This is a genomic window from Pedobacter sp. PACM 27299, from assembly GCF_001412655.1.
GTDB lineage: Bacteria > Bacteroidota > Bacteroidia > Sphingobacteriales > Sphingobacteriaceae > Pedobacter.
Genome location: NZ_CP012996.1, coordinates 2,076,175 through 2,306,860 on the forward strand (window position 1 = coordinate 2,076,175; position 230,686 = coordinate 2,306,860).

The 230,686-nt window shown below is 39.3% G+C and carries 193 protein-coding genes, 2 tRNA genes, 2 pseudogenes and 1 riboswitch (2 of these 198 running past the window's edge); of the genes and pseudogenes, 116 read left to right on the forward strand and 81 right to left on the reverse strand.

Translation table 11 applies throughout. The features are described 5' to 3' along the window. A protein-coding gene (locus AQ505_RS08670) for a DUF6603 domain-containing protein (RefSeq protein ID WP_062547811.1) crosses the window boundary here: on the reverse strand, positions 1-3,615 show its 5' portion. Its footprint begins 1,038 nt before the window's first position; 3,615 of the gene's 4,653 nt are visible here — the first part of the coding sequence; its start codon is at positions 3,613-3,615; its stop codon lies off the left edge, out of view. Positions 3,616-3,620: 5 nt separating this feature from the next. After that, entirely contained in the window at positions 3,621-4,928 is a 1,308-nt protein-coding gene (locus tag AQ505_RS08675; RefSeq protein ID WP_062547812.1) for a hypothetical protein, read from the reverse strand. 480 nt (positions 4,929-5,408) lie between these two features. Here AQ505_RS08675 and AQ505_RS08680 point away from each other — a divergent pair, with 480 nt between their 5' ends. The 7 genes from AQ505_RS08680 to AQ505_RS08710 all read left to right on the forward strand — a co-directional run bounded on the left by AQ505_RS08680 (position 5,409) and on the right by AQ505_RS08710 (position 17,474). Next, positions 5,409-6,038 (forward strand): hypothetical protein, encoded by a 630-nt coding sequence (locus tag AQ505_RS08680; RefSeq protein ID WP_062547813.1) that lies wholly within the window; start codon positions 5,409-5,411, stop codon positions 6,036-6,038. 11 nt (positions 6,039-6,049) lie between these two features. Beyond that, positions 6,050-6,700: a hypothetical protein gene (locus AQ505_RS08685; RefSeq protein ID WP_062547814.1), complete on the forward strand. Its 651-nt coding sequence runs from the start codon at positions 6,050-6,052 to the stop codon at positions 6,698-6,700. 61 nt (positions 6,701-6,761) lie between these two features. Continuing rightward, the gene (locus AQ505_RS27160) at positions 6,762-7,544 is read left to right on the forward strand and encodes a hypothetical protein (protein WP_062547815.1); all 783 of its coding nucleotides are present in this window, start codon (positions 6,762-6,764) and stop codon (positions 7,542-7,544) included. 23 nt (positions 7,545-7,567) lie between these two features. Next, the gene (locus tag AQ505_RS08695) at positions 7,568-14,599 is read left to right on the forward strand and encodes a type I polyketide synthase (RefSeq protein WP_062547816.1); all 7,032 of its coding nucleotides are present in this window, start codon (positions 7,568-7,570) and stop codon (positions 14,597-14,599) included. Continuing rightward, on the forward strand, positions 14,596-15,369 hold the full coding sequence (locus AQ505_RS08700) for an aspartyl/asparaginyl beta-hydroxylase domain-containing protein (RefSeq protein ID WP_062547817.1): 774 nt from the start codon (positions 14,596-14,598) through the stop codon (positions 15,367-15,369). The genes AQ505_RS08695 and AQ505_RS08700 overlap by 4 nt, the downstream gene beginning before the upstream one ends. 314 nt (positions 15,370-15,683) lie before the next feature. Next, on the forward strand, positions 15,684-16,730 hold the full coding sequence (locus AQ505_RS08705; protein ID WP_157262265.1) for a hypothetical protein: 1,047 nt from the start codon (positions 15,684-15,686) through the stop codon (positions 16,728-16,730). 126 nt (positions 16,731-16,856) lie between these two features. Continuing rightward, positions 16,857-17,474, forward strand: coding sequence for a class I SAM-dependent methyltransferase (locus tag AQ505_RS08710; protein ID WP_062547819.1), 618 nt, complete (start codon positions 16,857-16,859; stop codon positions 17,472-17,474). Positions 17,475-17,482: 8 nt separating this feature from the next. On the opposite strand, the gene AQ505_RS08715 is transcribed toward AQ505_RS08710, so the two are convergent. Further along, entirely contained in the window at positions 17,483-18,682 is a 1,200-nt protein-coding gene (locus AQ505_RS08715) for a peroxiredoxin family protein (RefSeq protein WP_062547820.1), read from the reverse strand. Positions 18,683-18,895: 213 nt separating this feature from the next. On the opposite strand from AQ505_RS08715, the gene AQ505_RS08720 reads away from it, so the two are divergent. The 4 genes from AQ505_RS08720 to AQ505_RS08735 all read left to right on the forward strand — a co-directional run bounded on the left by AQ505_RS08720 (position 18,896) and on the right by AQ505_RS08735 (position 22,660). Next, positions 18,896-19,294, forward strand: a complete 399-nt coding sequence (locus AQ505_RS08720; protein WP_082461778.1) for a MarR family winged helix-turn-helix transcriptional regulator — start codon at positions 18,896-18,898, stop codon at positions 19,292-19,294. Positions 19,295-19,306: 12 nt separating this feature from the next. Next, positions 19,307-20,329, forward strand: a complete 1,023-nt coding sequence (locus AQ505_RS08725; protein ID WP_062547822.1) for a phosphotransferase — start codon at positions 19,307-19,309, stop codon at positions 20,327-20,329. 1,106 nt (positions 20,330-21,435) lie between these two features. Then, a complete protein-coding gene (locus AQ505_RS08730) occupies positions 21,436-21,948 on the forward strand; it encodes a hypothetical protein (protein WP_062547823.1) in 513 nt (170 codons plus the stop codon). Between the two features lie 55 nt (positions 21,949-22,003). After that, positions 22,004-22,660: a DUF3885 domain-containing protein gene (locus AQ505_RS08735; RefSeq protein ID WP_062547824.1), complete on the forward strand. Its 657-nt coding sequence runs from the start codon at positions 22,004-22,006 to the stop codon at positions 22,658-22,660. Positions 22,661-22,687: 27 nt separating this feature from the next. Here the strand turns inward: AQ505_RS08735 and AQ505_RS08740 are convergent. The 7 genes and pseudogenes from AQ505_RS08740 to AQ505_RS08780 all read right to left on the reverse strand — a co-directional run bounded on the left by AQ505_RS08740 (position 22,688) and on the right by AQ505_RS08780 (position 30,405). Continuing rightward, a pseudogene (locus tag AQ505_RS08740) lies at positions 22,688-23,251 on the reverse strand (DUF4272 domain-containing protein). 1,420 nt (positions 23,252-24,671) lie between these two features. After that, positions 24,672-25,655: an ISAon1 family transposase gene (locus AQ505_RS08755; protein WP_062546817.1), complete on the reverse strand. Its 984-nt coding sequence runs from the start codon at positions 25,653-25,655 to the stop codon at positions 24,672-24,674. Next, on the reverse strand, positions 25,636-26,001 hold the full coding sequence (locus tag AQ505_RS08760) for an ISAon1 family transposase N-terminal region protein (protein ID WP_062546818.1): 366 nt from the start codon (positions 25,999-26,001) through the stop codon (positions 25,636-25,638). The genes AQ505_RS08755 and AQ505_RS08760 overlap by 20 nt, the downstream gene beginning before the upstream one ends. Before the next feature lie 371 nt (positions 26,002-26,372). Next, a complete protein-coding gene (locus AQ505_RS08765; protein WP_062550935.1) occupies positions 26,373-26,795 on the reverse strand; it encodes a VOC family protein in 423 nt (140 codons plus the stop codon). A gap of 85 nt (positions 26,796-26,880) precedes the next feature. After that, positions 26,881-27,453 carry a Crp/Fnr family transcriptional regulator gene (locus tag AQ505_RS08770; protein ID WP_062547828.1) on the reverse strand — a complete coding sequence of 191 codons (573 nt, stop codon included), beginning with the start codon at positions 27,451-27,453 and terminating at the stop codon, positions 26,881-26,883. Positions 27,454-28,412: 959 nt separating this feature from the next. After that, positions 28,413-29,468 (reverse strand): hypothetical protein, encoded by a 1,056-nt coding sequence (locus AQ505_RS08775; RefSeq protein WP_062547829.1) that lies wholly within the window; start codon positions 29,466-29,468, stop codon positions 28,413-28,415. Between the two features lie 25 nt (positions 29,469-29,493). Next, the gene (locus AQ505_RS08780) at positions 29,494-30,405 is read right to left on the reverse strand and encodes a hypothetical protein (protein ID WP_062547830.1); all 912 of its coding nucleotides are present in this window, start codon (positions 30,403-30,405) and stop codon (positions 29,494-29,496) included. A 904-nt stretch (positions 30,406-31,309) separates the two neighbouring features. Here AQ505_RS08780 and AQ505_RS08785 point away from each other — a divergent pair. Together AQ505_RS08785 and AQ505_RS08790 are read left to right on the forward strand one after the other, a co-directional pair. Next, positions 31,310-31,777 carry a Panacea domain-containing protein gene (locus AQ505_RS08785; RefSeq protein WP_062547831.1) on the forward strand — a complete coding sequence of 156 codons (468 nt, stop codon included), beginning with the start codon at positions 31,310-31,312 and terminating at the stop codon, positions 31,775-31,777. Positions 31,778-31,785: 8 nt separating this feature from the next. After that, positions 31,786-32,547 (forward strand): hypothetical protein, encoded by a 762-nt coding sequence (locus AQ505_RS08790; protein ID WP_062547832.1) that lies wholly within the window; start codon positions 31,786-31,788, stop codon positions 32,545-32,547. A gap of 790 nt (positions 32,548-33,337) precedes the next feature. Here the strand turns inward: AQ505_RS08790 and AQ505_RS08800 are convergent. Further along, complete coding sequence (locus AQ505_RS08800) at positions 33,338-34,924, reverse strand: hypothetical protein (protein WP_062547834.1); 1,587 nt, start codon at positions 34,922-34,924, stop codon at positions 33,338-33,340. A gap of 325 nt (positions 34,925-35,249) precedes the next feature. Here AQ505_RS08800 and AQ505_RS08805 point away from each other — a divergent pair, with 325 nt between their 5' ends. The 3 genes from AQ505_RS08805 to AQ505_RS08815 all read left to right on the forward strand — a co-directional run bounded on the left by AQ505_RS08805 (position 35,250) and on the right by AQ505_RS08815 (position 37,043). After that, the gene (locus AQ505_RS08805) at positions 35,250-35,696 is read left to right on the forward strand and encodes a hypothetical protein (protein ID WP_062547835.1); all 447 of its coding nucleotides are present in this window, start codon (positions 35,250-35,252) and stop codon (positions 35,694-35,696) included. 338 nt (positions 35,697-36,034) lie between these two features. Then, a complete protein-coding gene (locus AQ505_RS08810; protein ID WP_062547836.1) occupies positions 36,035-36,253 on the forward strand; it encodes a hypothetical protein in 219 nt (72 codons plus the stop codon). Between the two features lie 70 nt (positions 36,254-36,323). Beyond that, entirely contained in the window at positions 36,324-37,043 is a 720-nt protein-coding gene (locus AQ505_RS08815) for a GNAT family N-acetyltransferase (RefSeq protein WP_062547837.1), read from the forward strand. Between the two features lie 31 nt (positions 37,044-37,074). Here the strand turns inward: AQ505_RS08815 and AQ505_RS08820 are convergent, their stop codons facing one another. After that, complete coding sequence (locus AQ505_RS08820; RefSeq protein WP_157262267.1) at positions 37,075-41,379, reverse strand: hypothetical protein; 4,305 nt, start codon at positions 41,377-41,379, stop codon at positions 37,075-37,077. A 609-nt stretch (positions 41,380-41,988) separates the two neighbouring features. On the opposite strand from AQ505_RS08820, the gene AQ505_RS08825 reads away from it, so the two are divergent. The 7 genes from AQ505_RS08825 to mobC all read left to right on the forward strand — a co-directional run bounded on the left by AQ505_RS08825 (position 41,989) and on the right by mobC (position 53,445). Next, positions 41,989-42,951, forward strand: a complete 963-nt coding sequence (locus AQ505_RS08825; protein ID WP_062547839.1) for a hypothetical protein — start codon at positions 41,989-41,991, stop codon at positions 42,949-42,951. Positions 42,952-43,268: 317 nt separating this feature from the next. Next, a complete protein-coding gene (locus AQ505_RS08830) occupies positions 43,269-47,933 on the forward strand; it encodes a sacsin N-terminal ATP-binding-like domain-containing protein (RefSeq protein ID WP_157262269.1) in 4,665 nt (1,554 codons plus the stop codon). 516 nt (positions 47,934-48,449) lie between these two features. Next, complete coding sequence (locus AQ505_RS08835; protein WP_157262271.1) at positions 48,450-49,082, forward strand: hypothetical protein; 633 nt, start codon at positions 48,450-48,452, stop codon at positions 49,080-49,082. Between the two features lie 102 nt (positions 49,083-49,184). Then, positions 49,185-49,451: a helix-turn-helix domain-containing protein gene (locus AQ505_RS08840; RefSeq protein ID WP_062550936.1), complete on the forward strand. Its 267-nt coding sequence runs from the start codon at positions 49,185-49,187 to the stop codon at positions 49,449-49,451. A gap of 498 nt (positions 49,452-49,949) precedes the next feature. Beyond that, positions 49,950-50,501: a BfmA/BtgA family mobilization protein gene (locus AQ505_RS08850; RefSeq protein WP_062547843.1), complete on the forward strand. Its 552-nt coding sequence runs from the start codon at positions 49,950-49,952 to the stop codon at positions 50,499-50,501. 4 nt (positions 50,502-50,505) lie between these two features. After that, a complete protein-coding gene (locus AQ505_RS08855) occupies positions 50,506-51,435 on the forward strand; it encodes a DUF5712 family protein (RefSeq protein ID WP_062547844.1) in 930 nt (309 codons plus the stop codon). A gap of 21 nt (positions 51,436-51,456) precedes the next feature. Continuing rightward, complete coding sequence (mobC, locus tag AQ505_RS08860; protein ID WP_062547845.1) at positions 51,457-53,445, forward strand: conjugal transfer protein MobC; 1,989 nt, start codon at positions 51,457-51,459, stop codon at positions 53,443-53,445. Positions 53,446-53,546: 101 nt separating this feature from the next. Here mobC and AQ505_RS08865 read toward each other — a convergent pair whose 3' ends face one another. Continuing rightward, a complete protein-coding gene (locus tag AQ505_RS08865; protein WP_062547846.1) occupies positions 53,547-53,855 on the reverse strand; it encodes a hypothetical protein in 309 nt (102 codons plus the stop codon). A 468-nt stretch (positions 53,856-54,323) separates the two neighbouring features. Here AQ505_RS08865 and AQ505_RS08875 point away from each other — a divergent pair, with 468 nt between their 5' ends. The 4 genes from AQ505_RS08875 (at position 54,324) to AQ505_RS08895 (ending at position 59,087) form a co-directional block, all read left to right on the forward strand. Further along, positions 54,324-54,797, forward strand: a complete 474-nt coding sequence (locus AQ505_RS08875) for a JAB domain-containing protein (protein WP_062547848.1) — start codon at positions 54,324-54,326, stop codon at positions 54,795-54,797. 552 nt (positions 54,798-55,349) lie between these two features. Beyond that, a complete protein-coding gene (locus AQ505_RS08885; RefSeq protein WP_062547850.1) occupies positions 55,350-57,083 on the forward strand; it encodes an SIR2 family protein in 1,734 nt (577 codons plus the stop codon). 4 nt (positions 57,084-57,087) lie between these two features. After that, complete coding sequence (locus tag AQ505_RS08890) at positions 57,088-58,488, forward strand: argonaute/piwi family protein (protein ID WP_062547851.1); 1,401 nt, start codon at positions 57,088-57,090, stop codon at positions 58,486-58,488. Beyond that, positions 58,488-59,087: an HNH endonuclease gene (locus AQ505_RS08895; RefSeq protein WP_062547852.1), complete on the forward strand. Its 600-nt coding sequence runs from the start codon at positions 58,488-58,490 to the stop codon at positions 59,085-59,087. The genes AQ505_RS08890 and AQ505_RS08895 overlap by 1 nt, the downstream gene beginning before the upstream one ends. Before the next feature lie 615 nt (positions 59,088-59,702). Here the strand turns inward: AQ505_RS08895 and AQ505_RS08905 are convergent. Then, positions 59,703-60,461 carry a histidine kinase gene (locus AQ505_RS08905; RefSeq protein ID WP_062547854.1) on the reverse strand — a complete coding sequence of 253 codons (759 nt, stop codon included), beginning with the start codon at positions 60,459-60,461 and terminating at the stop codon, positions 59,703-59,705. 44 nt (positions 60,462-60,505) lie between these two features. On the opposite strand from AQ505_RS08905, the gene AQ505_RS26330 reads away from it, so the two are divergent. Continuing rightward, positions 60,506-60,670 carry a hypothetical protein gene (locus AQ505_RS26330; RefSeq protein WP_157262273.1) on the forward strand — a complete coding sequence of 55 codons (165 nt, stop codon included), beginning with the start codon at positions 60,506-60,508 and terminating at the stop codon, positions 60,668-60,670. 5 nt (positions 60,671-60,675) lie between these two features. On the opposite strand, the gene AQ505_RS08910 is transcribed toward AQ505_RS26330, so the two are convergent. Together AQ505_RS08910 and AQ505_RS08915 are read right to left on the reverse strand one after the other, a co-directional pair. Further along, a complete protein-coding gene (locus AQ505_RS08910; protein ID WP_062547855.1) occupies positions 60,676-61,416 on the reverse strand; it encodes a LytR/AlgR family response regulator transcription factor in 741 nt (246 codons plus the stop codon). A gap of 60 nt (positions 61,417-61,476) precedes the next feature. After that, complete coding sequence (locus AQ505_RS08915; protein ID WP_062547856.1) at positions 61,477-64,275, reverse strand: lantibiotic dehydratase; 2,799 nt, start codon at positions 64,273-64,275, stop codon at positions 61,477-61,479. Positions 64,276-64,653: 378 nt separating this feature from the next. On the opposite strand from AQ505_RS08915, the gene AQ505_RS08920 reads away from it, so the two are divergent. From AQ505_RS08920 to AQ505_RS08930, 3 genes are all read left to right on the forward strand, one after another. Further along, positions 64,654-65,235, forward strand: a complete 582-nt coding sequence (locus AQ505_RS08920) for a Crp/Fnr family transcriptional regulator (RefSeq protein ID WP_062547857.1) — start codon at positions 64,654-64,656, stop codon at positions 65,233-65,235. A 93-nt stretch (positions 65,236-65,328) separates the two neighbouring features. Then, a complete protein-coding gene (locus AQ505_RS08925) occupies positions 65,329-65,790 on the forward strand; it encodes a MauE/DoxX family redox-associated membrane protein (protein ID WP_062547858.1) in 462 nt (153 codons plus the stop codon). 41 nt (positions 65,791-65,831) lie between these two features. Further along, on the forward strand, positions 65,832-66,080 hold the full coding sequence (locus tag AQ505_RS08930) for a DUF6520 family protein (protein ID WP_157262275.1): 249 nt from the start codon (positions 65,832-65,834) through the stop codon (positions 66,078-66,080). Positions 66,081-66,110: 30 nt separating this feature from the next. Here the strand turns inward: AQ505_RS08930 and AQ505_RS08935 are convergent, their stop codons facing one another. From AQ505_RS08935 to AQ505_RS08945, 3 genes are read right to left on the reverse strand one after another with little or no spacing between them, the layout of a single operon-like run. Continuing rightward, on the reverse strand, positions 66,111-67,472 hold the full coding sequence (locus AQ505_RS08935) for a TlpA family protein disulfide reductase (RefSeq protein ID WP_062547860.1): 1,362 nt from the start codon (positions 67,470-67,472) through the stop codon (positions 66,111-66,113). Beyond that, positions 67,459-68,826: a RagB/SusD family nutrient uptake outer membrane protein gene (locus AQ505_RS08940; RefSeq protein ID WP_062547861.1), complete on the reverse strand. Its 1,368-nt coding sequence runs from the start codon at positions 68,824-68,826 to the stop codon at positions 67,459-67,461. Before AQ505_RS08940 ends, AQ505_RS08935 begins: the two co-directional genes overlap by 14 nt. An 11-nt stretch (positions 68,827-68,837) precedes the next feature. Further along, complete coding sequence (locus tag AQ505_RS08945) at positions 68,838-71,789, reverse strand: SusC/RagA family TonB-linked outer membrane protein (protein ID WP_062547862.1); 2,952 nt, start codon at positions 71,787-71,789, stop codon at positions 68,838-68,840. 519 nt (positions 71,790-72,308) lie between these two features. Here AQ505_RS08945 and AQ505_RS08950 point away from each other — a divergent pair. Beyond that, the gene (locus tag AQ505_RS08950; RefSeq protein WP_197286336.1) at positions 72,309-72,590 is read left to right on the forward strand and encodes a helix-turn-helix domain-containing protein; all 282 of its coding nucleotides are present in this window, start codon (positions 72,309-72,311) and stop codon (positions 72,588-72,590) included. A 1-nt stretch (position 72,591) separates the two neighbouring features. Further along, positions 72,592-73,089, forward strand: a complete 498-nt coding sequence (locus tag AQ505_RS08955; protein ID WP_062547864.1) for a hypothetical protein — start codon at positions 72,592-72,594, stop codon at positions 73,087-73,089. Positions 73,090-73,145: 56 nt separating this feature from the next. Here AQ505_RS08955 and AQ505_RS08960 read toward each other — a convergent pair whose 3' ends face one another. Next, positions 73,146-73,781, reverse strand: coding sequence for a Crp/Fnr family transcriptional regulator (locus AQ505_RS08960; RefSeq protein WP_157262277.1), 636 nt, complete (start codon positions 73,779-73,781; stop codon positions 73,146-73,148). A 222-nt stretch (positions 73,782-74,003) separates the two neighbouring features. On the opposite strand from AQ505_RS08960, the gene AQ505_RS08965 reads away from it, so the two are divergent. The 22 genes from AQ505_RS08965 (at position 74,004) to AQ505_RS09070 (ending at position 96,733) form a co-directional block, all read left to right on the forward strand. Further along, entirely contained in the window at positions 74,004-74,882 is an 879-nt protein-coding gene (locus tag AQ505_RS08965) for an RteC domain-containing protein (RefSeq protein ID WP_062547866.1), read from the forward strand. 119 nt (positions 74,883-75,001) lie between these two features. Next, the gene (locus tag AQ505_RS08970) at positions 75,002-75,514 is read left to right on the forward strand and encodes a hypothetical protein (RefSeq protein ID WP_157262279.1); all 513 of its coding nucleotides are present in this window, start codon (positions 75,002-75,004) and stop codon (positions 75,512-75,514) included. A gap of 39 nt (positions 75,515-75,553) precedes the next feature. Continuing rightward, a complete protein-coding gene (locus tag AQ505_RS08975; RefSeq protein WP_082461470.1) occupies positions 75,554-75,898 on the forward strand; it encodes a DUF4134 domain-containing protein in 345 nt (114 codons plus the stop codon). 1 nt (position 75,899) lies between these two features. Further along, a complete protein-coding gene (locus AQ505_RS08980) occupies positions 75,900-76,229 on the forward strand; it encodes a DUF4133 domain-containing protein (protein WP_062547868.1) in 330 nt (109 codons plus the stop codon). Next, positions 76,223-78,703 (forward strand): TraG family conjugative transposon ATPase, encoded by a 2,481-nt coding sequence (locus AQ505_RS08985; RefSeq protein ID WP_062547869.1) that lies wholly within the window; start codon positions 76,223-76,225, stop codon positions 78,701-78,703. Before AQ505_RS08980 ends, AQ505_RS08985 begins: the two co-directional genes overlap by 7 nt. A 114-nt stretch (positions 78,704-78,817) precedes the next feature. Beyond that, on the forward strand, positions 78,818-79,501 hold the full coding sequence (locus AQ505_RS08990; protein WP_231635051.1) for a conjugal transfer protein TraI: 684 nt from the start codon (positions 78,818-78,820) through the stop codon (positions 79,499-79,501). Next, positions 79,485-80,114 (forward strand): hypothetical protein, encoded by a 630-nt coding sequence (locus AQ505_RS08995; RefSeq protein WP_157262281.1) that lies wholly within the window; start codon positions 79,485-79,487, stop codon positions 80,112-80,114. Before AQ505_RS08990 ends, AQ505_RS08995 begins: the two co-directional genes overlap by 17 nt. Further along, positions 80,101-80,742 (forward strand): hypothetical protein, encoded by a 642-nt coding sequence (locus AQ505_RS09000; RefSeq protein ID WP_062547872.1) that lies wholly within the window; start codon positions 80,101-80,103, stop codon positions 80,740-80,742. The genes AQ505_RS08995 and AQ505_RS09000 overlap by 14 nt, the downstream gene beginning before the upstream one ends. A 31-nt stretch (positions 80,743-80,773) precedes the next feature. Beyond that, positions 80,774-81,940 carry a conjugative transposon protein TraJ gene (gene traJ / locus AQ505_RS09005; protein ID WP_231635052.1) on the forward strand — a complete coding sequence of 389 codons (1,167 nt, stop codon included), beginning with the start codon at positions 80,774-80,776 and terminating at the stop codon, positions 81,938-81,940. 3 nt (positions 81,941-81,943) lie between these two features. Then, positions 81,944-82,555 (forward strand): conjugative transposon protein TraK, encoded by a 612-nt coding sequence (gene traK, locus AQ505_RS09010; RefSeq protein WP_062547874.1) that lies wholly within the window; start codon positions 81,944-81,946, stop codon positions 82,553-82,555. A 1-nt stretch (position 82,556) separates the two neighbouring features. Next, positions 82,557-82,778 carry a hypothetical protein gene (locus AQ505_RS09015; RefSeq protein ID WP_062547875.1) on the forward strand — a complete coding sequence of 74 codons (222 nt, stop codon included), beginning with the start codon at positions 82,557-82,559 and terminating at the stop codon, positions 82,776-82,778. 73 nt (positions 82,779-82,851) lie between these two features. Continuing rightward, positions 82,852-83,913 carry a conjugative transposon protein TraM gene (gene traM, locus AQ505_RS09020; protein WP_062547876.1) on the forward strand — a complete coding sequence of 354 codons (1,062 nt, stop codon included), beginning with the start codon at positions 82,852-82,854 and terminating at the stop codon, positions 83,911-83,913. A gap of 111 nt (positions 83,914-84,024) precedes the next feature. Continuing rightward, a complete protein-coding gene (locus tag AQ505_RS09025) occupies positions 84,025-85,005 on the forward strand; it encodes a hypothetical protein (RefSeq protein WP_062547877.1) in 981 nt (326 codons plus the stop codon). Between the two features lie 189 nt (positions 85,006-85,194). Then, positions 85,195-86,199 carry a helix-turn-helix transcriptional regulator gene (locus AQ505_RS09030; RefSeq protein WP_062547878.1) on the forward strand — a complete coding sequence of 335 codons (1,005 nt, stop codon included), beginning with the start codon at positions 85,195-85,197 and terminating at the stop codon, positions 86,197-86,199. A 148-nt stretch (positions 86,200-86,347) separates the two neighbouring features. Continuing rightward, complete coding sequence (hsdR, locus tag AQ505_RS09035) at positions 86,348-89,593, forward strand: type I restriction-modification system endonuclease (protein ID WP_082461471.1); 3,246 nt, start codon at positions 86,348-86,350, stop codon at positions 89,591-89,593. A 3-nt stretch (positions 89,594-89,596) separates the two neighbouring features. Then, a complete protein-coding gene (locus AQ505_RS09040; RefSeq protein WP_062547879.1) occupies positions 89,597-91,063 on the forward strand; it encodes a class I SAM-dependent DNA methyltransferase in 1,467 nt (488 codons plus the stop codon). Next, positions 91,063-92,358: a restriction endonuclease subunit S gene (locus AQ505_RS09045; RefSeq protein WP_062547880.1), complete on the forward strand. Its 1,296-nt coding sequence runs from the start codon at positions 91,063-91,065 to the stop codon at positions 92,356-92,358. Before AQ505_RS09040 ends, AQ505_RS09045 begins: the two co-directional genes overlap by 1 nt. Then, positions 92,355-93,956, forward strand: a complete 1,602-nt coding sequence (locus AQ505_RS09050; RefSeq protein WP_062547881.1) for an AAA family ATPase — start codon at positions 92,355-92,357, stop codon at positions 93,954-93,956. The genes AQ505_RS09045 and AQ505_RS09050 overlap by 4 nt, the downstream gene beginning before the upstream one ends. Beyond that, complete coding sequence (locus AQ505_RS09055; RefSeq protein WP_062547882.1) at positions 93,943-94,731, forward strand: hypothetical protein; 789 nt, start codon at positions 93,943-93,945, stop codon at positions 94,729-94,731. The genes AQ505_RS09050 and AQ505_RS09055 overlap by 14 nt, the downstream gene beginning before the upstream one ends. A gap of 147 nt (positions 94,732-94,878) precedes the next feature. Then, positions 94,879-95,529: a DUF4468 domain-containing protein gene (locus AQ505_RS09060; RefSeq protein WP_062547883.1), complete on the forward strand. Its 651-nt coding sequence runs from the start codon at positions 94,879-94,881 to the stop codon at positions 95,527-95,529. A gap of 473 nt (positions 95,530-96,002) precedes the next feature. Continuing rightward, the gene (locus AQ505_RS09065; protein ID WP_197286337.1) at positions 96,003-96,290 is read left to right on the forward strand and encodes a hypothetical protein; all 288 of its coding nucleotides are present in this window, start codon (positions 96,003-96,005) and stop codon (positions 96,288-96,290) included. Positions 96,291-96,292: 2 nt separating this feature from the next. Beyond that, positions 96,293-96,733, forward strand: coding sequence for a hypothetical protein (locus AQ505_RS09070; protein WP_062547884.1), 441 nt, complete (start codon positions 96,293-96,295; stop codon positions 96,731-96,733). A 324-nt stretch (positions 96,734-97,057) separates the two neighbouring features. Here the strand turns inward: AQ505_RS09070 and AQ505_RS09075 are convergent, their stop codons facing one another. Continuing rightward, entirely contained in the window at positions 97,058-98,275 is a 1,218-nt protein-coding gene (locus AQ505_RS09075) for a site-specific integrase (RefSeq protein WP_062550940.1), read from the reverse strand. 312 nt (positions 98,276-98,587) lie between these two features. Continuing rightward, positions 98,588-98,674, reverse strand: a tRNA-Ser gene (locus AQ505_RS09080). A gap of 831 nt (positions 98,675-99,505) precedes the next feature. On the opposite strand from AQ505_RS09080, the gene AQ505_RS26850 reads away from it, so the two are divergent. Beyond that, the gene (locus tag AQ505_RS26850; protein WP_062547885.1) at positions 99,506-99,697 is read left to right on the forward strand and encodes a sigma factor-like helix-turn-helix DNA-binding protein; all 192 of its coding nucleotides are present in this window, start codon (positions 99,506-99,508) and stop codon (positions 99,695-99,697) included. A 308-nt stretch (positions 99,698-100,005) separates the two neighbouring features. Here AQ505_RS26850 and AQ505_RS09090 read toward each other — a convergent pair whose 3' ends face one another. The 4 genes from AQ505_RS09090 to AQ505_RS09105 are packed head-to-tail and all read right to left on the reverse strand — an operon-like array spanning position 100,006 to position 103,244. Next, entirely contained in the window at positions 100,006-100,983 is a 978-nt protein-coding gene (locus AQ505_RS09090) for a YihY/virulence factor BrkB family protein (RefSeq protein WP_062547886.1), read from the reverse strand. 9 nt (positions 100,984-100,992) lie between these two features. Continuing rightward, positions 100,993-101,400 (reverse strand): acyl-CoA thioesterase, encoded by a 408-nt coding sequence (locus AQ505_RS09095; protein ID WP_062547887.1) that lies wholly within the window; start codon positions 101,398-101,400, stop codon positions 100,993-100,995. A 1-nt stretch (position 101,401) separates the two neighbouring features. Continuing rightward, entirely contained in the window at positions 101,402-102,457 is a 1,056-nt protein-coding gene (gene mltG / locus AQ505_RS09100; RefSeq protein WP_062547888.1) for an endolytic transglycosylase MltG, read from the reverse strand. 16 nt (positions 102,458-102,473) lie between these two features. After that, positions 102,474-103,244 carry a PASTA domain-containing protein gene (locus AQ505_RS09105; protein WP_062547889.1) on the reverse strand — a complete coding sequence of 257 codons (771 nt, stop codon included), beginning with the start codon at positions 103,242-103,244 and terminating at the stop codon, positions 102,474-102,476. A 146-nt stretch (positions 103,245-103,390) separates the two neighbouring features. Here AQ505_RS09105 and AQ505_RS09110 point away from each other — a divergent pair, with 146 nt between their 5' ends. Then, positions 103,391-104,377 (forward strand): D-alanine--D-alanine ligase, encoded by a 987-nt coding sequence (locus tag AQ505_RS09110; protein ID WP_062547890.1) that lies wholly within the window; start codon positions 103,391-103,393, stop codon positions 104,375-104,377. 93 nt (positions 104,378-104,470) lie between these two features. Here AQ505_RS09110 and AQ505_RS09115 read toward each other — a convergent pair whose 3' ends face one another. Then, positions 104,471-105,268, reverse strand: a complete 798-nt coding sequence (locus AQ505_RS09115; protein WP_062547891.1) for a DUF3575 domain-containing protein — start codon at positions 105,266-105,268, stop codon at positions 104,471-104,473. Between the two features lie 44 nt (positions 105,269-105,312). Further along, positions 105,313-106,740: an MATE family efflux transporter gene (locus AQ505_RS09120; RefSeq protein ID WP_062547892.1), complete on the reverse strand. Its 1,428-nt coding sequence runs from the start codon at positions 106,738-106,740 to the stop codon at positions 105,313-105,315. Positions 106,741-107,948: 1,208 nt separating this feature from the next. Here AQ505_RS09120 and AQ505_RS09125 point away from each other — a divergent pair. Then, positions 107,949-108,389 (forward strand): Hsp20/alpha crystallin family protein, encoded by a 441-nt coding sequence (locus AQ505_RS09125; RefSeq protein WP_062550941.1) that lies wholly within the window; start codon positions 107,949-107,951, stop codon positions 108,387-108,389. Between the two features lie 85 nt (positions 108,390-108,474). Here AQ505_RS09125 and AQ505_RS09130 read toward each other — a convergent pair whose 3' ends face one another. Continuing rightward, on the reverse strand, positions 108,475-108,894 hold the full coding sequence (locus tag AQ505_RS09130; RefSeq protein WP_062547893.1) for an acyl-CoA thioesterase: 420 nt from the start codon (positions 108,892-108,894) through the stop codon (positions 108,475-108,477). 166 nt (positions 108,895-109,060) lie between these two features. On the opposite strand from AQ505_RS09130, the gene rpsO reads away from it, so the two are divergent. The 6 genes from rpsO (at position 109,061) to AQ505_RS09160 (ending at position 115,961) form a co-directional block, all read left to right on the forward strand. Then, positions 109,061-109,366, forward strand: a complete 306-nt coding sequence (gene rpsO, locus AQ505_RS09135; RefSeq protein WP_062547894.1) for a 30S ribosomal protein S15 — start codon at positions 109,061-109,063, stop codon at positions 109,364-109,366. A gap of 116 nt (positions 109,367-109,482) precedes the next feature. Continuing rightward, positions 109,483-111,630 (forward strand): polyribonucleotide nucleotidyltransferase, encoded by a 2,148-nt coding sequence (gene pnp / locus AQ505_RS09140; RefSeq protein ID WP_062547895.1) that lies wholly within the window; start codon positions 109,483-109,485, stop codon positions 111,628-111,630. A 94-nt stretch (positions 111,631-111,724) separates the two neighbouring features. Next, positions 111,725-112,393, forward strand: coding sequence for a ribulose-phosphate 3-epimerase (rpe, locus tag AQ505_RS09145; RefSeq protein ID WP_062547896.1), 669 nt, complete (start codon positions 111,725-111,727; stop codon positions 112,391-112,393). Between the two features lie 244 nt (positions 112,394-112,637). Beyond that, positions 112,638-113,702 carry a 3-phosphoserine/phosphohydroxythreonine transaminase gene (gene serC, locus AQ505_RS09150; protein WP_062547897.1) on the forward strand — a complete coding sequence of 355 codons (1,065 nt, stop codon included), beginning with the start codon at positions 112,638-112,640 and terminating at the stop codon, positions 113,700-113,702. A gap of 13 nt (positions 113,703-113,715) precedes the next feature. Then, positions 113,716-114,666 (forward strand): D-2-hydroxyacid dehydrogenase, encoded by a 951-nt coding sequence (locus AQ505_RS09155; RefSeq protein ID WP_197286338.1) that lies wholly within the window; start codon positions 113,716-113,718, stop codon positions 114,664-114,666. Positions 114,667-114,716: 50 nt separating this feature from the next. Continuing rightward, complete coding sequence (locus tag AQ505_RS09160; protein WP_062547898.1) at positions 114,717-115,961, forward strand: DUF1015 domain-containing protein; 1,245 nt, start codon at positions 114,717-114,719, stop codon at positions 115,959-115,961. 27 nt (positions 115,962-115,988) lie between these two features. Here the strand turns inward: AQ505_RS09160 and AQ505_RS09165 are convergent, their stop codons facing one another. From AQ505_RS09165 to AQ505_RS09175, 3 genes are read right to left on the reverse strand one after another with little or no spacing between them, the layout of a single operon-like run. Further along, positions 115,989-116,528, reverse strand: a complete 540-nt coding sequence (locus AQ505_RS09165) for a hypothetical protein (protein WP_062547899.1) — start codon at positions 116,526-116,528, stop codon at positions 115,989-115,991. 16 nt (positions 116,529-116,544) lie between these two features. Continuing rightward, positions 116,545-116,829 (reverse strand): putative quinol monooxygenase, encoded by a 285-nt coding sequence (locus AQ505_RS09170; RefSeq protein ID WP_062547900.1) that lies wholly within the window; start codon positions 116,827-116,829, stop codon positions 116,545-116,547. Positions 116,830-116,839: 10 nt separating this feature from the next. Beyond that, positions 116,840-117,619 (reverse strand): SAM hydrolase/SAM-dependent halogenase family protein, encoded by a 780-nt coding sequence (locus AQ505_RS09175; protein ID WP_062547901.1) that lies wholly within the window; start codon positions 117,617-117,619, stop codon positions 116,840-116,842. A gap of 102 nt (positions 117,620-117,721) precedes the next feature. Between AQ505_RS09175 and AQ505_RS09180 the strand changes: the two genes are divergently transcribed. The 4 genes from AQ505_RS09180 to AQ505_RS09195 all read left to right on the forward strand — a co-directional run bounded on the left by AQ505_RS09180 (position 117,722) and on the right by AQ505_RS09195 (position 121,172). Next, positions 117,722-118,693 carry a PhoH family protein gene (locus AQ505_RS09180; protein WP_062550943.1) on the forward strand — a complete coding sequence of 324 codons (972 nt, stop codon included), beginning with the start codon at positions 117,722-117,724 and terminating at the stop codon, positions 118,691-118,693. Between the two features lie 38 nt (positions 118,694-118,731). Then, positions 118,732-119,685: a phosphoribosylaminoimidazolesuccinocarboxamide synthase gene (locus tag AQ505_RS09185; protein WP_062547902.1), complete on the forward strand. Its 954-nt coding sequence runs from the start codon at positions 118,732-118,734 to the stop codon at positions 119,683-119,685. 189 nt (positions 119,686-119,874) lie between these two features. Continuing rightward, positions 119,875-120,261, forward strand: a complete 387-nt coding sequence (locus AQ505_RS09190; RefSeq protein ID WP_062547903.1) for an STAS domain-containing protein — start codon at positions 119,875-119,877, stop codon at positions 120,259-120,261. Next, positions 120,261-121,172 carry a ribonuclease Z gene (locus AQ505_RS09195; RefSeq protein ID WP_062547904.1) on the forward strand — a complete coding sequence of 304 codons (912 nt, stop codon included), beginning with the start codon at positions 120,261-120,263 and terminating at the stop codon, positions 121,170-121,172. The genes AQ505_RS09190 and AQ505_RS09195 overlap by 1 nt, the downstream gene beginning before the upstream one ends. Before the next feature lie 134 nt (positions 121,173-121,306). On the opposite strand, the gene AQ505_RS09200 is transcribed toward AQ505_RS09195, so the two are convergent. The 3 genes from AQ505_RS09200 to AQ505_RS09210 are packed head-to-tail and all read right to left on the reverse strand — an operon-like array spanning position 121,307 to position 124,058. Beyond that, a complete protein-coding gene (locus AQ505_RS09200) occupies positions 121,307-122,260 on the reverse strand; it encodes an MlaD family protein (protein WP_062547905.1) in 954 nt (317 codons plus the stop codon). Between the two features lie 14 nt (positions 122,261-122,274). Then, the gene (locus tag AQ505_RS09205; RefSeq protein WP_062547906.1) at positions 122,275-123,120 is read right to left on the reverse strand and encodes an N-acetylmuramoyl-L-alanine amidase family protein; all 846 of its coding nucleotides are present in this window, start codon (positions 123,118-123,120) and stop codon (positions 122,275-122,277) included. A 32-nt stretch (positions 123,121-123,152) separates the two neighbouring features. Further along, positions 123,153-124,058, reverse strand: coding sequence for an N-acetylmuramoyl-L-alanine amidase family protein (locus AQ505_RS09210; RefSeq protein ID WP_062547907.1), 906 nt, complete (start codon positions 124,056-124,058; stop codon positions 123,153-123,155). Positions 124,059-124,087: 29 nt separating this feature from the next. Between AQ505_RS09210 and AQ505_RS09215 the strand changes: the two genes are divergently transcribed. Genes AQ505_RS09215 through AQ505_RS09225 form a run of 3 tightly spaced genes read left to right on the forward strand, consistent with a single transcriptional unit; the run spans position 124,088 to position 129,448 of the window. Continuing rightward, complete coding sequence (locus tag AQ505_RS09215; protein ID WP_062547908.1) at positions 124,088-126,802, forward strand: putative LPS assembly protein LptD; 2,715 nt, start codon at positions 124,088-124,090, stop codon at positions 126,800-126,802. Positions 126,803-126,812: 10 nt separating this feature from the next. Then, entirely contained in the window at positions 126,813-128,060 is a 1,248-nt protein-coding gene (locus AQ505_RS09220) for a competence/damage-inducible protein A (protein WP_062547909.1), read from the forward strand. 50 nt (positions 128,061-128,110) lie between these two features. Further along, positions 128,111-129,448, forward strand: a complete 1,338-nt coding sequence (locus AQ505_RS09225) for a dihydrolipoamide acetyltransferase family protein (protein WP_062547910.1) — start codon at positions 128,111-128,113, stop codon at positions 129,446-129,448. 113 nt (positions 129,449-129,561) lie between these two features. Here AQ505_RS09225 and AQ505_RS09230 read toward each other — a convergent pair whose 3' ends face one another. The 4 genes from AQ505_RS09230 to AQ505_RS09245 all read right to left on the reverse strand — a co-directional run bounded on the left by AQ505_RS09230 (position 129,562) and on the right by AQ505_RS09245 (position 134,833). Next, entirely contained in the window at positions 129,562-130,803 is a 1,242-nt protein-coding gene (locus AQ505_RS09230; RefSeq protein ID WP_062547911.1) for a homoserine dehydrogenase, read from the reverse strand. A 7-nt stretch (positions 130,804-130,810) separates the two neighbouring features. Further along, complete coding sequence (locus AQ505_RS09235) at positions 130,811-131,869, reverse strand: homoserine O-acetyltransferase family protein (protein WP_062547912.1); 1,059 nt, start codon at positions 131,867-131,869, stop codon at positions 130,811-130,813. 24 nt (positions 131,870-131,893) lie between these two features. Beyond that, complete coding sequence (locus AQ505_RS09240; protein ID WP_062547913.1) at positions 131,894-133,201, reverse strand: O-acetylhomoserine aminocarboxypropyltransferase/cysteine synthase family protein; 1,308 nt, start codon at positions 133,199-133,201, stop codon at positions 131,894-131,896. Positions 133,202-133,431: 230 nt separating this feature from the next. Beyond that, positions 133,432-133,545, reverse strand: a riboswitch (SAM riboswitch). 172 nt (positions 133,546-133,717) lie between these two features. Further along, positions 133,718-134,833, reverse strand: coding sequence for a trans-sulfuration enzyme family protein (locus tag AQ505_RS09245; RefSeq protein WP_062547914.1), 1,116 nt, complete (start codon positions 134,831-134,833; stop codon positions 133,718-133,720). Positions 134,834-135,021: 188 nt separating this feature from the next. Between AQ505_RS09245 and AQ505_RS09250 the strand changes: the two genes are divergently transcribed. From AQ505_RS09250 to AQ505_RS09260, 3 genes are all read left to right on the forward strand, one after another. Continuing rightward, complete coding sequence (locus tag AQ505_RS09250; RefSeq protein ID WP_062547915.1) at positions 135,022-135,513, forward strand: lipocalin family protein; 492 nt, start codon at positions 135,022-135,024, stop codon at positions 135,511-135,513. A gap of 95 nt (positions 135,514-135,608) precedes the next feature. Further along, on the forward strand, positions 135,609-136,376 hold the full coding sequence (locus AQ505_RS09255) for a sulfite exporter TauE/SafE family protein (RefSeq protein ID WP_062547916.1): 768 nt from the start codon (positions 135,609-135,611) through the stop codon (positions 136,374-136,376). Between the two features lie 54 nt (positions 136,377-136,430). Next, positions 136,431-137,375, forward strand: coding sequence for a cytochrome-c peroxidase (locus AQ505_RS09260; protein WP_062547917.1), 945 nt, complete (start codon positions 136,431-136,433; stop codon positions 137,373-137,375). Positions 137,376-137,519: 144 nt separating this feature from the next. On the opposite strand, the gene AQ505_RS09265 is transcribed toward AQ505_RS09260, so the two are convergent. The 9 genes from AQ505_RS09265 to AQ505_RS26865 all read right to left on the reverse strand — a co-directional run bounded on the left by AQ505_RS09265 (position 137,520) and on the right by AQ505_RS26865 (position 148,040). Next, a complete protein-coding gene (locus AQ505_RS09265; protein ID WP_082461781.1) occupies positions 137,520-140,045 on the reverse strand; it encodes a zinc-dependent metalloprotease in 2,526 nt (841 codons plus the stop codon). 40 nt (positions 140,046-140,085) lie between these two features. Continuing rightward, positions 140,086-141,723, reverse strand: a complete 1,638-nt coding sequence (locus AQ505_RS09270) for a RagB/SusD family nutrient uptake outer membrane protein (RefSeq protein ID WP_062547918.1) — start codon at positions 141,721-141,723, stop codon at positions 140,086-140,088. A 26-nt stretch (positions 141,724-141,749) separates the two neighbouring features. Further along, the gene (locus AQ505_RS09275) at positions 141,750-145,151 is read right to left on the reverse strand and encodes a TonB-dependent receptor (protein WP_062547919.1); all 3,402 of its coding nucleotides are present in this window, start codon (positions 145,149-145,151) and stop codon (positions 141,750-141,752) included. Positions 145,152-145,345: 194 nt separating this feature from the next. Beyond that, the gene (locus tag AQ505_RS09280; RefSeq protein ID WP_062547920.1) at positions 145,346-146,125 is read right to left on the reverse strand and encodes a FecR family protein; all 780 of its coding nucleotides are present in this window, start codon (positions 146,123-146,125) and stop codon (positions 145,346-145,348) included. A gap of 20 nt (positions 146,126-146,145) precedes the next feature. Next, positions 146,146-146,553, reverse strand: a complete 408-nt coding sequence (locus tag AQ505_RS09285) for a hypothetical protein (protein WP_062547921.1) — start codon at positions 146,551-146,553, stop codon at positions 146,146-146,148. Between the two features lie 171 nt (positions 146,554-146,724). Then, the gene (locus AQ505_RS09290) at positions 146,725-147,303 is read right to left on the reverse strand and encodes an RNA polymerase sigma-70 factor (RefSeq protein WP_062547922.1); all 579 of its coding nucleotides are present in this window, start codon (positions 147,301-147,303) and stop codon (positions 146,725-146,727) included. Between the two features lie 127 nt (positions 147,304-147,430). Next, the gene (locus AQ505_RS27220; RefSeq protein ID WP_335338003.1) at positions 147,431-147,709 is read right to left on the reverse strand and encodes a YdeI/OmpD-associated family protein; all 279 of its coding nucleotides are present in this window, start codon (positions 147,707-147,709) and stop codon (positions 147,431-147,433) included. Continuing rightward, a complete protein-coding gene (locus AQ505_RS26860; RefSeq protein WP_335337997.1) occupies positions 147,688-147,915 on the reverse strand; it encodes a DUF1801 domain-containing protein in 228 nt (75 codons plus the stop codon). Before AQ505_RS26860 ends, AQ505_RS27220 begins: the two co-directional genes overlap by 22 nt. Beyond that, the gene (locus AQ505_RS26865; RefSeq protein WP_231635113.1) at positions 147,819-148,040 is read right to left on the reverse strand and encodes a hypothetical protein; all 222 of its coding nucleotides are present in this window, start codon (positions 148,038-148,040) and stop codon (positions 147,819-147,821) included. Before AQ505_RS26865 ends, AQ505_RS26860 begins: the two co-directional genes overlap by 97 nt. Before the next feature lie 217 nt (positions 148,041-148,257). Here AQ505_RS26865 and mqnE point away from each other — a divergent pair, with 217 nt between their 5' ends. The 6 genes from mqnE to AQ505_RS09325 all read left to right on the forward strand — a co-directional run bounded on the left by mqnE (position 148,258) and on the right by AQ505_RS09325 (position 155,936). Next, positions 148,258-149,451, forward strand: coding sequence for an aminofutalosine synthase MqnE (gene mqnE, locus AQ505_RS09300; protein ID WP_062547923.1), 1,194 nt, complete (start codon positions 148,258-148,260; stop codon positions 149,449-149,451). Beyond that, a complete protein-coding gene (locus AQ505_RS09305) occupies positions 149,451-150,077 on the forward strand; it encodes a histidine phosphatase family protein (protein ID WP_062547924.1) in 627 nt (208 codons plus the stop codon). Before mqnE ends, AQ505_RS09305 begins: the two co-directional genes overlap by 1 nt. Beyond that, positions 150,070-150,795: a menaquinone biosynthetic enzyme MqnA/MqnD family protein gene (locus AQ505_RS09310; protein WP_062547925.1), complete on the forward strand. Its 726-nt coding sequence runs from the start codon at positions 150,070-150,072 to the stop codon at positions 150,793-150,795. Before AQ505_RS09305 ends, AQ505_RS09310 begins: the two co-directional genes overlap by 8 nt. A gap of 76 nt (positions 150,796-150,871) precedes the next feature. Beyond that, positions 150,872-153,481 carry a DNA mismatch repair protein MutS gene (mutS, locus tag AQ505_RS09315; RefSeq protein WP_062547926.1) on the forward strand — a complete coding sequence of 870 codons (2,610 nt, stop codon included), beginning with the start codon at positions 150,872-150,874 and terminating at the stop codon, positions 153,479-153,481. Between the two features lie 6 nt (positions 153,482-153,487). Continuing rightward, positions 153,488-154,003: a C40 family peptidase gene (locus tag AQ505_RS09320; protein ID WP_062547927.1), complete on the forward strand. Its 516-nt coding sequence runs from the start codon at positions 153,488-153,490 to the stop codon at positions 154,001-154,003. A gap of 148 nt (positions 154,004-154,151) precedes the next feature. After that, positions 154,152-155,936: a glycoside hydrolase family 15 protein gene (locus tag AQ505_RS09325; RefSeq protein WP_062547928.1), complete on the forward strand. Its 1,785-nt coding sequence runs from the start codon at positions 154,152-154,154 to the stop codon at positions 155,934-155,936. A 50-nt stretch (positions 155,937-155,986) separates the two neighbouring features. Here the strand turns inward: AQ505_RS09325 and AQ505_RS09330 are convergent, their stop codons facing one another. Continuing rightward, positions 155,987-158,167 carry a bifunctional alpha,alpha-trehalose-phosphate synthase (UDP-forming)/trehalose-phosphatase gene (locus AQ505_RS09330; RefSeq protein WP_062547929.1) on the reverse strand — a complete coding sequence of 727 codons (2,181 nt, stop codon included), beginning with the start codon at positions 158,165-158,167 and terminating at the stop codon, positions 155,987-155,989. A gap of 202 nt (positions 158,168-158,369) precedes the next feature. Here AQ505_RS09330 and AQ505_RS09335 point away from each other — a divergent pair, with 202 nt between their 5' ends. Further along, positions 158,370-158,879: a hypothetical protein gene (locus AQ505_RS09335; protein ID WP_062547930.1), complete on the forward strand. Its 510-nt coding sequence runs from the start codon at positions 158,370-158,372 to the stop codon at positions 158,877-158,879. A 190-nt stretch (positions 158,880-159,069) separates the two neighbouring features. Here the strand turns inward: AQ505_RS09335 and AQ505_RS09340 are convergent, their stop codons facing one another. Then, complete coding sequence (locus AQ505_RS09340; RefSeq protein WP_062547931.1) at positions 159,070-160,968, reverse strand: DUF3857 domain-containing protein; 1,899 nt, start codon at positions 160,966-160,968, stop codon at positions 159,070-159,072. Further along, on the reverse strand, positions 160,968-162,941 hold the full coding sequence (locus AQ505_RS09345; protein ID WP_062547932.1) for a DUF3857 domain-containing protein: 1,974 nt from the start codon (positions 162,939-162,941) through the stop codon (positions 160,968-160,970). The genes AQ505_RS09340 and AQ505_RS09345 overlap by 1 nt, the downstream gene beginning before the upstream one ends. Before the next feature lie 240 nt (positions 162,942-163,181). On the opposite strand from AQ505_RS09345, the gene AQ505_RS09350 reads away from it, so the two are divergent. Then, the gene (locus AQ505_RS09350) at positions 163,182-164,171 is read left to right on the forward strand and encodes a 3'-5' exonuclease (protein WP_062547933.1); all 990 of its coding nucleotides are present in this window, start codon (positions 163,182-163,184) and stop codon (positions 164,169-164,171) included. Between the two features lie 84 nt (positions 164,172-164,255). Continuing rightward, positions 164,256-166,124 (forward strand): M1 family metallopeptidase, encoded by a 1,869-nt coding sequence (locus tag AQ505_RS09355; protein WP_062547934.1) that lies wholly within the window; start codon positions 164,256-164,258, stop codon positions 166,122-166,124. 90 nt (positions 166,125-166,214) lie between these two features. Here AQ505_RS09355 and AQ505_RS09360 read toward each other — a convergent pair whose 3' ends face one another. Together AQ505_RS09360 and queG are read right to left on the reverse strand one after the other, a co-directional pair. Beyond that, entirely contained in the window at positions 166,215-166,436 is a 222-nt protein-coding gene (locus AQ505_RS09360; RefSeq protein WP_062547935.1) for a YdeI/OmpD-associated family protein, read from the reverse strand. Between the two features lies 1 nt (position 166,437). Beyond that, positions 166,438-167,376, reverse strand: a complete 939-nt coding sequence (queG, locus tag AQ505_RS09365; RefSeq protein ID WP_062547936.1) for a tRNA epoxyqueuosine(34) reductase QueG — start codon at positions 167,374-167,376, stop codon at positions 166,438-166,440. Between the two features lie 79 nt (positions 167,377-167,455). On the opposite strand from queG, the gene AQ505_RS09370 reads away from it, so the two are divergent. Then, positions 167,456-167,662: a hypothetical protein gene (locus AQ505_RS09370; RefSeq protein ID WP_062550945.1), complete on the forward strand. Its 207-nt coding sequence runs from the start codon at positions 167,456-167,458 to the stop codon at positions 167,660-167,662. Positions 167,663-167,744: 82 nt separating this feature from the next. Here the strand turns inward: AQ505_RS09370 and AQ505_RS09375 are convergent, their stop codons facing one another. Genes AQ505_RS09375 through pdxH form a run of 4 tightly spaced genes read right to left on the reverse strand, consistent with a single transcriptional unit; the run spans position 167,745 to position 171,929 of the window. After that, positions 167,745-169,253, reverse strand: coding sequence for a carbon-nitrogen hydrolase family protein (locus AQ505_RS09375; protein ID WP_062547937.1), 1,509 nt, complete (start codon positions 169,251-169,253; stop codon positions 167,745-167,747). Between the two features lie 53 nt (positions 169,254-169,306). Further along, positions 169,307-170,329 carry a Holliday junction branch migration DNA helicase RuvB gene (ruvB, locus tag AQ505_RS09380; RefSeq protein WP_062547938.1) on the reverse strand — a complete coding sequence of 341 codons (1,023 nt, stop codon included), beginning with the start codon at positions 170,327-170,329 and terminating at the stop codon, positions 169,307-169,309. Between the two features lie 35 nt (positions 170,330-170,364). After that, positions 170,365-171,255, reverse strand: a complete 891-nt coding sequence (locus AQ505_RS09385) for a 3-hydroxybutyryl-CoA dehydrogenase (RefSeq protein WP_062547939.1) — start codon at positions 171,253-171,255, stop codon at positions 170,365-170,367. Between the two features lie 23 nt (positions 171,256-171,278). Then, positions 171,279-171,929, reverse strand: a complete 651-nt coding sequence (pdxH, locus tag AQ505_RS09390) for a pyridoxamine 5'-phosphate oxidase (RefSeq protein ID WP_062547940.1) — start codon at positions 171,927-171,929, stop codon at positions 171,279-171,281. 49 nt (positions 171,930-171,978) lie between these two features. On the opposite strand from pdxH, the gene AQ505_RS09395 reads away from it, so the two are divergent. Continuing rightward, positions 171,979-172,542, forward strand: coding sequence for a YqgE/AlgH family protein (locus AQ505_RS09395; RefSeq protein ID WP_062547941.1), 564 nt, complete (start codon positions 171,979-171,981; stop codon positions 172,540-172,542). A 37-nt stretch (positions 172,543-172,579) separates the two neighbouring features. Here the strand turns inward: AQ505_RS09395 and purE are convergent, their stop codons facing one another. Continuing rightward, positions 172,580-173,074 (reverse strand): 5-(carboxyamino)imidazole ribonucleotide mutase, encoded by a 495-nt coding sequence (gene purE, locus AQ505_RS09400; protein WP_062547942.1) that lies wholly within the window; start codon positions 173,072-173,074, stop codon positions 172,580-172,582. Next, complete coding sequence (locus AQ505_RS09405; protein ID WP_062547943.1) at positions 173,074-174,213, reverse strand: 5-(carboxyamino)imidazole ribonucleotide synthase; 1,140 nt, start codon at positions 174,211-174,213, stop codon at positions 173,074-173,076. Before AQ505_RS09405 ends, purE begins: the two co-directional genes overlap by 1 nt. Before the next feature lie 17 nt (positions 174,214-174,230). Here AQ505_RS09405 and AQ505_RS09410 point away from each other — a divergent pair, with 17 nt between their 5' ends. Continuing rightward, positions 174,231-175,460, forward strand: a complete 1,230-nt coding sequence (locus tag AQ505_RS09410) for an NAD(P)/FAD-dependent oxidoreductase (protein WP_231635053.1) — start codon at positions 174,231-174,233, stop codon at positions 175,458-175,460. Between the two features lie 151 nt (positions 175,461-175,611). Here AQ505_RS09410 and AQ505_RS09415 read toward each other — a convergent pair whose 3' ends face one another. After that, positions 175,612-176,466: a cupin-like domain-containing protein gene (locus AQ505_RS09415; protein WP_062547944.1), complete on the reverse strand. Its 855-nt coding sequence runs from the start codon at positions 176,464-176,466 to the stop codon at positions 175,612-175,614. 153 nt (positions 176,467-176,619) lie between these two features. Here AQ505_RS09415 and AQ505_RS09420 point away from each other — a divergent pair. After that, positions 176,620-176,699 (forward strand) — tRNA-Leu (locus AQ505_RS09420). A gap of 773 nt (positions 176,700-177,472) precedes the next feature. On the opposite strand, the pseudogene AQ505_RS27350 reads toward AQ505_RS09420, so the two are convergent. The 5 genes and pseudogenes from AQ505_RS27350 to AQ505_RS26870 form a co-directional block, all read right to left on the reverse strand. Then, positions 177,473-178,201 (reverse strand): annotated as a pseudogene (locus AQ505_RS27350) (recombinase family protein); the annotation flags it as partial. Continuing rightward, positions 178,198-178,503, reverse strand: a complete 306-nt coding sequence (locus tag AQ505_RS09425) for a hypothetical protein (protein ID WP_062547945.1) — start codon at positions 178,501-178,503, stop codon at positions 178,198-178,200. The pseudogene AQ505_RS27350 and the gene AQ505_RS09425, both read right to left, overlap by 4 nt. Before the next feature lie 560 nt (positions 178,504-179,063). Beyond that, complete coding sequence (locus AQ505_RS09430) at positions 179,064-180,161, reverse strand: hypothetical protein (protein WP_062547946.1); 1,098 nt, start codon at positions 180,159-180,161, stop codon at positions 179,064-179,066. Positions 180,162-180,165: 4 nt separating this feature from the next. Next, positions 180,166-180,564: a sigma factor-like helix-turn-helix DNA-binding protein gene (locus tag AQ505_RS27355; RefSeq protein WP_157262283.1), complete on the reverse strand. Its 399-nt coding sequence runs from the start codon at positions 180,562-180,564 to the stop codon at positions 180,166-180,168. After that, a complete protein-coding gene (locus AQ505_RS26870; protein WP_062547947.1) occupies positions 180,470-180,952 on the reverse strand; it encodes a sigma-70 family RNA polymerase sigma factor in 483 nt (160 codons plus the stop codon). Before AQ505_RS26870 ends, AQ505_RS27355 begins: the two co-directional genes overlap by 95 nt. 348 nt (positions 180,953-181,300) lie before the next feature. Between AQ505_RS26870 and AQ505_RS09440 the strand changes: the two genes are divergently transcribed. The 3 genes from AQ505_RS09440 to AQ505_RS27075 all read left to right on the forward strand — a co-directional run bounded on the left by AQ505_RS09440 (position 181,301) and on the right by AQ505_RS27075 (position 183,158). After that, entirely contained in the window at positions 181,301-181,822 is a 522-nt protein-coding gene (locus tag AQ505_RS09440; RefSeq protein WP_062547948.1) for a transcriptional regulator, read from the forward strand. Positions 181,823-182,467: 645 nt separating this feature from the next. Continuing rightward, positions 182,468-182,884 carry a transposase gene (locus AQ505_RS27070; protein ID WP_250636626.1) on the forward strand — a complete coding sequence of 139 codons (417 nt, stop codon included), beginning with the start codon at positions 182,468-182,470 and terminating at the stop codon, positions 182,882-182,884. Continuing rightward, entirely contained in the window at positions 182,817-183,158 is a 342-nt protein-coding gene (locus AQ505_RS27075; RefSeq protein ID WP_250636627.1) for a transposase, read from the forward strand. The genes AQ505_RS27070 and AQ505_RS27075 overlap by 68 nt, the downstream gene beginning before the upstream one ends. Here the strand turns inward: AQ505_RS27075 and AQ505_RS27360 are convergent. Beyond that, positions 183,155-183,433: a recombinase family protein gene (locus tag AQ505_RS27360; protein WP_082461474.1), complete on the reverse strand. Its 279-nt coding sequence runs from the start codon at positions 183,431-183,433 to the stop codon at positions 183,155-183,157. The genes AQ505_RS27075 and AQ505_RS27360 overlap by 4 nt on opposite strands. A gap of 130 nt (positions 183,434-183,563) precedes the next feature. Between AQ505_RS27360 and AQ505_RS26875 the strand changes: the two genes are divergently transcribed. The 14 genes from AQ505_RS26875 (at position 183,564) to AQ505_RS09510 (ending at position 196,327) form a co-directional block, all read left to right on the forward strand. Continuing rightward, a complete protein-coding gene (locus AQ505_RS26875) occupies positions 183,564-183,704 on the forward strand; it encodes a hypothetical protein (protein WP_231635054.1) in 141 nt (46 codons plus the stop codon). A gap of 130 nt (positions 183,705-183,834) precedes the next feature. Next, complete coding sequence (locus AQ505_RS26880) at positions 183,835-183,930, forward strand: relaxase/mobilization nuclease domain-containing protein (RefSeq protein WP_231635100.1); 96 nt, start codon at positions 183,835-183,837, stop codon at positions 183,928-183,930. A 141-nt stretch (positions 183,931-184,071) separates the two neighbouring features. Continuing rightward, on the forward strand, positions 184,072-184,281 hold the full coding sequence (locus tag AQ505_RS26885) for a hypothetical protein (RefSeq protein WP_231635055.1): 210 nt from the start codon (positions 184,072-184,074) through the stop codon (positions 184,279-184,281). 172 nt (positions 184,282-184,453) lie between these two features. Next, entirely contained in the window at positions 184,454-184,765 is a 312-nt protein-coding gene (locus tag AQ505_RS26890) for a hypothetical protein (protein WP_062547951.1), read from the forward strand. A gap of 69 nt (positions 184,766-184,834) precedes the next feature. After that, positions 184,835-185,095 (forward strand): YWFCY domain-containing protein, encoded by a 261-nt coding sequence (locus tag AQ505_RS09465; protein ID WP_062547952.1) that lies wholly within the window; start codon positions 184,835-184,837, stop codon positions 185,093-185,095. Positions 185,096-185,220: 125 nt separating this feature from the next. Beyond that, entirely contained in the window at positions 185,221-185,808 is a 588-nt protein-coding gene (locus AQ505_RS09470; protein WP_062547953.1) for an RNA polymerase sigma-70 factor, read from the forward strand. 49 nt (positions 185,809-185,857) lie between these two features. Then, on the forward strand, positions 185,858-187,027 hold the full coding sequence (locus AQ505_RS09475; protein WP_062547954.1) for a FecR family protein: 1,170 nt from the start codon (positions 185,858-185,860) through the stop codon (positions 187,025-187,027). A 296-nt stretch (positions 187,028-187,323) separates the two neighbouring features. Then, on the forward strand, positions 187,324-190,623 hold the full coding sequence (locus AQ505_RS09480) for a SusC/RagA family TonB-linked outer membrane protein (protein WP_062547955.1): 3,300 nt from the start codon (positions 187,324-187,326) through the stop codon (positions 190,621-190,623). Positions 190,624-190,633: 10 nt separating this feature from the next. Next, positions 190,634-192,310, forward strand: coding sequence for a RagB/SusD family nutrient uptake outer membrane protein (locus AQ505_RS09485; protein ID WP_062547956.1), 1,677 nt, complete (start codon positions 190,634-190,636; stop codon positions 192,308-192,310). Positions 192,311-192,329: 19 nt separating this feature from the next. Further along, on the forward strand, positions 192,330-192,692 hold the full coding sequence (locus tag AQ505_RS09490; RefSeq protein WP_062547957.1) for a DUF5018-related domain-containing protein: 363 nt from the start codon (positions 192,330-192,332) through the stop codon (positions 192,690-192,692). A gap of 18 nt (positions 192,693-192,710) precedes the next feature. After that, on the forward strand, positions 192,711-193,553 hold the full coding sequence (locus AQ505_RS09495) for a glycoside hydrolase family 16 protein (protein WP_062547958.1): 843 nt from the start codon (positions 192,711-192,713) through the stop codon (positions 193,551-193,553). 4 nt (positions 193,554-193,557) lie between these two features. Continuing rightward, positions 193,558-194,835 carry an MBL fold metallo-hydrolase gene (locus AQ505_RS09500; RefSeq protein WP_062547959.1) on the forward strand — a complete coding sequence of 426 codons (1,278 nt, stop codon included), beginning with the start codon at positions 193,558-193,560 and terminating at the stop codon, positions 194,833-194,835. Positions 194,836-195,027: 192 nt separating this feature from the next. Next, positions 195,028-195,321, forward strand: coding sequence for an ArsR/SmtB family transcription factor (locus tag AQ505_RS09505; protein ID WP_231635101.1), 294 nt, complete (start codon positions 195,028-195,030; stop codon positions 195,319-195,321). 100 nt (positions 195,322-195,421) lie between these two features. Continuing rightward, positions 195,422-196,327 carry a zinc-binding dehydrogenase gene (locus tag AQ505_RS09510; protein ID WP_231635056.1) on the forward strand — a complete coding sequence of 302 codons (906 nt, stop codon included), beginning with the start codon at positions 195,422-195,424 and terminating at the stop codon, positions 196,325-196,327. A gap of 354 nt (positions 196,328-196,681) precedes the next feature. Here the strand turns inward: AQ505_RS09510 and AQ505_RS09515 are convergent, their stop codons facing one another. Then, positions 196,682-196,870 (reverse strand): hypothetical protein, encoded by a 189-nt coding sequence (locus AQ505_RS09515; RefSeq protein WP_062547962.1) that lies wholly within the window; start codon positions 196,868-196,870, stop codon positions 196,682-196,684. Between the two features lie 372 nt (positions 196,871-197,242). Here AQ505_RS09515 and istA point away from each other — a divergent pair, with 372 nt between their 5' ends. Both istA and istB read left to right on the forward strand, forming a co-directional pair. Beyond that, entirely contained in the window at positions 197,243-198,766 is a 1,524-nt protein-coding gene (gene istA, locus AQ505_RS09525) for an IS21 family transposase (RefSeq protein ID WP_062550947.1), read from the forward strand. A 47-nt stretch (positions 198,767-198,813) separates the two neighbouring features. Further along, positions 198,814-199,536, forward strand: coding sequence for an IS21-like element helper ATPase IstB (gene istB / locus AQ505_RS09530; protein WP_231635057.1), 723 nt, complete (start codon positions 198,814-198,816; stop codon positions 199,534-199,536). Positions 199,537-200,135: 599 nt separating this feature from the next. Here istB and AQ505_RS09535 read toward each other — a convergent pair. The 10 genes from AQ505_RS09535 to AQ505_RS09580 form a co-directional block, all read right to left on the reverse strand. Continuing rightward, the gene (locus AQ505_RS09535) at positions 200,136-201,386 is read right to left on the reverse strand and encodes a M56 family metallopeptidase (RefSeq protein WP_062547965.1); all 1,251 of its coding nucleotides are present in this window, start codon (positions 201,384-201,386) and stop codon (positions 200,136-200,138) included. Next, on the reverse strand, positions 201,383-201,751 hold the full coding sequence (locus AQ505_RS09540) for a BlaI/MecI/CopY family transcriptional regulator (RefSeq protein ID WP_062547966.1): 369 nt from the start codon (positions 201,749-201,751) through the stop codon (positions 201,383-201,385). The genes AQ505_RS09535 and AQ505_RS09540 overlap by 4 nt, the downstream gene beginning before the upstream one ends. A 609-nt stretch (positions 201,752-202,360) precedes the next feature. After that, positions 202,361-203,665, reverse strand: coding sequence for an HlyD family secretion protein (locus tag AQ505_RS09545; protein ID WP_062547967.1), 1,305 nt, complete (start codon positions 203,663-203,665; stop codon positions 202,361-202,363). After that, positions 203,655-205,847 carry a peptidase domain-containing ABC transporter gene (locus tag AQ505_RS09550; protein ID WP_062547968.1) on the reverse strand — a complete coding sequence of 731 codons (2,193 nt, stop codon included), beginning with the start codon at positions 205,845-205,847 and terminating at the stop codon, positions 203,655-203,657. The genes AQ505_RS09545 and AQ505_RS09550 overlap by 11 nt, the downstream gene beginning before the upstream one ends. Before the next feature lies 1 nt (position 205,848). Further along, complete coding sequence (locus tag AQ505_RS09555; protein WP_062547969.1) at positions 205,849-206,928, reverse strand: hypothetical protein; 1,080 nt, start codon at positions 206,926-206,928, stop codon at positions 205,849-205,851. 185 nt (positions 206,929-207,113) lie between these two features. Further along, positions 207,114-207,398, reverse strand: coding sequence for a hypothetical protein (locus AQ505_RS09560; RefSeq protein ID WP_062547970.1), 285 nt, complete (start codon positions 207,396-207,398; stop codon positions 207,114-207,116). 17 nt (positions 207,399-207,415) lie between these two features. Then, positions 207,416-208,192, reverse strand: a complete 777-nt coding sequence (locus AQ505_RS09565; protein WP_157262285.1) for a hypothetical protein — start codon at positions 208,190-208,192, stop codon at positions 207,416-207,418. 27 nt (positions 208,193-208,219) lie between these two features. Beyond that, a complete protein-coding gene (locus tag AQ505_RS09570; RefSeq protein WP_062547972.1) occupies positions 208,220-208,417 on the reverse strand; it encodes a hypothetical protein in 198 nt (65 codons plus the stop codon). Between the two features lie 33 nt (positions 208,418-208,450). Next, complete coding sequence (locus AQ505_RS09575) at positions 208,451-208,726, reverse strand: hypothetical protein (protein WP_062547973.1); 276 nt, start codon at positions 208,724-208,726, stop codon at positions 208,451-208,453. 50 nt (positions 208,727-208,776) lie between these two features. Continuing rightward, positions 208,777-208,968, reverse strand: a complete 192-nt coding sequence (locus tag AQ505_RS09580; protein WP_062547974.1) for a hypothetical protein — start codon at positions 208,966-208,968, stop codon at positions 208,777-208,779. Between the two features lie 555 nt (positions 208,969-209,523). Between AQ505_RS09580 and AQ505_RS09585 the strand changes: the two genes are divergently transcribed. Both AQ505_RS09585 and AQ505_RS09590 read left to right on the forward strand, forming a co-directional pair. After that, a complete protein-coding gene (locus AQ505_RS09585) occupies positions 209,524-211,449 on the forward strand; it encodes a sensor histidine kinase (RefSeq protein WP_062547975.1) in 1,926 nt (641 codons plus the stop codon). Further along, on the forward strand, positions 211,442-212,206 hold the full coding sequence (locus AQ505_RS09590) for a LytR/AlgR family response regulator transcription factor (RefSeq protein WP_231635058.1): 765 nt from the start codon (positions 211,442-211,444) through the stop codon (positions 212,204-212,206). Before AQ505_RS09585 ends, AQ505_RS09590 begins: the two co-directional genes overlap by 8 nt. A 123-nt stretch (positions 212,207-212,329) precedes the next feature. Here the strand turns inward: AQ505_RS09590 and AQ505_RS09595 are convergent, their stop codons facing one another. Together AQ505_RS09595 and AQ505_RS09600 are read right to left on the reverse strand one after the other, a co-directional pair. Then, the gene (locus AQ505_RS09595; RefSeq protein ID WP_062547976.1) at positions 212,330-214,735 is read right to left on the reverse strand and encodes a serine hydrolase; all 2,406 of its coding nucleotides are present in this window, start codon (positions 214,733-214,735) and stop codon (positions 212,330-212,332) included. Between the two features lie 114 nt (positions 214,736-214,849). Then, positions 214,850-215,242, reverse strand: coding sequence for a winged helix-turn-helix transcriptional regulator (locus AQ505_RS09600; RefSeq protein ID WP_062547977.1), 393 nt, complete (start codon positions 215,240-215,242; stop codon positions 214,850-214,852). Positions 215,243-215,350: 108 nt separating this feature from the next. Between AQ505_RS09600 and AQ505_RS09605 the strand changes: the two genes are divergently transcribed. Then, complete coding sequence (locus AQ505_RS09605) at positions 215,351-216,226, forward strand: SDR family oxidoreductase (protein ID WP_062547978.1); 876 nt, start codon at positions 215,351-215,353, stop codon at positions 216,224-216,226. Positions 216,227-216,289: 63 nt separating this feature from the next. Here the strand turns inward: AQ505_RS09605 and AQ505_RS09610 are convergent, their stop codons facing one another. Together AQ505_RS09610 and AQ505_RS09615 are read right to left on the reverse strand one after the other, a co-directional pair. Then, positions 216,290-217,612: a serine hydrolase domain-containing protein gene (locus AQ505_RS09610; RefSeq protein WP_062547979.1), complete on the reverse strand. Its 1,323-nt coding sequence runs from the start codon at positions 217,610-217,612 to the stop codon at positions 216,290-216,292. Positions 217,613-217,670: 58 nt separating this feature from the next. Next, positions 217,671-218,726 (reverse strand): serine hydrolase domain-containing protein, encoded by a 1,056-nt coding sequence (locus AQ505_RS09615; protein WP_062547980.1) that lies wholly within the window; start codon positions 218,724-218,726, stop codon positions 217,671-217,673. A 135-nt stretch (positions 218,727-218,861) separates the two neighbouring features. Between AQ505_RS09615 and AQ505_RS09620 the strand changes: the two genes are divergently transcribed. The 7 genes from AQ505_RS09620 to AQ505_RS09650 form a co-directional block, all read left to right on the forward strand. After that, positions 218,862-220,496: an ABC-F family ATP-binding cassette domain-containing protein gene (locus tag AQ505_RS09620; RefSeq protein ID WP_062550949.1), complete on the forward strand. Its 1,635-nt coding sequence runs from the start codon at positions 218,862-218,864 to the stop codon at positions 220,494-220,496. A 254-nt stretch (positions 220,497-220,750) separates the two neighbouring features. After that, complete coding sequence (locus AQ505_RS09625; protein WP_062547981.1) at positions 220,751-221,329, forward strand: RNA polymerase sigma factor; 579 nt, start codon at positions 220,751-220,753, stop codon at positions 221,327-221,329. A gap of 94 nt (positions 221,330-221,423) precedes the next feature. Next, a complete protein-coding gene (locus AQ505_RS09630; RefSeq protein ID WP_062547982.1) occupies positions 221,424-222,581 on the forward strand; it encodes a FecR family protein in 1,158 nt (385 codons plus the stop codon). A 354-nt stretch (positions 222,582-222,935) separates the two neighbouring features. Next, positions 222,936-226,253 (forward strand): SusC/RagA family TonB-linked outer membrane protein, encoded by a 3,318-nt coding sequence (locus tag AQ505_RS09635; protein ID WP_197286340.1) that lies wholly within the window; start codon positions 222,936-222,938, stop codon positions 226,251-226,253. 18 nt (positions 226,254-226,271) lie between these two features. Continuing rightward, positions 226,272-227,717, forward strand: a complete 1,446-nt coding sequence (locus AQ505_RS09640) for a RagB/SusD family nutrient uptake outer membrane protein (protein WP_062547984.1) — start codon at positions 226,272-226,274, stop codon at positions 227,715-227,717. Between the two features lie 130 nt (positions 227,718-227,847). After that, the gene (locus AQ505_RS09645; RefSeq protein WP_062547985.1) at positions 227,848-228,771 is read left to right on the forward strand and encodes an ABC transporter ATP-binding protein; all 924 of its coding nucleotides are present in this window, start codon (positions 227,848-227,850) and stop codon (positions 228,769-228,771) included. Positions 228,772-228,774: 3 nt separating this feature from the next. Next, positions 228,775-230,686 carry the 5' portion of a Gldg family protein gene (locus tag AQ505_RS09650; RefSeq protein WP_062547986.1) on the forward strand. Its footprint extends 359 nt past the window's final position, so 1,912 of the gene's 2,271 nt are visible here — the first part of the coding sequence; its start codon is at positions 228,775-228,777; its stop codon lies beyond the right edge, outside the window.

Here is a 230,686-nt window from a genome sequence, read left to right on the forward strand (position 1 = left end):
TCCCCATACATATAGGAATACGCCAACATGGATGGTGATTCTGGCTTTAACAAAGCCCAGGTCTATGGTAAATGAAGCCCCAATTTCTACACTGCCGGCGATCTCGTAATGGAAAGGTTTCCAGGCGAGGATAAAGTCCAGCGAAGCGCTGAACCATGCAGAAATTGGACCGAGATCCACGGTGGCCTTGATGTCCATCCCTGCCATCATCATTCCTGGAACCAGAGCAAAATAAGCTCTTCCCACCATGTTTACCGGGCCGATACCTGCGCGCATTTCTATTCTTGGAACAGAAGGGTAGTTGTCGGGCTTTGGGTAATGGGAATTGTAACCGCCAACAGTAAGCACAAAGTCTCCGTTGTGCGGTCCGGCAAACCAAACCTGGAAGGCAAAGCCGCCAGAAAGGTGTACCAGGCCGGAATAAATGAATGAGGAAGGGGTAATCACACCCATCACCACCAGCATATTTGAGGAGGTAGAATAAGCCACCTCGAAATTGATCTGTATAAATGCAATAGGTTCAGGTACCTTAACTGGAATTGTCATGCTGGCGCTGCCTACAACAGCAATCTGCAGATTAACGCCGAAGGCCACGGAAAGAATCGCAGATACCTTGATCATTTCAAAAGAACTGACATCCAGACCTGCTGCAAGCCAGTATTGACCTTCCTCTACCGGGAAATAACTGGCAAGGCTAACCAGTGCATTGGTCATTTCCTTTAGCTTGTCTTCCGGAGATTTGCCAGCCAGCGCCGTTCCCTCAGGAATGGCCGGACTGGAAGGTAAAAGCGGGTAAGTGGAGAGCTGATCAAAATCAGGCAGTTTGAAGTCTCGATTTACACCAAAGCCCCCGGAGATGCCATTGATAAAGAAAAACGGCGGACCGCCCATTGGCGCATTGATGTGTAAAAATATAAAGAGTGAAGGGCTGCTCAGCTGATTGGAATAACCACCATAAGCCTGCAGTCCGAAATTGCCAAACTGTACAATGAACTCACCAATCATGTTGACGGATGCGCCTGGAAGGTTCAGAAAGCCACCCGCAATATGAAAAGATGCGGTTTTATATTCCAGGAACATCCCAGCCAGATGGAAGTCGATTTCAGAGAGTGGGTTGAGGCCGCTTCCCGGTTTAGGTATTGGAAAGGTAACGCCAAGCTGATCCAGAACCATGGAAAGTCCGCCAACAGAGAAGGCTCCGGTTAAGTATAAGCCAACAATACCGATCGCTTTTTCCTGATTTTTACCAGGCTTCTCATAACTCAATCCTACTTTGATCAGGTTAACAGGGCCAAAGGTCTTATTGATATCGAGCCATGAAATCGGATCTTTTGGAAGACTTTGTGTTTTCTGAAATGGAGGTTGGTCGGGTACTTTTGAGCCAGTATTGACTGGCAGTGGCAATGCATTTGGTTTAGAATTTTCATTCTTATTTCCAAACATGGCCATTAATGAAAACTCAGGCTGAGCCAGGAAAGCAGTATCCGGACTAGGCGAAAGCGGGGTGGTGGTTCCTAAAGAGGCCACAGTAAAAATCAGCTTTTTGAGTTTTGCAGAGAAAACAGCATCCGTATAATAGAAGCCCAATTTCTTTATCGTCAGATCGGAAACACCTGGTATTTTTCCTACCAGAGGTAATTTTTCCAGGCCAATGTCGCCGCTCAATGCAACACCCAAAACATATACCGGGCTGCCATCTGCCGCAAGAGCACGTTTGGAAGCGCCCTCAGTTTCGAAGTAGGCATTGTTGGTATAGGATAGGTAGATGTCCCAGGCCAGATCTTCAACGGTGATTTTGAAAAGACCAGCAGTATCAATGCGTAAAGGATTATCCCCATCTTTAACGATCATAAGGGTCAATGCATCCATTTCTGCGTCGATATCCAAACCACCCGGGAAAGGAGCAGACATACCCATGGTGTCGGCCATGAGCTCAAGGAAATCAGAAAGTTTTGGTGGGTTCTTAGCTGCATATTTCAGCTCAACCGTATAAACACTGCCAGATTTGGCCGCTTTTTTCTGTTCAAGTCTGAATGAAAAATCCATATCAAACCGTCCGGTATATTTGGCGGTTCCTATAGCAGAGAAGCTGCTGCCAGCATCCTTAGAGTTTGCCAGTTGTAGGTTTAGGGTATAAGCGACATTGCCGATGCCAAACTGCGTATTCAGTTGGAATTTAGTCTGACTAGCGGTTTTGTTGAGGATAAGGGCAAAACTGGCAACGAAATTTTGGTCCATAGCATGGATTCCAACTTCACCCATACAGGCAAGCATAAACTGCTGTTCGCCGGGTTTGGCACTTGCCACGAAATTGGTGAAACTCACCTCTTTTAAAAAGTCGGGGATTACCGAATTTGGCGAGATTTCCAGTAGAATATCAGCCATGGTAATTCGTCCGGCGTAATCGGCATAGATCGAATCAATTTCCCATCCCTTTTTAGTGCCTGAAGCAGAAATCCTAAAGTTGAAATCTTCTTTAAAAATGTTGATCGGAACCTTACCCGATGCTTTAAAGCTGACCATCGTAAGGGCATTTTGGCTACCCGGCCTTATCCAGCTGGCCTCAAATGTAAAGCCGGTCAGCTTAAAAAGACCAAGGTCTATAGTGACACCGCTAGCCTGACCTATGGAAAAAGAAATGGAAGTAATTTTCCGCGGCTCTGAAAGTGACATCAGCGCCGAAAATCCCTTAAAAGCTATGGCATTTGTAAAAACACCAGCAATAGGATCCGGGACTAATGAAGAAAAATCTACAGCCGGAAGTACTGCAATTGACAATTCTGTGGTGGCAAGGTTAGCTAGTGTCGCGTTAAACCCAGGTTGTGGCCCACCTATAAAAGAGATGGAACCGCCGCCATCCAGGATGATCAGGTCGAACAGTAAATTTTTTGTTTCTGCCCTGATGCCAAAATTGATTCCCTGTTCATTGTTCTTGTCGGGAACGGTAACTTCCAGGAGAAGCTTTAAGGCATTCAGCTCTAAACCAGGTACAATAGTGAATTTTGGTATCCCTAAATCAGCGTTTAGCTTCATGACAGGGTATGGATTCTTTGGATCTTTGGACAGTAAGCCCGAGATATTCAATAACCGGGCTGGGAATTGGCTGCCCAGCAATGAAGCAATAAGCTCAAAGCCTTTTAGGGTAACCAGTCCGTTGAGGTTCAGTCCAATCGATAGTTGAATTGCAGTTTTTTTTCCTGGAAGCACCCAGTCTGCTTTCTTAATCGTACTATAAGTAAATGAAGTCTCTGATAGCGCTAATAAATTAAATGGAAACAGCGTAAGCGTGGGGAAGCTGTCGTTAATTTTCCAGCCTGAAGGCATAGGGATATAGAAAATCAGATTGGTATCCGCGCCGCCAATAATGCTGAGCTGAATATTACCCAATCCCTTTTGAGCAAATATGTCTACGGTCCCCGTGCTGATGGTGACTGAATCTCCTACTGAATCCGGCACGGTATTAACGCCGTTAATAACAATGAAGTCTTTAGGGCCCAGGCCAAAAGAACTGCGGATGGCATTGAGTTGAACGGAACTCAGTAAGGTTTCATCAAGCGCTATCTTCGCGTTTTTTACCTGTGCCCGTAGGTTGGTGATAATAGCTGAAATATCCATTTAACTTATGATTTAGGCATTAGTTTCGAAGCGATCCACAGTCCTGGAGGTTTGAATAGCCTTTCAGGTAATGCGATATTTTTTGCCAATGCCATAGATAGTATTTGCTCGACTGCTTTGGAATAGGTTTGCTGGAGATTTTCTTCATCTGCAACGTTGACTATCTTTGGCGGAGAGGTCGCTGCATCGCGTGCCTCAGTAATTACAGTGGAGAGTGTTTTGGCTTGGGGAACAACAGCACAACTGAAGGGGACATCATATTTTGACTGGTAACAGCAGTTAAGCAGTATGTTTTTAGTTTCCTGAAGCACTTCTACTCCTATACTTTGGTCAGGGTATGTTTCGCCTTTGAGAATTTTGCAGCCACTGTAGTACTTGCAATTTTTAAGCCCTAGAAATTTGGTTAGACTAGTGTCTTCAGCTGAAGTAATAAAATATGGACTGAAAGAAAGATCGGCTTTAAGAAATTGTGCAACATTCCATAATACCGCTTGCTGGAGGATTGGGGCTTCAGAATGTAAATTAGCCGCGACTGGCGTAGGGGCTGGTAACTTAGCCATTTCTATAAACTTACTTTCGGCTATAACCTGTGTTCCTCCGTTAAAACCTAAGCCAAATAGCGTTCCCAATTGGCCTTCTACTGCTGCCAGACCTGGAAAATTGCGAATGTACGAGACATTGTCGTCTAACATCCAAATGCTGCTGCATACTTTATATTTACTGAGAAGAAGCTTGAAAAATTCTAGCGCTGCATAACGGCTCCCACCAAAACCTGTGAGTCGTAATGTACCCTCAGTTCTCCAGCCAATCACAGTAATATTGGTGTCTTTAAATGCCTTGTAATAGGTATAATACTCATCATTAGCTACAAAAAGGTAAACATTTCTTGTGCTTGCCTCTTCTGGAGTCATCCTTATTGGAAGGTAAAAAGGAACCGGACCCTCTTTAAATACCCTGGGATCTGTTACTGTTTTGAAACTTGGTTCGGAAGGAAATATTGATTCCAAAATACGATTAGCCTTGTCATATCCGTTTTTTATCCAGCCCGAACGATTGCTGGAAACGACCACCATTGGTGGATTTTTTCCAACTTCTAACTCGGCGTAGTGCTCAAGCGATTCGATAGCGAGATAAGTTAGTCGGTCTACTTTTACGTCCATATCGGCGAAAACTTTTATCCGGTTTTGGACGATCTCCTGAATGAGTTTTGTGTCAGATTTTTCAAGCTTGATTTCGAGAAGAGGAGTGTACTTTTCAGTAACAAGTGCAGAGCTTGGCCTGTAGGAACTATTTAATTCAGAGGAGAGCGCCATAAGAATATATTTTATAGAGTGATTAATTTAAAGTTATTGATATTATTTAAATTATTTTAATAATTAATATTATTTTTTTGTTAAAAGTATTTGAAAACACTAATACGCTCTTTAAATGAACCTTTTTTTCTAAATTTTTGATATTATATTTTTATGAATTATAACAATTACAGAATTTTTTCACGAAAAATAAGTAAGTAGAACTCCTGTTTTTGTAGGTTTATTTTTATCGTAATATGTTGATTTTATGTGTTTTGTTTATAAGTTGTGGCTTAGAAAATAGTATCATTTTAATTACAATTGCCTTTCTGAATCTCGCTAATTAAACTGACAGAGAATTAAAAAATGCGATTGAGGTGCTTGTATAGCTCTTTTTGGAATATTTATAAAAATATTATTGGAATTACGAATTAATTGTTTCTAACTTTAATATGTTTTCGCTATCATCAAAATAATGCTCACTATAATCACTCAATTGTTATGAATCTAAAAGCAAACCTCAGTACGCTTAGTCCTGAGCAAAGGGCAGCCTTTGCTAAAATTAATGCCCTTCTCGGCCTGGGCCCCGACGAATGTACTTACCGTATTCAGGAAGGTGCTCAGCCCCAAAAACTCATTTTGTCCTCAGAGCCAGAACACTCTAATGTGCCTCCTTATTTTGTTCCAATTGGCTCCATAGCGGAGCTGAGGAAAGTGGCTGGATATGAAGATATTCATCCAAAAACGGGATACCGTGAAGCCGATGAGATTCATTACCCAGAGTCATTAAGCGAATCGCATAAAGCCCTGCTGGATAGTCAGCCGAATGGCATGAAGCCAATTGTTAGTCCTGAATTGAAGCATATGATCGAAAAAGCAGCAATAGCTTTTGTGATGCTCGATCCGGAAAGAGTAAGGGAATATGAGACCCTGATCAATGCAGTGATGTTTCCAGGTAAAGTAGCGGCCTTTGTTGCAGAAGATCTTGAAGTACAAACCGGGCAAACGGTTGAACTTACAGGAAACAGCGGTACAGTTTTTAACTATGGGACTGTGACGGTCCATCCCGGAGGATCGATCATCGTAGCGGTAGACTGCACTTTCAATTGTCAAATATTCACCCAGTTATAATCCAATGTATTATGAAAATAGAAAATGAGGTTAAGCCTACCTGGAATTTTGCAGCAAAACCCTGGGAATCACCGGCCGCTCAAACCGGACAAGGTGGAGTAGGAGATAAAGGTAAAAAGGGAGATGAAGGCAAGAATCATTGGGATAGCGGCAGTACTCAGAGTGTTTGTGATACCGCACCTAAAAACGGTGGTCAGGGTGGAGACGGAAAGACGCCTGATACTGCACCAAAAGCACAGGATGGTCGTCCAGCGGCAATTATTACCCAGAATCTTGGGTTATGCAGAGGAGAGATTATTATTCATTATGGAGCTGGCGACGGACAAAAAGGAAGCAAAGGCGGCACAGGTGGTGATGGTGGAGCTGGCGGAGATCCGGGAACTTGTCCTTCGGGCTGCACTGCGGCTAAAACTGGAGATCAAGGGGTTGGCGGAAAAGGTGGCAACGGTGGTGAGGGTGGTAACGGAGGGGTAACTGGGCTCATTACCATTTTTTATGCAGATGGTGGTGCAACTTTCACTGTAACGCAGGTTGGCTGTGGCGGGGGTGACGGCGGGGATCCTGGAGATCCTGGCAAGGGCACTGGAACCAGAGGCGGAGGTTCAACAGGAAAACCTGGAACTGCTTCAAAGCCGCCAGTAATTAATATTAACAAAAGATAGCGTTAGATAGGTTTTAAAAAAGGAAAACCTGGTAACGCTTTTATTTTTTAAAGATAATTTTATGGAAAACTCAAGTCAGCTGAGCACCATCCTTGTACAAAGTACAGATGGAGCCATCGGAGGTATTGGCAAAAAAGGGAAGGACGGAGAAAATAGTAAACAGGCCGGTACCGGGCAAAATGGTTCAGATGGTTCTTATAGCATAATATTTGGTTGTACGGCCGCAACCAATGGCACAGCAGGTGCTTCCGCTGCGGTAACAGGAGATGGAAAACCTACTGATGGTGGGATAGGAGGGGATGGCCATGCTCCCTATCAATTTACCATGCGTGTAGATACTTTTATTTTTCCGAATGAAACTGATATGTACATCCTAAGCCAGGGTGGCGCCGGTGGAAGAGGTGGAATAGGAGGTGATGGCGGTATAGGGGCAGCTGGAGGAAATGCAGGGAATACTTCAGCAGATGATTATGCTAAGTATGATAAGAAATGCATTGCGACTGGCAAATGTCCGCCAGCAACTGGTGGATATGGAGGAGATGGCGCTCCCAGCGGCAAGGGAGGTAAAGGAGGAAGCGGCGGCGCCGGTGGGCTGGTCATCATCAATTACAAAAATTCAAAAGACATTAACCGGGTCATTGTAAGTGTTGCTGGTGGTGATGCCGGGAAACCAGGTGCGAGTGGAAAAGGAGGTAAAGCCGGAGCTGGTGGGAAGAATGAAATCTGGCCTGTGGGCAGTGCTCAGACTTTTGCTCCTAATGGAAATGATGGAAATGATTCCGGTGACAATGGAGGAGGCCTTCCTGGAATATCCGGCACTTTCCAGTTGAATAAATATACCTAGGAATTACCTAATCCACATTATTGATGTTAGCATGTAATACGATCGCCGATCTGATTGATCAGTATACGGCAGAACAAAAAGACGAGCTGGTACTTACCTTTCTTGATGATTCAGGAGAGGAAAAGGCCAGCTTTACTTTTGAAAGTTTAAAAAATAGCTGCGTTACTGCAGCAAGGAACCTTCGTCTCGAATCAAGAAAGCAATTGCCAGTACTGATTATGGTAGAAGATCAGGCAGATTTTGTACTGAGCTTTTTCGGCTGTGTACTGGCCGGATTTATTCCCGCTACACTTCCCCCATTGAGGAGCAGACACGATCAGCAAGGCCTTGGGAGAGTATTGAATATCCTGAAGCAAGGGGTTTTAAAGGCAATCATTGTATCCGAAAAGGAGGCTGTACTGATGAAGAGCTTTCTACTCGATAATGAGCTCGAAGCGTTGAAAGTCTGGACGATTGAATCCTTGAAAAACCCGCTCAGTGCAGCGGTAGATTTACCTGAAATAAAACCTGACGACCTGGCTTACATTCAGTTTAGTTCAGGTTCAACAGCGACACCTTCAGGGGTATTGCTGAAGCATCAGCATGTCATCGCACAAATGGCGATGATGCATGAAGTTTTTAACAGAAAAACAAAACCAAGGGTAGCCGGATGGATTCCTTTTCATCATGATATGGGCTTGGTAGGGCATTTGTTTACGGTCTTATATGAATCCGGATTTGGTGTGTTTTTTCCTGCTCCGGCTTTTCTCGCCAGACCAGAGCTGTGGCTCGATGTACTGCATAAATATCGCGCAACAGCCGCTGCCGCACCTACATTTGCTTTTGAATTGTGCAGCCGTCGAATCACTATAAATCCGGAATGGGATCTTTCTTGCTGGGAGCAGGCTTATGTAGGTTCGGAAACGGTCAGCTATAAAATATTAAATGATTTCGCTGAGAAATTTGCCGCTGTCGGATTCTCAAAAAGCACTTTCAGGCCTGTTTTCGGATTGGCCGAAGCAACCTTGCTTGCTGCTGGAGGATCGCTCAATCTGGAACAGCTGGAGGCTGATATTCTAGTCAGGAAAGTTGGAGAAAAGGACATTCGACAGCTCATTCCCTATACACTGGAGCAAGGATGCGAGATCCGGATCAAAGATTCTTTTTCGGCAGCAGTGCTGGAAGAGGGGACGGAAGGAGAAATCTGGATTTCTGGTGCTCCCGTGCCGGCCGCTTATTTAGCTGCTTCCACTGATCAGCGCCTGGAAGATGGAGGCGTTCGCACCGGTGATCTTGGAATGATCATAGGTAAAAATCTTTACATCACTGGCCGGAAAAAGGAAGTAGTGGTGATCAGGGGTGTAAATTATAGTGCTGAAGATCTGGAAGCAAGTATAAGAAGAGAAGATTCTCTCATTCGCGCCCACGATCGAACCGCATGTGTATCACATATTAGAGACGAATCCGAGCAGCTATGGGTGTTTCAGGAAGTTCAGCGACACCTTTCTGAACAGGAAATGAAAGAACTTTTCATGCAAATCCAGCGCAGTCTCTCGGAAGACTTTGGTGTCATCGCCGGAAAAGTCATCTTTTTAGCCCAGGGCCTGATGCCTAAAACTGCCAATCATAAAATTTCCCGGCTGCAGTGCGAACAGCTGTTCAGCTCCGGTAAACTGAAAGCATTGGCGGTATTCCCTAAAGTAGCTGTCGATAATAATACACCTTTGGAGGGCTCTAAAGACAGGGTGGTTGTGGTGGGGATGGCTTGCCGTTTCCCTGGTGGAGCAGATAGCCCGGAGCAATTCTGGGAGCTGCTGGCTTCGGGGGGAGATGCCATAACGGAAGTGCCGCCTGAACGCTGGGACAATGAATTGTTTTACGATCAGAACGCTTCTGTACCGGGTAAAGTGAGTACCAAATGGGCAGGGTTTTTAGACCATATCGCCGATTTTGATCCTGCATTATTCGGTGTATCTTCATTTGAAGCCTCCGAAATTGATCCTCAGCAGCGCCTTTTAATGGAAACTTCCTGGCGACTGCTGGAGCAGGTTGGAATAAAAAAAGAAGCGATTGCGGGAAGTGCTACCGGTGTTTTTGTAGGGATTTCTACAAATGATTACCTGTATATGAAGATCAAATTAATGCCTGGAATGGAGAGCTTTAATGCGTACTCCGGTCTGGGGAATGCCAATAGTATCGCCGCAAACCGGCTTTCTTATTTTTATGACCTTAAAGGGCCAAGTATGGCGGTAGATACGGCCTGTTCTTCTTCACTTACTGCTTTTCATCTTGGTGTAAAAGCTATTTTAAACGGTGATTGTACCCAGAGTATGGTGGCTGGGGTGAATGCAATCTTATCACCTGGACCCTCTATCACTTTATCTCAATTTGGAATGCTGTCGGCAGACGGACGCTGTAAAGCCTTTGATGCAGAGGCGAATGGTTACGTACGCTCAGAAGGATGCGGGATGGTGATGCTTAAACTGGAGTCTGCGGCAATTGCCGATGGAGATAAGATCTGGGCAATTGTGGATTCAACGACGCTCGGACAAGATGGTACCAGTGCCGGTATGACTTTCCCAAATGGATCGGCTCAGCATAAATTATTGCAGAATAGTTTGGAGGCCGCCGGATTGAAGGGCGCTGATATCTCCTATATTGAAGCACATGGTACTGGAACACGTGCTGGGGACCCTGTAGAAATGGAACAGCTGCGCGCTATATTTGGCGAATCAGCAGGTAACGCCTGTCATGTGGGATCGGTTAAAGCCAATGTCGGACATCTGGAGGCTGCCGCTGGAATTGCCAGTGTGATGAAGACCATACTGATGCTGGATAAAAAGCAGATACCTCCGCAAATTCACCTGAAAACACTTAATCCTCAGATAAATATTTCCCATTCCCGTTTAAATATTAGCACATCGCTAAGCAATTGGGAGTCCCCAGGACAGGCCCGGCGTGCCGCGATCAATTCCTTTGGTTTTGGTGGTGCACTCGCAAATGTAATCCTTCAGGAACCAGAGCAAGCGGAGCATCGTACAAATCGTAAAGGTCTGGGTAAAACAGGCTTTTTTCAACTGCCTTTTGTCGTGTCGGGGCATTCAGCGGAAGCACTGCGGGCGCAGATCAGTTACCTGCAGGACTGGCTCGCTACCGATCCGGAAATTTCATGGAGCGATCTCTGTTACACGTATGCAGTTGGGCGCTCAGCGCTGAGTTATAAAACTTATTTTCTCGCCTATTCCTTGAAAAATCTTAGAGATAAACTGGCATCCTGGTTGGATTTATCACCGGTCATTGCAAGGGATGAACCCGCAGGTATTTGCTTTTTATTTACCGGACAGGGAGAGCATTTTCTTCGGATGGGGAATGAGTTGTACAGCCAGTGTCCCGCATTTAAGGAGGCTTTCGATCGCTGTGCAGCAGCTATTGATGTGCCAGGGCAGCCTGCTTTAACTGAACTTGCTTTTAAAAGAACAGAAACTTCCCATTGGAGAGATGAAATTATGCAGCCCATTCATTTTGCGCTGCAATACAGCCTGGGTATTTTGTGGATGGAATGCGGGATTTCTCCGCAAGTCTTGCTGGGACATAGCTTAGGCGAATACGCAGCAGCCTGTCTGGCGGGTTGTTTTGAGCCTGAAGAGGGGATGAAAATCTTACGCCTCAGAGGTGAACTGGTGAAATCTGTTCCTGAAAAAGGCTTTATGGCAACGCTGTTTATGAACCATGAAGAGGTGCAGTCGCTGATCAACCCTGCATTGGCGTCGATTGCCGCAATCAATAGTCCTGTGAAAACCGTAATTTCCGGTCACCCGGAAGAAGTAAATAGATTGTTAGAGATCTGCAAATCAAGAGGAATTGAAACCTATTTCCTGAAAGCAGAACAAGCTTTTCATAGTGCGATTCTGGATCCAATGCTGGAGGAGTTTCGCAAAGAGCTATCTGCTTTTTCATTTCATCCACCAAGGAAAAGATGGATTTCCTCCCTTACTGGAGAGCTGATGACCGAAGCTCCAGATGCAGATTATTGGGTGAATCACCTGCGTTTTACGGTGCAATTTGCCAAGGCTGTAGATCAGCTGGCTGTCGAAAATGAGCTGCACTTTATAGAAATTGGTCCAGGAGCAAGCACGCTGGCTGCGCTGCGGGAATGTACCGGAAGCACGAAGTCGATGCTGCTGCGGTCTTTAACCTTCAAAAAGGGTGATCGTACAGAAAGTTTCTATTTTCTGGATTCGATAGGCAAGTTATATGCTGCTGGTTTTCCCATCAATTGGGAGCAGCTATTGGCTGGAGCGTTCAGGCCTGAACTCGTTCCCGGGCAGTTATTTATGCATCAGCCTTATTGGCTGGCAGGGATGGACCTTAGTAAGTTTGCAAGTCATGCTTCAGGATCTGCCGACAAAAAATCTTTCGCTGTACCCACCAGCGGTTTACAATATAAATTGCTATGGAATGAAGCAGGACCTCTATCCGAATTACCTACGCTGGAAACTGGGCATCAACCAGGCAACTGGATTGTAGTTGGAGAAAGAACCGAAATGCTTGAATCCATCATTTCAGCCCTACAGGAAGCAAAATATCCTACTTTCTGGATGGCTACCGGATCAGGCGAGGGCCGAAAAATTAAACCAACAGTAGTATTGCCCGATCAAGCCGGTAAGGAAGAATGGCATTCGGCTTTGGCGAGAATAAAGGACCGTGAATCACGGGCTGATGCAGTAGAATGGAAGATTTTATTCTTGGATCCTGTAGATAAAGAACAGCTGTTTTCCAGGAATAACCGGGGATTAGAACAGCTCATTCCACTCACACAGGCCATTCATAGCACGGCCATGCTGACCTCCCTTTGGGTAGTTAGCCATGATGCCCATTTAGTCGCAGCCGATCAATCTTCCTCAATAAATATGGCTTCAGCTTTTACCTGGGGTTTCGCCAAGACCTTGTTTCTGGAACATCCAGAACTGCGTGGCGGCCTTATTGATCTTTCTGAATCGGATGAATTAAATTCGCGGACGGCCGATCTGATTAAAAAGATATTGACACCTGAATTTGAAAGAGCGGTAGTGATACGGTCGGGTAGACCATATATTCAGCAGCTGGTCAGCGCTCCACTTGACGCGGCAAAACCGAAATCCTTTAGAGGAGATGGTGTGTTCATCATTACAGGCGGACTCGGCGGACTCGGTTTAAAATGTGCAGAATGGGCATGCAGCAAAGGGGCACGAAAGCTTATTTTATTGAGCAGGAGGAGATTGCCTGATCGATCGGAATGGGCTGAAATCAAGTCTGATGAGGCATGTTTTGCTATTGTTCAGCAATTGATGAAGCTTGAAGATAAAGGCGTAGCCCTGGAAGTACTCAGTCTTGATGTCTCTTCGCCGGAGGCACTCAGCGCCCTTTTTGACCGTCTGGATAGGGATAAAGTACCCGTGCGTGGTGTGCTGCATGCTGCCGGGTTAAACTGGTTTTCGAAAATATTAGACCTGGATCAACAGCGTTTCTTTAATACCTTAAAGATCAAAGGAGCTGCTTCATGGGAACTGCATAAAAATACTACTAACCGAGATTTAGACTGTTTCCTGCTGTTTTCTTCTGTGTCGGCAGTTTGGGGCTCAGTAGATCTCAGCCACTACACTGCTGCCAACCAATTTATGGATGCGCTCAGCATTTACCGCGGCCAGCTTGGCTTACCAAGTTTAAGTATAGACTGGGGGCCTTGGGCGGAAGTGGGGATGAGCTCACAGTCGGCAGAAAAGACGCTGCTGGAAAAATTAGGATTTGCGCTGATGGCTCCGGAGACTGCGCTAAAAGCCATGGACGAAGCACTATCTACCTCCGAAAACGTTCGACTGATCGCTGATGTAAAATGGAATAATTTTAGACCGTTTATCGATTTTTGTCTGCAACCTTCACTATTTGCAAATGTGCCCCTTCTTCCTGAAATAAACCGCAAAACTGAGGAGCGGAAAATACACGCCAGATTAAAAGAAAGCTCCCCGGAAGAAGCTATGGTCCTGATTGAACAAATTATAAGGGCAGAATTGAGAACGGTGACACTGATTGAGTCAACAGATTCGATTGATGCAGATCAGCGTTTCAATTTCATGGGACTGGATTCGCTGATGGCGATATCCTACGTAGCGAAATTAGAAAACTATTTCCAGCTTAAACTCCCCTCAACACTGACTTACAACTATCCTACCATTCGTTTGCTTCGGGAGCATTTGTTTGAATTGTTATACAAACCGCTTGACAATCTTGAGGTTAGTGTGCTGCAGGCAGAACTATTAATGGCTGTCGAAGAAGCACCTATTCTGGAAGATCAATGGTTTGTGCCGCTCAACCAGAATTCAAGCACTGGACAGCGCCTTTATTGTTTTCCATTTGCAGGTTCCGGAGCTTCGGCATTTGCTTCCTGGAGTCCTTTGCTGAAGGGGGAACTGGAACTGATCGGCATACAAAGTCCTGGTAGGGAAGAGCGGTCGGAAGAAAGTCCATTTACAGAAATGACGGTCTTTATTAAAGAACTGCTGAGCGTTTTTCCTGAGCAAAATGAACCTTATTACTTATTCGGACATAGTCTCGGCGCTTTGATGGCTTATGAGTTTGCTATTGCGCTGCAGGATGCCGGTAGAAAGCTGCCATCCGGAATCATCATCTCTGGCTGTAATGCTCCGCTCCGGCCATCGGATGGAAAGATTCATTTGATGGATACCAACGAATTTATTGAGGCTGTGGTTTCCAGATTCGAAACACATCAGTCAGCTGAAGACCGTCTATTCGCGCTGCGTGAAAACCATGCCGCATTGAAGGCCGATATCGAATTGCTCGAAACTTATGTGCCGGCCAATAGAACGCTTTTTATTCCATTGAGGGTGATCTGTGGAACAGCAGATCCTTTGGTCGAGCCCGAACGAATGAAGGAATGGATCAATCTTACGAAGAGCGATTTTGTAATTTCTTTTGTGGAAGGAAATCACCAGCTGGTACATCAAAACGCTTCAGAATTGGTTCAGCTCATCCGACAGTCCATGCATCTTCATCCACATCTTAAACTGCAATCACTATGAAACAAGCGTCGTTAAATTATAAAAAACCCTGGTATAATGTTTCCGGAGGCCGATACAATGGCAATGAGCCTGCTTTCTATGATGCTCAGCAATTGCCTTGGGTAGCGGTGCTGGAGAGCAACTGGGAAATCATGCGGAATGAACTGCTCGCCTTGATGGAAGTAAAACCCCAGCGACTGCAGCCTTATTTTATCAATAAAGAGATGTCTTTTCCACCCCAGCAATGGAAAACTATGGGACTTTATTTCTGGAAGTTTGCCATGCATAAAAATTGTAAGAGATGCCCGCAGACTGTAGCTATCCTAAAAACAATTCCCGGACTGACTTCCTTCTCGTTAAGTGTACTTGAAGCGGGCTCGAATATTAATCCTCATCAGGGAGATACAGACGCCATTTACCGATGCCATGTAGGGATTTCGATACCAGAAGGCTTACCGAATTGCGGGTTTCAAGTAGGGAAGGAGATTCGGCCCTGGGAAGAAGGGAAGGCCTTGCCTTTCTGTGATGCACAAACGCATACCGCCTGGAATCATTCAAATGAACGGCGCATTGTGCTCATTCTGGATGTGATGAGACCCGAGTATATTGATCGTCAAAACAGTGTTTGTGCACATGTGCTTGCCTCTTCTTTTTTACAAATGCTTTATCAGCGATTTAAGGTGCTGGGGAGTCGTTCCGGTTACTTGAAAAGCACACTGTATCATGTTTCAAGGATTACTATTTTAGGCGTTTTGCCTATTCAGAGAGGGCTGAGGTTGATTACCTTTTAAATGTTTTTAATGCCAGTGACCAGATATGGAATCGATGGTTCATTTGGCTTTGGTTGAATTATTAAAAGACCCTGGAAATTTTAAGATTTCCAGGGTCTTTTGTTTTAACGCTGTCTTCTATAGACTCTTTCAGGATTGAACGCCCTATAATCGTCATCAAAGCAATCAATAAGCGCATAAATTGTGGCAAGCAAATATCCAGTTGGTGTCGAATCTACAGTATGGTAATTTAAATTGTATTTTAGCCACTGAAACCAGAGCTAAATCCAGGGACTACACATTTTAATTGACATACAACTATTCAATAACAAGACATGATAAGAAATGCTATTTTATGTATAGTGATGATTACAAGCTTTTTGGCTTGCTCTCAAAAAAAGGAAATAATAATAAATCAGAACCCTGATATTAACGCTGATAATATTGTAGCAGAAATAACTAAAGCGCTTAAAAGTTACCCATCTGAGAAAATTTATGGCCTTGGTTATAGTAATAGCTGGTGCCGTTTTGATGTTTTTGTGAATGGAATTAAAATTCCTAAAAACTTTGGCGATGATATGGGGAGTACCGGGGTAGAAATTAATGAAGGCCTATTTAAAAGTGGTAAACAAGTGATTACCTACAAAATGTATCCGCTAGGCAAATATGAAGAAGATGGTACCTTTTACAAAGCGTTCATTAATGAAACTGACTTAGAATTTGATGTTAATTCTTATGATTTGAAAAATGAAAAAGCAAGTAACATTGAATATATGGAATACAAGGTTCCTAAAATTGAAGTAGACACTGTCGAAAAGAAACATGTTGAAGGGGAATCAGTAAATATGGAATCTGCAACTCGTTATAAGGATAAACGTTTTGTAGCTGCAGGAAAAACCTATTATGAAGGTAGTTTTGAGGTAAACCTTGAGGTACCTTACCATATCCAGCCACCATTTCAAAGTGCCCAGGATTTACGGAAAATGGACCCTAAATTATTGGAAGAAAAACTTCTGAAAAAATATGCTGAAATCGTAACAAGGTATGATGATGAAGATGCTGACTATTTTGCTAAAATATTATTTGATAGGCTAAAAACATATTATGTCACCCACTACAAGCAAAAGAAAGATTTGCAGGAAGAATGGCTTCAAGTTGTTAAAGCTTTAAAAAACCATTGGGATATACAGCCGATTGATCATTATGAAATCGCATTTTTTGCAGATGGAAAGCTGGCTAAACTTGTTAAAAAAATAACCAGTAAAGAACCGCGTAGGAAAGATGCGTTTTGGGCAAAATCTGAAAAGAATAAGGATAAAGAAAAAGAACTGGAGTATTTATTCTATATCTCACAAGGTGAAACAGAATTAAAGGTGTACTAGGTAACTGACGTTTTTTACCTTAAAAACCAAACAGCATGCTCGAAACATGCAAGTTGTTAATTGGTATCTAAACAGCGTACCCTTCATTTCCAACTTTGATTCCTTGTGTATATCTTTACCACAGAGATGAAAAGCAAATATATTAAGGAAGCCTTCGGAAATATTGATATTTATTTATTCGACCAATTGGCTAAAGGGACCTATGATGAGTGTAATGTCATTTTGGATGCCGGTTGTGGAACAGGCAGGAATTTGCTTTACTTTTTAAATAGTGGTGCAAAGGTTTTCGGTGTAGATCAAAATCCGGAAGCTATCTTGCAACTCAGGAATCTTGCCAGTCAATTTCCTCAGATTAATCCAGAAGAAAACTTCAAAGTGACAGCAGTTGAACAGCTATCCTTTGAACCAGAAAGCTTCGACCTGGTGATTAGCAGTGCCGTACTCCACTTTGCTGAAAACCTCAATCACTTTGAAGCCATGCTGAATTCCATGTGGCGCGTTTTAAAGCCAGGAGGTTATTTTTTCTGCCGGCTAGCGTCAGATATAGGAATAGAGTCGTTAGTCAGGTTTATCGGGAACGGCAGGTACATACTTCCAGATGGATCAGAACGCTTTCTAGTCAATCAGGAGATGTTGCTCAGACTCACCAAAAATCTTGGCGGAGAACTTCATGAACCCATAAAAACCACTAATGTCCAGAGCCTGAGAAGTATGACTACATGGTGTGTGCGCAAAACAAGGTAATCGCTAACTTATAAAAGCCTTTCAATTTCGTTATTTACATCTTTAATCAAAGTATCTGAATATCCATCCAGTGTAAATGCAATTTCTCCGTTTTGATTTATTATAAATAATGCTGGAGAAGCATATACATGGTATAGTTTTTCTATCAGGTTTCCTTTATAAACGCAGGTCATGGTTAAGGCTCTATTCTTCAGAAATAAGGCTAGCTTATCCTTAATAGGATCATCCTTTGTATTTACACTGACAAAAACCACTTTATTCTTGTCAAATTTATCATGGAGTTTTTGTAAGTCTATCATCTGCTTTTGGCAAGGTGCACAGGCTTTATACCAGAAGTCGAGGATTACAATTTTGTTTTTAAGATCGCTTAGTTTTAAGGTTCCGCCGCTTAACAGTGGCAATTCCCAATCAGGTGATATATTACCCTTTTTGAGGAGTTCATCGTTTTTAAGTTTAACAGTCTCATCAATTGTGATTTCCCTATCATAACCTGACAAGGATTCCTTATTGAATTGTTTGTCCTTAATAATTGTATTAGGTTTAAAGTCCGAAATCCAAATTTCAAAAGTCTGGATTTCTTTTGCGCTAGCGATAGTATTCTCAATAATATTCTCCTGGCCAATAGGTATAAAACTATTGACAGAGATATAATAGTTTGCAAAAGACCTGTTGTTTTGACCAATATATGGTGGGGTGCTTATCTTATAGCAAGATTGCCCTTTATAGCTGACCTTATTTTGGGATAAAGTCCATTTCCCTAGATTTTGATATTGAACAGCACGCTGAAAAGTAGAATTGATTGATTTAATAAGTGGAACAGTTAGAGTGCCTTGTTTTAAATCTTTAATTTTCTGTGGATTCTTCACTACCGGGGCTATTTCGAGCATCTTATCCCAGGATGTTAATACTAGTAATTCGCTGCCGTTATAAAGCTGCTGAAGGCCTGAACTGCCTAACGATGAGATCTTATAGCCAATTATAGTATCTAAAGGATTTGACTTAAAATAATAATCGTAGGATTTGAATCTCTGACTACTATCTTCTCCCACCGACACTTTTGTATAATTGTCATTTAGTTTGAATTGACCACTTGTTATTTGTCGGGTAGCAAAATCAACTTTCTTAAATAATGTCGGCAAATCAATTGTTTGTGATTTTGCATAGAGACAAATCACTTGGAATAGAATGGTAAGGATTAGATTTTTCATTAAAAGAGCGCTTGATATAAGATTTGAGAGGTGTATGATTGGAAGGCTTAATATACCTCTTTTTTTAATGTTGATTAATAAGTAATTGGAAATAAGGAGTAATCAGCTTGAAATAAATATTCTTTGCTCCTATTTAATAAAATAGTATTATTATTGCATAATCATTGATTAGTCAAGTATATGTCTGTTGTAAATCCCGCTCTAAAAATACTAATGAACCTAGCGAAAGCACAGGCTGTGATTTCCCGCAGGTTCGATCGCTTAAATGTTCACGGCATAGGTTTTAATGACCTTATGATCCTTTATGTCTTGCGTCAGTCTACAGATGGAAAAATGAGAAGGATAGATCTCGCAGACCAAATTGGCCTCACAGCTTCTGGCATAACTCGAATGTTGTTACCGATGGAGAAAATAGGGCTGGTAACCCGGGAAGCAAATGAACGCGATGCTAGAGTGAGTTATGTCGTACTCACCTCAGCTGGAAAGCAGTTGTTTGAAGACGCTGAAAAGACAGCCAGTACACTAGCCAGTGAAATTGTTCCAGCTTTAAAACCAAAAGACTTCAACCTTTTAGCAGATTTGTTATCCAGTCTTGGTGGCAAGATTGCCTAATTAGTTTATCAAATGAAAACTATACATTCCCTTATACCAGCGTCAAGATCAGCCGCAGTTGAAAACGCATTGATACAGACTTTTAATACGACAGCATTACAAGAAATAATTTTATTGACTGATGGGCTATCCGCTGCCAAAGTGTATAAAATTGTTGTTAAGGATCAGCATTATGTTTTGAAATTAGCTGACCTGGCTGAGGCTATCCATGACCATTCTTGTATGGAATTGGCTGCCAACGCTGGCGTTGCTCCTCCAGTTTATTATATAAATAAAACTACAGGTATAACGATTACAGGCTATATTCAGCATATTCCATTGCATACTGCTTTCAAATCTCCCAACATCTTATTAATGGAGCTTACAAAAACTATCCGAAGTATCCATGAACTGCCACTTTTTTCGAAGGAAAGCAGTTTACTGGATACCGTTGATGGACTTGTTACTGAGTTCAAAGCATCACAAATGTTAACAGGTTCTACTTTTGATTCATGCTTTGCTTACTATGAGGTGATTAAAGCATGTTATCCCTGGCATGATAGCGATAAGGTTTCGAGTCATAATGATCTTAATCCAAATAATATGATCTTTGATGGAGAGAAAATATGGATTATTGACTGGGAGGCTGCTTTTAAAAATGACCGTTATGCTGACCTCGCTATCACAGCAAACTTCTTTACAGCGGCAGATCAGGAAGAACATATTATGTTGGAGACCTATTTTGGGGATGATTTAAAGGAGTATAACAGGGCAAGGTTCTTTGTCATGCGTCAAATCTGTCGTATAGTTTACGCGATGCTGATGTTCAGATTAGCAAATGCTTCAGCCAGGAATGGGGCAATTCATGATCCCGATATGGAGGGAGTGACTATGACAGTAATAAGAAAACAGTTAGCTCATGAGCAGTTAAATCTTGCTGAATATCAGGGGCAGTTGTTATTTGGTAAAGCTATGTTGAATGAGGCTATGAATAATATGCGTTCTGCTAGATTTGATACGTCTATTGAAGAATTGTCGCGTTCTAAAGTAAGTTGATCTAAAAACTTCATTAGTTCTATTAAGGGAAATCTAATGACTCTTCATTACAGGATGTTAACCATGATCGCTGAAATTAGCGAGTCATTGATGGTTCGAGCTTATTATGCCCGCAAGCCTTCCAGTCAACATTTACTTTGTTTGGATTATAATAGCTATTAATGATTAAGGATTCAAGTCGGCTGACAAATCATTGATTAAATGCAAAGCAGATAGGAAATGGTTCGAGAAGCGAAACGGTTGTAAACTTTCCCCTGAATATACAGCTTACGCACTGCCATGAACCATAAAGAGAGAACAATCCCTGATCTGTAAATTTATCAGTATGCTGAAATAATTATTACCACCGTCCTTTACCATAAGTTCTTCCTTTTTCCAAGTAATATCATTGCCTGTAGAACTTTTTGTAAAACAATTAAAATATATAACCTTTTCACCTTTTTTATTGTAAAAGCCAATATACTGTCTCTAATAATTCAGAGGTGATTTGATCATTTTTTTATCTACTACGATTCCATTTGAATCTTTTTTACCTATTGCTAAGCATTTTTCAAAAATCTTTTCCGCATTGAATATTTCGTCTATAGTAGGGGTGAATCTTCTTTATTCTCCATTGTATTTTTTATTGTTAGCAGAAAATATAATACCGGAGAATTTTTCGGTCTCTATGTATAAATTTTGACTATCCTCTACCTTTTTGATATTATAACTATGGTCATCAACAGATTTATTAGATAAATCAGAAACATGCTAAAAAGAATGAAGTAAAAATCATCATTCCAATCCTATAGTGCAGAGTTTTGCTCCTTAAACTTAAAGCATAATTTTTAGTCACAATTCTAATGTAACAATAAATCCTTGTATACTGGAATTTACACAAATTATGCATCTTATGCAAGTTATTTGATCTAATAATGTACCTACTCCTTATTATTGCAATTGTATCTATATTGCAACAAGATTTTGTTTTAATATTAATACAATTATGTGGCGAAAATTATTTTAATTGGGCTCTTCGAAAAGAATAAAACTATCGCCAAACTACTTTTTCTATCGCTATTATTATTATTATGCTCGTCAAAATTTCAAGACAAGACTGTTTAAAGATGTATCCGAAGCTTCCTACAAAGGTCTATGATGCTGACAAAGACAATGACATTTATTTCTACCCTGAAGCCTACTCTTATGAAATATTAACTGTTGCCCGCAATACTTTTAGAGGACGTATCACAATGTTGGGCGTTGAAATTTCAAAGATTGTCAAAAAGACCGGTTGTAATAATCTAATATTCCTTGGCGATGACAGCATCCCATGGCTTTATCGAGACAGTGATTATAAACCTGCAAAACTAGCATTAGATTATTTATTGGAAAACAAAGTAGGCAAGAAATTTAATGGTGCCTTACGGGTTGATGGGTTAGAAATACCTGCTTTTGTTAGACATTTGGCTTGGCTAACCAGATGTAATACTTTATTGCCTTATGTGTATTTTACAGATCCTGAACATAATATTATTGGTAGTATTTGTCAGTATGGTAATTTACACATAAGTATTCTAAATATAAAACTGCACAGATTCTTCAGCCCTATTTTGAAAATAGTAAATTGGAGCAATTGAACGCTGAACATTGTACTTAACTCTTCTATCAAATTTAAATAATCAATTATAATTAATGCAACCACTAAAAAAAGAAGTTAATGACTTTATGAGTGCTCATTTTAATAAATCAGAGATCAGAGCGCCATTATTTTTTAATTCTAGATATGGCTTGAGGTTTGATTTGCAGTGTGGAGAGACTGACACTGAAGAATATTTTCATGCAGCAGTATTAAGAGCACAGCAGCTATTCGAGGAAACTTTTAGTAAAAATGACAGCGTAATGTTCTATCTGGTTGATTTTAAGTGGAAAAGAAGAAAACTGAGATTCTCAAATTACTGTTTTAAACAAATAGAGGGACTGACTGAAGATGAAACTGAGTATCATGTAGTAAGAGGGTTATATGAATCAGAGAATAGTTTAGATATTAGAAACGTCGCATTGATCAAAGTTTTGAGAAATAGGATCAACCATATTGGTATCTTCACAGCAATAGCAAACAAAGACTTTTCTAGGCAACCTGGACTCGATAAATATGGGTTTTTAGGTAGTAAGGAAGTTTATTTTATTAATCTTGATAAGCAAATTATCTTTCATATGTATGATGATAGGGGCTTAGATATTATAGCTAGTAAAATTGAAGTTTTAAAATCGGTGTATTTTAAGTTTAATCATTTGCTGCTTGAAGTTAATCGCAATGAAATTGACAAAAATTTCAGTTCAATAATCTGATAAACAGTGTGTAGTGTGATTATGTCCTTAGGCGTCAGTTGTAATGACATCCCAATTTAAAGATGAATTTGTTACCCAATTAATTGCATGCTGGCGTTCGAGTACTATGCTGGGATCTAAATCTAAAGGAGTAAGATTATTCAATTCTACATTTCTTAAAGCCCAATGTATTCTGTAGGTTAAATCCCATATACCTAATATTTCAGAGGCTGGTCTAATCATAGCTGATTGAATAAACTCCTTCGTTCCTGTCATAAAATCAGGAATCTTGTTAAAGATGGAGTCCATTTCAATTTCTTGTTGAGGAAGCTCTAATTTTTCAATCTTATTGATGGTAAATAATAGTAGCCAAATGCCTTCAGAGCGCCACGATAAGTTGATCCTTTCTTTTTCTGTTAATTTATCCTTCAAAAATAGTTTCTGCTCAGCTTCTGTTACGCTACCCCAGAGATTTTATGTTTTTAGAAATTCTATTATTTCAAATTTGTCCTCCTCAACGTTGGATATATAACACAAATAGGTCAGAATTAGTATTCGTTTAGCAATGTCTTGCGGTGATCTAATTTCAGATTCCTGCTCTTTTTCAATCAAAGGGACATGTTCAAAAAAAGGAATACCTAGAGATGTTAATAATATTTCAGTTTGATTTTAATGTACTCATAAATTAGTTGTAGGATTATGTCTTACTCTTTAATTTCTTAACGCCAAAAATTGTCGTGTAGCAAATAAAACCCCAAAAAGATCCATTAAGTATGAATATCACAATAGGCCACTTGCCGTTATTCCACAAAGGGTTTAATGGGAAATAAATAATTAAGCCCACTATTTGACCGTATACCTTTTCTCCAGTAGTTAAGTCCCCATACTTAAATAAGATAAGAGCAGATATTAACATTAAAATAGCGTATAGCAACAAGAATATAGATATGAATATTAAGATCTGCTTAATTTTAAACGCCCACATTTTTCTTTAGTTTGATTTACCTTTCATGAATTTTACCCTTTTCTGTAACTAGATGACAAAGATTAAATACCTTAACTTGTTGATTCTAAAAGAGGATTTTGTACTTTGTTTCCTCGGCATCAGCAGATTCGACTGACAAGTGAACCAGGCATAAGTTAATGATTCTTCAATTCAATTTTCGGTTCGTGTAGAGAAATGATATGCACTACATGATTTGCCGCAAAAAGTCCGTAATGCTTTAATTCTGTTGGATAGATATCGTTTGCAAATGTTTCCTTCAAGATGAAATCCATATAATTTGACTTTTGGAAAATACAAAAAGTCCCATAATCGCCAGAAACGTATTCACCAATGGGATTTGAATTAGCGTAACTTTCATTTATTACAGTGTATTGAAGCATAGTCATTAAACAGGATTGTAAAAAATGTTCCAGTTCCGTCTATGGCGATTTCCTTGCAACCAGATAGGTATTTGTCACCTATTTGCACGTTAACTTCAAAGTCAGATGTCGTTGAGTTTTTTACTTCAAGCAAGAGTTTATTATCTTCAGGTTCATGTAAATTGTTTAAGAAAACACTTCCATGTTTATTGTTCGTTTCAAAATTTTCTATTTATAAAAATACCAAAATCATTTATAATTCTCAACAATATATTGGTATTACGTTGATTATCTATTTTATGAATATAACGCGGTTGAAATAGCCTTTGCGCTGAAGCAGGAAGAGACAGGTACCCGTGCAGAAGAGATTTGCAGAATAAAGTGAGAGTTACAGGTTAGCAATTAGACTATCAAGGACAAAATGTAAAATGTTTCAAGCAACAAATTCTTGTAACATTGTTGGTGATGACAATAATTTAGTATGGGAGATAATGATTATAGGACGAAAAAAAGTCGTTTTTGCTCTCAACTAAAGACCGGGTGAAAATTGACAAATACATTAAAGAATTTGAAAGACAAAAAAATGAACTTGCATAATCAAACAGCCACAACTAAGATTTTGCGGATCAATGCCAAAAGTTGTGGAGCAGTGGTTTGAATTTCGCTGTTAAGCATACAATTGTGTAAGTCTGAAAAGGAAGAATTCAATATTTTTGACGCCTCTAAACTGAGCTCTAAAAGCTTTGATTTTGGCGTTGAAAGATTCGGCAGAAGCGTTTGTAGATCTGCGATCAAAGTAGTTTAATATGGTCTGATAATGATTCTGTATCGATCTTGCAATGGTGTTGAAAGCCTTGAAGCCAGTTTGCCTGACTCTTTCGTGCCATTTAGCCAGCTTGGCCAGTGCAAAGACCTTATTCTTTGTGTTTTCAAATAGCTGACTAAGCCCCATACTCAGCCCATATGCTGTTTTAAGATCAGGAAATCTTTCAAATAGAAGCTCAGCACGATCCTTTTGGCTTTGGGTCCAATCGGCAGGCTTTTTATACAATACGTATCTTCCCCTGGCGAGTAATTGCTTGACCGTATCCCCGTTATGGAGTACTTCCGGATGAAAAGGGTGGCCTGTTTTCTTTGATTGCTCAATGGCTTCATTTTCGATATCCATCGCTTCCCATCTATGTTTAATCCGCATTTCCTGTAGCGCTTCGGTAGCCAGTTTCTGCACATGGAAACGGTCAGTGACTCTGATAGCTCCTGGAAAACAACGTTTGCAGATTAGTTCCATATTACCTGCCATATCCAGGGTAATCTCGGTCACCTTTTTTCTCAGCCGTTCAGGAATTTGTTGCAATACAGAAATCACCGTTTCGGCTTTAGTTCCCGCTACAATAGCCACGATAGCCCCTTTTTTACCTTTAGCAGCTTTATTGGTGATAATAGTATAAAGTTCACCATGGGACAGACTGGTTTCATCAATGGAGAGCTGTTCACCAAGATTCTCCGGGTATAATAGCCATTGTTTTGCATGTGCTTTTTGATCCCAGCTTTTAAAGTCGCTGAGGTAATCACGGTACTGACGAAGCAGGTTTTTGACCTTTACACCATAAAATGAACTGATCGTATCAACGCTACTCGGGGCTGTATCGATTGATTTCTTTTAAAAAAGCCGCGAAATCTCCTGTCATTCGCGTTCCTTTCTCAACTAAAGTCCAATCCCGGTAGATCACTTTGCCGCTTTCCAAATTGATCCAGCGCCGGCGTTTGATATGATAGAAGACCTTATGTCCACGAATGGGGAAATCCTGAACCACGATCTGCGGGAAAAAACCTTTTGACTGCACCTTGAGCGAGCCCCATTCTGTAGGCAGTTGATTGAGTTCTTCCAACTGAATATGAAAAGTGTCAGGGTCTTCAATGGCATTGGTAAATTCAAAATTCTCTATGATAAATTCCGGTAAAAACAGACGAAGTAAAGTGGTGCTCGCAGAAGGCATAAATAAAATGGGATATAGATAGACAAAGCTATAATTTTATCTCTTGCTCCACAACTTTTGGCATTGATCCGATTTTGCATGATTTTGATATGGTTTGTAAATAAAAAAAACCTGCTAATCTTTCGATTTGCAGGTTTTTAGTAGGTTTTGATACCTTAGCGGAGAGTGGGGGATCGACCGAAACCGATCCTAAATACTCTTTAGCCTATATTTTATATCTTTTTTGTTCTTAGGGCACCTAATTGGGGCACCATCAAAACAACACAAAATCGCTATTCCTTGTTCATCTACAATTTACGCAAATAATTGTAAGTAAGCAATTAAAAGCACATTTTAATGTATTGTGTTTATAGCCTCGTTTTTATGTTTAGTTATTTTTCAGCGTGTAATCCAATTCTGTTTCGTTCGGTGTCCATAATTATGGCAATAAATCCTGGCGGAATTTGCATTTTAGGTGCAATAATCTTTCCTCCTGCCTGCTCTACTTTGTCAAGAACTGTTTGTATACTTGGGCTTGCATTGATATAAATTAATGTGCCTTGTAATGACGGGCTATTTCCTTCTGATTTCGACAATACACCAGTAACCCTCCCTGAGGTTGCTTGGATTACATTTGGATTATACGGAAAGAAAACACTTTCATCATTTCCATCTGTTTTCTTAATCATTTCAATATCTAAAATGGTTTCGTAGAAAATTTTTGCCCTTTCAATGTCGGATACAGGAATTTCAAACCATGTCAGTACGTTGGTTTCTTCGTCAATTTTTTTTAATAGTTGTTTGCTTGTCTCCATGTTTTTTAACATTTGCTTATTTATTTGTGTTCTTTGCGAAGGTCAAAAATATGTATGATCTAATCCTGTGACGATCGTCACAAAATTATACAAGAGTTCTTCGTTTTCGTATCCTGCTTAATGTTTCCCTTGCTACGCCAAGAAATGATGCCAATTGTGAAAGTGAAACTCTTTGTAAGATGTCAGGATGGTTGACTTCTAAGTACTTTAAACGTTCCTGAGCTGAATAAAGTTTGAATAAGGTTGAAAATTCTTCTTGTTTCGATGCGAATAGACGTATGCAATTGCGTCCTAAAGCTTCTATTTCATTTGTTTGTTTGGCAGCTTTAAATAATTTCTGTTTGTCAAAAATTACGACTGTTAATGGTTCGCAAGCGATGATGTTAAATTCTGATTTTTCTCCGCTACCAAAGCTGTTGATGTTTGTTGCGATGTCATTTTCAAAGAAGAACGCTGTGTTTTTTTTTGCTCCGTCAATTTCATAATAACTCTTACAGTAGCCTAAGTCAATATAAAATAAAGAATTGCAAATCTGTCCTTCATGTAGTAAAAAATCATTCTTCTTAAACTGTTTTTTTGATAACGCAGGTTGTAGCAATTCCCAACTTTCCTCAGAAAATTCAGTTATTGAGTGAATATATTTTAAAAGATTGTTCATTTATAATAGGTGGGGGTGAAAGAGCCGTACTTAATAAGTACGCACAGCTGTAGTGCATTTTTAATATTTGTGATGTAATTTATTGATTCTTTACAAGAATATAAAACTATCCTAAATATCATTTTTAATCCTTTCTGAAAATTGGACTGTATAAACCCCTTTCTCTGTTTTGAGGTGTTAAAGGGGAGAGGATTAAATAAATTCCAGTTTGTTGAAAGTGATTTGTGCTTTTGGGATCATCAATAACTTAAAAGGGCTTGCGGGTGAGCGATAGAATAGGGCACCTCATAGGACACAAGATATTGCGAAATTTTGTGTGATTTTGATAGGGTCTACAAAATAAAAATGCCTTAAACATAAGTTTAAAGCATTTTTGTGTGGTTTTGATACCTTGGCGGAGAGTGGGGGAATTGTACCCACGGTTAAAATCCCGCTTTATTATGGTGTCTGGATGGTTTGTAATTGTCGACTCACCGAATCACTCACCGCCATCTCTGTTTTTATAACTGCAAATGCTATACTGTAAAATTATTCATAATTTCCAGTATATCAAATAGTTGATTTCGTTTTTTTTAGGTTCTGGAGTTTTTTTTATGGTTCTGGAGCCAAAGGGATTGTGTTTTTGTCTTTAACTGGTTGTTTGTGAGGTTCTTGTTGGTTTTTTTTCTGCTTTGACTCACTCAACTTGAAAATGCTACCCCTTTGTTAAGAGTTCTATTCTAGTCGGGACCACTTATTTAGCCAGTATTTATACATAACTACTGGCTTTTTTATGCCATGGTGCGAGAAAAAGGGCGAGTAGATTTGACGATGATCGGTCTTCAAATGATTCAATTTGAGCTTTTGGGTTGATTTTTTAACTTCATCAAATTGCATTCCTTAGAGTTCAAGAAATCAAAATCCATGTATAAATAAAAATTATTTTAAAATACTTTTTTGGCAGATTTCTTTGTTTTATATTATTCAACTCCTATAATTCGAAACTCCGGTAAGTAAATTTTGGCTTGTTCAATCACACCAGAAGAAACGTGTCTGCAAATTAGAGTTACAGTTTTTCCCTTAGTATCAAAGCCTTTCACTGCCATCTCCACCAATGCAATGTCACTGTAAACTAAGTATAAGGGAATTATAACGTAAATATCTTCACAAGTTTCTGTTACTTTAATCTTGAATTCACCTTTATAAAGCTCTGTTCGGTTTACCTCAATGCTGCATGGGGTAATATTTTCAAAGTGAAAGTTTTTACCTATGTAGGTCATTCTTGAAATGTTCTGCCCAAATTCATGATAATAAACCCAAATAATTTTATCACCTTCCAATTTTCGCATTGCGGCAGCAGCCCAGGTACCTCCAGTACCGTGTGTTAGGCTTAGCTTCGGATTAAACTTTGCACCATTATCAATTAGAGTTATATTATCATCAGCTATGAGTATTTTTACTTCTGTCGCCTTGCCATGAGATAAAGCATTACGTGTCAGTTCTATTATCAAATCTCTTAATATATGTGCATTTTCTTTACCCCAGGATAACTCTACTCCGCAATCCTTTAATAGATCTCCGATTGTTTGAGAATCGGTATCCATACTACCAACGTTAATTGTTTCAGCGATTAACTCCCGGAACGCAAAATGTTTAGATGCTGCGTCATAATTACAACCCTTCTCGACCATAATTCTGGCTGTTGTTTCTGCAATTTGTTTCCAGTCCTTGAGCATTTTGATTGAAAAGCGAGTTTCATCTGTATCAATGAGCTTGCCATGAGTATAACAGCACCAAATCCCATTCGCGGCACTTTTTCGATCGGCACTTTCCATATCAGGATCATATCGTCTTGCTGAGCCACCACCCGAAGCTGCGGTAATATGACAAGCCATCCCCGTTTCGCTTGTCGCTTCATCATTTTCATCACTCGGTCCAGCGGTTAGATTTCCACATCCTAAAAAGGAACAATGGTAACCAACCCGTTTTGCTAATACTCTTTTGGTCTCTAAATTGAAATTATCTGTCCTTGGCATATTTTAAGAATAAGTGTCGTATCTGTTAAGGAAGCCTTAAATGGTGGTGTGTTAATTTTTCATAGATGTATTCAAGGGTATCATTTTCCAGCAGCTTTGCTAATGCTAAATCAACTATCTTCCCTTTAACCACTTGTCCAAATGTTTTCTTGTTTAAGGTCTTGTGTAGCTCCTTTAGTTCTTCTATTTCGTTAAAAATAATTTCCTGTCCATAGCCGAGCTTGGTTAACTTATCCAGAATTTCATCAATATTCGCATTAATCACTGCTGCATTGTCATCTATTGAGCTGTAATCTTCAATGTAAGTTCTACGCTTTTCCTCTACAAAAATTCTTCCATTGAGTGTAATAGACGCAGAGACACGCCGGATATGCATTGCATTAACCAGCCCATTATCTTCAAGCATTTTCACATATTCCCTTTCTTCACCATATTGAATAGCTATTCCATTAGACTCTAATATAAATGCGACATCGTAATATCGGCCATCCCTTAGTTCATAAAGCTTTTCAAGTATAAGTTCCAACCTTTCGTGGGTATCTAATTTTGCCCGTTTAACCAGATCAATTTTGTCAGGGCGCACAATTGCATCGGCGATACTGTAGATTCTAATCAAATTAGATAAGAAATTATTTTTTGTCTTAAAATCTTCAAGTGCCTCTTTTTTTAGTTGATCAAAAAGCTTCTTGGCATTTGGAATATTGAAACGTTGATGGCCACTATGAAAGAATTCTCTCCCCTCAATCTGGTTTGCAGGTATAAACGAATTTTCAATAATTTCTTTAACACCAGTTGCCCACTCTTTCGTTTTATCCAATAAAACGTTTAAATCAGTTTCGTTTTTTACAACTGGAAACTGTTTTTCCAAGTCCTCGTGTTGAATTAATGATTTCTCTATTTTTGAAGTAAAATCTTCCCAAGTAATATTTAGCGTCATTGAATTTATCTTTATACAAAGTTAAGTAATAGTGTAGACTTCTTTAATTGGAAAGGGGGACTTGCTATCTGAACCTGGAATTGTATAGAATACTTTCTGATTAATGACATGGCATCCCTCATCAAAACTATTAAAAATTTAAGTGTCTGATTCCAATGAAATGAATTTTAGGTTAAGGTAGGGGGTAAAAAAACTCTTGTTTGTTCAAATCGAGCCATATTTGATCAAACAAGAGTTTTTTTATGCCATAAAAAACAGCGTTCTTTCTTCCGTCGAAGCCACAACGCTTTGCCAGCGGTTATGCACAAACCCAGGCGTTTTTGTATCAAGGGGTTAATCTATTTTCTCTTCCCGATATTATTCATCGACCTCGGTTCCAAAGTCGTGGTAAACAGAGGTGTTCGGGAATAAGTCACTAAGAAGATCACTCTCTAACTCTTTAATTTCGTAATAAAGGTTGGAGACCTCGTTCAAATTCGTTACTTCATCCTTTTTGTCATCTTTTAAATCCTCAATACTTGAAGAAAGGATTAAATATTTATTAGGAGTGTTCTTTATTCTTTCTACAAATGCTGTAATTTGATTTTCCGTTTTGTTGATATTTGGGCATGGACGTCAAGGTAAATTGATAACAACAAACAAATTCACAAGATCTAAGACTTGTTTCATCAAATGGATAAGATTCAAAGCTGATGAAGCTTATTTGGGTGGGGTTGTGTTGCTGCCGATTAGCAGTAATAAAAAAGGTCTTTCAAAAACTTGTGACCGTCAATAATCGTTGTATAATAAATTTAATAAAGTCTTTGTAACAGTTATGATATAAATTGTTAGTTTAATACAAAATATACTTTACATTTGTAATCCTATTTTTTTTAGTATTTCCTCTCAAAACATATAAGCTCCTATGATACAAATTAACCAAGCCTGTGATTATATTATTTTTAGATTGAAAGTCGAGGGTGAAAGTCAATTGAATCACCTCAAGCTTCAGAAGCTACTTTATTATGTCCAATCGTGGCATTTGGCATTTTATGGTGAACCATTTTTTAATGGCAAATTTCAAGCTTGGGTTCATGGACCAGTAAATAGAGCCATCTACAACAGGTTTAAAGACAGTAAATACATGTATACAACGATCAATACATCGGATCTTATGGAGCCTGAGATTGTTAAAACACTTGATGGGGATTCAAAAGAGCATATTGATAGTGTTTTAGAAGTATACGCTGGTTATTCAGATACAGAACTTGAGGCTAAGACCCATGCTGAAACTCCTTGGATTGATGCACGAAAAGGTTATGAACCTTTTCAAAGATGTGAAGTTGAGTTGGATGAAAGTACTATTACAAGATATTATAAAGCTCGTTTATAGTACTCCTTATGGGAAAGAACAGAAAACCTATTGATGAAGTCTCTAAAAAGCGCCTAGTACCAAAGGATAATAAGGCTAAATCGAGTCATGATAGGCTACAGCCTAAAGACACTTCCTCTGTAAAAAAAGTATTCTGGACATTTGGTTTTAAGTATTACACTCAAATAGATTTGTTTGGTTTGAGTAATGTCGATGTACCTTGGTTTGTTGCACTTCTTGATAGGTTAAGAGATACTTCTAAAATGGAATATACGGGCATGACTCAAGTTCTTGAGGAAGGATATCGCTATCACGAAATCAATTGGAGCCAAAAAAATATTCCACTTCAAAGAGAGGAATTTAAGTGGGTATTGTCTGATTACCTAAATAATGAGTTGGAATACCCTTTTTGTCAGTTCCATATTTCAAAGGGAACGGGTAGGATTGTTGGTTTTTGGGATGAAAGCAATATATTCCAGATCATTTTGCTTGATCCTCTTCACAATCTTCAACCATCGAAGTTTAATGATTACGAATTAAGGGAATGTTATCCTGCTAAAAGTCAATTTGATTCATTACAATTTGAAATAGATGAAATCTTGAGGTCTAATTGTTCCGTAACATCTTGCTCGGTATTTGAAAAACTTCGCACTCTGCCAACTGGCAGAAGTAATATCAATGTAGTAGTTGCGCATCTTGACAACGACTTTCACAAATCATTAGGCGAAGTTCTGAAGCATAAAACACTAAGTGAAATAATTGAGGCTGGCGTGCTTAGCTTGACTGATTAAATCTATTGATATCTTTTGCAGTAAGAACTAATAGGTTGTTCAACAAATAATTCTCAATTAGAACAATGAGTAATTTTGTGTTGAAGAAACAAGATCCCGATAAATGAACTCTTTCTATCTCAAAGGTAAGATGAATAAGTGGTGTTTGGTGTTGGCCAATAGAGTTCCTCTTAGAAGAATAGTGCTTCAACAAATCATTTATGTACCTACAAAAACTATCCTAGGTTTAAATAAATCATGTAAATTGCTCAAAAGAATTTATGAGCAAAATCAAGCCGTTCTTATTTTCGATACCAAATCTTTAAATAGCACATTAAGTCTTAAGGGGTAAAAAAAAGGGTAAATTAATATGACCAGATCTGATTAAATGTGACCTGTTTTGATGCTTTTTGACCTACAGAAACCACTGTTTTTTCTATCGGGACCACATTTAGCCCTTTCAGTTTTTTAATTGAGAGGTTTTTTTATTATGTGGTTGTTGGATTGGTTGTCGCTTTTATGATGCTTTTAAGTACAAACAAGGATGGGATCAGCTCTCTTGATGGCCTAATATTAGTATTTAACAAGCTCTACACTTATATACTTAAACCTTTATTCGTTAATATGAACTAAAGCTAGGTGTCAAATCTATGTTTTTAAAGGTATACATAGTATCAGGTTTCCTCTGAAATTAGATTTTTTTGTCTTTTTCATAAGTTTCATGCCACTTAGCATCAGATTCTCCTGAACTATACTAATTGTGTCTGGATTGGATTATACTATACTTTTCATAAGTGAGATAAACTGGAACTCAAAATGGAAGATCATCTTCAGCCCGAATTTCTGATGTTTTTGGTGTAGTATTATCCTGTAAAGGCATAAGTTCATAAGGTAGCTCGATCTTGTTAAACTGTCCCGTTTTATGGTGACAATAACTTATCACACTACAGTTAAGACATTTTTTTGGCTGGGATAGCTTTTCGCCGTCTACCATCATAATTGCATCCTTACTAAATACCTTTAATTTCTCTATTGTTGAGTTAAGGGATATAATCCGTTTTGGATCAAGTTTAACCTTTATCAACCTATAATGGCTGATTACCATTTCTTTCTCTCCTTCCTTCCCGTCCTCCACATCTTGAAAGGTATAATACCAAGTTAAAAAGAGACCGAAGTGTATATGGTAGTTGGTGAACTCCTGTAAGAAAGCATAATGCTTAATAAGATCACTTTCAAAAGGATTATTGTAGTCCGACGAGCTGTAATGACTGAACTTTTCAGTAAGCACAAATCTATTACCTTTTGGGTGCAAGAAAATGTAATCAGGTGCTCCTTTCATATTTTTAGAATGACTTGTCATGATTCGAGGCTCCTTCGTCGTGACATTATTGAGTTCAATCTTGGAATCAAAAATAGCTTGGAATTTTTCCTTAAAATTCTGAGTCACTTCTAACTTGGTGTCCTTGAATACGTCCTCAAATTTTTTTGATTCATAAAATTTTCTGTACCTATCACCAAGGTATAATTTCTCTCTTTTCCATTCGTCTTTTTCCCAGTTTTCTGAAGAATAAACCTTATAGGTTCTATTGATGGCATAACTGACTGGGCAAAATAGGTAACGGGAAAGATCACTGACAGAAAGCGTCTTATTCTGTATGTATGCCTTCTCTACATTCTTTTTTTGCCGTAGGTGGATCTCTTCTGAGAGATTTTTTAATACCCTTGCGAGTTTGACTTTCGAAACACCCTTTTTTCCCTCCCAATTCAAGTAGGTGAATTCTTCTATCATTTTTTCCAAAAACTCGGCTCGCTTATTTCCCGTGAAGTTGAGCTTTGACATTTGTTCAGTAATATAATGTTTGTGGGTGCCAAGATTGATCAAGGCATCAGCATATTCTAGAAAGTAACGCTTCCTGTCAGCGGGATATGCTATATCATTGAATCTAAAAACATTATTGTCTAGAATAGACTGATCGAGTTTTTCGAGCCATTCAAGTTTTTCAGAGAAGGAATAGGATGATAATCTAATTGCAACAGCTAGAACTGTTTTTATAAATATCTTGTTTGTTTCGGGATTATACTTGTCTGTCTGGCTCAGGATCAGATCTGCATCCTTTCTGAAATCTGGATTGTCATAATTCTTGACCCTATCTTTATAATTAAGCCATAAAAGCTCAGACTTTATTTGAGGGAAATTTGGAAATAGCAGCCCGAATTTTATATGAAATTCTCTGCATTCTACTAACTGGTCTGTCTGTCGTAGGCAAAGGGCAATAAAGTATCCAGTCCAAGCATCTTTCTCGTTTTCCCAAAGGTTAAGGTAAACCAAAAGTGCCTCCTCGTATTTTTTTTCTTTTCGTAATTTTTTGGCTTGTTGTTTTAATTCTAATTGTGACATTTTTGAGAGTGTTAATGAATTAGTAGCGACTTAGCTATATTAAATACAGATCAAGTGATTGCTATCCGATGATGTATGTACATCGTTAATTAATTACATCAATGTAGGGAATTAATTTGAATAGCATAATGGAACTCGTTGGTATTCTCTTTTTACTGCTAGCGGTTTAATTTTTTTTTCAAAATAATGTTTGTGCATTAATTATTCGGGAACACCTCACCCTCGACAGCCCCTGCCGGATTTTGGCAAGTAAGCCCCCGCCATCGAATGGTGGAATTACCTTCCAAAACTAAAAAGAACGTCACACAACTAATTACAAAACATTATGAACAATGAAATTAAAGTCCTGAACAAGGCAGACAGAATGAACCGGGTCAAAGCATTAGAAAGCGCAGGGTTTCCTTCATTAAGAAGTGGTCTTGGAGTTGATGATGGTATGTGCCAATTCTTTACACCAGATGACGAGAACATTTACGCTACCAAAGCAATAACCATCGCTAAAGACAATTTCGGTTTGACCTTAGTTGCTGGAATACTTAAAGGAGCAGAGCCACACAACAGGGATGTAAATAATTCGTATGGGCTAACGGCTACAAACAAGCAGTTTGTAATTACCTGTGATCATTTTATGATTATTGAACCTAACCAAAGTTATGAAGTTGGGGTATTGAATGGTAGAGCTAAATTCACTTTGGCTGAAGCTGATGACATCATTGATACGTCTGAAGTTATTACACGATCTAAAAAACAGAAAGTAGCTGTGGAAAAGTAATAAAACCTTAGGAGACTTCGGTCTCCTTTTTTATTAACGATATACCGGACATCAGCGTTGGTATTTCTGTTCTTTAATCATGCAATTGAAATTATATGAATTTACGTAAAGCCGAAAGGCAACAAGCACGTATTAAAATAGGCTTACAGGTCTTCAGGTTCGGTAAAAACTATAGTGTTGGCTACACATTCGTCCTAGGAGTTCGATGTTGCTCTCCGTCAAAGTCGAGTTTTGCGGGGAAAAGTGAACTCACTATGTGTTTTTGTCTGGGACTGCTCTAGGCCCTCTTTTTTTCGTATTGGAATTTTGCCTATCTTGTGATTATCAAAATAGTAGATATGTTTAATAAATCCTACAAACAGGTGTCAGCAGAATGCGCCATCCTAAATGGTAAACTCCGCCGCCATAATAGCGGCAAGCTGAATAGCTCTGCTCCTGTAGTTCAGCTGCATGCGGACAGTCCAGTTAAGGAGCATTTAGTATCCTGGAACTCTTTAATGATTGCAGCAGCGATCATTGCTTTTTTTCTCTTGATCAAGGGCCTATTCACTAGGTAAGCTGATTAGCTTTATTTTAACTTAATTTTTTTTGCGGGCCTTTAAGGCCTGCTTTTTTTAACACATAGTCATGAATGATTTAAAGACGGTCCTTAATCCAACTCGAAATGATATAGATGAGATTGAAGAATGGTTAGAAGCAGAATACAAAGTAACCAGAACAGGATTCTTTACAGGTAGGGGTGTTCTTGACCAGAGTTTTAGGGAAAATACTTTGATCATCCTTAAATGGGAGAAAAAGGTGGTTTCATTTATAGCATGGAAGCATTATACCACTAACACAGCGAGAATCTCTATTGCTGAAACACACCCGGATTTCCGCAGAAAAGGTTTTCTCACGACTCTACTTGATGCACTTATTGACAATTTTCAAAAGAACGACGTTCAGGTAATCGACCTTCAATCCACTTCAGTCGAGTCAGAAACTACATGGAAACAGCTCGGTTTTAAGGAGTTTCCTGAAGATAAAAAAAATAGAAGACTTGACGAAAAGGAACTGTTTAAGGTAATAATTCCGATTAAAGAAATGTCCGCCCTGGCTGCTGAGGAGACGCTGGAATTGTGGCATATGGACACCTACGCGATATCCGGCCTCGCTCCAAATGCTGCCTGGAACCTGTCTTTTATAGATGGTACCAGAATTTTGCAGCAACCAATTGTCTATCCTGCACATTACGACTGGCATGTGTGTTGGAAAAAGAATAATACAGTAGTTCATGAAGGCAGGGTGAAAAGATTTCCAACTGATATCTCCTTCGGCCGTTTTATGATAGTTACTCAAATACCTTAAAGCGTAATAGCATAGGGGAACACAAATTCGCTTACTTATATTCGATGATTTTCTGAAACACAAAATAGTCTTCTATTTTGTCCCCTTCCTCAAAATCACCAGCACGTCGGTAACCCAATGATGGCTCTCTTTCACCCCATATAGCCCAAAAGAACTTTAGCTTGTTTTTTTCAAGATATTTGTTCAAGAGGTCTTTACGCAGGTAGGTCATATAGTGCGTATTGTCGGAGTCCTCATAATAATTTATGTTTTTGCATGCCAGATTCCCTTCGGTGTCAAATAAATCGAAGGTCTGCGCCAGCTCAACCAGTCCCAAATCCATTGCAATTTCTTTGGCTAACATTGTAGTTGAGCTGGCCTTGTTTATTTCTTTATTATCTGATGGACCATGATAGTTCATCACGGGCATCAAAACTTCGAATTCCTTTATGTTCCGAACAGTAATCGTTTTGGATTTGGGGTAGGTTTTGCCAAAAACAAGGCCGCCATCTTTTGACTTTTTCATTTTATGATCCGGAAAATAACCTATCTCCCCACGTTTTACCGTTTTTTCAATACTTGAAATTATAAATTCAACAGTGGTTTCATTACTGTAAGTTGCATCTTCAAAAAGGTAAATTTCACCTGCATAAGCATCCGTGTTTTCATGTTTTTCAGGGAGCCATCGATCTTTCAAGGACTGCTTTGTAATCCTAGCCAACAGATCGCCATATTCATCCTCATTGACCATCAAGCTCCTGATAAATGTAAAACGCTCCCGTAAGCATTGCTCATCATTTTGCCTGATGTATCCGTCCACACAAACAAACTGATGGGCATCAATAAGATTTGGTTCAAGATATTCCTCAATCAATGGGAAATCCTCCGTTTTTAGCCAGTCCATTAGGGATATCGACTTGTCACCAAGCAGGTCGCCATCAAAGAATTTTTCGGTTTTCGTAGGCTCAGGAAAGCTCGGATCAAGGTCTGCGCTTGAAATCCTGAATTGTTTAGTGTCCTTTGGAATCAGCCCCAAATTCTCACGATAACCCGCAATTTCGAAAAATGCTGATCGTGAATACTTTTTACCGTACCGTTCCACAGCAGGACGCTCATGTCTGTTATAGGGATCGCGCGCAAAACTTTCATCTATCGATTTGAAACGGTCTTCGTTCCACCCAAATTGTTCAATTCTATGCAGGATTTGTCTTCTGACCTTTTGTTTTTCGGGAGGATTGCTATATGAATGCCCATCTTCTACAATATAACCAATGGTATAATTGCTGAAATCCATCCCCAAAGGTGGTCTGAAAGTTGTATTTTCCTGATCTTCAACCATTGGAGGCTCTGGCTTATCCGAGGGATAGGGGCGCGTAATTCTACCAATTTGCAAATCCGTCAGAAGGTTCTTATTATGTATCAAAGCAATCCTGATACATCTGATTGCATAATCCCGGGCTAGCGCGTGAGTCGTGTAGTATGGAGCCTGTTCTGTGAACAGTTGCTCATAAAGAGAATTTGCTATTCTAGGAAGACAGTTCTGCTGAAAATCGTCGTTGTGGTGTGTTGCCATACAGACTCCATACAAAGCAGCGAGTGTTCTCTCCCAAAGATAGGGGTCATTACAACCTAGGGAGCGTATGGTCATATCAGTAAATTGCTGATAATATCTCCTTCCGTAATAATAAAGTGCTCTGGTCGTATTGTCCCTTAAGTGCCTGTTCGTTGAAACCAGAAACAATTGTATATATTCAGCTGCAAGGTGTAGCTTATCAGTACTAATTTTCGAATCTAACAATCCATCTTTACACTGCTGTTCAAATTGATTAACATAGGGCGTAAGACTTCCGGCAGATCTTCGCACATATTCAGTCCAGGAAAGGTCACGTTCCCAGACATCCAGCTTTAAAAGCTCTCCAGATAAAAAATGAACGTTGAGTGGATGTGTGGTGCTGGTAATTGTGTCGGTACACATAGCAATGATATGCGGCCTGCTTTTCGGCTTTTCCCTGAAATATCTTCGAACAATTTCAACATCCTTTTCGCCGATATATTGGCTCTGTAGTTTCCAAAGCGCATTTATCGATGCAGAATGAATTTCCTTATCCTCTGATAAACTATAAAGTTCATGTAGCATTTTTAGTTTATGTTTTGGAAATAGCAAAGCCAGTTCCCCAATGATATTTTCATACAAAGGGTGGCGCTCACTTTTGGTACTGACCTTTTTATGAAAATCCTTTTGCGGCTGAAAGTCTTTCTCGCTTAGATTATCAATGAGGTACCTTGCGATAAGGTAACCCGACATCAATTCATAAGTGATGCTGATGAACTCTTTTTCACTGCGAAGATCACGGGTGATAATCAGCCCTTCTTTGATCAGAATATCTGCTTTAGAGGTCTCTTCACTATAATCTCCTGGGCCATCTATCAATGTATAATAGTCTGCGATTGATATTTCCCTGGCATTGTTTTCCCACAGATATCGCGCAATCTTAGCAAGGCCGTTTTGGATAAACGGATCATTTTTGCGGATCATGTGGTATTTAAGTGTGACCGACGTGTTAATCTGTTTAAAATAGGTTTCAAAAAGACTGTCTGATGAATCGTCATCAATAAATACTTCAACCTCATTTCCCGACTGCCAGTTTGGGTTTTTGATTTCACAGAATAGCCTCAGAAAGATTGGTTTTTTAAATCCGTTTAAGTTGGAAAAATTTAGATCAGACTTAATGTGGTATTTGCTGAAGTATTTTTCAATCGCCTCCTTTGTAGTCTGGTAATTATTAAATCCGCTTAGATATTCAAATGATTTAGGATTATAGTTCACCCATACTTCGTCCTTATAAGATCGTCTACATGTAGTGATAATGACGAGATTTGGAAATCTTTTAATTTTTGCGGATAGTGAAGGAAGATGTGTCCGCCAAATCGTAGAAAATAATTTATTGTGTACAGTTTCGTTTAAGCCATCGATTATGAACGGTATCCTGACCTTTGCTAAGGAACCATAAATATTTATTGCCGTTAATAGGTCTTCAAAGTTGTAATTTGTCGGAATGTCTAGCAGCTTTAAAATGCTTTGTTCCAGGTTTGTTTCATGATTGAATTTGTCTCCAGTTAAAAAAACCGCAGGCAAGTCTTTCTGGATTCGTTTGTAGGCGATGTCGCAGCTGGTATGCGTTTTGCCCTCAGCAGGACTTGCAATAAAATGGATCTCATTATCAAGTGCATGTATGTAGTTTTTTAGAAAACTTTCCAATTCCTCAAAAAATCTACTAATGCTGAAATAGGTTATTTTGGCTGACCCCTGAATCGTTTCCCTACCGGAATTTGTGTATTCGCTTAACCTGTCTAAGTATTCTTGAAATATGGCCTGTTGGTCATCAAAGTTCAGGTTTTCTAATGCCTGGATATCATAGTTTAATATGCACTTTTCGATTCCCTTTAGGATTTCAAAAGCCGTTTGTTTATGCTGATCGAACTCCACAAATAGAGTCAGTCCCTGTTCTTTTATCTCTTTTTCTTCTATACTATGCGTAGACTGATTCCTGAAAATTTTAAGCTCTTCAAGGACGTCGATATCCTTTCCTTTCAACTTTTCCACAGTTGATCCCAAAAGGATATTGTACTCAGGATTTATAAGTTTGAAGTCAATGATGGATTGGATATATTCATCCATTGTATGAAGCTCAGGTTCATATTTGTCTTTTACCTGTTCAAAACTCTCATTGAATCTGTTGGCGAACCATTGTTGATCGACTTCCAGCTCACCAAAAAAGAAATTCCGTATCCCTATATTTTTGGCATTGCCTATTAGGTTAATGATATCATCCTCACCAATAAAATCAATCTGGATATTTCTGTCGGTAGGGATTTTTAAGGGTAATGTTTGCTCAAACCATTCCCGTTCACCTTTTTTTTGCTTGTCTGTTTTTGTGACCATGCTAACGGTTAGGTTGGTTCTGAGGCATAAAAACCACCTGGTGAGGTTTGCATGGTTTTTACAACTTGTTTCTAGTGAACTTTCAATGGATGTGTATCTACTACTTTGGCTTAAACGTCCATTGTCATCAAACCATTTGCATTGCCAGCCCCATCGCTCACCACTAGGCAGATCCAGGTAGAACTCGACTCCTGAATCTCCACCTTCGCCTGCAATCGGGGTAAATTTACCCAATTCGCCGTATTCCTTTTTCATTAGGCTATAGATGAGCTGCTCAAAGGATTGGGTAGTTTTTCCGGAGTAACTTTTTAATTTATTTAGTTCAACCTTGTCAATAGTCATTTTATAAGCGCTTTTTGTAAAGTTATATAATCCGCCAGCTATCGGATTGTGTATGAATACGAAAGTATTCATAGTGGCAGTAAAAGTCTACTTGCTGTCTGGAAACTTGTTTCTCATCAGATTTGGAAAATGGTCTGCTTCTTTATCCAGAATCCAGTTCAAAATTAACATTGATCTCTACAACCTGTAGGTATACCTCTACTTTACCTTCGAGTTGTTAAGAAAAAGGAGTTTTTAAATAGGTACGCCAAGATGTAGGTTCAGTTTATACTGGTCATCTTGGTACTGATCAAGATGAAAAGATACCCATTTTAAATGAAAAGTATGGTGGGCCAAGTATCTTAAATCTACTATCTTTGCAGTAGATCATTGAAAAAAGAGCAGATACTTCATAAAAATTAGATAATTATTTATTAACAATAATTACGAGAAGAGTAATGGGATCTATGTTATTGCTGATTTTATTATGGAAGAAATTCCATTTTGAAATAAGCTTCAGAAGTTTTAGACTGAAAATTAAATTTTAGTTGACGAGATGATTAAGTATTTTTTAGATACTGGGAGATGTGCAAGCGCATCTCCTTTTTTATTGCCGATGATTTCGGGGACCATCAAAAGGAGATCATCATAATTAGAAATTTGTTTATGAAAAGATTTATTGATAAAGAAGGTAATTTTTAGGTGAAAGTACCTGTGACTTGGAAATATCACCTTAATGATAGTAATGTTCATACATTTCAAGAATATGAGAAATGGAAATTTGATATTTTCCAATTATCAATTCGCGAACTAACTTCAACCGAGCAAAAGGACCAATTTAACACCCTAATAGAGAAATCTGAAGAGATAGAGCTAGGTGGAAAGAAATTTTATAGGCTTGATGACAGCGTAGGGGATGACCTTACTGTGAGAGCATGGACAGGAAAGTATGGGGATACGAAGGTTCTGTTTACGCTTACTCATGCTAATGAGCCGGATAAAGATTTAGATGCAAAACCCATACAGGAGAAGGTCGATGTTGTACATGAAATATTATCTGGTTTTCAGCTAGTTGATGTTGATAAAAGACAAGAGCACATAAATTCATATCTATTTGATATGTTCATACAGGGGGTAGGCGCAACAGCACTAATTTTAAGTAAGGCAGTTGAGAATAAGGCGTTTTTTGAAGCAACTTGTATATTGGGTAATCAGATTGACGCTCTGTTAAGAATAGGAATTGTTCTCAAGTTACAGATTGTTAATTCCGACATGAAGATTGAACGAGAATGGATTCATCAAGGCTTAACAGATAGAAAGAAATCTGAAAAAGATGTGTATAAAAAAGCGCTAGAACTTGGGGTGATAGACCAAGATAAACTTGACGAATTGTATGAGCTTTATGATGACAGGAATAGAGTTATTCATAGATTCATTATCTCTGATATTACACTGGCTGAAGTTGAAGAAATAGCATTTGCTTATTATCAGATACAAACCTCAATTAATAAGATTGTCTATGATATTGAAGCTGAACAGATACATTTAGGAATTGGGATGACAATTGCATCGGATGGTGAACAAGAAGAGCAAAATAACTTGGATTACATTAAGGGCAAAATAGGAAAGCTTGATTATTTTGATGAGCCCAAGAACACTGAGTAATTCTCAGTTAAGTTTTATTAAAATCAAAAAAAGCCAGGTGGTTTTTTGCCAAACCCGGCTTCTCAAATTCTCTCTTAATATGGGCAATACTCTAATGTAATGCCCTTCAGCATTATGGGAGTTATTGGATTTAGTAACAAATATTGAAAAGTCCGTAGTGTATCGGCAGTTGGTTAATGAATAAGAACTAAGGTTTTTAGACGTTGAAATTAATCCGGAATCCCTAAAGCAAACGCCTTTGAAATAATTTTACGTGCTGTTATTACATGTAGTTCGACAATTGAGGTTTGGTTTCGGCAGTAAATTTTGAAGGATTATTGAAATCATTTGTATCTTCAAACTTTCCTCATCGCTTCATGGATCTTCAACAAAAAGTCACAACGCTTTATAAATTATCATTAACAACACCCAGCACTGGTTTTTCGACTATCGCTGAGGCAGAACTTTATTTACAGCAAGCTTACGAGGGGCGGTTTCTTTTCGAACTGATCCAAAATGTCCGAGATGCCAACAAGGCTGTTGATAAAGACGGAGAAGTACTTATCCTGCTTGAAAACGACCTTCTGACGATAGCGAATACTGGTGCAGAATTTAATGAACAGGGGATCGAGGCGATCACGACTATCGGGCGAAGCGGTAAGCAAAGTCAAGATCTAATTGGTTTCAAGGGGATCGGCTTTAAGTCTGTCCAGGCTATCAGCGAGGTTCCCAAGATCACTACGAGGTTTGGCTCGGTACTTTTCGACCGTTCGCGAACCGCAAAGGATTACCCGGGGATCGACGAAGAAGACCTTCCCCTTTTTTATTGCCCGCACTTTGACACCGAAACGCTTAGCGAGGCCGAATTGGCCAGTGGTATCGTTACCAAGGTCGCGCTTAAACTCAAACGGGGTATTTCGGAAGAAGATATCGTGAAGTCTTTTGAACGGATACAGGTCAAGGAACTGGTCATGCTCGGTAATATCAACAACGTCGAGTTCCGTTCACCCAAAAAGCAGATCACCTATCTCATAGACAAAAAAGCGGGTTCACCGCTCATGACCGTTACAAAGGATGGCACTCCCTATCGTTTCAAAATTTACAGCCCGCCGGAACGCATCCAGCTACCGCAGGAAGCGATCGGAACGCTGAGTAAGAAGGAGCGCAAGTTATTTCAAGATGATCCGTCTGTTGAATTGAAAATAGTGATGGAACTGAACGAAAAGAAACAAGTCAAGCTGATGGATAATACCAAGCTCTACCTGTTTTACCCGCTGGAGATCGTTTCCGGCTTTCGTTTTATTATCCATAGTTATTTCATTGTCGACCCGGAACGCAAATCCCTGCGGGCTTCATCTGTCAACGAGCATATTCTTAAAGCGATCGGTGGCTACCTGGCTGGGGATTTGCTCAAAGCAATCAGCACTACGAAAACAAATATCACCCGGATCCTGACATTCAAGAGGCAGCCGGATGAGCAGTTGCAGGTATTGTACGACCATTTTGTGGAAAACCTAAAGAATAAAAAATTCATTTACGACGAGGTAACGAAAACTTATTATACCCTTGAGCAGGTGATCATTGCAGATGGCTTTGACAGGGACCTGTTCCCCGATGGTAAGCTCAATGGCAGGCAGCTCGTCTACATAGAAGACCAGGTAACCCTGAAATGGCTGTTGGACGAATTTGATGCATATTACCTAGAGTTTTCAAAAATAGCCAAAGAGATCGAGGGGGAATGTAAAAAGCAGGCGAAAGCCAGGAACGCAAGCTTTTTCCAGAACCTCTACAATTATGTGACGGCACATGAAGAATTGAACCTCACGGGCAAAAAGGTTTTGCTGACGGATCAGTGGAAGCTAGTAAGCAGTGAAGAAGACGTGCTGTACGGCGGTAATAAAAAGTCCATTAAACTTTCGCCGGAAATTAAAAGGAAAATCCATTTTATACACCCAGATATCAATATCACCGATTTCCGAGAAGGCCGGAGCCGCACGGGGATTGTTGAATACAGTACCTATCAACTGACGCGTCGTTTATTAAAACTGATGGCTCCGGATGGCGCACTGAATGCGGCTATCCTCAACGATTTGAGCAGACTGGAACTTGACAACAAATCCTGGGTAGAGATCCAGGAGAAGATCGTGCTACCCGTCAAGGATAGAGAAAAATGGCTTTCTCCGATCTATCACCCAGTCTATTTGGAATCGGCCGACTTGCGCCATCTCTACCCGGACGGAAAATTTGTCGATGAAACCGTTTTCAAGGATTACACGGCACAGCCTGACCAAGTTTTTGATTTTTTAAAACTTTGTGGCGCGTGGAATATCCCGGCGGTCTATGTTTCTTCCAAGGGTATCTATACGAGCCGAAACGATGAACGCGAAAAAAAACTGGTACAGTTGTCCGGCTTATCGACTACGCCTTTTACTCTCAATAATGACCGCCTGCTTGATATCCCTGTAAAACTGAATGATTGGTTTACGGCTGCGATCTTCAACAACTGGGGCCGGTACCAGGAATTTATTGGCGCCGACTATTTGTCGCGGATCCAGTTCTCCAATTCAAGCTCTTATTGGCGTAATGTACCCAAAGAGCTCACATTGGTTTATTCCGGATTTTTGAAATACCTTAAAAGCGCTGCTTGGATAAGTTTCAAAGGCGAGGAAGAATTTTACCGGCCGACTGACATAACTGGTATCGATCAGAAAGATTTCTTTAAGCCGCAAAACCAGGTGATCAAACGTTACCTCAAGGTTTTTCCAGTTGCTTTTGCCCATAAGAAAGTTATGCTGGACTTGCTGGGTATGCGGCATTTGGACGGGGATACGCTGGAAAATTACACGGGCCTTCTTAAAGCCGTATATGATCGCTATCGCGATAAGGACACGGACAACAAAGAGTTCGCGGATTTTTATAACCGGCTGCTTAATAAACTTTTTGACTTTTATTACTTTTCGAAAGGAGAAGCGGTAGACACGGCCCTGCTCGCCAAACAATGGTTTCTGGCCGTGGATGAGGTGAAAAATACGACTTACTGGAAGCGGGGCTCGGAGATCTTTTATATTGATGACCGTCCCAACTATGATATCTTACCGTTCAGCATCAAACAGGTTGTACAGCCCCAGTTCACCTTGAGCAACAAGCAAACTTTCGGTAAGATTGCAGCCAAGATAGGCACTAAGTTTTCGGATTCGATCACACGGCAATTGCTACATACAGATGCTTCCACAACCAGTAACTTACTCGACTACTTCGAGGAATTGCCGCAAAGTATCGCCATCCTGGAATATATGATTGACAAGGTACTGGACAAGGAACTAGAACTGATCAAAAATACCATCGTTAAAGAACGCGCCAGCATCCGTATCAATGTTTCTGTGGCTATTTCGCCGCCCATTCCGATTGAAACTGATTACTTTGTGGATCGCCAGGCTAACTATGAACTCCATATAAAAAGCGACCTCTTTACAAGCAGGAATAAGGTAATGGCGGAAGCCATCAACGCACTTTTTGTGGAGGTCACGAGTAGAGAACCACGTCGCTATCGCCTTGAATTATACCGGTTTTTAAATTCAAAACATCGCTCGGAATACCTGCATGAGTGCGAGATTACCGAGGAGCGGCTGCAGGAGATCCGGGAAAAATTAAGTTCCTCGACCTTGACCGGCCGACAAAAATTCTGGGACGCTGTTCTATCGGCCAAATCTATCAATGACCGAGAGGCTATATTTAACCAGACAAAGATCGACCTGCCTAGACTCGCCCTGCTATTGGAAACCAATACCGATACCATCAGTGAATTTTCCTCAGCTTTCCAGTTCAGGGAGACAAGTAAAGCAGATAACCTTGGCCCATTGAAAAAGTTACTGCATGCCATTCGCCTTAGTTTGCCTCAACTCAATGCCCATATTTATCCTAAACTGGATTTTCGGTATCTCTTTGATGCCGAACTCAGCCGTCTGAAAAACAAGTTCGAGAACGGGTTTAACGCAAATATTCATCGATATTTAAAGGATAAAAAACGGTCGGAGCAGCAAACTTATCTGGCCAAACTGGATGAATACCCCTCACAGTTAAAGGTAAACTGCCTAGTTGACCTACTCATCGATGACCCAGAAGAGCATTTTTTACAATTACTTCATACCCATTACGATTACCTGCCACTCAGCCGGAAAGATATCCGGGCCAGTTATGCGAGGTTTAATTTAAACCCGCTGTATCTACGGCAGCTCAACCAATTCAAATTGGAATTGAAAGCCGCGAAAATACCATGTACTGAAGAACAGGTAAATACATTCAAGGACACCCTAAAATGGGGTAGCCTCTTTTACTTTGAACAAACCACCTACCTTGTTCAGACTTTTAAGGTCTGGCTGGCCGGCCAGCAGACTAAGCCGGAACCGCGGCCAGATGCGGCGACAGATGATTTATTAGCCGAGTTGGATATCCGGGAAGACGAAATAATAGAGGACGTCACCACAGAAAGCGTCCCGCTGCCTGAAGGACACGGCGGCAGCGGCAAAGGAACCGGTTCCCACTATGACGGTGCGGCAAATGACGCCCAAAAGCAGAAGATTGGACTGGCGGCGGAACTAGTTGCATACCAACTATTGGCTAAGGCAAACACCGGGCTAAAATGGGTTTCCAAAAACGCCAGTAGGGCGCCGAAGAATCACCCAGGTTATAACCCGCAGGGCGATGACAAGTATGGCTATGATATCGAATATCTCGATTCGGATGGCAATAAATATTTTGTGGAGGTTAAAGGGCGTGGAGCCCATAACGATTCCTTTGAAATAACAAAGTATGAAGTGCAGAAGGCTTACGAGGTTAAGGACCTTTACCAAGTGATCCTTATAACTCATACGCAGGATAGTCAAAAACGCAGGATCAGGAACCTCGGCAACCTATTTATTCTGGATAAAGGAAAAGACTTTTTTGCTAATGATAAATTTACGGCCATTTATAAAAGTTTTGAGATTCGGTTTAATCAGGTTTGATACCGCTAATGTTTGCACCTATTTAGGGGTGTCCTGAATAAAGAGTAGATCTTTTTCAGTTAACTGGTATTTCAAACATTTGTCAGTATCTTCTGCCGAATAATTTTGCAGCAATACTGCTTTTAAAGCGGCCGTTCTTTACGTAACTGGCTTTTGATACCTATCTTAAATATTGGTGCTACCCACGCCCCAAGGGTGAAAAGGGGTTTGAAATTAATCGGTTCGTATTGCCTTTGCAAATCAGAATCAAAGTTTTTGAATTAAATTTAGGTCCTGATGAGTGGTCTCCTCGTAGTCTTCTATCATAAGAGGTAAGTTTTTCTATTGTACTCCTGTTTGATAAAATTTCTTCGAAAAAACTTAACTTAGTTTATCCTGGAATAATAATCTATGTGTGCAAGCTATTTCAAACCCCACAAGCCTTTTTCTTTTTCTGCCCATCCGTATGACTTAGGAACATTCATAGGTTTATGGCATAGCCATGATGATAACCACTTCCTACTGAAAATTTACAAAATGGATGGAAAGGAGTTTTCTAATTATTACAGTTATCACCTTAATTATGCCCTAGAAAATAACTTGGCTAGTGAAGAAGGCTTTTTCCGCCATGTCTGGCAGACCATACAAGCTAGGATCAAACACTTCGAGGTGCAGGATCCTTTTTCCAGGAGCCATGCTATGCACAGACAGAACCTTGAAAGGCTCCAACAGTTCCAAAAATATCTGACGAGCATAGATGAATGGAATGCCAGACCGTCCCATATTGTTATCGCCGAAAAAGATGAGTTGATCCATAACCAAAAGCAAGAGATCGAAAAGCTGAGGATGAAACTTAGCGAGCTAACTGAATACGAAGTTGCAGTGAAGATTCTTATCGACGACGGGCACTTGTCAACATTCATTGACATTATCCAACAAATGCGGGAACTGGAATTGCCATCGGGAAGAAAACTGCTAAAGAGTGACCACAAAATTCCGTTCGCAAAAATGATCGCCAAATATTTCTCGCACGGTGGAAAGAATATTCCCATCGAAACGGCACGAAATTACTTTGTGGACAAAAGGGGCGATGTAGCGATAAAAGGTACATCGATCCAACCGGAACATCGACTTTTCAGTGTCATACCGACAAATTTTACAAAAAAATAGCAACGGGTTCAGCCTTTTCATATGACCAGATCGATCTAGTGGTCATTGTTTCTTCCGTTTCTTGCCACAAATTTGCTTCTTAAACTTAAAACGGAGGCAAATATGCAGATCGAACTTCTTACCAAAGAGGAACTGTTAAAGTTCAAGTCCGAACTTATTCAAGAAATTAAGCAAGCCATCAAATCAGTTGATGCACAACCTAAACAATGGCTTCGTAGTTCAGAAGTCAGGGCGCTGTTAAAGATATCATCCGGTACGCTTCAAAACTTACGGATTAAAGGTATCCTGCCTTATGAAAAAATAGGAGGTATTTTTTATTATGCCTATGAGGATATAATTCAATTGCTGGGCGAAATCGGTAACTCATGATGGATACAGGAAAACAACTTACCAGCTTTTTGAAAGTTGCCAGTAAGAACAAGCGCTTCCATCAATCACATTTTAGCCTTTATTCTGCTATCCTGATGTGCTATACCAATGGCTTATGTCAAAACCCATTTCGTGTATCAAGGCGGGAGCTAATGAAACATTCGGCTATCCATTCATTTGCTACCTATCACAGGTGCATGAAAGACTTGGTAAATGAGGATTACATTGAATATCACCCGTCATACCATCCGCATTTTGCCAGTCAAATCACTTTGTTAAATAAAAATAATGTAGGTTAAGAGGGTAAGCTCTAAGCAGGTCAAGTCCTTTTCCTCTTCAAAGAAAAGGAGCAAGCGGAAGTTGGGCAGAGCCTCACTTTTACCTCCTATTGCTTTGCAAATGAGGTGTTAAGTATACTCCGGGTATACTTTGGTTCTTTTAAATAGTATTTATCCACGAAGATGGTATACCCTAAGGCATACCCAGTTCTAAAAAGTCATGAAAGAAGAAAAGGTGAAGTCGATACGTTTTACAGTAGGTACTGATGAGAAAATTGAGAAGCTCTGTTTGAAATTAGGTAGGAATAAGCTTCAGTTGTTTAACCAGATGGTGGATTACTTCCTCCGTTCTGGTAAAGATCCCGCAGATAACAGCGATGAGCTATTGAAGAAAGCGCTCTCCAGAAATCATGATACCTATACCAGTTTCATTAAAGCTCAGGAAAAGCTCTTGCTGATTCCCATCAGACAGGATGTGAGCCGGATGATTAACAGTCAAGAGCAGATTGTTAAATATTTCAACGAGCAGATTTTAAAAGTGAATAAAGAACTATTAGGCAATCAGCAAGGGATCATTAAGCATTTAACCGAAACAGCTGTGCTGATGAAGAATTTAAGGGAAGAGCAGCAAGGCCGAAGCGATCTAAAAATGAAATTCCTCTATATTTTGAACAGTTATATTAAGGCCAGAGATAGTTTCGGCTTTACCACTTCGGCAAAAGAAAAGGAAGAATTGATCCTGGATACCCAAAAACTCATTACTAAACTCTAAACCCATGCACATCAATATCACAGATAGTGAAAAAGGGAACAATAAAGGGAGCAGCGCACAGCTAGTACATTACCTGGATAAGGAGAATAGGGTGAATGAGGATGCGAAGCTTGAGTTCTGGTTTAATGGCAGCAGGGCAGACGTACCATCTTATGAGGTGAAAATGAATCTGGATGGCAATATTGCTAAGTTATGTAGGGATGATGCTAAGTTCTTTTTGATCAACATTAGCCCTAGTCAAAAAGAGATTGCCCATTTGAAAACTTTATATTCTGAACAGCAGCTAGAACGGAAGTTAAAGGCATATGCAATTAAGGTGATGGATGAATACGCCCGGAATTTTAAGCGACCTGGAATTGAAAGCCATCGGGATTTGCTTTGGTATGGGAAATTGGAGCACTACCGTTATTATGGTTTTAATGATCCCGAGGTCATTCAAGGCTTAAAAGAATTGGGGAAAGTAAAGCCTGGAGATCAATTGCACCTACAGATTATAGTCAGCCGCAAAAATATCAGCAATAAAATTAAACTCAGTCCGATGAATAAATCCAGGGGAAGGAATTTGGAGCATTCTAAAAAGGTTGGGGAGTTCGATCGTTCTGCGTTTAAGAATTCCGGAGAAAGGGTGTTTGATCAGGCTTTTGATTTTAAACGTGGCCTGGCCGAGACTTTTGAATATGTAAATGCCCAAAAGAACGGGAGTCTGGAGATTAGACTAGCGATGGAGGGTAAATTAAGAGCTGTGGATCAACAGAAAGAGTATGGTCGGGATATGATTCAGCCAATTAAATCTTTCTTGCCTGCACCTAAGCAGCACAGTTTTTTGGATATGCTGCTGGCTAAATCAGAATACGATCCGATTTCAATGAAACCAGGAAAGAAAAAAAGAAAACTGAGAAAAGGACAGCAGCCGGAGCATGGGCAGGGCTTATAGTAATAATTTAAATGTCAAGACATGAATACTGGAGAAGATTTGCAGTCACTACGAAAGATCATTGATTTTACCAGGCTGATCAGTCTGTTTATTTTGTCCATCCATTTTTACCTCTGCTGTTATTTGGTATTCCGACATTGGGGTTGGACGGCGGAGATCAGTGATCGTATCATTTCCGCTATCGCTAAAACCGGTTTATTTAGTAGTATATTAAAGCCAAAATTGGTCAGTTTATTATTACTTGTGGTTTCTTTGTTCGGGATCAAAGGGAAAAAGCAGGAGAAGATCCAGATAGCTGCAATTGTGGTTTATCTATTGGCAGGTGGAGTCTTTTATTTTAGCAGTATACTTTGCTTTTATTTAAATATTGGTGCAGAGCTGGTCACAGTATTATATATTAGTTTAACCACTGGTGGTTATTTGCTGATCCTTGCCGGTGGAGCCAAGCTCAGTAGGGTCATTAAGGATAAGTTGCGTCCAGATATTTTCAACCTGGAAAATGAAACTTTTCCTCAAGAAGAACGGCTTCTGGAGAATGAGTATTCAGTTAACCTTCCTGCAAAATACCGTTTGAGAGCCAAAATCAGAGACAGCTGGATTAATGTGATCAATCCTTTTAGGGGACTGCTGGTATCGGGTAGTCCTGGTGCGGGTAAGTCTTACTTTGTAATCCGTCACGTTATCGATCAGCATTTGAAAAAGGCTTTTTCTATGTTTATATACGATTTCAAGTTTGATGATCTCTCCAAGATTGCTTACAACAAGCTATTAAAGTATCAGCATCATTATAAAATAAAACCCAAATTTTATGTGATTAATTTTGATGATTTGAACCGTAGTCATCGTTGCAATCCCTTAGATCCTGAGGCGATGGAAGATATTACGGATGCTACTGAGGCGAGTAGGACTATTATGATGGGGCTAAACCGGGAATGGATTAAAAAACAGGGTGATTTTTTTGTCGAGAGTCCAATTAATTTTTTAACGGCAATCATTTGGTATTTGCGTAAATATGAAAATGGCAAGTATTGTACCTTGCCGCATGTGATTGAGCTGATGCAGGTGGATTATGATCGGCTTTTTGCGGTGTTGTTGCAGCAAGAGGAAATCAAGGTACTGGTGAATCCTTTTATTTCTGCCTGGCAGAATAAGGCGATGGCGCAACTAGAGGGGCAGATTGCTTCTGCTAAAATAGGCGTGGCTAGATTGTGCTCACCCCAATTGTATTATGTGCTCAGTGGGAATGATTTTACCTTGGATGTAAATAATCCGGATGAGCCTAAGGTGATTTGTATGGGTAATAATCCACAAAAGCTGCAAATTTATGGAGCGGTGCTTTCGCTTTATGTTTCCAGAATGATCAAACTGGTGAACCGTAAGGGTCAACTTAAAAGTAGTTTGGTGTTTGATGAGTTTCCGACAATTTATTTCAACAACATGGATAGTTTGATTGCTACCGCTAGAAGTAATCAAGTGGCGACCACTTTGGCGGTACAAGATTTTAGTCAATTGAGAAAGGATTATGGAGCTGAACAGGCTGATGTAATTGTGGGGATTGTAGGTAATATCATCAGTGGACAGGTAACTGGTGATACGGCGAAACAACTGAGCGAATCCTTTGGGAAGATCATGCAGGATAGAGAGAGTAGGAGCATCAACAGTGCGGATGTTTCGATCTCCAGGTCTACTCAATTGGATTTTGCGGTACCGGCAGCGAAGATCTCATCTCTTTCATCAGGTGAGTTTGTGGGGATGGTGGCTGATAATCCAGATCAGAAGATTAAGCTGAAGATGTTTCATGCGGAAATTCAGAATGATCATAGTGGGATTGCCGGCGAGGAGGCGTCTTATAGACCAATTCCAATTGTAGAAATGGTTAGTGCTTTGGATATCAAAGAGAATTATGAAAAGATCAAAAGGGATATTGAGGAGCTAGTTGCAGATCGGTTGGTGGGGTTGGAGCCTGGAGGTGATACTATGGGAGAACAGGAGCAATCTGCTTCGTTATAAATTATGAACTGGCTTTGTTGGCAGATTCAGTATTTGATATTCATTGTAAATAAAACGGTTCGCTATCTCTAGCAGGTTTTTTGAAAAAGCCGAAGAATGATCTAGGATAGGTAAACACTTTTTATGATCTCGATTTCTAGTTTTTTAAATGCAGGTTCCATATTTATAGGAATTCCTGTAAACATGAAATAAGTTAATAGCATTGCAGTTGCTTGATTTATTGCTTTTCTATTGAGCAATGATGGGTTCTTATCTCCATATTTTGCAAATAAATCACTATAGGAATCACATACTTTTTTGTGAAGCTCTTTTGAAATATATCCCATTATATTTCTATAATTATATGCATTTGATAATGCAGTAATAAACTCCCCATAATCTTTCAATAAATCTAAATCTTGCGTCTTCATAAATTAAGGCATAATTTCTATTCTAGGTTTTCGATATCTCTATGGTCTTTGGTGAATTCCTTGGTCATTTAAATGATATTTTTTTTTGTTAGTGCAATTTACTGAAAATAAGTTAATTATATTCTTTTTTTTGATATGCTTATTAATGGTTTGTGCTGCTTTACTTATTGATTTGGACTGGTTATGAACCGGTATAGAGAGGGAATCATGCGTTATTATAATCTGTATGTTTTTGTGAAATGACGAACCACTTTGTGCAACCGCATAATTTCTATTGGTTAAAAAATCAATTAACGGCACGAAGGTCGCCTGACGATAGTCATCTGGGGTTGCTTCGCCAAAGTTGTATCCAAAAAATGGGTATCCCCTTGGGAGCCTCCGCATTTTTTGGATCTCCACTTTGCCCTTGATGTCTACGTCAGACGAATGAGGCACCATAATTATTTTTTTAATTAACAATTAGAAATTATGGAAACCCTGCAAATTCAAAATGACTTACTAAACATTTCCGAAATCAAAATCAGTTACCAGCCAAAATTCAAAGCGAGTGAAAGACCTCAGATCAGTTGTTCTAAGCAGGGATATGAAATCATGAAAGCATATTGGAATGTTGATACTATTGCTTTTCAAGAAGAATTTAAGATTTTATTATTAAACCGGAATAACCGCCTGTTAGGTGTTTATCATGTTGGGACAGGAGGGATGTCAGGGGTTGTTGTTGATGCAAAGCTAGTTTTTTGTGCGGCTTTGAAGGCGGCTGCAAGCTCTATTATGTTGTTTCATAACCATCCGTCAGGGAATTTAAAACCAAGTACAGCTGACATTCAGATCACAAATCGGTTAGTTCAGATTGGAAAATTTATGGATATGCCTATTTTGGATCATATTATTATAACTCCTGATGATGGTTATTATTCCTTTGCAGATGAGGGGTTGATTTAAGTATGTATTGTGGATTTTGAAATGTAAAATACCATTTTATAGATGATTATGTTTTTCCTTAAAGAGCTTCTTGTACAAGAATTTTATCATGCAATTTTAATGGTTCGATTTCGGCGCCGACACAGTATGATAGTAAAAGGCTGTTATATAACTTTGTCGGATACTCTATTCATTATTGGCCTTTCGAGAGCAATAATGAGGGAAAACAAGAGGTTCGTTGAATGATGTTGGCATATACAAATCGTTTTTTGTGTCCGTCAACGCATCTGTAATAAATACCTGCTATGCCCTTACAGAAGGTATAATCCTGAACATCCGTGGTAAAAATGATTTGACCCGATAACTGGTTGAAGTTTAGGTTTTTTTAAAAATATAAAAGTGAATGAACATGCCAGATTTTACTTAATTATTTATATAATGGCATATTTTATATAAAATCTATAAACTTAAATAATTGAATGTGGAAAAGTTAACGTCATTAAATGAGGCTTTTGAATAATTCTAAATTATCTTGTATTATAGTTCCTTTTTTTAACCTCTTATTTTTTATCATTGGCAATATCATTATCTGAATTCGTTAAATTTTACCCCTTAAGAGCAAGTAGGCTGATATGGTTGTTTGGAGCTGGTAGTTCGGTGTCAGCGGGAGTTCCCTCGGCATACGATCTCACATGGGATTTTAAAAGAAGAATATATTGTGCTGAGCAGGCATATCCTTTGAATTTGTTTAGTAATCTTACCGATTCCGGGATCAGGGAACAAATACAAAATTTTTTCGATGCACAGGGAAACTGTCCTCCTTTTGATAGTTCGGAAGAATATTCTTACTATTTTGAACGAGCATTTTCATCAGCAAGAGATCGAAGTGAGTATATCGCAAAGCAAACTTCTGGCATGCAATTAACTTATGGGCATAAGGTGATGGGTATATTAATGAAACATGGGCATCTCAATTTAGTCTTCACTACAAATTTTGATAAGGCTTTTGAGAATATTGCAAGTTCTCAGTTTCAAAAACTTGAAAGTTGGTACGCCGCAGATTTAGATAGTGGTGACAACGGTATGAAGTTTTTTCAGACTGGTAAGCGACCATTGATTGTTAAACTTCATGGCGATTATTTTTCAGATAAAATAAAAAACACTACAGACGAACTTCAAAACCAAGATAAGAAGTTAAGAGATATACTATCTATTTCATTAGACACAAATGGACTTTGTCTAATGGGTTATAGCGGGAGAGATAAATCAATAATGGACGTACTACATGAGTCTGTTAAAAAATCCAATTCATTTTCAAACGGATTATTTTGGTTTACAAGATCAGGAAGTACGCCATTACAAGAGGTTGTGGACTTAATTGAAGCAGCAAAAACAAATGGGAAGCAAGCTGAAATTGTAGAAATAGAAACTTTTGACACTGCATGGGCTGATCTTATAAAAGGTTTTGATAATATACCCCAGAATGATTTTGAAAATCTAAATAAACATTACCATAGAATAAGCAACCAACCTTTGCCAGATGTAGGGAGAAAATATCCACTATTAAGATTAAATGCAATTCCAATTTTAAAATATCCTGCAACTGCACGGTTATATAAATGCGACGGAGGTAACACTAAAGATATTAAGGAGCATATTACTAAAAGTGGTACTCAAATTTTGGCAATAAGAAAACAACCTGGAATTGTTGGATTTGGACCTGATGAAGATTTCAAAAAAGCTTTCGAGGACTATGGTGATTACCGCACTGATATATTTCAGATAACTGAAAAGGATCTCATGTATGAAGATTCTGCAATGAAAGGATTGATTACAGCATCACTACTGAGGGCTCTTGTTGACGGTAAACCTTTAAGGTCGTCTAAGAGAAGAGAAAGGCACCTTCTATTTCCTGACCCAAAAAAGTTATCAGACCCAATCTTCAATTCCCTCAAAAGAGTCCTAACAACCATTTCGGGCGTGGTGCCAAGAACACGGTTAACATGGGTTGTTGCTCTTGAAATAAACATCCAATATGTTTTATCAAAACCTCTACTGGTATTAACCCCGACAATAATCGCATCAAAAGCATCAGATAGAGCTGAAAGTAAACTCGTATCCCCATTTATTAAGGAGTTTACGGCACGATGGTATAACCAGAAATATGACGCAATACTGAATAGCTGGTTAGATGTTCTGTTCGATTCTAATAAAGAAATTATAGTAACTGCATATCAACGACCCATTGGAGGAATTAATGCATCTTTTACACTTTCACGAACCACAGCATTTACCAAGACAAATTAAATAAATGGAATTCCCAGCATATCAAGTCATACCTGAACCTAAGCTTACATTTGAGGCTTTATCGAATGCCCAAGACATTCATCCTTTGAGGGGATTAAAAGCTTTTAATCCATATTCAAGCAAACTAAATCCAATAGAAAAGATAAGAATTGCTGCCATTTATCCCCAAGGCTCTTACCAAATACTTGAAAATCTTGTGCGTGAACTTCACTCAGTACACGTTCCAAAAGAAAGGGCTAACTATTTAGAGGAATTTACTGGTATCGAAAATATATTCAAGACAAAGGTTGAATTAGTTCAGGAAAATCTTTCAATATCTTTGCAAACCGAAAATCTTTTCAAAGATGGTATTGAACCGTATATTACATTAAGTGAAGCTATAAGTGGTGCCATTAGAGAGATGGCTAAACGAGTTTTAGATTATGATGTCTTAATGGTTTATCTGCCAGACTACTGGTCTCCCGGATTTGAAGACCTCAATACAGGTTTTGATTTACACGACTTCATAAAAGCCACAACGGCCATGCAGAATATTGCCAGTCAGGTTTTAAGAGAAAGTAGCGCAATCAAATATAAATGCAGATGCAGTGTCATGTGGAGATTGTCGATAGCATTATATGTTAAAGCTGGCGGTATTCCTTGGAAATTATCTTCATTAGATCAAAATTCTGCGTTTATCGGATTAAGTTATGCAACGAGACTAAACACAAATACGAATCAATTTGATTTTACAACATGTTGTAGTCAAGTATTTGACGCCGATGGAACCGGTTTGGAGTTTGTAGCATATGATGCATCCGAAATTGAGACTAGAATTGGAGATAATCCATTTTTATCAAGGGCAGAAATGAGAAAGCTAATGTCCAGAAGTTTAGAGCTTTACCAGCGCAAACATGCAGGTAGAAGACCTGAAAGGCTTATTGTACATAAAACAACCCATTTTACAAAAAGTGAAATCGATGGAGCCTTTGATGCAATTCCTGGCAATATAAATCTCGAACTTCTACAGATTGTTCAAAATAGTAATTGGAGAGGAGTTAATTATATTGATAAAGCTGGAACTAAAGGAGCGGATAACTTCCCATTAAATCGTGGATCATACTTTCAAATTGGCCCCCAAGAAGTCTTATTATGGACTCAGGGTAATGTTGTTCTAAACAATAAGAATTTCTTTAAAGAAGGTAAAAATATTCCAGCACCAATTTTGATTAGGCGATTCGCAGGTGACGGTGGTTGGGACCGAAACTGTCAAGCAATACTTGGGCTGACAAAAATGAATTGGAATCATGATGCATTGTATGACCGTTTGCCAGTAACGCTTGGGTACGCTCAATCTTTAGCGACTACGATTAAAAGAATGAATAAATTAATAAACAAACCATACGAGTTTAGATATTTTATGTAATGGGTTACAACTGCAATAAATGCGGGAGCGGTAAATTAAAAATTGATGGAACATATCCCTATCATGATATTTATGAATGTCTGGATTGTAATTATTTGGGGCACACTCGTATAGAAGATTGTTGTCGTAGGCCATTTCTTGTTGTCGCCATTGTCCATTATGACCACGACAGATATGCGCTGTATCATCAATGTTTAAATTGTGGTGGTGCCGAAAAAACAAAGCATTTAAAAACAAAAGAATACGGGAGTCAAATTCGGGGCGATTTCAATCAAGACAGGTTTGAAGAATGGAAAGTGGGAAAAAGTGAAGAAAGTAATATGATCTATGGAAGTCTTAGACATGCTAATTATCAAAATTCCAATTCCTATAAATACCACACCTATCTTCTATCCGAGGAATGGAAGGCAAAGAGAGCTTTAGTGCTTAGCCGAGATCATAATTTGTGCAAATTATGCAATACTGAACCGGCATTGGATATACATCATCTGACCTACGATAATCTTTACAATGAACCTTTGGAGGATTTGCAGTCCCTTTGCAGAGCATGTCATGTAAATTTGCACCGGACTGAATTTTTGAAAAAACATTCAAGATAGGCAAAGTCTCATTAGACCTGGAAAATTTAATCTATTAAAAAGGTATTTTTATAACTTGTCTCTGCTCAAAAATATGCAACAGAAATAAATAGAACTTTTACCGTGTTTTGTGATGTCTATTGAATTGTAAAAAGTACTTTTTTTCTATCGCCCGAATAACTAATCAGGCTAATAGTACAGCATGTAAATTTGGGTAGAGTTGAAAGGAGTAATATCCTCTCATATCAGTTTTGCTATTCTGCTTTAGAAAGGTACTCCAATTCATCAATTAACAAATACCGTGACAGTCACCTTAAAATAATTATCTGGTTCCTTTTCATATTTCAATTCCGCTCTATCCCCATAAGTATGCAATAATCGCAACCGTATATTTTCCAGGCCAGAGTTAAATCCAGGTGGCTTCAGTCCGGTATTGATGAAGTTACGGGTGTTAATTATCAATGTGTCTTTTTGGAAACTAATTGTAATCTGGGCTGGGGCTAAAGGTTCAGTGAGGTCCCCATGCTTATATATGTTTTCTGTTAAGGTTAATAGGACCAAAGGAATGAATAGTACTGTTTCGCAACTCTCGTCATATTCTAATTTGATGTTTAGTACTTGTTTTTTTCGGATTTGCTATAAATCTATCAGGTGCCTTACTTGCTCGAGCTCTTTTTCTAAAGGGATCATTGCGACACCCTGGTCGGTTTGAATGGCGTAGCGCATAATATTAGTCAGTAATATAATCGCTTTTGCTGCTGCCGGTTGAGTTTTATGCGTCTGACTATAAATAAAATTTAAGGTATTGAATAGGAAATGGGGGTTGATCTGGGCCTGTAAATAAGCATTTTTTGCATTAGAGAGCTCTATGGCAGTTTCTTTCTCTTTTAAAACTTGTTCCATGGCTTGCTTTTCAAGTTGAGCTTTTGCAGTTCGTTCCTTTAAGTAATTGTTCAGGAAATAATAACCAGAGGCAAATCCGATAAAGTAAATACCTCTCCAAAGGCTGCCAAAGACGAACCAGTTGTTGATTTTTAGGTCTTCAATTTCGATTGCGGTTGTGAAATGTGCTAAGAAATAGTCTATTTGGTAGCTTGCGAATATATAAAGTAAGATCTCTATGGCTGTTAAAACGGGGGCTCTCCATATGAATTGCTTCGGTTTTCTAAACGCGAGAGGTAAAATTAATAAGGCATGGATGTAGAAAATCCCAATGTTAAGGGCATAATGGAGCGCGTAACTAAGTACATGTCCTTTTATTCCAGTGGCCAGCCAAACGGCAAATGATTCATAAAAGATAAAAATACTCCAAGCAATTAAATGGACTTTGTAGTTAATTTGAGGACGCTTATTTGAAGTAAGTAGTTGTTTGATGTAAGTCAGGGAACCATTCATGTAATAAATTGTCTAAAGATTTTTAGAGTGGCTAATTTTCGGATATGAAGAAATTAAGCCAAATTAAATCGAAAAGAAAAACGGCATTTGTTTTTAGGTCAGCCATCAAGGATGATATCTTGGTTACCGATCCAACAATTAGTAGTTTAACTATTGTATCTGGAGGATCAAGGATCTTTAAAAGCTCAGATGGTATGGCAAAGCCATAGCCGAATTAAATTCTTTTGGAGATCAGAGTTTTTTGATCAATGTAGCTCAGGAAATCACCTTTATATGGATTGGTCATTAGTGCCTGGTACTTACCTAATTCTATGGTGTTGCCCCGAATTTGACTGATGTAATCTGTATTAATGATATAGGATTTATGCACCCTGAAGAATCGGTCATCATCTTTTAAAACTTCTTCCATTTCCTTCATCGTCATATAGATAGTATACCGCTTGTCCTTTGTTTGAAGATCTACATAATTCATCGCAGCCTGGATATAGATAATCTCATTTTTATCTACTCTGGTTAGTTTACCTCTTTCTCCGGTTCTTAGGTAGTAGGATTCATTGTCGCTCATTTTTGATTCCCTGGGCTGGAAATCATCGGAAATGATTTCTCTGATGGCTTCTAGGAATTTGGAAAGCTCAATAGGTTTAAGCAAGTAATGTTTGGCTCTAAGGTCAAAAGCCTTTATCGCATAGTCCGAAAAAGCTGTGGTGAAAATGATGTTTTTCACCTTTTTTCGGACATTTTCAGCTAAATCTATTCCGGATAATTTAGGCATATCAACATCTAAAAATAAAATGTCTATAGGCTCCTGGTGTTGCAGTATAGTAGTGAGTGCCAAAATTGGATCTGTAAAAGTGGCTTGAATTTCCAGCTCTGATATTTCCTGAATATGGTCTATTAAAATATCGATGGCGAATTGATCATCATCGATGATAACACATTTGATGGTAGATTTCATAAGCAAATAGTTTTCTGTAATTTAATAAAAAAATATTTGCCGTATGATTCAATCACTTGTTCAATAGTCGTTTTGGGTTGCTTTATATGAATTTTTTTGAAGGTCTTTGGATAAATAATAATAAAAAACCATCTCTTTCATCCTTTGATTTGTTGAAAATAATCTATTCAGTTGCATATGAATTAAATCGGTCAGTAGTTGAATTCGATCGATTGGTCTGTAAAACGTTAAAATTGAAATAAAAGAACCTTTAAGGATGTTAAATTCATTCAGTTGTAAGCCTGTAAGTTTGGGCATATCGACAGAGGAGTAGGTTTTATTATTTTTATTTAAGGTTCCAAACTCTTTCCCGCTGAGCTGATGTTCGGCGGCAAGACTGTTTGAATTACCCAATATGAGTGTTTTTAAGTCCTGTTCATTGAGGAGATTTGATTCTTTGATGGTGTATATGAATGCTGAACAGAGCTTGTACTTCTCGAATGCAGTTAAATTCAGTTTTAAAATAGAAAGTGCAAATTGACTATCCTTAAAAAAGTGATGCTCCACCTTTCTAATGTGCTTTTCTCCATATCTGCTGGTTTCTTTTTTATACGTTCTTAAACGAATATCAGATACTGTTCCGGTCTTTAGGTCCTCTTTTAATGCAAGTGATAATGCAGAAATTAAGTCATAGGCGTGTTTTTTGTTTTTGAGGTGGAGTCTTAACCTGAGATGATGCCCATTTTCTGTATACCGTATGAAAAACCACTTCTTTATTTTTCTATAATGCTTTTTTAAAAAAGTTGGGATTAGGTACTGAAGTAGGATGTCACTCCGTTGCGGATGGCAATATATTTCAAAATAAATCCATTTTCCTCCGGGAGAAATCAAAGCTGTTTTTTTTGAATGGAAATTGTAATGGGGTTTTAGATTTTGATAGAGTTCCTGGGGATGGGTGAGCGATAATTGAATTTGCCCCTGGAAATTTTTTTGTAGGCTATCCTGGAGGAAATTCTTTTTGGGTGCGAATGCTTCTTCGATATATAGGGTTTTGTGTTTCTTGAGCAATTGTTGAAAGATCCTAAGATCAGTTTGTTGCTGAATATCAAAAACGAGCGTTTGGTCAGCCTGTGCGTATCTAAAATAGTGAGGTATTAATCTTTCTTTGAAATGGAGTAGAAGAAGATCAATGGGGAGCATTGGATCTCCAATTTTGTCAAGTTCAATTTTCCATTTGGCGGGACTGAGTACAATGTTCCGGTATTGAACTCTAGGGTAACTGGAACAATCCGGAATGATTCCTTGCAGGTCCAAATTTAGATCTGATTGTACACCCTGATGTTGCAGGTCACATAACAGACGGAAAATAGGAAGGTCTGACCGGTTATAATTATAAGCACTGGATATTCTAGGGATTAATCTTCTATTAAGTTTTTTGGAACGTAGAATAAGCTCATCTTGATGCACAGACAAATAAAGATCGCTGAGTTCTAATGGGCATTGGGAAGTGTCATAATTTAGAATGCTGAGCTGGTGATGATAGATTCTTTTTCTACGATTGATATTATCTATCTGTTTTTCAGCTGTATATGCTACATCAAAAAAAAGCACGTTGGGATTAGCTTGCTCTTCGATTTTGGCTATTGATTTACAAGTTTTTTTTATTTGTTTACCTAGGAGTGTAAAACGGCCTAGCAAGGCGTTAGCCGTACAGCCGCCTATGGATTCAACATGTAGTAAATCTTCAGATACGGTCATTATCGCACTGAGTGAATTGGGGACGGGAAGTAAATCTTTACTTTCTGGTAATTTGAACTGTTCAAGCTGAATGATAGTTGGCTTATTAGTATTGGAATTGGCATACTGCCATAAGGTTTTCTTTAGGAACACTTCTGAAGAGAAGTTTTTACCCTTAAATACCGATAGCAAGCTTGAGTCAGTTTCTTCAAGTGTCTGTTCTAAATTATGGTAGCCAATCCCGATTTCGGGATCTAATGCTTCCATAATTGGAATTTCTGCGTATTCAAATTTATGATAGAATTTATGAATGAAAGAGGCTAAAGCTGGACTTTTGGGATTGTTGACCAAATGTCTTAGATAGTGTATCGCTTTTGGTAATTCTTTAAAAAGCTGAATGTCTGGCCCACCTTGCCGTACCTTTCGTCCAGCTAAAACATATTTTTTTGTGCTTTTTTCTGGGTGACTTTGAATACGTTTGAAATAGTCCTGACCAATGATATTGGAATGATTGCTGGTGAAAAGTAAACCAAGAGAGATTAACTCCAGAAGGTTTTCTTTCAGGTGGTTGGGTTTGTATCCCTGTGACTTGAGCTTGTGAATTAATGCAGGAAGTTTTATGGGCTGCTTGCATGCACGAAGTAAAGCCATTAAAGTAGAATTTCTTTTTACCTCTTTGAGACTATACATCCCATCGTTAAAGCAAAGATATCGGATTTCGCTACCTATAGCATAGGTACTGGAATTACTGACAAAAAGCAGTTGATCCCAGCCAGTGTCGTTTATTGGTATAGAAACTTGAATTGAATAAGCCCAATCTGTAAACTCATGAAGTTTTTGTTGCGGCGCTAAAATAATGGGGCCATTTTGGTTTTGTTGGAAATTAAATGTTCCCACAGCGCCAAAGCTCCCATATGGTGTTCCTCTGTACTTTGACCTATTGAAATACTTCCAAATGCTGCAATAAAGATTAAATGGAATTTGATCCAGGTCTATGGATTGCAAATCTTTTATCTGCTGATAAAAGCTAGGTGAAGCATGTTTAATGGCCGCTTTTAATGGTGCCCAGTGATCCGCTAATTCAGCTTCCAAGGAGAATTTTGGTGTTCTAAAAAGGCCTTGTTTATGAATGGTTAGCTTCATTTGCTATTTTGTTTAAGGGAAACTAGCAGTAGTTTTTACTGACCAAAAACTAATTACATGAAAAGGAGCAAGGCTTACATAAGATGCAACTTGACTTATAGTAGGAGAAAGATGGAACGCTGTTGCTTGCACTGGTGTAAGTCAAAACTGCTTACATCACGGTCTTTATTTACCCGGTGTAATAAGGAAGGTGTTGTCTGGCAAGTGGGATATATTGGACTTGAGAAATTATTGATTTATTAACCGATCATTTCAATCCGCGTTCTTTATTCCAATTCTGGATCGATACAAAAAAGGAAGTGATTGAGCTTCCTTTTTTAGTTTTGCTAGAAGAGAGGGCCTGGGATTAAATGGTCCATCAATGGAAAGGAGATTGCTATGATTTCTAATTCAGTTTTTACGTTATTGTTGGAGCGCTTAGCCTCTTTTTATCCATTAAGTGCAGGACTTGTAAATGCATTAAGGCCATTTTTGAAAGAACATGATGGCCTTAAAGGGGAAATCTTATTACAGAAGGGTAAAAAAGGAGATCAAGTTTGGTTTATTTGTGAGGGGCATGCACGCGAAATTGGGGTTGATCTGGAAAATGGTAACGAAATGACCAGTTGGTTCTGGTTTAAAGAAGATTTTATTTTCGCATATCCAGGTTTCTTTAGCCAACAGCCCGCTGAATCAGCGGTGGAACTTATAGAAGAGTGTCGGCTAATTGAAATGGATTATGAGGATTTTATCTTACTCCGTGATACCTTTCCAGAGGTATGGCCTTTGGTGGAGTCCATTAGGCACTATTATGATCATTTGCGCTTAACACATTTGAAGGATTTGCAATCACTTTCAGCTAAGGTAAAATATCTGAAGTTTTATCATGAACATAAATCACTGTTTAATATTGCTCGGCATAAAGACATTGCAAATTTTCTAGGAATCAAGGATGATGGCTTTAATAGATATAATTCATAATCGGTGGAAATTCATTAGGGCGGTGATCTGCCAACAATTGTGGGGCTTTCTGGCTGGAATGGTGCTGAAATTAGATGAAGTAAATCATCTGCTATGAAATCAAAAACATTCACCGAAATCTGTGCTGCATTAATAATACTGTTATTTGCCTATACAGCAGTTAGCAAGCTGTTAGAGTATGATAAATTTATATTCCAAATGAAGCTGTCTCCTTTAAGTCTGATGGGGATTCTTGCACCTTTTTTAGCCTGGATTGTCCCATTGTTGGAGATCATTTTAGTTGGATTCTTACTTTTTCCTAAAGTAAGAAAAGCAGGATTTATAGGATCAATTATTTTACTTACGGTATTTGAAGTATATATTTTAGGCATGCTCGTTTCGGGCCTTCATTTACCATGTACCTGCGGTGGAATTGTCAGTATGTTGAGTTGGAAAGGTCATTTGTTTTTCAATGCGTTTTTTATTGCGGTAGCCTATTTGGGATTAAGATTAGCACCCAAAAAGAAAATGGAACAACCATCAAAAATCGAATATTCAGCGCGTCCGGAAGCGTGAGTAGATCATAAAAGTCAATTATTCATTAAATGTTAAACGTTATGAAAAGTTTAAAGTCAACTTTCCTTGCACTGGCAATAGTTGCTGGTGTTGGAGGAGCCTTCGCTACAAAAGCGGCAAACACTTCAAGCACTCTGGATCCAATGTACAGTTGGACAGGAAGTAATTCGTTTACCGGGACCATCCCGCAGGCTCAACTTCATTATGGCTGTTCAGGCAGTAAGGCTGTTTGTGCTACAGGAACGAATGTGGACGACCCACTAGATGTTCAAACTATCAGATTTAATTAGTGAAAAGCCCCGGAATTCCGGGGCTTTCTCTTATAGGTCTATGATCTGTATAATGGGGTATTTTGCGTTTATAAGCTTAAATTTTAGTCCGAGTTGTTTACTTAAACAATTTTCAATGTGTTGCTGTTGGGTATAAAGGGAGGGATCATCTCCAAGATCAATTTCTGCTTTAATAGGATAATTTATTTTGGTTTTGTTAAGGTATGGCTCTTTCCTTGGAATTCTAAATGTGGCGCTAACGATCCAGTTCAGGAGATAGTCTAAAGGTACATTTGAAATGAGAAGTTTGTTGTCTATTATACCCATCTGATAGGGAGCATTTTTATCTGCTTTTTTGATTTTGTTGGATTTAATGTCATATGTGACTACCCAACAATTGCGCTTTTTTAACACTTTCCTTGTGTGAATACCAAGGTTTAGTTCCAGGTCATTGATTACGTGTTTACTGAAGATTGAATCGGTCAATCGGTTTGCAGTTCTAAGCTCATAAGTGTACCGATTGTTCTTTTGCCATTTAGCTAAAGATTCCCCCTTATAAGTCTGAATATTCTTTTTTTCTCCCGGCCAAAAGTACTTAGAAGAATCAGTGGTTATTATTTCCATTAGATAGTCATTTGATATTAGGCCTGGCATTTGGTAGGCATTATAAATCATGTCTTTAATGAGTGAGTTGAATTCGAAAAAGCGTTTCATATTTGGCCTTCCAAGTTTTCCAGGGCTAATTACTGTTCCACTCATTTCAACACCTTCTAATTTTTTTACAAAGATGGATCTGAATCCAAGTAAGGAGTCTGGAATTTGTAATGGTTTCAACTGATCAAAAGGGAGTTCTTTTTTGAAGTCCATTACTTTTATTTTATCATTCAAAAAAGAAATTAGGTTAGCCTCTGTGATACTTTCACCACCTGTTATAGCCTTAACAATGCCCTGTCTATTGATCCATACATTATGAGGTAAGGCCTGGTGGAAGAATAGCTGTGAAAATAGCTTATCATCAGTTACGATTTTTAGAGAAGAACCTGCGATATTCTTATGGTTATCTAAAAATTTTTGTACTGTTGTTTTATCTTCATAGCTGATGGACAGGATACTAAGGCTATCCTTGTGTTTATTGGCCTGTGTGGCCAAAAATTCTAATTCCTTCACGCATGGTTTACACCATGTTGCCCAAAAATTTATAATGAGGCCTCCCTTTTTAATTAGCATTGCTGTTGTTAAGGGGCTCTGGTCTGGTTGAATCAGGAATTGTATGGGTATATCTGGAAGGGTATCATTCAATTGGACTTCGGGATCAGATTGTGCTCTTATAGAAAAAGATAAGCTACAAATTGCAGCCAGTAAAAAGATCTTTTCCATGATCATGGTCCTTGATATAAATTTAATAACCATCATTTTGTATGAGATTAGCATTGTAAGTGATTTCTTTAATTGGAATAGGCAATAGAGCACCGGAGCTTATCCATGTAGGTTTTAGGGATGTCATTATATGCTGTAAATTTCCGGTGCGTTTTAGGTCTAAAAATCGATCTCCGTTTTCAAAGAACATTTCATGTCTGCGTTCCATATAGATTGCCCGTAGGGTCTCATCTAATCTGATTGGGTTGATTTCTGAAAGTCCGGCTCGTTTCCTTAGGATGTTAATATCATCTTTAGCACTATTTTGACCACTGATTTTATTTTGCCGGGCTCTTGCTTCTGCCCGTATGAGATATTGTTCAGCAATACGGAGAACGATTAGATTTTCTGGATTGCTGATATTTACGGTGGTGTTTTGATATTTATAGGGATAGCCGTATACAATGGTCGAGTTGCTATTTGTGACTGTATTTGCCTTTGTCCAGTTGATTTTTCTTAAATCTCCAGTTTCAAAAGAATTATAAAAATTATCAGTAAAAAATAGGCCGGGTATTTCGGTTGAATTAGACGGGATTATCCCCTCAATAGCTGTGACATAACCCTTTTGGGTAGATAGTTGCAATATACTTTCTTTACTATTTGCCTTGAATACATTTACAGGACTTTCAAGCGGGGTGTAAATGTTACTATTAATTAACTCGTTCGCAAGGCTTTCAGCCATCGTCCAATTGCTCTGATATAGATATACCCTGGCAAGAAGTGCTGTGGCACAAGCCTTGTTTGCTCTGAATTTTCCTGTGCCCTGATAGCTTGCAGGAAGTTGTTCTCTGGCTTGAACTAAGTCATTAATAACTTGGGTATAAATGACACCAGAGTCTTGCTGAGGTGCTTTTCTGTTCTCATCTAAAGACGTTGTTAATAGCAATGGAACTTTCCCGTACAAATTGACCAGAAAAAAGTAAGTATAAGCTCTTAAAAACCGGGCTTCACCTTGTATTTTAGTTTTGAATTCCCCAGTAAGTTGAGAGCTGATTGTGGTTTGTTCCAGAATCATATTACATTGATAAATGACAGAGTATAAGTATGTCCAGTTGTTCTGATTAAATCCATCGTATGCCGAAATCCTGCTTTGGTTCCAATTCTGGTTGTTTAGACTTACAGATTCATCAGCATAAATAGACAGGAACTGGTTGCAGACTGGATCTTGAAGATTTTCAAGTTTTACATAAATGTTAAATAAAGCGGCCTTTACACCATTCGTGTCAGCAAAGACTTTATCTGTGGTCAGCTGGTTTTTAGGGGATTCCACATCGGTTAGCTTTGAACAGGAAAAAAAAATCAATATGGTGATGCCGATTAGGGTTTGATGGATGATAAGTTTAAGGTTCATGATTTTGTAATTTAAAATGTAAGGTTAAAACCGATGACAAGGGATTTTATAGGAGGGATGTTCCTTTGGGTTGCTGATAGTGCTCCGGATTCTGGATCCATCAGGGGATTATTATTGTTCCAGAACGTAACTAGGTTTTGCCCCCTTAAAAATAGGTTGAGCGTTTGTAACTTCATTTTTGATGTCAGCTCGGTCGGCAACCTGTAACTAATGGCTACATTTTTTAATCTTAGGTATGAAGAATCAAAATAATTTGCAGACGAGTTGGCGTAATATGAATCAAAAATGGTACTTGCCTTAGGTACATTGGTGATGTCACCAGGTTGTTGCCACCTTTCTTTTATAAAAGCATAATTATTGATTAAAAGACCAGGAGAGGACCGGAGTCCACCAGATAACATTTGCTTTGCAAACTGGAAAAACAAGTCTATTGAAAAATTGTGGTAAGTTATGGTATTGCCAAAACCACCGTAGAAATCTGGAGTGCGTTTACCTATGGTATTAAAATAATAAGGTGATTGACTAGAGAGGCCATTCTGATCACCATAACTGGCGTTGCCTTTTTGAGGATTTATACCTAAGAATTGATATCCATAAATTCTGGTAATGTCATAGCCAACAACCAAAGTTTGTGCATAGCCTGAGTCCTCAATGTTTTGGAAACTAACTAATTTGTTTTTGGGTATAGTGAGATTAAAGGTGCTACTCCATTTGATGTTGTGGTTTTGGAGATTAACTGTTGTAAGTTCTAGTTCCCATCCTGTATTTTGAACTATTGCTGGAAGGTTAGCCTGGTAGGATGCAAAACCAGTGATTACTGGTAGGTTATATTGTACCAATTGGTCTTTACTGCGGTTTCTGTAGTAGTTGAGGTTGAATAAGATTCTATTTTTCAAAAAACCTGTTTCTAGAGCAAATTCTAACTTTCTCGTGGTTTCCCAATGAAAATTTGCATTATGGATACGAGATGGATTCAAAGTAGAGATGCCTTCATAGGCATAACCTTGGCTGGAATAGGTTGATAAGTATTGGTAGTCTGCAATTTGGTCGTTTCCTGTAGTTCCATAACTTGACCTCAATTTTCCGAAACTTAAGAAGTCAAGATGGTCTTTTAGGAATTGTTCTTCTCCAAACAGCCATGCTGCGCCGATAGCACCAAAGTTTCCAAAGCGGTTTCCGTCCCCAAATTTAGATGAGCCATCACGTCTAAAAGTGAGGTTTAAAATATATTTACTGTTGAGGTTATAGGTCGCCCGTCCAAATATAGAGAGGTATTTATAATTGGTATTATTGTTTGATCTAATTTCAACTGTTGCAGCGGATGCAATGTCTTCCATCAACTCTTCATTACTATAATCACTGCTTCTTAAAAACAAATCCCTACCTAATTTTTCCTGATATGTTCCTCCCAAAAGCACACTTAGTTGGCTATTGTTAATTTTCTTTTGATAGTTAATCTGAGGTTCTACAAGGTATGCTTGGTTTGAATTTTGTCCATACTGGGTATAGTTTGTCGATCCAGGAGAAAGAGATCGCATCGGAAAAAGCTGTACCTGATTGGTGTTGATTTTACTATATCCGGTACTCAGTTTAAAGTTCAGATTATTAAATAATTCATAACTAAGGTTAATATTGGTAATGATGTTGTCCGTTTTAGCTGTAGTAGTAGCATTCATTTCTGCTAAGGGATTAGTGCCGCGCCATTGATAATTTCCTGATGTATTTATTAAAGGGAAATTGGGAGGTAATAGTAAGCCAGAACTAGCCCCCTGAAGATTTGGACTTCTATTATTGTCAAGTATAATTGAGTTGGTGAGTTGCAGTTGGAATTTTTGATCAGCTGAACGATGGTTAAGGTTAAAATGCAATCCACCTCGAGTGTATCTTGCTAAATCAGAAATTACATTACTTTCTTGATGATAATTTACTGAAGTATTAAAAGTAGTATGCCCAGAGCCGCCTGTTAAACTTGCCTGTAAATCTGTGTTTTCCGCGTTGTTTCCGAATAAATAATCCGGCCAGTTGATGTCTTGGTTTTGATCCCATAGCAAAAGGTCAGGTGCATTGGTTATCGTAGGAGTTTGATTGGTATTGGTAAAGGCTTCTCTTCTGATTTGAAGATAGTCTTGAAGGTTTAATAGTTTAGCAAGGTTCGTAGACTGGTTTATGCCTCTACTTAGGCTTATACTGGTTTTCGTTATTTCTCCACTACCTCTTTTTGTGGTAATTAAAACTACTCCATTAGTGCCCCTACTTCCATAAATTGCCGTTGCATCAGCATCTTTAAGTACATTAATACTTTCAATATCTGCAGGATTAATACTGTTTAACGGGTTAATTGCTCCTGACATATTTCCAGTTCCAATTAATGAGCTAGGATCAATTATTGAAGATTCAAAAGGAACACCATCTACTATATATAAAGGGTTTGTGCCTGCGGCAATGGAACCAGTTCCTCTAATTTGTATATTGATGTTTCCACCAGGGAGCCCATTGGTGGTTTGGACAAATACGCCAGGCATTCGTCCAGATAATGCGGAAAGAATATTGGTAACAGGCTGTTCCTCTATTTGTTTAGCCGTAATAGTAGAAACACTGCCTGTATTCAATCGTTTGGTCGTTGTACCATAACCAATGACCTGAATTTCATTTAGTGAATTTTGATCTGGTTTTAATTGTATTTCAAGGGAGATAGAGGCCTTTGTAAGTGTTAGATCTTTAGGCTGATAACCGAGAAAACTTATTTGTAAGGTTACCTTTGTTGAAGGAGTAGAAATAGTAAATTTTCCATTTTTGTCCGATGATGCCTTTATGCTAGTTTCCTTTATTTTGATAGTAGCACCAGGAAGAGGTAGGCCATTTTCATCCTTAATTATTCCCGATAGGTGATAGATGGTTTGCGCTTTTGTGCAAAAAAATGTGCAAAGCGTGGCCACTACGATTAATAGTATCGTTTTTTTCATGTTAAATGATTTAGATGGTTAGTTAGATTTTAAAAGAATACCAGGGCGGGCAATTTGAGAAATTACTGATATCGTTTAACCGACAGGAGTATTGCCCGCCTGGAATAAGGTAGGTTTATACCGGTGCCTTTATAATCAACATCTGAATGTTGCGATTGGGGAATGGATTAGTTTTCATATCTCATTTAAATTAGTTTGTTTTTAAATGAGTCTTAAAAAAGCAATACAACTGCCTTATTAAAAAAATAAGGTTGGACTTCACTGCTTTTGCACAAGGTACCGCCAGGAACCCCTTTAACCCTTCACGAGTGTCAAAGTTGACCACAAAAGACTTAAGTGAAGCCCAACCTTAAATATATAAGATACCTCAAAGATAAAAAATATACCTTCAGGTTTGGGCAAATTCACTTGTCCTCTCGCGGTCTAAACTGGCGGTTTTTGTGCGAGACTCCTAAATATTTATACAGAAAAACGTATAAACATCTGATAACAAATATAATAAAAAAAACTAAATGACGTATGTTCGTACGTCATTTAGTTTTTCTATTAGTCGGAAATTCCGCAATGGAATGGAAAGAAGAGGTGAAAATTAAATTTGGAGAACACCTATTGAGTTTATTAGAAGAGCACGGTCTTAAGCATGACTGTAAACCATCTTTAAGACAATTGGCCATAAGATCTGATCTTGAGTATAGTAATGTCCAAAGAATATCAAAGGGGCAGGTGGATTTGGCACTTACAACTATTTTTTCATTGGCGAAAGGATTGGATATTAAGCCAATGATACTCTTAGATTTTTAGTATGGATTTTATTACCGAAATTATAGGTGGAATAAAGGACTTTCCTGAAAATGATGATAAGAAAAAAGCATTGGCGATTAAAATTTTTCTGTTTATTATTAGGTTAGATGTGAAACTCTTCAAGTTTACTATTAAAGAGCTGGCAGATTTTGCTTCAGTTAATCATAATGTTTTAAATCAACCTTATGATACTTTTAATAATTCTCCTGGTTATGATGAAGCCCTAATAGTATTAACGTGCTTAAATGCAGATAACATCATTGACGAGAATAAGATTTTGTCATTGTTAGAATCTACATTGATCATGATGATGAAGTATAATTTAATTTTTTCAAGGTCATTTATTCAAAATACAGGTGGTTCAAGTATTGGTATCAAAGCATATCCTATTGTATCAAGTATAACTCCTTTTATCAAACAAGATGATTTTTTCGCAACCACTTTTGAGGTTACTTTATCAGATGAGTTCTGGTTAGATTTTAAATCTAGATCGCTTTGATCGATTTTTAAGCATTTTTTGAGTTTTAGCAGTAATCTAAATACTGGTTTGATATTTTAAATAGAGTTTTTTTGATTTATATCACACCTTAACTTTTTTCCTTTTAGTCTGCAAAGTGTTTCTCTGCTGATGCCAAGGTAGGAGGCGATATTGGTCTGGGTGGTTTTTTGTTCTATTCCAGGGTAGTGGTCTAGCAGAAGTTTGTAGCGTTCTGTGGGATTGGAGTCCCGATGTAAAATAAATCTTTCTTCGCTTTGTATTTGGTAACGTTCACTCATTACTCTTCCAATATGATTGCCTTCCCTGGTATCTGCATAGATCGCTTGAATCTGTAACCAGCTGATAGATTGCAAGATGCAATCTTCCAATATTTCTATGTTTTCGTAAGCGGGTTTCTGGGTATAGAAACTATGTACTGAAATCATGAAATCACCCTCATTAAAAAACCATGTAGTGCATTCTTTCCCTTGTTTGTCAAGAAAATAGCACCTGGCGAAGCCCTCCTTTATAAAATAAATGCGCCTGCAGATTTCTCCCTGGCGGAGTAAAATGGTTCTTTTTCTTACGGTCTCTTGTTGAATTTGTGCGGTAAAACGTTCTTGCAATTGCTGAGATAATGGGGTAATAAATCCCAGAGTAGTTAGCATGAAATCAATATCCATAGGAGTTACTTTCTGTAGGATCGAAATCAAACAAGCTAAACTTTAAACCAAAAATATAGACAGACGATACAATATATATAACAGATAAACAATCAATATGTTGTGCTCGTATTCGTTTTGATTTTCTCTAGGTGGCATTTTGTACAAGACACTTTTTTAAGACGGATATTTTTTTGTTGTTTTTGTGATTTGGATCAACGTCTTGGCTTACCGAAGCTTCTAATATTGATTTAGAAACTTAAATAATATGCTATGGAAAAATTGATCGAAAAAATGTATCAGCAAATGATGGATGATTTGAAGTCCAATGAGCAATCGCAAAGTCCTGGAAGGGAATTGTTTATTTCTAATCTTGATGCGGTGGTAAGGCACCTTTCCGGTTTAAAACATTGGAGCCTTTCCCAGGAGTTTAGCCCTGCACAGGAGATTTGGTTTTTTAAAACTCAAAAGCCAAGGTTCTACCGCTGGAAAATATTTTATGTTGAGTTGATTGCCATTGATAGTACAAGCCCTGTTGCAGCCAATGAGGAACTGAAGGAATATTATATGAGCCAGCTTCGCTTTATTGAGCGCTTCTTTCGTTTGCATGAATTTCATTACCAGTATTATAAGTTTAAGGCCAAGGAACTGGATCAGTTTTATTTCATTCGTGGGGCAAGTTTGGAGGGCTTGCTTAGTGCGGAACTTCCTGAGGTAGATTCCAGTTTTGGGACCAGTCAGGATTATTTGGTGTCTAAGTTTATGGCCTATGAACTGCTTCAGCAGCATTTGGTGGAACTGGTACAATCACCTGAGAGCGTGGTTTCTGGGACTGGACTCAAGAGTCGTAAAGGAATCATTACCCGTTGGACCGGGGATAGCTGTAATTTGATTGAGTTGATTTATGGGATTCATGATACCGCCCAGGTGAATAATGGAGAGGTAGATCTCTCAGATTTAATGGATGTGTTTGAGCAATGTTTTCAGGTTAACCTCAGTCGATATTTCAGGCGTTTTACTGAGATTAAACGACGTAAAAGCATGAGTAAAACCCGGTTTTTAGATCAAATGCGTGAGGCGATTAATAAACGAATTGATGACGGGGATGCTTATCATCCTCCGCTAAGAAAACAAGATTCTCAGCAGGATTAAGCCAAGGGCAATAACAATCGTTAGTGCTTGCTTTAGGGATTGTCAATGAAAAATTTGACGCATTTGAACCTTTGTATCAGTTCCCGGTGCAATGCAGCCCCGGGATAAATTAAACTGATATGTTAGAACAATTTTCTTGGCGAGATTTTATTCTTGTGATGGGAGTACTGACCGCGATCTGGTACTTAGGGGTAATTCTGATTTTTTACCGGGAGCATTTTTGTGCTTTTTTAGTGGGTAAGCGATTTCCAGCTGGTGTTGCTCTGGGGTCTGTTCTTCAGCAGCAAAGTAAAGGCTCAGCTGGTCATGCAGATGATTTGATGGGAAAATCAAAGCTTCCAGAAGGAGTTCATGAAATGGGGATCGCTGAGCTCAGTTTTGCCGGAGCTGAAAGTGATATGCTGGATCAGGTAGGTTTGGTTCCCGATCTATTGGAAGAACTGAAGGAGATTTTTAAGTGGATTGAGACCTCAGATGGAAACAAGCAAGATTTCTTTAAGCGGATGTCTGAGCTAAGGATCAGCTTTCCAAGGATCTCCTCAAATCCGAATCTCGATACCATCAATACCTGGATTACCCAGCACGCGCCTTTTCATCTCTCAAATGATGAATTGGAATCCCTATGGGATTAAATGTCTTTGCGCTAAATTTTTCACCTCAATTTATTTCTCATGAATTCATCTAAACTTACTTGCCACAAAAAGGCTTTTGGCAAAGCTTTACTTTTCGCTTTAGTAATTTGCTGTTGCCATCTTTTGTTTTCCTTAAATCTATTCGCTCAGGATGGAGAGGCTGGGATACGGGAAGCGACCAATAAAGTTAAAGGGTATTTTGATACAGGTTGCGACCTGATGTATGCCATTGGTGCAGTCATCGGTATCATCGGGGCGGTGAAAGTATTCAATAAGTGGAATGCTGGAGAGCCGGATACAAATAAGGTGGCTGCGGCCTGGTTTGGCAGTTGTATATTCTTGGTTGTGGTAGCTACTGTGTTGAAGTCCTTTTTTGGAATATAGTATGGGCAGCGTATATACGATTAACAGAGGGGTTTCCAAGCCTATTGTATTTAAAGGGCTAAAGGCGCAGTACATCGCTTATTTAGCGATTGGGCTGGTGCTACTGCTCATTTTATTTGCCATACTGTATATCTGCGGAGTTGGTTTGATGCTGGTTTTGCCCTTAATTCTGGGCCTCGGAGCTGGGTTGTTTTTTATGGTGTTCCGCTTGAGTCATCGGTTTGGGGAACATGGGCTTAAAAAATATTGGGCAAGGCGGAGTGTACCTCGCACTTTGAAGTTTAGAAATAGGGGACTGTTTATTCGATTGAAAGGAGGAGCAAGATGGTAGAGGCTTCGAATATATTGCCTCTTTCTAAGGTAGAAAAGGGCTGCATCGTTTCTATGCAAGGAGATATCACGATTGGTTATCGGCTAGGACTTCCAGAGATTTTTACACTTTCAGATCAGGAATATGAGGTTTATCACCAAAGCTGGGTAAAGGCCATTAAACTGCTACCACAGTATAGTATTTTTCATAAGCAGGATTGGTTTACCAAGGGAAGTTTTAAAGCGAATTTCAACAATTCTGGGACAGGTTTTCTCTCGCGGTCCAGTGAACGGTTTTTTAATGAAAGGGAATGTCTGGACCATAGCTGTTACCTCTTTTTAACCAAGAAACCTCATGGGCGCAAACTTTCTTCTTCGGTGTATAGCAATGTGCTGCGTAAATCTATTGTTCCTGCTCAGACCATTAATCCGATATTGTTGAAGGATTTTCTAGACAGTGCTGGCCAACTGGAACGTATTCTTATCGACAGTGGTTTTGTATCCTTGGCTCGCTTAAGCGATGACGAGTTAGCTGGAACGGCGAATAAGGCTGGAATCATCGAAAAATATTGCTTTTTACTCGGAGATGATCAGCGGAGTATGCTTACCGATATTCAGTTGAAGCAAGGGATTCGGGTCGGTGAAAAAAGCTGCGAATTGTACACCTTGGCTGAGGCAACAGCATTGCCACCACTTTGTGGAAGCCGAATGAATTATGAGCAGTATAGTACCGATAGAACAAAATTCAGTATTGGCTTTGCGAGTCCTTTAGGAAGTCTTTTGAACTGTAACCATATTTTGAATCAATATGTATTTATTGAGGATAGCGAGAAGACCATCACTCGTTTGGAAGCAAAGAAACTGCGTTTGCAGTCTTTGTCTGGCTATTCCAGGGAAAATGCGGTGAGTAGGGATGCGGTTAATGACTTTTTAAATGAGGCGGTGATTCATGGCAGATTGCCAGTGAAAGCCCATTTCAATGTGTTGGCCTGGTCTGAAAGCAAGACCGAGGTAGAAAAATTGAAAAACAAAGTAGGCTCGGCAATGGCTCAAATGAGCGCGGTTTGTAAGCAGGAGACCGATGGGGCAGCACAAATCTGGTTTTCGGGGCTTCCTGGGAATCAGGCGGACTTTCCGATGAACGACACCTTCGATACGTTTTTGGAACAAGCGACTTGCTTTTTTAATCTGGAAAGCAGTTATCGCAGTAGCGTCAGTCCTTTTGGAATCCGCCTGGGGGATCGTTTAACCGGGAGGCCTGTACATGTAGATATTTCTGATGAGCCCTGGGAAAAAGGCTGGATTACCAATCGGTCTAAGTTTATCTGCGGGCCCAGTGGGTCAGGAAAATCTTTTTTAACCAATCACCTGATTAGGTCATATTACGAGCAGGGAACTGACGTAGTGATCGTGGATATTGGCCATAGCTATAAAGGCCTTTGTGATTTGGTTGGTGGCTATTATTTCACCTATACGGAAAGTGACCCCATTAAATTCAATCCTTTTTATTTGCCTGATGGGGATGTACTGGATACCGAAAAAAAGGAGAGCATCAAAACCTTGTTGCTGGCGCTTTGGAAAAAGGATGATGAACCCTACCGCAGGTCTGAATATGTAGCCATTTCCATGGCTTTGACACTGTATTTTGAGCATTTGGATCAGCAGCCTGACGTCTTTCCTTGTTTCAATAGCTTCTATGATTTTTTGAAGTCGGAATACCTTGTGGTGCTGGAAAATGGTCGGGTGAAGGAGCAAGATTTTGATATCGGGAATTTTCTGTATGTGTTAAATCCTTATTATCGAGGTGGTGAATTTGATTATCTGCTGAATGCGAGGGCGAATTTGGATTTGCTGCACAGGCGGTTCATTGTCTTTGAAATTGATGTGCTGAAGGATCATCCAATTTTATTTCCGGTAGTCACTTTGATTATTATGGAATTAGTCATCAGTAAGATGCGCAAGCTAAAGGGGATTCGGAAGATTTTGCTATTAGAGGAAGTCTGGAAGTCCATTGCCAAGCCAGGGATGGCAGAGCACATTAAGTACCTGTTTAAAACCATGCGCAAGTTTTTTGGGGAACCCATTGTAGTGACCCAGGAGATTGATGACATTATCAGCTCCCCGATTGTAAAAAATGCGATCATCAATAACAGCGATTGTAAGATCCTGCTGGACCAAAGTAAGTATCAAAACAAGTTCGACCAGATTCAGGAGCTCTTGGGGTTGACCGAGAAAGACAAGTCATTGATTCTTTCGATGAACAAAGCCAATGACCCCAATCGCAAGTATAAGGAAGTCTTTATTTCTCTTGGTGGTCACAGCAAGGTATACCGGACCGAAGTTTCCTTGGAGGAATACTTAGCCTATACCACTGAGGAAAGGGAGAAGGTTCGGGTTCAGGCTTATGCCAATAAATATGGAAGCATACAAAAGGGGATTTCTGCCCTAGCGGAAGAAATCAGAAGTAAGGAACCAAAAACGGGCAGCTCATCATAAATCAGGCTATACCTCATTTATTTCAAACAAATTTCTAATCAGATGAAATTGTGGAATCCATTTAAAGGCCCATTGGGGCGAATGAAAAGTGTTAAAAATCTAATACATAAGACGATGAAAAAATACATGGTGGTTTTGCCGATCAGTACCATGATGCTGTTTGTCGCTTTGCCTTTAGGGGCGAGTGCACAGATAGCAGTTTTGGAAGTGATCAAGGCGGGAGTAAAAAAGGTCATTAAGGCGGTAGACTTAAAGATCCAACGCTTACAGAATGAAACGATTTGGTTGCAAAATGCCCAAAAGGTATTGGAGAACCAGCTGTCTAAGCTAAAGTTAGGAGAGATCGCAGATTGGACTTCACGACAAAAGGATTTATATAGTAATTATTATCAGGAATTATGGGAGATCAAATCTGCTATCACTTATTATAAACGGATTAAAGAACTAACGACAAAACAAATAGCCATTGTGGACGAGTACAGATGGGCTTGGAAGCTATTCCAGCAGGATCAGCATTTTTCCCCTGAAGAGTTGAGTTATATGGAAAAGGTATATGCAGGAATTTTGGATGAGAGCATTAAAAACTTGGATCAGCTTCTTTTGGTGGTGAATTCTTTTAAGACCCAAATGAGTGATGCGGCAAGGTTGGAGATAATTAATACTGCTGCGGATCAAATGGACATTAATTTTTCGGACCTGAAAAAATTCAATACCGGGAATATCCAGATGAGTTTGAGCAGGTCTAAATCCCTGGATGAGGTCGCCACTTTAAAAGAGATTTATGGTGTTGTGCAATAAAGGATACTCGATGCTGGTGCTGGGAGTACTGGTGTTCTCTTTTTCGGCGGAGGGGCAAACCTTTGCTGAGTTTTTTAAACAGAAAAAAACGCAAAAGCTTTATCTGCTTCAACAGATCACTGCTTTACAGTTATACGCGGGCTATGCTAAAAAGGGTTATGAAATTGTGGGATCTGGACTTGGAGTAGTACAAAGCTTTACAGGTGGCGAATTCAGCTTACATAGGGCTCATATTTCTTCATTAAAGCAGATAAGCCCTTCAGTTAGGGCTCATGTTAAGACAGAGGAGTTGACGGCTTTGCTACGTTCCATGGATCAGGCTTTTGATGGGATTCCTCTGGGTGATTTGAGGGTGTATGTCCTTGGGGTAAAGGTTCAGGTAATGGACCAGTGCCGATCGGATTTGGACGAACTACTAACGATTATGATTTCTGGAAAGTTGGAAATGAGTGATGATGAGCGGATTTTTAGAGTCCAGAGGATTCGTCAATCTTTGGGAGAGAAATATGTATTTGTCCTGGATTTCAGTAAACAGGTCTGGTTGGTAATCCAGGGAAATAAGGAAGAACAAGAATCTATTCACCATTTAAGAAAGAGCTATGGACTCAATTAAAATCTTAATTTTTGGTACTACTTTTCAAATACTGTTTTTATTTTCCGGTTTAGTGAAAGCACAGTCTACTGAAGTGCAACAATTGCTGCTGAATGTAGAAAAACTAAGTCAGCTTAAGAATATCCTCACAGATATGAAAAAAGGTTTTTCAGTCATATCGGGTGGTTACGATGCCATTAAAAACATTTCGAAGGGTAATTTCTCTTTGCATGAAGTCTTTTTGGATGGTTTGATGCTGGTCAGCCCTGAGGTTAAAAAGTATAGACGTGTTGCAGATATCATTACTTATCAAAAGAAAATGGTAACGGAGTACAAGTTGGCTTATGACCGGTTTCGATCGGCCGGGAATTTTAACCTTTCTGAACTGGATTATTTGGCTAAAGTATACCAGCAGCTCTTTGACCAGAATTTAAATAACCTGGACGCACTGATCATGGTGACGACTTCTTCAACCTTAAGAATGAGTGATGAGCAGCGGTTGCAAGCTATTGACCGGATTTTTGCAGATACAGAAGACAAACTGATGTTCTTGCGATCTTTTAATGCACAGGCTAATTTGCTCAGTGTCTATCGCGATAAGGAAAAACAGCAGATCCGCGATTCCAAGACCTTTTACAACCTTAATTAATTCCTTATAAGTTATGAAATGTAAATTTTTAATGTCCACATTAATAGTGGTTACGATCATTTTTATGCCCTGTATTTCTCAGGCACAGGGGCTAGCAGGGCAGATTGGGGGTTTGCAGTCGGTGCTGGAAATGGTGTATGCAGAAATGCTACCGCTTTGTTCTGGGCTGATTGCCGCAGGCCGTGCAATCGCCGGGTTTGGGGCGCTATGGTACATTGCCAGCAGGGTATGGCGTCAGATGGCTGCTGCGGAAGCTATCGATTTTTATCCTTTATTACGGCCCTTTGCTCTTGGACTGGCCATCGTGCTTTTCCCTGTAGTAATAGCAGTTTTTAATGGAGTGCTTGGGTTAAGTGTTTCGGCGACGGCAGGTATGGTTAAAGATTCAGATCAGGCGATCAAAGTGCTCTTGGATCAAAAGGAACTGGAGCTGAAAAAGTCGGTAAAGTATAAGCTGTATGTTGGAGAGGATGGGAGCGGAAACCGAGAGCAGTGGTATAAATATACCCATCCAAAGAATGCACCTGAGGATGAGGGATGGTTGGATGGGATAGGAAATGATATCAGGTTTTGGGCGGACCGTCAGGATTATAAGATGAGACATTCTTTTAAACAGTTTATGTCGGAAGTTTTACAAGTAGTCTATCAGTCTGCTGCTTTGTGCATCAATACCTTAAGGACATTTTTCTTGATTGTACTGGCTATCCTGGGGCCGCTGGTATTGGGTTTTTCGGTCTATGATGGGTTGCAACATACGCTAACCGTTTGGATTGCACGGTACATCAACATCTTTTTATGGCTCCCGATTGCCAATATCTTCGGTACGATCCTGGGCAAGATTCAGCAACAAATGATCCGCCTGGATATTTCTGAGGTGGCCCAGCAGGGAGATACTTTTTTCAGTAGTACTGATATCGCTTATTTAATTTTTATGATTATTGGAATAGTGGGTTACTTCTGTGTACCTACAGTGGCCAATTATGTAGTGCATGCCGGTGGAGGAAATTCGATCTTAAGCAAGGTCAATACGATGGTCATTGGTGGTACTGGCGCTGTTGCAGGAGCGGCCTCAGGGGCAGGTACGGGGATGATGCAGGATGCTTTGGGGGACAAAAAATCTTCCACTTCTCAGGGGATGGCGACAGCTACGGGCAACGATTATTTCAAAGACAAATTATCTGGCAATTCTAAAACTTAAAGGATGTTTACACAATTTAAAAACATTGATACGGCTTTTAGCCATATCAAAAGGTTCAGCATTTTTTTGATGCTGTTTTGCGCAGGGCTTTCTGGATTTGCGATTTATAAAAGCTATGAAGGGATCAAAGCAGCGCAGGCCAGGATTTATATTCTGGCCAATGGAAAAGCAATAGAGGTTTTTGCGGCAGAACGTAAAGACAACATAGGGGTAGAAATCCGGGATCATGTAAAAATGTTCCACCATTATTTTTTCACCCTGGATCCAGATGAAAAGGTGATCCAGCGAAATATTGCTGGGGCTTTGAATCTGGCTGATCAGAGTGCCAAAAAGGCTTATGATAACCTGAAAGAGCAGGGATTTTACAGCAATTTAATGGCCGGTAATATTTCTCAGGAAATCCATATAGACAGCACACAGCTGGACTTAAACCAGTATCCTTTTTACTTCCGATGTTATGCCACACAGAAATTGGTTCGTTCGAGCTTTACAGTACTTCGAAAGCTCGTCACCCAGGGTTATTTGCGTAATGTATCCCGTTCAGACAATAATCCCCATGGCTTCTTGATCTTGAAATGGGAAACGATTTCAAACCAGGACCTAATTAAACCTTAAGATGAAACGAGCTTTTAAAAATAGGACTTCTGGCGGCTTAGCTAACCCGCTGGTTCACCGAATCGCCCTGTGGGTGCTTCGCCGGCAAAGACGCTTGGCCGATTGGTTGAATGAAAAAGCGGAAAATTTAGAGATAAGAACTAAGCGATTACTGTTGGTGCTGTTTTGTGGTGTTTTTGGTAGTTACCTGCTGGATTTGCTGTTTTCTGCCTTTCTAAATTAATAGACCGTCGCTTCGCTCTTGCTGGGAGAAACAATTTAAATGAAATATAATAATGACCTGATAAGATAAAACTATGATGACTAAAAGATCAAAAGACAAAAGAAAAGTATTGTTGTTACTTCCGCTATTGGTACTGCCTTTTTTAGCCTTGGCATTTTATGCGATGGGTGGAGGAGGTAGAAATCATAAGGAGAAAGACCAGCAGCTGGCTGCAAAAGGAATCAATACGAATTTGCCGGATGCAAGATTTAAAAAAACTGAACCGGTAAATAAAATGGGGTATTATGCGCAGTTAGATCGGGACAGTTCTCTAAGTGGCGGCAATAGGTTGGGAGTGATGACTCATCGCTTAGGATTTGGGGAGGTTAAACAGGAGGACCCTGCCGAGCAAATCAATTTAAAATTGGAGGCTTTGAATCGGGAACTGGAAAAACCAGAGAAATTACCCGCTGAACAGGTTAAATCTGTTCAGCAATCCAGCCAAACTACTTCCATCAAAAATGATGTAGATCGGCTGGAAGGGCTGATGAAGACCATGCAGGAAAATAAAGCCGAAGATCCGGAGATGAGACAACTCAATGGGATGTTGCAAAGCATTTTGGATATTCAGCACCCTGAACTGGTGCAGCAGCGATATAAAGAAAAGCTTGTTTCCAGTCCTGATAGTTTGTTTAGGGCAATTCCTGCGGAAATTGTAGATCAGCAAAAGGTGGTTCAGGGGGCGACGATTAAACTTCGGATTTTAGATTCCATTACCTTAAATCATCAAAATATAGCCAAAGGCCATTTTATTTTTGGCACTTGCCGGATTATCAATCAACGGCTCCTGCTGGATATCAAAAATATACGTGTAGGGACTTCTATTATCCCAGTGGATTTGTCTGTCTATGCATTGGATGGAATGCCAGGAATGTATGCTCCCGAGGCCATGATTACCGAGAGCTTGAACGGAGGGATAGACAATGCCGCTCGAGGTATGGGCTTGTCTGGCTTTGATCAGAGTTTAACTACACAGGTGGCTGGAGCTGGGCTGGATGCGGCTAAATCATTGCTGAGTAAGAAAGTCAGACGGATTAAGGTGAAACTGAAGGCAGGTCAACGCGTACTACTAAAAAATAATAAACCAGAAAAATGATTGCCTGTAGCGTATGTGAGTTTTCTAGGGCTTACTCCAAAAGGCCAGACTCATAACAACTCCTAGAGAAGGACATAAATTCAATAAGATCAACTTTTTAAAACAGGAAAAATGAATTTAAATAATTTAGAAGCTCTTAAACTGGAAATGAAAGCTTTGGGCTTTGGGGATAAAATCATCACGTTGATGGAAGAACAAATGAGGAATAATATTCCAAATTTCACGCTGGATGAGCGGTTCCTTGGTGGAAAAGGGCAAGTGGATTTGACTTTGTATTTTAAACAGTCTAGTAATAGTGAATACTATTACATGAACCGATTTGAGGCTTACCTTCATAAGGGGACTCCTTTGGAACAAGGGCAAAAGTATCTATTGATTACTAAAGATGCTGATGGAAGAAATCAGTTTAAAAAGTTGGAAAATGTAGCAGAGGCCATTACTTTGTTTAAAAATAATACGGGCAATTGTGAACTGGCTATCGGCAAGGATATAGGGCATAAAATACCCCTGGTGATAATGGAAGAGGGTAAGGTGAATTATCTGACTAAAGATTTTCAACAGACTTTTTATGCGCCACCAATCCCTCAGACGTTTTGGGTAGATCATGGAAAGGGTTATACCGCTGAACAGGCGGTGAATTTGATGCAGGGGAGAGCAGTTTACCGGGATGACTTGCTGAGCAGGGATGGTCATCAGTATAAAGCCTGGATGGTATTAGATGTAGATAAACCAAGGGATAGGTACAATAACTTTACGATGCGGCAGTTCATGGATCCGAATTATGGGTTTGATTTGAAGAGATCTTTAAATGAGTTTAAGATTAAAGATTTAGAGGACCCCAAAAAGGCGGAGAATTTAGAGCTGTCGTTAAGGAATGGGAATCGCCCGATTGTTACTGTAGAAAAAGGCGGCGAGCAGACGAAGGTATTTGTGGAAACGGCAGTGCGTTATGGCAAAATCAATTTCTTTGATTTGGATGGTAAGTCAGTAAAACGAGAGGAGCTGCTAAAGGTGCCAGCATTAAATCAGGGGTTGGTTAAAGAAAAAAGGATTGGAAAGGGAGTTGAAGAAGGAGTGGGGATCGAGAGGTAAAGAGTTGGTTGGAAGCTAGGACCTACGACATTTAAGAGGTTGTATCATCGGTAAAAAGATGATCAACCTCTTTTGTTTTTACTTAGATTAGTAGGAGCTATTAGATGAAATTTGATAAGCGAAGAGGCTAAACAGCTAATTAGCATTTCTCGGTATTGATGTTTAGATTTAGGCCGTTTAAACACTTTTATGGCAACAAACAAACATGCACAGATTCGTTATATCGCTTTAGATAAATGCTTCAGTAATTTCGGGCGTAAATGTTATATAGAGGATTTGATCATCGCTTGTAATGAAGCTATTTATGATTTTACGGGAAAGCATGAAGGGGTGAAAAAACGCCAAATATATGAGGATATCAAATATATGGAAAGTGCTCAGGGCTGGCATATTGAACTTGAACGACTAAAAGAAGGAAGAAAAACATATCATCGTTACGCAGATAAAAGTTATTCCATTAATAAAAGTCCATTAAGTACAATAGAGGTGAATCAGATTAATGAGGTTTTATTAACGCTGTCACGATTTAAAGGAATGCCTCAATTTGAATGGATTGATGACATTGCCAGCCGTTTGGAAAGCATAAGTAAAATTGATGAAAATAAAATTATTGACTTTGAGCAGAATCAGTTTTTAAAAGGTTTAGAATTCATCACCCCACTGTTTAATGCGATTTATTATAAAAGAGTGCTCAGGGTTCAATATCAGTCTTTTAAAGATGAAAAAATAGTTAGTCATATTATCCATCCTTACTATTTAAAACAATATAATTTACGCTGGTTCCTATTCGGTTTCAATTCTGAGAGTAAGTATGTAAACAATTTAGCCCTAGACAGGATAGTTAGTTTAACAGAAATTCCTGAAATATATGAGCAGAACAAGACTATAGATTTTAATGAATATTTTGATGATGTAATTGGTGTAACGATATCCAATGATAAAACTATTGAAACTATTCAGATTTTGGTTCTTCATAATCTTTGGCCTTATATTAAAACAAAACCGATACACGGATCACAGAAAAAAGTTGGAGAGAATGATCAAGGGGTATACATTGAGCTTCAGGTGATTCCAAACTATGAGCTTATTGCTTCATTGTTAGCCTATGGCGAAAATATAATCATTGTATCTCCTGAAAGCTTTAGACTCAACTTTCTTAGAAAAATCAGGGCAATGGAAAAAAATTATGGTTAACTGTGCATAATTACTGCACATTAGTTACCCACATTTGCTAAATCTTACAGTTTTTTGTCGTTATTTAGGGTTGTTTGTATAGTTAAAAATGTTTTAGCTCATTAGAGCAGTTTCTTTTAATCAAAAATAGTAAAACGCTTTCCGTTAAATGATAACATCTAATTTTAATTTTCTCGAAGAAGAATTTCCATTATTATTCAATTTGGGGCAATCAGCAGAATATAATCTGCATACTGATCCAGGAACCGCACTTATGAAGCTGCGTCAGTTTGCTGAGCATTTAACTGAATTAATATATGAAGCTATTGGGATGGAATTTCCAGATGACAATAGATTTCAAGCTCGTATTCAAAAATTAAGCTACGAAAAAGTATTGCCCGAAAACGTAAAAGATTTTTTCTACAATGTTCGTGTAAAGGGAAATGCTGCTAACCATACCTTTGTTGGTACTTTTGAAGATGCTAAACATGCTTTGTTTTCTTCTTTTAAGTTGGGCAAGTGGTTTTATGAAGCTTATTCGGTAAAGAACCACAAGATTGATGATGTGAAATTCCATGTCCCCGATAATTTAGATGCGAGGCATGCATTAAATGAATTAGAAAAACAACATATCGCATTACAAGCTCAATTTGAAGAGCTGAAAGCAACTATAAAAGAAGTTCCTCAGGAAAAGAAAGTGCTTTTTGCTAAACGTTCAGAACAGGCAGCTAAGAAATTAAATATGTCTGAGGGTGAAACCAGGGCAGTAATTGATGAGCAGCTAAGACAGGCTGGTTGGGAAGCCAATACCGCATTAATAAATTATAAAACGCAAAAGACATTACCTCAAAAGGGTAAAAATATGGCTATAGCAGAATGGCCTTGTGGTAACTTGTGGGCAGATTACGCGCTGTTTATTGGAACTGAGTTATATGGTTTGATTGAAGCAAAAAAATACGGACTTGATATATCCACTAATCTTCAGCAATCAAAGGTTTACGCAGCTGAATTACAGGAACTGCAGGGGACTAAGCTATTGGGGCAATGGGGTAATTTCAAAGCACCATTTCTTTTCTCCACAAATGGAAGAACTTATTTAAAGCAAATAGAAACAAAAAGTGGTGTTTGGTTTTTAGATACGAGAAATAGCTTTAATAATGCAAGACCCCTACAAGGCTGGTATCAACCAGAAGGCTTAAAGAAATTATACGAAGCAGACTTACAGGAGGCTAACACTAAGCTTCAGTCTTCTACTTTAGATTTTCTGCAAAGTTCCGCAGGATTAGGTTTAAGGGATTATCAAATTCAGGCGATTAAAGCTGTAGAAGATACTCTGGTTAATCATCCTGATCAAAAAAGAGCCTTATTAGCCATGGCTACCGGTACCGGTAAAACCCGTACAATTATTGGCTTATGTTATCATTTAATTAAAAACAATCGTTTTAAACGTATTTTGTTTTTAGTAGATCGAAGTCTTCTGGCTAATCAGGCGGCTGATTCATTTAAAGACAATAGAGTAGAGGATCTGCTTACCTTTTCGGATAATTACGAGGTTAAGCATTTAAAAGACTTATTTCCTGAAAAGGATACCAGACTGCATTTTGCGACCGTGCAGGGAATGGTGAAACGATTATTTTATCGTGATTCTGAAAAGGATGGTTTACCCATTTCTGTTGATGCCTATGATTGTATTATTGTAGATGAAGCGCATAGGGGATACCTTTTAGATAAGGAGATAGGGGAAGAGGATTTAGAATTTAAAGACCAAAATGATTATGTAAGTAAATATAGGCAGGTATTGGATTATTTTGATGCTTTCGGCGTTGGATTAACGGCAACACCAGCCTTGCATACCAATGAGATTTTTGGAAAGCCTGTCCATTTTTATACTTACCGTGAAGCAGTTATAGATGGATTTTTAATTGACCATGAACCACCCTATATCATAAAGACCCAATTGGGAGAAGATGGTATTGTTTGGCAGGCAGGCGAAAAACCTAAAATCTACGATAGGGAAGAAAATGCCATCAAAGAACTGGATGAATTAGAGGATGAACTGCAAATTGAAATAACAGGTTTTAATAAAAGAGTAATTACAGAGTCTTTTAATCGCACCGTAGTTCAACAATTGGTTAAAGAGCTGGATCCGGATGGTTTGGAGAAAACCTTAGTGTTTGCTGCAACTGACGAACATGCGGATCTGATTGTTAAACTTTTTAAGGAAGAATTTGAAGCCATTGGGGCAATCGTGCCAGATCATGCAATTGAAAAGATCACAGGGAAATCTTATGATCCTGAAGGGCAGGTTAAACGTTTTAAAAACGAGAAGTATCCAAACATTGTGGTAACTGTTGATTTGTTAACGACCGGCATTGATGTGCCAACAATCAGTAACCTTGTTTTCTTGCGTCGGGTAAAATCACGTATTTTATATGAACAAATGTTGGGTAGGGCTACCCGTTTATGCCCAGATATTCAAAAACAAACCTTCAAAATTTTCGATGCAGTTGGTATTTATGAGGCATTGGAAGATTATACGCAAATGAAGCCGGTCGTGGTCAATCCAACGACTAACTTTAATCAGCTGGTTGCTGAATTCCCGTTAATAACTTCTACAGAACGTACGCAAATTCAAATAGAACAGATTATCGCCAAATTGCAGCGCAAAAAAAGTCAAGGTAATTTTAATGCTGATGCATTTAGTTTTAATGCAGATGGTAGAGACATAAATGTGCTTATTGATGAGTTAAAGCATAATGACACACATACTTCTGTAAAGCTGATTCATCAACTACCCGAACTATGGAAGTACTTAGATGAATTTAAAGTAGCTCCAGCGCATCAATTATATTCGGATCATGTCGATACTTTTAATGAAATGCAAAGGGGATATGGGAAAGCAAAAAAGCCTGAAGATTACCTGGAAAGCTTTAGTGCTTACTTAAAAAACAATGTAAATGAAATTGCTGCCTTAAAATTAATCTGTAGGGCACCAAAAGAATTAAGTCGAAAGGAATTAAAAGAGTTGCTGTTACAGCTTGATCAGCAGGGCTATAATGTGAATACGCTAAATGCGGCATGGTCGGCGGCTAAACATCAGGATGTAGCTGCGGATATCATTTCCTATATTCGCACTTTAATGATTGGAAATACTTTAATTAGTAAAGACGATCGGATAAAAAATGCCATGCAAAAGATTCGCCAGATGAAAAATTGGAATAAAACCCAATTGAATTGGTTAGAGCGGATTGAAAAACAAATGTTTGCCGAAACGATTGTCCGTAAAGAAGATTTTGATAAAGAACCCTTTACGGAGGCCGGCGGATTTAATCGCTTAGATAAGATTTTTGAAAATCAACTGGGTGATGTTTTAGATAAAATGAACGAATATTTATACGAAAACCAAATAGCATAAAAGATGAGTGCCGAAGTGATTGCCCAAAAATTGTGGGGTCTGTGTAATGTGTTACGTGATGATGGGGTGACTTATCATCAATATTTAAATGAATTAACTTTTATTCTTTTTTTGCGCCTGTCGCAAATTAAGCAATTTGAAGAAGATATACCAGAGGAATACCGTTGGGATAAGCTTAAAGGTATAAGTGATAATAAAGAACTTTTTGATACATATCGTGAGCTTTTAGCGACTATTAGTGCTAAAAGCCCGAATGCAATGGTAACGGAAATTTATGCGAATGCAAGCACAACTTTGCGTAAGCCTGTTAACCTACGTACTTTAATTACTAGTATAGATGATATTGATTGGTATGAGGAACGTGAAAAAGATAAAATTGCTACCATTTATGAAGAGCTTTTAGAGAAAAATGCAGGTGAGAAAAAAAGTGGAGCGGGACAGTATTTTACGCCAAGACCATTAATTAACATCATGGTTGAACTAATGGTGCCTAAATTGGGTGAACGTTGGAACGACCCCGCTGCTGGTACTTTTGGTTTTATGATTGCAGCAGATGAATATCTGCGAAATAAGCATGATCATTACTATGGACTGGATGCTGCTAAAAGAGATTTTCAGGTTAGGGAAGCATTTACTGGTTGCGAATTGGTGCCAGATGCACATCGTTTGGCTTTAATGAATGCCAAGTTGCATGGTATCGAAAGCAAAATAGTTTTGGGTGATACTTTAAGCGAGCAAGGTAAGGGTTTTAAAAACTTTGATGGTGTGTTGGCGAATCCACCTTTTGGAACTAAAAAGGGAGGAGAGCGACCAAGTCGTGATGATTTAACTTTTCTAAGTAGCAATAAACAGTTAAATTTTTTGCAGCATATTTATCGCTCTTTAAAGGCTGATGGTAAAGCCAGAGCTGCTGTTGTCTTGCCTGATAATGTTTTATTTGAAGATGGCGACGGTTTAAAAATACGTCGCGATTTAATGGAGAAATGTGATCTACATACCATTTTAAGATTACCAACGGGAATATTTTATGCTGCAGGTGTAAAAACCAATGTGTTGTTTTTTACCAGGGGTAAGAAGGAAGTAGATAATACTAAAAACGTGTGGGTTTATGACATGCGGACCAATGCACCTAGTTATGGTAAACGTACTCCGTTTACACGCAATGCTTTTGACGATTTTATAAAAGCATATACTGGGGGTATTGCGGAAACTGAACTAAAAACTAGTTGGTTAGGTGAAATAAGTGAAGCTAAGCGTTCAGAAGTTACCGGAACTGATAAACGCTGGCAATGTTTTAGTCGGGAACAGATTGCTGCTAAAAATGATAGTTTGGATATTGGTTTAATCGCTGATGATACTTTGAATGATGGTGCTGATTTAGGTGAGCCGGTTGATATAGCCAGACATGCTTTGGCTGAATTGAAAAGTATAACTGATGAATTGAATAAAATTATGAAAGAGCTAGGGTAATGGGTGAGAAGGAATTACCAGTGGGGTGGATAAGTACATCTTTAAAAAATGTAGTAATCACTAAAAAAGGCAAAAAACCTAAAATGTTAAGTGATATCGAATTTGAAAATTCTGTTCCTTATCTTGATATAAAAGCATTAGAGAAAAATGAAATTAGACAATATGCTGATGTTGAAAGTTCTAATTTACTAGAGGCTCGTGATATTGCTATTCTTTGGGATGGTGCACGCAGCGGTTGGGTCTCAAAAGGTAAAGCAGGAGCAATAGGCTCCACTTTGGTTGCATTAAAGCCAATACTGGTTAATACGAATTATATTTTCTACTTTTTAAAGTCTAAATTTGATTTATTAAATACAAACACAAGAGGAAGTGGAATTCCCCATGTTGACCCAGCAGTACTTTGGAATCTCGAATTTTTATTACCACCCCTCGCTGAACAAAACCGTATTGTAGAAAAACTAGATAAGCTTTTTGCAAGTATAGAAATTGTAAAAGCAAAATTGGATATTATACCTCAATTGGTTAAGAACTTTAGACAAGCGGTATTAAGTCAAGCGGTAAAAGGAAATTTAACTGAGAAGTGGAGAGAAGGACGATGTGAACTTGACGATTGGAAACAATATAACTTCAATGATTTAGTTTTAAATAAAGCTAGAAATGGATTTTCACCTAAGGCCGTAGACTACATAACTGAGGTGAAAAGTTTAACATTAGCAGCAACTACTTCTGGAAAGTTTAACCCAAAATATGTTAAATATTTGGATATAAAAAAGCCAGATAAAAATTCTCATCTATGGCTTAAAAAAGGAGATATATTGATTCAACGAGCAAATTCATTAGAATATGTTGGTACTGCAGTAATATATAATGGAGAGGATGATGATTTCATATACCCAGATTTAATGATGAAAATTCAAGTTAATGAATTGATACTTAATGAATTTCTTTTGTATAATTTGTCATCACCTTCAATAAAGCAGTATTTTAAAGATGTTGCATCAGGAACATCTGGAAATATGCCTAAAATTAATCAAGGGACTATAAGTGCTATTCAAATTAATTTACCCTCGCTAGATGAACAGTTCGAAATTATATCACGAGTAAATAGTTTATTGGCTAAAGTAGATGTGATTGAAGAGAAATATCAAATTTTGAAAGTCCAATTAGGTAGTTTACCGCAAGTTATTTTAGGTAAGGCATTCAGAGGAGAGTTGGTGAAGCAGGATTTTAATGATGGTCTTGCGGAAAATTTATTGAGAGAAATAGAAAGACTTAAACAATCTGTAAAAAAATGAAAGTAAAAAAGCTTTGGATATCCAAGTATAAAAATGTTGAAGATATCAGATTGAGCTTTAATACGGAGCTAACCAGCTTGTTAGTGGGTAAAAATGGATTAGGTAAGTCTAATCTTATTGAAGCTTTAACTATCATTTTTTCAAATTTAGATCTAATTGAAAATGTAGATGAAATTAAGTTGTTCTCATCCAGGTATTTTGATTTTGACGTCGAATACACATGCTATGACAATTTGATGAGAATAAGGATAAATGATGGCCATTTATCAATAGGATTAAAAAATAAATGTATGAAGGATGCCGATCCTTTTGAACGGATCGAGTTTAATGATTTTAAGAAAAATAGGAATAATAAGTATTTACCTAAATATATAATTGGGTATTATTCTGGAGAGAATAAGCGGCTTAAGGACATTAATTCGCAGCATGAAAATATACAGAAGAATGCATTAAGAAATTGGCATAGAGGTAAAGAAAAGGAACAAGTCGATGATCTAAGGAAATTGTTTTTTACCGAAAACCACCATGGACAATTGTTGCTTTTAACATTGGCGATATATAGATATCATGAGGATTTTTCTGTGCATATAGGGAAGTTATTTAATGAATATCTAGAAATTGATCATTTAATTGACTTCGAAATAGTCTTTAATAATCCAGATTGGAAGTATAATAATATTGATGGGATTGATAAAAGTGCTGAATATTTACTCGCAAATATTGGGGCTAAGAAGCCTGTCCACTATCCTTTTTGGAATCTAAAAGGTAAAATTGATTTACTCTTAACAACATTCTATAATTATCAAATAGATCATGGGTCTGAGCCACTAATTTACCCGAGTGAAGGTGTCTCAAAAAAATATATTAAAGAATATATTGAATTTTCTAGAATAGAATTAGAACCATTTAGCAATATTGTTTTTGAGAATTTTAAGCATCCAATTGATTTCTTTAATGCGCTAGAATCTACTGAGGTTGTTGGAATTTTTAATAGAATAGGAGTTAATGTAAAGAAAGTAAACTTAGATTTTGCAATAGGATTTGAACAGTTAAGTGAAGGTGAGCAGCAATTAATAACAGTTTTGGGCTTATTACTTATAACAGGAAAAGATGATTGTCTGTTTTTGCTAGATGAACCTGATACTCACTTAAATCCTAATTGGCAGAGAAATTATATCCGTCTATTGGAAGAATTTAATTTAAACGACGATAACTCTCATGTTTTTGTGGCTACACATAGTCCATTGCTTGTTCAAGCCGTAGAGGGTAAATATGATATTTTACTCTACCACTTGAATGAAAATGGCAAAATTCAAATTGATAATGACCCCAATATTATTAAAAATTGGAGAATTGATCAAGTTTTAGCAAGTAAGTATTTTGACTTGGTAAGTACTAGACCCCTTGTGTTAGATGATTTAATGAAAAAACGACTGGATATGATAAGAAGCGGCATAATAAGTGAAGAAGATAAGTTTCTCTTGAATAAATATAAAAATGAAATTGGTTACCTGCCTACAGGAGAAACTATTGAAGAACTAGAGTCAATGATTTATATTAAAAAAATGGCTGACACCCTTAAGAATGATAAAAATTAGTAAAGCTGGTTTTGAAATTCCAAAAGTTCTAGTAGAGGATGGTTTACTTTTGAGAGATGAATATGTATTAATGTATACCAATTCTCCAGGGGGATTTCATCTTGATGATGATAAAATTAGAACAAAGTTTTCTTTTTGCTCTAAAATATATGGCCATGAAGATGTAAAGGATTTGTTAAAGCATGTTCAAAATGATAAGTGCTGCTTTTGTGAGGCAAAAATCTCACACATTGCTTATGGTGATGTTGAACATTTTCGACCAAAGGCTGCATATAAGAACGGTGAAAACTCTGATTATGTGTATCCTGGGTATTATTGGCTTTGCTATGACTGGGGAAATCTTTATTTTTCATGTCAAATTTGTAATCAGAGATTTAAGGGGAATTATTTTCCTATCTCAGATTCTGGTATTAGAGCATGTTCAATTGTTCGTGATATTTCCTTTGAAGACCCATTATTTTTAGATCCAGGTGGTACAGATGATCCAGAACATCATATTTATTTTGATGGTGCAATTCCGGGATCAAATACAGTAAAAGGGAAAACAACAATTAAATATCTTGGGTTGGATCGAGAAGAGCTCAACGAAGATAGATTAACATCATTGGAAAGATTACGATGCTTAGAGCGTATTGTGTGGCTTACTGCAGATTCTATGAATGCTGTAGTAGCAAGAAGAGCATTTTTAGACCAATTGGAAACTTGTGTTTCTAATTGGTCAGAATACAGCAGTATGTTTAAGAGTAATTTCTCAAAGTACTTAAAGGAAATTTAAATGTAGGATCTTTAGATTTTAAATCAGAGTCTCTTTTAATATGTTTATTTGATTAACGACAGGATTAGTCAAATCGAAACAAAGCAATATGTTTGCAGCTATACTGCACAGGTTGGTTTTAATATTGTATCATAAACAATATTAAATATGAAAACATCAAAATTACTTCTTCTATTAATTTTAGTAGGTTTACTCTCAAGCCTAAATGCTCTTGCTCAGGATGCCATTACCTGGAGCACTCAACGTAATGGGGCCAAAGTTGCCGATACGGTGGCATTGGAAGATTATCTACCAGTAAAAGATAATGCAGTTTATGTAGAAGCAGTTTTAGACTTACCAGGTACAACAAAGCAGGAGCTATTCTCCAGGGCGAAGCTGGCTATTCAGAAAACCTTTACTAGTAATAAAATAGGTACTTCAAATTACGATGCTGAATCTGGAATCTGCAGTGTTAATAATTTCTACGATATTTCTGATATGACGGATTTTAGTGCTTTAGCAACTTCAAATCCGGTTAGAGATAAATACTATTTTAATGCATTGCTCTCTGTAATTGTAAAAGATGGCAACTATAAAATTAAAATGGAGATACCTCAATATGCTTATGGAAAGGAAAGTAGGTATAAATCTTATAATGATTTCCAGTCGCAAAGTTTGCCCATATCAAATATTGCAAATAAACGTCAAAATGGTAAACGCCAGCGTATGCGAGTTCTTAAAACCTTAAATGATAAAATGGTAGTGACTTTCAATTTTGTAAAAACGGAAATGGAAAAGAAACTGGATAACGATTTTTAGTTTTCATTTAAACTTTGTTCGTAATATTAATGAATGTTGAAAACTTGCAAATGAACCTGAATAAAAACTAAGTGTTTTAGTAATAATAAAAAGCCAAGTCACTCAGTTGAGAAAATGGTGACTTGACTCTAAATCAGAAAGTTAAATTACTTCCCGAATTCGCACTTCAAAAGTAATTATTCCTTCATGATTTCCAAATTTTCTCGGAGGGTTAATGTGTTCCTGCCCTGTTCCAACCAGGAGAACTAACTTATATGTATAATATGAGACAACCAATTGGTACAACTGCAAGTACAGGACAATCATGCCCTGAAAGTGGTGTATGGAGAGTTGTAGGTTCACCTACAACTACCGCACCAATTGCCAAAGGAAATACAATGCCCCCTTATGGTGGCAAGGGTGTTACTTGGCGATTAGAAGTTTACGCTTAAATTAACGGGGGAGTGGAGCGAGAGCGCGCTCTCCCTTATTAAATGGAACAATTAAAGAAAATTGATATGAAGGATAATTATAGTATGAATGTAAGCTTGCAGTGTGTTACTTGTGGAAACACCGGAGCGTTTGATTTTAATGAGGATAAAACTTACGTAAGGTGTACAGCTTGTAATCGTGAATATTTAAATGGTTACGCTGAACTTGTAGAATTAAATCAGGAAAACATTAATAATGTATTGGAGGAAAAAAAGAGTGAGATTGCTCAGGATTTAAAAAATGACATCCTTAAAGCCTTTAAAGGGAATAAATATATTAAAATCAAATAAAAATGGACTGGAGTTTAATTATTTCTATTGCAGCTTTATGTTTTTCAGCAATTACTTATGTTGTTCATGATCGGAGAATAAAAAAACAGGAAGGTTTAATTAATGCTTATCAATTAGAAAAAATTGATGCTGAAAAGATAGACCAAAAGAAGGCCTTTGTAAAGGCAAATTTGATTAAGGGAGATAAAGGGAATAGAATAATCAAGATATTTAATTCAGGTAAATCTGCTGCAAGAAATATTAGTTTTGAAATTCTATCTGAAAATCAGAATTTTTGGATTTTAAATCAAGATGTTCTCCCATTTGAGCTTTTAAACCCTCAAGAAGGTACTGAATTAATAATAAGCACTTCTGTTGGATCGCCAGATAAAGTGAAAATTCAGTTTATTTGGGAGGATGATAGTAGTTTGAGTAATAAATATGAGCAAGTGCTTACGCTGTGATTTTACTGGAGCTCCATTGAGGAGGATATGAACCTTTCTCTTGATATGAAAAACACCCTTGATCTTATCCAGATCTTTCAGAATTCTACACACCCTGTGAATTCCAGCCTAATTAGGTTTTAATGAGGTCAGTTGTTGATAGTAAATGGTGTTTTTACCATGTAATGTTGTGAAACGTAGAGCGTAGATATGTTCATTTCAGAATATTTATGGTCAAATGCTAAATAAGGAAGCGGGAAGGATCTCCGACCATTCCCGCTTCAAAATTAACGCTCTCATAATAAAAGACGTTAATTAGGTCTAGATATTGTGTTACTCGATAAATTAAGTTGCTGTATACTTCTTTTTAAGGGTAGCCATATCAGTACCAACTTTAATGTCAAGTATTTTGGCGTAATGTTGCGTAGTTTGGATATTGGTGTGTCCCAGCATTTTTGAAACGCTTTCTATTGGAATCCCATTCAGTAATGTAATTGTTGTGGCAAATGTATGCCTGGCAATATGAAAAGTGATCAGTTTTTGTATGCCACAGAGGTTGGCAATCTCCTTTAAATAAGTGTTCATCTTCTGGTTACTTGATACAGGCAGTAGTATTCCTTTATTTAAGCACATCCGATTATTCTGATACTGGTTTAATAGGGAAGCAGCAGCAGGTAATAAAGGAATTCGGGAAGGCACATTAGTTTTTTGCCTTTTAATAGAGATCCATTTTTCACCATCAATGCCAGTTACAATATCGCCAGGTTTTAAATTCTTAACATCCACATAGGCAAGGCCGGTATAACAACAGAATAAAAACACATCCCTTACTTGCACTAATCTTTCAGAGGCCAGTTGCTTAATGGCTATTTGATTTATTTCTTCTTCATTAAGGTAAACCCGATCAACCTTTTTAATCTTGTTTTTGTAGTTTTGAAATGGATTGGTAGCTAGCAATCCGTTAGAAAGACAAATACGAATGATCTTCCCGAAGTTTTTCAAGTATTTTACTACAGAATTATTTGCGCATTTTCGGACAGATCGTAAGTAAAAATCGTATTCAGTTATGAAACTGTGATTTACCTTTCTAATGTCTATATCACTGATGTTGTATTTCCATTGTAAAAATGCTACAGTATGATTTAAAGAGGTTCTGTAACGCTCTGCTGTGCCTTTAGAGAACTCGGAGCCCACCAAGGCCTCCATTTTGTGGTTATGATCTTTAAATACGTCGATTAAGGTACGTTGCTTTTCTGCTTTTCCCTGAAATTGATCTCGTAGTTGTTTGGCAGTGATGAGATCATTCTTCTCGGTTAATTGTCGATGCGCTTCAAATACTTTGTTTTGCAAGTTGTCCAGATAAGCGTTAAAGGATTTCATTTCTTCCTTTTTTCCATTGCCTCGTCCAGAAATTGCGTTCCATTGCGATGGTTCACAACTACGGCCAGTGGTAACTTCTGAGCGACTACCATTCACAGTAATGCGAAGATAAATAGGAGCGACTCCATTTTGATAATTTTTTGGTTTCTTCATGTAGAAGAGCAAGCTGAAATTGGTTTTCATAATGATAAACATTAAAATAAACAACCCGAGTCCGATTTTCGGACAAGAGCTGCATCGCAGAGAAAATTAATAAGAATCAACGATGCAAATTTAGCCTTGCAGCGATTGGAAATCAAGATGTTTAGTGTAGCAACCTGTTTAATGTCAGGTTTTTATATGCTATTCGGTGAGTCATTTCAATTTTCCAAATGACTCACCGAATCACTCACCTATAGGGTGTGAATCGGTGCATATTTTGGAATACCAATAAAAACAAAAAAGCCTGCTATCGTATGATTTGCAGGCTTTTTGTTGGTTTTGATACCATTTCAGCGGAGAGTGGGGGATTCGAACCCGCGGACCCTTTGACAAGTCAACAGTTTTCAAGACTGCCGCAATCGACCACTCTGCCAACTCTCCGGCACAAAAGTACGAACTCGATTCAATTCTACAAACTATGATGGCTATTATTTAATGGGATTTATCTAATCCGCTAATCCTGAGTCTTTTTGTTTTTTGTTTTGATGTGATTTAATTCAACACATCGTGTATTTATTCGTTTTAGTAGGCGTAAACGGTGCATAATTCCTTATTTCGATAAGTTTAATTATTTATGCTTCGTATATATATAAGTTATCGGAAATGAGCTGATTCTCGCTTGTTGATAACTGTCTTTCGGATATAGATTTTAGTTATAAAAATATCCAATTTGTTTTATTACAGCGGTATTTTTTAATTTATAGGGAAATAATTTTTTAATAAAAATCTTGGCATGGATTTTTCTGTTTTTTATCAGTATAAATAAAAATTAGTAAGAAAAATATTACATTATTTCTGGGGGATAATATGATGTCATTGCTTATTCTGACCCAGAATTGGTCACTTTATTAAGGTTGGGTAACAGAGCCGCATACACTGAGATTTATAAAAGGTATTCTGGAATTTTGTACAGTCATGCCTATTCCAAACTTCAGAATCGTGAGGAAGCGAGGGATAGCATTCAGGAGTTGTTTAACTGTATTTTGGCATAAAAGAGAAAGTATTGCTATTGAAAACAACTTGTCTGGATATTTATATTGTGCTTTGATAAACAGCATTCTTAATGCTATTTATCATAAGTAGGTGGAATCTACCTGTTTTCTGGCCAACTAGGGCAATGTAGAAAGATTCGAATCTCCTACTGATCATCGTTTGTGGGAAAATGTGCTGACCATCCTTATAGAAAAATAAGTTTCTTGTTTGCCGGAAAAGATGAGAGAAGTATTTGAACTCAGTAGGAAGCATAATTTATCCAGGAAAGAAATCGCTTCCCAACTTAACCTCTCTGAGAAAATTGTTAAGAATCAGATTAATAATGTAAAGATTTCAAAATCCAGTGATGGTCAGGTAATTTATTCTTCAGTTCCAGCTGGAAATATGCCAAAAAACCTAAAATTACCTTAACTCAATAGCATAGAAACTCCTAGAGGAGACAAATTTCAAATCTTACTACCCGATGATATCAGGGTATGGCTGGATGCTGCATCTTCTCTAAAATATCCGATAGAATTAACTGGACAGGCTTATTTTGAGGTCGACAAAAACGTTGGCGATGCAGTGGCCTGGAAAAGCGGGTTCTTTGCATTCGATAGAGATGATGTTCCTACTGTGGAATTGAAGATCAAAGGAATAAAACACAGATAACCCCAATAAATAACCTCTATAATTACAATGAAAAGCCTGTGGTTAATTCCGCAGGCTTTAGTTGTTTTCTATCTTTCCGTCCGATCAGGCGCAGTACCGTGTTTCTTGAACAAATTGTAGCTTGGACGCAGGATTTTTACACTTCTTTTCGACAAGTCTACACTTGCATTCAGCTCAAAACCCACCAAAAGAATCAAGGAATTCAGATAAAGCCAAATCATCAATACGATTAAAGTACTAATGGAGCCATAGATTTTATTGTAAGAACTAAAATTGTCTATGTAAAAGGAAAATCCCCAAATGGTCAGAAAGGCAAGTATAGTGGCTAAACAAGAACCTGGACTAAAGAACTTCCATTTCTTAACATGAGAAGGTCCGTATTTGTAAAGAATGGAAATGGTCACAAAATAGAGGATCCCTAACAGGGCCCATCTGCTGAGCTGGATCAAATACACCATAAAGCTCCCATGAATGTTCAGTTTCTTTAAGAGGAGCACCCCGATCGTCATGGCAACGATGCAAATAATCACGGATAGGGCAATGGTAATTGTTAACAATACGGCGATCAAACGCTGTTTTAACCAGCTCCGGCTTTCGATGATTAAGGACGACTTATTAAAGGCCATCATCAAGCTGTGTACGCCATTTGTCGCAAAAAACAAGGATAGAAAGAATCCAAAGGACAGCAAGCCCCCGTTCTGCTTGTTGACAATCTCATTTAAGGTCGCTTCAAAGGCTTTGTAGGCATCTGCAGGTAAAATCAATACAATCAGTTCCATCAGTTGTTTCTGGAAGCCTATGCGCTTTGGTATAAAGGGAATCAGGGTAAATAAAAAGATGATCGCAGGAAATAAGGCCAGCATAAAATTATATGCCAGGGAAGAAGCCTTATTCACCAAAGAATCCTTCCCGATCTCGGTGAAGAAAAAACTGGCAACAGTGTAGAGGGGCAGCGGACTGAAACCAGGAAGTATACATACTTTGGTCCAATCTATAAACAAAGCGTAAATCCTGATTTTTAGTAGTTGCTTATGTACCCACTCCATCTATCAAATTTAATTAAAAAATACCTTTAACTTCTCCATGAAATCCTCAGGAGGGGAGCAAGGTTTGTTTTTTGCCATATCGACAAACACCAGGGTAGTTTTGCCAATATTGATCAGCTCAGCTGCCTCATTATATAGTTCGTATACAAAATAGATACGGACTCCTGGAAGTTCATGTATGGTGGTTTTAATGGTGATTTCCTGGTCATACAGTGCAGGTTTGATGTACTTGCAGTTCAGCTCTAAAACAGGCATCATTACGCCGCTGCTTTCCATACTGGCGTAATCCATGCCTAAGCTTCTCAACATTTCCACCCTTGCTACTTCATAATATTCCGCATAATTGCCGTAATATACGTAGCCCATCTGGTCTGTCTCACCGTATCTTACCCTTACTTTCGTGCTGTGTGTAAACATCCTATTTGTAAATATTACGTTTGTTCAAAGCTTCTCTATATTTTTTCGCATTGATCTCATGTTCCTGAACCGTCACTGCAAAATTATGGTAACCAGAGAAGTCTTCCTTGGCACACATATAGATGTAATTGTTGTCGTCTTTGTTCAATACAGCATCGATAGCATTGATACTAGGCATCATGATTGGCCCTGGAGGTAAACCAGCATATTTGTAAGTATTGTATTTAGAAGGAACCTGTAATAGTTTATTGGTTACCCTTTTTACCGTGAAATCATCGTTTGCAAAGATTACCGTTGGATCTGCCTGAAGCAAAATTCCCTTTTTTAACCTGTTCAAATATAATCCAGCGATGATTGGCATCTCTTTGTCGTATAAAGCCTCCGCATCTACGATAGAAGCCAATACAGAAACCTGAATAGGGCTTAGGTTTAATGCCGCAGCTTTACGCTTACGCTCATCATTCCAGAACTTCGCATATTCTTTTTGCATTTTCTCGAAAAACTCAATCGGCGCAATGTTCCAGTACATTTCGTAAGTATTTGGAATAAACATCGTATAAATGTTTTCTTTATTGAATCCGTACTTCTCAATTAACGCTGCAGAATCCAGTACGTTGATGAAAGCTAAGGAGTCAGCTTCCAGATTTTTTGCCAGATAACCAGCAAAATCTTCTTTCTTCCTGATGTTCTGGAACTTTAATTTCACAGGGTCCTGGTTACCAGCTTTCAGCATGTTCACCAAAGTTCGGTTGTTCATTCCCTTGCTCACTTTATAGCGACCAGGTTTCAAGTTTTGTGCAAGATCCATCTTTGCAGATGCCTGACTAAAAGATCCGATATCTGTTAATATATCTTTCTTGCGGATTTCCTCAAATAGGTCATCTAAATGGCTTCCCGTTCTTACATACACGTATTTTTCCTTACCAGTGATGTTAGGCGCAAAAAACACTTTGTAGAATTTCAGGCCAAAATAACCACCAACTACCAATGCAACCAGCAAGCTGGCCAATATTACTTTAGTACTTTTCTTAAAGCTTTTCTCGTTTTCGTTTGACATATAATGAGGCTAATAATTACTTTTTATTGGACAAGGTAATGTTTACTGGGGTACCGATTTTAACTTTCGTTACGGAATCCGTTAAAAAAGGATCCTGTTTTACGATCACTGCATTTGCTGTATCCGTAATTTCGCCTTCATAATACACGTTTCCTAAACTCAGCATCGCGCCATTCTTTAAGGCAAATCTCGCTTCATCCATCGTTAATCCAATTAATGAAGGGATATCCACTTCTTCGTTTCCTCTTCCATCACCTAAAACTAAATCAATCCTGGATCCTTTAGGCATGGATTCTCCAGCTTTAATCGGCTGTCCGCCAAATAAAGCTTCCAATACTACGTCTCTGGCCTGATCGGATTTATAAGTAGTATCTCCCAGTTTTAGTCCGAAACTCTCAATCAAAGCTTGTGCCTGTCTCAAAGGTTTAAACTCTATATCCGGAAATTTAACATTCGGAGCCATAGCTACATTTACAGTTAAATAAATAGTACGGTTGTCTTTTACAAAAGTGCTGGCTTCAGGATCCTGGTCGATTACAATACCTGGAGGCGAATCCATTACAAATACGGAATCTACTTCGTAACGAAGTCCCAGTGCTTCTAACTTGCTCACTGCCTGCGTGAAAGATAGTCCTTTGACTGCCGGAACATTTAAGCCCTGACCATGTTTGGTGTAATATCTTAAACTAAAGAAAGCCGCCAGGATAATGATCACTACCGTAACTATCGCAGCAATGATGTTGGTTCTAAAGGATTTAGTCTTTAGGTAAGATATAAATTTGCTCATAGGGATTTTCTCTTCAATATGGTATATCGCCCAAATTTAGGCTAAAAAAATATTTTATTGGAATTAAAATGACATCTGGGCCAACTAATTTATATTTGTGCTTACAATTGACTTATTACTTTGAATAGGTTTTAACACGCTTAAAAATGAAGAAAACATTAGCATTACTAACCGGTGGGACCACAGGTGAATGGGTCATCTCGGTTAAAAGTGCCGCCACTATCGCCCAAAATCTAGATGCCGATAAGTTTGATGTTTATAAAATCATGCTCAGTCAGCAAGGTTGGTTTTATGAGCCGGCAGACTCAGTGAAAATTGAAGTAGACAGAAATGACTTCTCCTTAAACATTAAAGGTCGAAAAGTTACTTTTGATGGGGTTTTTATTGCCATTCATGGCTCCCCAGGTGAAGATGGTAAATTACAAGGCTATTTCGACATGCTAAACCTTCCTTATACCGCTTGTGATGCGCTAACTTCTGCAATCACAATGAATAAAGGATATACCAAAGCAATTGTTCAGGGCATAGAAAATCTACATGTAGCAAAGTCTGTGCAAATTTTCAAGAATGTTGCTTACAATGTAGAGCAAATCAAAAGAGATCTTAAAATTCCTTATTTCGTTAAGCCAAATAATGGCGGAAGCAGCATAGGGATGAGCAAAGTAAAACATGGTGCTGATCTGGAAAAAGCAATTGAAAAAGCTTTTAAAGAAGACGATCAGCTGCTGATTGAAGAGTTTATTTCCGGTAGGGAATTTACAGTAGGGGTAGTGAAATTGGATGGCAAACTAGTTGTGCTTCCAGCAACAGAAGTGGAAACTGCAAAAGAGTTTTTTGATTTTGAAGCCAAATACACTCCTGGAGTAGCTAAAGAAACTACGCCGGCTCCAATCAGACCAGAAACGAAAGCCAGAGTAGAGCAAATTGCCAAAGATGTGTATATGAAGCTAAACTGCAGTGGCGTGGTGCGTATAGATTTTATCCTAACGGAAGATGAAGGTGATTTTTACTTCATTGAGGTCAATACCATCCCAGGACAAACCGCTACCAGCTTTATTCCTCAGCAAGTAGCCGCAGCGGGAATGAAACTAAATGATTTTTATACCAAACTCCTGAAAGAAACGATAGGTTAATCCCAATGCAAAAGATACAAGACTATAAAAAAGGGGCGCTGCGGAATATTCCGCAGCGCCCCTTTTTTATAGTCACAGCAGTCGTTTAATGTCTTAGAAACGGTAGCCGATACTCAAGCCAGATCTTACTCCTGCCCATGGACCACTAAAATCAATTTTAGCACCATTGCCGTCTACCGTAGATTTTGTGTGCACTAGAGGAAGATCATCCAGATCCGTCAAGGCCTCTCTTAATGCTTTTTGTTCATCATCACTCAATGCTTTCTTACCAGAAATACTGCCAGAAGCAGATCCGTAATTAGGACCTAAAATCCACCAATCCAGATAAATTGCTTTACTCAGTTTCCATTGCGCACCAAAAAGCACTCCTGCTGTCAGGGTACTGATACTGCCGTCCATGTCAATTCTATCCTTAATTGTTGTACTGCTTGTGCCATTACTGAAAGTAGCTTCGTAATGGTATGGAACAGCCACATTGTACCTTGAATACCTTGCAAATGGTGCCACGTAAAAGCCACGGAATACATTCTGACCTACATAATACCTAAACTCTGGCGTGATCGCGAAGTTGCCGGTTTTGAAATCCTTAATGCTTTCCCAGGTTTTATCGTCATCAATCAGACTTTTGAAAGTAGAACTGAAGGGAACATGAGATTTTGGCATCATCCTGAATCCTAAGGAAACAGACATTTTCTTGCCCACAGCACGTTCATACTGGAAGGAATAAGTCTTTAAAGCTACAGCCGCCACATTCCATTTTACCAGGTTTTTAGATTCCGTGTTTTCCTCGTCCTGACTTGTATTGGTCTGCTGGGCGAAACTATTGGTCGCTGAAAAGCTAAGTGCCGCCACACCGCAGATGAACATGGTTTTAGTAAAGGTTTTTTTCATATTAATATTAGTTTTGAGTGGACTAAATTATATATTTTATGGAGTTAAACCTGAATAGTTTTCCACCTTCCCTTTTTAAATAGGATATATCCCACAATGGCGATGCCTACCTCTGCAACAGGGATCGCAATGAATACCCCGGTAGGGCCCATCTCAAAGTGTTTTGCCAATAAAAATGCCAATGGAATCTGAAATAACCAGAACCCGAAAAAGTTAACCCAGGTAGGTGTCCAGGTATCGCCAGCCCCGTTAAACGTGCTAACCAGCACCATTCCGATGCCATAAAAGATATAACCCAGGCTCATAATCTGGAGCGCATGAAGTGCAACCTCTTGTACCAATTGATCATTAGTGAAAAAAGAGATGAAATAATAACCGCCAATGAAAGTAAAGGCCATCACCAGTACCATATAGACTACAATGTATTTTGCAGTTTTCATCACCGAATCTATCGCGCGCTGCAAGTGTTTTGCCCCTAGATTCTGACCTACCAAAGTTGCCGCCGCATTACTCATCCCCCAGGCAGGGAGCATGAAAAACATCATCAGCCTTAAAGCAGTTTGATAGCCGGCAGAGCCATGATCACCACCTGTAGTGGCTACCAACTGTGCTAAGAAGATCCAGCTGCAGGAAGCAATAATGAATTGGAATATACCAGGCGTAGCAATCTTTAATAAGGCCTTCATTTGCTCAAAATGTGGCTTTAAGTAGGATAAGTGCACCTTTAAAAGTCCTTTGCCGCTTACCAGATGCCAGATTTGATACCCTACACCCATACTTCTTCCTATAGTGGTGGCAATGGCTGCACCAGTTAAACCAAAAGCAGGGATAGGACCCAATCCGTTGATCAGAATAGGACATAGAATGATGTTGGCAATATTTGCGATCCATAGACTTTTCATGGCTATAGCCGCATTTCCTGCGCCTCTGAAAATTCCATTGATCAGGAAGAGCAATACAATGATCACACTTCCACCCATCATGATCTGAGTAAAATGTGTTCCATGAGCGGCGGTTTCTGCAGAAGCACCCATCAGCATCAGGATGTCAGCAGCGTAAATTACCCCTAAGACGCTAATGATGAGGTTAAAGAAGACGGCGATCAGGATCGCCTGAACACCTGCTTTTGTTGCCGCCTCCGGGTTTTTCTCCCCGATTCTTCTCGCTACTACCGCAGTTGCAGCCATACTCATTCCGATAGCTAGAGAGTAAATAATGGTCAATACCGATTCTGTTAATCCTACAGTCTGTATCGCGTGACTGCTATTGGGCAGGTGTCCTACAAAATATAAGTCTACCAGTGCAAATACAGATTCCATTGCCATTTCCAACATCATCGGAATGGCCAATAAAAGCACCCCTTTACGGATACTTCCCTGCGTAAAATCAAGGTCTTCGCCTTTTAAAGCTTGTTTTAAAAGTGATATAATCCTAGATAGCTTGCTCCTTGAAGCTGCTTGTGGTGCTGACATATAAAAAGAAAAAAAATTAAGAAATAAACCTATATCAGCATTGAAATGCTGATGTTTTATCGTTAGTAAGGAAGGGAGTCCTTGGTTTTTAGAACCTAAAACGGACGTGAAATACTATCATCGTATTGCGGTTTTGTAAATTCAAATATAGTTTTTTTATTATTAAATCCTTAAATATTTTATATGCTGCAATCGAATTCGCTTTGGGAAATTTTCATTAATCTTACGCCCATTATAATTCAACTAGGTAACACGTTATTGAAATGAAAATTACCGATGTAAAAGTTTGGCTGGTAAAAGGCTTTAAAGACCAATTGGCCGGGAAGCCCAATCGTCTATAGCTCGGCAAAATATGTGGGCGAGCGCATCATTGGTCTGGATCCCATGCGGCCAGATTTTATCTGGATCTGAACTGGATGGGGTCTTTCGGCGCAAGTATTTGTGCTATTAGTGGCATCGACATGGCCTTACTTGATCTGAAAGGAAAAGTATTGAAACGCTATAGGAAATGTTGTTGTGGATCATTTCATGATGGTAACTGGTTTCCAGTTTATTTAAAACACATCTTTATATGGTCGACTCAAAGAATATAAGGGTAGCAAAAAGAATCTATTGATACTTTTGAGGAGTATTTGAGCAAACTTGATATTGGTAAAATAGAAGTGTTGAAGCTAGAATTAGCGTAGCAGAATATAACCATTGGGCAAAGTGACTTCTTAATTCAGTACCTTTATACCTTAAAACAATTGCAAATAAGTTTTCTAAAATTCTGTTAAATTTAATATCCTGAACAAAGGAACATTTACTTATGCTTTAGTACAATAGCGCCATTCCCAAGTATTGGGGGAGGGATTGGATGTTGGGCTAGTAGTTTTTTTCTTGATCGCAATAAAATAGAATTCATTTATCCTGAAAGATTGATTTGTTTGAAATTCGCCTATCCTGATGTTCCTTAGAAGACGATAAAATTTTATAACACTGTAACTTGACTCAAGATTTAGATATAGAATAGGTGGCTGAAAATCAGCTGACTTTTTTTCTTTAAATCTGTCAATTTTTCCCTCAAAAACTGAAAAATTTTCAGAAAAAACTTTTTCAATGCATTCACAAACCCTGTTTTTAGAATTTGGCACAGCAGTTGAAATATGCCAGGTGTATTTAATTTTTTAATTGATAGATCACAGTCTAAAAATAAAGGAGGATTATATATGTCACTAGTAAAATTTAATAATGGAGCAAAAAACACTGAATTAATGAACGATTTCAATGATGTTCTCGGTTCAATATTTACCGATGCTTTATTGCCAAATCACCTGATTACTAAAATGCCTGCTGTGAACATTAGTGAGACTAATGATCAGTACCACATTGAAATGGCGGTTCCAGGTTTGAAAAAAGAAGATTTTAAAGTGAACCTGGAAGGAGATGTATTGACCATCTCTGCAGAAGTTAAAAAAGAAGAGAAAAAAGAAGATAAGCAATATAAGAAACAAGAATTCAGCTATACTTCTTTCTTACGTTCTTTCACCTTGCCTGATTCAGTAGATGTTGCAAGTATTAATGCAACCTATAATGATGGTGTATTGGTGATTGAAGTTGCTAAAAAAGAAGAAGCTAAAAACGCAGTTCGTCAGATTGAAATTAAATAATTTGTTTTGAAAAGATTATCTAATAATTAATAGCTCATCTGGCTTATTCAATCCAGCCTTCATCCCTAATAGGGTGAAGGCTTTTTTATATACTGTAAGCCTGAATCATCTCTTCTGTTACTTTACAGCCTTTTCCAGTTTTCGTGTCGATCATCACATAATCAAACCAGCCATCAGCAGCAATCTTTTTGGTACGTTTGTTTTCCATTTCGAACTGTACCCTGCAGCCTTTTTCATTGATCGTTAAGATTCCGGTGCGGATCAGAATTACATCCCCTAAAATCAGCGGGCGTTTAAAGTCTACATGCGCAGTACGTACTACCCAGCCATAACCACTTTCCAGGAAAGACTCCATAGACATCTTGTAAAATTCTTCCATCTGGTCGTAACGTGCAGAGAGTACATAGTCGAAATACTTACTATTGTGCACATGCTGGAACATATCTATATCATCTGGGCGTACTTTTAATTCAGTTTGAAATATGCTGTATTCGTTCTTTTCCATGTTTTCTACGTTCTGCGTCAAAAATAAGGTTTAGATTTTGATATATATTGGTCTCCTGTGCTAAATTGAACCGATATGACAATTGTTTTTTTTGCGATTCACTAAAACTTAAACTATCTTTGCACACAATTAATTAATCCATACACACTTTAGTATCATTCAAGAAATGTATTTAAGTAAAGAAAAGAAAGCCGAAATCTTCAAAACACACGGCGAAGTAGAAACCAACACTGGTTCTGCTGAAGGTCAAGTAGCATTGTTTACTTACCGTATTGCACATTTAACTGAGCACTTAAAGAAAAATCGTAAAGATTTCTCTACTCAGTTATCTCTACAAAAATTAGTAGGTAAACGCCGTGGTATTTTGGCATATCTATTTAAAAAAGATATCAATCGTTACCGTGCTGTTATCAAAGCTTTAGGCTTAAGGGACATTATCAAACCTTTAGGTTCAACTAGAGACAGCAAATAAGCGTTATAATATCAGGAAAAGCCATTCTTAGGGATGGCTTTTTTAATTGAATAATAAAATTAACATATATAAATCAGGTGTGTAGAAAGAGGAAAACACACCACAACACTCTTTAAATGAATGTAATAAAAAAATCGTTCGACCTGGGCGACGGAAGAATTATCGAAATTGAAACAGGAAAATTAGCAAAACAAGCTGATGGTTCTGTAGTTGTTAAAATGGGAGACACCATGTTATTAGCTACTGTAGTATCTTCAGTAGGTGCTAAAGCGGGTGTAGATTTCTTACCATTATCAGTAGATTATCAAGAGAAATATGCTGCCGCTGGCCGTATTCCTGGAGGTTTCTTACGTCGTGAAGCAAGATTGTCAGACTATGAAGTTTTAATTTCTCGTTTGGTTGACCGTGCTTTACGTCCAATGTTCCCTGAAGATTACCACTCTGATACTCAGGTGATGATCTCTTTGATCTCTTCTGACAAAAATATTATGCCAGACTGTTTAGCTGGATTAGCTGCTTCAGCTGCACTTGCAGTTTCAGATATCCCTTTCAACGGGCCGATCTCTGAAGTACGTGTTGCTAAAATTGACGGTAAATTTATCATCAACCCTTATGTAAGTGATTTAGAACGCGCAACTATGGAATTCCTTGTTGCCGGTACTGAAAGCGATATCGTGATGGTAGAAGGTGAAGCTGATGAAATCTCAGAAGCTGACATGGTGGAAGCAATTGAGTTCGCTCATAAAGCCATCGTGATTCAGGTTCAAGCTCAAAAAGAATTAGCTGAATTAGTAGGTAAGACGGTTAAACGTACTTATTCTCATGAAAACAGTAATCCTGAGTTGAGAGCATCAGTATTCGCAGCTACTTACGATAAAGTATATGCAGTTGCAAAAAGCAATACAAGTAAAGGTGAGCGTACTGACGCTTTCTCTGCTATCCTTGCTGAATTTGTAGCTACTTTAGGTGAAGACATCGATGATGTAACTTCATTCTTAGCTAAAAAATATTTCCATGATGTACAGTATGATGCAATTCGTAACCTGGTATTAGATGAAGGAATTCGTTTAGACGGTCGTGATGTGCGTACCGTACGTCCAATCTGGTCTGAAGTAAGTTACCTTCCTTCTGCTCACGGTTCTGCAGTTTTCACTCGTGGTGAAACTCAAGCATTAACTACAGTTACTTTAGGTTCTAAAGACGACGAGCAAATGATTGATGGAGCATTCATCAATGGGTATAACAAATTCTTACTACACTATAACTTCCCTGGATTCTCTACTGGCGAGGTTCGCCCGAACAGAGGTGCTGGTCGTCGTGAAATTGGTCATGGTAACTTAGCCATGCGTTCATTGAAGAAAGTATTACCAGGATTAGAAGAAAACCCATACACGATTCGTATCGTTTCTGATATCTTAGAATCTAATGGTTCTTCCTCTATGGCAACTGTTTGTGCTGGTACATTAGCATTAATGGATGCAGGTATTAAAATCAAAGCACCAGTATCTGGTATCGCTATGGGATTAATCACTGATGAGAAAACTGGTAAATATGCGATCCTTTCAGATATCTTAGGTGATGAAGATCATTTAGGTGATATGGACTTTAAAGTAACTGGTACTGAAAAAGGTATCGTTGCTTGTCAGATGGACTTAAAAATCAATGGTTTGAAATGGGAAGTTTTAACTAACGCCCTTAACCAAGCTAAAGATGCTCGTTTACACATCTTAAACGAAATGAAGAAAACGATTTCTGCACCACGTGAAGACTACAAAGATCACGCGCCACGTATCGTTTCTCTAACAATTGATAAAGAATTTATTGGTGCTGTAATCGGCCCAGGCGGTAAAATTATCCAGGAAATGCAACGCGAAACCGGAGCATCTATCTCTATCGAAGAAGTAGGTAACAAAGGTATCGTTGAAATCTTTGCTGATAATAAAGCGGCTATTGATGCTGCAGTAGGTCGTATCAATGCGATTGCTGCTAAACCAGACATAGGTGCTACTTATGATGGTAAAGTGAAATCTATCATGCCATTCGGTGCATTCGTAGAAATCATGCCAGGAAAAGACGGATTATTACACATCTCTGAGATCGACTGGACTCGTTTAGAAACGATGGACGGTGTGTTCAAAGAAGGTGATAGAATTCAAGTGAAACTTTTGGATATTGACAAACAAGGAAAAATGAAACTTTCTAGAAAAGCTTTATTGCCTCGTCCAGCTAAACCAGAAGGAACTGCAGAAAACACTCCTGCATAATTTCACAAAACAATGCTCAAAACCCCGCAATCTGCGGGGTTTTTGGTTTAAAAGGCTTTATTTCTTTATATTTACCTAAGAATAAAACGATCCTATGAAACACCTCATCGCCCCATCTGTACTTTCTGCTGACTTTGCAAACCTTCAAAGAGATATTGAAATGATCAACTCCAGTGCCGCAGATTGGTTCCATGTGGATGTGATGGATGGCGTTTTTGTGCCGAATATCTCTTTCGGATTTCCAGTCATGGAAGCGATTAAGAAATATGCAACCAAACCATTGGATGTACATTTGATGATCGTTAACCCTGATCAGTATATTGAGCGTTTCGCGGAAGCAGGTGCCGCAGTGATCACCGTGCACTACGAAGCCTGTGTACACCTTCACCGTACCGTACAAGCGATTCATGCGGCAGGATGTAAGGCTGGCGTAGCGATTAACCCGCATACGCCTGTGGCCCTGTTAAAGGATATCCTTGCAGATTTAGACCTGGTCCTGGTGATGTCGGTAAACCCTGGTTTTGGCGGACAAAAGTTCATTCCCAATACGCTCAACAAGCTGAGAGAATTGAAAGCAATGGCCTTGCGATTGAACCCGGATCTGATCATCGAAGTAGATGGTGGGGTAGGGATTCATAACCTCGGAGATTTAATCGAAGCAGGTGCTGCGGCATTTGTTGCCGGTAATGCCATCTTCGGCGCCTCAAACCCAATGGAAATGATTGCCGATATGAAAAATCTGAAAACTTTGCCTAGCGCCTAAAAGCACCAATATACCCTGCTTTTTTAATATTACTATTATAGGTTTAAACTCGCCTCCAGGACGACTAACCGCTGTTTTCTGCACAGCGAGCCGTTCAGGTATTTCAATTTTTATTCGAACTTCCCCTCCGCTAATTCTTTAACTGGCAGGTGTTTTAACGCCTAAATCTTTATTAAGTTCAAAAATTAGAATCATTAAATCATATAAAATATTACATTTACAATCAATAAAAATAAACATAAAAATGAGACATAATTTCGGCGCTGGACCCTGTATCCTACCACAGGAAGTTTTCAAGCAAGCATCACAAGCAGTACTTGATTTTAAAGACGGCTTGTCTATTCTGGAGATCTCACACCGCACACCTGAATTCGAAGGTGTTGTGGAAGAGGCCGGAAAGTTGGTTAAAGAATTGTTAAATGTTCCTGCCGGTTATTCCGTTCTCTTTTTACAAGGTGGTGCGAGTTTGCAATTTGCAATGGTTCCTATGAACTTATTGCCTGAAGGCCAAACCGCCAGTTATCTGGAGACAGGAGTATGGGCAAATAAAGCGATCAAAGAGGTCGTTAATTTTGGAACTGCAAATATTGTAGCTTCTTCAAAATCATCAAACTATACTTTCGTTCCTAAGGGGTATAACATTCCTGAAGATAGTGCTTATTTTCATTGTACTTCCAACAACACCATTTATGGAACGGAAATGTTCGAATTGCCGGAAACAAAAGTTCCTGTAGTTTGCGACATGTCTTCTGACATTATGAGCAGAGTGATCGACGTAGCTCAATACGATCTGATCTATGCGGGTGCACAGAAAAATATCGGCCCTGCCGGCTTAACTGTAGTCATCGTGAAAGACGAGATCTTAGGTAAATCAGGTAGAAAGATCCCTTCTATGTTAGACTATAAAGTGCATATCGAAGGTGGTTCTATGTACAATACGCCTCCTGTATTTTCTATCTATGTAGCGATGTTAAACCTTCGCTGGTTGAAATCTAAAGGCGGTGTTGCAGAGATCGAAAAAGAAAACATTGCTAAAGCAAGAGCTTTGTATGCAGAGATCGATAGAAACCCATTGTTTAAAGGTACCTGTGCAGTAGAAGACCGTTCAAAAATGAATGTTTGTTTTGTGATGGAGAATCCGGAATTAGAGAAACCATTCTTGAAATTTGCTGAAGAAAACGGTATAGAAGGTATCAAAGGCCATAGAAGCGTAGGTGGTTTCAGAGCCTCTATGTACAACGCATTGCCGATTACCAGCGTACATACTTTAATTGAATTAATGCAGATTTTTGCAGAGAAAAACCAATAAAAATATATAATTGATGATCAAGATACTTGCCAACGATGGGATTGATCCTATCGGAAAAGCCTTATTGGAGCAAGCGGGTTTTGTAGTAGATACAGAAACCGTAGCCCAAGATAAATTAGCTGAAGCTTTACAGAATTACGATGCAATTACGGTACGCAGTGCCACAAAAGTTCGTCAGGAACTGATAGACCAATGTCCTAACCTTAAACTGATTGGTAGAGGTGGAGTTGGTATGGATAATATTGATGTGGATTACGCAAGAAGTAAAGGCTTAGCAGTCATCAATACCCCAGCAGCATCTTCGTTATCAGTTGCAGAATTGGTATTCGCACATTTGTTCACAGGTGTTCGTTTCCTGCAGGATTCCAATAGAAAAATGCCGGTAGAAGGTGATACTAAATTCAATGCCCTTAAAAAAGCATACGCTAAAGGTGTAGAATTGAGAGGTAAAACCATCGGTATTATTGGATTCGGTAGAATTGGAAGAGAAACTGCTACAGTAGCTTTAGGCTTAGGTATGAATGTACTGGCTTATGATCTTTTCCCTTTCGAAGGAAACCTAACTTTGAACCTTCAAGGTGGTATCAAAGTAGATATTCCAGTGAAAACAGTTTCTTTAGAAGAAGTGATCAGCAACAGTGATTTCATCAGTTTACATACGCCATTCGCAGACAAACCTATCTTAGGTGCAGCAGAGTTTGAGCAAATGAAACCAGGTGTTGGTGTGGTGAACTGCTCAAGAGGTGGTACCATCGATGAAGCAGCCTTAATTGCAGCTTTAGACAGTGGTAAGGTATCTTTCGCAGGTTTAGATGTATTCGACAACGAACCAACGCCAGCAGCAGCTATTCTTCAACATGCTAAAGTTTCTTTAACGCCACATATTGGTGCGGCAACTAATGAAGCACAGGAACGTATCGGTGTGGAATTAGCCAATCTGATGATTGAGCATTTTAATAAATAGCTTTTAATGAAGTGCCCTATGTGTTGGGCACTTCATTTCCATTTCCTTCTATGCCAAATATAAAGCCTTTTTGCGGACTAAAACCTGCAACACACCTGCAATCAAAGGTGGTCACCCGCCCATTGGAAAACTATGGGTCAGGGGAAGCACGATTGATCGCTTCTGAGAACAGCTGTAGCTTTTTACACCTGATCAATCCCGAACTGGACAATCCTTACCTCAGAGGAACCAGACAAGAACTGATTTTCAAGAAAATTGCAGAGAACTTCGAAGGGTTTTTGGAGCACCATTACCTGGAACGAGAAAAAGTACCAGTGATTTATGTGTATCAGGTAGTACATGACGGGCTTTGTCAGACAGGAATATGGACGCTCACACATATCAATGATTACCTGGAAGGCCGCATCAAAAAACATGAATCTACGGTAGAACGCAGAGAGAAATTATTGGCGGATTATTTGCAGCAAACTGGTTTGGATGCCAATCCAGTCTTAATTACCTACCATCCTGATCCCACCATAAATCGGCTGATTAAGAAGTACATCGCATTAAAACCTGCACTTGATTTTGTATTTGCTGATCAAACCGAACATCGGATCTGGGCCATTGATGATCCTCAGGACTTGGCCGAAATGGTGAGGGCTTTTGGAGCGATTCCTGCGGTTTATATTGCTGATGGTCACCATCGCGCCGCCTCCATGGCTAAAATGGGACTGCAAAAGCAAGCATTAAATGCCGATAAACATACTGGAACAGAACTCTATAACTATTTTACGACGGTATATATGAATACGGAAGAAGTAAAGGTTTTAGAATTCAACAGATTGATCAGGGACATGGGAAGGTTGAGCAAAGCTGATTTTATGAAGGCTTTAGCCGAATGTTTTGAAGTACTTCCTGTAACAGCAGCCATAAAGCCTGCTTGCCTGCATCAGATAGGAATGTATTTTGACGGACAATGGTATCTGCTCCAGCCAAAACCGGAGATTTACGACAGCAATAATCCGGTAGGGGTACTGGATGTCAGTATCTTACAGAATTTTATCTTAGCGCCAATATTAGGGATAAAAGATCCAAGAACGGACGCGCGGATTAACTTTGAAGGAGGACGGACTGCCGTACTTGAGTTGCAGGAAAAGGTGGATAATGGCCTGTTTGCCATCGCATTTACTTTATTCCCAACTTCAGTCGCCCAGGTGATTGCAGTGGCAGAAGCAGATGGAGTGATGCCACCGAAATCAACATGGGTAGAGCCGAAGTTTTTAGTCGGACTGCTCACTAATTATTTCAACTAGCGCATCAAATCAGGTCATTTATACAATTTAATGTGCTGTTTTGTTAGTCTTTAGCAACTCATTAAACAGCCCTTTTTTATAGCCAAAAAATACCATTCCAGCAATCAATAAACCTAAAAATGAAATAACATAGTAGTAAAAGGTCTTTCCCTTTTCTATGGTCGATATTTCCTGCTTTAAATGCTCATTCTGGTCTTGTAATTTCTTGATAGACAGCATGTAACTTTGAATCCTGCCGTTGGTGTTATTGGACGTGATGATCACATTTTTCACCTCCTGGTCTTTATAGTCCATCAGTACCTTTAGTTCCTTAAAAATGTTGTTATCATTCAGGACAATTTGTCTGAGTATCTCATTTGAGTTTTTAATATCTCTCTTGGTTTGGAAGCCAAATATTCCTGTCCTGGCATCCAGACTTTGGTCATATTGTCCGAACCTCGCACTTCGTTCTGCCAGTAAGGCATTGATTTTCAGTCTTTGCAGTTGATAAGCGCTGGTATCTACCCGAATGGCCGCCGCGTTGAAACTAAATCCAACGAAAAGCAGCAATAAGAAGTTTTTAATCATTTGTGTGTGTTTCTTTCTATGGTGCAAGCAAACTCCATGCCTCAGGTTTAGCTGCAAAGTGTGGTCTGATGCTGGTCCAGGTTTCCCTGAATAGGTTGGAGCGCCTGTAATCCTCCAGATGATCCTCATCTTCCCAGAGACTGATCGTAAAGAAAATGTTTATTTCATGCTGGTCTTGCAGCAGCTGAACCCCCTTGCAGCCTTTAAATGCAGCGATTTTAGGCTGTACAGCTTTAAAAGTCTCCTGAAACTCAGTCAGAAACTCCTCGTTAAATTGCATTTTGACCAGACGGGTAAGCATTATTGCAGGGTTATGGATGAAACTCTATTCGGATGATATCGTTGAGGTGCAAGCCCAATAATCCGCTCGCTTTTCCTTTATTAATAGCGATTTCCAAGTGGTTACTAATGCCAAAAAGGCATAGTTTTTCCCCCTCAGGAACCTCGTTATAATGCCAGCTGAGTTGAGTAATGGTTTCACTTTTTCTGAAGTATAAAGTGAAGTCCCTGTTGCGCTGTATTCTGGTGAATAATTCCTTGGTAATATTGGTGATGACGTTAGAAAAAGTGTCAATGTAAATGACACTTCCACGGATGATATCACGCTCAATAACAGGGTTTAGCAGCATGCGTTCCTCTATGCTGTCGGTAGGCATACCAATGTCTTTTAGCTTGCCTCCTTTAGCCAGGTGAATGGCTGCTTTTACAAAGATATCCACCAATGGGAAATGCAGGTATTTGAGGTCCTGCATAATGTTCAATTCCACAATTTCTTCCGGAATGTCTTCAAACAATAAAGAAAAAATCCCATTGTCGGCACCTACAAAAAAGTGATCCCTGTACTTTAAAGCAATATATCGGGTATTTTCACTAAAAACAGAATCGATGCCAATTAAATGCACTGTGCCTTTAGGGAAATAAGGGTATACATTTTTTAAAACGAATGCCGCATAAGAAATGTTGAAGGATGGAACTTCATGGGTCACATCAACAATATTGGCTGTAGGTAAGATGCTCAGGATACTGCCTTTCAGTGCAGCCTGATAAAAATCTTTTGAACCTAAATCTGTTGTTAATGTAATTATGGCCATTAAAAATTGAATATTTATTCTTATTCTTGCGTAAGCGGCAAATCGCCTACAAATATTCAATTTTTATATCAAAATATACACCTCTTACTAAAAAACAATATTTTGAACGAACTTAAATTAACATTAGAATCGGTAGATCCGGTACAGTTTTGGGGAGCTAATAATGAGCATTACGAGCTGATTAAGAACGCGTTTCCGAAACTTAAAATGGTGGCAAGAGGGATTGAACTGAAAGTGTTGGGCGATGAAAAAGAACTTAAAGTTTTTGAGCAGAAGTATATTCTTTTGTTGACCCAGTTGGAGAAATACCTCGCTTTGAGTTTAAATGATGTAGAATCTATCCTAGGTTCCAGCCTGAAGAGTACGACTCCTTCGGACAAAGAAACAGAGAAACCCGCAAACACAGGCGGCGGTGGTGAGGTCATCGTATTTGGGACGAATGGTTTAATGGTGAAAGCCAGGACCGCGAACCAGCGACGTATGGTAGACAGCATGGCGAAAAACGATGTTTTATTCGCGATTGGCCCCGCAGGAACCGGAAAAACGTATACCGCAGTCGCACTAGCCGTGCGGGCACTGAAAAATAAAGAAATCAAAAGGATCATTTTAACTAGACCTGCAGTTGAAGCAGGGGAGAGCCTGGGCTTCCTGCCCGGCGATCTGAAGGAAAAAGTAGACCCTTACCTTAGACCACTATATGATGCCCTGGATGATATGATTCCAGCAGAAAAACTGAAACAATATATTGAGAATAGAACCATAGAAATTGCCCCTTTGGCATTTATGCGTGGTAGAACACTCGATAATTGCTATGTGATTCTGGATGAGGCGCAGAACTCAACTGACCTTCAGCTGAAAATGTTCCTCACCCGGATGGGTCCTTCTGCTAAGTTTATTGTAACAGGAGATGTGACGCAGATCGACTTGCCGAAAAAGCAGATGTCCGGCCTGTTTAACGCCCTGCGTATCTTAGACGATATTCCTGGTATTGAAATTGTTTACCTGACGGGGGAAGATGTAGTGCGGCACAAACTGGTAAAAAGAATTTTACAAGCCTACGGCGATATCCAATAATTAAGAACAAATAACACAACAGCTCTTTGGCAAATACCATGACAGCAATTAAAGAAACCAATTTCAGCTTTCCAAAGCAAAGCAATTTTTACAAGGGAAAAGTGCGCGACGTATACACCATCAACAACCAGTTTATGGCGATGGTGGTGACCGATAGAATATCTGCATTCGATGTAGTTTTACCCGAAGCCGTTCCTTTCAAAGGACAGGTGCTCAATCAGATTGCCGCTAAATTTTTAAATGCGACCAAAGACATCGTACAAAACTGGGTAATCGATGTGCCAGATGAAATGGTGACCATTGGCCGTATCTGTGAGCCTTTCAAAGTAGAAATGGTAGTGCGTGGATACCTTGCAGGTCATGCCTGGAGAGAGTACAGCGCCGGTAAACGCAGTGTTTGCGGAGTAGCTTTACCAGAAGGACTGAAAGAAAATGATCAATTACCACAGCCTATTATTACCCCAACTACAAAAGCTGCAGTAGGTCATGATGAAGAAATATCAAGAGCAGATATTCTCGCTAAAGGGATTGTTTCTGTAGAAGATTATACAAAATTAGAAGCTTATACTTTAGCCCTTTATGCACGTGGAACAGAGATGGCAGCAGAACGCGGCCTGATCCTGGTAGATACGAAGTATGAATTTGGTAAAGTAGGTACAGAGATCTTCCTGATCGATGAAATCCATACCCCGGATTCTTCCCGTTATTTCTATGCGGAAGGTTATGCGGCACGTCAGGATGCAAACGAGCCTCAAAAACAATTGTCAAAAGAATTCGTACGTAAATGGTTAATCGAAAATGGTTTCCAGGGTAAAGACGGACAAGCAGTTCCAGTGATGACTCTAGAAATTGTAAACTCTATTTCTGAGCGTTATATTGAGCTTTATGAGCAGATTACGGGCGATACTTTTGTGAAAAACGAAGCCTCAAACGTAATTCAGCGAATCGAAGCGAATGTGACTAAATCCTTGAACCAGTTGCTGGGAAATTAATTTCCAGATATTAAAGGCTTTAAGGTCGAAGACAGCCAGCGGTTATGCCCATTTTTTTTGGCACCGCTGGCTGTCTTTTTTTGTTCAAATCGCCATATCTATACATTTGTGTATGATTTATTAACACGATTGACGGTAATACCAGATAAAATTAATTACTTTAGCAATAGAAACTAATAAATCAATATCATGAAATTTTCAGTTGACAAGCATGAAAAGTATGTGGTTTTAAAGCTTAGAGAGTCTAAGTTTACAAATGACAATACCCCTAAGTTAAAATCTGAGTTCATTTTATTGAACGCAGAAGGATACCATAATATCGTATTGGATTTATCCGCAGTAAAAGAATGTAATGATTCACAGGATTTAAGCAGCCTGTTAGTGGGCGATCGCTTATGTAAAAAAGCAAACGGACTATTTATCATCACCGGAATAAACCCTGTTCTCGCTAAAATATTAGAAATGTCCAACCTGGATCAATCCCTGGTTATTGTGTCTAAATTAGATGAGGCGACCGACCTGATCTTTATGGAAGAGATTGAGAAGGAATTGTTGGGGAGTGTAGATAAAGGTTAATGAAATTTGAGGTTACCATTTTGGGCAGCAGCTCTGCTACCCCAGTATACAATAGAAATCCCAGCGCACAGCTTTTAAACTGTAATGAGAAATTTTACCTGATTGATTGCGGGGAAGGAACCCAGCAGCAATTGATTCGTTTTGGCTTCAAAGCCAGTAAAATCGATGTGGTATTCATTAGCCATTTACATGGAGATCATTATTTTGGATTGATTGGCTTACTGTCTACGATGCACTTGAACGGAAGGATCAAACCCATCCGCATCTATGGGCCGCCAGCTTTAATGGAAATTCTGGAACTCCAGTTTAAACATTCTGAAACAATCATCAGGTATCCTATAGAATTTACGCCAATTACCGCAGACGTACCCAAGCTGATTTTCGAAAACTCAGATCTGCTCGTTTCCACCATTGTGCTCAACCATAGAATCCCATGTACTGGATTTACCTTTACAGAGAAGAAAAGATTGCGCAAAGTTGTACTCGAAAAACTAGAGGCTGAAAATGTTCCACTGGAATATTATCCTTTGTTAAAAAGAGGGGTAGACCTGACTTTACCTGATGGTAGAGTGCTGCTCAACAAAGATTATACGGTAGATTCCGACAAGCCAAGGAAATACGCCTATTGCTCAGATACACTTTGCGATGGCAGTTACTTTGAAGAGATCAAAAATTGTGATACGCTGTATCATGAGGCAACTTTCTTGCATGAGTTGTTGGAAAGAGCCAATCAAACACACCATACTACTGCATTACAAGCCGCTGAGACGGCCCTAAACACCGGAGCGACTAAATTACTCATTGGGCATTTCTCGTCCAGGTACAAGACGCTGCTGCCATTGCTGGAAGAAGCCCTGCCTGTTTTTGAAAATACGCAGCTGGCCACAGAAGGCAGTACTTTCTCTATTTAATCTTTTAGAAAGGGATTGCGATTTAGATTCAGCGCTATGGCTTTCAGCTGGCAGCAGCGGGAACAAACATTATTTAAACCAAAAAAGCCTTTCAGTTCATACTGAAAGGCTTTTTAAGATCTGGTAAATAAAGATTATTTGTCTTTTTTACCACCTCCACCGAAAACGGAGAAGTGTACATAACGTTTCGGGTTTTCTTTTAAGTCGATAATCAACTTGTCTAAATTACCAGAAGCACTGTTCAAGTTGTCGTACATTTTAGTATCATTAATCAGTAAGCCTAAGGTACCTTTACCTTCATTGATTTTTCCTACAATACTTTGTAAGTCGGCCATAGATTTGTTGGCATTGTCAATGGTTTGCTTGAAGTTCGCTGCAGCTACCTGATCAGTCACCGTGCTGATGTTGTTCAGGATCCCATTGATCTTCTCATTGTTATTTTTAAGGTTGTTAGAAATCGCTTCTACATTAGCTAGGATAGAGGATATTCTGGAACCTTCAGAACCTACCAGGTGATCTACTTTCTTAGAAGTCGCTTCTAAGGAAGCAAGGGTAGCAGCAATGCTGTTAAAGCTTTTATCTACGTTTTTCTGGAAGTTAGGGTTTAGAATTGAATTCACACTGGTTAAGATAGAATCCATTTTAGCGATGATCACTTCCGCTTTCTTTTGAACTGGCTGAACCGTTTCCAATAGGCCTTTAGCCACATTGGCATTCAGGGTATCACCATCTTTAGCAAATACATTTCCTGTTCCTAAAGCCATTACAATCGCTTTACCACCTAAAAGGTCTACACTTTCTAATCTGGCAATACTGTTGTTAGGAATTTCATATTTTCCTTTAATCTTTAGAGTCGCAATAATGGTTCCATCAGGTTGAAGGGTCAGCTGGTCTACACGACCAATCTGATAACCATTGATCAATACAGGTTTAGAAACACCCAGACCATCTACATGAGAATATCTGGCATACAATACGGTTTCGCTGGAAAAGATGGCGTTTCCTTTTAAAAAATTGTAGCCTATGATTAATAGGGCTATTGAAAAGGCTGCTAATATGCCTACTTTGGTTTCGTTTGCTATTTTCACGTATGTGTATTTACTTAATTTACTTCTGTTTGTTGTTTATATTTCTTAACGGCATCAAAAATCGCATTTACAATTTCCGCCTGACCGCTTGCGGAGTTCATATAATTTTCCTCTGCGGGATTAGAGATGAATCCTATCTCTGTCAGCACAGCCGGCATTCCAACCCTTTGCAGGATTAAGATTCCTTGCTCTTTTACGCCCCTGTTGACCCTTTTATTTTCGTTGGTATAATTGTCCTGAATCAATCGCGCAAGCTTTAGGCTCTTATCCCTAAATGTATTTTTAAACAAAGATAGTATAATAAATGTTTCAGGATCATTGGGATCGTAACCATCATAATTTTGCTTGTAGTTTTTCTCCAGCTTAATGTCGGCATTCTCTCTAATCGCAACATCCTGTTCATTAAGGCGATGTGTTCCTGCAACGAAGGTTTCCGTGCCGCTGGTTCCGGTGTTTTTTACATAAGCATAATTAGGGATTTTCCTCCCGTTTTTACCTTTGCTGTAACCTGAAACCACCCTGCGGTCAGGCATGGAGTTACAGTGAATAGAAATGAAAATATCTGCTTTTGCATCATTTGCAATTTCAGCTCTTTTATAGAAGTCTACATCCACATCTGTTTTTCTGGTGTATAGAATTTTGATATGTGGAAGCTCTTCTTCAAACTTCTTACCCAATTTAAGGGCTACTTGAAGGGCTACGTTTTTTTCAACGGAGTAAGCTCCTGCAGCACCGGGTTTTCCACCCCCGTGACCAGCATCTATGACTATGGTTTTAACTTTGTATCCTTGGGAAAAAGCAAACTCTGAACTTATAAATAATAAAACGGCAAATAAGAATACACTTCTTTTCAATCTCATCGGGCTTAACTCTTAATTTTTACTTGTAATAATTATCCTTCTATCCTATGCTGATAGCTCTGTATGGCCTTTAAAAGGCAGTTTGTAATTTCTATTTGTCCAGCTTCCGAGTTCATATAGTCCTCTTCATCCGGATTGCTGATAAATCCTATCTCTGTTAATATTGCGGGCATCCCTGCTCTTGCCAATACGGCCAGACTTTTCTCCTGAACACCACGGTTTACTCTGCCTACATTTACATATTCATCCTGTACCAGTTTCGCTAATTTTAAGCTTTGCGTACGGAAGGTGTTCTTCATCAAAGATAAGATAATATAATTCTCCGCATTATTCGGGTCAAATCCCTCATAGTTCTCTTTGTAGTTTTCCTCTAAAAAGATCGCTGCATTTTCTCTTTTGATCACCTCGTCCTGCTCAGAAATCCTGCCCATACCGGAGACAAAGGTTTCTACTCCACGTGTAGAAGTACTTTTTCTATAAACGGTTTCTGTAATCGGAATCCGCTTTCCATTTTTTCCTTTGCGGGAGCCGGTCACTACGCTGGAGCGGATCATCGGCATATCATTGCAATGGATGGAGATAAAAAGATCCGCTTTTGCATTATTAGCAATGGCGATCCGCTCATAAAGTGGTACAAAAACATCGGTTGAGCGGGTATAAATTACTTTTACATCTTTCATATTCGCTTCAATAGCAGCGCCAAGGCGTAAAGCAGTCTTTAAAGCGACATCTTTTTCAGTAGAATAAGCCCCTCTGGTAGAGCCGTCTTTCCCCCCGTGACCAGCGTCTAATACGATGGTTTTTATTTTATATTCTTGCGTAAATCCCTGATAACTAGTAGTTATAGCTAGTGATATGGAAATAAATACGATCAAAATTGCATTTGGTCTAAGCAATGGCATATTTTTCATTAATTTTGAACGTTTTGGATTAAACATTAATGCAAAAATAACATTCACACACGAATTTGAAACTTTTAAGCCACATCATTTTTTATATACGCCCTGTTTTATTGACAATTGTCGGTATTCTGGTATTTGTATCTTCTGTTTTTTCCAGTCCACAGCAAACGATACCGAAGCTGGGTTCGCCTATACAGCCGCCTGCAAACAATAGCCCCGCAGTAAAAAGTACGACACAAACACACCAGGATTCAGTGAGCACGAGCGATAAACTCGAATACTCTGCAAAAGACTCTACCAAGGTGAATAAAAAGGATGGTACCGTTTACCTGTATGGCAGAGCGAGGGTACTTTATCAAGGTCTGGAATTGGATGCAGACTATATTACTTATAACGACAAAACTAAAAACATATTTGCCAGTGGTGTAAAAAACTCAAAAGGAAAGTATGTGGGCAGACCGATTTTTAAGATGCCCGGACAAGGGAATTCTATTGCAGATTCCTTAAGATATAACATTGAAACTGGTGCAGGAAAAATCTTCGGAGTTTTTACAGAGCAGGAAGGAGGATTCTTCTCCGGAGGGATCGCCAAAAAACAACCAGATGATGAAATCCATAGTAAAGGACAGATTTACAGTACCTGTAATTTGCCGCATCCTCACTTTGGAATCCACATTACTAAAGGTATTGTCACCGAAAAACAAATCATTACCGGCCCTGTATACCTGGAAATCGAAGATATTCCATTACCATTGGGATTACCTTTTGCCTTTTTCCCAAAACCCAATAAAAAATCATCAGGTTTTATATTGCCTTCACCCGGAGAGGATTATACCCGGGGATTCTTCTTAAGAGAGGGTGGATACTATATCGGCTTAAATGATTATTGGGATGCAAAGCTATTAGGGACCATTTATACCAGGGGTTCTTATGAGGCCAATCTGACCTCTAACTATACTAAAAGGTATAAATACAACGGTAACCTGTATTTATCTTACGGAAGTAACCGATACGGAATCGAAGGGACACCAGGCTATACTCCTGTAAAGGATTATAGCATTAAGTGGACTCATAGTCAAAATGCCAATGCAAATCCAGGGAGCACATTTTCAGCACAAGTAAACATCACCAGTCAGGGATACAATAAGAATACTGCAGCTGGTGGGTATTATGATGCCGGACAGATTTCTGCCAATAACTTATACTCTTCCATCAGTTATTCCAAAATGCTGGCGAATGGTCTATTTAATTTAACGACTGCCGCATCCGTGAATCAGGACATCTCCAAAGGTACGGTAAGTTTGATCTTGCCAGATATCAACCTAGGTATGACCAGGAACATTTATCCCTTCGCTTCGAAGTATAGCACCGGTGATCAAAAGTGGTATGAGAAGATTTCTATTGGCTATACCATGCAATCACAAAACTCGGTAAATGCAAAAGGAGATGAACTATTTAAAAAGCAAACCCTGAGTAAATTTAGCAATGGGGTGCAGCATAACATTCCTATTGCCATGAACTTTAATGTGTTGCAGCATTTTAATTTTGGTACCAGTGTCAATTATACTGAGAAATGGTATTTCCAGTCCATCAGAAAAACTTATATGAAGCAGACTGCTGGTAAAGATGATCTCATTAGAATAGATACTGTTCCAGGCTTTAACCGTTTTGGAGAATATACAGTCGGGGGTAGTTTAACGACTAAAATTTACTCCACTGCACAGTTTAAAAATCTGGGTAAGCTGAAGGCCATCAGACATGTGATGACGCCTAATATTGGCTTTGGTTATACACCTAATTTCTCAGATCCTAAACTAGGAAATTATTTGCCCGCCTATTATGAAGATGGTAAAACTCTTGTGTATACTACGGATGCTGCAGGGAATAAAGTACAATTGTATTATCCTAAACAAGAAGGTGGAAGATACGGTGTGCCGAGCAGCAGAAGTCAGGCTAATATCAACTTTGGTATCCAGAATATTGTAGAAGCAAAAGTTTTGGTGCCTAATGATACTACCGGAAAAGGAGAGAAGAAAGTGCCAATCATCAGTAATCTAAGCATTACCAGTTCTTATGACTTATTGAGACCTAGTTTTAAGTTAGCTGATTTTAGTGTAAATGGAAGTACTCCATTTTCCGATAAATTCCAGGTCAACTATAACGCGGTATTAAACCCTTATCAGGTCGGAAATGTGATTGATAGTGTAACAAAACAAGTTATAGGAAAAAAAGTGATTGATCGTTATACCTGGCAAAAAGGGCAATTGCCGCGTGTCACCAGTTTTGGTTTCTCTTTTGATTATAGCTTAAATCCAGAAGCATTAAAGCGGAAAAATGCAAATGAGCAGAACATCAGAAATGAAGCGATTCAGAAAGCAATGACTCCAGAACAAGCCGAAGCATTGGCGAAAGTTAGTAGAGACCCAAATGCATTTGTTGATTTTAACATTCCATGGAACTTTGCTTTCAGGTATAGTTTCAACTACTTGACTGATCCAAACGGTTTAAATAGTCGAATTTCCAATAGTTTAACCTTTAATGGGGATGCCAATATCACGCCAAAATGGAAAGTAACTTTTGATTCAGGATGGAACTTTGAAACCAATAGTTTCTCCATTACCAGGTTTGGAATTTACCGCGATTTACATTGCTGGGACATGAGCTTCAGCTGGATTCCTTTCGGAACACAGCAGATGTATTCCGTAGACATTAAGGTAAAAGCTTCGGTATTACAGGATCTGAAGCTGAGTAAAAGAAAGAACTACTACACGAGATACTAAAACAAATTTTATGCTGGCAGAAATTATTACCATAGGCGATGAAATCCTTATCGGACAAATCGTGGATACGAATTCCGCCTGGATGGCCAAACGGTTGAACCAGATTGGGATGAAAGTGAAACAGATCACTTCCGTTTCCGATGATGCCGATCATATTATGGAGGCACTCCGATTGGCAGAAAGCAGGGCTGATGTGATCTTAATGACGGGCGGATTAGGTCCAACAAAAGACGACATCACCAAGGTAACCCTGGCTAAATATTTCAATATGGGCTTCCGCAGAGATGAAGAAACCCTAAACCATGTCACCGAAATTTTTGCAGGTTTAAACCGTCCGATGATCGACCTCAACAGAACGCAGGCTGATGTTCCGGAAGGTTGTACGGTGATCAAGAATAAAAACGGAACTGCACCTTGTATGTGGTTCGAACAGCATGGAAAGATAATTGTATCGATGCCAGGCGTTCCTTTTGAAATGATGTACCTGATGGATGATGAGATCATCCCAAGGATTAAGGCTGCATTTAAATTGCCGGTCATTTACCATAAAACCATACTCACTTCCAATATCGGGGAATCCTTCCTCGCTATGGAAATCGAAGACATAGAAAACAGTTTGCCACCAAGTATCAAACTTGCCTACCTGCCAAAACTCGGACAGGTGCGTTTGCGCTTAAGTACCATAGGTGAAGAAGAAGCGCCACTGAAAGCAGCCGTGGATTTTTATGCCCAGCAGATCATCGCCAGGATAAAGCAACATGTGGTGGCTGAAGAAGATATTGCTTTAGAAAAGGCGATTCTGAACTTTATGGAGCAAAGAAATCTAAGCCTTTCTACTGCCGAAAGTTGTACCGGAGGATATATCGCACACCTGATTACCCAGCATCCAGGCTGCTCTTCTGTCTACGAAGGCGGAGCGGTGACTTATTCTTATGACCTCAAAATGTCTCTTTTGGGTGTTAAAGCAGAGACATTGGCTAAATACGGTGCGGTAAGCGAAGAAACTGTAAAAGAGATGGCAATAGGTGCCCTTCAAAATTTTAAAACAGACTATGCGGTCGCCGTTAGCGGGATCGCCGGACCAGATGGAGGAATGCCGGATAAACCGGTGGGAACTGTCTGGATTGCAGTCGCTCATGCCAAAGGTGTAGTGTCTAAAGTTTTTAGCTTTGGCAACAAAAGAACACAGAATATTGAGCGATCCGCGGCCGCAGCTTTATCAATGATTTTGAATGAACTCAGGCAACATGAGGATTAAGTGTCCGAAATACTTTACTTTTGTACCTGTTACCAATTAGAAAATAAAAAATGGCTCAATACGAATTATTGTTACCTAAAATGGGGGAGAGCGTTGCGGAAGCAACCATTATCAAATGGCTTAAACAACCAGGAGATATGATAGAATTGGACGATACAATTTTGGAAATAGCTACAGATAAGGTGGATTCTGAAGTTCCATCACCAATCGCCGGTAAGTTAGTTAAGCAGTTATTTAAAGAAGATGAGGTAGTTCAGGTAGGTGCAGTTATTGCAATTATCGAAACAGATGCTGATGCAGCGGTTACACCAGCTGTAGAAAATGCAGTAGAAACTGTGGTGCCGCAGGAACAGGCTGAAGCAGTTTTACCAGGAATTCCAGGTACCGAGCAGTTGTTGTCAAATGATAACACTGAGGGAGCTTCTAAGCAGGGCTCAGATCGTTTTTATTCACCATTGGTGAAGAACATCGCCGCTCAGGAAAATATTGAATTGTCGGAGCTTGACAGCATCTCAGGAACTGGAGCAGAAGGACGATTAACAAAAGACGATCTTTTAAACTATATACAGCAAAAGACAGGTGGCACACAGAAAGCAGAATCAGCACCTGTAACCACAGCAGCAGCGAGTCAGCCGGCAATAAGCAGTCTAAAAGCAGCACCGGCAGTTAGTGTGAGTGGTGGTGATGAAATCATTGAAATGGACAGGATGCGCAGGCTGATTGCCGATCACATGGTGATGTCTGTTCAGAATGCACCTCACGTGACCTCTTTCGTAGAAGCTGATGTGACCAATATGGTGATGTGGCGCGAAAAGGTGAAACGTAACTTTGAGAAACGTGAAAACGAAAAGATCACTTTTACACCGATCTTTATTGAAGCGGTAACCAAAGCCATTAAAGATTTCCCAATGATCAATGTTTCTGTAAATGGAACACAGATCATCAAGAAAAGAGACATCAATATTGGTATGGCAGCAGCATTGCCTAGTGGCAACCTGATTGTACCGGTGATTAAAAACGCAGACCAGATGAACCTTTTAGGTTTAACAAAATCTGTCAATGACCTGGCGGTACGTGCACGTAATTCGAAATTAAAACCAGACGAAACTCAAGGTGGTACCTTCACCCTGACCAACGTAGGGTCTTTTGGAAATGTGATGGGAACGCCAATTATCAATCAGCCACAGGTCGCAATTTTAGCGGTAGGTGCCATTAAAAAGAAACCAGCAGTATTGGAAACAGAATATGGTGATGTGATTGCGATCCGTCACATGATGTTCCTTTCTCTTTCTTACGACCATAGGGTGGTAGATGGTTCATTAGGTGGATCATTTGTACGCCGCGTGGCAGATTACCTGGAAAACTGGGACGTCAACAGAGAAATTTAAGGCAGTCGCAGGATATAGATCCTAATGATTTTTACCCTGCTGATTCAAAATATGATCAACTAAAAAGGCCCCGGAATTTCCGGGGCCTTTTTACGATCAAAACAAAAAAACTATTAGTTAAAAAACACTTCCTCTTCGGTCACAGTTTGAATCTGTTGTTCCGTATAGGTATACCTTCCGGTATGGGCAATAAATACATCCTTTTGCTCCAATAAACTGCGGTTTTCCAATAAGGTTTTCAAGCTGATGCTGCCGATTACATATTTGTAATCCTGACGCGAAAAGCGTTCTACGATATTTTCTACCTGTAATTGAGCTAGCGTATCCTCATTTGAATAACGCAGATATACTTCGATGTTAACGCTATCAGTATGGATCAAACCATTTTGCTGATGGTACTTTTTATACTCATAACGGTAATCATATCTTAAGGCAGCAATGTCGGAAAGTACGGCAGCACCTGTTGGGTGGCCACCTGCGCCTTTACCGAAAAAGAACTGCTTATCAGCAAAAGCTGCCTGAACAGTAACGCCATTGTATTCATTTTCTACGTTGAAAAGGAAATCGTCAGATTTCACAAACTTAGGGAGTACATAGGTCACCACTTGTTTGCTGCTGATCTTTCGTGCCGTAGGAACCAGTTTAATCTTGAAGTTTTTCTCTTTTGCATACCTGATGTCATCATCATTCAGGTTTTGAATGCCGATGTTCAGAATGTCTGCCGGATCTACAAACAAACCATAAGCATGCGCGGTAGCAATGGCCAGTTTGAATTTCGGATCGTAACCACCCACATCCATAATCGGATCAGTCTCGGCAAAACCAAGGTCTTGTGCCTGCTTTAAGGCCACACCATATTCCATGTTTTCATTGAAAATCTTAGAAAGAATATAGTTCGAAGAGCCATTAAAGATACCGCTGATGCCATGCAGTAATTCGTTGTTATAGTACTCTTCCAGGTTTCTGATGATGGGAATACTGCCGCATACTGCACCTTCATATAATAAAGATACGCCATGTTTTTCCTGCAGTTCCACCAGCTCAGCAAGGTGATTGGCAATCATTTTTTTATTGGCGGAAACTACATTTTTACCACTAATCAATGCGCGTTTGGTAATGTTATAAGCGGCATCTGCATCATCAATCAATTCTACAATGGTATTGATTTCTTTGTTATTTAGGATTTCGTCGTGATCGGTAGTGAAAAGGTATGCGTCTAAGCTGCGTTTCTTTTCTGGATTTTTGATGGCGATTTTAATGATTTCCAGGTTGAGGTCCTGACCACGGATAATATCGTGTAATCCCTGACCTACCACTCCAAATCCAAATAATCCAATTTTAAGTTTCTTGCTCATCTAAGTACTATGCTGTTTTATGTAATTTAATTATTTTCTTGTTTGTGCTTTCTTTTAGGAAATTCCCGATCACATTGGTGAGTACATCTGTCTCAATCAGGAATCCATCATGACCATAGGCAGAGTTGACACTGAAAAATTCTGCATCAGGAATGTGTTTGCTCAGGAACTGCTGTTCAGATATTGGGAACAGTACATCGTTTTCTATACCGATCACCAGGGAATTGGCTTTAATAGATGCCAGCGCATCGATAATGCTGCATCTGTTTCTACCTACATTATGACTGTCCATCGCTTTGCTCAGGTACCAGTAACTATAAGCGTTGAAGCGTTTGCACAGCTTTTCGCCCTGGTAGTTTTGGTAAGAAGAAGCGCGGAAGGATCCTGTTTTTTCATTCACACTTTCGAGTTGAGTGGCGGTATAGGCATCATAGCTTCGGTAAGATAATAAAGCGATGCTGCGTGCGGTTTTTAAACCTTTTAATCCACCATCTGGTTGGTTGGCGTAGAAAGACCTGTCGGAGCTAATGGCTAAACGCTGACTTTCATTGAAAGCGATTCCCCATGGGGAATGAACCGCGTTAGTGGCTACCAGAATTAGGTTTTGTATCGCTGTAGGATCTTCAATTGCCCATTCTACGGCTTGCTGACCACCTAATGATCCGCCAATCAGTACTTTAATCTCTTCTACACCCAGGTGTGCAGCCAATAAACGGTGTGCAGCCACCATATCACGGATGGTCACTTCCGGGAAGGCTAGGTAATAAGGCAATCCTGTAGTTGGATTTACACTTAATGGATTGGTGCTGCCATAATGGGAGCCCAATACATTGGCACATACGATAAAATGTTCTTCAGGATTGAACAGGTCATTATTGCCAAACAGTCCTTTCCACCAGTCCAGCACGTCTGCATTGGCTGTCAAAGCGTGACAGGCCCAGATCACATTGTCTTTCTTGGTATTTAATTTTCCATACGTTTGGTAAGCAAGCTCGATTTTGCGCAATTTCTTGCCATTTTCAAGTTTGAAAACTTTGGTGTGGGTATAGGTAGAGGTCGTACTCATGGTGATGTTTTGGTAGTAAGGTTATTATTTAGCGGAGATGCTGGCAATTGCCTGCTCAAAATCCGCTTTGATGTCGTCAATATGCTCGATGCCAACAGAAACCCGTAATAGGTTTGGTGTCACCCCTGCAGAAATCTGCTCTGATTCGCTCAGTTGCTGGTGTGTAGTGGCAGATGGCTGAATGATCAGTGTTTTTGCATCACCTACATTCGCTACATGGCTTACTAATTTCAAGGAATCTACCAATGCAGTAGCCTGGCTTTTCTCTCCATGAAGTTCAAAAGAAAGCACGGCGCCGAAACCATTTTGCAGGTATTTCTTTGCATTCGCATGGTAAGGGCTGCTTTCCAAACCTGGGTAGTTCACTTTTTTCACGGCTTCATGGTTTTCTAACCAGGTGGCTAATGCCAAAGCATTGTCTACATGACGCTGTACACGAAGCGAAAGTGTTTCTAATCCCTGTATCAATTGGAAAGAGTTGAAAGGGGAAAGGGCAGGGCCGAAATCTCTAAGGCCTTCTACACGGGCACGGATAGCGAACTGTATGTTGCCGAATGGGCCGCCGATGCCAAACACATCATTAAATACCAATCCATTGTATCCTTCTGAAGGCTCAGTGAATTGCTTGAATTTACCATTGCCCCAGTTGTAATTTCCACCGTCAACGATCACACCACCAATGCTGGTTCCATGTCCGCCAATCCATTTTGTAGCCGATTGAACCACCACATGCGCACCATGTTCCAATGGACGGAACAAATAACCTGCGGCACCAAAGGTATTGTCTACAATTAATGGAAGACCATGTTTGTTGGCAATGGCGGAGATTTTTTCAAAGTCAGCAATACTGAAAGATGGATTCCCAATGCTTTCTAAATAGATCGCTTTGGTATTTGCATCAATCTTCGTTTCGAAATCTGAAGCATCATCGCCATTGGCAAATTTCACTTCAATCCCTAAGCGTTTGAAAGCTACTTTAAACTGGTTGTAAGAACCACCATATAAATGTGAAGAAGAAACGAAGTTATCACCAGCTTCCAGAATATTGTTTAACGCGATAAATTGTGCTGCCATTCCCGAACCTACAGCCACTGCTGCTACACCGCCTTCTAATGCGGCCACACGTTTTTCAAAAACATCTGTGGTTGGGTTCATGATTCGGGTATATATGTTACCAAATTCTTTTAAGGCAAATAGGTTTGCACCATGTTCAGAATTCTTGAATCCATAAGAAGTAGTCTGGTATATAGGTACAGCTCTTGAACCTGTTGTAGGATCAACTTCCTGACCTGCGTGTATCTGAAGAGTTTCGAATTTATGGTTGGTTGACATATTTTATCGTTTAAAAGGTTGAAATTTAGTTTTAGGTTTTCCAATTCCTTAGGTTGAATCAAGATTGGATATAGGCGTATAGCGTACCTCAATGGAGGCCTTCCGGATGGATCAAGAATGCAAAAGGAAGTTTTTTAAATTTATCGCATGCAACAGCACATACAAACTGTACGCTGTTTACTACAATAATTAAAAGAATCTGATGTAATTTTAACTGTTTTCATTGTCTTAATTTATCTCTCCAGAAAGCACCATGCGAACCGGTCAGGAATTGGCACCTTCTCCATTTTGGGAGGGTTGCCAGTGGGTCAAAGAGCCTGTCTCTCGCCACTTCTTTATAAATCAAAACCCAGTTTTAAGAGGGTGATGACTTGAATAGCTTTCGCTAAGAATATTTCAAATGTAAAGATAATTGCAAAATAACCAAAATATAATTTTGATTATTTTGCAATTATCTGATATATAGCGGTATAAAATAAGTGTATGTTGCTTCTGGTTGTGGTTTTAATGGGGTTTTTAACCTAAAGCTTGTTTAAAATCTGCGATTAGGTCATCTATATGTTCCAGTCCAACGGAGATCCGAATTAAATTCTGTGGTGTCTTGGTGTCCGGACCTTCCACAGATGCGCGGTGTTCGATCAGGCTTTCTACACCACCCAAACTAGTGGCCTGTGCAAATAAATGTACGGTATTGACTACTCTGCGTGCCTCCTGGGCACCACCATGAACCAAAATTGACAGCATTCCTCCAAAACCGCTCATTTGTTGTTTTGCGATTTCATGCTGAGGATGTGCAGGTAATCCAGGATAAAATACGGCCTCCACCTTTGGATGTTTTTCCAGATATAGCGCCAATGCCATTCCGTTTTCGCAATGACCACGCATGCGGTAAGCAAGGGTTTTTAGGCTTCTTAATAGTAAGAAGGAATCGAAAGGGGAAGGTACAGCGCCACCAATCTGCTGGATGTTTCTTATTTTTCCCCAGAATGGCGTTATTTTGGCGGTGATTAAAGCACCACCCAATACGTCACTATGCCCACCAATATATTTGGTAGAAGAATGCATCACGATATCCGCACCCAGTTCAATCGGCTTTTGTAAACATGGCGAAGCAAATGTGCTGTCGCAAGCCAATAACAGGTCATGCTTTTTTGCGATTTCGGAAATCGCCGCCAAATCAGTTATTTTTAACAGGGGGTTAGAAGGTGTTTCCACCCAGATCATCACCGTGTTTTCTTTAATGTAAGCAGCAATCCCTGCAAGATCGGTCAGGTCTATGAAATCTATGGTTAAGGTGTCTGCAAAAATAGATTGCAGCTGTTTTTTGAATCCCCAATACATATCGTCAGGGGCAATGATATGGCTTCCAGGGGCCAAGGCCTGAAAAAGAGACATCCCTGCAGTATTTCCTGAAGAAAACGCGCAGGCATCTGCACCATTTTCTAAATCTCTCAATACTTTCTCTAAAGCAGAGCGGTTCGGGTTGCTGACACGGCTATAGATGTGTCCGCCAGAATAGCCACCATCTTCATCTCTGAAAAACGTTGTGGACAAATTAATAGGCGGTGTGACATCGCCAGTAGCGGATTTATACAAATTTCCGGAATGTATAGCTAAAGTTTCTGGTTTCATTTTCAGGTGGATAAATAGTTAATCTGGGAGCTGAACCCCACAATGCTAAAGGTAAAAATTATTCTGTTGAAGTTTTGGCAAGATTTATGTAATTGAAACAGCATTGTGACTTAATATGGTAAAAAGTACATTTTTGTCAGCAGGCTCACAAACAAAGAAAAATTAAACAAATAAAAAAACAGATTGATATGAAAAGAATATTCCTGATCGCAGCCATTTTATGCAGTTCATTAATGGTATTGCAAAGTTGTTCTCCAAAAGGTGGCTCAGGTACCGAAGTGGTGAAGAGAGGTGATGTAACTGGTACTTGGGTATTAAATGACATCACTTATGAAGGTATTCCTCAGGCATCTGTAAAATCATTATTTGGTGAAGCAGCTCCAAATTGCTTTGTTGGTGGTACCTGGAGATTAACGAACAGCGGTAACGGCAGCTATAGCTTACCAGGCGGCGGCAATTGTGCAGCAAGAACACAGTCTATTTATTGGTCGGCAAGTGTACCAGATCAGACTTTTCAGTTTAAGAAAATATATGAAGGCGATAAAGCTAAAAACGTAACTGAAGGTTACCGTTTGGTGATGTCTACTTCTTCAAAGGAATCATTGGTGATCAAATCACCAGTAGAATATGGCAATGCCACAGCTTATATCGTTTTACATTTCGCGAAAGCTGCAAAATAATTTTTGGTTAAATTTGGTTTAGGTGAAGGGACTCGTGGTTGGGTCCCTTTTTTTGTGCTTAAAAAAGCCTAATTTTGCGGCATTAAGGGAATACTATGATGTCAGACCTGATTATACTTTGTATAGTCTCTTTTTTTGCCGGTTTTATTGATGCAATTGTTGGGGGTGGTGGATTACTGCAAACTCCGGCAATTATGATTGTGTTGCCCCAGTATTCGGTGGCCACACTTTTTGGAACCACCAAAATCCCTTCGCTGTCCGGAACTGCTTTTGCCGCCTGGAAGTATTCACAAAATGTAAAACTGAATTGGCCGCTGCTGATTTACATTGCAGTCGCCGCATTTATCGGAGCAGTATTGGGTGCTCATAGCATCACCCTGATCGACAATACGGTGATCAAACCCATCGTTTTTGCCATTCTTATCCTTGTTGCCGTTTATACTTGTTTCAATAAAAAATTTGGTGTCCATCAGGAAAAGGAACATACAGTGCTTCAGCAGGTCCTGATCGGCTTGCTTTTTGGTTTTACCATCGGTTTTTATGATGGCTTAATCGGTCCGGGAACAGGCACATTTTTCATTTTGGCCTTCATCGCCTTAATGGGCTATGATTTCCTGCATGCGAGTGCGAGTGCAAAGCTGATCAATATGGCTACCAATATTGCAGCGATCTGTTATTTCGGCAGCACCGGACACATCCTTTATGAATTTGCCATTCCGATGGCTTTCTGCAATGTAGGCGGTTCTTTTCTGGGTACTAAACTCGCCCTGTTAAAAGGCAATAAATTTATACGCATCTTTTTTTTACTAGTAGTGTTCGGGACGATCCTGAGGTTTGCTTATGATATTTTTATCAAAGCATAATTGTTGTTTTATGGCGCTGAGGAAGGTTTTCTTTTCCCGCCCAATTGATATTTAATGAAGAAGAATAAAGTTTTTGTGTTTGGGATTTTGATTTTTGGCTTGTTAATCGCTGTTTTCGCCTTTGGCTTGTCGACCATCAAAACTGATGTGGCAGTGAGAAGACCGGTTAATTTCCCGGCAATTGTGCAGCAAGGGCCTGCGTTGACAGTAGAAGGGGTAACCCTCGGACAAAAGTTATTTGATGATGCCTTGCTTTCTAAGAATGGCAAGGTAGCCTGTGCTTCCTGTCATAATCAAACAGACGGTTATGCGAGTAAAGGGATAAAAATCAATCCTGGGGTCAATGAAAATATCCATGGCACAAAGAATACGCCTGCTTTAATGAACCTGCAGTGGAAGGTTTCCTTTTTCAGGGATGGAAGGGAATCGCATCTGCGCAATACCGCAATTAATGCTTTAACCAGTCCGGCAGAAATGGGGGAAACCATGCTGAATGTGGTGGCTAAACTGAACGCTTCACCGATCTATAAGCATTACTTTAAATCGGTTTTAGGAGTAGATACCATAAAGGAAAAAGATGTTACGGGAGTGATTGAACAGTACCTGCTTTCATTGGTATCTGCAAATTCCCGCTATGATAAACTGGTGGTAAAACAGGAAAACACCTTTACAGCAGCAGAGCAGGAAGGGCTAAAGATTTTCAAAGAGAAGTGTGCGACCTGTCATGCCGGCGACCTGTTTACCGACGAGTCTTCCCGAAATATCGGAACCAGTACCACCAATGATTCGGTAAAAAAGTTTAAAGTACCTTCATTAAGAAATATAGAAGTCACGGCACCTTATTTTCATGATGGGCGTTTTACTACTTTAGAAGAAGTGATGGTGCATTATGCGACCGGTGTACCTCAGGAAAAAGGTTTAGATCCTTTGATGCAGACGAATGGAAAAGCAGGGATTCCACTAACAGATCAGGAGCAGAAAAAGGTGGTTGCCTTTTGAAAACCCTGACTGATGAGGCTTTTATCAATAAAATGACACTTCAATAGGCATAAGTCAAACTTAAAAAAAACCATTCCTGTATATCAGGAATGGTTTTTTTGCACAATAACCAGGAAGAATAACCTGGATAGGAATTTCCGGAAATTAAACTTTAGGGTTTAACATCTTGTAAATGCGATCGGCAAGGTCTTCATAATGACTTTTGATCAATGGATTAGTTGCGCTTGCCTGCGAAGCTTTTACACTAGCTTGTAGTTTTTTCAATTCTGAACGAACCATCAGCCTCATGTCCGAAATATTTGGATTGTAAGGCGTGATCCCCATAATTGCATAACCCGATTCTACTACCGGTTTATCTAACTTCAACAGCACACCTAAACGATCTGCATAAGACCTTTGTAAGGCTCTTTTGAACACATCAGGTATCTCTGAATTGAAGATATAACCACGTAAGTCCGTCAGCAGATTATTTACCGTATAAGCATTTGCCCCGTTTTTTGTCTCATCATCAATCATTCTGGCGAAACCATAAGTTTCCAATAGTGAGGTCAACACCTGATTTTGCATTTCTGTAATCCTGTGATTAACGACCCCATAATCTACTCTTGCTAAAATGGAAGGATTTAACAGCCAGTTTGGTGTGCTGAAAACTTGTTTATTTAAGAATGCTACGGCTTGCTGCTGCTTTGCTTTTGGCGTATAGCTGTACACTGCACCCGGTTCATCTACTGTTTTTACATCTTCCTGTAAGCCGCTTACATTAGCCAGCACATGGTTTACATAACGTCTGTACTGGCGGATCACTTCATAATATAAATCGTTTACATCTTCCAGTTCTTTACCTGGCTCGTAAGTCCACTTTTCCAGGTTCGGGAGGATTCTTTTTAAGTTTTCAATTCCGTAGGTACTAGCCTTCATGGCATTGTCGCCCAGGTCTTCACTTTGTGCGCGTGGGTCTATTGAACCCTGTTTCCCATAGAAATACAAGGGGTCTTTAGCCTTTTTCAAAACCATGGCATCCAATGCCTTTTTCTCTTCTTTAGAGGAATTGTCGCCAGGGAAATAAGTATAACCGAATTTAATAGCATGCTGATCGTAAGCACCAATTTTAGGGTAAATCTCTGTGACGCCATCAGCCGGCTGTGCGATATAGTTGAAACGCGCATAATCCATGATGGAAGGGGCGGTACCATATTTAGCAGTGAAGGTTTTTGAGCGCAGAGAATCTACAGGAAATGCCGCACTGGAACCAAAGTTATGGAGTAAACCAAGCGTGTGACCTACCTCATGAGAGGAAACAAATCTGACCAATTGTCCCATTTGCGCATCACTGATTTCAGCACCTCTTGCCTGTGGATTAATCGCTGCTGTTTGTACGAAGAACCAACTTCTCAGTAAGGACATCACATTGTGATACCAGCCAATATGACTTTCCATAATCTCTCCTGATCTAGGATCTGCTATCCTCGGACCGTAAGCGTTTTCTGTAGAAGAGGCAAAATAACGGATCACAGAATAACGTGCATCTTCTGTACTAAATTCCGGATCCTGCTGAGGTGTAGGTGCTTCTTTAGCTACGATTGCATTTTTAAAACCTGCGGCTTCAAAAGCAGTATTCCAGTCGTTCACCCCCTGAATTAAGAAAGGAACCCACTTTTTAGGCGTTGCAGGGTCTATATAATAAACGATTTGTTTTTTCGGTTCTACGAGCTCACCACGGCTATAAGCGGCTTCGTCTTTTGGCTCCAACTTCCATCTTTGAATGTAAGCAGTAGGTGTAACGTGTTTGTCGGAAACGCCAAAATCAAGTTGTCTTTCTGTGAAATAACCGATTCTTTTGTTCTCCAGACGCGCTTTCATCGGCTCTTTTGGCAATAACAACATGGATGTATTTAATCCAAAAGTCATGGCCCCAACGGTTTTGTCAGTGGGCAATTCCGGACTTCTATACGTTTTTACCGTTTTCACTTCTATGTTGGTTGGAAAACTTTTTGCGGTATCAATGAAAGAACGGGTATTGTCGATACCAGCAATTTTATACGTCTTTTTCAATCCTTCTGGTAAGGACATTCCAGGGATATCACCATTGTAAAAATCCGTTACCTCAATTAAAACCCCTTTGCCATTCGTACTGAAAGCTTTGATGTCAAAGGCGGCTAGAATTGGGAGTGCATTAGAGTTTTCCAATGCCTGGTGTAAATCTGACGATTTATCAGCTACAAATTTGAAATTCGGAACTCTAATGAAGATTTGTTTGTCGTGTTTTTCCCAGTTCCAAACCTGGTTGTTTAGCATTTCGCCGCCATATTGCGCTCTGGACTCTCTCAATGCTACTGGTGTTTGTGTAAATCTAGTCACCACCAACAGGTCTCTCCCCAATAGAGAATCAGGGATTTCAAAAAAGTATTTCTGATCTACTTTATATACGTTGAACAATCCTTCATCGGCTTTAGTGCCAGCAGGGATGATTTCTGAAAACTTTTTGATAGTGCTTTTTTTGCTGGCTGCATTTTTTGCCGTAGTATCCTGTACCGCTTTACCGGCTATGCTGCCCGGCCATTTTGTTTGCTGTGCAAAGGCAGTTCCGCCGATTAGAACAGGAAATAGGAGGAAGAAAGCAGCCCTTGTCAGGCTGCTATTCTTTTGTTTAAAGGTAGATTCGAAATTCATGAACAGATTAAATTGATATTTATGTTTCTGAGGAGCTGGATTACCAGCCCTCATTTTGTGGTTTAAGATTTGGGTTGGTCGCGATTTCGGTTAAAGGAATAGGCTGCCAGTAGTTTTTATCGGTAAACACCCTGCTGCCTGATTTTTTTGAGGCAAAAGTTAAGCTGCCATTGGTCGCTTTGGTGATGGTCACCCCGTTTACTGATTTATTGAGGATGTTGGCTGCTTCTTTCCAGCGACGCAGATCGTTATAACGGGTCTGGTCTTCGAAAGCCAGCTCAATCCTGCGTTCATGGCGGATTTTTGCACGCATTTCCGGCTGAGATAAGCCTGTAGGCAGTTCCGGCATTTTCGCTCTTTTACGAATGTCATTGATGGCCTGATACACCGTGGCGTCCGGTCCAATGGCTTCGTTTTGTGCTTCAGCATAGTTTAAAAGTACTTCTGCAAAGCGCATGATCACCCAATTGGTACTGCTGGTTACGTTCACATCTTTGTTGTAATCGAAATCTTCCGCGATGAATTTCCGGATGTAAAAGCCGGTAGGTGTTGGATTGGAAGTCGGCATGTCTTTACCTTTAGCGAAGGTTTCTACTGCTCTTCCTTTAAAGCTGGCATTGTTGTACAATACAGATTTTTCGAAGCGTGGATCGCGACCTACATAGGGGTCGGAAGCCAGGTAGCCAGATCCGCTTTCGCCGATCATCTTCCCGTTTTTCATTTCATATTCATCTACAATTTCCTGAGTAGGGGAATTGGTACCTTTGCCGCCATATCCTGCTGGACTATTGTTCTTATCAAAGCTGTGTTGTTTCTCCCCTTTTAATCCATTGTAACGGAATTCCAGGATCACCTCCGGTTTTACCAGTACATTCTTTTTCAGGAAAGGATCGTTATAATCTGCTTGCAAGCTGTAATAACCCGTGTTCATCACCTTTTTTGCGGCATCAGCTGCTGCCTGCCATTTGTCTGCACTATTGGCTGGGTTATTTAAGGCACTCGCTGCCCATAGTAGAACACGGCTTTGAAAGGCTTGTGCGGCAGCACTGGTAATGCGGCCGTATTCTGTATTTGCCCAGGATGCTGGTAGTTCTTCCGCTGCCTGAGCCAACTCAGCCGCAATAAACGCCACCCCGTCCTGCTGACTGGTTTTAAAGGGTTTGTCCTGGGATTCTTCAACCGGCTGTGCTTTTAGCAATAAAGGAACTTCTTTAAAACTGCTGAACAATTGAAAATAAACGAAGGCTCTGAAAAAACGTGCTTGTCCTAACATTTCTTTTCTTTGCGCAGGATTCAATGCTGGTGCTGTTTCTGCTCTTTCCAGGAAGTAATTGATCTTTCTGATCTGTGCATAGCTGTCTTTCCAAAGGTTTTTTTGAGGAAAAGTAATGGCATTGAAATCTCCGGTTAGGTAACCTGAAATCTTGCTTTCTTCGCTGCCAATCACCTGGATGTCGTCTGTGATGGCGGCAGGAAGGGAAGTAGCGGTAAAGCCGCTGTTCATAAAGTTGTAAAACTCATTTACAGACAATTTAATGAGTTCCGGATCTTCCCATAGGCTGGCTTCCGAAATCAGGTTTAGGGGTTTTCTATCCAGGAAATCTTTCTTGCAGGAGCTCATACTAAGTAAGCCTGCAAGGATGATGGTGGTGGTATATTTTGAAGGTATAAAGTTCATAATTGCTGATCTTTTCGATGAATAAATTAAAGGCCTAAACGAAGACCAAAAGAGAAAATCCGTTGTGGAGGGTAAGAGTTGGCAAAGGTGCCGGACGACTCAGGGTCGAACCTCCTGTTGTTGCTGATCGTGAACAGGTTTTGCCCTTGTGCAGTCAGCGTCAAAGAAGAAACACCAATCTGTTTCAATACCAATTTTGGAATGCTATAAGACAATTGTGCGGTTCTCAGCTTGATATAGTTCCCGTTTTTAACATAAAAAGTGGAAGGATATCTATTGGCTTCATAGTTCGACAATAGTCTTGGGTAAGCTGCATCCGTATGTTCCGGCGTCCATCTGTCTAAGTGTAATTCGTAGAAGTTGGTTAAATCTGCAGCAGGTGCATAGTTGATGAAAACCCCTGTAGAAGCCTGGAATAAGGCGTCAGCAGAAAAGTTTTTCCATTTGAAAGCCAATGATAAACCGTAAACCGTTGGTGGAACGATATATCTGGTTTCCACATCACGATCGGCACTGCCGCTAAACAATTCTACAACACCATCACCATTTAAATCCACATACCTGATGTCTCCAGGTTTACCGCTTACTGGCGTCGCTCCAGGGCTGGTCAGGTATTTTGGCCAGTTGTCTACATCCTGCTGGTCTTTGAAAATACCATCTGCTTTCAGGATTCTTCCGGCACCTACAGGGCGGCCTTCCTGACGTAATCCAGGCAATACACTCTCGTTTTCGCCATAATCTACGACCCTGCTTTTGGTGAAAGTCATGTTTAAGCGTGCAGAGAAGTTCAGTTGTCCGATGTTACTTTGATGAGATAAAGCAAGCTCATATCCATAGTAATATTCTTTTCCAAAGTTCTCCAATGCCGGGCTCAATCCGAAAGAAGAAGGTACATCGTAACCTCTTGAACGTAGGATGTCATATTTTGATTTGCTGTAATAATCCGCTTCGATACCCAGTTTACCACCCCATAGTAAGGCATCTAAACCGATGTCAAAAGCTTTCACTTTTTCCCAAGTAATGTTGGTGTTTGGAACGGTTGTATTGGTAATCCTGGTCATAGGAGAGATGCCGTTTCCAGTGCCAAATACATAACCTGCCGGGAAAAGACTGTAGTTATAAAAGTAAGAATACAAAGAGCCACCATCATTACCCAGTTTACCGTAAGAAGTACGGAGTTTTAACTCATTAATGAAGGGATAATGATCTTTAATGAAATCTTCTTCTGATAGGACCCAAGCCGCTGATAAGGATGGGAACAAGGCTCTTCTTTTTCCTTTTGGATAATATGGGGAACCATCGTATCTGAAGTTACTTTCTAAAATATATTTGCTGTTGTAATTGTAAATAAAACGGGCAACCGCACTTTGGCGTGCATTTTCCTGCGAGCTGCCTGAACTTTTTTGCGTGCTCACATCTCCAAGGAATAGCTGGTCGACACTGGCAACCGGGTAATTGCTTCTTTCTGCGATGATATTTTCTCCTTTGAACTCATTTTGCTCATATAAAGCCAATGCCGTAACGGAATGCTTGCCAAATAGTCTTTTGTAGTTCAGGGAAACCTGTACGTTTACGTTGTCGTTCAGCGAAACAGTTTCACTCAATGAAGCTTTTTCTGTTGCATTTTGCTGGGTATATTCATCCTTTAGCGGATCTAATGAATACACAGGATAAGGTACTGTAAAAGCTTTGGTTAAGGAGTTGTTTTTGTCAACTGTGACCACTCCATTTGCAGAAAGACCTTTGATAAAAGGTAGCTGCTGTGTGATTCTAAGGGAACTGGTAAAGATATTTCTACCCACTTTATTATAGCCGGCACCATCCAATGCATCCGCTAAAGGATTCCCTGAAAATCCAGAGAAAGCATACAAGCCATCGGAGAAACGGGCAGGGGATACCGAACCCAGAACCGACATTCTGCTGAAAATACTTTCCGCATAAACAGCTGGGTTTTTCGCATTTTCAGTGATGTAATTCAAGCCTACAGAAAGGCTGGTGGTTGGCGTAACATCCAGGTCAAAATTACTGACTAAACCATAGCGCTTCATTCCTGAAGTGCTGATGAGTCCTTGCTGATCGGTGTAAGTTCCACTGATAAAATACCTGGAATTATTACCGCCACCGTTTAAACTCAGGTTGTGTTTTTGTACAGAAGCATAATCTTTAAGCACGGTTTTGTACCAGTCAGTATTTGGATAACGATCCGGATCTGATCCGTCTTTGAATTTCTGAATTTCCTCAGGCGTATATTTTGTTCTTGGAGAGCTTCCTTTTTCTGCCTTATCATTATCGAACATCTCATTGTTCAAAATGGCATAGTTGTAAGAATCCAGGAATTTAGGCAATCTTGTAGATTGCTGAATCCCGAAATTACCATTGTAATTCATGGATACTTTATTGGATTTTCCGCGTTTGGTGGTGATCAGGATGACGCCATTGGCACCTCTGGCACCATAAACAGCTGCCGAAGCATCTTTTAATACACTAATACTTTCGATAGAGTTGGGATCTAATTTATCCATTTCCATGCCTACAATACCCATACCTTCTCTGGCAACTCCATCAATCACGATCAGGGCTTCACCCATTCCACGAATTTTGATCGCAGAGCGGTCGCGGTCTGGGGTACCTGAAGTACTCATGTAAGATACCAATCCGGTTACTCTACCCATTAAGGTATTGGATACGTTTACGGCTGGTGATTGTGTCAGTTCTTCTCCTTTGATCACGCCGATTGCACCGGTTAATAGTTTCTTTTGCTGTGTACCGTATCCAATGACTACCGCTTCGCTCAACTCACTCATGCTCATCGTCATGGATACATTGATCTGCGTTCTCTTTTGGATAGCGACTTCTTCTCTTTTGAAGCCTAGATAGGTAAAGATTAAAGTCTGGTTGTCTTCTGCCTGAATTTTATAGAATCCATCTGCATTCGTGATCGCCACCGCTTTACCTTCTTTCACTAAAATTGTAACACCAGGCAGTGGAATGCCTTTGTCGTCGGTTACTTTACCTTGGATCGTGATGAGGTTTGCCGGGGCAATAGGTGTCCTTAAAGCGGCTTCTTTTAGTTTAACTACAATGATGTTTTTCTCCATCGTGTAGGTTAGGGGCTGATCTTTGAAAATCTCTGTTAGCGCAGTGCTCAAGGCCGTGTTTTTCAAATCCACATTTAATGGTTTCGACTGGCTGATGACTTCGTTATTGTAAATAAAATAATAACCGGTTTGCTTTCTCAGGTCTTGCAAAACGGATTTTAAGCTGGTATTGCGCTTAGAAATGGTGACGCGCTGCCCGTAGGAAGCCGTACTTACCTGTATACCCAAGGTAATCAGGATAATCAATGATAGTTTCATGATAATGAATACTTTTCTTACGGTTTTTTGGCCATAAGGGGAAATGACTTTAGAATGTAGTCGTTCTTTCATAAATTTGAAATGTTTAGGTTTAAGTTGAAGGCTGTGCAATTCCAGTGAAAACTGGAAAGTTCTTTAGGGTAAGCCTGAGCATTGACCTTCCCGGCCGCGAACCGGGTTGGTTATTTTCTGACTCACCTGTGGTGGTGGTTTAAGTAGCAGGTTTCATGTGGTGTGTTCGTTTGTGGTGGTGGTAGTTTGTTGATTTATTTAATTTTTTGAATGATTACTTTGTTTTGTTCAATGCCGAATTTGACACCTCCAGTTCCTTCCAGCACCCTTAGGAAAGTAGAAAGGTTACTTTCTCTCGGGATTACTCCGGTGAAATAAAGGTTAGGTGCTGCACCTTTATAGACCAGCTCTACATTGTACCAACGTTCCATTTGTTTCATGACTTCGTTGATTGGGGTGTTGTTAAACACAAAAGCATCGTTCTTCCATGCGAGTACTTCTTCCAGATCTGCAGTGCTGATTTTAGCTGGACTTTGCTCTTTTGTGTTCATTTGAGCCTGTTCTCCAGGTTTTAAAAACTGGTAATTGCTGGATTTTAGACGGCCCAGCTTTACACTTCCTTCTGCAAGGGTGGTATTGATCTGCTGCTGATCCGCATAGGCATTGATGTTGAATTTGGTACCCAGCACCTCTAGCATCTGTTGGTCAGCAATCACACGGAATGGCTGGTGTTTGTTCTTGGCCACTTCAAAATATACTTCTCCGCTAATGGTTACTTTTCTTTCTCCAGGAAGGAAAGTAGTGGGGAAGCGAATAGAAGAGGCGGCATTGAGCCATACTTTGGTACCATCAGGCAGGATAATCCGGTATTGTCCACCTTTAGGCGTAGAAAGGGTATTGTATTTTAAGGCTTCCACATTATCGGAAAGGGTGTTTTTTTGTTTGTTATAAGCCAATTGACCGTCCCTAGTATTGCTAAAGTTGATGTCTTTTCGCTGGGCGAGCTTACCATTTGCGGCAGCATCTAAAACCACTTCGCTGCCATCAGCTAATTTTAAAATCGCTTTGTTCCCCCAGGTTTTACCTCATTTTTGAAAGTCAGCTGTTCGATAGGAGGGCTGGCTGGATATTGCTGGTAAAAATAAAGGGCCATACCGCTGGTCAGAATCAGGGCTGCAGCAACCGCTATTTTCTGCCAGTTGAAATTTAATTTTTTAAGCTGTAAGTTAGCTGTATTCGGAATTAACTGATGTACAGGACTGTGCTTCTGGTCAATTCCCTGTTCTATTTTGGAAAAGATGCGCTGGTAAACTGCTTCTTCCTCCATTCCAGCTGCTGCTGGCCATTCTACGATTTCATTTTGCGGAGAACGGTACCATTTTAGCAATTGCTCCCGTTCTTCTTCAGTACAGGTACCGTTGATATATTTTTGAATCAATATAGGAGTATCGTCTCTTTTCATGCGTATAGGTCTGTTTTTCAGCGAGCCATGCCAATTTCTATAGACTGTGGTTCCAGGCTAATTATAAGGGAGTACGCTGAACCCTGCTCTTACCCTTAGTGGGCAGTAAGAAAAAAGATGTTTTATTTTAGAAAGTGTGTTTCTGAAGGATATAAGTGTGTTTTTTAATTTTTATTTTAGGAGAAAGGAACAGGCAATAAGTAGTATTCCTGAATTGTTCAGGTCTTTTCTGATGGTTTTTAAAGCTTTACTGAGGTGTGCCTCTACTGTTTTTTCGGCAATACCCATCTCTTTCGAGATTTCAGGAATGGTTAGGCCATCCTGGCGACTATATTTAAAGACCAATCTGCATTTTTCCGGCAATTGTTCTACGATACCGTCAATGTATTCCTGCAGGAATTTAGCTTGGATTTTTTCTTCGTCCAGGGCGACGAGCTCGGTTTGATAGTTTAATTGGGCAAGTTCTGCTCTTCTCTTCTGCTGATGGATGCTTTTAAAGACTGAAAATTTGACGGCAGTGGCTAAATAATTTTCAAGAATCTTGATTTCAAGAACGGCTCTTCTGTTCCAAAGACCAATAAATACTTCCTGAACGATTTCTTCGGCCGCAGAATGGTCTTTCGTATAATTGTAGGAAACTGCAAGCAGTTTCTTCCAATAACGATTGAAGAGTGCTGTAAACGCAAGGCGATTGCCAAGACGCAGCTCCTCCAGCAGATCCTGATCAGAAAAATTATGATAAACCCCCATATATCCCGAGGCTAATGTAGCGATAAAACCATTTTATTTTATTATCGATCAGTTTTATAGACATTATTTTTACAAGGAATGGCAGAACATGGTAAAGTACTTCGGGGCAGATCGATAGTAAATTCTCTTATCGTTTGTATTTCCAGTTTCTCGATTTTCCTTCAGAGATCCATTCCAGGGCTGTGCTCAATCTTTTTTGTCGGGTATCTTCGCTTTTAGCTTCAGTAATCCATTCCAGGTATTCTTTTTTCTGAGAATAGCTGAAGTTTTCAAAATGCTGTTTTGCTGCAGGGACTTCGGCCAGACTTTTGGAAAAATAGTCGGGGATGGTTAATACTGTTTTTGGAGCTGCCGGCTTTTTATCGACTTTGATGCCTTCTTTATTCAGGATGACCGCATTTGGGATATAGTCAGGAAAATGTTTTTATCGGGTAAATCGGCAATGCTGGTGATTCTTCCCAGATGTCCCATTGCCTGTGTTTTATCCTCGGAAAGGAGGTGATGAGGATCGGGTATTAATGAGCTTTTCCAAAAGCCAAAAGCGCAGTGGTTTTTGAAAGCAGCCATACTGCAGACGGCTCCTTTATGGTCAAAATGAAGGAAACTCCACATTTCATGGCTTCTATAATCTCTGGACAGGCTTCATGGGCCAGGGCTCTGATGCGTTTTAAGATAGGCTGTGCAAAATCGGCAGCCTGGCCTATATAAATGTCTATTCTAGAGTCGTATTTTTCCATGGCTCTGCTTTTAAATGTATGTTCTAAAATACTTAAAAAATAAATTACCCGTCAGGGCCTGTGTTATTTTTTAGTACTTGTGCTCTTTTACATAATGCTGACAGCTAAAACCTGTTAAAAAAGCAGGTTTATGGTGATTTTATACTACTTTTGTTCGTGATAAGCGCAGCTTTCGCTGTGTCTTTTCTTATACATTTGTACCATTATCTCATAATACATGGATGCTAATTCAAAGCTGGCTATAGTTATCAACGACAATGATTTGTCTGCCGAACTTAAAGCCATAGCAAATAAAGTTCAGAACCAGGAAAGAATCACTTTCGATGAAGGCGTATATCTTTATGAACATGCCGAACTGGGCTACCTGGGTATATTGGCGAACTATATCAGGGAGCAAAAACACGGTGATAAAACTTATTTTAACCGCAATTTCCATATAGAGCCGACCAATGTTTGTGTGTACGATTGCAAATTTTGTTCTTATTCCCGTTTGATCAAACAACGTGAAGAAGGATGGGAAATGAGCGTAGACGGAATGATGGACGTACTTAAAAAGTACGACAATGAGCCTGTAACAGAGGTTCATATCACTGGTGGTGTTGTTCCTAAGCAGAATCTGGAATTTTATAGTGATTTCTTCAGACGTGCCAAGGCACACCGTCCGGATCTGCATGTGAAAGCATTGACTCCGGTGGAATATTATTACATCTTCAAAAAGGCGAAATTAAGCCATTATGAAGGGATGAAATATTTGCAGGAAGCGGGTCTGGATTCTATGCCAGGTGGCGGTGCAGAGATTTTTCACCCGGAAGTAAGGGAAAAGATTGCGCATGATAAATGTAATGCAGAACAGTGGCTGGACATTCATGAACAAGCACATAAGCTGGGCATGAAAACCAATGCGACCATGCTTTACGGACATATAGAAAAGTTTTGGCATCGGGTTGACCATATGGAACGTCTTCGCCAGCAGCAAGATAAATCAGGTGGTTTTCAGGCTTTCATTCCTTTGAAATTCAGAAATCAGAACAACCAGATGGACCACGTGCCAGAGGTATCTGTGATTGAAGATTTAAGGAATTATGCGATTGCAAGGATTTATCTGGATAATTTTGACCACATCAAAGCTTATTGGGCAATGATTAGCCGTCAAACCGCACAGCTTTCCCTAAACTTTGGCGTAGATGATATTGATGGTACTTTAGATGATACCACCAAAATTTATTCTATGGCAGGTGCAGAAGAACAGCATCCGGCAATGAATACGGAAGAATTGGTGAATCTGATCAAACAGGTGAACCGTAAACCGATAGAAAGAGATACCCTTTATAATGTAGTGACCGATTATACGGATGTTGTATTTGAGGGAGAAGCGAAACCACAGTATTATAAATTGCCGGTCATCAATTAATGGATAAAGAACTATATATCATCAGACATGGTGAAACGGATTTAAATAAGCAGGGCATTGTGCAGGGAAGAGGGATCAACAGTGATCTGAATGATACTGGAAGAGCACAGGCCGCGTTATTTTACAAGATGTATAAAGACGTTCATTTTGATAAAGTATATACTTCTACTTTAAAACGTACGCATCAAACCGTTAAAGGTTTTATCGATGCAGGCATGCCTTGGGAGCAATTGTCCGGTCTGGATGAGCTGGCCTGGGGTGTTTGGGAAGGTAAAGCCAATGATGAGCATGCGATCGCTGCTTTTAAAGGGATGATGGAAAAATGGCAGTCGGGAGATTTCGACAGTCATTTTGAAGGTGGTGAAAGCCCGAATCAAGTGAAAATCCGTCTTCAGGAAGCATTAGAGGTTATCGTAAATGCTCCAAATGAGAGAAAGGTGCTGGTCTGTATGCACGGTCGGGCGATGAGGTTGTTACTTTGCCTGATTACGGGTAAATCTTTAAGCGAGATGACCGAATTTCCTCATCAGAATACGACGCTCTATAAAGTCGGACTGAAAGATGGTCAGTTTACCATTCTGGAGTTCAATAATACCGATCATTTAAAAACATTTCCAATTGAGTAAGATTAAGATTTCCGCAGTTTCTTATACCAATACCAAACCTTTTATGTACGGTATTGAGCATTCAGAACTGATCCATAAAATAGATTTAAGTTTAGATATTCCTACAGATTGTGCCGCTAAATTGATCAACAATCAAGTGGATATTGGCCTGATTCCTGTTGCGGCCATCCCTTTGGTACCCAATGCGAACATCGTTGCCGATTACTGTATCGGATCAGTAGGTGCGGTAAATTCTGTATTTGTATTTAGCAATGTGCCTTTTCAGGAGATTAAGACGGTAAAACTAGACAGCCATTCCCGCACTTCAAATAACCTCGCTAAGGTATTGCTGAAGTTTCACTGGAAACAAGAGGTCAGTTTTACGACTGATTTGGAAGCAGCAACGGATGCGATGGTTTTGATTGGCGACCGTACTTTCGGTAAAAAATCCGACTATGCTTATGCCTATGATATGGGAGAGGAATGGATGAAGTTTACCGGTTTGCCTTTTGTATATGCAGCATGGGTGGCCAATAAAACGATTCCAAAATCATTTATTTCAGAATTTAATCAAGCACTTGCTTTTGGCCTTTCTCATCGCGGAGAGTTGTTAAAAGAATTGCCGGAAGTTGCAAATTTTGACATGGAAGATTACCTGTGTCATAAGTTGGATTTTGAGCTGACCGACAAGAAACGCGAAGCATTAACTTTGTTCTTATCGTATATAGAACAATTATAGAATTTATAGTTTTCAACAAAGCTTAAAGGTTAGCCATTCAGGTGCTATCTTTACAGTTTTGTAAATAAGATACATTTTGGCTAAAGACAAGACTAAAGAGACACCTTTAATGCAACAGTACAATGCGATTAAAGCAAAGTACCCCGGTGCATTATTATTGTTCAGAGTAGGCGACTTCTATGAAACATTTGGTGAAGATGCTGTAAAGACCTCCCAGATTTTGGGGATTGTATTGACAAGAAGGGGAAATGGACCCGGTGGGCACATTGAACTGGCAGGATTTCCACATCATTCTTTAGACAATTACTTGTCGAAATTGGTTAGGGCCGGACAAAGGGTAGCGATATGCGATCAGCTGGAAGATCCGAAAATGACCAAAACTATTGTAAAACGTGGGGTAACAGAATTGATTACTCCTGGCGTTGCCTATAGTGACAATATCCTGAGTCAGAAATCAAACAATTACCTTGCTGCAGTTTATTTTGATAAGACTGGTTTAGGCGTGTCCTTTCTGGACATTTCTACCGGAGAGTTTTATGTGGCTCAAGGCAATGAAGAATATATTGATAAGCTTTTACAAGGCTTTAAACCTACAGAAGTTATTTTTCAGAAGAGTAAAAGGAAAGAATTCCTGGAACTTTTCGGAGATAAGTTTTATACTTTCACGCTGGACGACTGGGCTTTTACCACCGATTACACGAATGAGACTTTACACAAGCATTTTGAAGTCAACTCCCTAAAAGGATTTGGTGTAGATAAGCTGTCTATTGGAACGATCGCCGCTGGAGTGATCCTTCATTATCTGAATGAAACGGAGCATAAGAATCTAAAACACGTCAGTGCAATTTCTCGCTTAGAGGAAGATAAATACATGTGGCTGGATCGTTTTACGATTCGTAACCTGGAACTGGTGAGTTCTAATAATGAAAATGCAGTCACGCTTTTTCAGATTTTAGACCAGACTTGTACCCCAATGGGTGCCCGATTGTTACATCGATGGATCATCATGCCGCTGAAAGAACTGAAGCCAATTCAGGAACGCCTTGGGATGGTGGAATACCTGGTGAAAGATGAATCTTTGGTAGAAAAATTCTTAGACCATATCAAACAGATCGGAGATCTGGAACGCCTGATTTCTAAGGTGGGCCTTTTAAAAGTTGGACCAAGAGAATTGTGTCAGCTGAAAAAAGCATTGTACCATATTGAGTCGGTGAAAGACATTGCAAATGCTTCAGAAAACCCATTCTTAATGGCATTGGCAGCACAGTTAGATCCTTGTTTATCCATCAGAGAGAAACTGGAAAGGGAATTACAGCAAGATCCTCCCGCTTTATTGATCAAAGGAAATGTGATTGCAGATGGGGTGGATGAAGAATTAGACCGCCTGCGCAAGATCTCCTTTGGTGGAAAAGATTATTTAATAGAAATTCAAAAAAGAGAAGCAGCCATTACTGGTATTCCTTCTCTGAAAGTAGCCTTCAATAACGTTTTTGGTTATTACCTGGAGGTGACGCACACCCATAAAGATAAGGTTCCTACCGAATGGATCAGGAAACAGACCCTGGTGAGTGCAGAGCGCTATATTACACCAGAGTTGAAAGAATATGAGGAGCAGATTCTAGGGGCAGAAGAGAAGATCATGCAGATCGAAATCCGCCTTTATGGAGAATTGATGCAGCAGCTGAGTGCTTATATCAAACAAATCCAGCTGAATGCTTTTTGTATTGCACAACTGGATGTCCTGCTGTGTTTTGCCCAGCTGGCAGTAAAAAACCACTACGCGAAACCAGTAATGAATAAAGGCAAAGGCCTGGACATTAAAGGCGGCAGGCACCCGGTGATTGAAAAAAGACTGCCTGTTGGGGAAGAGTACATCACCAATGATGTTTTTCTGGACAATGTGACGCAGCAGATCATCATTATTACGGGACCCAATATGTCGGGTAAATCGGCGATTTTAAGACAAACCGGATTGATCGTATTGATGGCACAGATGGGCTGTTTTGTTCCTGCTAAAGAAGCAACGATTGGTTTGGTCGACAAAATATTTACCAGAGTCGGGGCTTCAGACAATCTTTCTTCCGGAGAAAGTACGTTCATGGTAGAGATGAATGAGACGGCAAGTATCCTGAATAATATTTCGGAAAACAGCCTGATCTTATTGGATGAGATTGGTAGAGGTACGAGTACTTATGATGGAATTTCTATTGCATGGGCCATCGCAGAGTTTCTGCATACGCATCCCACAGCTAAACCAAAAACTTTATTTGCGACGCATTATCATGAGCTGAACGAGCTGGCAAATACGATGAGCAGAATCAAAAACTTTAACGTTTCTATCAAAGAAGTGGGAAATAAAGTGATTTTCTTGCGTAAATTGGTGCCGGGTGGCAGTGAGCATAGCTTCGGTATCCATGTGGCGAAGATGGCGGGTATGCCTCCAAAGCTGATCAACAGAGCAAATGAGATCCTCAAAAAACTGGAGATCGACCGTACAGAAGGACAGAGCATAAAAGATAGCATTAAGAAAGTCCAGAATCAGGCTTATCAGCTGCACATGTTTGCAATTGATGATCCGGTACTGGTAAAAATAAGAGATACTTTAAATAACCTGGATGTGAATGTGTTGACGCCGGTAGAAGCCTTGCTGAAACTGGATGAAATACAGCGCATCATTAAACAATAAAACGATATGACCATTAATCAGACCGCTCTTAAAGCAAGATTTAAGCTGTTGCTGTTCTTAATGGTGTTGCTCATTTTTTCTGCCTGTAGCTCAAGGAAAAATACCAACGTAAATACGACCGCGGCAAGAGCTGCGGTGGTGATGTCTCAGCTGAAGAGCAAACCTTTGTACCGTTTTATCAATGACTGGACAGGCGTGAGGTACCGTTTAGGTGGATTAGATAAACGGGGTATCGATTGCTCAGGCTTCGCTTTGCTGCTGCAAAAAAATATCTATGGCAATGAACTACCAAGAAGATCCAGCGACCAGGCTGCTGTGATCAGGAGCAAAAGTATGGGACAGCTGAAAGAAGGCGACCTGATATTCTTCTCTTTCGGTGGCAGAGCTGTAGACCATGTAGGCATTTACCTGAAAGACAATTTCTTTGTTCATGCTTCTACTACCCGTGGGGTGATCGTCGACGACCTGAGTATACCTGCTTATCAAAAAGCAATGGTCAAAGCAGGATCTATCAAAAACTAGCCTTTCCTTTTTTGCTGAGTCTTTTCTTTATCATGCTTAGATACAGGTTGTTTCCGTTTATAATTTACTGTTAGTCTGTTGGTTTAGGAATAAGCAGGAACAAAAACAAGAAACTCCTGTTGTTATATTACATCAATTGTAATCATATATGACAGAGAGACACACTTATCAAACCGGAATCATAGGAAATTGCGCTTACCTCGCCCATGTGAATAAGAATACCAATATTGACTGGCTGTGCTGGCCTAGATTTGACAGCAGCTTTGTTTTTGGGGGTTTATTGGACCAGGAAAAAGGTGGCGAATTTTCGATACTCCCGGCCGGTGAGTACTTATCAAAACAGTATTATCTGGAAAATACGAATATCATTTGTACGGAAATCAGTAATGAGGAAGGCAGTTATCGCGTAACCGATTTTGCACCGCGTTTTCATCAGTTTGAGCGCTATTTTAAGCCGCTGATGCTGATCAGAAAAATAGAGCCTTTAACAGGAAATCCCAGGATAAAAGTAACCTGTAAACCGGTCTGTGAATACGGCGGAAGAAAACAAAGTGCAAGCAGAGGGAGTAACCACATTGAGTTTAGCGGGGATACGGAGGATATGCAGCTGAGTACCAATATCTCCTTAAGCTATATTGAAGATGAGAAGTATTTTGCTTTGAATGAAACAAAATACCTGATCTTAACCTATGGGAATGAACTGGATGCTCCCATCATCAGCACTGCAGAGCGCTTTTTATTGGAAACAAAGAAATATTGGCGAACCTGGATTAAGCACTCTACCATCGTAGGATTTTATCAGAATTATATTATCCGTTCCGCACTGACTTTAAAAATCCATCAATATGAAGATACAGGGGCGATTATCGCTGCCAGTACCACCAGTTTGCCGGAATCACAAGGCAGTGGAAGAAATTGGGATTATCGTTATTGCTGGATGAGGGATACGTATTATGTGATCACCTCTTTAAATCATATCGGCCATTTTGAAGAAATGGAAAGGTATTTTAATTACATCACTGATCTTTCTTTTAGGGATGAAGAACGTTATCAGCCACTCTTTGGTATTGCGGGAGAACGGGTGTTGACAGAACATATCGTTCCTGATTTGAAAGGATATTTAGGAAATACGCCCATCAGAATCGGGAATCAGGCTTTTGAGCACATTCAGAATGACATCTATGGGCAGGTATTGATCTCTATGCTGCCACTTTATACAGATAGACGTTTTATCTATTCAGAAAGAAAAGATTCGGAAAAATGGCTGGATGCACTATTGAAAAGGATTGAGCACACTATTGATGAAAAGGATGCCGGAATCTGGGAATTCAGAAACCTCCCGAATACCCATTGTTACACCAATCTCTTCCAATGGGCAGGAGCAAAAGCAGCCTTAAAAATGGCGATAACCATTGACGATAAGCCTTTGCAAAAGCGTGCGCAGCTATTAATCGACAAAGCAGCACAGCATATTGAGGATTGTTATGATCCGGTACGTAAAGTATATACCCATGCGGTGGGCAGTCCGTATTTGGATTCCAGTACACTCCAGTTGATTTTAATGAATTATCTGGATCCGAATTCGCAAAGAGCAAAGGATCATCTGAGCGCTTTAGAAGCAGAACTTAAAGGTGCAAATGGCTTGTTTTACCGATACATTCATACCGATGATTTCGGTAAGCCGAAAACGACTTTCTTAATTTGTGCGTTTTGGTATGTAGAGGCCCTGGCTTGTGTAGGCAGATTGGACGATGCGATCAGAGAGTTCGAGTCCATCATTAAATATTCCAACCATTTGCTGCTATTTAGTGAGGATGTAGATGAGGTTGATGGCGGGCAGTGGGGGAATTTCCCTCAGGCTTACAGTCATGTGGGCTTGATGAATGCCGCACATCGGATTGCAGTGAAGTTAGACAGACCTTCTTTTTTATAAACCTTTCTTTATTGAAATGCGCTGGCCTTTTTTTGGACCAGCGCATTTTTTTATTGGATGAGTTCCTGGAGCAGTGTTCTAACTTCTCTAAAATCTTTCAGATAGTATCTTGCTTCGGAGATGTTGCTGCCTACTTTAATGGTGTAGGCTTCTTTAGGCAGTGCTTTAAAAATATCTTCGTCGGTATGGTCGTCGCCAAGGGCCAGGATAAAATCAGGATTTTGTCCATAAAGCCAATTTTGTGCGGCTTTTCCTTTATTGACCTCAATGTTCTTGAACTCTATAACCTTGTTTCCGGGCATCATCTGCAGTCCTTTGTCGGCAATGACCATACGGAGGTGATTGATGATTTCGTTGGCTCTGAGGGCTCCTAAGCCTTCTTCTACTTTTCTGTAATGCCAAACCAGGGAATAACTTTTCTCTTCAATGAAGGATCCTGGCGTACGGTCGGTATAGGTATCCAGGACTATTTTTATCTCCTGTTTCCATTTATCTGTGAGTAATGGGAGGGGCTTCCAATCGGTGTGTTTGTATTTTTGCCATGCGCCATGTTCTGCAATCATGTCCACATCTAAATGTCCAAACCATTGTTCTAAGGTTTGGTAATTACGGCCGCTGATGATGATGACCTGGTTTGCAGGATCTTTCGCCAGGTTTTTTAGAATTTCATATAACTCTTCATCAGGTGAGGCTTTGTTGATATCAGCATTAAAGCCAACCAATGTTCCGTCGTAATCGAGGAATATATACCTGTCTTTTGCATTTTTATAATCATTTCTGATCTGATTTTTAATCGATGCCACTGCGTGTTTGGTATGTAATGATTCCTGCATCGTTTTGACTTCTTTTAATTTATCCATAAAGTTTTTCACCCAAAGGTGTATGTTGAATTTGCTGACAATTGCCCGCATACTTTTCATTCTGTTCTGCTGTTCTTCTAAAGGCATATTGATGGCCTGAATGATGGCATCAACTAAGTCTCCGATGTTATTGGGATTGACGATCAGGGCATCATTGAGCTCTTTTGAGGCACCAGCCATTTCGCTTAAAATCAATACACCATCTTCATTTACCCTGGAAGCCACATATTCCTTGCTCACCAGATTCATCCCGTCGCGCATTGGCGTCACCAGACAGATGTCTGCAGCACTGTAAATGGCGGAAAGGAATTCGATGGAAAACGAGCGGTAGAAGTAATGAACAGGTACCCAGTTGATGGTTCTGAATTTTGCATTGATATTGCCAACCAGCTGATCGATCTGGTCTTTCAATTCTTTATATTTTGGAACAGTATCCCTGGATGGGACTACAATCATATAAAGCGCCAGCTTTCCAATGTATTGCGGATGTGTCTGCAGTAAAAGTTCTAAAGCCTGCAGCCTTTGTAAAATCCCCTTGCTATAATCCAGGCGATCTATAGTCAGAATTGTTTTTATATTTTTAAGGGTGTTTTTTATGGAAACCGTGAATTTCGCCACTTTAGCATCTCTGGTCAGCTGGTCAAATTTTTCATTATCGATCCCCATCGGAAATGCTTCAACTACGACTTGCCTGTTTTTGTAGTTCAGGATATTGTCGGAAGGATTGCTGCTCGACAAACGGGATGCGGCACTGATAAAATGTCTGGCATCGTCAAAGGTATGAAAGCCTAAAAGGTCTGCCCCGAGCATCCCAGCGATGATTTCTTCCCTCCATGGGATAAGTCTGAAGATTTCAAAGGAGGGGAATGGGATGTGCTGAAAGAAGCCAATCGTCACTGAAGGCAGTTCTTCGCGTATTAAATTGGGCAGTAACAATAGCTGGTAATCCTGAATCCATATTTTATCGCCACTGGAAAGGTGCTGCGTGATTACCCCCTTGAATTTCTCATTTACCGTCTGATAGGAATCCCAATAGGATTGCTCGAAATTTGCATAGGTAACCAGGTAATGAAATACCGGCCATAAAATCTCATTAGAGAATCCTTCGTAATATCCGTTAATATCTTCGGTGGTTAAAAACACTGGAATGAGGTTTAATTCTGCCAGTTTTTCGGTCACTTCTGCCTGTCTTTCCTCAGGGACTTCTATGCCTGGCCAGCCAATCCAAATGTTGTTACCTTCTTTGTAAATGGAGCCGAGGCCGGTAGCGAGGCCGCCTTCGCTGGGACTTAATTGATAAACGCCGTTTTCTTCTTTTATTTTGACCGGTAGCCGGTTGGAGATGATGATGGTTTTACTTTCTCTTATCATTATACTAAATAGTAACGTATCGTATTGCATTTTGTTTTGCTTTTTTTAACCAATGGGTATCTACTGACGATTTTTATACTTCAATAGGGTTCTTTTTGGAAGTAAAAATACCTGTTTTAGAGTGTTTTTTAAGTAAAAATAGTTTCTTTAAAAATTACATTGATTAATTTTGTATTATTGTATTCAACAAAGTAGAGATCGTATGAAAGCTTTAGAAGACAGAGTCATAGCACTAGAAGCGGCAATTCCAGAAATTTTGCGCGCAATTCAGGAATTACATGTTTTTATGGTTAAAGGTTTTAATGAAATAAATAGGAATTTGGTTTTGGTACATGAGCGTCTGGATCGATTGGAAGCGCGGGTGGATCAGCTGGAACTGCGAATGGATCGGTTGGAAGATCGGGTAGATCAGTTGGAAATTCGTTTAAGCACAAAAATAGAATCTTTAGAGGTTAAGCTAAATATGATGAAAGGAAATTCCGTAGCAAGTCTGGAAACCATAGATCGGAAGATCAATCGGATGCAGGTGAATGTATCCGGGCAGCTGGAAATTATGGAAGAAAAGATAACCGTGCTACATGTCAATTTATCTGCAGGTTTTGACAGGCTGGACACTAAGGTCGACTATTTAACAGTCGAGGTTTCTAAGATCAATGCGGTTAAAGGTTATGAAGGGATTTTTGAGAACACAATAATTATCCCAAAAAAATAGAATGATCAGCCTATATTTGCTGATTAATCCTGAGAAACCATGATGCCGATGCCAAAACAAGAAGAGTCCTTTTGGAAAAAATACAAGAAATTTGCGACTACTGAGATTCTGATGTACCTGATTATGATCATAGGGATTGCCTTAGGAATACTTATTCTCAGCTAGTGTCGTTATCAATCAGCTAATGCGATTATAACTTATAAACCACTCTGCTGTGATCGGCCGCATTGATATCATTTATAAAAGTGCTGAATTCCTGGTACTCCTCAGCTGGATAGGTACCGTCTTTCAGGACCATTTTCCTTTTGTAAATCAAAGTTCTTCCTTCTAATAGAATCGTTGCGCTATAACTGCCAAATGCAGAATTGATCTGTTTGTTTTTTGGTAAGGCTTCTAATTTAAAATCTTTAGGAAGGAGATAAGTTAATTCATCTTCATCCGTATATCCTCTATTGACGTAAACTTTTAAGGTTCTGTTTTTTATTTCTGGAATAATATTAGATCTATTGAACAGGTTGATTTCCAGATAAAACAGCTGATTGTTTCTTGCAGCATATTTCTGGATGTCAAAATTAAAGGATGCTGTAGTGCTGGGTGCAGCACTTTTATCCTGACTGAGTTTAAAATCACTGAAACTGATATTGTCTATATCGTAACTGGCTTTTAACAGCTTCAGTTGCTCGGATAGGGGCAGGCCGATGAAGTTGTTGTCATTGTCGTACTGAGCACCACTATAAGTAGTTTTGAGGTTACCTTTTATATTTCCAAGCGTATCAATATCGAGATGTGCCTTTCTAAGCAATCGATTCATATCGGTTGTCAGTTTAGGTGTACGTAGTATTTTACCGCCATCTGGCGTACAGGCGAAGACCGTTCTGTCTTCTGTGAAATCACCGAGAAAGCCAAAAGGGCTTTCTGAGCTGGTACATTCTAGCCAGACGGTATCCGTTTTTAGTGGGACCGCTAAAATGATATGGTTGCCCTGGTCCATACTTGCAAAGTTGAGGTCTATGTCTTTTCTGGTGCTTCCAGCATTTACTACACAGTACAAAGAGGGAATACCCACGCTCTTTAGCAGGGTCTGTGTATAGTTGACTAATGCTTTACAATCTCCATAGGCCAATTGCTGCACTTCTGCTGCGGGCATAGGCTGAAAACCGCCAATACCTATTTGTACACTAATATATCTTGTTTTTTTCTGGACATATTCGTAGATTATTTTCGCTTTTTCACGGTCGTCATTTATACCATTAACAAGTGCTTTTACTTCCTGAAGAGTTGATTCTGGGAGCTGCTGCCTGTTTTTTATCAGGTTGTCATAAACCCATTTCCCCAATTCTTCCCAATTTTGATAGCTGCCTTTATAGCCATAATAACTGAACTGTTTTGCGGCAATCTTTACTGATGTTTTATAATCGTCAGGATCGGGAGCAAAGGGTTCTTTTTTCATCGCAGGCTTATTACTGAGCTGCCAGGTATAGGTTTTTGTTTTCTCAGTACTGATTACTTCCGCCTTTCCTAGATAATTGTTTTCTTTGATTCGGACTTCCTCTCCAGGCTTCGTTATAAAAAGATATTTACTGTTTTCTATGGATTGATCTGGATATGAGTTAGGGTACCAATCTGGAAGAATGAGATTTTGTTTATTTCTTAATTCATATTCATAAACAATGGTATAAGGATAGCTGAGTACACGCGGTACATAATACTTAACCCGGTAATCCACATATAGACTTCCATTGCTTACGGCACTTTCATCGCTGAAATCACTTTGTGTAAATTTATAAGTCAGCGCTCCAAAAGCATTGAGCATTTGTCCTTTTATACGCTGAATTGTCGTGCTTTTATCGTAGTGTAAAGCCAATTCTGCTTTAGCATCTCCATTTTTGTTCCATACGGTAACCACCTTTTTAACGCTGATCATCACCTGGTCTATGCCTTTCATTTCTACGGTCGTTTCCATATCTCTGATCACGGAGTTGGCATTAATTTTTAGGCTTGCTGGTATTTTATCAACGGGATAGCTGGATTGGGAAAAACCGGATATACCTGTCGATAGCGTCAATAGGATTAGGAGCAGCTTCTTCATTATTTTGCTTTTTTAAGGATAATATCCGTTTTTTGATTTTGAATGATCTGACTATAAAACTCTTTTAAAGAGAAATATTCCGAAGGGTCATAAATAGGTTTATTGAGTTGCAAAACCTGGTTAAAGCTAATGGCATGATCAGAAAAGTTGGTGCTGGTCAGGTAACGGCCACCACTATCTGGCAAACCAATGCTCATGTCTTTTGGCTGATCTGCCAGGGTATAATCATCAGGGACATTTAATATGATTGTGACGCGACGCTCGGAAGCGGCACCTAAATCTACCGGGTAATTTCTTTCACTGAGGTTGAAAGGGTTTTTGCTGGTACGGTCAATGAAGAATGGGTTAAAGAAAATTTGTGATAGGCCATCACTTTCCTGAGAATTGATCACCAATTCATATTTCTCTATCAATGTTAAATTAAGGCTATTTACATTAATGATCTCATGGTTGGTAATGCTAATCTTGGGCATTTTTTCATCCAGTTTCTCTACATATTCAGCAATGGTGCCTGCAGCTTCAATTGCTTTTCTTTTTTGAAATGCGGAGTAGCCGGTAGAATAGGTAAGGAGTTCTCCTTTTATCTTTCCGTCTTTTGTTAAGGTTGCTGTGAAATTATATCGGATATAATCTTTTTGGCCAGAGCTGATGTCGTACCAGTAAGATGGCTTTTTCAAGTTAATGACCCTTCCTTGTCCGTTCACACAGTGTAAAGGAAGCATCCCAAAGGGTAAAAGGGGAACTGAAGCATCTAATAAATAACTCTTCTCTCCAATATTTAATTTAACGACTACATAATTGAAATTACTGATGACTGGAAATAACTTGTTCAGTTCGCCATTATTTCGGGTGGATAAAATGAGGGCTTCCGCATCTAGATCAGCAGCGCTGAGTGCAGAAATTAAAGCCAGATTGATATCTCCGGTATTGCCAGAATGGCTTTCTAATGCTTTTTTTACGGCAGTTTCGCTGTAAATGCCAATGTATCCGTTAGATTTTATGTTTTTCGCAATGTAATTATATATGGCCTGCGCTTTTGAAAGATCATCTGTTGTATTCTTCAGGATCTCAGGCATTAATTCTTTGAAAGCATCTTTCTTTTTCATTTGTACGCCAAAAGATCGATCGGAAGTCAACTCATTGTCTACATTTTTCCAGGTTTTCGTGACATTGACTTTTCCTCCAGTTAACATCACGTAATCGGAAAGCTCAAAATAGATAGCGGAGATAAAATTGGTGGGCGCAGTCATGTGTTCCTCTTCTATAAAGGCAGGAATGTTTTCCATGGTATAGGTCATCTTTGAGCAATCAATCTGGGTACCATTGATTCTCAGACATTCTTTACTGAGCTCGGCTTTCGTGTCTTTAAGCTTTAAAGCGCCTCTAAGCACTACATTGTAATTGTATAAAGCAGGTATGGAGGCAATATACTGACTGTGTAATTTTGGGATATCAGTTTGAAAGTTCCAGCTTTTAAAGTTGAAAATATAAGGAATGTGTACGGTATAACTATATTCAATGATACTGCCGTCCATGATATTCGGCAGGGTAAACTTGGTATTGGCGTCGTACTTACTGACTTTTACGTTAAATACTTTTTTTGGATCCAGCTGGCTTTGTTTGAACTGGCCATCAATAAAGTTAATGGTGACTGCTTTTAGTTCAGATACCTGAGCTGGTACATCGTTGTAAATGCGCTGTGGAATGCTGATGTTTGCCTGTTCATATCCTTGCTTATTAAATATTTTCAGGCGTACATGGTAACGGTAAACGACAACAAGCCTGCCACCTCCAGCGTCTTCTTCTATGGCGGCAGTACCAAATTCCCGAAGGACAATGGCATTTGCATTGGAATCAATAACGGTGTTTTTCAGCGCAATGTCTTCGAGTGTAATGGCGGCAAAGGGGAAGTCCTGTGCGTAAGTAGGAAGCCCGGCCAGAAGTAGAAAGCCACAGTATAAGAGGTATTTCATAAGAGCGTGTAATTTGAACGACCAAGTTAAGTTACTTTAAGCTATAAAAGAATTTTTGACGTTAATAATGGGAACAGCTCTTCTTTGCTTTCTTAGAATGGAATTCATTGCCATGGTATTTAGTACATTACTAAATAAGTTCAGGTTTAATGGATGATTTTTACGACTTTTGAAGTGCTACCAAAGCGTTAAGAATGGATTCTTTGGGATTCAAACCTTTAAAAATAGCAACATATACGAATGAAATTAAATTTAAACCGCCCTCTTGCTTTTTTTGATCTGGAAACTACAGGTGTTAATGTAGGTGCAGATCGCATTGTTGAAATTGCCATTTTAAAAGCTATGCCCGATGGTACGGAGCAAATCAAAACGATGCGCATCAATCCTGAAATGCCGATTCCTTTAGCTTCTTCCCTGATTCATGGGATTTATGATAAGGATATTGCTAATGAACCAACCTTTAAAGAGGTAGCCGCTGAACTGGCCGAGTTTATTGGCGATGCTGATCTTGCAGGTTACAATTCCAACAGATTTGACATTCCGGTATTACTGGAAGAGTTTTTAAGAGCAGGAGTAGATTTTGATATGTCTGACAGAAAATTTGTTGACGTACAGAATGTTTTTCACCAAATGGAACAACGCACCTTACGTGCTGCATATAAGTTTTATTGCGATAAAGATATTGTAAATGCACACTCTGCTGAGGCAGATATTACCGCTACTTACCATGTATTGCTTGCGCAGATTGAGCGCTATAAGGATACAGAGTTTGAAGATAAACAAGGGAATATCTCTAAACCGGTTCAGAATGATGTAGATGCGCTACATACTTTCACAAATATGAACAAACCAGTAGATTTTGCTGGCAGAATGGTATTTAATGAGCAAGGACAAGAGACTTTTAACTTTGGTAAGCATAAAGGTAAAACTGTGGAACAGGTTTTTGATACTGAGCCAAGTTATTATGCCTGGATGAGACAAGGAGATTTTCCTTTATATACCAAGAAAAAGTTAGAAGAGATCTGGTCCAGATGGAATAAGAAAAAGGAACAGCTGAAACAGGAAAAACAACAGCAAACGGTAGTGAATAAGCCTAAGCCAGCTGTAAATTCTGGAGCAAGCAATGTAGTTAAACCTGCAGCAGCAGCCCCACAGCAAAAAAAGCCTAAGCCAGCAGTTGAAGTAACTAATGACATGCTGGAACAACTGAAAATGAAATTCGGTAAATAAAAGAATACCAAAAAGTAGAAAAAGAGGCTGCCCGGAAGTTAAGAAAACTTTAGGCAACCTCTTTTTTGTTAAAACAATATTTATATGATGATCAAAAGAATCTCTTTCTTTATCCTTTCTATCGGATGGTCTGTTATTGCCTCTGCGCAGCAAAGTTTGCCAATTCCTCCGGAAATTCAGGCAGCTTACACTAAAGGAACCAGGGATGTTTCTGGAAAACCAGGTCCCAAATATTGGCAGAACACCGCCAATTATGATTTAAAGGTGAACTTTAACCCCGAAAGCAGAGCGTTGAAAGGAGTGGTGGAAGTTGTTTATTTTAACAATAGTCCGGATACCTTGAAACAATTGTGGTTCAAACTTTACCCAAATCTTTATAAAAAAGGGGTGGAGCGCAATACTAAATTTAATAGCCGCGACTTAAATGATGGGGTGGATATTATAGCGATGCAGGCGGATGGTCATCAGCTGGATAAGAAAGCGATTACTATTGATGGTACCAATATGCAGACTAGTATTGCTCCCCTGGCTCCTGGGAAATCTATTAAACTAAAAATCAGCTATCAATATGACTTGAATAAAGGTTCTCATATGCGTACCGGACAAGTAGATGAAGGTTCTCATTTTGTAGCCTATTTCTTCACTCGCATTGCGGTATATGATGATATTGACGGTTGGAATAAATATCCTTATACCGGAGATGTAGAGTTTTACAATGACTTCTGTAATTTCAAGGGAGAGATTACCGTTCCGAAAAACTTTGTGGTTTGGGCAACAGGTGATTTAATAAACTCAAAACAAGTGCTGCGTAAAGATATTGCAGCACGTTTGGCGAAAGCGGAAAAAGAAGATGCGGTCATAGATGTGATCAATGACCAGGACTTAGCCAATAAAGCTGTGACTGCAGATCAGGCTTATAATACCTGGAAATTTGACGCTAAAAATGTGACTGATTTTGTGTTTGCTACCAGTGACCATTACCTGTGGAAGTCAACCAGCTTAGTAGTTGATCCTAAAACGGGTAGAAGAACAAGGGTAGATGCTGCTTTTAATCCTATTCATAAAGATTACTATGAAGTGATTGATTTCGCCCGTCAAACGGTACATGCGATGAGTTATACTTTCCCAAAATGGCCTTTCCCGTATGCACATGAAACGATTTTTGATGGATTAGACCAGATGGAATATCCAATGATGGTGAACGATAATCCGGTAGAAAAAAGACAGGATGCGATCACCCTTACTGTTCATGAAATTTTTCATACGATGTTTCCTTTTTACATGGGCATCAATGAAACCAAGTACGCCTGGATGGACGAAGGCTGGGCAACCATCGGAGAATGGCTGATTGGACCAATGATCGACACCACAATGGTGGATGAATATGGGATTGCACCTACAGGGATGGCTTCAGGTACAAAAGATGACACCCCGATTGTGACTTTAACGACTGAACTAAAAGGTTCAGGAACTTTCACTAATTCTTATCCAAAACCAGGATTGGGTTATTTATTTGTGAAGGATTACCTGGGAGACGAATTGTTTCTCAAAGCGCTGCACCATTATATTAAATTGTGGAATGGGAAACACCCGATGCCTTATGATTTCTTCAACAGTATGAATGAAGGTTCTGGCAAAAACCTGAATTGGTTCTGGAAACGCTGGTTCTTTGAAGAGGGGGTTACAGATATGGCTATTGAACGCGCCGATAAAGTAGCGGATGGCTATGAGATTACCATTAAGAATAAGAGCAATAAACCTTTGCCAATTGATTTAAAATTCACTTATGATGATGATACCACTGAAGATCTTCATAAAAGTATTGGAATTTGGGAAAAAGAAGCCGATCAGGTAACGATTAAACTAAAGACAGCTAAGAAATTGGAGAAAGTGGAATTGGGCAGTGCTCATGTGCCAGATAAAGATAAATCTGATAATATGCTGCGTCTTTAATCAGCGTAATTATGATAAAAGCAATAAAAAAAGCACCATTTCATAATGGTGCTTTTTTGTTAAGCTCTATTTTTTAAGTAATGGTAATGATTAAGTCTTTAAGGTTTTTTGATTGTTCAGCAGCATCAGCAATGCTTTTTGTGCCCTCGTAGTTCTGGTTGCTTCTTGTTTTGCAGATCCTACCCAATCGCAATAACCTTGCTTATAAGATTTCGCAAGACTTTCAAAAAAGGCATTTGCAGTTGGATTTTGGTCTAATAGTAATTGAAGTTCTTCTGGTATGCCTTCAATATGTTCTCCTTTTTTGAGCATTTTAATTGGTTTTTTTTATAAAATCTATGTTCCGGGTTAAGCCTTTAAATTTTGTGCGTTTTACGGCAGAATTCTTAAATATCGTCTTGAATACATCCTCAGTAATGTCCATCCAATCTTCTTTTTTCATGTTTAGTAAAGTCTGATTGGCTTGGAATTGAGGTTCAGTATGTGGCGCAGAAAATCTGTTCCAAGGGCATACATCCTGACATATATCACAGCCAAACATCCAGTTTTCCATTTTATCATTAAATGATTTCGGAATTTCTTCTCTAAGTTCTATGGTGAGGTAAGAAATACATTTTTTTGCATCAATAATAAATGGGGATAAGATGGCATCGGTAGGGCAGGCATCAATACATTTTGTACAGGTACCACAATGGTCTGTTTGAAAAGGCTGGTCATATTCCAGCTCGAGGTCTACGATCAGTTCGGCGAGAAAAAAGAAAGAACCGCTTTTTTTATTGATGAGGTTACTGTTTTTTCCTATCCAGCCGATACCGGCACGTTTTGCCCAGGCACGGTCTAAAACGGGAGCTGAATCTACAAAAGCGCGACCAGACACCTCACCGATTTCCTCCGAGATAAAGTTCAGTAATTGAAAAAGTTTCTCTTTGATCACCAGATGGTAATCCATGCCATAAGCATATTTAGATATTTTTGGTGCTTCTGGATCTTGCTGCTGACTTTCCGGATAATAGTTGAGCGTCAAAGAAATAACAGATTTTGCGTCATCCACCAATAGCCTTGGATCCAGCCTTTTGTCGAAATGATTCTCCATATAATTCATTTCTCCATGGTGCTGATTTTTTAGCCAATTTTCCAATCTTGGTGCTTCGTCCTCCAGAAAATCGGCTTTGGCAATGCCGCATTGCATGAAGCCTAGTCGGAGGGCCTCCGCTTTAATTAACGCACTATATCTTGCCGAATTGTTCAACATCTGGTACAAAGATAGGATTTACGAATAAAACCTTTTAAAAGATGTGCTGTTATTAATGTAGACCAAATCTATGAACACAATGGAAAATCAAAATGATCAGGATGGCCAGGAGCCACTAAAACCACATAAGCCAATAGAAACAGATTACGCCAAGCATCAGGAAGATCCCGGACCTTCCCGCGAAGCTGTGCATGAATATGATAAGAATGGGGCAGCAGTTGCGCTAAAATGGATTATTCCATTATTGATTATTGCCTTGCTCATTTACTGGCTGTTTTTTAAGTAGCACCAGAACCATAATTGGCTATGGTGCTACGCTGAGCTTATCATTTATAATAGGAAGTTCAAGCTAATTTCAGGGGCGTTTATTATTTAAGTAAACGAACTTCGTAAAGATCTTTTCGTCGATCTTTCAGGATTCTTACCGTTCCAAAGTGATGGATTTCATCTAACAGGTGTAGATCCACATCCACTACCAACATCATTTCTGTATTCGGTGTCGTTTCTGCTTTTACCGCATTGGTTGGGAAAGCAAAATCTGATGGTGTAAATACCGCGGATTGTGCAAACTGGATATCCATGTTGTTTACCTTAGGTAAATTACCTACGCAACCTGCAATAGCGACATAACATTCGTTTTCTATTGCTCTTGCCTGTGCACATCTTCTTACCCTGGTATAACCGTTTTGAGTATCTGTAAGGAAGGGTACAAATAGGATCTGCATGCCCTGATCGGCATAAATTCTGCTCAGTTCCGGGAACTCCACATCATAACAGATCAGAATTCCTACTTTACCACAGTCGGTATCAAAAACCTGGATTTTATCTCCACCTACCATTCCGTAGTATTTCTGCTCGTTTGGCGTGATGTGAATCTTTCTGAATTCATCTGTTTTTCCGCTTCTATGGCATAAGTAAGTCACATTGTAGAGCTTGTTGTTCTCCAATACGGGCATACTTCCGGAGATGATATTTACATTATAGGATACGGCATATTCCTGCATTCTATCCACAATCTCTTCCGTAAATTCTGCTAATTTTCGCATGGCCTCCATTTCTGGAAGGTCGTTGTAAGGTTCCAGTAATGGCGTGTTAAAGAATTCAGGGAACATGATAAAGTCCGACTGGTATCCGCTTACTGCATCCACAAAGAATTTCACTTGCTCATAAAAGCCTTCAATATCTGGGAATAAACGCATTTGCCATTGCACCAATCCGATTCTAATCGTTTTTGCAGAACGTGCAGAAGCATCCACACCTCTATAATAAATGTTATTCCACTCTAAAAGCGTTGCATAATCTTTAGATTCATGATCTCCTGGAAGGTAGTTTTTCAATACTTTTCTAACGTGAAAATCATTAGAAAGCTGGAAGGTAAGGGTAGGGTCGAAAATCTCTTTCGCTTTTACCTTGTCGATATATTGCCTGGGGGTTAAAGTATCTGCGTATTGGTGGTAATTTGGAATTCTGCCACCGGCAACAATACTTTTCAGGTTTAAAGTTTCGCAAAGTTCTTTTCTGGCTTCATATAACCTACGTCCTAATCTTAGTCCACGGTATTCCGGATGTACAAAAATTTCTATGCCATAGAGTACATCGCCTTCTCTGTCGTGTGTAGAAAAGGAATAGTCGCCGGTAATGTTTTTGTAAGTATGTTTATCGCCATATTCGTCGTAATCTACAATAATAGATAAGGAACAAGCTACTACTTTATCATCTACGGAGATGCAGAGCTGACCTTCAGGGAATAGTTTAAGCAATCTTTCGATGCTGGCTTTGCTCCATATTTGTCCGCCTAATGTATCGTAGGCCTGGCTCATGGATTCCTTTAAATCATTATAATCTGCTAAAGTGAGTTTTCTTAATTCTATGTTCATATACCTAAGTTTAGATAATGAACACAGAAATGATGCCTAAAGCGGTTAATCGACTAAAATAGTTGACCTGTATGTCCTGGGAAGTTCTTTTGAAGATGTTTATAGGCGGCTTCAGTGACCTCTCTTCCACGGGAAGTACGCATCAGAAAGCCTTCCTGAATCAAGAAAGGTTCATAAACTTCTTCGATGGTACCTTCATCTTCACCTACGGCAGTGGCAATGGTTTTTAGACCTACCGGACCGCCTTTAAACTTGTCGATAATGGTGACCAGGATTCTATTGTCCATTTCGTCCAATCCGTGCTCATCTACGTTTAATGCTTTTAGTGCGTATCTGGAAATGGCGGTATCAATTTGTCCATTACCTTTAATTTGCGCAAAATCACGGGTACGTCTGAGTAAAGCATTGGCAATACGAGGTGTTCCCCTGCTTCGGCGTGCAATCTCATAGGCACCTTCTTCGGTGATGGGTGTTTTTAGAATGTCTGAAGAGCGCAGCACGATGGTGGTCAGTAGTTTCGCGTCGTAATAAGCCAGGCGGGAGTTGATTCCAAACCTCGCTCTTAGCGGCGCTGTCAATAATCCGGAACGGGTAGTGGCACCTACTAAAGTGAAAGGGTTGAGGCTGATTTGTACGGAACGGGCATTAGGGCCGCTTTCCAGCATGATATCGATCTTAAAATCCTCCATTGCAGAATACAGGTATTCTTCTACCAATGGGCTCAGCCTGTGAATCTCATCAATAAATAGAATATCTCCTTCATCCAGGCCGGTTAATAAACCAGCAAGGTCGCCGGGTTTATCCAGTACCGGACCTGAGGTGACTTTAATTCCAACGCCCATTTCATTGGCAATGATATAGGATAGGGTGGTTTTGCCAAGTCCCGGAGGACCATGTAATAAAACATGGTCTAAAGGTTCTCCGCGTAACTTTGCAGCCTCTACAAAGATCTTTAGGTTCTCCATGATCTTTTCCTGTCCTGTAAAGTCTTCAAATGCCTGCGGACGCAATACTTTTTCAATATCGCGTTCAATAGGGGTTAAACTTTCAGCGTTCGGGTCCAGATTCTCGTTCATGGGGTAAAGTTAGTATAAATGGCTTAAAATTGATATTATTTGCTAAATTTATTAGCCACAACGGCATCTTTTATGCCATTTGAATAGTTGTAAAAGCCTTCTCCGGATTTTACTCCTTTGTTTCCGGCAGTCACCATATTGACCAATAGTGGGCATGGTGCATACTTAGGATTCCCAAAACCATCATGCAAGACGTTTAATATCGCCAGACAAACATCAAGGCCGATAAAATCTGCCAGTTGAAGTGGTCCCATTGGATGTGCCATTCCCAGTTTCATTACCGTATCAATTTCGGCCACGCCAGCCACACTTTCGTATAGTGTATAAATTGCTTCATTGATCATCGGCATCAAAATACGGTTGGCAACAAATCCAGGATAGTCGTTCACTTCTACAGGCGTTTTGGCCAGTTTAGTCGACAATTCCATGACGATCGCAGTGGTTTCATTACTGGTCGCATACCCTCTGATCACTTCAACCAGTTTCATCACTGGAACAGGATTCATGAAATGCATACCAATCACTTTATCGCCGCGATTGGTTACGGAAGCTATTTTAGTAATAGAAATAGAAGAAGTATTGCTGGCCAGTATGGCTTCTGGCTTGGCAAAGCCGTCGAGGTCTTTAAAGATTTTCAGTTTAAGGTCCAGATTTTCTGTAGCGGCTTCTACGATCAGGTCAGCATCGGCAACGCCAGCCTTCATATCTGTAAAATTAACGATGTTTTTAAGCGTATTTGCTTTATCGGCTTCCGTAATCGTACCTTTAGCCACCTGGCGATCCAAATTCTTAGCAATCGTTGAAATGGCACGTTCTAAAGCCTCATTGTTGACATCAATTAAGTTTACCTGATAACCAAACTGCGCAAAAGTATGCGCGATTCCATTGCCCATTGTTCCTGAGCCAATCACTGCGATGTTCTTCATTTATGTTTCTTTAAGGTAATAAGTTATGGTGCTAATCTATTGATAATCCATGAACCTTCCACTAAATGGTAATTTATTCGGTCGTGAAGTCGACTTGGGCGACCCTGCCAGAATTCAATATGCGTTGGGCTGAGTAAATATCCTCCCCAATGCAGCGGACGAGGGATTTCCTGGCCTTCTAATTCAGCGGTTAATTGTTTCACCTTTTCTTCTAATACTGCTCTATTTGGAATTACACTGCTTTGTGGCGAGGCTGTAGCTCCAATCTGACTACCTACCGGACGTGAGTGAAAATAAGCTGTAGAATCTTCTGCTGCGATTTTGTTCACTAAACCGTCAATACGTACTTGTCTTTCCAGCTCTGGCCAGAAGAATACTAAAGAAGCTTGCGGGTTTTCTGCCAGGTCCTTTCCTTTATCACTGTTGTAATTGGTAAAGAAGACAAAGCCATCTTCATCGAATCCTTTGAGCAGTAGAATGCGTGCGGAGGGTTTTCCGCTGGCATTTGCCGTTGCGAGGGTCATCACATTTGGTTCAAATAATTTGGCCTCTACCGCTTCGGTAAACCATTTCTTGAATTGCAGGATGGGATTGCTTTCCACATCAGTTTCGGCCAGTTCTGCTGAGCGATATTCCTGTCTTAGGTCTTGTAGATTTTGTTTATTCAGCTCCATGTACAAAAATAGGTTTTAGTTTATTTAATATTATCACTAAATTTCCGAAATGTTAAGTCGATTAGCGCCATCAGCAGGTAAATTGTTAATTTCAGAGCCATTTTTAATGGACCCTAACTTTAAACGTTCTGTAGTTTTTATGACGGAGCATCAGGAAGAGGGAACGGTTGGTTTTATTTTAAACCATAAAAGTTCTTTGTTGCTGAGTGATTTGGTGCCTGATTTTACAGGAGGAGATTTTCCCGTTTTTCTGGGCGGACCGGTTGCCGTGGATACGATTCATTTCATTCATCGCTGTGCGAATCTGTTAACAGATGGGGAGGAAATTGCAAAGGGGATTTATTGGGGGGGTAATTTTGAGGCTTTAAAGGTGCTGGTGAACAGTCATCATATTAAACCGGAAGACATTAAGTTTTTTATTGGCTATTCTGGATGGTCTGGAGAACAGCTGGAAGAAGAAATGAAAGAGAATACCTGGATTGTATCCGACCAGTTTGATGCTGATTTGGTATTCTCTAACAATGAAGAGGAGCTGTGGAAGGAAGTGATCATTAACCTCGGACCTAAATATGCCCATGTTAGTAATTTTCCTCAGAATCCTAATCTGAATTAACTGAAATCGGACCTGATAGATCCGATCTTAAGATAGTTTATGAGTAATTTTCAAGATCGATTGCGCTTTCTTCAATCTTTTTCTTTAAATCATCTTTATACTGCTGCATTTTTGCAGAAAGGTCAGCATTTGCAGTCGCTAAGATTTGTACTGCTAATAAGCCTGCATTCTTAGCTGCGTTTAGTGCTACGGTAGCCACAGGAATACCATTTGGCATTTGAAGGATAGAAAGGATAGAATCCCATCCATCAATAGAATTAGATGATTTTACCGGTACGCCAATTACAGGCAGGGTAGTGATTGAAGCCACCATTCCAGGTAAATGTGCTGCACCACCTGCTCCCGCGATGATTACTTTTAAACCTCGTGATGCTGCGTCTTTGGCGTATTCGAACATTTTTTCAGGCGTACGGTGAGCAGACACAACGGTCATTTCAAATTGGATACCGAATTCTTTCATGACATCGGCTGCGTCTTTCATGATATGAAGGTCAGACTTGCTGCCCATTATAATACCTACTTGTATGCTCATTAGGAAATAACTTTTAGTGTTTCTTTGATGTAATTGGCTTTTTCAATTGCTTTCTCGCGGTTTTGATCCACAATCGTGATGTGTCCCATTTTGCGGAAAGGTTTGGTGTATTTTTTACCGTAAAGGTGAACGTAAACGCCTTCAATGGCCATTACTTTTTCTAATCCTTTATATTTCGCTACACCATTGTGGTTTTTCTCTCCCAATAGGTTGATCATCACCGCATTATTTGTAGCGCGGGTATCTCCCAGTGGAAGGTTGAATATCGCACGTAAATGCTGGTTAAACTGCGACACGTAGTTACCTTCAATGGTTTGGTGTCCGCTGTTGTGTGGACGAGGTGCTAATTCATTGACTAAAATTTCTCCTGATCTGGTCACAAACATTTCTACCGCCAATAAGCCAGTGATGTTTAATGAAGTTGCAATATTTTTTGCAATGATTTCTGCTCTTTCCTGAATTGCTTCCGGGTAAGTAGAAGGAGAAATCAGGAATTCTACCAGGTTTGCCTCGGCATTGAATTCCATTTCCACCATTGGGAAGGTTTTCATATCGCCGTTAGGATTTCTGGAAACAATGACTGCGATTTCTTTTTCAAAATCTACCAGTTCTTCGATTAAACATGGGGCATCGAAAGCGTTATCAATGTCTGCCAGGTTGTTTATTTTCATTACTCCTTTGCCATCATAACCATCTTTACGCTGTTTCAGTATATAAGGGAATGGAATGTGGCTATTGCGCATGTCTTCTTTGGTATTTACCAATTGGAAAGGTGCAGTAGGGATGTTGTTTTCTTTAAAAAATTGTTTTTGAACACCTTTGTCCTGAATCAGACGGATTACCCTAGATTGTGGGTAAACTAATTTTCCTTCTTTTTCCAGTTGTTCCAGTGCCTCAATATTTACCTTTTCTATTTCAATAGTAATGATGTCTGCTTTCTTGCCGAAGTTATAAACGGTGTCGAAATCAGTAATAGAACCACATTCAAAGTAGTTTGCGAGGTGTTTACATGGAGCGTCTGTATCCGGATCTAAAATTAAAGTGGTTAAATTATAATTGATGGCTTCCTGGATCAACATCCTGCCCAATTGACCGCCACCTAATATGCCTAATTTTAAATCACTTATTTGTTTTGCCATATCGATATGAAAAAGTTATGCTTATTTTGCACAAAAATAACAATATAAACGGATTGATGGAGGCAGATGCTATAATTATTGGTGCTGGAGCATGCGGTTTAATGTGTGCAGTACAAGCGGGCTATTTGGGAAAGCGAGTAATATTGTTGGAAAAAAACGATAAACCAGGTGCAAAAATTTTGATTTCCGGCGGAGGTAGGTGCAACTATACCAACCTGTTTGCCAGTGATGAACAGTTTATTTCTAACAACAAACATTTTTCAAAATCGGCATTTACACAGTGGACAGTCGAGGATACGATCAGTTTTTTTGAGACTTACGGCATCAGCGGAAAAGAGAAAACTTTAGGACAACTTTTTCCTGATGGCAAGAATGCAAAAGATATTGTGGCTGCATTTACAGAGATTTGTAATGATTTTGGTCAGCAGATTATTTGTGATGCACAGGTGACGGGCATCGAGCAAACCGCCGATGGTTTTTCGGTGAGCTTTGATAAAGCAAACAAATCGAAAACTTTGAAAGCGCCGAAATTGGTGATTGCTACAGGAGGCTTGCCAATTCCAAAAATGGGCGCCACGGATTTCGCCTTGCGATTTGCCAGGAAACATGGCTTAAATATCATAGAAACGGCTCCTGCGTTGGTGCCATTGACGATTACGGGAAAAGATGAGGACTGGTATGCTGCTTTATCGGGGAATACTGTATGCTGTGAAGTCAGCAATGACCGCATCTCTTTTGAGGAGAATATTTTGTTTACGCACTGGGGATTAAGCGGTCCGGCGATCTTACAGATTTCTTCGTATTGGAGAAGAGGGGAATCGATCAATATTGACTTGCTGCCCAAACAATCTATCATGGAATTGATCGAGGAAGAACGGAAGTTTAATGGGAAGCTATTGCTTTCGACCTTGCTCAACCGTTATTATCCAAAGAAATTCACGGATGCACTGGGGAAATTCCTTCCTTTAGAGAAGCAGGTGGCTGCTTTGACGAAAATAGAATTGGAAACGATTCAGCAGACCATTCATTTTTTCAAGGTGAAACCGGCCGGAGATAAAGGATACGATAAAGCGGAAGTGATGAGGGGCGGTATTGATACGAATGAGTTGTCGTCTAAAACACTAGAATGTAAAAGCATTCCAGGATTATATTTTGGCGGGGAATGCCTGGATGTAACCGGATGGCTAGGAGGATATAATTTCCAATGGGCCTGGGCAAATGGTTATGTGATTGCGCAAAACATTTAAAACTTACTGAAAAGGCGTCTGGCTTTAGACCAATTGGTCGTAAATAAAGCAAATATCAATTCGAAAATAACTTCCATAAGTAGTTGATTTAGAATACGAATATAAGTTTAACAAAGCTGGATTCCAATAGTTTGGGATCCAGCTTTTTATTTTAAAATTTCATTCCCATAAGTTCACCTAACTTAAAAGCGTTTCCAATCGCTGTTGCAGCGCCATAATCTAAGATTGCACGGTACTTGTTGTGGTATTTTTTATACACGTATACATCTCTTCTCCAGGCTTTATAATTGGAGCTATTCACCTGATCGATAATCGTAGAAATATTCTGACCATGCGCTTTCGTAGTGTGCCATATTCCACTTGGGATATATAGTACTTCTCCTGCTCTTAAAGTAATGGTGGTAGGGGTGGCCTCTCTGAACCTGGGGTATTTTTCGTAATCAGGGTTAGAGATATCTATTGGCGATCTCGATTCTAATAACCCGCCTTTTCCAGGATACATTAATTCTTCCTGATCCCTTGGGAAAATAATCACATCTTTTTCACCATACAGCTGAATCAGCCAGGCATGAACATCATAAGCGTCTTTATGGACTGAATAATGATTACCTGCACCGCCAATGTGTAAATCCATCCCGTTTCCTAGTTTATTCTTCAGGATTTTGTGGTTCAGCCAATTCGGTTTTACCAAGGTCATGTCCATGGGATCCATGTATCCCAGGATTTCCGGAAGCTGGGTGAGGATGTTGAACTTAACAGGGTATGGGGCTGGGTTTTCTTTAGTGCTATTGGCTGTTAAATCCAGCAATTCCGATATCGTGTATTGCTTGTTGGAAAACCAAGTGGTTCGGTCACCAAAATTTTTTCTGAAAAATTCGGGTGTAAAAATTAGATTGGATTTCCATACCTGGGTTGCATTTTCAAGGATGACCGGAATACCGGGTTTTTGATACTTCTCTATGAATTCCGTGTAAGAGAGGTCTTTCCTTCTTTCAATTGTTGTCATACGTTCCCTATGTTGAGCTATTGTTTGCGCAAACATTGAAATACCAGGTGTAAAAAGGTATAAGAATTTTGCGTTAATCCCTATATGAAGTTAAGTATTTTTTAGAATAGTTAAAAACATATTATATATTTGCGACCCGCTAAGGAAATAAATGCCCGGATGGCGGAATTGGTAGACGCGCTGGTCTCAAACACCTGTGGGAAACCGTGCCGGTTCGACTCCGGCTCCGGGTACATACCGGACTGATGTCCGAAGAATCAAAGGGTTGCTCGTAAAGAAGCAACCCTTTTTTATTGATTCTCTGGAGGTTATGCCGGAAGTTCGGGTCGATGAAAGCGGTTCTAAGTAGACCCCCAGCCCATACCAGATTATCTTTGAACACCCCCCTCACAATCGCATGTTTTTGAAAGATGTTACATTTTTCATAGATCTCAAAAATATTGGTAAGCGCGGGCAGAACCCGATCAATCAGACTGTCTATTTCTATTTTTTGTTTGGGATTTCCATTGAGGCTCATTTCCAATGTTGCTTTTTCTTCTTGATATTTTTTAAACCAGGTCTGATAAGTTGAATTTTCGATGTGATTATTCATGAATTTCTCTTCCAACTCTAGAATTTTGACATTAATTGCGCTGATCGCATTGAGTTTTTCTTTTAATGTTTCCTGTTTTTGTTTTAGCGGCTCAGCTAATAATGCTTTTGAAGCGAGCCTAAGAAATTCTACTTGCTGCGGTTCAAAGCAAATGTCTTTAAGGACTTCGTCAAATTGTTCATGCAATAATTTACCTGGTACATTCACGCTGGTATGGATATGGCATCTATAATATAGATAGTATTGCCTTCTCCCTTTTGACCATCCAGCAGTCATACTTTGTCCACACCAGCATTTTAAAACTCCTCTTAAGGGGAATTCTTCGTCGGGACGTACTTTCTCCGGACGTTTGTTGTTGAGCATTTTGTTTGCTGTCCAGTATTCAGCTTCTGTGATTATTGGTTTATGAATGCCCTTGACATATTTTTCAGGTAAATCTTTAAGGGCAGGAACTTTAATTAATCCAGCATACAGGCAGTTGTTCAATATATCATGAATGGCGCTGTTTCCTTTGTTGGAGAATCCCATAGCCCTAACTGTTTTGTAGATGATGTAAGGAGCAATGCCAAGCAGGTAATCATTAAATATTCTTTCTACAATAATGGCTTGGTTTTGATCGATCTGGATATGATTCTTTTTTGAGCCATCATTAATGTTTTTATAGCCATAAGGCGCGCGTCCAAGATAGCGTCCGTTTTCTTTAGCATTTCTTATCCCTTGCCTGGTTCTGTTGCGGATGGTGAAAAGTTCTTTATTGGCAATCATGTAATCAAAAGCTCTTTTCATGAATACATCTGGATCAGATGTATCCAGATCCACCCGTTCATTTGTAGATAGCACTTTAACCCCATGAGTGCTTTCCAGATCTGCAATTTTCATTAAAGCTTCAGGTAGATTACGGCTGAAACGGTCATGATCCAATACAATGAGGTATTGGCATTCCCCTTTAAACTTCTTTAGGAAGTCCTCTAAGGCGCGATAATCTGGCCGGTCGAAGGTATAGCTGTCTTGTCCGTTATCTTTAAATAGCGCAATTATATTTAAGTTATTCCTTCGGCAATACTCTCGCACCGTCGATTCCTGGTATTCTAAAGATTTTGACTGGTCTTTGGTGCTTAATCTCAGGTATCCAATAGCGTTCATGCTTCCTCCTTTAATATGATTTGAATTATAATTTGTGCGAACAAGGTCAATAAGACCTGCTCGCTTTGACTAAACTTATGTTCGCTTTTTTCCAGTACTTTTTGAACTGGCAAGGGCAAAAAATCAAGTATGTACCCTTCGTCTGGTATCAAGATTATTTCTGGTTTGATGATTTTTGGATTTTCCTTTATTGCTGCCATAAAAACTGTTTTCAGCAATTTGAGTTTAATCTCAGTTTCTTTGTCCCATATGGGAGAATTACATTTCGTTAACAGAATTTTCTGCGATTTACCTTGGTTCATTTTCAGAACTTTAACTCTTTTCGTAGTCCAATTTTCTTAAAAAAAATTGGAGCAAGCGGAAGTTGGGCAGTGCCTCACTTTTCCCTCCTGGCGCTATCGCTAAGGGGGTATGGGATATACTCCGGATATATCCTGCTAGCCTTTGGCTAGTTTAAGCGCACAAAAGAGTATATCCATGGATATATCCACAGCCAAAATTTGGCAATGATTTAGTTTAATTATGTTTTAATTTCTTCAACAGCATAGCTCTACGAAAATCATTGATGTCCCTGAAATATTATACTATAAATAATTCCTCTCCTTAATAGATTGGAATTACAGCAGCCCGTTGTATAATCGATGACAATTTTAGTGAGCATCATTTGATCTCACCCTACGGCTGTACAAGCAGCCTCTTATATTTTTAAATTCATTTAAGATAGTATTTGTCAAGATCTTAAGTGAAGCCCAACATTGTCTATGTACTCAAAGAATTCCTACTCTTGTGGTTTCCTCCTGAACATTTAGTGAGTACAGATTTTGTCTCACTCTATGGCTGTACAAGCAGCCTCAAAAATTATTTATTCCACTATTAATTGTATGCCTGCTTTTTCAGCTTTATAATTTATTTTGTCTTTCAGACTGTAATAACTCCAGTTCTGCAACAGAAAAGGGTCTTGTTTTGCGATTTCTTCCTTTTGTTCCTGATTGACCAGAATTAAAGTAGCGGCCTCATGTTTTACGCAAAGGTCTATTAGCATACGACTGTATAGGTGTAATTTATACTCTACATACCTTTTCTCCTGATGTTGATAGTCTTCTAAACTTTTTAGCTTTCTTTTTTTGCCATGACCACCTCTGTTAAAAGTAACCGCTTTTTTTACCCTATAGATGGCAGCCTGTATGGCTAATCTACGGTGCAAGAATTCTTCTTTATTACCAATGGCGTATTGGTTATTACCAATTTTAACATTAACTGGATGTTCAATGGAAAGAGCGGCTTCTGCAATTACAGCGGTATCCAAAACATGTTGCTCTTTTTCAATTTCGATGACTGCTAATAAAAATATTTTACTCTTATCCAACTGGATATTGCTGGTAAGGAGTTTCATCGTCCCATTCTTGATTCTGTTCAGAATAACCTTTTTATCTGATTTATCTTTCCCTAGATAGGTTCGGAATGGAATTTTAAAGAGTTTAAAACAGAAGTTTCTGTGGTCAGGTGTATGGTCTATTTTTGTAATTGCTTCACCAGCAAAGGGCAGTGGAATGTCCTTTTTGTAATTTCTCAGAGATTTTTCACCTTTCCAATAGGCGACTTTCTCTTTATTAAAGTTTGCCAGCAATGTACTATTTAAGTTGCTAAGGATATTTGTTGGAATATGACCTTTAAAATGATTAGAGAGGAGTCGGTAGGTGGTGTTTATTCGGGAAGACTTGAGGATACCATTCGGTTCTTTTTTTTCGTCAGCAATTTTAAGTTTGATTTCATCTGTTAAGTAGAAGAAGTCTTTGACTTGTTCTTGTACAAAATGATGGGTCATAATCATGTTGGCAGAACGAAAACAGATCCATTGCCAATGGTATAGTTTTTCTTTAATTTCCTTGACAAAATGAGGGTCATCAGAATCGATCAGTAGCTGGATCTTGCGGGTGATAATTATTTTATTATTTTCCATGGCATTACATTTTTACCTTTTTTATCTTGGTATAAGCCTGTACAAAAACCTTTTGAATATGATTTTGACTTAGGTTTAATGTTCTGGCAATTTCTTCAAAGCTGTATTGAAGCTCATAGCGCATATGTAGAATTGTAGATTGCTCTTCGCATAGATCGCCTTCGAATTTGACCTTATTGGTTTTTCCGACAGTATTGAGCTTCTGGCTATTCTTTAAAATAGATTTTAAAGATTCCAGTGTTTTTTCAACTGTTTTTGCTACCTGATAATCTGTTATGCCGCCAACATGCCATGCGATGCGTTCATAGCTAAATGAATACTTTATGCAGAGTCGTATGAATAACTGCTGGTTTTCGGGAAGGTTGGGAAGCACACTTTCCACCGGCCTCCATTGCTCGCTCATATTGGTATAGTGTATCAGTTTCTTCTTCTTCCCAAGGGTTGTATCCACCTATATATTCCTGGTAATTTTCTAAATCATCCAGTTTTAGCATGTTTCGCTGGAATTTAGTGTTGGAAGTTTTGTAATAAGCTTTGCAACCGTCTGAAGTCCATTTTTTAACAAATGTTTCAATATGAGCTGGGTCACTAATACTCTTTCTGATTAGCCAGAGTCTGAGAAAAGCGTCATTAACAATACAATCAGCATTGGTGTCGTCCTTTATATATCTTAAGCCTTTAAAATATAATGATGGATACAGGAGTTTGTAGAAAAAGTCAAGTCCCTTTTCATTTCCTTCTTGAAATTTGTTGAAATAATACTGCTGGTCAGTTAGCTTTTTACTTTTCATGCTCGTAGTTTATACGAGTCTTATTGGAACTTGTGCTCAAAAAATAAGGGAGAGACACTATCTCCAATCAGTTCCCGGGGTCTAACTCCCATAAACGTGATTTTCAACGATAGTGCCCACTCCCTTATCGCGCAAATATAGCACAATATGGTATGTGGGCATAATTTATCGCTCTCCGTTTATTTTAAATGTTAGACTTGGGAACGTGAGACTCTTTATTATACCTTAAAACGTTATTAACTTTTTCAACCTTAAATCATAAATCAAATATAACAAAGAAAACTTGTATATGCAATTCATTCTTATTTAAGTTCATAATTGCATTATAATTATTATTCTTTTTGATTGATGTCGAAAAGAGCGAAAATTTATGAAGCTGGTGGAGTGAAACAGATTATAGGGGCGAAATTGAAAGATAGACGCCTATTACTGGAGTATTCACTAAGCGATATTTCTGATATGACAGACTTTTCAAAATCAACCGTCATTAATTTAGAGAAAGGGATCGCTACTAATTTGGATTATTACATTGGCTACGCTAAGGCGGTCGACTTGAAACTCCCAAAGTTATTCGACATTCCAATTCTATATAAACCAAAGTATGAGCTTTCTGAAGATAAAAAGAATAGAATATTTTTATCAAAAAAAATGCGGCAATTATATGCTAAGCATGATTTCTTTAGAAATAATGTGACTGTGGATGATATTATATTGCATTTTGAAAAGACCAGTGAATTAAACAGATCCAGGAAATTGAGCATAGATGTTTCTAGGATATTACTGAACTGGGTAGAAGATGGAGTTTTATATATTGCTGAAAAGCGGGGGCGTATCAATGTTTATTGTAAAGCTGAAAAGCTGCCAGGTTGATATCTATGTATTTCTCCGACGCTCATTTGTGACTTGCGAAATCCCCTAGCTCAAAATGCCTATAATGTTCCCGCCTTTAGTAATTATGGAATAGGGTAGATAATGCGGAAGATCGCTCCTTATTTGTGTTGGTTTTGTCTTGACCTCACCCTGTTCAAAATATTTCAAGTGAAAGAAGCAACTTTTAATAAAATTGTAATTGACAATATCGATCGGTAAGGCTTTTTCCCTCAGATTGTAATTCAAGACTTTCCTATCCGTGGGCATAAAGTGTTTTTTCATATCCGCAGACGCCGATGGCTCAATACAGAAACGTCCAAGGTGATTTAACGGAATTGGACTTTAGTAGAAAAGGGAACGCGAATGACTGGAGATTTCGCGGCTTTTTTAAAAGAAATCAATCGATACAGCGCCGAGTAGCGTTGATGCCATCAGGTCATTCTATGGTGTAAGAGTTAAGAATCTACTTCGTCAATATCGTGATTACCTCAGTGACTTTAAAAGCTGGGATCAAAAATCGCATGCAAAAAAGTGACTGTTATATCCGGAAAATCTTGGTGAACAGCTTTCTATAGACGAGACCAGTCTATCCCATGGTGAACTTTACAACATCCTTACCAACAAAGCCGCAAAACCGTTATTTCCGTGTTGAAAAGAATACAGGAAAGGGCAAGAAAAAAGGTCACTGAAGTCAACTTGGATATGGCTGGTAACATGGAATTGATCTGCAAACGTTGTTTTCCGCAAGCAACCAGAGTGACCGATCGGTTTCATGTACAGAAACTGGCTACCGAGGCACTACAGGAAATGCGGATCAAATACAGATGGGAAGCTATGGATCAGGAAAATGAGGCTATAGAAAGATCAAAAAAGACAGGTAGGCCATTTCAAGCGGAAGTACTCTATAATGGAGATACCATCAAGCAGTTGCTTGCCCGTAGGAGATATGTATTGTATAAAAAGCCTTCTGCCTGGATAGAAAGTCAAAAGGATCGTGCAGAGCTCTTATTCGAGAGGTTTCCCGATCTTAAAAACAGCCTATGGCCTCAGTTTTGGGCTTAGTCAAATCTTTGAAAATACAACTGACAAAATCTTTGCATTGGCCAGACTGGCCAAATGGCATGAAAAAGTAAGGCAAACAGGATTTAAAGTCTTCAATACAGTTGCAAGATCTATACAGAACCATTATCAGACTATATTGAATTACTTTGACAACAGATCTAATAATGCTGCCGCAGAATCTTTTAATGCAAAAATAGAGGCTTTCAGAAATCTGTTTAGAGGTGTGAAAAACATAGAATTCTTCCTGTACAGACTAACTCAATTGTATGCTTAACAACAGAAAATCAGTCTTGCTCCACAACATTTGGGATTGATCCTATCCAGATCAACACGTTCATTTGTGGATAGGACTTTAACGCCATGATTTCTTTCCAGATCTGCAATTTTCATTAAAGCCTCCCGTAGATTACGGCTGAAGCGGTCATGATCCAGTACAATGAGGTATTGACATTCTCCCTTAAACTTCTTTAAGAAGTCCTCTAAGGCACGATAATCGGGGCGATCGAATGTATAACTATCCTCGCCATTATCTTTAAATACAGCAATTATGTTTAAGTTATTTCTTCTGTACTTCTGAAACCGAAAGGTCTTTTCACTCTATTAAAACTGCTGAAACATATAAATCTATTGAACCAAAAATAGATCTTCTTATGGTGATCGTTTCAAAACTCGATGACAAATGGTTACAATAATAAAAACAGGAACCAGCATAAGAGGTGTACTTCATTATAATGAAAACAAAGTTGCGGATGGGGAAGTGAAGTTAATTCTGGCAAGTGGCTTTGCTGGTGAAATTGAGAATATGACTTATTCAAAATAAGGTACCTCGGTTTCAGCTTTTAACGGAGTTAAAACCAAGTGTTGAAACGAATGCTTTGCACATATCCTGAAATTTTGATGCGTCTGAAAATATCAGTAGCGCTAAGATGCAGGATATTGCAATAGCTTATATGGAACGTATTGGATTAGGTGATCAACCTTTTTTAGTATACCGACATAATGATGCAGGTCACCAACACTTGCACATAGCAACGGTTAGTATATAAAGGGATGGTGAAGCCCTTAAGACCCATAATATCGGCAGAGATTTATCTGAACCCGCTAGAAAGTCTATAGAAAAGGATTTTAATATAGTTGTTGCGGAACGCAAAGTGTACAAGCAAGAGCCAAGTATTAAACCTGCTGATTTGAAACAAGTAAAATATGGGAGGTTATCAACCAAACGCCAAATTAGTAACGTTTTAGCGGGTGTTATAAATGAGTATAAATTCACCTCACTCGCAGAGTTTAATGCAGTGCTTAAGCAGTTTAATGTTATTGCTGATCGTGGTAAAGAAGATTCGGAAATGTTCCAAAACAAGGGATTGATTTATTCTTTAGTTGGTGTTAATGGCTAGAAAGTTGGAATTCCGATTAAATCAAGTTCATTTTACATTAAGCCTACTTTACGCAATCTGGAGTCTAAATTCGAGAAGAACAAAGAAAAACGCAATCCATTTAAACAGAATCTAATTGAACGGATTAATAAGGTATTCACAAAGTATGAGTGTATCAAAAAGGAAACCTTAATTGGCTGAACTTAAAAAGGACGGAATAAACCTAGTCTTACATCAAAATGTTCACGGCCGTATTTATGGTACTACTTTCATTGACCATCAAAATAAAGCCGTTTTTAATGGAAGTGATTTAGGGAAGCTTTACACTGCTAATGCCATGATTGAACGGATTAGCTCGGAAGATAGAATTAGATCATTCTTAAAGCCTGTAATCCAACAAAAAATATATCTAAAAGCACATTCGGATAAACTTCTGGATAATTACTTACAGAAAACAGCGTCAACAAATTTCCTCAGGGATTCGCTTGATAAATTTCCAACCTGACTATACCACGAATATTAAACGCAAAAAGAAGAAGAAAAAAAAGAGGATTAACCTTATAAAACGAAATTTATGAACACCGGAGAAGATAGCCAGAGCTTGCGAAAAATCATAGAATTTACAAGACTCATTAGCATTTTTATCTTAAGCATTCATTTTTATATCTGTTGTTATGTCGCATTTAAACAATGGGGATTCACAGTCGAAATTACTGACCGCTTAATTTCAAATATCGCCAAAACCGGCTTATTTGATAACTTAATAACACCCAAGTTAGCAGCTTTACTATTTCTAGCAATATCCCTTTTAGGAGTTAAAGGAAAAAAGGACTAGAAAATACAAAAGAAGGCAATTGTTGCATATATAATTAGTGGGCTGATTTTATACTTTGTGAGTGTTTTTTGCTTATAATTTGGACATTTCGATTTTGCGATTATATATTGTAAATTGGTCCTTTCATGCTACAGCCAAATGCATTCAACGACCAGGATCTAGTCGCGTTATTAAAAACGGACGAACAAGTTGCACTTAAGTGTATTTATGATAAATACTGGGAAAATTTATATCTGGCTGCCTTTAACATCATAAGGGATGAAGCCCAAAGTAAGGACATAGTCCAGGACGTCTTGTTGCAAATGTGGATACGCAGAAACGATGTGGCGATCTTAACGCTGAAATCTTACCTGTTTTCAGCGGTGCGTTATAAAGTACTAACCCATATTAAATGTGCAGACAACCGTAAGGTCTTTGTGGAACCAGGTGAGCTTGAACAGCTGGCGGGTAGCACGGAGTTGTCAGATCGTTTGAATGAACACGATATTAATGAGATACTTGAACAAGTAGTTGTTACTTTGCCAGGGCGGTGCCGGGAAATTTTTCTTTTGAGCAGAAAGCAATTCCTCAGTAATAAACAGATTGGAGAGCGCTTGGGAATTAGTGTGAAAACCGTAGAAAACCAGATGACAATTGCGCTAAAGCACCTTCGTGCAGCCATGAATGAATATCTTTTCTGGGCATGCCTGCTCTTTGAAATTGGCATCAGATAAAAAATAATTTCTTTTTGGGGGTTGTGCCATTCTATTCAGACGTATAGTTATGAATAAGATTATAACTGATCAGGAATTCAGGATATTGGCGATTAAATGTCAGGATGGAACAGCAACGGAAGAAGAGATAGAGGCTTTTGAAGCCGCCTATACTCTGCTGTTAAAAAGGTATAAAGGATGGGATAGCGAGTTGATGGGGCCTAAAGAAGCAGTAAAGACAGAGATGTTTACTGTGCTTATGGATAATGTATCGACGTTAAAAAGACGCAGTATCAGGTTAAATTTCTTTAAATATGCCTCAGCTGCCATCCTGCTCTTAACACTCGGGATAGGTTCCTATTTTTATTTTAAACCGAATTCATTATCCCAGCTTCAAAACTCAACCGCATTTGACGTATTACCAGGCAGTAATAAAGCAGTACTTACGCTTGCTGACGGTAAGAAGATCATCCTTACGGATGTAAAAAATGGAGAATTGGCAAAGCAGACAGGTCTTAGTATCACAAAATCCAAAGATGGACAGATCATTTATAAAGTGACAGAGGAGGCTGGGCAAAGGTCAGGCCAAATCTCCTACAATACTATTGAAACGCCCAGAGGAGGTCAATACGAGGTTGTGCTGCAGGATGGGACTAAGGTGTGGCTTAATGCAGGGTCCTCTTTGAAGTTCCCTACATCCTTTGTTGGCGCTGAACGTAAGGTAGAACTAAGTGGTGAAGGCTATTTCGAAGTTGCGCATAATAAATTAAAACCATTTAAAGTGATTTCCTCAGTAAATGCGATAAAGCAAGAAATAGAGGTGCTAGGTACTCAGTTTAACGTAAACGTTTATGGAGATGAATCGTCGGCGAAGACAACGCTGCTGGAAGGTTCTGTGAGAATTAATGCTAATGGAGATAAACGGGTGTTACATCCAGGTCAGCAATCAGTGTTGAAAGCGAACGGAGTAATGAATATGGCAGAAGTAGATGTTGAAGAAGCCGTGGCCTGGAAAAATGGGTACTTCCTGTGTAATGATGAGAGTATGGAAAGTATTATGCGTAAAGTTTCCAGATGGTACGATGTGGATGTAGTTTACCAGAGTGAGGCACTCAAAGCACATTTATTTAGCGGAAGGTTATCCAGATATAATAATGTATCCAAAGTGTTGAAGGTTATAGAACTCACCAATGCTGTGCATTTTAAAATCACTAACGATAAAATATTCGTCGTTAATTAATTCTAATTTATAAATCACCAAATATTTAACCTAAAAACCAACAACCATGAAAGCAAAAGATTCCTGAGAAAATGTAGCCCGAATCAGGACATAAAAAACAGGGATGCTACCAACATCCCTGAGTCTATCTGATCAATTAACAGAGTGTCTAAACCATTTTAATTTAAACAGATTACCAAATGTATAAAATTTATACTAAGATTTTGTGCTGGCCTGACCGCCGCATGCTAAAATTGCTATTGATCATGTATGACGGTTTACCAGTCTTACATGCATCATATAAAAGACGATTGATAATGAGCATTAAACTGACCATAGTGATGTTGATTACAACTTTGATGCAGGTGAGTGCCAGCTCGTTTGCACAAAGATTGAATTTACAACAAAAAGATGTAAGCCTTAAAGAGGTCTTTACAGAGATTAAAAAGCAAACCGGATATGATGTTTTCTATAGAGAAGGCAAGTTGAACTCCAAACAGAGAATCCATGCTAATTTTAACAATGCCTCGTTGCAGGAGGTGATGAAAGTTTGTTTATCAAAACAGGCCATGGATTTTGTGCTTTTTGAAAAAACCATTGTAATTAAAGAAAAAGATCAGTTTGGTTTGTCTGCCTCTAATCTGCAGGCCTGGGTCAGCATCACCGGTAAGGTCATAGATAGTAAAGGTCAGCCTTTTCCTGGAGTAGGTGTAAAGCTAAAGGGGACTTCGAATTCGACGAATACTGATACAGATGGAAACTATGTGCTTACCGGACCCGATGAGACTGGGACACTGGTGTTTAGTTATATGGGTTATGCAACCCAGGAAATTAATATAACTGCAGGAAGTAAAACCATTAATGTTACCATGCAGGAAGAACCCAAGAATCTTAGTGAGGTTGTTGTGGTGGCCTATGGAACTCAAAAGAAGTCCAGTCTTACTGCTGCGGTTTCGACTGTTAAAATGGATGATATAAGAAATATACCCAGACCAAATATACTTCAATCCTTATCAGGCCGGGTACCTGGTTTAACCGTTCACGAAACGAATGGTGAACCTGGAAGTTCTCCTGAAATTTTGGTCCGTGGTATTGGAACTATTGACGGAAACGATAATGGTCCCCTTGTGCTGATTGACGGAAGTCCCAGTACTGGTCTTTCCAATCTTGCTCCAGCTGATATTGAAAGTATTTCAGTATTGAAAGATGCCGCTGCAGCGGCCATTTATGGCTCCCGAGCTGCAAATGGGGTGCTTTTAGTTACTACTAAGCGTGGTGGACAAATGGATAAGGCGGTGATAGAATTCAATACCTACGCTGGAATTCAATCGCCTACCCGATTTCCCAAGACGGTGAGTTCTTTCGAATATGCAACATTAGTGAATGAAGCCATGAGCAATGAGGGCAAGGCGCCAGTTTACAATGAGAATGACCTGAGGTTATTTAAGGACGGGACAGACCCTGTCATGCATGCCAATACCAACTGGCTGGAAGAAGTTACGCAAAAGCAAGCTCCAATAGTGAATAACTACCTGAGTGCAAGCGGAAATAGCGCGATAGGAAGATACTTTGTGTCGGGAGAGTATATGTATCAGAAAGGTTCCATCAAACACATAGACAATTTTAACCGCGTTAACCTCAGAGCAAATATAACCAGCAAGATCAGCGATAAGCTGGAACTGCAAATGCTGACCTCTTATCAGACCTCTAAAAGAGATGCTGATGGGGTAATGAACATATTCAGTAATGTACTGAGGGCATCACCCACAGCTGCCGTACGATACCCGAATGGATATTACGGAGGAACCATGTTTGCCAATGGCAATTACTTATGGAAAACAGGAAACCAGGTACAGGTTATTGAGAACTATGGTCCTGTCGACTACAGGAAATCAACCTATACCATCAATGGAAGCTTGCAATACAAACCGATAGAGCCGCTTACCTTAAAATTGATGAGCGTTTATCAGGCGGGTAATGATGAATATAGTTCGTACCAGGGTAAGTTTGAAACGTATGACTTTTTTGATCGTACATTGGAGATCGGTCGCAACAGTTTGACTGAAAAATGGACTAAAAGAAATAAGTATGACCTTCAGGCCACAGCGACCTATGAAAAAAGATTCGGAAAGCATTATCTGAATGTGCTGACGGGATATTCACAGGAATTATTCAGAGAGGATCGAATCAATGCATACAGAGGTGATTTCATTAACGATGAGCTTTTTGAATTGGGTGCCGGAGATGCAGCGACGCAAACCAATGGAGGAGGCGCAGACCACTGGGCATTCATGTCGGGTTTTGGACGTCTGACCTATAATTTTAATGAAAAATACCTCTTTGAAGCGACCGGAAGATATGACGGATCTTCAAGGCTGGCAGCTGGAAATCGATGGGATTTCTTCCCTTCCGTTTCCGCTGGCTGGAACATACAGAAAGAAGGTTTCATGAAGAATATAAAATGGCTCGACGTGCTGAAATTCCGTGCATCGATTGGAACCCTCGGTAATGCAGAAAAATTAGGTTTCTATGAACCTTACCCAAGACTGAACGTGGGACCGAAATACAGCTTCAATGATAAGCAGGTAGTAGGTGTACTTTACGGTAATCCCGCCAATCCTGAGCTTACCTGGGAAACTTCAACCACCTATAATCTCGGTTTGGATGCCAGTATAAAAAATGGTTTACTGGGTTTTGAATTAGATATCTGGCAAAAGAGGACTAATGACATCCTGCTGACTGTTCCCGTGTCTTCTATCGTAGGTTTACCTAAGGCGGAAGTAACCACAAATGCAGGGAAAGTGGGGAGTCATGGGTTCGATTTGATCCTTACTCATCAGAAACAGGTAAATGATGATTTCAGTTACAATGCTTCATTTACCATATCAGGTTGGAGAAGCTGGGTTATTGACCTGAAAGACAGAGCCACTCCCTTTGGTTCGCTAAGGCCTACGGGTGACCTTGGTGACTACTATGGTTATGAGGCTACAGGAATCATCAACTCTGATCAACAGCTGGCCAATTACAGAAATCTTGACGGTGTTCCCCCTCAGATCGGCATGGGTGATTTGATGTACAAAGATCAGAATGGTGACGGTAAAATAGATTACATGGACCAGGTAAAAATCGGTAACAGGTATGTCAAAACGCAGTATGGTCTAAATTTAGGGTTTAAATATAAATCCTTCGACCTGGGAGTGCTATTTCAGGGTACTTTCAATACCGATAGGGTATGGGATGGCTATACCCGGAATGTACTGATGAACTACAATTCGCCACTTGCGCTTCACCTGGACCGCTGGACTCCGGAAAATAGAAACGCTGATGCCAGCATTCCACGTTTGCTGCAAAACTATGCACACAACAGGGAAAATTCGAGCTGGTGGATAAAATCAGGAGAGTACATTCGCTTGAAGAACCTTCAATTGGGATATACTTTGCCTTCAAATGTGTTGCGTAAGCTCAAGGTTCAAAGTTTACGCGCCTATTTTGCTGCAACAAACCTGCTGACTTACGCTCCTGATTATGTAGATGGTTTTGATCCTGAACGGGACATCTATGACCAATGGTATCCAAATTATACAGTTGTTTCTTTGGGACTTAACTTAAGATTTTAATTGACGTATTATGAAAAAGTTTAAAGCACTATATATATTACTGTTGGCTCTTTCTCTAGCCTCCTGTAAGAAATTTCTGGATAGACCGCCTTTATCTGAACTATCGGAAGGCTCATTCTATAAGTCGCCTGGAGATGCCGCATTTGCGGTAAATGCCATGTATGAGGGATTTTATGAGCTGGAGGGAGACGGAGCTCCATATCTGGATATATTAACAGATTTGTTATTTCTAAAAAACTCATGGGAGGCTGGTTTTTTCCCGGCTACAAACGGCTCACTCACTAGCGACAACTGGTGGCCGAATGACAGGATGTGGAGTAAAAAATACATCTACATCAGGAATGCAAATGTTCTTTTTGAAAACATTGACAAATTTAAGGGTCAGGTTCCCGATGCTGAACTGAACAATTACAAAGGACAGGCCAGAGCCATAAGGGCTTTTCAATATACCAGACTGATGCAGATATTCGGAGATGTACCATTGATAACAAAGTCATTGAGTGTAAACGAATGGCCAGCTAAAAACACTGCAGACGAGGTGATCAGTTTCATCATGACGGAGTTTGATCAGGCGATTACAGAGCTACCGGCTGATCCAGCTGATGCTAAGCATGGTCGTCTCACCAAATATGCTGCTTATGTATTGAAGGCGCGTGCGGCGATTTATGTAGCAGGATTCTATAATAAACCAGAATATTATACCATTGCCGCAGATGCGCTTAAAGAAGTGGTGAATTCAGGTAAATTTGAACTGTTTCAAAAATCGGGTGATCCGAAAAAAGATTTTGGACATCTCTTTCTGGAAGAAAACGAAGGAGCAGAAAACAAGGAAATTCTGCTTTCATTGCAGTTCTTCAAAGACCTTCGTGCCAACAGTATCAGTATGGTTTTCGCAGGTAATGGATGGAAAGGCATACAAGCACACCAGAACTATATCGACCTTTTCGAATGTAAGCATGGCTGGCAGGCACACGGGATCAGCTTTGCTGAGCTCAATAAGTACCGCGATACCAAAACAAACCTGAGCCCGCTTGCAGGGAAGTGCCCGGATTATAATCCACAGGATGAATTCGGTAATCGTGATCCGCGTTTGAACCAGACATTCTTTGATCCCAATATCACCGGATCCGCAGGCAATATTACCAAGAGCGGAGAACTATGGCCTGAAGCCAACAAAACGTTTTATCCCGATTCAGAAAATGATGCTTACTATTTCAAAAAAATGGTAGAGCCTTCATTGTTTACCCCGACTTATATTCCATGGAATGGAGGCAATAATTATGTATTGATCAGGTATGCTGATGTGCTCTTGTTGTATGCAGAATCTTTAAATGCGACAGGCAAAACCACAGAAGCGCTGCCTTTCATCAATAAGGTCCGTTCAAGGGTTGGTATGCCTGCGGTCAGTACAGGGGATCCAACCGAACTGCTGGAGATCATCAAACATGAGCGTAAAATCGAGTTGATTCAGGAACAACAGCTGTATTATGATTATAAGCGCTGGAAAGATCTGGAAAAGACCATGCCATTTGGAGCCGTTTTTTATGGTTTCCGACGAGAACAATTTGGTCAGGAATCAAAAGTAATGGAGACAAAGTATCTGGTATATCCTAAGTATTATAATTGGGCCATACCTACAGGGGAACTCAGGAACAATCCAAATTTAACTCCTAGTCCGAACTGGTAACATTTTAAAATTAGATCTCATGAAAAAAATTATATTGTTACTGCTTGTGTGCGCAACCCTGACATACAGCTGTAATAAAGATGCAGAAATTTATCCGGCTACCAACAGTAGTCTGGCCAAGATCAGTTCGTTCAGACTGGTTACGGAAACGGGACAAAACGCCGCGGCAAACGTAACAATCGATGCCGAAAAAGGTACAATAACCGTCAAAGCAAATACAGGTATTTCATTGGGTCGCTTATTCCCCTCGGCAACTGTTTCGGAAGGGGCGATCGTAGAGCCTGCATTGGGTACGTATACCGACTTTAGCAAACCGGTTGTATATACCGTTATAGCCGGTAACAGACAGGATAAAAAGACATGGACAGTTAAGGTTAATTAACAATACAAAATTAGACAGATGAAAAAAATAATAGGATTTGCAGGACTGCTAACGGTTATTTTGGGCCTTAGTTTTTGCAAAAAGAGTGAAAAGCCTGCCGTTATCGGTAAGAATTTCCCAACTGAATCTATTACTCCAAAGGGAGCAACCTGGGTAATGGACGCTACAAAAAGCGATGAATTTGATAAATTTGATGTGAGTAAATGGTCTGCTGCACCCTTATGGTATTATGGTGGTGTCACCGGAGATTTTGCCTATAAAACAGCAAATACAGAGGTAAACGGGGGCAAAGCTCACCTAATCGCGAAAAAAGAAGTGCATAACAATATCGCCGACCCTGACTTTCAGCGCCAGTACACAGCGGGGTGCTTAAAATCAAAATTTGAAGTAGGGGGAGATTCTTACATTGAAGTAAGGGCTAAGATGATCAATGCTCTGGCAAATGTGTGCGCTGCCATATGGTTGGGTGACGATCCTGTACTAGAAAAGAACCCTAATATTGAGATTGACATGCAGGAAACCAAGAATGCCGACAATAAACCCCATTTATTAAATACCAGTTTATTGACCTGGCCCAAACCCGGTAATGGCAACACAGTCCCCGGTTTTACGAACTACTATTTTTCGTGGGGACTAGACGAAGACTTTCACCTGTACGGTTTAGAGCGCAGGAATGGTAAGCTGAAGTTTTACCTTGACGGTTTGCAATACTGGGAATACGATGCTAAAGATGTTCCGGAATTTATTACCCAGATGAGACCCATTATCCTGAGTATCGAGGGACATGCAGGTGCGCCGAATGCTGCACTTCTGCCCTCAAATTTTGAGATTGACTGGGTGCGGGTTTTTAAATTGAAATAGAACAATGATCAGAAAGAGTATATTTTTTATTATCCTTTTTACAGCCTGTTTGCGCATAACCCATGCGCAAACAGGTTTTGTAAATGACTTAGATACCCTATTGGAATGGAAAAAAGGCTATCTCGATATTCACCACTTTCATACAGGCAGAGGAAACTCTGCCTTCTTTATTTTGCCGGACGGCACCACCATGATGATTGACGCAGGGGAAATGGGCGGGAGTTTTGGCACCGGTCAGACCCTCCATATTTCTCCGGCCTATCCTGACGAATCCCGGACAGCCGCCGGCTGGATTAGCAGCTATGTCAAACAGTTGATTCCGAAGGGTAAAAAACCTAAAATTGATTACGCGCTGATTACCCATTTTCATGCCGATCATTACGGAAGTATTACTGCCGCATCGAAAACATCTGCAAAAGGTGAATATAAATTATCAGGGATTACAGCTATAGCGGAGGAAATCCCCGTTGGTTATTTGATAGACCGCAACTATCCGCTGTATAATTTCCCTGTTGACCTTAGGAAGTATTATAAAGCAGATGCTACTTTTCTAAACTATTTGGCTTTTGTGGATTACCAGCGGCGGCATAATCATATATTGGTTGATTCCTTGCATACCGGAGCAACAGACCAGATCAGGTTGCTGAATCAACCAGATTTATATCCTTCTTTTCAGATCTTGGGTATCAAATCAGGTCCCATGCTCTGGGATAGTAAGAAAGGCAGAAATATTCAATTGCTTCATGCAGACAAGCTGTTAGAAAAGGGTAGCTTCAATGAAAACCCGCTTAGTCTGGCTATAAAACTTTCTTACGGTGATTTTGACTATTTCACTGGCGGGGATAATACAGGTTTAAGTAATTATGAAACCCCAGAATGGTTTGATGTGGAGACACCTATGGGGGAGACGGTAGATAAGGTAGACGTTACGACGTTTAACCATCATGGAAACAGAGATGCGATGAATGAGAATTTTTTAAAGAAGCTCAGTCCAAGGGTGTTGGTGCAGCAATCCTGGTGTTCGGACCATCCCGGACAGGAGTTAGCGTACCGCTTAGGTTCAGAAAAGTTATATGCTGGCCCACGGGATGTTTTTGCAACTTATATTCATCCTGAAACGAAAATAACCTATGGTTCCTGGTTTGTAAATGCTTATGCCAGTACTGAAGGGCATGTGATGATTCGTGTTTATCCCGGAGGTCGCGAGTATATAGTGGTCATTCTGCAAACAATAGGAGGTGTATTAACGCCCAAAAAAGTCTATGGACCATACCGTTCATAAAATTACAGATGTGTTGATTTATTGGCAAAATAAATCATTTTGCCTGCTTGTTGAGGTAGTTTAATAAACTTTGAAAAAAGACTAATAGTATGAATACATAATCTTTATAGGTTCGTCGACGACCGTCACCCGTTTTTACTTTAATTTCTGGATTTCGAAAAATATCGATATGTTTGTGAAATGGAATTAATTATGGTTTTTAAGGCGCTGAGTAATGAAACTAGAATAAACATACTTATCTGGCTCAAGCACCCTGGCCTCCACTTTCCTGCTGAGGAATTGCGAGACTATGATGCAAATCTCGGTGTTTGTGTAAGCGACATTACCAAAAAAGCCGGTCTATCTCCCTCCACAACATCAGATTACCTGAGTATACTACAGAAATGCGGGCTTATCGAAGCTACCCGGGCCGGTCAGTGGACATATTACAGACGTAATGAAGGGGCGATTGAGACGCTAAACACATTAATCCGAAAATCGCTCTGATTTTTTTAACTATACATTTCGAGAATAAGCGAAACTTCTAAATATGAAAACAATTGTAATCAAAAATTATGGAGGACCCGAAGTCCTCCAATTAGCGGAAGTGACTACTCCTTCCATAACAGATCCTTCCCAAGTGTTAGTGAAGGTACGGGCTACCTCAGTAAATCCACTTGATTGTCAGATAAGACGGGGGGATTATGCGTCACTGTTTGATTTACCAATTATAACCGGTCACGATATTTCGGGCGAAGTTGTAGCAGTGGGTGAAGCCGTGAAAAATTGGCTGCCCGGTGATAAAGTCTATTATTCTCCTCGCTTTGGCGGAACCGGCAGTTATGCAGAATATCACCTCACAGACGAATCCTCTTTGTCAAGGATGCCGGATAATCTTAGCTACGAGGAAGCTGCTGCTGTTCCGCTTGTTGGAGGTACGGTATGGGAAATACTTGTAGTAAGGGCTAAACTAAAAAAAGGAGATACCATTCTGATCCTTGGAGGCGCGGGCGGAGTGGGAACACTCGCAATACAGGTCGCTAAATCACTGGGTGCCTTTGTGTACACAACAGGGCAAAGTATTTTGCATGAGAAACTTCAGAATCTTGGAGCGGATGTAGTCATTGATCATCATAGAAAAAACTACATTGAAGAAATACAGGCTTATACCAACGGAAAAGGGGTAGATGTAATTATTGATACTGTAGGAGGAAGCACGCTCTCGGATGGTCCGCACGCCTTAACTAACTATGGCAGAATTGTAACACTAGTCGATATTGCCCAGCCGCAAAACCTTATACACGCATGGGAAAAAAATGCTACGTATCATTTCGTTTTTACCCGACAAAGCAGGGATGAGCTCTATAACATTACCAGGTTAATAGAAAGCGGACATGTAAAGCCAATTATAGATAGTATCTATCCAATTGAAGAGGTTAAAAATGCACATCAAAGAATAGAATATGCTATGCGGGACAGACCTTTATTTGGTAAAATTGTACTGTCCTTCTAAAAAGTTGTTTGAAGTTGCTACATGTGGCGCAGGCGCAACAATTAAAACCTATAGTACGTATTGTTCTTATCGCGAATATTGAATTTGCTGATGCTGAAACATAAGGGACGGGCTATTACAGGAATTCGTTAAATAAATTGAGGGCATGCGTTGACGACCTGAATAAACAACGGGGTGCGGTTTTTACTAATCTGGGAGATAGTATTTAGGTAAATCTATTGTTTATCTCCCAAATATTAGCCAGGTGTTCGTTACCCGTTGTGCCCTTATCATTTCTTTATTCTGCTGCATCACTTTCTGATTCTGCTAAATCATCTGGCCATTTTGCTATATCTGATGATGCTGGTTTTTAAGTTAATTTCCTATGGCATCAACGGCCTGACGTGTCCTATATTTATCAGGTAAAAGTGTAAACTGGTCAAGTTGTTCAACCAAGCTGTTCATCTGTTTTGATTTTTGTATCAGTTCTGGCTTTATTTCACTGGCCAGCTTTTTCCGTTTAAAATAGTCCAGCACATCACCCATCCCAAACCTGAAAAACATATAGAATATAGGTCACATCGTTATTGCCGCTACAATGTTTGTTTTTGGACTCGGACCTGTAGTAATTATCAGTATTATTAAAGCAGTTGCAGCTAATGACAATAGATTGAATAATCGCTTTCTGTTGTAATGCTGTACATACTGGATAAACCACACCAAAATGGTCCCTCTTCGCCACTCGAAAATGATCCCCTCTGCCAGAGCAAAGTGATCCCTTTCCTCCAAATGAAAGTGTCCCCCTTTCGGCAGAGCAAAGTGACCCCCTGAAAAGAATTTAAAGTATTGTACTGACGGGTTTCCCCGGACGGGGTTTTTGTTTAGCTTTTTGATGAACAAAAACCTGCGATTGCCATGTCCAATAACCCGATCAAAATGAATAAATTACGTCAGATTATCCGTCTTTATTGCCAGGGAACCGGCACCAAGACGATCCATGGAATGGTTGGTACTTCCCGTACCACCGTCAAGAAGTATGTGCATGTATGGCACAAACTAGGTATTACTCATGATGAGTTCAATGAAAAAAGCGATAATGAACTATCCGTTCTTTTTACCACTCCAGCCGCTAAAACTATCAATAGTCCACGCATGCAGGAACTGGAGCTATTACATCCTGGATACTGTAAGCGGCTTAAAAAGAAGGGAGTCACCCGGGAGGCACTTCATCTTGAGTACATACAACAACACCCTGGGGGATACGCACGTTCCCGTTTCAATAATGCCATAGATACCTACCTTCAGCTTTCCAAGCCGGTAATGCACATTGATCATAAGTCTGGTGACAAGATGTATATCGACTTTGCAGGAAGTAAACTACAGTTTCATCCGGCAGATGGGCACCAATGTGATGCAGAAGTCTTTGTAGCCATTTTGGGTTGCAGCCAACTTACGTACGTGGAAGCCGTAGAAAGCCAGCGCAAAGAAGATCTGATCAAGGCCTGTGAGAATGCACTTCATTATTTCGGGGGAGTGCCAGCAGCCATAGTTCCTGACAACCTGCGCTCAGCGGTGACTAAAGGGAGCAAGTATGAGGCTGTGCTTAATGACGAATTTGCTGCCTTTGCTGAACATTATGCGGTTACGATTATTCCAGCACGTGTTTATAAGCCACGAGATAAGGCTTTAGTTGAAGGAGCGGTTAAGTTGATCTACCGAAGTATCTATCAGAGATTAGAAGGTCGCAGGTTCAATGACCTGGAATCATTGAATGCAGCCATACGCTCTGCACTGGAGATCCATAATAACAAACCTTTTTCAGGGCGTAGTTATTCCCGTTCTGAGCAGTTTGAGGAGATTGAGCGGGAAGCACTGAGGGTACTCAATCCTATCCGTTACGAAGTACACAAGCAAGTAATGGTAACAGTGATGAAGAACGGATATATTCGTCTGGGTGAAGATATTCACTATTACAGTGTGCCATATACCTACATCGGGAAGAAAGTAAAAGTACTCTATACTTCAGGGATAGTCCAGATCTATTATCACTATACTCAAATTGCAACCCATAAACGCGATAGAGCTAGGTATCATTACACAACGAACAAAGATCATCTGGCCTCGCAACATCGTTTTCTAACTGAATGGACACCAGAAAAGTTTATTCAGGAAGCCGAACAGATCCATGAAGATGTGGCCCGCTACATATCTCAGGTCCTGGAAAATAAATCCTATCCTGAACAAGCTTACAAATCATGTTCAGGTATATTGAGCTTTGCCAGACGCGTTGGACCTGAGCGTTTGGCTAATGCCTGCCGCTGGGCCGACAATCTTAGTCAGTACAATTATCCCGTTATTGAAGAGATACTGAGAAAACAACTGGACCAATTGCAGCCTGAAGGCGAACAAGTAGCTATTCCTTCGCATAAAAACATAAGAGGCAAAGAATATTACCAATAACAACCCCTAAACCATAAAAGACAATGAATAATGAAACATTAGACAAAATGCGTCAGCTCCGTCTGTACGGGATGTATGATGCCTTTAAAACCAATTTGGAGACTTCAGTGAAAGACGCTCTTACTGCGGATCAATTTGTTTCGCTACTGGTGGCCAGTGAATGGGATGACCGGCGAAACCGATCTGTGGAAAGGGCAATCAGAATCGCCAGTTTCCGTTATAAAGCTTCGTTAGAGCAGGTGGACTACTCTTTTGACCGTGGCCTGGATAAGAACGAGGTCCACAGGCTAGCAGGGCTCGACTTTATCAAGGAACGCAAAGATCTGTTCATCACCGGTTCCACTGGAACCGGTAAAAGCTATCTGGCAACGGCTCTCGGGTACCACGCCTGCCAGAGTGGTTACAAAGTGATGTATGTCAATACGGCTAAACTTATGGGCCAGTTAAAACTTGCTAAAGCAAAAGGGACCATGCTTGCAGAACTCAAACGGATAGAGCGTTTAGATATGCTGATCCTGGATGACTTTGGCTTACAGCCATTTGATCCTCAGTCCAGGCTCGCTCTTCTTGATATCATTGAAGATCGGCACCAAAAAAGGTCCACAGTGATCACATCGCAGATTCCGGTGAAAGAATGGTATGACATTATCGGCGAAAAAACAATCGCTGATGCAGTTCTTGATCGTATCGTTCATCACTCATTAAGGATCGAATTGTTTGGAGAATCACTAAGGAGAAAAAAAACTAAAACGGAAAATGTATTTTTGTAAAAACAATAGTTGTTAATCAGGACAAAAAACATCCGTCTAGGAAGCTCGTTTGTACAACAACTTTTAGTTCTTTTCATCCCTCAACTCTGAGGGGACAGTTTGCTGTGGCGAACGGGGGTCAGTTTCATTGGTATATCCACATACATCTGCCTTCGCCAGATATTTTCACTCAAGTCCGCATATTCAGCAATAACAGCTCGGGACTTGTTCAAGTTGTTGAATATTTCTTGTAATTCCATGTATTACCCCAAGATAGTTCCCGATCTCCTGCGAGTATCTAATGAAATTTATTGACCTAAGTTGGATTTGGGTATAAATCTATTAAAATCAAAGTTGTTAGACAATTAGATATCTATTTGGTTCGACTCCGGCACATGGTACAGAAATCTTTCCCATATGGGAAAGATTATTAAAAAATATATTTATTAGAGCCTTTAGATGATATCTAAAGGCTTTTTTTGGTTTTAATTGTTGCTTTTTTGAAACCCATGCTTTTGATCAGGAAGAATTCTCATCGCCTGAACAGGTTCGGAAAAAGGGAGGGTACAATGGAATATCAGTAGCGCTGAGTAGTATCATATGTAATGTGATTTTTTTTATTACTTCATGATTTTAGTTTTAAAGCAAAATGGAATAGCATAATTGTCATTGGGAATTTTTTCTAATTTCATCGCACCTTTAGATTGATCAAAAGTTAATGATGCTGTTTTCTCGACTGGAAGTGTTTTGATATCCTCCTCATTATAAAAATTGCCATCAATAAAGACGCCTAACTTATCTTCTGTACCAAGCTTGGCGGAAGCAGCCCCATCGACTAGCTTAAATGTAACTTCATCATAATTTTTGCCGTTTTTGTCATGGACATGTTTACGGGAATAAAATTGGGAAGTCGAATTTTGTGAGTCTAAATCTGCAGACGATTTATAATAGACCTCATGATTTCGATGAGCATCTGTTTGCCCATTATTATTGCTTTTTTTCTCAGTTTTCAGATTGGAAAAAGCTAGGCAGCTTAGTACCCCTATCGGCAGTACAAGCACATAAATGATTTTTTTCATACTTTTTGTAGGTTGGTTAAATAACATAGTAATACGTTTTTCTAGGGGCACCTTACTAAAGGTGTGGTAAAAAGTTTGTTGGCTTGAAATAGATAGTTTCAATAGCAAGTTTGCGTATTTATTTTTATCGGCTAAGCGACCTATTTCACCATCCACCTCAAATTCGTGGTTTTCTTCTACAGCATGTGAGTACAGATATATAAATGGATTGAACCATAATATGATCTTTGAAAGTTCAAGAATGATTCTATCTACAGAATGCAATCGTTGAACATGAAGCATTTCATGCTGAATTATTTGTTGTACTTCAGCCTGTTCAAGTTTTTCGTCTTTAAGGAATATTAAATTTAGAAATGAACCGTTACTTATATTTTTATGGCCACGAATAAGATGGATGCGGCCAATTTTTGTGCTGTTTTTGAGTGTGGTATTTCCGAAAAAGACTGACATTACGATTATCAATCTGACTAAGAGTGCAATTGCAATTATCAAATAAACAATGGTTGAAATATCGAACCAATTAATTTGGGGTTGTGCAATTGTTTTTTCTACCTCAATGCCCTGCAGTTTCGCTGATAAGTCGTGAAGTTGATTAAAGTATATAGAACTTTGTACATATTCGTTACGAATAGTTAAGGTCAATAGAGGTATAATAAAACTGAAGGCCAATGCTGCCAGCAAATACCACCTGTTGATCGTGAAAAAAGTTAATTTTCGCAATATGAAATGATATAACGCTAAGAAGAATCCCACACAGGCGCTTACCTGCAATAGATATACAATTATTTTCATGACAATTTGTTTTTATTAATGATGTCTTTAATCTTACTGATGTCGCTGTCACTTAGTTGTTCTTCTTTTACTATATAGGAGAGCAAGCTTTCTAAGGAGTTGTCAAAGTATCCAGCTACCATCTTCTTAAAGAATAATTTTCGATATTCCAATTTTGAAATCAAGGGGAAATATTCATGTGTTTTTCCATATGCTTTGAATCCCACATATTTGTTTTTCTCTAATAATCTTACAACAGATGAAATGGTATTGTATGGCGGTTTAGGGTCATCAGGTAAAGCTTCGATAATATCCTTCACAAAACCCTTTTTAAGCTTCCACAATATTAACATTACCCGTTCTTCATTTCTAGTCAATTCTTCCATGAGTTGAAGATACAACTATTTATTAGTTATGTAACTATTTTTTAGTTTATTGGGTGTATGCAATGGAACTTCAAGTTGGATCGTATGATATTGTATTCTAGAGGGCTGGTAACTTCAACCAAAACTATAAATTTTTTCATCTCCAAGTTTTTGGTTCAACCGTAGTCCGGTTAAGGTTAATTTTCGCTAAATTTGCGCGATTAATAACTAGAGTAAAGGCAAATTCAAATAAAACCTTTGACACTTAAATCATTAATAATAGGCTCAATAAGCCTTAAGAAACGATCTAAATGTTCAAAGTAATCCGGAGAAACGGTACAGAAATCTTTCCCATATGGGAAAGATTATTAAAAAACTAAAAACGCCTTTAGATAATATCTAAAGGCGTCCATAGTGCACACCGTATTGAACTCAAAGGAGAATCAATGAGAAAGAAAAGAAGAACTGATGTTCAAGAAACCGGCTATCAATAGCCAAATTATTAGCTAACTTTGAAAACGCTTTTACAGCTTTAGTCCGCCAGCAAATTGACTGGTCACTTTGCCACGGAATTAGGTGGCATACAACAATTAGATCTTTATACTGAACCTTTTTTTAAGCTATTAATCCCTATTTGTGATTTTCAGTAAGTTTTCTGATTTGATAAAAAAACCGTTCAATTAATCTTAAATCTTCTGTTACAATTTCTGCGTTGCCTTTTAATTCTTTGTCAAAAGTTAGGGTTTTGTGATATGAGGTGGTTAATCCTTTGGGTAAATTAACATCTACATAATAATTTCCTTTTTCATCTGGAGCGAAGGAAATATTTTGAACTCTACCTTCTACAATTCCATATTCTTGAAAACGATAATTATCTAGTTTGATCAGCACTTTTTCGCCACGTGCTATTTTACCCGAATTGGCTGCAGAAATGAACATTTTGCCAATTAAAGCTCTTTTGTGGTCTGGTAGTATAGTTAAAATAGCATCGCCGCTTTTTACAAATTGATTTTCACCCCAAAATTGCTGAAAACTGGCCAAACCATCTGTTGAAGAGATGATTAAATAATTTTGTTCCCATTCTCTTAAAGACCTTTTCAATTGTTCAAATAATTGTAAGGTTTGCAAAGTAAAATTACTTTTGTCCTTCTCATTATTAATATTTGTTCCACTTCTTGTTTTATTGAGATTTGCAACCGTCTCCTGTGTTTGAGACAAGGAAATTTCTATATTTTCTAAACTTTGCTCTGCTTGTATAAATTTAATTTTTTCAGTCTCAAATTCGGCGGTCGAAATTACCTTTAGGCTTAGGAGCTGCACTGTCCGCTGATAGTTTTTCTTAACTAGCTCGAATTTGGCCAGTTCCAGTTTTTTTTGCTGTTTTAAGGCGAGCATCCTGCTTTTATTGGCGTCGATATTTTGCTCGGTTGCTTTATTTTCTGGTTCATAGGGTTTTAGGCTGACAAACAATTTCTCGTCTTGAAATGCCTTAGCAAAATTATTGTAGTCACCCTGAAGCTCACCTAATTTAAAAGTTGCTAGTTTATGAACAGGAAAAGAGGGCATATGAGCTGGTGATATGGAATCAATTACTTTTTTAAGCTGTAAAATGTCTTTATAATTGGCGGTGGACTGTAAAACCATTAAAATCTGGTTTTTTTTAACTTGCTGATGGTCTTTGATGAAAAGCTTTTCCAGTCTGGAATTTATTCGTGACTCTAGTTTTTCTGGAGGATTTTGCGAGGTTACGATAATAGTTGCGGGCACAAATTCTGGATATTTGATGAAATAGCTCATCATTAAGATCATTAATAGGATCACCAAAATTACCACATTGCCCCAGCGGAACATCCAATGTGGTGGCTCTGCCAATACATCCTGCACACTCTCCGAGCGAAGATTGATCTCATCTAATTTATCTTTTTTAGTTTCCAAGTTCGAGCTGATTTTTGATTAGTCTGTAATATTCTCCCTTTTGGGCTACCAATTCCTGGTGATTGCCCTCTTCGATAGCCTTTCCCTTATCCAGTACAATAATTTTATCGGCATGTTTAACGGTAGATAGCCTGTGCGCAATAACGATAGCCGTTTTACCTTTAAAAAACTGCTCAAGATTTTCGATAATGATCTTTTCGTTATTGGCATCCAGGGCGCTGGTCGCTTCATCGAAAAATATATATTCGGGCGACTTGTAAACTGCCCTGGCAATAAATAAGCGCTGTTTCTGACCACCACTTATTCCGATCCCTTCATTCCCGATCTTGGTATTGTAACTTAGTGGCAAACTTTCTATAAAACCTTGTATGTTGGCAATTTCGATTGCTTTTCTTAGTTTTTGCTTGTCAATGGTATCTTCGCCAATGGCGATGTTGTTGGCTATAGTATCGTTAAATACATAACCTTCCTGCATCACCACCCCACAGTGATCCCGCCAAAATCTGGGCGAAATGTTTTTCATATTAGTATTGCCAATTTTGATGTCACCCTGGTTAGGTTCGTAAAATTTAGTGATGAGTTTTAAAAGCGTTGTTTTACCACTGCCACTGGCCCCAACTATGGCCGTGGTTTTTTGATAGGGGATAACCAGGTTTAAATCCTGAAAAACAAAAGCATCAGAACCTGTATATTTAAATGAAATATTAGTTAACTCGATATCTTTTTGTGGAATTTCAGTGGCATACTGCTCATCGCTGTCTTCCTCGTCTTCTTTATCATGTATTTCCCCTAGGCGTTCCAGCGATATTTTAGCATCCTGCGTTTGCTTAATAAAATCGATTAATTGTAGTAAAGGGCTATTGAGCTGCCCGATAATATACTGCACAGAAAGCATCATCCCCAGGGTAAGGTTTCCACTTAATACCAGTTTTGCGGCCAGGAAACTTACCAGGATATCTTTAATCTGATTAATGAAACCCCCACCAACGGATTGCCATTGCTCTAAGGAAAGCGCCTTTATTTTGATTTTAAATAACTTTACCTGTAAAAACTCCCAAGCCCATCGCTTCTGTTTTTCTGCATTGTGCATTTTTATCTCCTGCATACCGTTAATGAGTTCTATGACGGTACTTTGCTCTTGCGCAACCTGCGAGAACATTTTATAATCCAATTCTTTTCTCTTTTTAAGGAAAAAACTGATCCAGGCAATGTAAAGAATAGCGCCAATTAAATAAACCACAAACAGACGGTAATCGTACACCAAAAGCACAATGCTAAAAACGATCAGATTAACCATGGAGAATAGCGTGTTTAACGAGGAATTAGTTAGTAATTGCTCAATCCTATGATGATCGTTTATGCGTTGCATGATGTCTCCTGTCATTCTGGTATCAAAGAAACTGATGGGAAGTCTCATTAATTTGATAAAGAAATCTGATATGATGGAGATGTTAATTCGAGTGGAAAGGTGCAGTAAAATCCAGCTTCTGATAATATCAATGCCAATTTTGCCCATAAAAAGCATCACCTGAGCCAATAAAATTAAATAGATGAAATTAATATCCTGATTTTGTATTCCAACGTCTACAATACTTTGGGTTAGAAAAGGGAAAATAAGTGACAATAAACTTCCTGCCAACAGCCCAATTGCTAACTGAATAACAAGTGATTTATATTTAATCAAATACCTGAATAGGAATGAGAAACTTGTTTTTTTCTCTTCTTCCTCAAATTCGTTTTTATAGAATGATGGGCTGGTTTCTAAAATTAGCGCAATACCTTCTTCAGTTTTATCATTCGCATTTTCGCCAATCCAATGTTTAATAAATTCTTCTTTCGGGTAAGTGATTAAGCCATAACTAGGATCTGAGATATAAACCTTTCCAGCTTTATCAATTTTATAAACCACCACATAGTGGTTTTTATTCCAATGCACAATACAGGGCAATGGCGCTTCTGCAACCAAAGTATCAAAATCTATTTTAACCCCTAAAGTTCTAAACCCCAAATTCTCTGCGGCGTTGCTAAGCCCTAACAAACCACTTCCTTCTCTGGTAGTTTCAGATAGTGTTCTTAAATGCTGAAGCGGAATACTCTTTTTATAGTATTTTGCTATGATACGTAAGCAAGTAGGACCACAGTCTTTTGCATCTGGTTGTTTATAAAAGGGGAATTTTTTCATTCTATTCAGACCAGATTTTATTAAAGGTTTCGGATAATTTATCTTTATTTATAGCACAGCCTGAAGCAGAAACAGTGATCCCGGATTCTTTAAGATTGAGGTAGCCTTCTTCATAGTTCCATCTAGAAATAAAAGGATTATAAACACATTCAAAATGATGAAACCAGTAATTAGCTCCTTTTTCAGGCACGCGTGTATCGGTACACATATATCTGAATTCGCAGTGCTGGCAAACAAGGGTTTGTTTCTTGTTGAGGTTGCTAAGATCCAAAAATGAACTGCCATTGATTATTTGATGAAATTCATCATAAGTCATCGAAGTAATGTTGCCGAAATTTTGTATATTATTAAGCCCGTTTTTAATATTGCCACTTTGATCAATATAAATTTTTCCGTTGTAATAGGAGTGTTTGTTATAAGCTTCCAGAAAAAAATCTTGGTTTACAAATAATTTGTCCTTGCTGAGCAGCTGTTGGTAATCTGCAAAATTCTCAGTGAAAAAATTGTAATAAATGTTATCTTTTAGTATGGTGTGCGGACTATCTGCCCCAAAAAAATTAACTGAAAATACGCGCTGTCGAGCTAATTCCCGCTCATATTTGTCAAGGGTTTTTTCATCAAATTTTTCGATATAAAGATATATACCATCAATTTCCAGATGGGCAAATGACTTTATCAAATGGATCACTTTATCGTCTATTTGCGGCGAAATTATGCTTAAGTTTTGAAGGTGATGTTGACTTATAAAATCAATAAAATTGTGGTTAATATTGACATGTACTACAGCATGCGTTAGCTGGTTAGTGTGGTGTAAGGCATTCGATATTTTCGGAAATCTTTTCTTTTCCTGAGCTGATGCCACTTCAAAAATAACCTCTAAATTTAAAAGATAATCTATCAGTTCGCTGCGCTCAGATAGATCAGAAATCCTGGTAAAATCTATAAAGCTATCGGTGTTTAAAATATGGTAATGTTCGTTTGAAATAAAATGGTAGTCTTTACGACCCAAATCGTAAATTACAGCCCTGTTGAACCCAATTACTGGAACGCACAGTTGGTTTCGAAGATATAATTTGATCATATCGGGGATTTAAAGTATAGGTCCAGTTGTAATCTATTGGTATGGTAGATCTTAGAAATCCTCGTTCTAATAAGGTAGCTAGGTTTAGGCTTTTTTACCAATGATTTTAGGTGCAATGGTGCTTGTCCGGTACCTATCAGTTCTTTTATTTTTTTCATAGGTTTTATCTTTATATGGGTTAAAAATTAAAGTGCCAATGCAATCTCTTTCTCCAAATTGTAATTGCAAGGGGATGATACCATACCAAATTGCCCAACGGGATTTAAGTCTAAAAAATAATACTTAGCATCATCACTGGAGTAAATCACATCAAACGATGCACAGTTCAGTCCGCATGCATCAAGCATTTTTTTTAGTTTTTTTTCATATGTTTTTTCTAAAGTATAGGGTGCAACCCTATTTGGTTTATCTCTATCATAATTTCTGAAATCAACATTGGTATTGCTATTGTTTTGGGAGAATATGGCCATGGCGTAAAATTTACCATTCAGGTAAAAAACCCTAATCTCATAGGCTTTAGTGATGGCCTGCTGAAAAAAAGTAGGCACAAATCGCTCGGGAGGGCATCAATATCTTCTGGACTAACCATGGAGGTATAGGCCATGTGCGAGAAATCTTCCTCATCTTGTATGGAAAAAGGGGTGCTAATAGGCTTAGAAATAATACACTTTTCTTGCTCGAAAAAATTGGCAACTGTGTTTTTGCAACCTGTAACTAAGTATTTAGGAGCTAAAACACCATATTGTTCACAAAGTTCCATTAAATATAGTTTGTTGATATCGCTGTTTTTGAATTTATTTACCGAAGGAATTTTATCCAGCCTGTAATAAAAATATTCTATCAGAGCGGTATGCTCAGTGCGTAGATAATCTTTAATTAAAATGTTCTTAAATCTGGCAAAAAGATCCAATCCGCCCCTGCGGTACCACATTTTGTTAATCTGGCTGCCCAAAACTGTTTTCCCATTTATGGTGATGGCAAAATCTGAAGAGGTAAGCCATAGAAGTTCTAATAAGGTATCCTCATTGATTCTAATAAACGGCTTATTTAGCCGTATAAGCCAGCTGATTACAGAACTGGTAGAATAATCGCTATTTATTGAAAATATTAATATCACGTAACTGGATTTATGATTTTTAATTGCCAGCTTATTCAGCCACCTATTTTTTTGCCTGTTTAGTTGTGCTTGAGAAACAAGGAGTTTAAAACATAATAGACCTGTAGCTCCTGTTTCAAAGGCCAATAAAACCATCGAGCCTATCATAGCTCGATGGGTATTTGAGTTAGTTAATTAAGTTTGCCATGATGAATTAGCGACAGTGCCAATTGTTTGACCCTGATCGTTGTACATTGCTGTTGATTTATCTCCACAGTTTTCACCATAGGTATAGGTGCTGCATACGGCGTGGGTTCCCATAGCAAGGCCGCCGTTAACTTGGCTGTTTTCTAGTGCTATTTTTTTCTCCAACAATTTTTTGCTGTTTTTCATATCTTATAAATTAAGTTTTTAATAGATGGGTTGTTATGGACAATTTGTGAAAAAGCATTCTTCAACAAGTTGTTTACCGTCTGTAACTACTTGTGAGCTGATCACAGTGCAACCTTGATTATTTGTATAGGTGTGGCTTGTGTTTTTATAAGTTACATTAGCAAGTCCTCCACTAATTTGACTATTCTGTAGTTCGATTTTTTTCTCGAACAATTTTTTGCTGTTTTTCATTTTTTTCTGATTATTATTCATTCGATTGACAACTTTTAAATTTTGAAACTTTAAATAGAGATCTTGATGGTTATTCATGAAATCTAATTTTGCGTCAAATTTTAAAATAAGAAGGGATTATTTTCCTGTTAACGTAGCCCGAAACCTATTGGTACGTTAGTTCCAGGCTGGTCAAAGCCAATGTCCGTGCAAGTGTCAGGATTTTCTCTTGTTCCTGTTTCTGCTACAGATAATTGATTGCTGAATCCAAGTTTGCCGCCGTTGATTTGGCATTCTTTTAATTCAATACTTTTTTCGAATAATCTTTTGGTTGTTTTCATAATTAAACTTGAGTTAATAGTTAGATCGCCAACATACCCTGGCGTTTAGGTTTTTGCTGATCAGCCATTTATAACTGCATTCTTTGTACGTCTACAAGCACAGGATATAAATTGCATATTTAGGTGGTAATTAAATCTCGAACCAATGGTTACAAGTTTAATCACATCTTAAAATTCGACACAAACTATTGGCTACACAAGTGACAGTTGATATATGATGGGTTTGAACCCATATTCGTAAAGTATCTGTGAATATTCGCTAATGAAAACTGGTTTAGTAGTGTAATCTTGCTTTTTGACTAAAAAAAATTGATAAATATTACATTTAATTATATTTTTAGATAAGCGTAAGCAGTCAATTCTGGATGCGGAGCCAACTGTTATTCCTAACTGGAAGGGCTTGATTTTTAAATATTCCTAAGCCAAATAAAGGGCCGATTTAATCGAATAAAGGTTAAAATGTAACGAATATTTAATAAGGCTATCATTTAAAGTGTACTGTTAATATATTTAGGAAATGGTTTCGATATACTTTGATACATCAATACACAATTAATGAATAGCTATAGAAAAAGTGCAGTTCCTGTCTTATGCCTTATATTAAGTTTGTTTTTACTTAGTTCCTGTAACCGGCAAGATGCCAGTTCTACGAGCAAAAATGTAACTATCGTAAACACTGAAAATCCAAAAGACTACTTAGCCCTGATCATTTCTTTTGATACACTTGCCGCCGCTAATGTGAAGAAAATCATTTATCAAGAAGATAGGCTACTTTCGCAGCAACCCAGCCGAGATCAAAATCCTTATTTCCACTATTTTAGAGCGAGAAAATTTAATCTCGAAAAAAAGAGAGACAGTGCAGTGGCAGAATTTGAACTGATGAAAGGAGGGCAGACGCCCAATGAAGTTGAACTATTGAAAAAATTCCAAACACTAGACCTTGCAATGGGCAACGGAGCGATGGTCGAATCTACTGTAATGAAACGTGTTTTTTCTGCAATTGAAGAAGCTGAGCGTTTAAAAAGTAAATTGACCTATCGTTTTTATGATTTACTGGCCAGGGCGTACTATCAAAATCAGAATGAGGAAAATTCTTTGGCTTATGCCGCTTTGTATTTTAAAAACCATCCTTATAAATCACATTCGGTTATTCAGCAAAGGTATTTTGATATCTCTTTCTTATTAGCATATCGTCTAAGAAATTTTAAGAAAATGGCCTATTATAATTCTCAGGCCCGAATTTTGGCTCAAAAGGTTGGTGATAGTTTGGCTATTGCTCGTACTTACGATAACGAGGCTCAAATTTATAGCGCACAAATGCAACATGCAAAAGCCTTGGTCTGTAGTAAAATTTATTTCAACTACCTTAAAAAAACAAATAATCTAAACGATGTAGCCTTCAATAATTTAGCTACAGCTTTTAATCTCAATAAGCAACCGGATTCTGCAATTTATTATTATAAAGAAGGTATTGCTCTAGAGCGCAAAGAAGCATCTGGTAAACAAAAAACAGTTTATTATTTAGGTTTAATAGACGCTTATAAAATGAAAGGTGATCTTGTAAAAGCCTTGCAAGCCGCAGATTCTGCTCATAGGATTGAAATTCGTAATAATAAAGCCATTGAGGCAGTCAAAGTGGCGGAGATGCATGAGCAATACGAAACTGAAAATAAAGACCAAAATATACAGCAGCTAAAAAGTAGGAACCAGCTGAATGAAACGATCATTAAACAACAACGTTGGACCATATTCTTAAGTTTATTGGTTTTCATAGGTGTACTTTCCTTTCTATATGGTTTTTATCGCCAACAAAGATTGAAAGAGAAGAATAAGTTGTTGAAATCTGATGTCGACCGGTTGAATATGGAGCAGAAAATGTTGCAGTCACAACTAAATCCGCATTTTATTTTCAATGCTATCGCTAATTTGCAGAGCCTAATCGCATCAGGACATACAGATGAATCGGTAAGTTACCTGAAGTCATTTTCTGGACTGTTGAGAGGTGTTTTAGAGCAAAATAGAAAGGATTTCATTGAAATCGAAGAAGAAATCACTTCCTTAGAAAACTATATTCAACTACAGCAAATGCGTTATGCTGGAGCTTTCGATTATAAAATTACAGTGGACGACCAGTTAGATCAAAACGAGATTTTAATTCCACCCATGTTAATACAACCCTTTGTCGAAAATGCCATAGAACATGGTTTTAGGAACATTGCCTATAAAGGTTTGTTGACTATTTCTTTCAGATTGGAAGACAATAGTTTAATGATTGAGATTGATGATAATGGTAGTGGCTTAACCAAAATGGAAACCGATAAGCAGAAAAAGCAATCGTTAGCACAGATTATTTTGAAAGAGCGGTTCGACCTTTTATTTACATCCCGCAGACAAAAGGCCCACTTTAAAGTTGCAGATAATATAGGCCCTGATGCAAAAGGTGTGCGGGTTGAAATTACAATACCAATAATTAATGAATAAGATGATAGCTATGAAACTTTATATTTTAGAAGATGAAATTCGAATTTTACAACATATCCAGCAAATTGTAAAAAAGATAGATTATATCGAAGTAGTTGGTTTTGCAGGGGAAATTGCAATTGCAAAAAAAGAAATCCCTGTTTTAAAGCCAAATATGATTTTGGCTGATATTAGGCTTAAAGATGGAGATAGTTTTCATTTATTTAATGAAATAGGTGTTGCCGATTTTCAGGTTATTTTTCTAACAGCGTATGATCAATATGCCATCCAGGCGCTTAATTTGGGCGCATTTGGTTATTTACTCAAGCCAATTGATGAAATAGCATTGATATCGTATTTGAATAAATGTTTTCATCACCATTATCAGGAGACTATTGAACAGCAGCAACTTGAAATTGCTAAAGAACATTATCTTGCTAAAGGTGTGGCAGAAATAAAACGTATTGCACTAAAAAGTCTTGAATATATAGAGGTAGTGGCAATTGAAGATATCATGTTTTGCAAAAGCGATAGAGGCTACACTACATTTTATTTGAAAAATGGTAGCGAGATTTTAGTTTCCAGAGGACTGAAAGAATATGAAATTTTGCTGACTCAGTTTGGTTTTTTAAGGTGTCATCAGTCTTATTTAGTCAATTTTAAATACGTTAAAAAATATTATAGAGAAGGATATCTGCAAATGGAAAACAAGGAAAATATACTCGTTTCTAGCAGGAAAAAGGATGAGGTTTTGAGATATCTTGAAAACATTACATAAGTCATAACACATAAAGAAAGCAATAGGCCTATTGCTTTCTTTATTAAATTCATTTTTTTTGAAGACACCGCTAATGTTTTGGTAAAATCAATGATTTTTGCAATCTATTCTGAATGATGAGTATCAATGCTTTATTTTTTCAAAAAATAGATGTTTAATCCTATCAGAATTTATATAAAACCCTGTAATGTTTTTTTGTTTGTCGCGGGTAAATCGAATACCACCTAAATTCCTGGCGCTACTTAAGAATATATCCTTCTGAATAGGACTGAGGCTAATCAGAGGTTGATTTTTATTGCTTGTGAATAAGCCTTTTTCATTTAGGGACAATGTATATGTTGTATTTAACGCATGATTATAGAAGTTGCCCGTAAATTCATTCAGAGCAGCAGGAGAATGCTTGACCGGTTGGTAGGCTTCGTATACATACTCATCACTTTCACCATAAGTGTAAATCATTTTCATTCTGCCATCTTCCTTACGAAATTTCACCATGATCTCATCATCTCCATCTACCACCATTTGAAAAACATTTTCTGATAATGGTACGAGCTGACTCTCGTCATTGCCGTCTAAAGTTTGGTATTTTAAGGTGTCATTTTCTACATAAAGCTTTCTGGCCGCTGCATTTTCATTGTCCCAATAATGGCCACTGTAGATGTCTAATTGCTGGGGTGTTAATTTTATGGTTTCTAGCTGATTAAAATCAATGGTTGCGGGTTTAGGAAATATATCTCCAAGCACTTCGAGCGCCAAATTCATGGCCAGTCGACCATTGTATCTATTGTTGTTGCCAAGAACAAATGAAGTGACATTCTGATGTGGGAATATGAAAATATTACTGGCATAACCACCTTCTAAGCCATAAGTCCAAAATTTGGGAACACCTCGTTCAGCATGCTGATATTGTTGCCCATATAACAACTTTCCTGCAGTAGGGTTAAAAGTTGTGCGGTCATCATCTAATGTAACAGGTAGATTTAGTTTTTCAATTAACTTCTTGCTGCCTATTTTAGGGTTTTCAAAATTGAGATACCAACGACTTAAATCTGCAGCCGAAGTGTAAAGATTGGTAGTTCCAACAATAGAATAGTTGATCGGATTATTCTTTATCCCGTTTTTTTCGACTTGATAGGAGACTGCGATGTTAGGTATGATCTGTTCATGGTCGTCAATAAACAAAGTATTGGTCATACCCAAAGGTCCAAAAATATGCTGTTGAGAAAAGGTTGCGAAGGTCTGGCCGGTCAGTTGTTTTACCACTTCAGTTAGTAAAATGAGTCCTGATGCAGTTTGGGAAAATCTTGTACCTGGTATATAATCCAGTTTTTTCTGCTGAAAGATTAGTTTCAATGCATCTTGCTGGGTAAAAACATCTTTACTTCTCCATCCTGCTATTTCTTTTAGGGCTAAAAAATCAGGCAATCCGCTGGATTGGCTTAGCAAATGTTTAATAGTGATGGTATGTCCATAATCAGGTAACTGAGGAATATATTTACGGACATCATCAGATAGATTGAGTTTCCCCTGTTCTTCAAGGAGTAAAATGGCAAAGGCGGTAAATTGCTTTGACATGGTACCTATTTGAAATTTCGTGTCTACCGTGATGGGCGATTGGTGTTTCACATCTGCAGTTCCAAAACCTTTTAAGTAGACAATTTCACCATTCTTCAACAGCGCTGCAGCCACTCCCGGTTTATGCGGAGCGTTGTCCCATTCCGAGAATACCTGATCTAAGTTTTTGGTTGTCCCTTGCTGTAAGTGGGGGATGGTAGCTTCAATAAGTGCTATAATTTCATGAGTCATTTTTGAGGCAGAACTAGGATCTTGCCCGGTTACAAATCTGCCATCAACAATCGTAAAACTGTCCCAGCCTTGATCAGAATAAACAAAGTTGCCCCCATTTTTTTTTATGGCCTGGTCAATCACAAAAGGAAATGTTTTGTAGTATGCTGCTTTCTGGTTTTCAAACTTGTTTGGAAACCCAGTTATTTTTTTGTCCTTATACAGCGATTTTCCAGCATCATTCTTTAGATAGACTAAGCCTGCCGTACCATGACAAATGGCGCCAACGACTCCGTTCCTTTCATAAATTTTCCTGGTTATGTTTTGAATAGTTTGATCCTCTGCCACACCAAACATGGCTGCTCCGCCACCAGTATAAAGAACTGCACTATAATCGTCCGTGTTGATGTCTAATGGCTTTGAAGTATGCTCCAATTTATCCATGAAAAAGGCATCGTAGAGATACTTTTTCTGAATACTATCAGATGAATTGATATAACCAATCGGAATTGCGCCACCTTTAGGACTGATGAGGTCAACTGAATATCCTGCTTTTACAAATAGATGATAAGGAATCACAATCTCCTCAAAGTGATTAGCAGCTGTAATTTTACTATTGCCATAAAACTCCTGATTGGAGGTTACAAATAAGATTTTTTTTTGCGCATAAGCAGATTTAAATAATAAGCTGAACAAAATACCAATCATCATTACCTGATAGAATTTAGATGTCGATCTATACATAAGTTTTTTTGTGTAAATGTATAGGGACACCTATGCCTTGAAGGTTTTCGATCGTAAGATTGGAGTATGATATTATAGAATAGAACTCATAAAAATCTAAATGTTTAAATCAATCTAATCTATGGTTGCTTTTGGCCAATTACTTTTTATGGCTTCTGCCCTGTGCAGCATTCCCCAATCAATCATCGAGTCAATTACACTGGTGATACTTTTACCGGACTCCGTGAGTAGGTACTCTATTAATACAGGAGTTTGGTTATATACTTTTCGCTCTACAATGCCATTAATTTCCAGTTCTTTCAATTCTTTTGAGAGCATCCTGGGAGTTATTTTATCGATGTTGTCCTGTAAATCCTTAAAGCGGGTTTTCCCATGCAAAAGTGAAGCAATTATCGGCAGTTTCCATTTTCCGTTCATCACATTTAAAGTGTCGGTTAAGGCCATTACATAATGCTTTGGGCACTGCTGCACTTTATCTCTATCTAATAATTCCTTGAAATCACTCATATTATTGTCTTATGCTTAGTATACAAATGTATAGTGCTAATCTTTAGTAACAAAGTATACTTAGTATATTAATATCGCTAGGTTTGAATTCTAATTAAAACATAAGATATGATTTTAGTAACCGGTGCAACAGGTCAGTTTGGCTCAAAAGCCATTGAATATTTATTAAATAAAGGTGTTAAACCATCTGAAATTTCCGCTTTAGTCAGAGATGCAGCAAATGCAGATCATCTTAAAAGTAAAGGAATTGAAGTAAGAGTTGGGAATTACACAGACTATGATTCATTAGTTAAAGCATTTCAGGGAATAGAAAAGCTATTATTGGTTTCTAGTAACGATAGACAAGCGGTCGAAAACAGGACTGCGCATCATATAAACGCCATAAAGGCTGCGAAATCTGCCAATGTTAAACACGTCGTTTATACTTCTTTTGTAAGGGAAGCAGGTTTTGAGGATTCGGCTATAGCAGCATTCCAGGATTCACATGTACAAACAGAAGCCTATCTGATCGCTAGCGGCCTTGATTATACTATTCTTCAAAATGGCATTTATCTGGAAATGATACCAGTTTTTGCCGGAGAAAAAGTAGGGGAGACTGGTGTCCTATTATTTCCTGCAGCCGATGGAAAAGCAAGTTATGTGCTTCGAGAAGAGCTGGCAGAAGCTGCTGCAGAGATATTAACCATTGATGGACATGAAAAACAAATTTATAGTTTAACTAATTCAGCTTCCGTTTCTTTTAAGGAGATCGCGAAGGCCATAGCTGATCAGCTGGGAAAAGATGTTGATTATCAATCTTTAGCAGTGGAGACATTTGAAGCCAAACTGAAACAGTTTGGAGTTCCAGACTTATATATTGGTATGTTTACCATGTGGGCAACAGCGCAGGCGCAAGGTGCAATGGATGTAGTGGACGATACGTTAGAAAGATTCTTAGGTAGGAAACCGACAACCATGTCTCAGTTTATTGCTCAGATTTATTAGGCTTCTTTAGCTCAATTGTACTTGTTTTTAAACGGAATTCATAGTTTTGTAAATTCTCTGTCGTCAATTGATGATCTTGATATAGGTTTCTAAGATGCCATCTTGAAGCAATTTCATCTCCTTCTTTTCCGTAGAAAAACTAAGTGTAATGTTTTCATATTTAAAAATCTTATTGCCCAAATAGTCAAAGGGTACATAAATTTGACCTGCTTTTGAATGTTGAAACACTAAACTTTGTCCATTAGAAGAAATGGTTACGGTGTGTTTTTTATTCTCGTCTAAATATGTACCCTTTATTTTATCACACTCTTCGGGGGATAGACCAGAGATCTGATCAAAATCGGGGATTTCGGGTTTGATGCCAAAGGCATATCTTGTTAATATATTATTAATATTGAAAATACTAATATTTACCGCATTTGTCAAGGTGACTACACCCAGGTCTTCTTTAGGGAAATACCAATAATCTGAAATATAGTTTTCTACCCGCCCGGTATGCGTGAAGCCAACTGGATTATCGACACTGAGTTTTTCAATACCCATCCCATATTCTCCCTGATTTGCTGGAAGCATCCGGTCTAAACTTTGCTTACTGATGATTTTGCCATGGAATAGCGAATAAAGAAATCTGTTTAAATCTGTAGGAGTAGAAACAATTCCGCCACTAGCCGGATGATTGGAAAAGTTGACATTTCCGTTCTTTATATACTTATTTTGAATATTGTAGGACAGCGCTTCATTTTTTGTGACCTCCACCTTAAAGGTATAATAGGTGTTTTTTAATAGCAATGGTTTGCATATTTTTTCATCCAGAATCTCTGCAAAGGTTTTATGATAAATCTTTTGCAGGATAAAACCCAATAAAGCATAATTCGTATTGCTGTAATTATATTCTTTCCCGGGTTCAGAATTGCTGTTTTGTTTTACAAAAAAAGTGATAAACTCAGCTTCTGTATGGTATTGCTGTTCCCATTCCTGCTCGCCCTCTATTTCTGTGAAATTAAAAATTCCTGAACGGTGGTTTAACAACTGCTCAATGGTGATCCTACTTGCATTCTTGATTTGAGGGTAGTAGCTCGCTAATAAATCGCTTAGTTTTAGTTTATTTTCTTCAATAGCTCTAAGCACTAAAGCAGCAGTGAAGGTTTTTGTTAAGGACCCAATACGGAATTTGGTTTCCGGATTATTGCTTACTTTATTCTGTACATCTGCATATCCTACAGATTTGGAATAGATCAGGCTATCATTATGGCAAATAGCCACACTTCCCATAAACTTTTGTTTGTTAAAAAGTTGGTCAAAATAATCGTCCAGTTTTGATTGAGCACAAGATTGCTGCACTCCGGAGGCATAAAAAAATAGAAGAAGAATAAGGGCGCTTTTCATGATTCACAAACTGTTATGCAGGATGAAGATAGACAAAACTTCCAGTTGGTGTCTTAGTTTAAAGAATTGCTTTCCCGATTTTTAAGGCATAGTCTCCCAGATCTGTCAGATTGGTGTTCGACAGGATGATGATACTCAGTTCACTGTTTAAATAATGAAACCACACCGCATTCGCACCTGCGATCCTGCCATACCTTTCCATTCGTTTGTGTTTTTGATGATCCCGAACCCAAACACTGTAGCCATAATCATCTAATCCAGGTGTTAAAAGCTGATCCAAAGTTTCTTTGTTTATCAGTTTAAAAGAAAACAGGGCATTATTAAACTTAATCAGGTCGGAGGTACAAGAATACATGGCGCCTGCAGCAGAGAAATCTTCTACGTAAATAGGGATGTTGGGAATTAAATGGTCCAGACTTTTATCCTTATAGTAAGGGGTAGCGAGATTTTTTATCAATTTATAATGAGAAAGCAGTCCTGAGTTCTGCATTCCTAATGGAATAAGGATCTGCTGATTTAAGATTTGCTCGTAGGGTAATTGATAGATTACCTCTAAAATCTGACCTAAAATCATGTATTCCCCGTTGTTGTAATCGAATTTAGTTCCTGGTTTAGTCACCAAATCATTGGAACAAAAACGAGCAACAATTTCCTGTAAGGAATAGGGGGTATGATAAAAGCCAAGTCCATACTTTAAAAAGTTCTCATCTTTAGCGGTATCCGTATTTTTCATTCCAGAAGTATGATTCAATAACTGATGAATCGTCACTTTTGAACCAGCTTCTCCTTTATAATCAGGTAAATAATCCAGTATCTTTTTATTCAAATCAATTTTCCCATGCTCTACTAATTGAAGAATCAGCACTGCTGTAAATGTTTTTGTGATGGAGCAAACCTGGTATTTGGTGTTGTTTGTGATTGGAGAATTGAAGGCGCGCTCCGCTATGCCAAAGCTTTTGTGGTAGACTATTTTTGAATTCTTCTGCACCAATACAGTTCCGTTAAATTGGTGCTGTTTGGCATAAATTTCCACCAAATCGTTAACTTTTTGTGTTTGGCCGAAAGCGTAGTGACTAATGATAAAAAGGAACAGGGTATTTAAAAAGATCTTCATTTCCAGGGTTTGTTTAATGAAGAGACACCGGTTAATTTGATAAGTTGCACGTAACTTAATGCCTCTGCCTTTTATTTCTCTTTCTATAATCCGATGTCTTTCTCTTACCTTTGCAAATATTCAATATTCCATACTGTGATTAATGTAAACAACATCTCCGTTTCATTTGGCGGAACCACTCTTTTTAGCGACGTTACCTTTTCGATCAACGAGAACGATAAAATTGCCCTGATGGGTAAGAATGGTGCGGGCAAATCGACCATTTTAAAAATCATTGCCAATGCGTCAAAACCTACCTCTGGTAACGTAACCGGTCCTAAGGACGCGGTAATTGCGTATTTGCCACAGCATTTCCTGACCCAGGATAAGGCGACCGTTTTTGAAGAAACGATGAAAGCTTTTGAAGAGGTAAACCAGATGCAAAAAGAGCTTGAGGAGCTGAATGAGCAGCTGACGATTCGTACCGATTACGATAGTGACGATTACATGAAACTAATTGAACGCGTTTCCGAACTGAGCGAGAAATTTTATTCGATTGAAGAGGTCAATTATGATGCAGAGGTCGAAAAGGTATTAAAAGGCTTAGGTTTCGAGCGTAAAGACTTTAGCCGCCAAACTTCTGAGTTTTCGGGCGGATGGAGGATGCGTATCGAGCTTGCTAAAATTCTGTTAAAGAAACCTGATTTGATCTTGTTGGATGAGCCTACCAACCACATGGATATCGAGAGTATCCAATGGCTGGAAGATTTCCTGATCAACTCTGCTAAAGCAGTAATGGTCATCTCCCATGACCGTGCCTTTGTAGATAACATTACCAATCGTACCATTGAGGTAACGATGGGCAGAATCTACGATTATAAAGCAAAATATAGTCATTACTTACAGTTGCGCGCAGATCGTCGTGTTCACCAAGTGAAAGCTTATGAGGAACAGCAGCGTTTTATCGCAGATAATCAGGAGTTCATAGACCGTTTTAGAGGGGTCTACTCGAAAACCTTGTCGGTACAGTCGCGAGTGAAGATGCTCGAAAAGCTCGAAGTGATCGAGATCGACGAAGTGGATACTTCAGCATTGCGCCTGAAATTCCCGCCATCGCCGCGTTCCGGTCAATATCCGGTAATCGTAGAGGAGCTTACTAAAACCTATGGAGATCATGTGGTGTTCGAAAAAGCATCGATGGTGATCAAACAGGGAGAAAAAGTTGCTTTTGTTGGTAAAAACGGTGAAGGTAAGTCAACCATGATCAAAGCCATCATGGGTGAGATCGATTTTGAAGGGGAATTAAAAGTAGGTCATAATGCAAAGATTGGATACTTTGCCCAAAATCAGGCTGCATTGCTTGATGAAAATATGACGGTATTTGAAACCATCAACCAGATTCCACTAAGCGATGGTTCCATCAAAATTAAAGACCTTTTAGGTGCCTTTATGTTCAGTGGTGATGATACCACGAAGAAAGTTAAGGTGCTTTCCGGAGGAGAGAAAACCCGTTTAGCTATGATCAAGTTACTGTTAGAGCCAGTAAATGTATTGATCCTCGATGAGCCAACCAACCATTTGGATATGAAGACTAAAGATATTATCAAGGATGCCCTTAGAGATTTTGATGGTACAATTATTCTGGTCTCTCACGATCGGGATTTCCTGGATGGCTTGGCAGAAAAAGTATTTGAGTTTGGTAATAAGCGTGTTCGTGAGCATTTTGAAGATATTAAAGGCTTCCTTGCTTATAAAAAGATGGACAATTTGAAAGAAATAGAACAAAACTAAAAGACATATACCTATAGAAGGTTACTTACCGGGATTGAATCAACAATCCCGGTTTTTTATGCATACTGTTTTTCAATCTTAAAGCAATCTAATAGGAAAATAAGAAAATAACAGGCCATAAATAAAATGATGTAGTGCAAGTATTGGAATTAAAATATTAGCAGAATCAACCAGATAATTCGAGCTTTCCCAAATTATTTACATATTATTGGATTGAAATTTTAACTCATATTACTCCCGGAAGCTAATTATTAATGGAAAACTACGCTAAGCGCTCCGACTTAGAATTGTTACAGCTCCTCCAGCTTGGTGACCGTTTAGCTTATACAGAAATATTCGAAAGGTATAAGTTTATTCTGCATCACCATGCGATAAAAAAACTCCCAAATAGAGAGGAGGTGAAGGATATTGTGCAGGAAGTGTTTACCATGCTTTGGACAAAAAAAGAAGGTATAAATATCCATACCAACCTTTCGGGATACCTATATACCTCTTTAAGGCATAGCATTCTGGATCATTTTTCAAGACAGAAGGTCCGTGATAAGTATGTGGATTCTATGAAGAACTTTGTCGGCCAGGGAACCGTGTTACCTGATTACCGCATCAGGGAAAAGCAATTATCCGCAGCTATAGAAGCAGAAATTAACCTGTTACCTGAAAAAATGAGAATTGTTTTTGAACTGAGCAGGAAAACTTACCTCAGTCATAGCGAGATCGCCACTCAATTAGGGATCTCTGAAAAAACAGTCAACAGGCAGATTTCTAATGCTTTAAAGATACTGAGGTCGAGGTTAGGCCTGTTCGCTTACCTGGCTTTTCTGATCAGGTATTAAATAAAATAAAAAAAATATTCATTTCATCTGCATGTTCGGCTCGACTTAACCGTCTTGGTATTGGATTGGGGGGAAAAAACAATCTGAAATTAATATGCATGAAGCAGATTATGAAAAATTATTAGCTCAATATAAAGCAGGTAAATGCACTGAAGAAGAGATCGCTTTTATAGAAAGCTGGTACCTTGTTTATCAGGAGGGCACATTGTACGAGGATTTATCTTTAGGGGAAAGAACAGCTGATCTGGATATGGTAAGGGCCGAACTTGGTCTTGAATATCCAAATGCTCATGAATATCCTGAGCCAAGAAAGGTTAGCCTTTGGCCTCGACTGGTTTCTGCTGCTGCGATCTTCATCGTAGTTGGGGCAGGCCTATATTTTTACCTAGATAAAAACAGTCCGGCTGTTCCGGTCTACGCCAATGACATTCCTTCTAAAGGAAAAAAAACCGCTACGCTAACCCTGGCAAGTGGTGAAAAAATCGAATTGTCTGATGCGAAGGTTGGTAAATTGGCAGATCAGTCGGGGATTGAAATCTCTAAGACTAAAGACGGACAATTAATTTATGAAATAAAAGATCAGGCAAGTGCTGAGGCTAATCAATGGAATACACTTTCTACAGCCAAAAGTCAGACCTATGTGATACAGCTTCCTGACGGAACGAAAGTCTGGTTAAATGCAGCCTCTGTATTGAAGTACCCAGCTTCATTTGCAAAATTGAAAAACAGAGATGTGGAATTGAATGGGGAAGCCTATTTCGAGGTGGCCAAAGATCCGCTTCACCCATTTGTAGTCAAAACTGCTACACAGGAAGTTGAAGTATTGGGAACTCATTTTAATATCAATAGTTATACTGATGAAAATAGTACAAGAACTACACTCCTGGAAGGAGCGGTGAAGGTTAGTTTGGTAAATGGCATTCTTTCAAAGGTGATTAAACCTGGCGAGGAAGTACTGAATATACAGCAGCAGCTACAGGTAAGGCCAGCAAACCTCAAAGATGCGGTCGCCTGGAAAACAGGATACTTTAGATTCAATAATGAAAACCTGGAAAGCATCATGCGCCAGATCTCCAGATGGTACGACGTAGATGTAATCTATTCGGGTAATCGCAGCGAGCTTGCTGCCCTTACTTTCTGGGGTATTGTTTCCAAAGAGAAAAATGTTTCTGAAGTGCTAAAGATGATCGAACGTGCAGAGAAAGTGAAGTTCAGTATTAATGGCCGCACCATAACGGTCATGTCCAATTAAAATCTCCCACCCTTAATTATATAAACCTAAACCAAACCAACCACATGAAAAAGAGAAACCACCGCGACCCTTAGCCAGATTCAGATAAATCAGAAAACAGGAACGTTCGAACCGTTCCTGTTTAATCCTGATTGGCACAAAATAATGAATTAACAAATTTTATGATTACCGGATTGCCTGTAGCCTCTGAAAGCAGGGCATTTCCGGTACAGACCAACATGTCAAATGTATACAAATTTTACAAAATATTTTTGTGAGTCTTCGGGCTACAAGGATAATTTCCTAGAGTCAGCAGCGCCAGATCATTATCCGGCAACTGGCTATAGGTTATGGGGGATAAATACAATTCTTGTGATGAAATTAATTACAGCGTTATTAATCCTGAGCCTGACTCAGGTGACTGCGGCTACTTTTGCACAGAAAATTACCATGAACAAAACCAACGCCACTATTGAAACCGTCCTTGAAGAAATAGGAAGGCAAAGTGGCTATGACGTTTTTGTTGGGGTGAAGACCTTAAACAGCGCAAAATCTGTCAGCATCAATGTAAAAAATGCAGCAGTAGAAGAGGTGCTGAGACTTTGTCTGGAAGGACAGCAGCTTGATTTCTCTATTGAAAATAAAATCATTGTCATTAAACAGAAGCAACCTTCACTTCTGGATAAAGTAGCGGCCGTTTTTTCGGGCACTGAAATATTTGGGATTGTGCTGGACAATGATAACAATCTGCTGCCGGGAGCAACGGTGACCATTAAGGGAAGCAATCGAAGTACGACCACCAATGGGATGGGGCAGTTTAAATTAAAGGATGTTCCGGACGGTGCTATATTACAGATTTCTTTTATGGGCTATGTGACCAAGGAAATTAAGGTAACGGAAAATCTATTGGGTGTGAAACTGGAATTGAGCACTTCTAAGCTAGATGAAGTACAGGTGATGGCTTATGGAAAAACCAACAGAAGGATCTCTACTGGAAATATTGTAACGATCACTGCGAAGGAACTGGAAAAACAGCCGGTCACCAATCCCTTACTGGCGCTTTCAGGTAGGGTTGCAGGAATGATCGTGACGCCGACCAATGGTTATGCCGCGAGTCCTGTGAAAGTAGAAATCAGGGGAAGAAAAGCCATCAATCCAGGGTTTGTGTCTGACCCCCTGTATATCATAGATGGTGTTCCACTCAGTAGTATAGAACTTGGTGTTGGATCTGATTATAACAAAGGTTCGGCAGGTGTGGTGCAAAATGGATTTTCTTATACAGGAGGCCAGAGTCCACTGTTTAATATCAGTACCAATGACATAGAAAGTATAGAAGTGTTGAAGGATGGTGATGCGACTGCCATCTACGGTTCAAGAGGCGCAAATGGCGTAATTCTCATCACCACGAAAAAGGGAAAAGCTGGAGCAACTACACTTTCAGCGAATACTTCACAGGGACTCAGTTATGTGACACAGCGTTACAATATGCTGAACACAGAACAATATCTACAGCTGAGAAGAGATGCATTTGCAAATGATAACATCGTACCAACGGTAGTCAATGCACCAGATTTAACGCTTTATGATCCTGCTCGTTATACCGACTGGCAAAATAAACTGTGGGGTAATATGGGTAAAAAAACCAATGCTTCGCTGAGTCTAACCGGTGGAGATCAGGTAACACAATTCCTGTTCTCCGGTAATTATGCCCGGACGGAAGAGATTGTTTCCAATGGAGGAAACAATCAGAATGCTTCGATGGCACTTAATCTGACTCATAGTGCTATGGAGCAGAAATTCAGAATCAATGCAAATGTCCTTTATACTTATTCCGCAGTAAAAACCATTGGTACACCTGATGCGGTTACTGTGGCACCTAACGGTCCTGATATTTATGCAGAAGATGGCAGTTTGAATTTTAAGGGCTGGGGTAGAGGTCCGGATGGCACCTACTTTCCTTTCGGTTCCCTGGAATCCGGCTATTTTTCCAATACGAATTTGATGAAAATGGGGGTGAATCTGCATTATCAGCTGGCAAATAACCTTTCTTTAGCTACCAATCTGGGCTATACGTTTACTTATAACACAAACCGTTTTTTCAACCCGATTTCCAGTATGGATCCACTTAGCAACCCAACTGGTACTGCATTTTCAGGAAACACCAATAATTCCAACTGGATTATCGAACCGCAGCTAAATTATAATGTAAACTTATTTGGAGGTGAGTTCAGTGTGTTATTAGGCGCTAGTTTACAAAAAGACGGCACTAAAACTGCGGGTATTTATGGTCTTGGTTATGAAACAGACGATTTTTTGGAGAACATTGCGCTGGCTCCTGTTAAATTAATTTATGACAACTCGGGCTATTATAAATATGCAGCAATATTTGGCAGGGTCAGTTATAATCTAAAGGATAAATATATCCTGAATATTAATGGCAGAAGAGATGGATCTTCGCGATTTGGTCCCGGAAAACAGTTTGGTAATTTCGGATCTATCGGAGCAGCATGGATCCTATCAAATGAGAACTGGCTTAAGGATCGACTTCCTGCAATGATCAGTTTTATTAAATTGAGAGGAAGCTACGGATTAACAGGCAGCGATGCTGTTGGGGACTATAAGTACCTTACTCAATGGGCAAGTAATACGCCAGGTTCAGTCCCACTCCCTAATTATAACGGCGTTTCGCCTTTGGTCAGCTTACTGGCAGTAAACCCAGACTACAGATGGCAGGTGGCAAAAAAACTGGAAGGTGCATTAAATTTAGGTTTTTGGGAAGACCGTGTCAATCTCCAGGTTTCCCGCTATCGTGAACGCATAGGCAATCAGCTAACGGAGTATCCAACCCCACTTTTTAGTGGCTTTAAAAGTGTAGTTGCCAACTGGCCGGCTTTACTTGAAAATAAAGGCTGGGAGTTTACAGCAGAGATCGAAGCCATCAAAACGGATAAAATAAGATGGAACTGGAATTTTAACGGCGGTCGGAATACCAATATACTGGCCAGCTACCCAGGAATAGAACTTACGCCCTATGTTAACCTTTTTAGAGTGGGATCATCCCTGAATACCTTGTACCTATTGCATTATACGGGCATAGATCCACAAACAGGGAAATACACATTCGAAGATTATAATAAAAATGGGAGTATTGCCTTCGACAATACCAAACAACCGGGTACTGGTGATGATGATCGTTTTGTGGCTCTTGACATGACGCCAAAGTTTTCCGGTGGTTTCGGGACTTCTTTTAGTTACGGGAATTTCAATATCAGTACCTTTTTTGAATATAGACAGCAAATCGGTATTAATCCGGATTACAGCAGTTCAAGTTTGTTAGGGAGTATGCACAACCAATCTGCTGATGTATTTGGTAACTATTGGAGGAACCCGGGCGATCAGGCCTTATATGCAAAACCAACTACAATATCAGGTGATGATAGTACCAACAGCTTTTTTGCTTCTGATGGTCAATATCAGGATGCTTCCTATCTGAGAATGAATAATATCTCCTTGGGCTACCAATTCGATAAGAAAATCTCTAAAAAACTGGGTGCAAAATCATTGAATGTATACGCCAATGCACAAAATGTTTTTGTGCTGAGTAAAGGAAGGGGCTTGGATCCATCTGTTCAAAACTTTGGAGCGCTTCCACCGGCAAAAGCCATAGTATTTGGTCTTTCCGTACAATTTTAATCTGATAATGACATGAAGATGAAAAGAAATCTAAAATTATATAGTGTAATTATGCTGACAGTGGCTTTGGCTTCCTGTAAAGACCTGGTCAGCATCCCGGAGCCGACAGGTTCTGTGACCACAAAAAAAGTATTTTCTACGGATGGACAGGCGAACTCTGCAATGGCTGGCGTCTATACCCGCATGATCAACAAAACTTATGAAGGAACCACAGGAATGCAGGGATTTGCAGCGGGGATGTCTACCATTTTTGGAGGGATGTCTGGTAATGAGTTGATTACGACCTCCACAGCAAATGCCTATTATGGCTTTAATACGAATAATCTGTTTACGAATGATGGCTCAGTAGCAATGATCTGGGGGACCGCTTATGATGCCGTTTATGGTTGTAATGCCGTAATAGAAGGGATTGAAGCTTCAGTTTCCGACAAATTGCACGATAATGTCAGAAATAGACTGATTGGCGAAGCCAAATTTGTCCGTGCATTTTCTTATTTCTACCTCCTGAATTTTTTTGGCGATGTGCCTATGGCACTGACGATAGATTTCAATAAAACCGCCACCATGAAAAGGACGCCAAAAGCGGAGATTTACGCGCAGCTGATTAAAGATCTGCTGGATGCGAAAAACCGGTTGCCTGAAAATTTTTCTGGTACAGATGGCCAAAGGATTTTACCCACTAAATGGGCTGCAACGGCATTATTGGCCAGGGTCTATTTATATACAGGAGATTACTCAAATGCTGCAGCTCAGGCTACTGAATTGATCAGTCAATCTGCATTATTCAAACTGCCGGAAGATTTGAACAGTGTTTTCTTAATCGATAGTGAGGAAGCCATCTGGCAATTGCAGCAAGGCGATCTTCCTGCAAATGGTAAAGCGACTCCTGAAGGATTTACGCTGGTTGCCAACAAAGCTACCATTCTTAACGACCGTCCTTTTTTCCACATGACCGATGAATTAAAAAATGATTTTGAGGCAAATGATCAGCGTAAAATAGCCTGGACCTGGAATGAAACTACTGGAGGTAAAGAAATTTACTACCCTTACAAATATAAAGTCGGCACCTATAATGCACGTACTGGTAATATGACCGAGTATTATGTGGTTTTAAGGTTGGCGGAGCAATACCTGATCCGTGCAGAAGCACAGGCACTTGCCAACATGCCATTAGGCTCGGCAATTGCCGATCTGAATGTGATCCGTCATAGAGCCGGCCTGGATGATCTGCCTGCCGGACTTTCTAAATCAGCAGTCATCCTGGCAATTGAACATGAAAGAGAGATCGAGCTTTTTGCAGAATGGGGACATCGTTTTTTTGACCTCAAGAGAACAGGACGTGCAGAAAATGTGCTTTCGATATTGCCAATTAAGCAGCCCTGGAGAAGTGACCAGTTAATTTATCCTATCCCAAAAACAGAAATTATTGCCAACCAAAACCTGACGCAGAATCCAGGTTACTAATTTTTAACATACCGCCGTCATCCCTGGTAAAATAGGGGGAATACCTGCAGTAAAACTGCGGAGCAGGAACCCCTTTGTCTCAAGATCACGGCTGAACCAAAACAATAACTTATCAAACTCAATAAAAACTATGGAACCAATCGTTCGTATCAGCGGGCTTTCGCACCGTTATAGCACCAGCTGGGCTATACGTGACATCAATTTCGAAATTCCAAAAAGTGGGATTGTTGGCCTTCTGGGCTCCAATGGTGCCGGTAAATCTACTACCATGAATATCCTTTGCGGGGTACTCACACCGACCACAGGAAAGGTGATCATCAATGGCATTGACCTGAGTAAGCAGCCGGAATTGGCCAAGCAGGAAATCGGCTTTTTGCCGCAAACTCCGCCATTGTACATGGACCTGACTGTGGATGAATACCTGAGGCATGCAGCGATTTTACGTTCAATAGAAGATAAACAATTAAAATCAGCACTGGAGGAGGTCAAGGAACGCTGCGGTCTAACACACATCAGCAAAAGACTGATCAAGAATCTATCTGGAGGTTATAAACAGCGGGTCGGCATCGCTCAGGCCATTGTCCATCAGCCGAAATTAGTAGTATTTGATGAGCCTACAAATGGCCTGGATCCGAACCAGATTCTGGAAGTCCGTGGACTGATTAAAGACATTGCCACAGAACGTGCGGTTATTCTTTCTACCCACATCCTAACCGAAGTTCAATACCTCTGCAAAGACATCGTCATGATTGAAAGTGGAAGGATTGTATTTGCGGATACGATGGAAGCTTTCGACAATTATATCGCCCCGCACAGCATGCTACTGACCCTGGAAAATGCGCCTTCAGAAGCCGCATTGATGGCTATAGAAGGGCTGATCAGGATAGAATTCCTCACGGAAAAACAATTACGGATCTATTTCAATGGCGACCGCAGTATTTCTGAAGCTGTGGTGCTGGAAAGTGCAAAACAGGGATGGCGCTTAAGGGAGCTCAATATGGAGAAAAACTCTTTAGATGAAACTTTTGCCCAACTGTCCAAAATCTCTAAATAGCTTATGAAAAAAATTATACAGATAGCCAGACTTGAACTCAGTCTGCTATTTTATTCCCCGATTGCCTGGCTGCTGATCCTGGTGTTATTTCTGCAGATGGCACTCGCATTTCTATCGTCAATTGCCGAAATACAGTACCTCCAGGAGTTTATCCCTGTGACAGGGATATCAGAAAGACTATTCACGACCATGATTGGGACGGACACGATTCCTGTAGGTATATTTCTGACGATGCTGGGCAGTTTATACCTGTATACACCGCTCATTACGATGGGAATCATCAGCCGGGAAATGAATACAGGAACGATTAAACTGCTTTATTCTTCACCGGTACAACTCAGCCAGGTGGTGTATGGAAAATTCCTGGCCATGCTAGGTTATAACCTGGTAGTGATGGTGCTCATGAGTCTTTTTGTGGTTGCTGGTGCTTCCACTGTGCAGCACTTTGATTATTCCCATATTTTGGTAGCGATGCTGGCTTCCTTCCTGTTGATGAACGCCTACTCGGCTATCGGCATCTTTATGTCGAGCTTAACTACCTATCAGGTGATCGCGGCGATTGGCACTTTTGCCGTACTGGCCTTCATGAATTATATTGGGAAATTCGGACGGGGGATAGATTTTGTTCGTGACCTGACCTATAGCCTTTCCATGCCAAGTCGCGCAGAGCGAATGGTAGGCGGTTTATTGACCAGCAGGGATGTGATTTATTACCTGGTAATCTGTGGTATTTTTCTTGGATTTACCATTGCCAAACTAGAACTGGCCAGGACTTCAAGGTCTGTTGCAAAGCAGGTATCACGATATGCCCTTATTTTAATTCTTGGTTTAACAGTCGCTTATATCAGTTCCCGACAGCCATTGATTGCTTATTACGATGCCACGGCAACCCAGTCCAATACGCTGGTAAAGGCTACTCAGGAAGTTCTGAAACAAATGGGTGATGAACCTATTGAAATGACAGAATACATCAACGTAATGGACGATAGTTATAACTATGGCGCTCCTGAAAATCGCATTTCAAGTATTGCCCGCTGGGAGCCTTATCTGCGGTTTAAATCCAATATTAAGTTAAACTGGGTTTACTATAACAGTAGTTTCGACCTTCAGGCTTTTACCGAAAGGGCAAAGTATTTGGAAGTAGATACTGCTGATTTTCTGACACCGGAAGCCATCCGTAAACAGGTAGACCTAAGCGGAGAAGATAATCGTTTGGTGATACAGTTGAAATACAAAGGTAAAACCACTTTCTTACGGACCTTTTTTGACGGTGGATTCTGGGCCAAAGAACCAGAAGTTGCAGCTGCATTAAAGAGACTGCTGCTGACCCCGCCGAAAATTGTTTTTGTGACTGATGGTTATCAGCGTAGTGTAGCCAAGATTGGCGATCGCGATTACCAGCAGTTTTTCAATATTAAAACTTTCAGACCCGCTTTGATCAATCAAGGTTTTGATATCGACAGCCTTTCTTTAGAGAATTCTGAGATACCGGCTGGCATTGCCACATTGGTGATTGCTGATCCGAAAGTAGAGTTCAGCCAGAATGCATTGGCAAAGCTTCAAAAATATATTACAGCGGGTGGAAATCTGTTGGTGGCCGGAGAACCAGGGAAACAAGCGGTGATCAACCCAGTTCTTAGTATGCTGGGGCTAAAGATGAGTAACGGAACACTCGTTCAGCGCAGCAGAGATTACTCTTATGGTTTGGTGACGCCAAATTTAGGAGCAGCCGCCCTATCGATGAGCTCAGGATTAAAGACGCCGTATGAGGATAAAAAGGTAGTCGCTATGCCGGGCGTAGCCGCAATAAATATAGCCGATAAGGGCGTTTTTAAGGCCCAGCCTGTATTGATAACCGATGATAAAAAGAGCTGGATCAAAGCCGGAACTTTTGTACTGGACTCAGCTGCCCTGG

Excerpts from the sequence above, each read along its gene's own strand:
- AQ505_RS08780 (WP_062547830.1), bottom strand. The coding sequence starts at position 30,405 with ATGACGCTAAATATTACTTGGGAAGATTTTACTTCAAAAATAGAGAAA.
- AQ505_RS09240 (WP_062547913.1), bottom strand. The coding sequence starts at position 133,201 with ATGTCAACCAACCATAAATTCGAAACTCTTCAGATACACGCAGGTCAG.
- AQ505_RS09255 (WP_062547916.1), top strand. The coding sequence starts at position 135,609 with ATGATGTCAGACCTGATTATACTTTGTATAGTCTCTTTTTTTGCCGGT.
- AQ505_RS09395 (WP_062547941.1), top strand. The coding sequence starts at position 171,979 with ATGTTAAGTCGATTAGCGCCATCAGCAGGTAAATTGTTAATTTCAGAG.
- AQ505_RS08760 (WP_062546818.1), bottom strand. The coding sequence starts at position 26,001 with ATGCCTTCTGCGAGCACCACTTTACTTCGTCTGTTTTTACCGGAATTT.
- AQ505_RS09610 (WP_062547979.1), bottom strand. The coding sequence starts at position 217,612 with ATGAAAAGCGCCCTTATTCTTCTTCTATTTTTTTATGCCTCCGGAGTG.
- AQ505_RS27355 (WP_157262283.1), bottom strand. The coding sequence starts at position 180,564 with ATGAGCGAGCAATGGAGGCCGGTGGAAAGTGTGCTTCCCAACCTTCCC.
- AQ505_RS09195 (WP_062547904.1), top strand. The coding sequence starts at position 120,261 with ATGAAATTTGAGGTTACCATTTTGGGCAGCAGCTCTGCTACCCCAGTA.
- mobC (WP_062547845.1), top strand. The coding sequence starts at position 51,457 with ATGAATACTGGAGAAGATTTGCAGTCACTACGAAAGATCATTGATTTT.
- AQ505_RS08835 (WP_157262271.1), top strand. The coding sequence starts at position 48,450 with ATGGATGGAAAGGAGTTTTCTAATTATTACAGTTATCACCTTAATTAT.
- AQ505_RS09090 (WP_062547886.1), bottom strand. The coding sequence starts at position 100,983 with ATGGAGTGGGTACATAAGCAACTACTAAAAATCAGGATTTACGCTTTG.
- AQ505_RS08850 (WP_062547843.1), top strand. The coding sequence starts at position 49,950 with ATGAAAGAAGAAAAGGTGAAGTCGATACGTTTTACAGTAGGTACTGAT.
- AQ505_RS09325 (WP_062547928.1), top strand. The coding sequence starts at position 154,152 with ATGACAGAGAGACACACTTATCAAACCGGAATCATAGGAAATTGCGCT.
- AQ505_RS08930 (WP_157262275.1), top strand. The coding sequence starts at position 65,832 with ATGAAAAGTTTAAAGTCAACTTTCCTTGCACTGGCAATAGTTGCTGGT.
- AQ505_RS09125 (WP_062550941.1), top strand. The coding sequence starts at position 107,949 with ATGTCACTAGTAAAATTTAATAATGGAGCAAAAAACACTGAATTAATG.
- AQ505_RS09630 (WP_062547982.1), top strand. The coding sequence starts at position 221,424 with ATGCATGAAGCAGATTATGAAAAATTATTAGCTCAATATAAAGCAGGT.
- AQ505_RS08940 (WP_062547861.1), bottom strand. The coding sequence starts at position 68,826 with ATGAACCTTAAACTTATCATCCATCAAACCCTAATCGGCATCACCATA.
- AQ505_RS09350 (WP_062547933.1), top strand. The coding sequence starts at position 163,182 with ATGAAATTAAATTTAAACCGCCCTCTTGCTTTTTTTGATCTGGAAACT.
- AQ505_RS09635 (WP_197286340.1), top strand. The coding sequence starts at position 222,936 with ATGAAATTAATTACAGCGTTATTAATCCTGAGCCTGACTCAGGTGACT.
- AQ505_RS09475 (WP_062547954.1), top strand. The coding sequence starts at position 185,858 with ATGAATAAGATTATAACTGATCAGGAATTCAGGATATTGGCGATTAAA.
- AQ505_RS09490 (WP_062547957.1), top strand. The coding sequence starts at position 192,330 with ATGAAAAAAATTATATTGTTACTGCTTGTGTGCGCAACCCTGACATAC.
- AQ505_RS08735 (WP_062547824.1), top strand. The coding sequence starts at position 22,004 with ATGCAACCACTAAAAAAAGAAGTTAATGACTTTATGAGTGCTCATTTT.
- AQ505_RS09015 (WP_062547875.1), top strand. The coding sequence starts at position 82,557 with ATGAAACGAGCTTTTAAAAATAGGACTTCTGGCGGCTTAGCTAACCCG.
- AQ505_RS09355 (WP_062547934.1), top strand. The coding sequence starts at position 164,256 with ATGATGATCAAAAGAATCTCTTTCTTTATCCTTTCTATCGGATGGTCT.
- AQ505_RS09030 (WP_062547878.1), top strand. The coding sequence starts at position 85,195 with ATGGCAACAAACAAACATGCACAGATTCGTTATATCGCTTTAGATAAA.
- AQ505_RS09605 (WP_062547978.1), top strand. The coding sequence starts at position 215,351 with ATGATTTTAGTAACCGGTGCAACAGGTCAGTTTGGCTCAAAAGCCATT.
- AQ505_RS08985 (WP_062547869.1), top strand. The coding sequence starts at position 76,223 with ATGGTAGAGGCTTCGAATATATTGCCTCTTTCTAAGGTAGAAAAGGGC.
- AQ505_RS09290 (WP_062547922.1), bottom strand. The coding sequence starts at position 147,303 with ATGGGGGTTTATCATAATTTTTCTGATCAGGATCTGCTGGAGGAGCTG.
- AQ505_RS26870 (WP_062547947.1), bottom strand. The coding sequence starts at position 180,952 with ATGAAAAGTAAAAAGCTAACTGACCAGCAGTATTATTTCAACAAATTT.
- queG (WP_062547936.1), bottom strand. The coding sequence starts at position 167,376 with ATGTTGAACAATTCGGCAAGATATAGTGCGTTAATTAAAGCGGAGGCC.
- AQ505_RS08875 (WP_062547848.1), top strand. The coding sequence starts at position 54,324 with ATGGAAACCCTGCAAATTCAAAATGACTTACTAAACATTTCCGAAATC.
- AQ505_RS08865 (WP_062547846.1), bottom strand. The coding sequence starts at position 53,855 with ATGAAGACGCAAGATTTAGATTTATTGAAAGATTATGGGGAGTTTATT.
- AQ505_RS08685 (WP_062547814.1), top strand. The coding sequence starts at position 6,050 with ATGAAAATAGAAAATGAGGTTAAGCCTACCTGGAATTTTGCAGCAAAA.
- AQ505_RS09110 (WP_062547890.1), top strand. The coding sequence starts at position 103,391 with ATGAAGAAAACATTAGCATTACTAACCGGTGGGACCACAGGTGAATGG.
- AQ505_RS08700 (WP_062547817.1), top strand. The coding sequence starts at position 14,596 with ATGAAACAAGCGTCGTTAAATTATAAAAAACCCTGGTATAATGTTTCC.
- AQ505_RS09115 (WP_062547891.1), bottom strand. The coding sequence starts at position 105,268 with ATGAAAAAAACCTTTACTAAAACCATGTTCATCTGCGGTGTGGCGGCA.
- AQ505_RS08725 (WP_062547822.1), top strand. The coding sequence starts at position 19,307 with ATGAAAACTATACATTCCCTTATACCAGCGTCAAGATCAGCCGCAGTT.
- AQ505_RS09340 (WP_062547931.1), bottom strand. The coding sequence starts at position 160,968 with ATGAAGAAGCTGCTCCTAATCCTATTGACGCTATCGACAGGTATATCC.
- AQ505_RS09430 (WP_062547946.1), bottom strand. The coding sequence starts at position 180,161 with ATGGAAAATAATAAAATAATTATCACCCGCAAGATCCAGCTACTGATC.
- AQ505_RS09160 (WP_062547898.1), top strand. The coding sequence starts at position 114,717 with ATGCCAAATATAAAGCCTTTTTGCGGACTAAAACCTGCAACACACCTG.
- AQ505_RS09335 (WP_062547930.1), top strand. The coding sequence starts at position 158,370 with ATGAAAGCTTTAGAAGACAGAGTCATAGCACTAGAAGCGGCAATTCCA.
- AQ505_RS08695 (WP_062547816.1), top strand. The coding sequence starts at position 7,568 with ATGTTAGCATGTAATACGATCGCCGATCTGATTGATCAGTATACGGCA.
- AQ505_RS09225 (WP_062547910.1), top strand. The coding sequence starts at position 128,111 with ATGGCTCAATACGAATTATTGTTACCTAAAATGGGGGAGAGCGTTGCG.
- AQ505_RS09585 (WP_062547975.1), top strand. The coding sequence starts at position 209,524 with ATGAATAGCTATAGAAAAAGTGCAGTTCCTGTCTTATGCCTTATATTA.
- traK (WP_062547874.1), top strand. The coding sequence starts at position 81,944 with ATGTTTACACAATTTAAAAACATTGATACGGCTTTTAGCCATATCAAA.
- AQ505_RS08705 (WP_157262265.1), top strand. The coding sequence starts at position 15,684 with ATGATAAGAAATGCTATTTTATGTATAGTGATGATTACAAGCTTTTTG.
- AQ505_RS09555 (WP_062547969.1), bottom strand. The coding sequence starts at position 206,928 with ATGATCAAATTATATCTTCGAAACCAACTGTGCGTTCCAGTAATTGGG.
- AQ505_RS09285 (WP_062547921.1), bottom strand. The coding sequence starts at position 146,553 with ATGAAAAGAGACGATACTCCTATATTGATTCAAAAATATATCAACGGT.
- AQ505_RS08890 (WP_062547851.1), top strand. The coding sequence starts at position 57,088 with ATGGAATTCCCAGCATATCAAGTCATACCTGAACCTAAGCTTACATTT.
- AQ505_RS08895 (WP_062547852.1), top strand. The coding sequence starts at position 58,488 with ATGGGTTACAACTGCAATAAATGCGGGAGCGGTAAATTAAAAATTGAT.
- AQ505_RS08730 (WP_062547823.1), top strand. The coding sequence starts at position 21,436 with ATGTATCCGAAGCTTCCTACAAAGGTCTATGATGCTGACAAAGACAAT.
- AQ505_RS09320 (WP_062547927.1), top strand. The coding sequence starts at position 153,488 with ATGACCATTAATCAGACCGCTCTTAAAGCAAGATTTAAGCTGTTGCTG.
- AQ505_RS09515 (WP_062547962.1), bottom strand. The coding sequence starts at position 196,870 with ATGTTTTTCAGGTTTGGGATGGGTGATGTGCTGGACTATTTTAAACGG.
- AQ505_RS09270 (WP_062547918.1), bottom strand. The coding sequence starts at position 141,723 with ATGAACTTTATACCTTCAAAATATACCACCACCATCATCCTTGCAGGC.
- AQ505_RS09615 (WP_062547980.1), bottom strand. The coding sequence starts at position 218,726 with ATGAAGATCTTTTTAAATACCCTGTTCCTTTTTATCATTAGTCACTAC.
- AQ505_RS09505 (WP_231635101.1), top strand. The coding sequence starts at position 195,028 with ATGGTTTTTAAGGCGCTGAGTAATGAAACTAGAATAAACATACTTATC.
- AQ505_RS09075 (WP_062550940.1), bottom strand. The coding sequence starts at position 98,275 with ATGAAAACCAATTTCAGCTTGCTCTTCTACATGAAGAAACCAAAAAAT.
- AQ505_RS08980 (WP_062547868.1), top strand. The coding sequence starts at position 75,900 with ATGGGCAGCGTATATACGATTAACAGAGGGGTTTCCAAGCCTATTGTA.
- AQ505_RS08910 (WP_062547855.1), bottom strand. The coding sequence starts at position 61,416 with ATGAAATCTACCATCAAATGTGTTATCATCGATGATGATCAATTCGCC.
- AQ505_RS08950 (WP_197286336.1), top strand. The coding sequence starts at position 72,309 with ATGTTCGTACGTCATTTAGTTTTTCTATTAGTCGGAAATTCCGCAATG.
- AQ505_RS09070 (WP_062547884.1), top strand. The coding sequence starts at position 96,293 with ATGGACTGGAGTTTAATTATTTCTATTGCAGCTTTATGTTTTTCAGCA.
- serC (WP_062547897.1), top strand. The coding sequence starts at position 112,638 with ATGAGACATAATTTCGGCGCTGGACCCTGTATCCTACCACAGGAAGTT.
- AQ505_RS09415 (WP_062547944.1), bottom strand. The coding sequence starts at position 176,466 with ATGACAACAATTGAAAGAAGGAAAGACCTCTCTTACACGGAATTCATA.
- AQ505_RS08925 (WP_062547858.1), top strand. The coding sequence starts at position 65,329 with ATGAAATCAAAAACATTCACCGAAATCTGTGCTGCATTAATAATACTG.
- AQ505_RS08945 (WP_062547862.1), bottom strand. The coding sequence starts at position 71,789 with ATGAAAAAAACGATACTATTAATCGTAGTGGCCACGCTTTGCACATTT.
- AQ505_RS09580 (WP_062547974.1), bottom strand. The coding sequence starts at position 208,968 with ATGAAAACAACCAAAAGATTATTCGAAAAAAGTATTGAATTAAAAGAA.
- AQ505_RS09370 (WP_062550945.1), top strand. The coding sequence starts at position 167,456 with ATGGAAAATCAAAATGATCAGGATGGCCAGGAGCCACTAAAACCACAT.
- AQ505_RS09235 (WP_062547912.1), bottom strand. The coding sequence starts at position 131,869 with ATGAGTACGACCTCTACCTATACCCACACCAAAGTTTTCAAACTTGAA.
- AQ505_RS09625 (WP_062547981.1), top strand. The coding sequence starts at position 220,751 with ATGGAAAACTACGCTAAGCGCTCCGACTTAGAATTGTTACAGCTCCTC.
- AQ505_RS09130 (WP_062547893.1), bottom strand. The coding sequence starts at position 108,894 with ATGGAAAAGAACGAATACAGCATATTTCAAACTGAATTAAAAGTACGC.
- traM (WP_062547876.1), top strand. The coding sequence starts at position 82,852 with ATGATGACTAAAAGATCAAAAGACAAAAGAAAAGTATTGTTGTTACTT.
- AQ505_RS09385 (WP_062547939.1), bottom strand. The coding sequence starts at position 171,255 with ATGAAGAACATCGCAGTGATTGGCTCAGGAACAATGGGCAATGGAATC.
- AQ505_RS09165 (WP_062547899.1), bottom strand. The coding sequence starts at position 116,528 with ATGATTAAAAACTTCTTATTGCTGCTTTTCGTTGGATTTAGTTTCAAC.
- AQ505_RS09105 (WP_062547889.1), bottom strand. The coding sequence starts at position 103,244 with ATGAGCAAATTTATATCTTACCTAAAGACTAAATCCTTTAGAACCAAC.
- AQ505_RS09330 (WP_062547929.1), bottom strand. The coding sequence starts at position 158,167 with ATGATAAGAGAAAGTAAAACCATCATCATCTCCAACCGGCTACCGGTC.
- AQ505_RS09120 (WP_062547892.1), bottom strand. The coding sequence starts at position 106,740 with ATGTCAGCACCACAAGCAGCTTCAAGGAGCAAGCTATCTAGGATTATA.
- AQ505_RS09025 (WP_062547877.1), top strand. The coding sequence starts at position 84,025 with ATGAATTTAAATAATTTAGAAGCTCTTAAACTGGAAATGAAAGCTTTG.
- AQ505_RS09600 (WP_062547977.1), bottom strand. The coding sequence starts at position 215,242 with ATGAGTGATTTCAAGGAATTATTAGATAGAGATAAAGTGCAGCAGTGC.
- AQ505_RS26330 (WP_157262273.1), top strand. The coding sequence starts at position 60,506 with ATGAAGAAATTAAGCCAAATTAAATCGAAAAGAAAAACGGCATTTGTT.
- AQ505_RS09570 (WP_062547972.1), bottom strand. The coding sequence starts at position 208,417 with ATGAAAAACAGCAAAAAATTGTTGGAGAAAAAAATAGCACTAGAAAAC.
- AQ505_RS09575 (WP_062547973.1), bottom strand. The coding sequence starts at position 208,726 with ATGAATAACCATCAAGATCTCTATTTAAAGTTTCAAAATTTAAAAGTT.
- AQ505_RS09205 (WP_062547906.1), bottom strand. The coding sequence starts at position 123,120 with ATGAGATTGAAAAGAAGTGTATTCTTATTTGCCGTTTTATTATTTATA.
- AQ505_RS09425 (WP_062547945.1), bottom strand. The coding sequence starts at position 178,503 with ATGAACCAAGGTAAATCGCAGAAAATTCTGTTAACGAAATGTAATTCT.
- AQ505_RS09405 (WP_062547943.1), bottom strand. The coding sequence starts at position 174,213 with ATGGCAAAACAAATAAGTGATTTAAAATTAGGCATATTAGGTGGCGGT.
- AQ505_RS09000 (WP_062547872.1), top strand. The coding sequence starts at position 80,101 with ATGGACTCAATTAAAATCTTAATTTTTGGTACTACTTTTCAAATACTG.
- AQ505_RS09535 (WP_062547965.1), bottom strand. The coding sequence starts at position 201,386 with ATGAAAATAATTGTATATCTATTGCAGGTAAGCGCCTGTGTGGGATTC.
- AQ505_RS08800 (WP_062547834.1), bottom strand. The coding sequence starts at position 34,924 with ATGTCACAATTAGAATTAAAACAACAAGCCAAAAAATTACGAAAAGAA.
- hsdR (WP_082461471.1), top strand. The coding sequence starts at position 86,348 with ATGATAACATCTAATTTTAATTTTCTCGAAGAAGAATTTCCATTATTA.
- AQ505_RS09595 (WP_062547976.1), bottom strand. The coding sequence starts at position 214,735 with ATGTATAGATCGACATCTAAATTCTATCAGGTAATGATGATTGGTATT.
- AQ505_RS09480 (WP_062547955.1), top strand. The coding sequence starts at position 187,324 with ATGAGCATTAAACTGACCATAGTGATGTTGATTACAACTTTGATGCAG.
- AQ505_RS08995 (WP_157262281.1), top strand. The coding sequence starts at position 79,485 with ATGGTGTTGTGCAATAAAGGATACTCGATGCTGGTGCTGGGAGTACTG.
- AQ505_RS08710 (WP_062547819.1), top strand. The coding sequence starts at position 16,857 with ATGAAAAGCAAATATATTAAGGAAGCCTTCGGAAATATTGATATTTAT.
- ruvB (WP_062547938.1), bottom strand. The coding sequence starts at position 170,329 with ATGAACGAGAATCTGGACCCGAACGCTGAAAGTTTAACCCCTATTGAA.
- AQ505_RS09175 (WP_062547901.1), bottom strand. The coding sequence starts at position 117,619 with ATGGCCATAATTACATTAACAACAGATTTAGGTTCAAAAGATTTTTAT.
- AQ505_RS09055 (WP_062547882.1), top strand. The coding sequence starts at position 93,943 with ATGATAAAAATTAGTAAAGCTGGTTTTGAAATTCCAAAAGTTCTAGTA.
- AQ505_RS08905 (WP_062547854.1), bottom strand. The coding sequence starts at position 60,461 with ATGAATGGTTCCCTGACTTACATCAAACAACTACTTACTTCAAATAAG.
- AQ505_RS09060 (WP_062547883.1), top strand. The coding sequence starts at position 94,879 with ATGAAAACATCAAAATTACTTCTTCTATTAATTTTAGTAGGTTTACTC.
- AQ505_RS08970 (WP_157262279.1), top strand. The coding sequence starts at position 75,002 with ATGTTAGAACAATTTTCTTGGCGAGATTTTATTCTTGTGATGGGAGTA.
- pdxH (WP_062547940.1), bottom strand. The coding sequence starts at position 171,929 with ATGGAGCTGAATAAACAAAATCTACAAGACCTAAGACAGGAATATCGC.
- AQ505_RS09305 (WP_062547924.1), top strand. The coding sequence starts at position 149,451 with ATGGATAAAGAACTATATATCATCAGACATGGTGAAACGGATTTAAAT.
- AQ505_RS26860 (WP_335337997.1), bottom strand. The coding sequence starts at position 147,915 with ATGTGGAGTTTCCTTCATTTTGACCATAAAGGAGCCGTCTGCAGTATG.
- AQ505_RS08785 (WP_062547831.1), top strand. The coding sequence starts at position 31,310 with ATGATACAAATTAACCAAGCCTGTGATTATATTATTTTTAGATTGAAA.
- AQ505_RS08790 (WP_062547832.1), top strand. The coding sequence starts at position 31,786 with ATGGGAAAGAACAGAAAACCTATTGATGAAGTCTCTAAAAAGCGCCTA.
- AQ505_RS08855 (WP_062547844.1), top strand. The coding sequence starts at position 50,506 with ATGCACATCAATATCACAGATAGTGAAAAAGGGAACAATAAAGGGAGC.
- istB (WP_231635057.1), top strand. The coding sequence starts at position 198,814 with ATGCGTCAGCTCCGTCTGTACGGGATGTATGATGCCTTTAAAACCAAT.
- AQ505_RS26850 (WP_062547885.1), top strand. The coding sequence starts at position 99,506 with ATGAGAGAAGTATTTGAACTCAGTAGGAAGCATAATTTATCCAGGAAA.
- AQ505_RS09590 (WP_231635058.1), top strand. The coding sequence starts at position 211,442 with ATGAATAAGATGATAGCTATGAAACTTTATATTTTAGAAGATGAAATT.
- AQ505_RS09645 (WP_062547985.1), top strand. The coding sequence starts at position 227,848 with ATGGAACCAATCGTTCGTATCAGCGGGCTTTCGCACCGTTATAGCACC.
- AQ505_RS08675 (WP_062547812.1), bottom strand. The coding sequence starts at position 4,928 with ATGGCGCTCTCCTCTGAATTAAATAGTTCCTACAGGCCAAGCTCTGCA.
- purE (WP_062547942.1), bottom strand. The coding sequence starts at position 173,074 with ATGAGCATACAAGTAGGTATTATAATGGGCAGCAAGTCTGACCTTCAT.
- rpsO (WP_062547894.1), top strand. The coding sequence starts at position 109,061 with ATGTATTTAAGTAAAGAAAAGAAAGCCGAAATCTTCAAAACACACGGC.
- AQ505_RS08935 (WP_062547860.1), bottom strand. The coding sequence starts at position 67,472 with ATGATGGTTATTAAATTTATATCAAGGACCATGATCATGGAAAAGATC.
- mltG (WP_062547888.1), bottom strand. The coding sequence starts at position 102,457 with ATGTCAAACGAAAACGAGAAAAGCTTTAAGAAAAGTACTAAAGTAATA.
- AQ505_RS09265 (WP_082461781.1), bottom strand. The coding sequence starts at position 140,045 with ATGAATTTCGAATCTACCTTTAAACAAAAGAATAGCAGCCTGACAAGG.
- AQ505_RS09550 (WP_062547968.1), bottom strand. The coding sequence starts at position 205,847 with ATGAAAAAATTCCCCTTTTATAAACAACCAGATGCAAAAGACTGTGGT.
- AQ505_RS08990 (WP_231635051.1), top strand. The coding sequence starts at position 78,818 with ATGAAAAAATACATGGTGGTTTTGCCGATCAGTACCATGATGCTGTTT.
- AQ505_RS09500 (WP_062547959.1), top strand. The coding sequence starts at position 193,558 with ATGATCAGAAAGAGTATATTTTTTATTATCCTTTTTACAGCCTGTTTG.
- AQ505_RS09470 (WP_062547953.1), top strand. The coding sequence starts at position 185,221 with ATGCTACAGCCAAATGCATTCAACGACCAGGATCTAGTCGCGTTATTA.
- AQ505_RS09095 (WP_062547887.1), bottom strand. The coding sequence starts at position 101,400 with ATGTTTACACACAGCACGAAAGTAAGGGTAAGATACGGTGAGACAGAC.
- AQ505_RS09540 (WP_062547966.1), bottom strand. The coding sequence starts at position 201,751 with ATGGAAGAATTGACTAGAAATGAAGAACGGGTAATGTTAATATTGTGG.
- AQ505_RS26880 (WP_231635100.1), top strand. The coding sequence starts at position 183,835 with ATGGAACGTATTGGATTAGGTGATCAACCTTTTTTAGTATACCGACAT.
- AQ505_RS09440 (WP_062547948.1), top strand. The coding sequence starts at position 181,301 with ATGTCGAAAAGAGCGAAAATTTATGAAGCTGGTGGAGTGAAACAGATT.
- AQ505_RS09465 (WP_062547952.1), top strand. The coding sequence starts at position 184,835 with ATGAACACCGGAGAAGATAGCCAGAGCTTGCGAAAAATCATAGAATTT.
- AQ505_RS08715 (WP_062547820.1), bottom strand. The coding sequence starts at position 18,682 with ATGAAAAATCTAATCCTTACCATTCTATTCCAAGTGATTTGTCTCTAT.
- AQ505_RS09565 (WP_157262285.1), bottom strand. The coding sequence starts at position 208,192 with ATGATAGGCTCGATGGTTTTATTGGCCTTTGAAACAGGAGCTACAGGT.
- AQ505_RS08840 (WP_062550936.1), top strand. The coding sequence starts at position 49,185 with ATGCAGATCGAACTTCTTACCAAAGAGGAACTGTTAAAGTTCAAGTCC.
- AQ505_RS09170 (WP_062547900.1), bottom strand. The coding sequence starts at position 116,829 with ATGCTTACCCGTCTGGTCAAAATGCAATTTAACGAGGAGTTTCTGACT.
- AQ505_RS09040 (WP_062547879.1), top strand. The coding sequence starts at position 89,597 with ATGAGTGCCGAAGTGATTGCCCAAAAATTGTGGGGTCTGTGTAATGTG.
- AQ505_RS09185 (WP_062547902.1), top strand. The coding sequence starts at position 118,732 with ATGACAGCAATTAAAGAAACCAATTTCAGCTTTCCAAAGCAAAGCAAT.
- AQ505_RS26875 (WP_231635054.1), top strand. The coding sequence starts at position 183,564 with ATGGTTACAATAATAAAAACAGGAACCAGCATAAGAGGTGTACTTCAT.
- AQ505_RS08805 (WP_062547835.1), top strand. The coding sequence starts at position 35,250 with ATGAACAATGAAATTAAAGTCCTGAACAAGGCAGACAGAATGAACCGG.
- AQ505_RS09045 (WP_062547880.1), top strand. The coding sequence starts at position 91,063 with ATGGGTGAGAAGGAATTACCAGTGGGGTGGATAAGTACATCTTTAAAA.
- AQ505_RS09275 (WP_062547919.1), bottom strand. The coding sequence starts at position 145,151 with ATGAAAGAACGACTACATTCTAAAGTCATTTCCCCTTATGGCCAAAAA.
- AQ505_RS09410 (WP_231635053.1), top strand. The coding sequence starts at position 174,231 with ATGCTTATTTTGCACAAAAATAACAATATAAACGGATTGATGGAGGCA.
- AQ505_RS08680 (WP_062547813.1), top strand. The coding sequence starts at position 5,409 with ATGAATCTAAAAGCAAACCTCAGTACGCTTAGTCCTGAGCAAAGGGCA.
- AQ505_RS09190 (WP_062547903.1), top strand. The coding sequence starts at position 119,875 with ATGAAATTTTCAGTTGACAAGCATGAAAAGTATGTGGTTTTAAAGCTT.
- AQ505_RS09560 (WP_062547970.1), bottom strand. The coding sequence starts at position 207,398 with ATGGCCATATTCTCCCAAAACAATAGCAATACCAATGTTGATTTCAGA.
- AQ505_RS08815 (WP_062547837.1), top strand. The coding sequence starts at position 36,324 with ATGAATGATTTAAAGACGGTCCTTAATCCAACTCGAAATGATATAGAT.
- AQ505_RS08770 (WP_062547828.1), bottom strand. The coding sequence starts at position 27,453 with ATGAACAATCTTTTAAAATATATTCACTCAATAACTGAATTTTCTGAG.
- AQ505_RS09245 (WP_062547914.1), bottom strand. The coding sequence starts at position 134,833 with ATGAAACCAGAAACTTTAGCTATACATTCCGGAAATTTGTATAAATCC.
- mqnE (WP_062547923.1), top strand. The coding sequence starts at position 148,258 with ATGGATGCTAATTCAAAGCTGGCTATAGTTATCAACGACAATGATTTG.
- rpe (WP_062547896.1), top strand. The coding sequence starts at position 111,725 with ATGAAACACCTCATCGCCCCATCTGTACTTTCTGCTGACTTTGCAAAC.
- pnp (WP_062547895.1), top strand. The coding sequence starts at position 109,483 with ATGAATGTAATAAAAAAATCGTTCGACCTGGGCGACGGAAGAATTATC.
- AQ505_RS08810 (WP_062547836.1), top strand. The coding sequence starts at position 36,035 with ATGTTTAATAAATCCTACAAACAGGTGTCAGCAGAATGCGCCATCCTA.
- AQ505_RS09360 (WP_062547935.1), bottom strand. The coding sequence starts at position 166,436 with ATGCTCAAAAAAGGAGAACATATTGAAGGCATACCAGAAGAACTTCAA.
- AQ505_RS08775 (WP_062547829.1), bottom strand. The coding sequence starts at position 29,468 with ATGCCAAGGACAGATAATTTCAATTTAGAGACCAAAAGAGTATTAGCA.
- AQ505_RS08955 (WP_062547864.1), top strand. The coding sequence starts at position 72,592 with ATGGATTTTATTACCGAAATTATAGGTGGAATAAAGGACTTTCCTGAA.
- AQ505_RS08720 (WP_082461778.1), top strand. The coding sequence starts at position 18,896 with ATGAACCTAGCGAAAGCACAGGCTGTGATTTCCCGCAGGTTCGATCGC.
- AQ505_RS08920 (WP_062547857.1), top strand. The coding sequence starts at position 64,654 with ATGATTTCTAATTCAGTTTTTACGTTATTGTTGGAGCGCTTAGCCTCT.
- AQ505_RS09210 (WP_062547907.1), bottom strand. The coding sequence starts at position 124,058 with ATGTTTAATCCAAAACGTTCAAAATTAATGAAAAATATGCCATTGCTT.
- AQ505_RS09250 (WP_062547915.1), top strand. The coding sequence starts at position 135,022 with ATGAAAAGAATATTCCTGATCGCAGCCATTTTATGCAGTTCATTAATG.
- AQ505_RS09495 (WP_062547958.1), top strand. The coding sequence starts at position 192,711 with ATGAAAAAAATAATAGGATTTGCAGGACTGCTAACGGTTATTTTGGGC.
- traJ (WP_231635052.1), top strand. The coding sequence starts at position 80,774 with ATGTCCACATTAATAGTGGTTACGATCATTTTTATGCCCTGTATTTCT.
- AQ505_RS09065 (WP_197286337.1), top strand. The coding sequence starts at position 96,003 with ATGGAACAATTAAAGAAAATTGATATGAAGGATAATTATAGTATGAAT.
- AQ505_RS09485 (WP_062547956.1), top strand. The coding sequence starts at position 190,634 with ATGAAAAAGTTTAAAGCACTATATATATTACTGTTGGCTCTTTCTCTA.
- AQ505_RS09230 (WP_062547911.1), bottom strand. The coding sequence starts at position 130,803 with ATGAGCAAGAAACTTAAAATTGGATTATTTGGATTTGGAGTGGTAGGT.
- AQ505_RS09345 (WP_062547932.1), bottom strand. The coding sequence starts at position 162,941 with ATGAAATACCTCTTATACTGTGGCTTTCTACTTCTGGCCGGGCTTCCT.
- AQ505_RS08820 (WP_157262267.1), bottom strand. The coding sequence starts at position 41,379 with ATGAATACTTTCGTATTCATACACAATCCGATAGCTGGCGGATTATAT.
- AQ505_RS09050 (WP_062547881.1), top strand. The coding sequence starts at position 92,355 with ATGAAAGTAAAAAAGCTTTGGATATCCAAGTATAAAAATGTTGAAGAT.
- AQ505_RS26865 (WP_231635113.1), bottom strand. The coding sequence starts at position 148,040 with ATGGAAAAATACGACTCTAGAATAGACATTTATATAGGCCAGGCTGCC.
- AQ505_RS08965 (WP_062547866.1), top strand. The coding sequence starts at position 74,004 with ATGGAAAAATTGATCGAAAAAATGTATCAGCAAATGATGGATGATTTG.
- AQ505_RS09155 (WP_197286338.1), top strand. The coding sequence starts at position 113,716 with ATGATCAAGATACTTGCCAACGATGGGATTGATCCTATCGGAAAAGCC.
- AQ505_RS08915 (WP_062547856.1), bottom strand. The coding sequence starts at position 64,275 with ATGAAGCTAACCATTCATAAACAAGGCCTTTTTAGAACACCAAAATTC.
- AQ505_RS08765 (WP_062550935.1), bottom strand. The coding sequence starts at position 26,795 with ATGGAGACAAGCAAACAACTATTAAAAAAAATTGACGAAGAAACCAAC.
- istA (WP_062550947.1), top strand. The coding sequence starts at position 197,243 with ATGAATAAATTACGTCAGATTATCCGTCTTTATTGCCAGGGAACCGGC.
- AQ505_RS09220 (WP_062547909.1), top strand. The coding sequence starts at position 126,813 with ATGCTGGCAGAAATTATTACCATAGGCGATGAAATCCTTATCGGACAA.
- AQ505_RS08975 (WP_082461470.1), top strand. The coding sequence starts at position 75,554 with ATGAATTCATCTAAACTTACTTGCCACAAAAAGGCTTTTGGCAAAGCT.
- AQ505_RS27160 (WP_062547815.1), top strand. The coding sequence starts at position 6,762 with ATGGAAAACTCAAGTCAGCTGAGCACCATCCTTGTACAAAGTACAGAT.
- AQ505_RS09640 (WP_062547984.1), top strand. The coding sequence starts at position 226,272 with ATGAAAAGAAATCTAAAATTATATAGTGTAATTATGCTGACAGTGGCT.
- AQ505_RS09260 (WP_062547917.1), top strand. The coding sequence starts at position 136,431 with ATGAAGAAGAATAAAGTTTTTGTGTTTGGGATTTTGATTTTTGGCTTG.
- AQ505_RS09375 (WP_062547937.1), bottom strand. The coding sequence starts at position 169,253 with ATGAACATAGAATTAAGAAAACTCACTTTAGCAGATTATAATGATTTA.